228 protein-coding genes, 4 tRNA genes and 3 pseudogenes (2 of these 235 only partly in view) are annotated in these 226,160 nt (G+C 57.7%); 116 read left to right on the top strand and 119 right to left on the bottom strand.

Going from position 1 to position 226,160, the window contains the following annotated elements; all coding sequences use genetic code 11:
• The 8 genes from AB4O01_RS06075 to AB4O01_RS06110 all read right to left on the bottom strand — a co-directional run.
• Positions 1-1,151 carry the 5' portion of an HlyD family type I secretion periplasmic adaptor subunit gene (locus tag AB4O01_RS06075; RefSeq protein WP_034154169.1) on the bottom strand. The gene continues 199 nt to the left of window position 1, outside the view, so 1,151 of the gene's 1,350 nt are visible here — the first part of the coding sequence; the start codon lies at positions 1,149-1,151; its stop codon lies beyond the left edge, outside the window.
• The gene (locus AB4O01_RS06080) at positions 1,148-2,923 is read right to left on the bottom strand and encodes a type I secretion system permease/ATPase (protein ID WP_127927378.1); all 1,776 of its coding nucleotides are present in this window, start codon (positions 2,921-2,923) and stop codon (positions 1,148-1,150) included. Before AB4O01_RS06080 ends, AB4O01_RS06075 begins: the two co-directional genes overlap by 4 nt.
• A 209-nt stretch (positions 2,924-3,132) precedes the next feature.
• Complete coding sequence (locus tag AB4O01_RS06085) at positions 3,133-3,555, bottom strand: AprI/Inh family metalloprotease inhibitor (RefSeq protein ID WP_175559573.1); 423 nt, start codon at positions 3,553-3,555, stop codon at positions 3,133-3,135.
• 93 nt (positions 3,556-3,648) lie between these two features.
• Positions 3,649-5,094, bottom strand: a complete 1,446-nt coding sequence (locus tag AB4O01_RS06090; RefSeq protein ID WP_460090996.1) for a serralysin family metalloprotease — start codon at positions 5,092-5,094, stop codon at positions 3,649-3,651.
• Between the two features lie 494 nt (positions 5,095-5,588).
• Positions 5,589-6,674 (bottom strand): polyamine ABC transporter substrate-binding protein, encoded by a 1,086-nt coding sequence (locus AB4O01_RS06095; RefSeq protein ID WP_460090997.1) that lies wholly within the window; start codon positions 6,672-6,674, stop codon positions 5,589-5,591.
• Between the two features lie 58 nt (positions 6,675-6,732).
• Positions 6,733-7,077: a cupin domain-containing protein gene (locus AB4O01_RS06100; RefSeq protein ID WP_257355199.1), complete on the bottom strand. Its 345-nt coding sequence runs from the start codon at positions 7,075-7,077 to the stop codon at positions 6,733-6,735.
• A 42-nt stretch (positions 7,078-7,119) separates the two neighbouring features.
• Positions 7,120-8,526 (bottom strand): NAD(P)/FAD-dependent oxidoreductase, encoded by a 1,407-nt coding sequence (locus AB4O01_RS06105; protein WP_460090998.1) that lies wholly within the window; start codon positions 8,524-8,526, stop codon positions 7,120-7,122.
• A 52-nt stretch (positions 8,527-8,578) separates the two neighbouring features.
• Positions 8,579-9,394 (bottom strand): helix-turn-helix domain-containing protein, encoded by an 816-nt coding sequence (locus tag AB4O01_RS06110; protein WP_099759231.1) that lies wholly within the window; start codon positions 9,392-9,394, stop codon positions 8,579-8,581.
• 263 nt (positions 9,395-9,657) lie between these two features.
• On the opposite strand from AB4O01_RS06110, the gene AB4O01_RS06115 reads away from it, so the two are divergent.
• Positions 9,658-9,930, top strand: coding sequence for a DUF1652 domain-containing protein (locus tag AB4O01_RS06115; RefSeq protein WP_038367758.1), 273 nt, complete (start codon positions 9,658-9,660; stop codon positions 9,928-9,930).
• 49 nt (positions 9,931-9,979) lie between these two features.
• On the opposite strand, the gene AB4O01_RS06120 is transcribed toward AB4O01_RS06115, so the two are convergent.
• Positions 9,980-12,454: a UvrD-helicase domain-containing protein gene (locus tag AB4O01_RS06120; RefSeq protein ID WP_460091000.1), complete on the bottom strand. Its 2,475-nt coding sequence runs from the start codon at positions 12,452-12,454 to the stop codon at positions 9,980-9,982.
• Between the two features lie 277 nt (positions 12,455-12,731).
• On the opposite strand from AB4O01_RS06120, the gene AB4O01_RS06125 reads away from it, so the two are divergent.
• Positions 12,732-13,427, top strand: coding sequence for a pirin family protein (locus tag AB4O01_RS06125; protein ID WP_093431306.1), 696 nt, complete (start codon positions 12,732-12,734; stop codon positions 13,425-13,427).
• A gap of 72 nt (positions 13,428-13,499) precedes the next feature.
• Here the strand turns inward: AB4O01_RS06125 and pgm are convergent, their stop codons facing one another.
• From pgm to AB4O01_RS06145, 4 genes are all read right to left on the bottom strand, one after another.
• On the bottom strand, positions 13,500-15,143 hold the full coding sequence (pgm, locus tag AB4O01_RS06130; RefSeq protein WP_460091002.1) for a phosphoglucomutase (alpha-D-glucose-1,6-bisphosphate-dependent): 1,644 nt from the start codon (positions 15,141-15,143) through the stop codon (positions 13,500-13,502).
• Between the two features lie 105 nt (positions 15,144-15,248).
• A complete protein-coding gene (locus tag AB4O01_RS06135; RefSeq protein ID WP_460091003.1) occupies positions 15,249-16,649 on the bottom strand; it encodes an aminotransferase-like domain-containing protein in 1,401 nt (466 codons plus the stop codon).
• Between the two features lie 49 nt (positions 16,650-16,698).
• Positions 16,699-18,165, bottom strand: coding sequence for a hypothetical protein (locus AB4O01_RS06140; RefSeq protein WP_460091004.1), 1,467 nt, complete (start codon positions 18,163-18,165; stop codon positions 16,699-16,701).
• 547 nt (positions 18,166-18,712) lie between these two features.
• On the bottom strand, positions 18,713-19,735 hold the full coding sequence (locus tag AB4O01_RS06145; RefSeq protein ID WP_016983050.1) for a zinc-dependent alcohol dehydrogenase family protein: 1,023 nt from the start codon (positions 19,733-19,735) through the stop codon (positions 18,713-18,715).
• A gap of 270 nt (positions 19,736-20,005) precedes the next feature.
• Here AB4O01_RS06145 and AB4O01_RS06150 point away from each other — a divergent pair, with 270 nt between their 5' ends.
• Complete coding sequence (locus AB4O01_RS06150; protein WP_093431295.1) at positions 20,006-20,920, top strand: LysR family transcriptional regulator; 915 nt, start codon at positions 20,006-20,008, stop codon at positions 20,918-20,920.
• Between the two features lie 56 nt (positions 20,921-20,976).
• Here the strand turns inward: AB4O01_RS06150 and AB4O01_RS06155 are convergent, their stop codons facing one another.
• Entirely contained in the window at positions 20,977-22,215 is a 1,239-nt protein-coding gene (locus AB4O01_RS06155; protein ID WP_460091005.1) for an MFS transporter, read from the bottom strand.
• 102 nt (positions 22,216-22,317) lie between these two features.
• Here AB4O01_RS06155 and AB4O01_RS06160 point away from each other — a divergent pair, with 102 nt between their 5' ends.
• Positions 22,318-23,286, top strand: coding sequence for an AraC family transcriptional regulator (locus AB4O01_RS06160; protein ID WP_034154185.1), 969 nt, complete (start codon positions 22,318-22,320; stop codon positions 23,284-23,286).
• A gap of 21 nt (positions 23,287-23,307) precedes the next feature.
• On the opposite strand, the gene AB4O01_RS06165 is transcribed toward AB4O01_RS06160, so the two are convergent.
• The 3 genes from AB4O01_RS06165 to gcvA form a co-directional block, all read right to left on the bottom strand.
• Positions 23,308-24,069, bottom strand: coding sequence for an SDR family oxidoreductase (locus tag AB4O01_RS06165; RefSeq protein ID WP_034154186.1), 762 nt, complete (start codon positions 24,067-24,069; stop codon positions 23,308-23,310).
• A gap of 29 nt (positions 24,070-24,098) precedes the next feature.
• Entirely contained in the window at positions 24,099-24,926 is an 828-nt protein-coding gene (locus AB4O01_RS06170; protein WP_034154187.1) for a DMT family transporter, read from the bottom strand.
• Positions 24,927-25,000: 74 nt separating this feature from the next.
• Positions 25,001-25,906: a transcriptional regulator GcvA gene (gcvA, locus tag AB4O01_RS06175; protein ID WP_108224507.1), complete on the bottom strand. Its 906-nt coding sequence runs from the start codon at positions 25,904-25,906 to the stop codon at positions 25,001-25,003.
• Between the two features lie 203 nt (positions 25,907-26,109).
• Here gcvA and hxsD point away from each other — a divergent pair, with 203 nt between their 5' ends.
• The 5 genes from hxsD to AB4O01_RS06200 are packed head-to-tail and all read left to right on the top strand — an operon-like array spanning position 26,110 to position 30,455.
• On the top strand, positions 26,110-26,409 hold the full coding sequence (gene hxsD, locus AB4O01_RS06180) for a His-Xaa-Ser system protein HxsD (RefSeq protein ID WP_460091006.1): 300 nt from the start codon (positions 26,110-26,112) through the stop codon (positions 26,407-26,409).
• On the top strand, positions 26,406-27,893 hold the full coding sequence (gene hxsB / locus AB4O01_RS06185; RefSeq protein ID WP_460091007.1) for a His-Xaa-Ser system radical SAM maturase HxsB: 1,488 nt from the start codon (positions 26,406-26,408) through the stop codon (positions 27,891-27,893). Before hxsD ends, hxsB begins: the two co-directional genes overlap by 4 nt.
• Complete coding sequence (hxsC, locus tag AB4O01_RS06190; protein ID WP_460091009.1) at positions 27,893-29,128, top strand: His-Xaa-Ser system radical SAM maturase HxsC; 1,236 nt, start codon at positions 27,893-27,895, stop codon at positions 29,126-29,128. The genes hxsB and hxsC overlap by 1 nt, the downstream gene beginning before the upstream one ends.
• The gene (hxsA, locus tag AB4O01_RS06195) at positions 29,125-29,724 is read left to right on the top strand and encodes a His-Xaa-Ser repeat protein HxsA (protein ID WP_460091011.1); all 600 of its coding nucleotides are present in this window, start codon (positions 29,125-29,127) and stop codon (positions 29,722-29,724) included. The genes hxsC and hxsA overlap by 4 nt, the downstream gene beginning before the upstream one ends.
• Positions 29,725-29,777: 53 nt before the next feature.
• Positions 29,778-30,455: a DUF5710 domain-containing protein gene (locus AB4O01_RS06200; RefSeq protein WP_460091012.1), complete on the top strand. Its 678-nt coding sequence runs from the start codon at positions 29,778-29,780 to the stop codon at positions 30,453-30,455.
• Positions 30,456-30,609: 154 nt separating this feature from the next.
• Here AB4O01_RS06200 and AB4O01_RS06205 read toward each other — a convergent pair whose 3' ends face one another.
• Positions 30,610-31,404 carry a hypothetical protein gene (locus tag AB4O01_RS06205; RefSeq protein ID WP_460091013.1) on the bottom strand — a complete coding sequence of 265 codons (795 nt, stop codon included), beginning with the start codon at positions 31,402-31,404 and terminating at the stop codon, positions 30,610-30,612.
• A 245-nt stretch (positions 31,405-31,649) separates the two neighbouring features.
• On the opposite strand from AB4O01_RS06205, the gene AB4O01_RS06210 reads away from it, so the two are divergent.
• The gene (locus AB4O01_RS06210; protein WP_460091014.1) at positions 31,650-32,549 is read left to right on the top strand and encodes a hypothetical protein; all 900 of its coding nucleotides are present in this window, start codon (positions 31,650-31,652) and stop codon (positions 32,547-32,549) included.
• Positions 32,550-33,092: 543 nt separating this feature from the next.
• Positions 33,093-34,559 (top strand): DUF726 domain-containing protein, encoded by a 1,467-nt coding sequence (locus AB4O01_RS06215; protein ID WP_460091015.1) that lies wholly within the window; start codon positions 33,093-33,095, stop codon positions 34,557-34,559.
• A gap of 46 nt (positions 34,560-34,605) precedes the next feature.
• Here the strand turns inward: AB4O01_RS06215 and AB4O01_RS06220 are convergent, their stop codons facing one another.
• From AB4O01_RS06220 to AB4O01_RS06240, 5 genes are all read right to left on the bottom strand, one after another.
• Positions 34,606-36,351, bottom strand: coding sequence for a LeoA/HP0731 family dynamin-like GTPase (locus AB4O01_RS06220; protein WP_460091016.1), 1,746 nt, complete (start codon positions 36,349-36,351; stop codon positions 34,606-34,608).
• The gene (locus tag AB4O01_RS06225; RefSeq protein ID WP_460091017.1) at positions 36,338-37,969 is read right to left on the bottom strand and encodes a GTPase; all 1,632 of its coding nucleotides are present in this window, start codon (positions 37,967-37,969) and stop codon (positions 36,338-36,340) included. The genes AB4O01_RS06220 and AB4O01_RS06225 overlap by 14 nt, the downstream gene beginning before the upstream one ends.
• Before the next feature lie 56 nt (positions 37,970-38,025).
• Positions 38,026-38,901: a hypothetical protein gene (locus AB4O01_RS06230; protein ID WP_460091018.1), complete on the bottom strand. Its 876-nt coding sequence runs from the start codon at positions 38,899-38,901 to the stop codon at positions 38,026-38,028.
• A 110-nt stretch (positions 38,902-39,011) separates the two neighbouring features.
• A complete protein-coding gene (locus AB4O01_RS06235) occupies positions 39,012-40,301 on the bottom strand; it encodes an McrC family protein (RefSeq protein WP_460091019.1) in 1,290 nt (429 codons plus the stop codon).
• The gene (locus AB4O01_RS06240) at positions 40,298-42,370 is read right to left on the bottom strand and encodes an McrB family protein (RefSeq protein WP_460091020.1); all 2,073 of its coding nucleotides are present in this window, start codon (positions 42,368-42,370) and stop codon (positions 40,298-40,300) included. Before AB4O01_RS06240 ends, AB4O01_RS06235 begins: the two co-directional genes overlap by 4 nt.
• Positions 42,371-42,566: 196 nt before the next feature.
• Between AB4O01_RS06240 and AB4O01_RS06245 the strand changes: the two genes are divergently transcribed.
• From AB4O01_RS06245 to AB4O01_RS06260, 4 genes are all read left to right on the top strand, one after another.
• A complete protein-coding gene (locus tag AB4O01_RS06245; RefSeq protein ID WP_460091021.1) occupies positions 42,567-44,306 on the top strand; it encodes a dipeptidase in 1,740 nt (579 codons plus the stop codon).
• 272 nt (positions 44,307-44,578) lie between these two features.
• Positions 44,579-45,832, top strand: coding sequence for a multidrug efflux RND transporter periplasmic adaptor subunit MexE (gene mexE, locus AB4O01_RS06250; protein ID WP_460091022.1), 1,254 nt, complete (start codon positions 44,579-44,581; stop codon positions 45,830-45,832).
• Positions 45,833-45,847: 15 nt separating this feature from the next.
• Entirely contained in the window at positions 45,848-49,027 is a 3,180-nt protein-coding gene (locus AB4O01_RS06255; protein ID WP_099759239.1) for an efflux RND transporter permease subunit, read from the top strand.
• Positions 49,024-50,445: an efflux transporter outer membrane subunit gene (locus AB4O01_RS06260; RefSeq protein WP_460091023.1), complete on the top strand. Its 1,422-nt coding sequence runs from the start codon at positions 49,024-49,026 to the stop codon at positions 50,443-50,445. Before AB4O01_RS06255 ends, AB4O01_RS06260 begins: the two co-directional genes overlap by 4 nt.
• 195 nt (positions 50,446-50,640) lie before the next feature.
• Here AB4O01_RS06260 and AB4O01_RS06265 read toward each other — a convergent pair whose 3' ends face one another.
• From AB4O01_RS06265 to AB4O01_RS06275, 3 genes are read right to left on the bottom strand one after another with little or no spacing between them, the layout of a single operon-like run.
• Positions 50,641-51,606 (bottom strand): HlyD family efflux transporter periplasmic adaptor subunit, encoded by a 966-nt coding sequence (locus AB4O01_RS06265; protein ID WP_186621554.1) that lies wholly within the window; start codon positions 51,604-51,606, stop codon positions 50,641-50,643.
• Positions 51,607-51,610: 4 nt separating this feature from the next.
• Positions 51,611-51,811, bottom strand: a complete 201-nt coding sequence (locus tag AB4O01_RS06270) for a DUF1656 domain-containing protein (RefSeq protein ID WP_007914938.1) — start codon at positions 51,809-51,811, stop codon at positions 51,611-51,613.
• Positions 51,801-53,936, bottom strand: coding sequence for an FUSC family protein (locus AB4O01_RS06275; protein WP_460091024.1), 2,136 nt, complete (start codon positions 53,934-53,936; stop codon positions 51,801-51,803). The genes AB4O01_RS06270 and AB4O01_RS06275 overlap by 11 nt, the downstream gene beginning before the upstream one ends.
• A 170-nt stretch (positions 53,937-54,106) precedes the next feature.
• On the opposite strand from AB4O01_RS06275, the gene AB4O01_RS06280 reads away from it, so the two are divergent.
• From AB4O01_RS06280 to AB4O01_RS06290, 3 genes are all read left to right on the top strand, one after another.
• Positions 54,107-55,162 (top strand): tetratricopeptide repeat protein, encoded by a 1,056-nt coding sequence (locus tag AB4O01_RS06280; RefSeq protein ID WP_460091025.1) that lies wholly within the window; start codon positions 54,107-54,109, stop codon positions 55,160-55,162.
• A 131-nt stretch (positions 55,163-55,293) separates the two neighbouring features.
• Positions 55,294-56,796 carry an ATPase domain-containing protein gene (locus AB4O01_RS06285; protein ID WP_093431272.1) on the top strand — a complete coding sequence of 501 codons (1,503 nt, stop codon included), beginning with the start codon at positions 55,294-55,296 and terminating at the stop codon, positions 56,794-56,796.
• Positions 56,793-58,463 carry an ATP-binding protein gene (locus AB4O01_RS06290; RefSeq protein WP_460091026.1) on the top strand — a complete coding sequence of 557 codons (1,671 nt, stop codon included), beginning with the start codon at positions 56,793-56,795 and terminating at the stop codon, positions 58,461-58,463. Before AB4O01_RS06285 ends, AB4O01_RS06290 begins: the two co-directional genes overlap by 4 nt.
• A 115-nt stretch (positions 58,464-58,578) precedes the next feature.
• Here the strand turns inward: AB4O01_RS06290 and AB4O01_RS06295 are convergent, their stop codons facing one another.
• The 5 genes from AB4O01_RS06295 to AB4O01_RS06315 are packed head-to-tail and all read right to left on the bottom strand — an operon-like array spanning position 58,579 to position 65,123.
• The gene (locus AB4O01_RS06295) at positions 58,579-58,956 is read right to left on the bottom strand and encodes a response regulator (RefSeq protein ID WP_003225116.1); all 378 of its coding nucleotides are present in this window, start codon (positions 58,954-58,956) and stop codon (positions 58,579-58,581) included.
• A 44-nt stretch (positions 58,957-59,000) separates the two neighbouring features.
• Positions 59,001-60,215 (bottom strand): hybrid sensor histidine kinase/response regulator, encoded by a 1,215-nt coding sequence (locus tag AB4O01_RS06300; RefSeq protein WP_093431264.1) that lies wholly within the window; start codon positions 60,213-60,215, stop codon positions 59,001-59,003.
• Positions 60,209-60,802, bottom strand: a complete 594-nt coding sequence (locus AB4O01_RS06305) for a chemotaxis protein CheB (protein ID WP_099759244.1) — start codon at positions 60,800-60,802, stop codon at positions 60,209-60,211. Before AB4O01_RS06305 ends, AB4O01_RS06300 begins: the two co-directional genes overlap by 7 nt.
• The gene (locus AB4O01_RS06310; RefSeq protein ID WP_093431257.1) at positions 60,799-61,632 is read right to left on the bottom strand and encodes a CheR family methyltransferase; all 834 of its coding nucleotides are present in this window, start codon (positions 61,630-61,632) and stop codon (positions 60,799-60,801) included. Before AB4O01_RS06310 ends, AB4O01_RS06305 begins: the two co-directional genes overlap by 4 nt.
• Positions 61,632-65,123, bottom strand: a complete 3,492-nt coding sequence (locus AB4O01_RS06315; protein ID WP_093431254.1) for a response regulator — start codon at positions 65,121-65,123, stop codon at positions 61,632-61,634. Before AB4O01_RS06315 ends, AB4O01_RS06310 begins: the two co-directional genes overlap by 1 nt.
• A 263-nt stretch (positions 65,124-65,386) precedes the next feature.
• Here AB4O01_RS06315 and AB4O01_RS06320 point away from each other — a divergent pair, with 263 nt between their 5' ends.
• From AB4O01_RS06320 to AB4O01_RS06385, 14 genes are all read left to right on the top strand, one after another.
• Positions 65,387-65,746, top strand: a complete 360-nt coding sequence (locus AB4O01_RS06320; protein ID WP_460091027.1) for a response regulator — start codon at positions 65,387-65,389, stop codon at positions 65,744-65,746.
• 168 nt (positions 65,747-65,914) lie between these two features.
• On the top strand, positions 65,915-68,824 hold the full coding sequence (locus AB4O01_RS06325) for a hypothetical protein (protein WP_460091028.1): 2,910 nt from the start codon (positions 65,915-65,917) through the stop codon (positions 68,822-68,824).
• Between the two features lie 113 nt (positions 68,825-68,937).
• Complete coding sequence (locus AB4O01_RS06330) at positions 68,938-69,738, top strand: hypothetical protein (RefSeq protein WP_460091029.1); 801 nt, start codon at positions 68,938-68,940, stop codon at positions 69,736-69,738.
• Positions 69,739-69,866: 128 nt separating this feature from the next.
• On the top strand, positions 69,867-71,192 hold the full coding sequence (locus tag AB4O01_RS06335; protein WP_460092225.1) for a glycosyltransferase family 4 protein: 1,326 nt from the start codon (positions 69,867-69,869) through the stop codon (positions 71,190-71,192).
• Between the two features lie 101 nt (positions 71,193-71,293).
• A complete protein-coding gene (locus AB4O01_RS06340; RefSeq protein WP_093431242.1) occupies positions 71,294-72,178 on the top strand; it encodes a PI-PLC domain-containing protein in 885 nt (294 codons plus the stop codon).
• Between the two features lie 68 nt (positions 72,179-72,246).
• The gene (locus tag AB4O01_RS06345; RefSeq protein ID WP_095050859.1) at positions 72,247-73,152 is read left to right on the top strand and encodes an AraC family transcriptional regulator; all 906 of its coding nucleotides are present in this window, start codon (positions 72,247-72,249) and stop codon (positions 73,150-73,152) included.
• Between the two features lie 343 nt (positions 73,153-73,495).
• Positions 73,496-74,806, top strand: a complete 1,311-nt coding sequence (locus tag AB4O01_RS06350; RefSeq protein ID WP_093431239.1) for an ABC transporter substrate-binding protein — start codon at positions 73,496-73,498, stop codon at positions 74,804-74,806.
• A 155-nt stretch (positions 74,807-74,961) separates the two neighbouring features.
• Positions 74,962-75,888, top strand: a complete 927-nt coding sequence (locus tag AB4O01_RS06355; protein WP_460091031.1) for a carbohydrate ABC transporter permease — start codon at positions 74,962-74,964, stop codon at positions 75,886-75,888.
• An 8-nt stretch (positions 75,889-75,896) separates the two neighbouring features.
• Entirely contained in the window at positions 75,897-76,727 is an 831-nt protein-coding gene (locus AB4O01_RS06360; RefSeq protein WP_034154211.1) for a carbohydrate ABC transporter permease, read from the top strand.
• Between the two features lie 164 nt (positions 76,728-76,891).
• The gene (locus AB4O01_RS06365; RefSeq protein ID WP_460091033.1) at positions 76,892-77,995 is read left to right on the top strand and encodes an ABC transporter ATP-binding protein; all 1,104 of its coding nucleotides are present in this window, start codon (positions 76,892-76,894) and stop codon (positions 77,993-77,995) included.
• Positions 77,996-78,010: 15 nt separating this feature from the next.
• Entirely contained in the window at positions 78,011-79,483 is a 1,473-nt protein-coding gene (locus AB4O01_RS06370; RefSeq protein WP_186621515.1) for a mannitol dehydrogenase family protein, read from the top strand.
• 205 nt (positions 79,484-79,688) lie between these two features.
• Positions 79,689-81,185, top strand: a complete 1,497-nt coding sequence (xylB, locus tag AB4O01_RS06375; protein WP_460091034.1) for a xylulokinase — start codon at positions 79,689-79,691, stop codon at positions 81,183-81,185.
• Positions 81,186-81,198: 13 nt separating this feature from the next.
• On the top strand, positions 81,199-82,137 hold the full coding sequence (locus AB4O01_RS06380) for a carbohydrate kinase family protein (RefSeq protein WP_460091035.1): 939 nt from the start codon (positions 81,199-81,201) through the stop codon (positions 82,135-82,137).
• A 45-nt stretch (positions 82,138-82,182) separates the two neighbouring features.
• Complete coding sequence (locus tag AB4O01_RS06385) at positions 82,183-82,803, top strand: transglycosylase SLT domain-containing protein (RefSeq protein ID WP_095120893.1); 621 nt, start codon at positions 82,183-82,185, stop codon at positions 82,801-82,803.
• 143 nt (positions 82,804-82,946) lie between these two features.
• On the opposite strand, the gene AB4O01_RS06390 is transcribed toward AB4O01_RS06385, so the two are convergent.
• Complete coding sequence (locus tag AB4O01_RS06390) at positions 82,947-84,248, bottom strand: OprD family porin (RefSeq protein ID WP_460091036.1); 1,302 nt, start codon at positions 84,246-84,248, stop codon at positions 82,947-82,949.
• A gap of 374 nt (positions 84,249-84,622) precedes the next feature.
• Between AB4O01_RS06390 and AB4O01_RS06395 the strand changes: the two genes are divergently transcribed.
• From AB4O01_RS06395 to AB4O01_RS06425, 7 genes are read left to right on the top strand one after another with little or no spacing between them, the layout of a single operon-like run.
• Entirely contained in the window at positions 84,623-86,671 is a 2,049-nt protein-coding gene (locus tag AB4O01_RS06395) for a type VI secretion system Vgr family protein (protein WP_460091037.1), read from the top strand.
• The gene (locus AB4O01_RS06400; RefSeq protein WP_137217892.1) at positions 86,662-87,519 is read left to right on the top strand and encodes a DUF4123 domain-containing protein; all 858 of its coding nucleotides are present in this window, start codon (positions 86,662-86,664) and stop codon (positions 87,517-87,519) included. Before AB4O01_RS06395 ends, AB4O01_RS06400 begins: the two co-directional genes overlap by 10 nt.
• Before the next feature lie 28 nt (positions 87,520-87,547).
• A complete protein-coding gene (locus AB4O01_RS06405; protein ID WP_460091038.1) occupies positions 87,548-91,105 on the top strand; it encodes a LysM peptidoglycan-binding domain-containing protein in 3,558 nt (1,185 codons plus the stop codon).
• Between the two features lie 56 nt (positions 91,106-91,161).
• Complete coding sequence (locus tag AB4O01_RS06410) at positions 91,162-92,097, top strand: tetratricopeptide repeat protein (protein WP_460091040.1); 936 nt, start codon at positions 91,162-91,164, stop codon at positions 92,095-92,097.
• 32 nt (positions 92,098-92,129) lie between these two features.
• Positions 92,130-93,062 carry a tetratricopeptide repeat protein gene (locus AB4O01_RS06415; RefSeq protein ID WP_460091041.1) on the top strand — a complete coding sequence of 311 codons (933 nt, stop codon included), beginning with the start codon at positions 92,130-92,132 and terminating at the stop codon, positions 93,060-93,062.
• Positions 93,063-93,067: 5 nt separating this feature from the next.
• Positions 93,068-94,039: a tetratricopeptide repeat protein gene (locus AB4O01_RS06420; protein WP_110719219.1), complete on the top strand. Its 972-nt coding sequence runs from the start codon at positions 93,068-93,070 to the stop codon at positions 94,037-94,039.
• The gene (locus AB4O01_RS06425) at positions 93,985-95,013 is read left to right on the top strand and encodes a tetratricopeptide repeat protein (RefSeq protein ID WP_460091042.1); all 1,029 of its coding nucleotides are present in this window, start codon (positions 93,985-93,987) and stop codon (positions 95,011-95,013) included. The genes AB4O01_RS06420 and AB4O01_RS06425 overlap by 55 nt, the downstream gene beginning before the upstream one ends.
• A gap of 108 nt (positions 95,014-95,121) precedes the next feature.
• On the opposite strand, the gene AB4O01_RS06430 is transcribed toward AB4O01_RS06425, so the two are convergent.
• A complete protein-coding gene (locus tag AB4O01_RS06430; RefSeq protein ID WP_460091043.1) occupies positions 95,122-95,418 on the bottom strand; it encodes a hypothetical protein in 297 nt (98 codons plus the stop codon).
• Positions 95,419-95,914: 496 nt separating this feature from the next.
• Here AB4O01_RS06430 and AB4O01_RS06435 point away from each other — a divergent pair, with 496 nt between their 5' ends.
• Positions 95,915-96,184 (top strand): DUF2790 domain-containing protein, encoded by a 270-nt coding sequence (locus tag AB4O01_RS06435; RefSeq protein ID WP_427119641.1) that lies wholly within the window; start codon positions 95,915-95,917, stop codon positions 96,182-96,184.
• 89 nt (positions 96,185-96,273) lie between these two features.
• Positions 96,274-96,672: a hypothetical protein gene (locus AB4O01_RS06440; RefSeq protein ID WP_026000451.1), complete on the top strand. Its 399-nt coding sequence runs from the start codon at positions 96,274-96,276 to the stop codon at positions 96,670-96,672.
• On the opposite strand, the gene AB4O01_RS06445 is transcribed toward AB4O01_RS06440, so the two are convergent.
• Positions 96,669-96,938 (bottom strand): DUF1652 domain-containing protein, encoded by a 270-nt coding sequence (locus AB4O01_RS06445; protein ID WP_093431200.1) that lies wholly within the window; start codon positions 96,936-96,938, stop codon positions 96,669-96,671. The two genes, AB4O01_RS06440 and AB4O01_RS06445, sit on opposite strands and share 4 nt — an antisense overlap.
• A 368-nt stretch (positions 96,939-97,306) precedes the next feature.
• On the opposite strand from AB4O01_RS06445, the gene eco reads away from it, so the two are divergent.
• Both eco and AB4O01_RS06455 read left to right on the top strand, forming a co-directional pair.
• Positions 97,307-97,792 (top strand): serine protease inhibitor ecotin, encoded by a 486-nt coding sequence (eco, locus tag AB4O01_RS06450; RefSeq protein ID WP_414926077.1) that lies wholly within the window; start codon positions 97,307-97,309, stop codon positions 97,790-97,792.
• 21 nt (positions 97,793-97,813) lie between these two features.
• Complete coding sequence (locus AB4O01_RS06455; RefSeq protein ID WP_460092227.1) at positions 97,814-98,119, top strand: NIPSNAP family protein; 306 nt, start codon at positions 97,814-97,816, stop codon at positions 98,117-98,119.
• A gap of 24 nt (positions 98,120-98,143) precedes the next feature.
• Here the strand turns inward: AB4O01_RS06455 and ilvA are convergent.
• Positions 98,144-99,139 (bottom strand): annotated as a pseudogene (ilvA, locus tag AB4O01_RS06460) (threonine ammonia-lyase, biosynthetic); the annotation flags it as partial.
• A gap of 249 nt (positions 99,140-99,388) precedes the next feature.
• Here ilvA and AB4O01_RS06465 point away from each other — a divergent pair.
• Entirely contained in the window at positions 99,389-99,727 is a 339-nt protein-coding gene (locus tag AB4O01_RS06465; RefSeq protein WP_460091044.1) for a DUF2834 domain-containing protein, read from the top strand.
• 56 nt (positions 99,728-99,783) lie between these two features.
• On the opposite strand, the gene AB4O01_RS06470 is transcribed toward AB4O01_RS06465, so the two are convergent.
• Entirely contained in the window at positions 99,784-100,557 is a 774-nt protein-coding gene (locus tag AB4O01_RS06470; RefSeq protein ID WP_460091045.1) for a class I SAM-dependent methyltransferase, read from the bottom strand.
• Positions 100,558-100,716: 159 nt separating this feature from the next.
• Between AB4O01_RS06470 and AB4O01_RS06475 the strand changes: the two genes are divergently transcribed.
• The 4 genes from AB4O01_RS06475 to pncA all read left to right on the top strand — a co-directional run bounded on the left by AB4O01_RS06475 (position 100,717) and on the right by pncA (position 103,231).
• The gene (locus AB4O01_RS06475) at positions 100,717-101,250 is read left to right on the top strand and encodes a tetratricopeptide repeat protein (RefSeq protein WP_460091046.1); all 534 of its coding nucleotides are present in this window, start codon (positions 100,717-100,719) and stop codon (positions 101,248-101,250) included.
• Between the two features lie 90 nt (positions 101,251-101,340).
• Positions 101,341-101,799: a sigma-70 family RNA polymerase sigma factor gene (locus tag AB4O01_RS06480; protein ID WP_256573860.1), complete on the top strand. Its 459-nt coding sequence runs from the start codon at positions 101,341-101,343 to the stop codon at positions 101,797-101,799.
• Positions 101,796-102,557 carry an anti-sigma factor gene (locus AB4O01_RS06485; protein ID WP_099759265.1) on the top strand — a complete coding sequence of 254 codons (762 nt, stop codon included), beginning with the start codon at positions 101,796-101,798 and terminating at the stop codon, positions 102,555-102,557. Before AB4O01_RS06480 ends, AB4O01_RS06485 begins: the two co-directional genes overlap by 4 nt.
• Positions 102,558-102,604: 47 nt before the next feature.
• Positions 102,605-103,231: a bifunctional nicotinamidase/pyrazinamidase gene (gene pncA, locus AB4O01_RS06490; protein ID WP_460091047.1), complete on the top strand. Its 627-nt coding sequence runs from the start codon at positions 102,605-102,607 to the stop codon at positions 103,229-103,231.
• Between the two features lie 127 nt (positions 103,232-103,358).
• On the opposite strand, the gene AB4O01_RS06495 is transcribed toward pncA, so the two are convergent.
• Together AB4O01_RS06495 and AB4O01_RS06500 are read right to left on the bottom strand one after the other, a co-directional pair.
• Complete coding sequence (locus AB4O01_RS06495; RefSeq protein ID WP_093431171.1) at positions 103,359-104,660, bottom strand: ATP-binding protein; 1,302 nt, start codon at positions 104,658-104,660, stop codon at positions 103,359-103,361.
• A 4-nt stretch (positions 104,661-104,664) separates the two neighbouring features.
• A complete protein-coding gene (locus AB4O01_RS06500) occupies positions 104,665-105,366 on the bottom strand; it encodes a response regulator (RefSeq protein ID WP_007912171.1) in 702 nt (233 codons plus the stop codon).
• Positions 105,367-105,642: 276 nt separating this feature from the next.
• Here AB4O01_RS06500 and AB4O01_RS06505 point away from each other — a divergent pair, with 276 nt between their 5' ends.
• The 4 genes from AB4O01_RS06505 to AB4O01_RS06520 all read left to right on the top strand — a co-directional run bounded on the left by AB4O01_RS06505 (position 105,643) and on the right by AB4O01_RS06520 (position 111,491).
• Positions 105,643-106,800 carry an efflux RND transporter periplasmic adaptor subunit gene (locus AB4O01_RS06505; RefSeq protein WP_460091049.1) on the top strand — a complete coding sequence of 386 codons (1,158 nt, stop codon included), beginning with the start codon at positions 105,643-105,645 and terminating at the stop codon, positions 106,798-106,800.
• Between the two features lie 15 nt (positions 106,801-106,815).
• Positions 106,816-109,914 carry a multidrug efflux RND transporter permease subunit gene (locus tag AB4O01_RS06510; protein ID WP_460091050.1) on the top strand — a complete coding sequence of 1,033 codons (3,099 nt, stop codon included), beginning with the start codon at positions 106,816-106,818 and terminating at the stop codon, positions 109,912-109,914.
• Between the two features lie 182 nt (positions 109,915-110,096).
• Positions 110,097-110,738 carry a DUF1345 domain-containing protein gene (locus AB4O01_RS06515; protein ID WP_016984456.1) on the top strand — a complete coding sequence of 214 codons (642 nt, stop codon included), beginning with the start codon at positions 110,097-110,099 and terminating at the stop codon, positions 110,736-110,738.
• Between the two features lie 264 nt (positions 110,739-111,002).
• Positions 111,003-111,491: a hypothetical protein gene (locus AB4O01_RS06520; protein WP_460091051.1), complete on the top strand. Its 489-nt coding sequence runs from the start codon at positions 111,003-111,005 to the stop codon at positions 111,489-111,491.
• 57 nt (positions 111,492-111,548) lie between these two features.
• Here the strand turns inward: AB4O01_RS06520 and AB4O01_RS06525 are convergent, their stop codons facing one another.
• The 3 genes from AB4O01_RS06525 to AB4O01_RS06535 form a co-directional block, all read right to left on the bottom strand.
• Positions 111,549-113,798: an autotransporter outer membrane beta-barrel domain-containing protein gene (locus tag AB4O01_RS06525; protein ID WP_460091052.1), complete on the bottom strand. Its 2,250-nt coding sequence runs from the start codon at positions 113,796-113,798 to the stop codon at positions 111,549-111,551.
• A gap of 208 nt (positions 113,799-114,006) precedes the next feature.
• On the bottom strand, positions 114,007-116,058 hold the full coding sequence (locus tag AB4O01_RS06530; RefSeq protein WP_460091053.1) for a hypothetical protein: 2,052 nt from the start codon (positions 116,056-116,058) through the stop codon (positions 114,007-114,009).
• Between the two features lie 370 nt (positions 116,059-116,428).
• Positions 116,429-116,950 carry a hypothetical protein gene (locus AB4O01_RS06535; RefSeq protein WP_460091054.1) on the bottom strand — a complete coding sequence of 174 codons (522 nt, stop codon included), beginning with the start codon at positions 116,948-116,950 and terminating at the stop codon, positions 116,429-116,431.
• Between the two features lie 216 nt (positions 116,951-117,166).
• Between AB4O01_RS06535 and AB4O01_RS06540 the strand changes: the two genes are divergently transcribed.
• The 5 genes from AB4O01_RS06540 (at position 117,167) to AB4O01_RS06560 (ending at position 122,419) form a co-directional block, all read left to right on the top strand.
• A complete protein-coding gene (locus AB4O01_RS06540; protein WP_460091055.1) occupies positions 117,167-118,195 on the top strand; it encodes a LacI family DNA-binding transcriptional regulator in 1,029 nt (342 codons plus the stop codon).
• Positions 118,196-118,277: 82 nt separating this feature from the next.
• Positions 118,278-119,060, top strand: a complete 783-nt coding sequence (locus AB4O01_RS06545) for a sugar phosphate isomerase/epimerase family protein (protein WP_460091056.1) — start codon at positions 118,278-118,280, stop codon at positions 119,058-119,060.
• The gene (locus tag AB4O01_RS06550) at positions 119,053-120,081 is read left to right on the top strand and encodes a sugar kinase (RefSeq protein ID WP_460091057.1); all 1,029 of its coding nucleotides are present in this window, start codon (positions 119,053-119,055) and stop codon (positions 120,079-120,081) included. The genes AB4O01_RS06545 and AB4O01_RS06550 overlap by 8 nt, the downstream gene beginning before the upstream one ends.
• Before the next feature lie 48 nt (positions 120,082-120,129).
• On the top strand, positions 120,130-121,428 hold the full coding sequence (locus AB4O01_RS06555; RefSeq protein WP_257355258.1) for an MFS transporter: 1,299 nt from the start codon (positions 120,130-120,132) through the stop codon (positions 121,426-121,428).
• Between the two features lie 13 nt (positions 121,429-121,441).
• Positions 121,442-122,419 carry a 2-hydroxyacid dehydrogenase gene (locus AB4O01_RS06560; RefSeq protein WP_460091058.1) on the top strand — a complete coding sequence of 326 codons (978 nt, stop codon included), beginning with the start codon at positions 121,442-121,444 and terminating at the stop codon, positions 122,417-122,419.
• Between the two features lie 117 nt (positions 122,420-122,536).
• Here AB4O01_RS06560 and AB4O01_RS06565 read toward each other — a convergent pair whose 3' ends face one another.
• The 4 genes from AB4O01_RS06565 to AB4O01_RS06580 all read right to left on the bottom strand — a co-directional run bounded on the left by AB4O01_RS06565 (position 122,537) and on the right by AB4O01_RS06580 (position 128,091).
• Positions 122,537-123,724: a pyridoxal phosphate-dependent aminotransferase gene (locus tag AB4O01_RS06565; RefSeq protein ID WP_320336685.1), complete on the bottom strand. Its 1,188-nt coding sequence runs from the start codon at positions 123,722-123,724 to the stop codon at positions 122,537-122,539.
• A gap of 41 nt (positions 123,725-123,765) precedes the next feature.
• Positions 123,766-125,391, bottom strand: a complete 1,626-nt coding sequence (locus tag AB4O01_RS06570) for a methyl-accepting chemotaxis protein (RefSeq protein WP_414926089.1) — start codon at positions 125,389-125,391, stop codon at positions 123,766-123,768.
• Positions 125,392-125,614: 223 nt separating this feature from the next.
• A complete protein-coding gene (locus AB4O01_RS06575) occupies positions 125,615-126,754 on the bottom strand; it encodes a glycerate kinase (RefSeq protein WP_460091060.1) in 1,140 nt (379 codons plus the stop codon).
• A 218-nt stretch (positions 126,755-126,972) separates the two neighbouring features.
• Positions 126,973-128,091: a sugar diacid recognition domain-containing protein gene (locus AB4O01_RS06580; RefSeq protein WP_320336682.1), complete on the bottom strand. Its 1,119-nt coding sequence runs from the start codon at positions 128,089-128,091 to the stop codon at positions 126,973-126,975.
• A gap of 171 nt (positions 128,092-128,262) precedes the next feature.
• Between AB4O01_RS06580 and AB4O01_RS06585 the strand changes: the two genes are divergently transcribed.
• The 4 genes from AB4O01_RS06585 (at position 128,263) to rarD (ending at position 134,227) form a co-directional block, all read left to right on the top strand.
• Positions 128,263-129,573, top strand: coding sequence for an MFS transporter (locus AB4O01_RS06585; RefSeq protein ID WP_460091061.1), 1,311 nt, complete (start codon positions 128,263-128,265; stop codon positions 129,571-129,573).
• Between the two features lie 335 nt (positions 129,574-129,908).
• Positions 129,909-130,922 carry an aldo/keto reductase gene (locus AB4O01_RS06590; protein ID WP_099759281.1) on the top strand — a complete coding sequence of 338 codons (1,014 nt, stop codon included), beginning with the start codon at positions 129,909-129,911 and terminating at the stop codon, positions 130,920-130,922.
• Positions 130,923-131,034: 112 nt separating this feature from the next.
• Positions 131,035-133,143: an acyltransferase family protein gene (locus AB4O01_RS06595; RefSeq protein WP_460091062.1), complete on the top strand. Its 2,109-nt coding sequence runs from the start codon at positions 131,035-131,037 to the stop codon at positions 133,141-133,143.
• Positions 133,144-133,345: 202 nt separating this feature from the next.
• Positions 133,346-134,227, top strand: a complete 882-nt coding sequence (gene rarD / locus AB4O01_RS06600) for an EamA family transporter RarD (RefSeq protein WP_093431116.1) — start codon at positions 133,346-133,348, stop codon at positions 134,225-134,227.
• Between the two features lie 85 nt (positions 134,228-134,312).
• On the opposite strand, the gene hppD is transcribed toward rarD, so the two are convergent.
• On the bottom strand, positions 134,313-135,389 hold the full coding sequence (gene hppD, locus AB4O01_RS06605) for a 4-hydroxyphenylpyruvate dioxygenase (protein ID WP_007912211.1): 1,077 nt from the start codon (positions 135,387-135,389) through the stop codon (positions 134,313-134,315).
• Positions 135,390-135,634: 245 nt separating this feature from the next.
• On the bottom strand, positions 135,635-136,582 hold the full coding sequence (locus AB4O01_RS06610) for a DMT family transporter (protein WP_093431110.1): 948 nt from the start codon (positions 136,580-136,582) through the stop codon (positions 135,635-135,637).
• A gap of 78 nt (positions 136,583-136,660) precedes the next feature.
• On the opposite strand from AB4O01_RS06610, the gene AB4O01_RS06615 reads away from it, so the two are divergent.
• The 3 genes from AB4O01_RS06615 to AB4O01_RS06625 all read left to right on the top strand — a co-directional run bounded on the left by AB4O01_RS06615 (position 136,661) and on the right by AB4O01_RS06625 (position 139,784).
• On the top strand, positions 136,661-137,530 hold the full coding sequence (locus AB4O01_RS06615) for a LysR family transcriptional regulator (RefSeq protein WP_460091063.1): 870 nt from the start codon (positions 136,661-136,663) through the stop codon (positions 137,528-137,530).
• 117 nt (positions 137,531-137,647) lie between these two features.
• Positions 137,648-139,183 (top strand): EAL domain-containing protein, encoded by a 1,536-nt coding sequence (locus AB4O01_RS06620; protein ID WP_460091064.1) that lies wholly within the window; start codon positions 137,648-137,650, stop codon positions 139,181-139,183.
• 235 nt (positions 139,184-139,418) lie between these two features.
• Entirely contained in the window at positions 139,419-139,784 is a 366-nt protein-coding gene (locus tag AB4O01_RS06625) for a histone-like nucleoid-structuring protein, MvaT/MvaU family (RefSeq protein WP_093431101.1), read from the top strand.
• A 219-nt stretch (positions 139,785-140,003) separates the two neighbouring features.
• Here AB4O01_RS06625 and AB4O01_RS06630 read toward each other — a convergent pair whose 3' ends face one another.
• Positions 140,004-140,522 carry a DUF4946 domain-containing protein gene (locus AB4O01_RS06630; protein ID WP_093431098.1) on the bottom strand — a complete coding sequence of 173 codons (519 nt, stop codon included), beginning with the start codon at positions 140,520-140,522 and terminating at the stop codon, positions 140,004-140,006.
• A 139-nt stretch (positions 140,523-140,661) separates the two neighbouring features.
• Here AB4O01_RS06630 and gloA point away from each other — a divergent pair, with 139 nt between their 5' ends.
• Positions 140,662-141,183, top strand: a complete 522-nt coding sequence (gloA, locus tag AB4O01_RS06635) for a lactoylglutathione lyase (protein WP_460091065.1) — start codon at positions 140,662-140,664, stop codon at positions 141,181-141,183.
• 253 nt (positions 141,184-141,436) lie between these two features.
• Here gloA and ahpF read toward each other — a convergent pair whose 3' ends face one another.
• From ahpF to AB4O01_RS06650, 3 genes are all read right to left on the bottom strand, one after another.
• Positions 141,437-142,999 carry an alkyl hydroperoxide reductase subunit F gene (gene ahpF, locus AB4O01_RS06640; RefSeq protein WP_460091067.1) on the bottom strand — a complete coding sequence of 521 codons (1,563 nt, stop codon included), beginning with the start codon at positions 142,997-142,999 and terminating at the stop codon, positions 141,437-141,439.
• Positions 143,000-143,123: 124 nt separating this feature from the next.
• Positions 143,124-143,687: an alkyl hydroperoxide reductase subunit C gene (gene ahpC / locus AB4O01_RS06645; RefSeq protein ID WP_034154256.1), complete on the bottom strand. Its 564-nt coding sequence runs from the start codon at positions 143,685-143,687 to the stop codon at positions 143,124-143,126.
• A gap of 136 nt (positions 143,688-143,823) precedes the next feature.
• A complete protein-coding gene (locus AB4O01_RS06650; RefSeq protein ID WP_093431088.1) occupies positions 143,824-144,762 on the bottom strand; it encodes a site-specific integrase in 939 nt (312 codons plus the stop codon).
• Between the two features lie 177 nt (positions 144,763-144,939).
• On the opposite strand from AB4O01_RS06650, the gene AB4O01_RS06655 reads away from it, so the two are divergent.
• Positions 144,940-145,956: a DNA-binding protein gene (locus tag AB4O01_RS06655; RefSeq protein ID WP_460091068.1), complete on the top strand. Its 1,017-nt coding sequence runs from the start codon at positions 144,940-144,942 to the stop codon at positions 145,954-145,956.
• Here AB4O01_RS06655 and gorA read toward each other — a convergent pair.
• Positions 145,953-147,311 (bottom strand): glutathione-disulfide reductase, encoded by a 1,359-nt coding sequence (gene gorA / locus AB4O01_RS06660; RefSeq protein ID WP_460091069.1) that lies wholly within the window; start codon positions 147,309-147,311, stop codon positions 145,953-145,955. The genes AB4O01_RS06655 and gorA overlap by 4 nt on opposite strands.
• A gap of 128 nt (positions 147,312-147,439) precedes the next feature.
• Positions 147,440-148,279: a UTP--glucose-1-phosphate uridylyltransferase GalU gene (galU, locus tag AB4O01_RS06665; protein WP_093431079.1), complete on the bottom strand. Its 840-nt coding sequence runs from the start codon at positions 148,277-148,279 to the stop codon at positions 147,440-147,442.
• Between the two features lie 258 nt (positions 148,280-148,537).
• Between galU and AB4O01_RS06670 the strand changes: the two genes are divergently transcribed.
• A complete protein-coding gene (locus tag AB4O01_RS06670) occupies positions 148,538-148,723 on the top strand; it encodes a hypothetical protein (RefSeq protein ID WP_090283267.1) in 186 nt (61 codons plus the stop codon).
• A gap of 135 nt (positions 148,724-148,858) precedes the next feature.
• Entirely contained in the window at positions 148,859-149,146 is a 288-nt protein-coding gene (locus AB4O01_RS06675; RefSeq protein ID WP_093431076.1) for a hypothetical protein, read from the top strand.
• Between the two features lie 3 nt (positions 149,147-149,149).
• On the opposite strand, the gene AB4O01_RS06680 is transcribed toward AB4O01_RS06675, so the two are convergent.
• Both AB4O01_RS06680 and AB4O01_RS06685 read right to left on the bottom strand, forming a co-directional pair.
• Positions 149,150-149,380 carry a hypothetical protein gene (locus AB4O01_RS06680; RefSeq protein ID WP_008082673.1) on the bottom strand — a complete coding sequence of 77 codons (231 nt, stop codon included), beginning with the start codon at positions 149,378-149,380 and terminating at the stop codon, positions 149,150-149,152.
• A gap of 71 nt (positions 149,381-149,451) precedes the next feature.
• Positions 149,452-149,808 carry a hypothetical protein gene (locus AB4O01_RS06685; protein WP_093431070.1) on the bottom strand — a complete coding sequence of 119 codons (357 nt, stop codon included), beginning with the start codon at positions 149,806-149,808 and terminating at the stop codon, positions 149,452-149,454.
• A 210-nt stretch (positions 149,809-150,018) separates the two neighbouring features.
• On the opposite strand from AB4O01_RS06685, the gene AB4O01_RS06690 reads away from it, so the two are divergent.
• The 5 genes from AB4O01_RS06690 to ada all read left to right on the top strand — a co-directional run bounded on the left by AB4O01_RS06690 (position 150,019) and on the right by ada (position 153,153).
• Positions 150,019-150,321, top strand: coding sequence for a DUF1883 domain-containing protein (locus AB4O01_RS06690; RefSeq protein WP_007912251.1), 303 nt, complete (start codon positions 150,019-150,021; stop codon positions 150,319-150,321).
• Between the two features lie 34 nt (positions 150,322-150,355).
• Complete coding sequence (locus tag AB4O01_RS06695) at positions 150,356-150,523, top strand: hypothetical protein (RefSeq protein WP_177413103.1); 168 nt, start codon at positions 150,356-150,358, stop codon at positions 150,521-150,523.
• Positions 150,524-150,616: 93 nt separating this feature from the next.
• Entirely contained in the window at positions 150,617-151,327 is a 711-nt protein-coding gene (locus tag AB4O01_RS06700; RefSeq protein WP_460091070.1) for a 2OG-Fe(II) oxygenase, read from the top strand.
• 5 nt (positions 151,328-151,332) lie between these two features.
• Complete coding sequence (gene alkB / locus AB4O01_RS06705; protein WP_460091071.1) at positions 151,333-151,998, top strand: DNA oxidative demethylase AlkB; 666 nt, start codon at positions 151,333-151,335, stop codon at positions 151,996-151,998.
• An 87-nt stretch (positions 151,999-152,085) separates the two neighbouring features.
• Entirely contained in the window at positions 152,086-153,153 is a 1,068-nt protein-coding gene (ada, locus tag AB4O01_RS06710) for a bifunctional DNA-binding transcriptional regulator/O6-methylguanine-DNA methyltransferase Ada (RefSeq protein WP_460091072.1), read from the top strand.
• A gap of 34 nt (positions 153,154-153,187) precedes the next feature.
• On the opposite strand, the gene acuI is transcribed toward ada, so the two are convergent.
• Positions 153,188-154,171 carry an acrylyl-CoA reductase (NADPH) gene (acuI, locus tag AB4O01_RS06715; RefSeq protein WP_427119664.1) on the bottom strand — a complete coding sequence of 328 codons (984 nt, stop codon included), beginning with the start codon at positions 154,169-154,171 and terminating at the stop codon, positions 153,188-153,190.
• A 354-nt stretch (positions 154,172-154,525) separates the two neighbouring features.
• Here acuI and AB4O01_RS06720 point away from each other — a divergent pair, with 354 nt between their 5' ends.
• The 11 genes and pseudogenes from AB4O01_RS06720 to AB4O01_RS06770 all read left to right on the top strand — a co-directional run bounded on the left by AB4O01_RS06720 (position 154,526) and on the right by AB4O01_RS06770 (position 163,639).
• Positions 154,526-155,590 (top strand): NAD(P)H-dependent flavin oxidoreductase, encoded by a 1,065-nt coding sequence (locus tag AB4O01_RS06720; RefSeq protein WP_093431058.1) that lies wholly within the window; start codon positions 154,526-154,528, stop codon positions 155,588-155,590.
• Positions 155,591-155,759: 169 nt separating this feature from the next.
• A complete protein-coding gene (gene modA / locus AB4O01_RS06725; protein WP_460091073.1) occupies positions 155,760-156,527 on the top strand; it encodes a molybdate ABC transporter substrate-binding protein in 768 nt (255 codons plus the stop codon).
• A gap of 1 nt (position 156,528) precedes the next feature.
• A pseudogene (gene modB / locus AB4O01_RS06730) lies at positions 156,529-157,208 on the top strand (molybdate ABC transporter permease subunit).
• Between the two features lie 3 nt (positions 157,209-157,211).
• A complete protein-coding gene (gene modC, locus AB4O01_RS06735) occupies positions 157,212-158,291 on the top strand; it encodes a molybdenum ABC transporter ATP-binding protein (protein ID WP_460091074.1) in 1,080 nt (359 codons plus the stop codon).
• 72 nt (positions 158,292-158,363) lie between these two features.
• A complete protein-coding gene (locus tag AB4O01_RS06740) occupies positions 158,364-159,401 on the top strand; it encodes a DNA topoisomerase IB (RefSeq protein ID WP_093431046.1) in 1,038 nt (345 codons plus the stop codon).
• Positions 159,402-159,544: 143 nt separating this feature from the next.
• Positions 159,545-161,182, top strand: coding sequence for an ABC-F family ATP-binding cassette domain-containing protein (locus AB4O01_RS06745; RefSeq protein ID WP_460091076.1), 1,638 nt, complete (start codon positions 159,545-159,547; stop codon positions 161,180-161,182).
• 71 nt (positions 161,183-161,253) lie between these two features.
• The gene (locus AB4O01_RS06750; RefSeq protein ID WP_099759293.1) at positions 161,254-161,484 is read left to right on the top strand and encodes a hypothetical protein; all 231 of its coding nucleotides are present in this window, start codon (positions 161,254-161,256) and stop codon (positions 161,482-161,484) included.
• Between the two features lie 118 nt (positions 161,485-161,602).
• Entirely contained in the window at positions 161,603-161,833 is a 231-nt protein-coding gene (locus tag AB4O01_RS06755; protein ID WP_008082703.1) for a hypothetical protein, read from the top strand.
• Positions 161,834-162,091: 258 nt separating this feature from the next.
• Complete coding sequence (locus tag AB4O01_RS06760; RefSeq protein ID WP_093431037.1) at positions 162,092-162,376, top strand: hypothetical protein; 285 nt, start codon at positions 162,092-162,094, stop codon at positions 162,374-162,376.
• A 235-nt stretch (positions 162,377-162,611) separates the two neighbouring features.
• Complete coding sequence (locus AB4O01_RS06765) at positions 162,612-163,172, top strand: fasciclin domain-containing protein (protein ID WP_460091077.1); 561 nt, start codon at positions 162,612-162,614, stop codon at positions 163,170-163,172.
• A 305-nt stretch (positions 163,173-163,477) separates the two neighbouring features.
• Entirely contained in the window at positions 163,478-163,639 is a 162-nt protein-coding gene (locus AB4O01_RS06770) for a hypothetical protein (protein ID WP_177413104.1), read from the top strand.
• A gap of 423 nt (positions 163,640-164,062) precedes the next feature.
• On the opposite strand, the gene AB4O01_RS06775 is transcribed toward AB4O01_RS06770, so the two are convergent.
• Positions 164,063-164,140: transfer RNA gene (locus AB4O01_RS06775), tRNA-OTHER, on the bottom strand.
• A 253-nt stretch (positions 164,141-164,393) separates the two neighbouring features.
• On the opposite strand from AB4O01_RS06775, the gene AB4O01_RS06780 reads away from it, so the two are divergent.
• From AB4O01_RS06780 to AB4O01_RS06790, 3 genes are all read left to right on the top strand, one after another.
• Positions 164,394-164,603, top strand: coding sequence for a hypothetical protein (locus AB4O01_RS06780; protein WP_016774031.1), 210 nt, complete (start codon positions 164,394-164,396; stop codon positions 164,601-164,603).
• 83 nt (positions 164,604-164,686) lie between these two features.
• On the top strand, positions 164,687-165,412 hold the full coding sequence (locus AB4O01_RS06785) for a hypothetical protein (RefSeq protein ID WP_460091078.1): 726 nt from the start codon (positions 164,687-164,689) through the stop codon (positions 165,410-165,412).
• 22 nt (positions 165,413-165,434) lie between these two features.
• Positions 165,435-166,115 carry an SOS response-associated peptidase family protein gene (locus tag AB4O01_RS06790; protein ID WP_460091079.1) on the top strand — a complete coding sequence of 227 codons (681 nt, stop codon included), beginning with the start codon at positions 165,435-165,437 and terminating at the stop codon, positions 166,113-166,115.
• Here the strand turns inward: AB4O01_RS06790 and AB4O01_RS06795 are convergent, their stop codons facing one another.
• The 7 genes from AB4O01_RS06795 to AB4O01_RS06825 form a co-directional block, all read right to left on the bottom strand.
• On the bottom strand, positions 166,116-166,346 hold the full coding sequence (locus tag AB4O01_RS06795) for a hypothetical protein (protein WP_460092229.1): 231 nt from the start codon (positions 166,344-166,346) through the stop codon (positions 166,116-166,118).
• Positions 166,347-166,527: 181 nt separating this feature from the next.
• Positions 166,528-167,034, bottom strand: coding sequence for a lysis system i-spanin subunit Rz (locus AB4O01_RS06800; protein ID WP_460091080.1), 507 nt, complete (start codon positions 167,032-167,034; stop codon positions 166,528-166,530).
• Positions 167,034-167,456 carry a cell wall hydrolase gene (locus AB4O01_RS06805; RefSeq protein ID WP_460091082.1) on the bottom strand — a complete coding sequence of 141 codons (423 nt, stop codon included), beginning with the start codon at positions 167,454-167,456 and terminating at the stop codon, positions 167,034-167,036. Before AB4O01_RS06805 ends, AB4O01_RS06800 begins: the two co-directional genes overlap by 1 nt.
• Positions 167,457-167,528: 72 nt before the next feature.
• A complete protein-coding gene (locus AB4O01_RS06810) occupies positions 167,529-167,948 on the bottom strand; it encodes a tail fiber assembly protein (protein WP_460091083.1) in 420 nt (139 codons plus the stop codon).
• Entirely contained in the window at positions 167,948-169,144 is a 1,197-nt protein-coding gene (locus tag AB4O01_RS06815; RefSeq protein WP_460091084.1) for a phage tail protein, read from the bottom strand. Before AB4O01_RS06815 ends, AB4O01_RS06810 begins: the two co-directional genes overlap by 1 nt.
• A gap of 26 nt (positions 169,145-169,170) precedes the next feature.
• On the bottom strand, positions 169,171-169,833 hold the full coding sequence (locus tag AB4O01_RS06820; RefSeq protein ID WP_446927628.1) for a hypothetical protein: 663 nt from the start codon (positions 169,831-169,833) through the stop codon (positions 169,171-169,173).
• A 356-nt stretch (positions 169,834-170,189) separates the two neighbouring features.
• Entirely contained in the window at positions 170,190-173,753 is a 3,564-nt protein-coding gene (locus AB4O01_RS06825) for a TipJ family phage tail tip protein (RefSeq protein WP_460091086.1), read from the bottom strand.
• 97 nt (positions 173,754-173,850) lie between these two features.
• Between AB4O01_RS06825 and rhuM the strand changes: the two genes are divergently transcribed.
• Complete coding sequence (rhuM, locus tag AB4O01_RS06830; RefSeq protein ID WP_460091087.1) at positions 173,851-174,873, top strand: RhuM family protein; 1,023 nt, start codon at positions 173,851-173,853, stop codon at positions 174,871-174,873.
• A gap of 87 nt (positions 174,874-174,960) precedes the next feature.
• Here the strand turns inward: rhuM and AB4O01_RS06835 are convergent, their stop codons facing one another.
• The 43 genes and pseudogenes from AB4O01_RS06835 to AB4O01_RS07045 all read right to left on the bottom strand — a co-directional run bounded on the left by AB4O01_RS06835 (position 174,961) and on the right by AB4O01_RS07045 (position 202,302).
• Complete coding sequence (locus AB4O01_RS06835; protein ID WP_460091088.1) at positions 174,961-175,569, bottom strand: tail assembly protein; 609 nt, start codon at positions 175,567-175,569, stop codon at positions 174,961-174,963.
• 42 nt (positions 175,570-175,611) lie between these two features.
• Positions 175,612-176,034, bottom strand: a complete 423-nt coding sequence (locus AB4O01_RS06840) for a hypothetical protein (RefSeq protein WP_460091089.1) — start codon at positions 176,032-176,034, stop codon at positions 175,612-175,614.
• Positions 176,035-176,098: 64 nt separating this feature from the next.
• A complete protein-coding gene (locus tag AB4O01_RS06845; protein ID WP_460092230.1) occupies positions 176,099-176,443 on the bottom strand; it encodes a superinfection immunity protein in 345 nt (114 codons plus the stop codon).
• Between the two features lie 95 nt (positions 176,444-176,538).
• Positions 176,539-177,303 carry a C40 family peptidase gene (locus AB4O01_RS06850; protein ID WP_460091090.1) on the bottom strand — a complete coding sequence of 255 codons (765 nt, stop codon included), beginning with the start codon at positions 177,301-177,303 and terminating at the stop codon, positions 176,539-176,541.
• Positions 177,304-177,305: 2 nt separating this feature from the next.
• Positions 177,306-178,055, bottom strand: coding sequence for a phage minor tail protein L (locus AB4O01_RS06855; protein WP_460091091.1), 750 nt, complete (start codon positions 178,053-178,055; stop codon positions 177,306-177,308).
• Between the two features lie 9 nt (positions 178,056-178,064).
• Positions 178,065-178,403 (bottom strand): phage tail protein, encoded by a 339-nt coding sequence (locus AB4O01_RS06860; protein WP_460091092.1) that lies wholly within the window; start codon positions 178,401-178,403, stop codon positions 178,065-178,067.
• Positions 178,403-181,747 (bottom strand): phage tail tape measure protein, encoded by a 3,345-nt coding sequence (locus tag AB4O01_RS06865; RefSeq protein WP_460091093.1) that lies wholly within the window; start codon positions 181,745-181,747, stop codon positions 178,403-178,405. Before AB4O01_RS06865 ends, AB4O01_RS06860 begins: the two co-directional genes overlap by 1 nt.
• On the bottom strand, positions 181,744-182,013 hold the full coding sequence (locus AB4O01_RS06870; protein WP_460091094.1) for a DUF1799 domain-containing protein: 270 nt from the start codon (positions 182,011-182,013) through the stop codon (positions 181,744-181,746). The genes AB4O01_RS06865 and AB4O01_RS06870 overlap by 4 nt, the downstream gene beginning before the upstream one ends.
• Positions 182,014-182,060: 47 nt before the next feature.
• Complete coding sequence (locus tag AB4O01_RS06875; RefSeq protein ID WP_455806664.1) at positions 182,061-182,441, bottom strand: phage tail assembly chaperone; 381 nt, start codon at positions 182,439-182,441, stop codon at positions 182,061-182,063.
• Positions 182,442-182,444: 3 nt separating this feature from the next.
• Positions 182,445-183,101, bottom strand: a complete 657-nt coding sequence (locus AB4O01_RS06880) for a phage tail protein (protein ID WP_460091095.1) — start codon at positions 183,099-183,101, stop codon at positions 182,445-182,447.
• Positions 183,102-183,172: 71 nt separating this feature from the next.
• Positions 183,173-183,592: a phage tail terminator-like protein gene (locus AB4O01_RS06885; RefSeq protein WP_460091096.1), complete on the bottom strand. Its 420-nt coding sequence runs from the start codon at positions 183,590-183,592 to the stop codon at positions 183,173-183,175.
• Positions 183,589-184,245, bottom strand: a complete 657-nt coding sequence (locus AB4O01_RS06890; RefSeq protein WP_460091097.1) for a hypothetical protein — start codon at positions 184,243-184,245, stop codon at positions 183,589-183,591. The genes AB4O01_RS06885 and AB4O01_RS06890 overlap by 4 nt, the downstream gene beginning before the upstream one ends.
• A gap of 1 nt (position 184,246) precedes the next feature.
• The gene (locus tag AB4O01_RS06895) at positions 184,247-184,636 is read right to left on the bottom strand and encodes a hypothetical protein (RefSeq protein ID WP_460091099.1); all 390 of its coding nucleotides are present in this window, start codon (positions 184,634-184,636) and stop codon (positions 184,247-184,249) included.
• Between the two features lie 2 nt (positions 184,637-184,638).
• The gene (locus tag AB4O01_RS06900) at positions 184,639-185,016 is read right to left on the bottom strand and encodes a hypothetical protein (RefSeq protein WP_460091100.1); all 378 of its coding nucleotides are present in this window, start codon (positions 185,014-185,016) and stop codon (positions 184,639-184,641) included.
• Between the two features lie 10 nt (positions 185,017-185,026).
• Positions 185,027-185,332, bottom strand: coding sequence for a HeH/LEM domain-containing protein (locus tag AB4O01_RS06905; protein WP_122597466.1), 306 nt, complete (start codon positions 185,330-185,332; stop codon positions 185,027-185,029).
• Between the two features lie 55 nt (positions 185,333-185,387).
• Positions 185,388-186,365 carry a major capsid protein gene (locus AB4O01_RS06910; RefSeq protein ID WP_460091101.1) on the bottom strand — a complete coding sequence of 326 codons (978 nt, stop codon included), beginning with the start codon at positions 186,363-186,365 and terminating at the stop codon, positions 185,388-185,390.
• 3 nt (positions 186,366-186,368) lie between these two features.
• Complete coding sequence (locus tag AB4O01_RS06915) at positions 186,369-187,106, bottom strand: hypothetical protein (RefSeq protein WP_134326528.1); 738 nt, start codon at positions 187,104-187,106, stop codon at positions 186,369-186,371.
• Positions 187,107-187,195: 89 nt separating this feature from the next.
• Positions 187,196-187,792, bottom strand: coding sequence for a hypothetical protein (locus AB4O01_RS06920; protein ID WP_186565544.1), 597 nt, complete (start codon positions 187,790-187,792; stop codon positions 187,196-187,198).
• A gap of 3 nt (positions 187,793-187,795) precedes the next feature.
• Positions 187,796-188,287, bottom strand: coding sequence for a DnaT-like ssDNA-binding protein (locus AB4O01_RS06925; RefSeq protein WP_460091102.1), 492 nt, complete (start codon positions 188,285-188,287; stop codon positions 187,796-187,798).
• An 8-nt stretch (positions 188,288-188,295) separates the two neighbouring features.
• Complete coding sequence (locus tag AB4O01_RS06930; protein WP_460091103.1) at positions 188,296-189,408, bottom strand: minor capsid protein; 1,113 nt, start codon at positions 189,406-189,408, stop codon at positions 188,296-188,298.
• Positions 189,326-190,786, bottom strand: a complete 1,461-nt coding sequence (locus tag AB4O01_RS06935; protein WP_460091104.1) for a DUF4055 domain-containing protein — start codon at positions 190,784-190,786, stop codon at positions 189,326-189,328. Before AB4O01_RS06935 ends, AB4O01_RS06930 begins: the two co-directional genes overlap by 83 nt.
• Positions 190,786-192,276 (bottom strand): terminase, encoded by a 1,491-nt coding sequence (locus AB4O01_RS06940; protein WP_460091105.1) that lies wholly within the window; start codon positions 192,274-192,276, stop codon positions 190,786-190,788. The genes AB4O01_RS06935 and AB4O01_RS06940 overlap by 1 nt, the downstream gene beginning before the upstream one ends.
• A 1-nt stretch (position 192,277) precedes the next feature.
• On the bottom strand, positions 192,278-192,802 hold the full coding sequence (locus tag AB4O01_RS06945; protein WP_460091106.1) for a hypothetical protein: 525 nt from the start codon (positions 192,800-192,802) through the stop codon (positions 192,278-192,280).
• Positions 192,803-192,815: 13 nt separating this feature from the next.
• A complete protein-coding gene (locus AB4O01_RS06950) occupies positions 192,816-193,028 on the bottom strand; it encodes a DUF2158 domain-containing protein (RefSeq protein ID WP_460091107.1) in 213 nt (70 codons plus the stop codon).
• Positions 193,029-193,090: 62 nt separating this feature from the next.
• Positions 193,091-193,342 carry a hypothetical protein gene (locus AB4O01_RS06955; RefSeq protein ID WP_460091109.1) on the bottom strand — a complete coding sequence of 84 codons (252 nt, stop codon included), beginning with the start codon at positions 193,340-193,342 and terminating at the stop codon, positions 193,091-193,093.
• Complete coding sequence (locus tag AB4O01_RS06960) at positions 193,342-193,527, bottom strand: hypothetical protein (RefSeq protein WP_460091111.1); 186 nt, start codon at positions 193,525-193,527, stop codon at positions 193,342-193,344. The genes AB4O01_RS06955 and AB4O01_RS06960 overlap by 1 nt, the downstream gene beginning before the upstream one ends.
• 53 nt (positions 193,528-193,580) lie before the next feature.
• A complete protein-coding gene (locus AB4O01_RS06965) occupies positions 193,581-193,763 on the bottom strand; it encodes a hypothetical protein (protein WP_460091112.1) in 183 nt (60 codons plus the stop codon).
• Positions 193,723-194,109 carry a hypothetical protein gene (locus AB4O01_RS06970; RefSeq protein ID WP_460091113.1) on the bottom strand — a complete coding sequence of 129 codons (387 nt, stop codon included), beginning with the start codon at positions 194,107-194,109 and terminating at the stop codon, positions 193,723-193,725. The genes AB4O01_RS06965 and AB4O01_RS06970 overlap by 41 nt, the downstream gene beginning before the upstream one ends.
• Complete coding sequence (locus tag AB4O01_RS06975) at positions 194,106-194,420, bottom strand: phage holin, lambda family (RefSeq protein ID WP_178116912.1); 315 nt, start codon at positions 194,418-194,420, stop codon at positions 194,106-194,108. Before AB4O01_RS06975 ends, AB4O01_RS06970 begins: the two co-directional genes overlap by 4 nt.
• A gap of 165 nt (positions 194,421-194,585) precedes the next feature.
• A complete protein-coding gene (locus tag AB4O01_RS06980; protein WP_460091114.1) occupies positions 194,586-194,906 on the bottom strand; it encodes a hypothetical protein in 321 nt (106 codons plus the stop codon).
• A gap of 168 nt (positions 194,907-195,074) precedes the next feature.
• Complete coding sequence (locus tag AB4O01_RS06985) at positions 195,075-195,656, bottom strand: DUF642 domain-containing protein (protein ID WP_460091115.1); 582 nt, start codon at positions 195,654-195,656, stop codon at positions 195,075-195,077.
• 8 nt (positions 195,657-195,664) lie between these two features.
• A complete protein-coding gene (locus AB4O01_RS06990; protein ID WP_460091116.1) occupies positions 195,665-195,850 on the bottom strand; it encodes a Com family DNA-binding transcriptional regulator in 186 nt (61 codons plus the stop codon).
• A gap of 286 nt (positions 195,851-196,136) precedes the next feature.
• On the bottom strand, positions 196,137-196,718 hold the full coding sequence (locus tag AB4O01_RS06995; RefSeq protein ID WP_210701661.1) for a hypothetical protein: 582 nt from the start codon (positions 196,716-196,718) through the stop codon (positions 196,137-196,139).
• Positions 196,715-197,296, bottom strand: a complete 582-nt coding sequence (locus AB4O01_RS07000) for a recombination protein NinG (protein ID WP_460091117.1) — start codon at positions 197,294-197,296, stop codon at positions 196,715-196,717. Before AB4O01_RS07000 ends, AB4O01_RS06995 begins: the two co-directional genes overlap by 4 nt.
• Entirely contained in the window at positions 197,293-197,763 is a 471-nt protein-coding gene (locus tag AB4O01_RS07005; protein ID WP_460091118.1) for a hypothetical protein, read from the bottom strand. Before AB4O01_RS07005 ends, AB4O01_RS07000 begins: the two co-directional genes overlap by 4 nt.
• Positions 197,760-198,428, bottom strand: coding sequence for a hypothetical protein (locus AB4O01_RS07010; protein WP_460091120.1), 669 nt, complete (start codon positions 198,426-198,428; stop codon positions 197,760-197,762). Before AB4O01_RS07010 ends, AB4O01_RS07005 begins: the two co-directional genes overlap by 4 nt.
• Positions 198,425-199,222 (bottom strand): hypothetical protein, encoded by a 798-nt coding sequence (locus AB4O01_RS07015; protein WP_460091121.1) that lies wholly within the window; start codon positions 199,220-199,222, stop codon positions 198,425-198,427. Before AB4O01_RS07015 ends, AB4O01_RS07010 begins: the two co-directional genes overlap by 4 nt.
• On the bottom strand, positions 199,209-200,138 hold the full coding sequence (locus AB4O01_RS07020; RefSeq protein ID WP_460091123.1) for a helix-turn-helix domain-containing protein: 930 nt from the start codon (positions 200,136-200,138) through the stop codon (positions 199,209-199,211). Before AB4O01_RS07020 ends, AB4O01_RS07015 begins: the two co-directional genes overlap by 14 nt.
• The gene (locus tag AB4O01_RS07025; protein ID WP_460092232.1) at positions 200,135-200,422 is read right to left on the bottom strand and encodes an HNH endonuclease; all 288 of its coding nucleotides are present in this window, start codon (positions 200,420-200,422) and stop codon (positions 200,135-200,137) included. Before AB4O01_RS07025 ends, AB4O01_RS07020 begins: the two co-directional genes overlap by 4 nt.
• Before the next feature lie 2 nt (positions 200,423-200,424).
• Positions 200,425-200,722 (bottom strand): annotated as a pseudogene (locus AB4O01_RS07030) (phage replication protein); the annotation flags it as partial.
• Position 200,723: 1 nt separating this feature from the next.
• Positions 200,724-201,446 (bottom strand): Rha family transcriptional regulator, encoded by a 723-nt coding sequence (locus AB4O01_RS07035; RefSeq protein WP_460092234.1) that lies wholly within the window; start codon positions 201,444-201,446, stop codon positions 200,724-200,726.
• Between the two features lie 148 nt (positions 201,447-201,594).
• Positions 201,595-202,017 carry a phage regulatory CII family protein gene (locus AB4O01_RS07040; protein WP_460091124.1) on the bottom strand — a complete coding sequence of 141 codons (423 nt, stop codon included), beginning with the start codon at positions 202,015-202,017 and terminating at the stop codon, positions 201,595-201,597.
• 81 nt (positions 202,018-202,098) lie between these two features.
• Entirely contained in the window at positions 202,099-202,302 is a 204-nt protein-coding gene (locus tag AB4O01_RS07045) for a Cro/CI family transcriptional regulator (RefSeq protein ID WP_025110113.1), read from the bottom strand.
• Positions 202,303-202,418: 116 nt separating this feature from the next.
• Between AB4O01_RS07045 and AB4O01_RS07050 the strand changes: the two genes are divergently transcribed.
• Complete coding sequence (locus AB4O01_RS07050) at positions 202,419-203,207, top strand: LexA family transcriptional regulator (RefSeq protein ID WP_150648252.1); 789 nt, start codon at positions 202,419-202,421, stop codon at positions 203,205-203,207.
• Between the two features lie 298 nt (positions 203,208-203,505).
• Positions 203,506-203,982, top strand: a complete 477-nt coding sequence (locus tag AB4O01_RS07055; RefSeq protein WP_460091125.1) for a hemerythrin domain-containing protein — start codon at positions 203,506-203,508, stop codon at positions 203,980-203,982.
• A gap of 69 nt (positions 203,983-204,051) precedes the next feature.
• Here AB4O01_RS07055 and AB4O01_RS07060 read toward each other — a convergent pair whose 3' ends face one another.
• A complete protein-coding gene (locus AB4O01_RS07060) occupies positions 204,052-204,273 on the bottom strand; it encodes a hypothetical protein (RefSeq protein WP_460091126.1) in 222 nt (73 codons plus the stop codon).
• Positions 204,274-204,436: 163 nt separating this feature from the next.
• On the opposite strand from AB4O01_RS07060, the gene AB4O01_RS07065 reads away from it, so the two are divergent.
• The 15 genes from AB4O01_RS07065 (at position 204,437) to AB4O01_RS07135 (ending at position 212,340) form a co-directional block, all read left to right on the top strand.
• Positions 204,437-205,000 carry a superinfection immunity protein gene (locus AB4O01_RS07065; protein ID WP_460091128.1) on the top strand — a complete coding sequence of 188 codons (564 nt, stop codon included), beginning with the start codon at positions 204,437-204,439 and terminating at the stop codon, positions 204,998-205,000.
• Between the two features lie 426 nt (positions 205,001-205,426).
• Positions 205,427-205,681 (top strand): hypothetical protein, encoded by a 255-nt coding sequence (locus tag AB4O01_RS07070; protein ID WP_460091129.1) that lies wholly within the window; start codon positions 205,427-205,429, stop codon positions 205,679-205,681.
• A gap of 59 nt (positions 205,682-205,740) precedes the next feature.
• Positions 205,741-205,917, top strand: coding sequence for a hypothetical protein (locus tag AB4O01_RS07075; RefSeq protein ID WP_460091130.1), 177 nt, complete (start codon positions 205,741-205,743; stop codon positions 205,915-205,917).
• 357 nt (positions 205,918-206,274) lie between these two features.
• The gene (locus AB4O01_RS07080; RefSeq protein ID WP_460091131.1) at positions 206,275-206,703 is read left to right on the top strand and encodes a hypothetical protein; all 429 of its coding nucleotides are present in this window, start codon (positions 206,275-206,277) and stop codon (positions 206,701-206,703) included.
• A gap of 438 nt (positions 206,704-207,141) precedes the next feature.
• Positions 207,142-207,420, top strand: coding sequence for a hypothetical protein (locus tag AB4O01_RS07085; protein ID WP_460091133.1), 279 nt, complete (start codon positions 207,142-207,144; stop codon positions 207,418-207,420).
• Positions 207,417-207,641, top strand: coding sequence for a DUF551 domain-containing protein (locus AB4O01_RS07090; RefSeq protein ID WP_460091134.1), 225 nt, complete (start codon positions 207,417-207,419; stop codon positions 207,639-207,641). The genes AB4O01_RS07085 and AB4O01_RS07090 overlap by 4 nt, the downstream gene beginning before the upstream one ends.
• A gap of 19 nt (positions 207,642-207,660) precedes the next feature.
• The gene (locus AB4O01_RS07095) at positions 207,661-208,086 is read left to right on the top strand and encodes a hypothetical protein (protein ID WP_460091135.1); all 426 of its coding nucleotides are present in this window, start codon (positions 207,661-207,663) and stop codon (positions 208,084-208,086) included.
• Entirely contained in the window at positions 208,083-208,298 is a 216-nt protein-coding gene (locus AB4O01_RS07100; protein ID WP_077571971.1) for a hypothetical protein, read from the top strand. Before AB4O01_RS07095 ends, AB4O01_RS07100 begins: the two co-directional genes overlap by 4 nt.
• Positions 208,295-208,489 (top strand): hypothetical protein, encoded by a 195-nt coding sequence (locus AB4O01_RS07105; protein WP_460091136.1) that lies wholly within the window; start codon positions 208,295-208,297, stop codon positions 208,487-208,489. The genes AB4O01_RS07100 and AB4O01_RS07105 overlap by 4 nt, the downstream gene beginning before the upstream one ends.
• A complete protein-coding gene (locus AB4O01_RS07110) occupies positions 208,486-208,611 on the top strand; it encodes a hypothetical protein (protein WP_460091137.1) in 126 nt (41 codons plus the stop codon). The genes AB4O01_RS07105 and AB4O01_RS07110 overlap by 4 nt, the downstream gene beginning before the upstream one ends.
• A gap of 168 nt (positions 208,612-208,779) precedes the next feature.
• Positions 208,780-209,583 carry a phage recombination protein Bet gene (bet, locus tag AB4O01_RS07115; RefSeq protein WP_460092235.1) on the top strand — a complete coding sequence of 268 codons (804 nt, stop codon included), beginning with the start codon at positions 208,780-208,782 and terminating at the stop codon, positions 209,581-209,583.
• Positions 209,580-211,202, top strand: coding sequence for a YqaJ viral recombinase family protein (locus AB4O01_RS07120; protein WP_460091139.1), 1,623 nt, complete (start codon positions 209,580-209,582; stop codon positions 211,200-211,202). Before bet ends, AB4O01_RS07120 begins: the two co-directional genes overlap by 4 nt.
• Complete coding sequence (locus AB4O01_RS07125) at positions 211,199-211,441, top strand: hypothetical protein (protein ID WP_460091141.1); 243 nt, start codon at positions 211,199-211,201, stop codon at positions 211,439-211,441. Before AB4O01_RS07120 ends, AB4O01_RS07125 begins: the two co-directional genes overlap by 4 nt.
• Positions 211,438-211,902, top strand: coding sequence for a hypothetical protein (locus AB4O01_RS07130; protein ID WP_460091143.1), 465 nt, complete (start codon positions 211,438-211,440; stop codon positions 211,900-211,902). Before AB4O01_RS07125 ends, AB4O01_RS07130 begins: the two co-directional genes overlap by 4 nt.
• A gap of 75 nt (positions 211,903-211,977) precedes the next feature.
• Positions 211,978-212,340, top strand: coding sequence for a hypothetical protein (locus AB4O01_RS07135; RefSeq protein ID WP_460091144.1), 363 nt, complete (start codon positions 211,978-211,980; stop codon positions 212,338-212,340).
• Here the strand turns inward: AB4O01_RS07135 and AB4O01_RS07140 are convergent.
• Positions 212,337-212,585 (bottom strand): hypothetical protein, encoded by a 249-nt coding sequence (locus AB4O01_RS07140; protein WP_460091145.1) that lies wholly within the window; start codon positions 212,583-212,585, stop codon positions 212,337-212,339. The two genes, AB4O01_RS07135 and AB4O01_RS07140, sit on opposite strands and share 4 nt — an antisense overlap.
• Positions 212,586-212,667: 82 nt before the next feature.
• The gene (locus AB4O01_RS07145; protein ID WP_460091146.1) at positions 212,668-213,579 is read right to left on the bottom strand and encodes a hypothetical protein; all 912 of its coding nucleotides are present in this window, start codon (positions 213,577-213,579) and stop codon (positions 212,668-212,670) included.
• 57 nt (positions 213,580-213,636) lie between these two features.
• Between AB4O01_RS07145 and AB4O01_RS07150 the strand changes: the two genes are divergently transcribed.
• Genes AB4O01_RS07150 through AB4O01_RS07160 form a run of 3 tightly spaced genes read left to right on the top strand, consistent with a single transcriptional unit; the run spans position 213,637 to position 215,395 of the window.
• Entirely contained in the window at positions 213,637-213,915 is a 279-nt protein-coding gene (locus AB4O01_RS07150; protein ID WP_346628591.1) for a hypothetical protein, read from the top strand.
• On the top strand, positions 213,912-214,499 hold the full coding sequence (locus tag AB4O01_RS07155; RefSeq protein WP_460091147.1) for a hypothetical protein: 588 nt from the start codon (positions 213,912-213,914) through the stop codon (positions 214,497-214,499). Before AB4O01_RS07150 ends, AB4O01_RS07155 begins: the two co-directional genes overlap by 4 nt.
• A gap of 14 nt (positions 214,500-214,513) precedes the next feature.
• The gene (locus AB4O01_RS07160; protein ID WP_460091148.1) at positions 214,514-215,395 is read left to right on the top strand and encodes a hypothetical protein; all 882 of its coding nucleotides are present in this window, start codon (positions 214,514-214,516) and stop codon (positions 215,393-215,395) included.
• A gap of 25 nt (positions 215,396-215,420) precedes the next feature.
• Here AB4O01_RS07160 and AB4O01_RS07165 read toward each other — a convergent pair whose 3' ends face one another.
• Positions 215,421-215,717 (bottom strand): hypothetical protein, encoded by a 297-nt coding sequence (locus AB4O01_RS07165; RefSeq protein ID WP_083386928.1) that lies wholly within the window; start codon positions 215,715-215,717, stop codon positions 215,421-215,423.
• Positions 215,718-215,885: 168 nt separating this feature from the next.
• Between AB4O01_RS07165 and AB4O01_RS07170 the strand changes: the two genes are divergently transcribed.
• From AB4O01_RS07170 to AB4O01_RS07200, 7 genes are all read left to right on the top strand, one after another.
• A complete protein-coding gene (locus AB4O01_RS07170; protein WP_460091149.1) occupies positions 215,886-216,608 on the top strand; it encodes a hypothetical protein in 723 nt (240 codons plus the stop codon).
• A 73-nt stretch (positions 216,609-216,681) separates the two neighbouring features.
• A complete protein-coding gene (locus AB4O01_RS07175; protein ID WP_460091150.1) occupies positions 216,682-216,954 on the top strand; it encodes a hypothetical protein in 273 nt (90 codons plus the stop codon).
• A gap of 49 nt (positions 216,955-217,003) precedes the next feature.
• Positions 217,004-217,486 (top strand): class I SAM-dependent methyltransferase, encoded by a 483-nt coding sequence (locus AB4O01_RS07180; protein WP_252886532.1) that lies wholly within the window; start codon positions 217,004-217,006, stop codon positions 217,484-217,486.
• Complete coding sequence (locus AB4O01_RS07185; protein WP_460091151.1) at positions 217,483-217,800, top strand: hypothetical protein; 318 nt, start codon at positions 217,483-217,485, stop codon at positions 217,798-217,800. The genes AB4O01_RS07180 and AB4O01_RS07185 overlap by 4 nt, the downstream gene beginning before the upstream one ends.
• Positions 217,801-217,851: 51 nt before the next feature.
• On the top strand, positions 217,852-218,286 hold the full coding sequence (locus AB4O01_RS07190; RefSeq protein WP_460091152.1) for a hypothetical protein: 435 nt from the start codon (positions 217,852-217,854) through the stop codon (positions 218,284-218,286).
• Positions 218,287-218,335: 49 nt separating this feature from the next.
• Complete coding sequence (locus AB4O01_RS07195) at positions 218,336-218,542, top strand: DUF4224 domain-containing protein (protein ID WP_225931074.1); 207 nt, start codon at positions 218,336-218,338, stop codon at positions 218,540-218,542.
• A gap of 1 nt (position 218,543) precedes the next feature.
• Positions 218,544-219,575: a site-specific integrase gene (locus AB4O01_RS07200; protein ID WP_460091153.1), complete on the top strand. Its 1,032-nt coding sequence runs from the start codon at positions 218,544-218,546 to the stop codon at positions 219,573-219,575.
• Between the two features lie 82 nt (positions 219,576-219,657).
• Here the strand turns inward: AB4O01_RS07200 and AB4O01_RS07205 are convergent.
• The 7 genes from AB4O01_RS07205 to AB4O01_RS07235 all read right to left on the bottom strand — a co-directional run bounded on the left by AB4O01_RS07205 (position 219,658) and on the right by AB4O01_RS07235 (position 223,829).
• Positions 219,658-219,744: transfer RNA gene (locus AB4O01_RS07205), tRNA-Leu, on the bottom strand.
• Positions 219,745-219,940: 196 nt separating this feature from the next.
• Positions 219,941-220,014, bottom strand: a tRNA-Cys gene (locus AB4O01_RS07210).
• A gap of 47 nt (positions 220,015-220,061) precedes the next feature.
• Positions 220,062-220,137: transfer RNA gene (locus AB4O01_RS07215), tRNA-Gly, on the bottom strand.
• A 60-nt stretch (positions 220,138-220,197) separates the two neighbouring features.
• Entirely contained in the window at positions 220,198-220,758 is a 561-nt protein-coding gene (pgsA, locus tag AB4O01_RS07220) for a CDP-diacylglycerol--glycerol-3-phosphate 3-phosphatidyltransferase (RefSeq protein ID WP_007950102.1), read from the bottom strand.
• Positions 220,759-220,790: 32 nt separating this feature from the next.
• The gene (gene uvrC, locus AB4O01_RS07225) at positions 220,791-222,614 is read right to left on the bottom strand and encodes an excinuclease ABC subunit UvrC (RefSeq protein ID WP_093430986.1); all 1,824 of its coding nucleotides are present in this window, start codon (positions 222,612-222,614) and stop codon (positions 220,791-220,793) included.
• A gap of 2 nt (positions 222,615-222,616) precedes the next feature.
• Positions 222,617-223,258 carry a response regulator transcription factor GacA gene (gacA, locus tag AB4O01_RS07230; protein WP_016984198.1) on the bottom strand — a complete coding sequence of 214 codons (642 nt, stop codon included), beginning with the start codon at positions 223,256-223,258 and terminating at the stop codon, positions 222,617-222,619.
• A 127-nt stretch (positions 223,259-223,385) separates the two neighbouring features.
• Positions 223,386-223,829 (bottom strand): GNAT family N-acetyltransferase, encoded by a 444-nt coding sequence (locus AB4O01_RS07235; protein WP_093430983.1) that lies wholly within the window; start codon positions 223,827-223,829, stop codon positions 223,386-223,388.
• 733 nt (positions 223,830-224,562) lie between these two features.
• Between AB4O01_RS07235 and AB4O01_RS07240 the strand changes: the two genes are divergently transcribed.
• Complete coding sequence (locus tag AB4O01_RS07240; RefSeq protein ID WP_099756426.1) at positions 224,563-225,639, top strand: 3-deoxy-7-phosphoheptulonate synthase; 1,077 nt, start codon at positions 224,563-224,565, stop codon at positions 225,637-225,639.
• A gap of 54 nt (positions 225,640-225,693) precedes the next feature.
• Here the strand turns inward: AB4O01_RS07240 and AB4O01_RS07245 are convergent, their stop codons facing one another.
• Positions 225,694-226,160: the final stretch of a hypothetical protein gene (locus AB4O01_RS07245; RefSeq protein ID WP_460091154.1), read on the bottom strand. It continues 613 nt past the right edge of the window; 467 of the gene's 1,080 nt are visible here — the last part of the coding sequence; its start codon lies off the right edge, out of view; its stop codon occupies positions 225,694-225,696.

The raw sequence follows: 226,160 nt of genomic DNA on the forward strand, positions 1-226,160 counted from the left end.
ATCTGGTCGGCGGAAATCAGGCTGACTTCGCCCGGTACACGCGGGGTTTTGCTCTGGTTGAACGCGGTAAACAGGATGTCCACCGGCAAATGCGCGCCGACCTTGTCGATCAGGTTGATCGGCAAGTGCCCTTCCACTTCCAGCGTGGTGCCTTGCGGGACGATCTCCAGCAACGTTTCACCCTGACGCACCACCGCGCCTTCGGTGTGCACGCCGAGATTGACCGCCACGCCATCGGCAGTGGCGATGATTTCGCTGTGTTGCAGGTCGAAACCGGCGGAAGTCAGTTGCTCCGACAGAGTCACGCTTTTCAACTGCGCGTCGGCCAGTTGCGTGCGGACTTCCTTCTGGTATTCCTCGGCGTGCTGTTGCAGTTTCAGCCGCGACTCGAGGATGCCCTGCTCCACGCGACCGCTTTCACCGGTGTTTTCCGCCAGTTGCTGCTGCACTTGCGACAGTTGCCGCTGGTATTCCATCAAGCGGTTGCGCGGGATGTAGCCGTTGTCGGCGAGCGGCTGCAGATTGCTCAACTGTTGTTGCAGCGAGTCGGCCTGAGCATTGAGATCAGTGCGGGCGCGGCGCATGCCGGCCAGTTGCGCGGTGGCGCCTTCGATGCTTGCGCGCAGTCCGGCCTGCTCGCGGTAGTAGGCCTCGCGACGGCTGCTGAACAATTGCCGCTGACCTTCCAGTACCAGTGCCAGACGCGGGTCCGGATCATTGCTCAGCTCAGCCGGAAAGGTCACTTGCTTGAGGTTGTCACGCTCAGCCTGCCAGCGCGCGAGACTGGCCCAGGCCATGCGGTATTGCGCTTGCAGCGACTGCACGTCAGCGGCGACTTGCGTTTGATCGAGGCGGAACAGCGGCTGGCCCTGCTTCACGATTTCGCCTTCGCGCACCAGAATCCGGCTGACTACGCCGCTGCTCATCGACTGCACGGCTTTGCGCTTGCCCGAGACCACGACCGTGCCTTGCACCGGAATGCCTTGATCCAGCGGCGCCAGGGCCGCCCAGGTGAAGAAACTGCCGGCGCCAACGATCGCCAGAATCCAGCCCATACGTGCGAAGAACTTCGCATCGCGCTCCGGGCGTTCGGTGATGTAGGCGTGTTCCATGCTCGCTTCGTTTTCAGTGTTCATGCTTGCGCTGCTCATACACCCGAATTCCTTGTCGAGGGCTGATACTGTCGGCTCATGCTGAGCCCGCCCGGTGCCGGTGCAGCTTTTTCCCGTTGTTGTTCTTGCTGGCCGGAAAGTGCCTTGAGCACGTCCTGACTCGGGCCGAAGGCTTGCAGACGCCCGTCATTGAGCACCAGCAGCTTGTCGGCCTGGGCCAGCACCGAAGAGCGATGTGTGACCAGCACCACCGTGGTGCCTTGGGCTTTGAGCGCGGCGATGGCGCTGGCCAATGCCGCTTCACCGACGGTGTCGAGGTTGGAATTCGGCTCATCCAGCACCACTAGACTCGGCGTGCCGTACATCGAACGCGCCAGTGCCACACGCTGCTTCTGGCCGCCGGACAAACCACTGCCGTCCTCGCCCAGTTGCGTGTCGTAGCCTTGCGGCAGACGCAGGATCATTTCGTGCACGCCGGCCTGTTGCGCCGCCGCCACGACTTTCTGCGGATCGGCCTCGCTGAAACGGGCGATGTTCTCAGCGATGCTGCCACTGAACAGTTCGATGTCTTGCGGCAGGTAGCCGATGTACGGGCCAAGGTCATCGCGGTTCCAGCGATGAATGTCCGCGCCATCGAGGCGCACAGTGCCGCCGAGGGTCGGCCAGACACCGACCAGCACCCGAGCGAGGGTCGACTTGCCGGAACCGGAAGCCCCGAGCACGCCGAGCACTTCGCCGGCATTCAGATTGAAGTTGACCATCTGCAGGGTCGCCGCACGTTGCCCCGGTGGACCGGCGCTGACCTGTTCGAAAGTGATCTGGCCTTTCGGCGCCGGCAGCGCCATAGCGTCGTCACTCGGCGGGAACGCTTGCAGCAATGCGTCGAGACGGCGGTAAGCCAGCTTCGCCCCGCTCCACTGTTTCCACACCGCAATCAACTGGTCGATCGGACTGAGCACGCGGCCCATCAGGATCGAACCGGCGATCATCATCCCGGCGGTCATATCACCCTTGATCACCAGCAAAGCACCCAAGCCCAACACCAACGATTGCAGGCACAGGCGCAGGGTTTTGCTCAACGAGCTGATCACCGCACCGGTGTCACTGGCCTGGTTTTGCAGGCCGAGGAAACGCGAATGCACCTGGAACCAGCGCTTGCGCAGGGAACCGAGCATGCCCATCGCCTGAATGGTTTCGGCATTGTGCAAATGGCTGGTGGCCAACTGGCTGGACTTCTGCGAATAACCGGCCGCTTCGCCCAGCGGCTTTTTGGTCATGTATTCGTTGAGGCAGGCCAGGCCGATCAGCAGCAGTGCGCCTGCTGTGGCGAGCACACCGAGCCAGACGTTGAACAGGTAAATCACAAACAGGTAGACCGGGAACCATGGCGCATCGAAAAACGCGAACAGCGCCGGCCCGGTAACGAATTGACGAATGTGCGTCAGGTCGCCCAGTGATTGCCCGGCGTTGCCCTCGCCCTTGAACAGGTTGCGCTCGAACGCCGCCTGGTAGACGCGCAGGTTGAAGCGGCGCTCCAACTGGCTGCCGATGCGAATCACGATAAAGCTGCGCACCACTTCCAGCAGGCCTATAAAGGCGAAGAAACCGACCACCATCAGCGACAACATCGCCAGGGTCGTTTCGTTCTGCGACGACAGCACCCGGTCATAGACCTGGAGCATATAGATGGAGGGCACCAGCATCAGCACGTTAATCAGTGCGGTAAAACAGCCGACGCTGATCAGGATACTTTTGTAGTCACCCAATGCCTTGAATAAGGGAGCGGTGGCTGGGGCCTTCGCCATCTTCATCGATTTTTCCTGAAATGATTGGGCCCGCCACACTTGGGCGGGGCTTCAATTAATGTTCCGCTTACCTGCGAAAGATGACTTGCAAGTACCCGTTTACACTTTCATAACAACTTGCGCAAATAACAGCGGTGCAGTTGTCGTTCGGCGTTTCTTATAACCAGCTTGTGGCGCTTTATATTAAAACCTTGTCGAAAACTGGATCATCATTACTATTGCGCTGCGCGCTCAAGTGTAATCACCAGGCCCGACTTCAAAGTGGTCAGATAAAGCCCGTCACGTTGTCGGCTGAAGAACTGGATTCTTGAGCCTTCCTTGCCGGTGATGGACAGGCCGTCAGGGTCGGGAAACCAGCCGATCGATGTTTGCTCAAGCCATGCACCGAGGCAATCGGCGCCCTCTCCCAAGGTCTTGTTTACATTCAATACCAGGGCGCAGGTATTGGAAGGTTTGTCCTGCTGCTTTTGCGCTTGTGGGTCCTCACCTCGGGTGGACAACGTCGCTTGCCACTGCCCGGCAAATACTGAAGGTTCTTCAAGTCTGAGGCTGCTTGCCATGCTGGTTTCTCCTGAAATCATGATCAGCGCCGCCGAGAGCCACGCCATTGCCTTGTAGGTAAAAGCTTTACAGATCATAGGAATATTCGCTCCGGCGTGTAGCCTTGCTTACCGAGCAACACGATGCAAGTGGAGAAAGCGGCGTATCACACGCCGCTTTCCACTTCTACATCACGCCACGATGTCGCTGGTGACTGCCTGGCCAACGGTGCTGACCTGGAAGTCCGCCACGCCGTGCCCGGAGAAGTCCACCGACAGCAGGCTGTTGCCGCCCGACGAAGTCAGGATGGCGTCACCGGCAGAACCGGTGAAGCTACTGACGAAGTGCAGGCCGGCACCGTTGGTGATACCGGTCAGATCGATTTTGTCGAGACCGCTGACGAAATCGAGGATCTGATCGATTGCACCTGGCTTGGAGTCCGAGCTGGCCGCGAACACAAAGGTGTCGGAACCGGCGCCACCCCACAGTTTGTCGGCACCACCGCCACCCCAGAGGATGTCGTTGCCGGCACCGCCCTTGAGTTCGTTGGCCACACTGTTGCCGATCAGCAGATCGTTGCCGGAACCGCCGATAGCGTTCTCGATGATCGCGCCTTTGGCGATGGATACGTTGCCCACCATGCCGCCAACGTCGGAGAACGAGGCGTCATTGAGGTTGATCTTCTGGTTCTGGGTGAAGCCCGAGAAGTCCAGAGTATCCTTGCCGCCCGCGTCCCACACTGAGAACACCACTTTGTCACTCGACGACGAAGCGCTGAGGAAATCACGGCCAGTGTTGGAGTTGAAGCCGTAGGTGGTGTCACCGGTACGGGTGGTGGTGTTGGCACCGTAAAGCTTCTGGATAGCAGCGATATCGTCCATCAGCGGGCCGGACGAATACGCTTCGACACCGCCCTTGCTGAAGTTCTGATTGGTGTTGCTTTCGCTCCAGTAGCTCATGACGCTATAGCCGCGAGTGTCTTGGCCGTAGGACGCGTCGTTGTAGGTCGGATTGCCATTCCCGGCGTTGTAGTCACCAGGGTGAGCGAGGCCCAGGCTGTGGCCGATTTCGTGAGTCAGGGTCTGACGACCGTAGTTGTTCAGATCCGGATTCTTGTTCTGCGTGTAGCCACTGTTGATCAGGTACCACGAGGTGCCGTCATAACCGGCGCCGGTGCCTGGCAGATAGGCGAACGCTGCAGCGCCATCCTGACCACCGCTGTAGTTACCGAAGGTCATGTGGCCGTCACCGCCCGAGGCTTTCTCGGTGAAGGTCACGTTGGCCACGTCAGCCCAGGATTGCATGGCGAGCTTGGCCTGGGCCTGTTGTTGTGCACTGAACTGACTGAACCCAGTGATCCCGTGCTTGTTCATCGTGCTGGACGATGCCGAGGTCAGGAACGTATAGGTGAGTTCGATCTTGCCGCTGCCATCCTTGTCCTGGTAGGCAGCGCCGTCGCGCAGCAACTGGGTTGCGGCCTGGTCGACGGAAAAGGAGGGTTTGCCATTGACCGTGAGGTTGCCACCGCGGTCGTACTGATGGCTGAAGCTATTGATCTGGTTGTACGCCGAGCTGAAGGCTGACAGCTGGAAAGCCTGTTCGGCGGTATCAATAGCATTCGTTTTAACTTTCGACATAAACACACTTCCTTGTTTAGCAATGGAACAGTTTTTGTCCGATAGGACTCTCTCTGGCGAGATCGTCCTATCACTCGCCCAATGAAGGCGTAAGAAACCTGACACAATTTGAAATCTGCCGTAAAGGATTTTTTTGAGATCAAATCGAGCTGTTTCCGGAAACTGCCGTAAACAAAGCGTGCGAGGTCGAAAGAATGTTTTAGTTGCGGAGCTTTTGCCTAATTGTCTGACGATTTTCTATTTAAATATTAAATATGGGTAAGTTGTTTTTTGTTAGCCGCGTCTCACTTTGCTGCACTTTATTAGTGCAATGACATTGTATTGATATCAACCCTTTAAACGCTGAAAGACATTGTGGGAGCGAGCCTGTTCCGGGCGGCGTTCCGACGAAGGCGTCGAGTCAGACAACATTGATGTTGAATGACAGATCGCCTTCGTCGGAACGCCGCCCGGAGCAGGCTCGCTCCCACAGGGATTTATGTATGCCTGGGTGATTAGCTACCAGTCCGGATCTTGTTCCACACCCGCGTGCGGATCCGGTCAATGTTCAACGGCATCGCCTCCAGCGCAAACAGTTTGCCCATCATCTCCGGGCTCGGGTAAACCTTGGTGTCGTTCTTGATCGCCGGGTCGATCAGGCTGTCGGCCTGCTCGTTACCATTGGCGTAGTGCACGTAGTTGCTGATGCCGGCCATCACATCCGGGCGCAGCAGGTAGTTCATGAAGGCGTAACCGGCCTTCTCGTCCGGCGCATCGGCCGGCATGGCGACCATGTCGAACCAGATGGCTGCGCCTTCCTTGGGAATGTTGTAGCCGATGTCGACACCATTCTTGGCTTCCTTGGCGCGGTTCTCGGCCTGCAGGATGTCGCCAGAGAAACCGACCGCCACGCAGATATCGCCATTGGCCAGGTCGCTGGTGTATTTCGAGGAATGGAAGTAGCTGACGTACGGCCGCACTTTCATCAGCAGTGCTTCAGCTTTTTTATAGTCTTCGGGATTTTTGCTGTGGTGCGGCAGGCCCAGGTAGTTCAGCGCCGCCGGCAGTAATTCCGGGCCGTTGTCGAGGATCGCCACACCGCACTTCTGCAGTTTTTCCATGTACTCGGGCTTGAAGATCAGGTCCCAGGAATCCACGGGCGCATCGTCACCCAGCACGGCTTTGACCTTGGCGATGTTGTAGCCGATGCCGGTGCTGCCCCACAAATAGGGGAAGCCGTGTTCGTTGCCTGGGTCGTTGGTTTGTAGCGCTTTGAGCAGCACCGGATTGAGGTTCTTCCAGTTCGGCAGCTGACTCTTGTCGAGTTTCTTCAGCGCCCCGCCCTGAATCTGCCGGGCCATGAAGTGGTTGGACGGAAACACCACGTCGTAACCGGATTTGCCGGTCATCAACTTGCCGTCGAGGGTTTCGTTGCTGTCGTAGACGTCATAGGTGACCCCAACGCCCGTCTCTTTCTCGAAGTTCTTGGTGGTGTCCGGCGCGATGTAGTCGGACCAGTTGTAAACCTTGACCGTTTCCGCTGCCTGAGCAAGGGAAACGGCGAGCATCAGCGGTGCCAGAGCGAGGGTCTTGCGGATCATGGATCGATTCCTGTGTGGGTTTTCTTTTTTGTTGGCAGGCAATCAAAGGATCAAACAATCAGAAAATCAGCACGTAGCTCTTGCGCACGGTTTCCTGGATATCCCAGATCCCGAGCGTGTTGGCCGGCAACATCAGTGCGTCGCCACCTTGTATGTGCAGGGTTTCGCCGCCACCGTCGGGGGTGAACGTGCAGCGCCCGGAAATGAAATGGCAGAACTCCTGCGCGGTGATCTGCCGACGCCAGCGCCCGGGCGTGCATTCCCAGACGCCGGTTTCGACGTCGTCATCGCGCTCGACGCTGGTGGTCGAAGCAATCGCCACCGGTTCGCCGAGGGGCACGGCCACCGGATTGGACTCATCCAGTTGCAGGGTTGCGGTGTTTTTAAACTGGGTAATGCTCATGGTCTGACCTGTCTTTTGGGCTTTCTTGAAGTAAATCGACGTTCAATGCATGAAGCCTTCCATGAAACCCGCCACCTGGCTGGCGAGTTTGCGCCGCCATGGCGCGGTCGCCGGGTTGGCCAGGGTCTGGTCTTCGTGGACGAAACTTTTGATGATCGCGTTGTAGCCCAACCAGCGGCATGGCTCCGGCTCCCACGCGCGCAGCGCATGAATGCCGCCGTCCGGCAGCACCCACGGCTGGCGAACCAGTTCGGTGTCGCGCTCAAGAATCAAGTCCGCCAGGGTGCGGCCGCCGAGATTGCTCGCGCCGACGCCCTCCCCGCCATATCCGCCGGACAACGCGATGCCGTTGGCACGATCGCAAAGCATGTGCGGTTTGAAGTGCCGGGACATCCCGAGGTTGCCGCCCCAGGCGTGGGTGATCTGCACGTTTTTCAGCTGCGGGAACAGTTCGCCGAACAGATAACGGCGCAACTCGACTTCATCACGAGTCAGATCAAAGTTATGGCGCAGCTTGCCAGCGAACTGGTAACCGCCACGGGCGCCGAAGATCAGCCGATTGTCGGCACTGCGCTGGCCGTAAGTGACCTGACGACTGAATTCGCTGAACGCCTGACCACGGTTGAGGCCAATTTCGTCCCAAGTCGCGGCAGACAATGGCTCGGTGGCGACAATCAGGCTTTGCACCGGTAGCTGATAGCGGCCCAGCGGTGGCAAGGTCACTGAATACCCTTCGACGGCCGGCACGATCCAGCGGCTGCGCACACTGGCCTTGGCGGTGCGCAAGCTGCCAGACTGCCAGTGAGTGACCGGACTGTTTTCGTAGATCTTCACGCCCATGTTCTGCACGGTGCGCGCCAGGCCGCGCACCAGTTTCGCCGGGTGGATGGTCGCCACGTGCGGCGCGTAAATCCCGCCATAAGGCTTGGCGACGCGGATCTGCTGCGCCAGTTGCTCGGGGCTGAGCCAACGATAATCGTCATCGGTCAGGCCTTGAGCGTGCAGTTTGCCCAAGTACTCGCGCAGAGAGGCTTCTTGTTCCGGATAACGCGCGGCGCAGTACAGCACGCCGCCCTTGCGGTAATCGCAGTTGATACCTTCGCGCTCGAGGACGATCTCGACTTCATCGGGAATGCTGTGTAGGAGATCGAACGACGCGCGGCGCTGCTCTGGCGACAACCCGGCCAGCAGACGATCCTCGCCAAGCAGGTTGCCCATCAACCAGCCGCCATTGCGACCGGAAGCGCCGAAACCGGCGGTCTGTGCTTCGACAATCGCGATGTCGAGCCCCGGCGCAAGCTTCTTCAGGTAGTACGCGGTCCACAGCCCGGTGTAACCGGCGCCGATGATCGCCACGTCGACGTCCAGATCTCGCTCAAGCTCGGGCCGCGCGGTCAGCGGCTCATCGAGTTGGTCCATCCACAAACTGATAGTGCGCCACGCCGGCATGCAAGACTCCGCCACTGAAATTCTTCGATGGCGTCGATCCTAGTGGCTGTACTCAGTGGATGTCTTGCGCGCGTGCCCGCAAAGAAATTTGTTTCGCGTAAGCCTTCGGCGACTGGCCGGTGTGCTGACGGAAACAGCTGTAGAACGCCGATAACGAATTGAAACCCGCAGCGAAAGCCAGTTCATCGATGCGCACCGGCGGCGCGGCGCTATCGAGCGAGCGCAGCAGATGTTGCAGGCGCGCCTGATTGACGTAGCGATAGAAGCTTTGCCCAAGCACCTGGTTGAGCAGATAGGAAATCTGATTGCGGCTGTACCCGCACTCCTTCGCCACCCGCTGCAAATCGAGTTCGGGATCAAGATACGGCTGTTGCTTTTCGAAATACTGCTGCAGGTCTTCGGCCATAAAACTCAACTGACGCGGCGACAAGCCCAGGCGACTGACTGCCGGGCGCTGACTTGACGAGGCCTTGCCCGCCGTTTGCGTGCGCACCAGCGAAGCGTATTCGTTGACGCGCCAGATCAGCCCGTCTCTGACCGTGAGCGCCTCGCTGGAGCGAAACGACACCAGGCCGTCGCCGCCGCGCAAGGTCACTTCGTATTGAATGAAAGCGGTGTTGCCGTCGACGCGAATACGGTCGCAATGCTCAAGCAGTTCGTCGGATTCTCGCGGCATGCTGACGCGCACGTACTCGCGTAACTCGTTGAGGCCGAGCACGCGGTTCTGGAAGAAATCGTTGTACTGAATGTCCGGATGATACAGCGCCATGACGCTGTCGAGGTCGCGGTGTTTCCAGCTCAGGTGATAGCGCATGACCGTTGCAGCCGTGGCTTGGGTCTGTTCAGGGCCGTCGTCGTCGGCGTGCATAAAAGGCTCGGCGCAAAAAACCCGAGCTTGCCCAAGTTCGCCACAGGCTTCAATGACTAATCCGTAATGGCGTTTTGGCGATGATTGCGTCGGCCGTGACTTACATCAAAAAATGCGAAGCAATCGCAAAATGAACTGAAAAATCTCACAGGAATTTCACATGCGGATGCTACTTTTAATGTCAGTCACCGGTTGAGCCAATGAAGGCTCTTCCCACCTAACATGAGCAAACGGAAGCGCTCGATGAAGAAGGCGGGCAACATATGAATAAAGGGTCAAGCAAAGTCACGTTTCCCAACGCATGCCAGTTGATGCGCTGGCATTTCCATCCGATGGGTTTCGAGGCAACGATGGACGCACCGGGCAGTATGATCGCCCGACTGTTCGATCGTGCCAGCGGCGAAACCATGATCGCTATCGCCGGGATCCCGTGCGCGACGGTGATGAATGCAGCGGATGTCGAGCGAATCATCGAGGCTGTGGAGGACGAACTGGAAGCGTTCGTTCCTCCTGAGTCTCTCAGGAGTTACGCGTAAGCTTATGATTTAAAACGAAAAGCCCGCAGCGATGCGGGCTTTTTTGTGCTCACGCGGTTTGCTTCGCGGTGCGGTGATCAATGAAGAACGGCTTGCCCTTGGCCACCCGGTCGGACGCCCGGGGCATGTTCACCGCTTGCGCTTCCTGCGGTTCGACATACCAGTAGCAATGGCTGACCGCCCGCGTGATGCCGACATACGCCAGGCGCAGGATTTCGTCTTTTTGCGCCGTGTCGTAGGGCTCGCTGTCGCCCGACTTGCCCAGGCCCGCCATGCGATAGACCTGATTCTTGTAGGGCGAACTGGTCAGATGCTGGCAATCGCCGAGCAGAAACACCGCGTCAGCCTGCAAGCCTTTGGCGCTGTGGTAGGTCAGTTGCTTCAGGCGTCGCGCTTCGTACGGCAAGCTCGAATCAACATTAACTACAGACTGAATATGCTCTTCAATCAATAACTTATCGCTGCTTTTTCGATAAAGCATCAAGATCGAATGACCTTGACGATAATGTTCGGCAAGGCGCTGGCCCAAGGCCTGATCGTCGCGTTCCAGCACGTTGACCGGTTGCAACGGCTTGGGTGCGCCGCTGGCCTTGGCTTTTTTGCCCGGAATCGCCGGCGCCGCGCGAACGATATGTTCAGCGGCATCAATGATGTGCTGGTGACTGCGGTAGTTATCACTGAGCATTACCCGCGTAGTGCTCGGCGACGGGAACTCCTTGTCGAACGCCATGAAATAACTCGGCGAACTGCCGCGCCAACCGTAAATCGACTGCCAGTCATCACCGACGCACAGCAACGACGAACGCTGCGCGCCCCGCCCGACGTGCATGGCCGGGCCACGACTGCGGATTTCCGTCAGACTTGCGCGAATCCACGAGACGATCTGTGGCGAAACGTCCTGAAATTCGTCGATCATCAAGTGCGACAACGGCCTGAGTAACTCGTCGCTCAACAGCTTGAGGTTCTCCGGTGAGTGCTCGCTGAACAGCGCGAACATGCGGTTGTAGGTCATGATCGGCGGTTTCTGATCGAGCAAATGATCTTCAAAGGCGCGCCAGAACAGACTCAAGGCCTCAAAGAAGAAACGATCCGGGTCGTCCTTGGCAAAACTCATGCGACCGACGGCGTCAGGCACATCCAGGCCGAGGTTCTCGATGAAGCCTGCCGCCGCCACAAAACAGTCGAGCAATGGCGCGGAAGCCAGTTCACCTTTGACCTTGTAATCGAAGCCCGGCCCGGCACTGGCATCGCCTGCCAAAGTAGCCAGAACACGTTTTGATGACTCATAACTATCAAGCCAAATCAAAGGCTTACGACAGAAAGCTTGAAACAGGGTGCGCTTGACTGCCCACTCTGCGCGCACGCTGAGCTTGGCGTTTGGCCGACTGACCTGCGGGTTTTCCCGCGGATCGAAACCGAGCACCACCCACGCATCCAGGCTCGGAATATAACCATGACAATGAAATTTCGCGCCGTTGATATCGAAACTCTGCCGATTCGGCTCAATGCCCTTGATCGGCCAGGCACCCGCACGGAACCACAGATCTTCGATGGCGTCGCACAGCTCTTCGTCGCGCCGCGATGCCAGCTCCGTTACCGCGACGCGCTTCTGCACATCCGGGTGATCACGCTCCAGCTCCTTGAGCTGCAAACCGGCGCGGGACAGTGGCTGAATCAAATGTCGAAAACGCTCGTCCTCGTTGAACAAGCGGTGATAGCAGGCGTTGAGTTGCTGACGTTGCGCATCGTTGATGCGCAGGTCGAACGGATTACTGTCGACCTCCTCCTCAGCACCCTGAACTCGATGACTGAGGTTTTCAAAGGCCTGCAAGCGCTCGAAACCCGGCAAGCTGCGCACCATCGGCAGGATGCGCGAGTGGAAGGTGCGCACCAGTTCGCGTGCCTGGCGCAGGTTCAGCGCCTGCCCCCAGAGCGCGAACAGCTCGATCAGTTTGTTGATGAAATCCTTGCGCGACTCGCGGGTGAAGGTCACTACGGTCATCGAATCCAGCTCAAAACCCAGATAGTGGTTGAGCAACAGAATACGCAGAACCAGCGTGGTGGACTTACCCGCGCCCGCGCCGGCAACCACCGAGGTTGACGGGGTTTCGCTGAAAATCATCTTCCATTGTGCGGTACTTGGCTGAGCATGCTCAGGCAACAAACGGGCAACATCGGCCTTCATGCGTTTTTTCAACTCGGCCGTCAACGGCAGGCGCCAATCATCGAACAGATGATTGTCGACGCTGGGCGGGCGATGCTCGGTGTTGCGGCTGTCACGGATCAGCAGCACCTGCCGGCCCTCTTCCAGCCCCTCAAGCTTGCCTTGCTTAAAGCCATATTCGACGCCAGCGGTGTGGCCACTGCGGAAACCATCGGCCTGACCGTGCAACCACGACGCACGGTGCTGCGCGCGCAGTCGGGTCAAACCGTGGCCGAAGAAGCGTGCAGCCAGGCGTTTGAACCATGGCATCTCGGCCAAGGGGCGAAGTTCGGGAGGAAGATCGGGGGTGTGTTGCGCCACGCTGACGGGCTCCAGTGTGTGAGGCTGTTGCGGCTATGGTGTCTGTATTTGCCGCTCAGTTCTAGCGAAATGCTTTCAGGTCATTGGTTTAGGCGATGAACTGAAGGTTGGATGAGATGCTTCACAGCTAATTTCCTATCGAGTACTTCGATTATAACGCCGCACTTTTTACGCTTTTTATCGATTATTGACTGATAGATGATGGCCGTCATAAACCACCGGTCTCGCGTCGGGTGCGCCCTTCACACCTCGCGTCGAACCTTTTGAGGAGACGATCATGCTTGAACTCAGACCCTTCAGCTCGCTGGGCGGCGCCCATCACGGCTGGCTGGATGCCCATCACCACTTTTCGTTCGCCGAGTACTACGACCCGCAGCGCATGAGCTGGGGCAACCTGCGGGTGTGGAACGATGACGTGATCGCAGCCGGCACTGGCTTTCCCCAGCATCCGCATCGCGACATGGAAATCATCACGTATGTCCGTGAAGGTGCGATCACTCACCAGGACAACCTGGGCAACAAGGGCCGCACCGAAGCTGGCGACGTGCAGGTGATGAGCGCGGGTACCGGCATTGCTCACAGCGAATACAACCTGGAAGCCAAGGACACCAAGATCTTCCAGATCTGGATCCTGCCAACGGAAACCGGCGCACCGCCCTCCTGGGGGGCCAAACCGTTCCCGAAAGGCCAGCGCGAAGGTTTTGTCACCTTGGCCAGCGGCAAGGACGGCGACGACCAGAGCCTGCGGATTCGCGCTGATGCGCGATTGGTCGCAGCCAACCTCAAGGCGGGCGAAACTGCCGAATATCATCTGGATGAAGGCCGTCGCGCCTATCTGGTGCCGGCCACTGGCCTGATTGAAGTCAACGGCCTGCGCGCACAAGCTCGAGACGGCGTGGCGGTAGCGCAGGAGCGAGTGCTGAGCGTTACGGCCCTTGAGGACAGCGAAATCGTCTTGGTGGATCTGGCCTGATGGCTTGAATGGCAGACAAAAAAAGGGGCAACCATCACGGTTGCCCCTTTTTTCATGCGCTCGCCAACATCATCAGCAGGCGATTGCGCCATCCACCAGCGCCTGCGCTTCGACGACCAGTTGCTTGAGGTGGTCGTCACCGATGAAGCTTTCGGCGTAGATCTTGTAGATGTCTTCAGTGCCCGACGGACGCGCGGCGAACCAGCCGTTTTCCGTCATCACTTTCAGACCGCCAATCGCCTGATCGTTGCCCGGTGCATGGCTGAGAATGCTCTGGATCTTCTCGCCAGCCAGTTCGGTCGAAGTGACCTGTGCAGGCGACAACTTGCTCAGCAACGCTTTCTGCTCCGGATTGGCCTTGGCGTCGACACGTACCGAGAACGGCTCGCCCAGCTCATCGGTCAATGCCTTGTAGGCCTGGCTCGGATCGCGACCGGTGCGTGCGGTCATTTCAGCGGCGAGCAACGCAGGGATCAGACCGTCCTTGTCGGTGCTCCACACGCCACCGTCCTTGCGCAGGAACGATGCGCCCGCGCTCTCTTCGCCACCGAAGCCGAGTGAGCCATCGAACAGGCCGTCGGCGAACCATTTGAAACCGACCGGAACTTCGTACAGACGACGCCCCAAGCGCTTGGCCACGCGATCGATCAGACCGCTGCTGACCACGGTTTTACCCACGCCGGCATCCGCACGCCACTGCGGGCGGTTCTGGAACAGGTAATCGATCGAAACGGCCAGATAGTTGTTCGGCGCAAGCAGTCCACCGGACGGCGTGACGATACCGTGGCGGTCGTGATCCGGGTCGCAAGCGAAGGCCACGTCGAAACGTTCTTTGAGACCGATCAGGCCTTGCATCGCGTGGCTGGACGACGGGTCCATGCGAATCTGGCCATCCCAGTCGACGGTCATGAAACGGAACGTCGCGTCGACTTCCTTGTTCACCACTTGCAGATCGAGGCGGTAATGCTCGGCAATCGCCGACCAGTAGCGCACCCCTGCTCCACCCAGCGGATCAACGCCCAGACGCAGCTTGGCGTCACGGATGGCGTCGAAGTCGATCACGTTGATCAGGTCGGCGACGTAGGTGTTCACGTAGTCATGACGATGCGTGGTGCTGGCCTTGAGCGCCTGTTCGTAGCTGATGCGCTTCACACCGGCCAGCTTGTTGGCCAGCAACTCATTGGCTTTGGCTTCGATCCACTTGGTGATGTGGGTATCGGCCGGCCCGCCGTTGGTTGGGTTGTACTTGTACCCACCGCTTTGTGGCGGGTTGTGCGACGGCGTGATGACGATGCCGTCCGCCAGGCCCGAAGTACGGCCACGGTTGTAGCACAGAATGGCGTGGGAAATGGCGGGTGTCGGCGTGTACTCATCACCTTCGGCAATCATCACGGTCACACCGTTGGCGGCCAGGACTTCCAGCGCGCTGGCGCCGGCCGGAGTCGACAGTGCGTGGGTGTCGATGCCGACAAACAGCGGCCCGGTGATCCCTTGGGCTTCGCGGTACAGACAGATCGCCTGGCTGATGGCCAGAACGTGCCACTCGTTGAAACTCAAGTCGAACGAGCTGCCCCGGTGCCCGGACGTACCGAACGCCACACGCTGAGTGGAAATCGAGGCGTCGGGCTGTCCAGTGTAGTAAGCCGTCACCAGTCGCGGGATATCGACCAACAATTCTGCCGGTGCCGGTTTGCCCGCAAAAGGACTGAGTGTCATGCAAAACCTCTGAAATAGAGTGGTTCAGGAATAGAGCGCAGTTTACTGGCAGTTTGACCGCAGTGCGATGGGATCTATCCGGGACTCTCCCGATGTTTTTTAACGTTAGTCAGCAGGTGCAAGGCGCAAGGCGTCACCGATTAGCCCGACCACACTGGCCAGGTCATGCTCACCATGGCTCAGCGGGCTCAACCGCAGATGGTGCGCATGCAGGCTTTGCAGGCTGAATAGCTCACCAGGTGCAATAACGATCTGCTGTCTGAGCAATCGCTGGAAGACCTGCGCCATGTTCACTGGTCGCAGCGAATGTACCCACACGGTCGCGCCACCCTCGGGTTCGACAACCTGCATCGCATCGCCAAGACGTTCGCGCAACAATTCGATCAATTGCGTACGACGCTCCTTGAGCATTCGCCGCAGTACCAATAAATGCTGATCCAGTCGGCCTCCCCCCAACAACCTGGCAATGGCTTTCTGGCGAATCGGCGACAACCGAAACGCGCGCAACAGGAAATGCCGCTGCAACTCACTGCGCCAATGACGCGACAGCACATAACCGAAAGGCGCCTCGGCCCCGACGAACTTTTCGAACGTGGAAAACACCACTAAACGATCGGGGTCCAGCCAGTCGCGCATCCGTTGCGTGTCATTGCCTTCATGGAGTTCGCTGTAACAATCGTTTTCCAGCACCCAGGTACCATGAAGTCCAAGCAAATGCGCGACTGCCTGCTGGTTGCTCAGCGGTAGAAGACTGCCCCGGGGCATGCTCAACACTGACGACAAAAGCATCAAACGCACCGTCTCGCTCTTGAGCACCGACTCCAGCCGCTGAAGATCAATCATGCCACCGGGGAGCAACGGCAACTCGATGACCCGTACTTCGGCGGCCTCCAGCAGACGCAGGATCACCCAGTCACAGGGCGATTCGACGACCACGGTCGCCCGACGCAACTCAAGCACGGAAATCAGAATTTCCAATACACCGCGCAGGTCGGCGCCGATATAGACGTCATCCGCACGCCAGTAATTGGCCGTGGATGAGGTGTAGCGGGCGGCCAGCACCGTGCGCAACTCCAGCTCTCCACAAGGTTGCACCAACGCATGTGGCTGACGCGGGTACTGACGCAGCAATTCCCGCTCCAACATCAATAACGGGCTGTCCAGTGGCTGTAGCGAGGCTGGCTCATCGGCGCTCAGCACGCACATGCCCGGGCGCCTGGCATTGACGTAAACGGTTTCCAGCAAATCACTGCCGCTATCCGGCGAATCCATCATGTGCAGCGCTTGCGCGTAGTACCCGGACTTGGCAATTGAATAGACGCGGCCTTCCTTTTCCAGCAGCGAGTAGGCGTACTGGACGGTCGAGATCGACACATTGAGCCGGTCAGACAATTGCCGGAGTGAGGGCAGGCGCACCGCCCCACCGTTCCCCGCCTCATTTATCAGCAGCGTCAGGTATCGATAAACCGCCTGATAAACGAAGTCATTCTCCCTCGACCCCTTCACAACCCCGTATCCGTGGGCATGGGTTCATCTCCAGGCAAGCGGCTCACGATCAACCTTCCGCCGATCGATCAGCGGTCGGCTCGGCCGCCGCCTCAACCGCACCGACACTCTGCGCGGCCGATTCTCCCGGCGCAGACATACGAACCGGCCCCATTGCATACAAACGCACAATCAACCTGACCGGCAGCCCACTGACATCCGTCATCCATTTCATCACCTGTTCCGGCGCATGCAGGCCCTGCATCGCCCGGTGCAGATCCGGCAATGCCACCAACATGCCGGGGTGACAATTACGCAAGAATCGCTCAAGTCCGGCCCCCGCGTTAATGAACGGTGAAAACAACAGGCACGTCAGCTGGATTTCATTCAGTTCAAAACTGGCCAGCAGAGAGCTTTCCGCCTGGGCGCGCAGATTCCCGGGCTCCTGCAAATTGTCGAAGCTGGCCAGCAACTGTTCGCATACCGGTTCAGGGACCTGTTTTTGCCGCATCGTTATCAGGCTGCGTTTGAGGTAATCACCGACGCCGTCCTCATAGTTCCGCTCCTCGATGAGTTGCGCCTGCAAACCTCGTAAATGTGCAGCCACCTTAGGCTCTACGTGTTCGTCATCACCTTGATAAAGCGTCAGATCGTCAACCTGAAACCCCAGAAAATCACTCAACAAAGGCCAGCGTTCTTCGAGTTTGCCTACAATCATGTCGTTGATACTGATAAAGCTGGTACGCCGACAGGCCTCGAATTGACCCTCCGGACGCCACGCCACCCGCTCCTCTTCGGGATAAAACTCACGGTAATAATCACCGCCCAGCCCGTCGAGCAGCGTAAACAGCATTTCAAAACTGCAAGAACTCACCGGTGGCGCGGCAATCTCAGCCTTCTGCGCGGCACGCCCCAGCCCTTCGAGGAAGTGGCTCTGTCGACGCGGGGACTCACTGCCGACCATGGCATCGACGCCATTGTTCCAGCGGGCCACCTGACCATAGAACTCGGCAGTTGCCAGATAAGCGTCATCCCATAGCTCAAGCGGTTCGTTCCAGGTTCGACGATGCCCGATCAGCAGCAGGTTGATACGGTTGGCCTCGCGACCGGCTTCGCTTATGGGTAGCTGGTGATCAAACGGCAATACCTCGCGGTGGTCGACCATCACCAGCTCTACCCGGGGATCGTCATACAGGAACAGTGCGCTGTAGCTGCGATGCATGTTTTGCAGGGACACCTGGCTGCTGCCGTTCCAGCGCAGGTTGGCCACCCGCAACTGAAAGGTCGCGGGTGAACGGCCAGCGATGGTCAACTGCGCCGCCCGCAATAACGCCAGCGTGTAACAACTGTCGCGCGACCCTGACTGGTTCACCAGCACCTTGAAATGACCGATGTTCTCCATGCCGCCGGCGGCCACTGCCAGTCGCTGGATCAGCAGTTGCAGCGCCGTGCGCTCTGCACGCGAGAAGAAACTCAGCAAACGTTGCAATACTTGCTGGTAGACATAGTTCATTGCCTGATCATGGATCGTGCTCATCGGTATTTACCCGGTATAAAAAGTTTCATGCCGCGCAGACTGACACATCAGCCCAGCGACAATTGATCAATAAGTAATAGACGCTCAGATGCTAACACTTACAAGTTTGAAGTTATTTGAAACACTTGAACTGACAAAGCGCCTTCCGCCGCTCAAAAACGGTCTCAAACCTCTGTAATTACTGGGATATTTTTTTCGGAGCGCAGTCCTAGGAAATTTCCCACAGGGTCCCACGCCAAGTGAGTACAAGAAAAAGAGAAGCAGTTTCCGAATAGCCCTACAACAATTAAACAAAAGTTGCCGCGATCAACGGTTTTCGACGCGTTATATCGAACAGGGCAAATTGAATGCACAGACATGGCTCATTCCTTGAGATGAAAGTAATCATTCAATTATCAGGGCTTATATTGTGATTAGAAGATACAGATAGAGAGCAAAAACCAGTTCAGTTGCTGAACGGACCCGGGCATAGCGCCAGAGAGCTCGGTTTTCAGGGGAGGATAAACGCACAAGAGTCCGTGGGGCCACGGACTCTGATTAAAGGGGCTTACGCCGGTTCTACCTGCAGAGCGACCCGTTCGCGGCATGGGCATTCGTCCATGTAACGATGCGCTTCGACGAACTCGTTGAACGGAAATACACGCGTCTTGAGCGGCAGCAGCACGCGGTCAGCGGTCAACTGGTTGATGTCACGCAAGGCACGTTGCAAGGCGACGTGATCCTGAGTGATGCCCAATTCCGGCTTGCCGGTGAAGTTGCCGATGCAGTGCACAAAGAACTGGATGTTCTTCTGGAACGCTGCGCAGGCCGGGAACGGCGTCTGGTTGCCGCCTTGCAAACCGTACAACACCAGGCTGCCACGTGGCGCCAGCACATCGCCCAACAGCGACATCTGCGGGCCGCCGAGACCGTCGAACACCACGTCGACACCACGGTTGTCGGTGATCTTGTTGATTCGCATCAACAGATCTTCCTCTTCGGTGACGATGACCTTCTCAGCGCCCAGCGACAGCAAGTACTCGCGCTCCTCGGCTTCCTTGGTCGCGGCAATCACCCGTACGCCCATCGCCTTGCCCAACTGGACAAACGAAGGACCGGCGCAATGGCTGGCGTCAGTGACCAGCGCGAACTGCCCCGGCTTGACCCGCGCCAGATCGGCGTAGGCAAAGTAGGCGATCAGCAGCGGCGTGTAGTGCACGCTGGCCTCGATCGGGCTGAGTACATCCGGATAACGGGTCAGCGCAGTACGCGGCAGCACGATCGATTCGCCGTAGACCGGGTAGTCGTTCGCACTCTCAGCCGGAAAGCTGGCGACCTTGTCACCCACTGCCAGATCATCGACACCGTCGCCGACAGCGGTGATCACACCGGCCATCTCGTGACCAAGACCCGCAGGCAGTCGCGCCTGAGATGAGGCCAGATTCTGACGCCAAAGGGTGTCATACCAGCTGATGCCGATCGCCTCGACACGCACCTGCACTTCGCCAGGACCTGGCTGAGCGGCCGCATGCTCTTCGCATTTGAGCACCTCGGCCGGACCAAACTTGTGAAAACGGATCGTGCGGGACATCGCAAACCTCGTCAAAGTAACCTCTAATGCCCTGAACTCTATCTGGGCTTTTGACCCAAGACTATCAGTGGCTATTAATAGTCGACATGCCTGTCATTGATTCCGCACCAGGGGCGGCATTGGCAAAATCCATGAAAAAACTGCTGCCAACGTCTCACTCAAGCTGAATTTTCCGGTGCAGAGTACCAGCCTTTCCCCGTAAGATTCATGCCGGCCATTGTTCTCATATGGCCGCTCTCGTCAAGCTTGATGACTCTGCCAGGACTCCAGATGAATCGTAATGACCTGCGTCGTGTCGACCTGAACCTGTTGATCGTATTCGAAACATTGATGCACGAACGCAGTGTGACCCGGGCGGCAGAAAAGCTCTTTCTCGGTCAGCCAGCAATCAGTGCGGCCCTTTCGCGCCTGCGCAGCCTGTTCGATGACCCGCTATTTGTACGCACCGGGCGCAGCATGGAACCGTCCGCCCGCGCGGTGGAAATCTTCGCCCTGCTCTCGCCGGCCCTCGATTCGATTTCGACCGCCGTCAGCCGTGCGGCCGAATTCGACCCGGCGACCAGCACCTCGGTATTTCGCATTGGCCTGTCCGACGACGTCGAATTCGCCCTGCTGCCAATGCTGCTCAAACGCCTGCGCGCGGAAGCACCGGGAATCGTGCTGGTGATCCGTCGCGTCAATTACATATTGATGCCGGGCCTGTTGGCCTCCGGCGAGATATCCATTGGCGTCAGCTACACCACAGACCTGCCGGCCAACGCCAAGCGCAAGGTCCTGCGCCGCAGCGCGCCAAAATTGCTGCGCGCCGATACCGTGCCGGGGCCGTTGAGCCTGGACGACTATTGCGCGCGTCCGCATGCGCTGGTGTCGTTTGCTGGCGATCTCAGTGGCTTTATTGATGAAGAGCTGGAGAAACTGGGGCGCAAGCGGCATGTGGTGCTAGCGGTGCCGCAGTTCAATGGTTTGAGTACGTTGCTGGCGGGCACCGACATCGTGGCGACCGTACCGGATTACACGGCGGATGCGCTGACGGCGGCTGGTGGGGTTCGGGCGGAAGATCCGCCGTTGCCGACGCGCACGTTTGAACTGCATATGGCGTGGCGTGGATCGCAGGATAATGATCCGGGTGAGCGGTGGTTGCGGTCGCGGATTCAGATGTTTTTTGGAGATCCGGATAGTCTCTAGGGGGCGTCGGGCAGGTAGTTCATTTGATCCTTTTCGCCCCATGGAGCGCCATTCACTCAGTGGATTGCTCGAACACCATGAACAGAAGGGACGCGGACACGCAGCGCAATCAGCAACGCGGCCAGTAGCATCAGCACGGCTGCCGCTACGAATACGCCTGCGCTGCCACCGAGGCTGAACATTGCACCGCCAGCGGCGGCGCCAGTGGCGATGGCTGACTGCACAGAGGCCACTACCATGCCTCCGGCGCTTTCCGCCTGATCAGGTACCGCGCTGGCGACCCAGTTCGACCACGCCACCGGCACACCACCAAAGGCCATGCCCCAGACCGCCAGCAGTAGCGCCTGCCCCGGCACCGAGGCCGGCAACAGCACCAACGCCAGTGCTGCAACGCCGACCAGCGCGGGCATCAGTACCAGAGTGGCCAGCGGGTGACGTTCCAGCAGCCTGCCGGCCAACAGCGTGCCGACGAAGTTCGCCACGCCGAACCCCAGCAGCATCAGTGACAGCCCTTGCGCGCCGATGCCGGTAGTCCCTTCAAGGAATGGCCGAACATAGGTGAACATGGCGAAGTGGCCGCTGTGCACCAGCACACAACCGAACATCCCCATGGCGATGCCTGGGCGCTGCAACACCTCGATTACGGTGCGCAGACGTGCCGGCCGTCGCGGCGCAAGACGCGGCAGAGTGAACGACTGGAAAGCCAGGGTCACCATGCCTACCGCCGCCGCAGCAAAGAATGCGCTGCGCCAGCCATACAGCCCACCCAGATAGCTGCCCAGCGGCACTGCCACGACCGTGCCGATGGCGATGCCGCTGAAAATGATCGACAGCGCCCGGGGCAACAAAGCGCTCGGCACCAAACGCATCGCTACCGCCGCCGCCATGCTCCAGAACCCGCCAAGGGCAATGCCCAGCAAGATGCGCATCACTAACAGCACCGCGAAGCTGGAGGAAACGGCGACCAACAGATTGGAGGCGACCATCAACGTGGAAAAACCCAGCAACACCCAACGTCGGTCGATGCCGCGGGTCAGGCCTGGCACCAACAAGCCGGCGAACAGCGCCACCACGGCGGTTACCGTTACCGCCTGGCCAGCCAGCGCTTCGGACACTCCCAGGTCGGTAGACATCAGCGTCAATAAACTGGCCGGAAGGTACTCAGCGGTCAGTAATCCGAACACACCCATTGCCAAAGAAAATACTGCCATCCACGCGGGGGTTGCAGGTTCTACGTTCGCGCCGCCGCCGCCGCAATGGCGGTCGGATACGGTGTTACATACACAGTCAGTCATTGCACGGTTCTCTCAATCTTCATTAAGAGCCGAAGTCTAGGCGCCGAAACCCGGATGATCTATGATCCAAAGTCTCCACTTTTTGATCAAAACACCTGAACGATGCCTGTAGATCAGTTTGCTCTTTCCTCAGACCTCATCAACGAACTGTTGCGCGGCATGCGCCTGCGTGGTGTTGAATACCGGCGCATCCAGACGGGTCCAGCTTTCGGTTTGGGCTTTGCGGAAAAACCTGGGCACGCCTGGTTCCACTTCATGGCCGTCGGCAATGCGGTACTGCGGATGGAGGACGGCAGCACCTACGCGCTGTCTGCCGGCAACGCCGTGTTTATTTCCCATGGCGCGGCCCATCAACTGTTTTCCCATCAGGGCGCGCCTGTCCAGGACATCGATCGTCTAGACGGTGCGCCCTTGGGTGAAACCGTCAGCGCGGTGGATACCGGAACCGATGCCAGCGCCACTCCGAGCACTATTCTGTTCAGTGCTTGTATGGAGTTTGAACTGGGCAGTATCCATGGCCTTGGCCGGCTGATGCCGGGACTGATGCTGATTGATGCCGGCGGCCAGCGTTACCCCGGCCTGGTGCCGATCCTGACTACCATGGAACGTGAGGTCAGCGCCGCACGCGTCGGCTACGCCGGTATCCTCGCGCGTTTGGCCGACGTGGTGGCGGCCATGGTCGTTCGCGGCTGGGTCGAGTGCGCCTGCGGCAATGCCTCTGGCCTGGTCGCCGCCTTGCGCGACCCCCGCTTGGCCGGTGCACTGCTTGCGCTCCATCAACAACCGGGCCGCGACTGGACTGTTGCGCAGTTGGCAGAGCACTGCAACACCTCACGCTCGGTCTTCGCGGACCGTTTCCAGGCGACGATTGGCATGGCCCCGCTACGCTATGTCACCGAACTGCGGATGCGGCTTGCGAGCCAGTGGCTGACCCTCGAAAGGCTACCGATTGAAGAGGTAGCGCAACGTTTGGGCTATACCTCCCAGGCCGCTTTCAGTCGTGCATTCAAGCGCATTACGGGCAAGACACCTGGATTGAGTCGCAAGGTGAGGCAAGCCGAATGCAGCTAGTCGATGATCCCTGCCACCGACTCATTTACCTCCCGTTACATCGAGGAATGTACCGGTAACGAATGATGCCTCCGCGCTCGCCAACCATAGAATCGCGCGTGCCACTTCCTCAGGCTGTCCGCCCCGCCCCATCGGGATCGAGTCCTTGACACGATCGACCCGCCCCGGCTCACCGCCACTGGCATGCATTTCGGTATAGATATGTCCGGGGCGAATACAGTTAACGCGTATGCCTTCCCGTGCCACCTCCTTTGCAAAGCCAATGGTGAACGTCTCCAACGCGCCCTTTGATGCCGCATAGTCGACGTACTCATTGGGGCTGCCGAGGCGCGCCGAAGCCGAAGAGACATTGATCACCACACCGCCCGGGCCGTTGTGACGGTAAGACATACGCTTCACCGCCTGTTGGGCACAGAGTATTGGCCCAATGGCATTGACCGCAAAGATGCGCTGCATCCGCTCGAAGCCGAGGTCCTCGAGGCGAGACTGAGGCGCCAGCATCCCGGCGTTATTGACCAGTACGTCGATGCGTCCGAAGGTGCGGTCGATGGCCGCGAACAAATCGGCCACCTGTTGCGGATCCGCACTGTCGGCCCGCATCGTCAACGCCCGGCGCCCCAATGCTTCTACATCCGCAGCCACGGCCAGCGCTGCGGACTCGTTGGCAACGTAGCTGATAGCGACGTCATAACCTCTTTCGGCGGCCAGCCGCGCGGTGGCAGCCCCCACTCCACGACTTCCACCCGTGATTAGAATCAGCGGTGTCTGCGAGACGTTGACCATGAAATAAAGCTCCTGAGCCGCGGGCTGTATCAGCCGATGATGAGGGTGCCGCTGGCGATCACTACGCATGCCAGTATCCGGCGCGCGGTGAGCGTCTCGCCGAGAAACACATAGCCGATCAACGCCGCAAACAGCACGCTGGTTTCGCGCAATGCCGATACCGCGCCCAGCGGCGCTTCGTTCATGGCGTAGATGACCATTCCGTACGCGAGCAAAGAGACCAGCCCGCCGACCAACGCGGTCACTGTTCCGCGCCGGACGCAGAACAAGCTGCGGGCATCGCGTAGGCCGATGTAGACCACCGGCATCAGCACGCCCCACAGGGCGCACATCCAAACCGTGTAGGCAAGCGGCGCGCCGGAGAGTCTGGCGCCGATACCGTCGACCACGCTGTAGGCCGCGATAAAACCGCCCGTACCCAGCGCATAAGGCAGGCTGGGAACCGACAGACTGCGCCCTCTGAAAGCCAGCGACATAATCCCGCCTGACACCAGCGCAATACCGAGTAACACGTCAGGCGTGATGCTTTCTCCGGCAAACACGGCGGCCCCCAAAGTGATCAGCACCGGCGACGATCCACGAGAAATCGGATAGGTCTGCCCCAGGTCGCCGACCCGGTAACTGCGCACCAGAAACAGGTTGTAGCCGACATGCAGCAACCCCGACAGCACCGCGTAGCCCCAGCTCTCAATCGCGGGGGGCACCATGAACACTGCGGCGATAACACTGGTGATCGCGATGGCAATGCACATTACTGTCATCGACCACAGCCGATCGGCGCCGCTACGCAGCAGCGCATTCCAGCTGGCATGCAGGAGCGCGGCGAAAAGCACGAGGAAGATGATATGGATAGGCATGCGCCACTTTAGGCAATGCGGCGCCGGGATTAAAACGAAGTCTCCTCATCGCAGCATGAACGAATGCTCATGATTCACTCATCCAATCCTTGGACTTTCAGTGCCTCGCTGACCAACCATTGGCGAAAGCTGGCGATGTGCGGTTGTGATTCGATGCCCTTGGGGCAGACGAAGTAGTACGCCAGCGGTGATGGGAATGGCACATCAAACAGTCGCACCAAACGGCCATCGCTGATTTCGTTCTCGACATGCCCGCTGCGCACCAATGCAACGCCCTGGCCAAGCAAGGCTGCCTCGACCGTCATGTTGGTATCGCCAAATCTGACGCTCTCCTTGAGCGGCAAATAGGCCAGCCCGACGGCTTGAAACCATACCTCCCATTTTGGTACCAGTTCGGCACCATCGCGCGTGAGCAGCGGGAAATGCAACAGTTCTGCGGGGCTCTGCGGAGTCCCGACGCGTCGCAACAGTTCGGGGCTGGCCACAGGAAATACCTGCTCCCCAAACAGGAACTCAGAATGCAGACCGGGGTAGTCGCCCTTGCCAAGCCTGATGGCAACATCAGCCTGGCTGTGAGAGAAGTGGATTATTTTATCCGTAGTGTCCAGCGCGACCAGCAGCTCGGGGTGCTGACGAGCCAGACGCGGCAAGCGTGGCAGCAGCCATTTGAGCGCGAAGGAATAGGTGGTGCTGACGCTGAGTCGAACTCTGTCTTTTTGCTCGCGCAAATCGCCCAAAGTCGCCTCCAGGCTGATGAAAAATTCCCGCACGATGGGCGCCAGCGCAGCCCCCGCTGCCGTGAGGCGTAACGCCTTGCCACGTTCAAACAACTGCACTCCCCAAAGGGCCTCAAGATGCTTGAGCTGATGACTGACCGCGCTTTGAGTCACATGCAGCTCTTGTGCGGCCGAAGTAAAGGTCAAGTGCCGGGTGGCAGCTTCAAATGCGCGCAAGGTCGCGGTGGGTGGCAGGTCTCTCATAAGAGCAGTATCCAGCGAGTTATTAAAAAGGTGCATACATGAACGCTAGCTCATGATGCCGATAAACTCACTCGAAACATCACTTTGGGGGCCACACAACGGCGAAAGCCTAGAAGAAGAAAATGTAAAAAATGATGATGGCATAACGCCTCAGCAACCGGCAAAATCCCCACGCCCCCAAAGGATTTGAAGGACCGGTTCCGATGACATGGCCAGTCACGCTGAAACTCGACAGCACAGCCTACCCGCTCAACGTGGTGCAACGCGCTGCTTATTCCCTGGCCGACACTGTCGCGATCCAGGTCGCTATTGAAGCCAATAAGATAAACCTCACGGCCCACCCCGCTGAAGTAACGCTAACGCTTTCCCCCGAGCAGGCTCACTCGCTGATCCTCCAGCATCTGAACGACTTCGCGCTACGCGACCATATCAACCGCGAAACAGCTGGATTGCGCGAAATCCTGGCCCGTGCCGCGCTCGCTGGGTGTGGGATTTCGCAATGACACTGATTGCGACAGACGCCAGGCACTACCGCTTGCTGCCTTTTCGATTCATGCGCATGAACACGGGACATGACCGTGACATCCTGCTCACCTCCGATACCGGTGAGTACATGCACGTGAACGACGCGCAATTACGAGCCCTGAGTTACTTCGACGTTCAAGCAAGTACGCCTTTTTACAAGGACCTGCTGGCCCGCCACTTCATCTACGAACCAGGCCGCCATGACCCGCTCCCGGAAATGGCCGCGCAGTATCGCAGCCGCAAGGACTTCATCTTCCAGGGCCCCGCACTGCACTTGTTCGTGGTGACATTGCGTTGCAACCATACCTGCCAGTACTGCCAGGTGTCGCGGGCCCCGCTGGGAGGATCCGGCCACGACCTTTGCGAAGCGGATGCACTGGCTGCGGCCGATCGCCTGTTCGAATCGAACGCTCCTGCTCTGACTGTGGAGTTTCAGGGTGGCGAGCCGCTTCTGGCCTTCGAGCGCGTCCGTCAGATTGTCGAATGGATCGTTGAACGGAACGTGGTCGAACAACGGGATATCCAGTTCGTCATCACTACCACGCTGCACCACCTGACGGAGGAAATTCTCGACTTCGCAGAACAACATCGAGTCCAGTTTTCGACCTCACTCGATGGGCCAGCACCCTTGCATAATGCCAACCGCCCTACACCGTCACGAGACTCCTACGAACGCACTGTAAAAGGCATTCAGTGGGTCCGTGAACGCCTTGGCCATGATGCAGTTTCCGCGCTGACCACGCTGACTTCAAGAAGCCTCGAACAGCCTGAAGCGATCATCGATGAGTATGTAAGTCAGGGCTTCTCCAGCATCTCGCTTCGGCCTCTGAGCCCCTATGGATTTGCCACCAAGAGTGCTCATCGACTTGATTACCCTATTGAGCGATACCTAGCCTTCTACAAGAAGGCTCTGGCCTATTTACTGCAAATCAACCAACAGGGCGTCTACCTCTCAGAGAGTTATACGAGCTTGTTGCTGAAGAACATCCTGACACCCTTTTCCTCCGGCTATGTAGACCTGCGCTCCCCTGCTGGCGCTGGCACTGCGGCGCTGGTTTATAACTATGACGGTTATGTCTATCCCTCGGACGAAGCTCGAATGTTGCTGGAGATGGGTGAAGACGGCTTGAGACTCGGCACCGTGCAGCAACCCTTGTCTGAACTACTCACATCGCCCGTTATGAATGCGCTGCTCGCCAGTGGTGTAGCAGAGGCGCTGCCGGGTTGCTCCGACTGCGCACTTGTCCCGTACTGTGGTGCTGACCCCATCGAACACTATGCCCGCCAGGCTGACCCGATCGGACACCGAGTGTTCAGCAGCTTCTGCAAGAAGAACATGGGGCTACTGAAGCATCTCTTCGGCTTGCTCCGCGATGGCGACGACAACGTGCAGAGAGTGCTGCTGTCCTGGTTGAACAGGCGCTCTTACAACGATGTCCGATTTCCGGGTTACAGGGGTTGATGGCGATGCTGCGCAAAGACACCCACTTCGAAATCCATCACCTGAATGAGCCGAAACTGCTCAAGGTCATCACTCTGGAGGAGTTCATCGAACAAGGCCTGGCGGTTTGTGCCGGAAACGCTGAGTTCGCTGACCTGCTGCTTTGGCTGCCAAACGAAGAACGGCTACGAAGCCCGCATCTACTCTCATTACCAGTGGCTGGATTTCTGACACCGGAGCCTTTGATCGGAGACTTCGACAGCACGCGGCCACACCTGCACACCCCCAAAGACAATGATGTCGTGCAGCCCGGCGATGTCATTGCCGTCACACCAGGCAACGCGTTGGTGCGAGTGCTCTATCGACGAGGTTCAGACAGTAACCTGCTGTTCATGACCGATCGTTGCAACAGCCTCTGCCTGATGTGCTCGCAGCCGCCCAAAGATATCGATGACCGTTGGCACATCGAGGAGAACCTACGGCTGATCGACCTGATGGACCCGGGCGAAGAAAACCTGGGAATCAGTGGCGGAGAACCCACGCTTTATCGCGATGGCCTGCTCGAAATCCTGGCCAAGTGCAAAGCCGTTTTGCCACAAAAATCCATCCATGTACTCAGCAACGGGCGCCTGTTCCAAGACCCGAGCTGGATCGCAGCGCTCTCTACCATCGGCCACCCTCAGTTGAGCTGGGGTATCCCGCTGTATGCCGACAACGCCGAAGACCATGACCATGTGGTGCAAGCGCCAGGTGCTTTCAGCGAAACCCTGCGAGGTCTTTACAACCTGGCCCGCGCGAACCAGATCATCGAGATACGCGTAGTGCTCAATCGTCTGACCACGCCACGTTTGCCCGAGCTCGCCCATTACGTGTTCAGGAACCTGCCCTTCGTGCGACATGTTGCCCTGATGGGTATCGAAAGCACCGGCCTGGCCAGGAAGCATTACGAAGAACTGTGGATTGACCCGCTGGACTATCAGCAGTCGTTGAGCCAGACCGTGTACTTCCTGTTCAACCGCGGAGTGCCGGTTTCGATCTACAACTTGCCCCTGTGTCTGATCCCGGCCCACCTCTCGCGTTTCGCCCGCCAGAGCATCTCCGACTGGAAGAACCTTTTCATCGATACCTGCCAGCAATGCGCTGCCGTCAAACATTGCTCTGGCTTCTTCAAATCCCACACCGATCGCTGGCAAAGCCGCGGCGTACAACAACTATCGACCGAGGCCTTTAGCGCCTATGCAAGGAGTGCACAGTGAAATTGCTCGACCGCTGGAAAGTCATGATCGGGGGGATCAGTCTGCTGCCAATGGCAGGTAGTACCCTGGCGCAGGTGGGCCATCTGCCGCTCGCCGATGCGAACTGGCTAACCCACGACAAGCTACAGCCTCCGGTATTTGCCGATACGCTCAATGCGCCAGACACCGTCAACATTTATGCGGCACATCGCTCGCACAGTTCACACCGCTCCCACAGTTCGCACTACAGCGGTTCGGGTGGCTATAGCGCTCCTCGCTACTATAGCCCACCCGCTACCAGTACCCGGAGCTACAGCACGCCAAGTACTTCGAGCAGCACCTCAAACAGCAATAGCTTTTATCAGTCGTCCGGCACTACCAGCGGGACAAGCTCGAACACTTCAAAGAACCGCGCGACCAATGAGCAGAAAAGCAATCTGATCACCCGTGTGCAGACCGCACTGATGGTGCGCCAGTATTACCAAGGCACCATTGATGGAGTGATGGGCAAGGCGACACGTGGTGCGTTGATGGCATTTCAGATGGACAGTGGGCTGACCGTGAATGGCCGGATGGATACGCCATCGTTGAATGCTTTGGGTATCAAGATTCCATAGTCGCTTCAGGTTAAAGCTGCGCTTACTGATGAGCAATACGTACGGATAAAGAAATGGCAAGGATTGATCTGAAAGTCCCCTTCTCAGAAAAAGATGTAGCGAAATCACTCGGTGCCAGATGGGACCCAAGCCTGAAGACTTGGTACATTCCGGAAGGTGTCGACATCGCCCCCTTGGCTCAATGGCTGCCCGTAACAGCGCATGCAGACCTGGAGCACGGACCTGAATTTAGTGTAAGAGCACCGTACTACTACGTCATAGAGTCCGTGTCCGACTGCTGGGGCTGCTCTAATTTGACTCGCGTGTTCTCGTTCAAGCTGCCCGAGCAACACGAAGAGTTCGATTACTACGAGGATGAGGACGAAGATTTTGCGCTCACAAGCAACCTCGGCGAATGGAAGTGCCATGGGTATCGCGGAACGGTCTCCAACGTCGCCAGCCTCTCTCCCTTGGTCACGAAGCAGATCCATCACTTCACCAACGAGTTCAAGCAGGCCTACAGTAAAACGGTAGGCAGCCGTTACCTGATGAATCACTGCGAAAACTGCGGAGCCAAGCTCGGCGATTTTTTCATGCACAGCGAACCTGGTGGAGCGTTCTTCCCAACCTCACCACAAGAAGCTCAGCGGATGACTCTCATCAGAATCAACGAGCGGTTCGACGCCAACTGCAGCGTCGGCTTTGCATCCGAAGATTTTTTCGACTGGATGCTGGTTCGCGAACAACCCTAATTACCCTATCCAATCCCGGACTGCCCGAGGACCTCACGCGCCACAGGCCCCCACCTGTGGGGTATTGAGTAAAATCAGTAGAAGGCGCTGCATTACTGTAAGGGGGCCGGCGACCACACCCCTGCGAGTTCGGCAACGACTTCACGTCGCTGGATCACTGCCCCCCGAGCCCCTTTATCCACTTCCAGAAGCTGGAGAAGTTCACGAATGAGATCGCAAGTGGGCTGAGCACTATAAGCGCTGTGTACAGCGGGTGCTCTTTCATTGCCTCAAAAATTACAACCGGATGCACACCGTGCCGATCTCGCCAGGTCGACGCAGTTTTCAGCGATTTATCATGCGTTCGCTCAAAAAAATTCGCAAAGAGGTCCAGCTTCCTTAGGGTCGATTGGTGCATTTTGATGTATTCGGCATTGACGAACGCCTCTGCTTCTTCCGCTCCGGGGAGAGCGTCCTGGTCACTGGCGTCATTGAGTTCCGCCAGGGCCATTATGCGACCCTTTCGCCCCCTTGAATCGTTGTGCGGTGCATAATTCCTGCTGTACAGGGCAACGAGCTCACGCGCTAAATCTATTTTTTTGTCATCCTGCAACTCGAAAGGCTTGCCGCCGAGCACTCGAAATTTGTGCTCCAAAGCAAAAAAACCAAAATTCTCATCACGCATGTTCCAGTGAAGAAACCGGCAGTCTTTGTGCCGTTCAAGCCACTGAAAATACCCCTTGAGCATAGCCTTCTCGAACTTGTCCAGCTCGGCCTGCATGTTATTGAGCTGTTTCCCCAGCTCCGCCTCCTTGTGGATCGACCAAGATTTAGTTTGGCCTGACTTCAGATTCCGCGTAGCGATGGAGGTAACTCGCTTCGATTCACCGGTTGCGTTATCGTAAAAAGACTCACATGAGTAATGGATTACATATACCCGATTTGAGTCCTGGTAGAGGTTTTCAATCAACGCCCTACTCCTTCTCCGCTCCTTGACCCGATCCAGCTCCGCGCCCACGCTGCTCCCCTCTACCAACTATTTGTGATGGCAAAGTGTGCTCTTTATCCGGAGCGCTTGCTAGGTATCAGCTTTGGAACCGGTAGCACCTGGCCAAGCTGGTGCTTCGGCACCCTGGTGACTGATCAGTAACCCGCCGCTATGATTGCCGGCTATTTGCCACGAAAGTATCGCGGCGCCGATCAAGAGGGACAGTGATGGCGGGTCTGTGGAAACCAATGTCAGGGGCGTTTTGGAGCACACCACCTGCTGTGCCGAACGAGGGATGGCCGCTGTGGGTCGTCATTATCACCACGTTGGTAGTAACGTTTGCGGCTGTGGCAGTGTTGAAGTGCATCGCGCAGAGAATCAAGCCAAAGGGTTGGCATTTGCGCGAGCATCTCGGGCAAATAGGCGGTGCCCTGACGCTTACTTATCTAGTCATAGTGGGCGTTGTGATTTGGGGGCGCGTCGACACCCTGATGACCATGCCGTTGAATGAGGTGGGCGACTTCTTGGCCGGTGTGTTTGGGCCTGTTGCGTTCCTCTGGTTGGTGTTCGGCTTCATCCAACAGGGTGATGAACTAAGACAGGGTACCGAAGCGCTGAAGATGCAGAGCGTCGAGCTACAGCAAAGCACTCAGGCACTGAACATGCAGGCGGCCGAGCTCAAAAAGTCCGTCGAGCAGCAGTCAATAATGGCTGATGCGGCTTTGCAGCAAATCGAAGCGCAAAAGAGTGCACTGGAGCTCCAACAAAAGGAGAGGGAACGGACACTGATAGCAAACTTTTCCCTTACGACGACAGTCAGCGGCTCTGGTTCGCAGCCAGGGACCTCTATGAACAAGGTTCGCATGCGCAATGACGGTAACACCGCTTTCAATGTGACCCTCACTTTCAGTCCGCGTTTTTTGAATTTTGGAGAGGTAGCCATCGGCCAAATGAATCGCCAAGCTGATATAGAGTTTGAACTTACCAGAGGGGCGGCATTTAATCCGGAAGAGGGAACCGTGCAGTTAAGCTACGAAGATGTCGAAGGGGCAACTAGAAACGAAAGTTTCACTTATAGAGTTGTTAGTGGTCGTGCCCAGTTCAAAAAAATTCGCGCTAGACCGTGACAATATCGGGGGCTAAATCGCTCCCGCTCCCGTAATACCTCCAGTCATTTGCCACGCTTCCCGCCCTTGCCAGCCCCACCCTTCGGACGCTTGCCGGGGTTGGCCTGTCGGAACCATTCAACCGTCTTGACGAAGTTCACTGACCTAGTTGTGGTGCAGCATCTCCAGCGTTCTTGAGGAGCACTAGGCATTGGCCGGGTATGATGAGCTCCTAACCGCCACTCCCCTCCATAGTGGATGGACGCACACTGATAGCCAGCCAGTGCCATACTGGAAGCTTTGAGAAATCGCTCTTCGTATCGCTCCCGCACTAGATACGAGCGGGGGCAAAAGTGGGGGCATAGACGGAGTATATCGGCCTAGAAACACCGCCCTAGAGCCCAGTCAAAATGTTTTTTGGGGATCCGGATAGTCTTTGATCCCGACCGAGCCGGCTAAAGAATACGAATTCCCAGAGCGTAAGGTCATGCTTGCGCTTGATTTTACAAAAAACTAGCGAAATGCCATCATTCGCGCATCTATAGCCTCAGCCAAGGACGTTGCGTGAGCCACAAGTTCAAATTTCTGACCCTTCCTCACCGTTCCGGCGAGGTCGCGAACGTTTTCATTCACGGCTATTCGGCCGGCCACGATATGGAAGACCGATGCGCCCTACGCAAGCACATACCGTCCTCCCTGCACAATTGCATCAACATCTTCGCCTTTTGGCCGTCAGGTCATTGGGCCCAGTTCGATGATTTGTCGAGCAAAGGGATCCTTGCGGCAAGCCGTTTGAGTGTTCTGGCGGGCGCAGGGCTCGCAATGGCTGATCGTGCGCTCCACTTCAACAGCAGTCGCAACCGGGCCACCGCCATGGGCAAGACGCTGCTCTCGGAACTTGAAACCTATCTGCTGAAAAACCATCCCTACGTTTCGAAAGTCAATCTGGTCGGACATTCGCTCGGCGGACGTGTTGTCATCAGTGCCTTGCTCGATTTGCTGGACAAACCTGCCGATGACAATCTGGAAATAGGCGATGTTCTACTGATGGCTGCCGCGAGCAAGCTATCGGGGGACCAAGCGCAAGCCATTGGCAAACGTATCGAGGGCAAGCTCTACAATGCCCGCTCGAACGACGACAAAGTACTGTTGTTCAATCTCGGGGAAAGCAGTGCCGGTCGCCAGAAGATTGAAAACTGCAAAGATGTGCCAATGCACGGTTTCGGACACACCGACTATTGGCCGCGTCTGGAACAGGTGCTGCGGGCGTCGGGGTTTCATGGCTACAAAAGTGGCCTGCCTGCTGCAATGCAACCTGATGTGCTCATCAAGACTCCCGACCCGGTTGTGGCCGACCACTTCCTCTACGACTTGCTCGAACTGACCAGCGATCGAATCCGCAGCCAAGTCGCCAAGCACTTGCGTAGCAGCAGCTGGACAACGCTTGAAACGGAGCATTCACTCTATCTGCTGACCAAAGAGTTCCAGCTACTGGGCGGTCACTGCCTGGTCAATCTGGCACGGGGAAAAGGTCTCAAGTATGTGCAGATCCTGCTCATGCTGGCCGAACATTACGGGTTGGTAAACGAGTTGCATGAATGTGCACAAGTGATCGAAATGGAGGCAGTGTTGATCAGCAAGTGTTTCCATTCTTCGTTCGGCGAGGAGCACGTGCTCGCATCGAAGGAGGACATTACTCAGCAATTGCATGGCATGTCAGAGAAGAGTTATATCGAACAGGTCGATGCCTTGGCAGCGAGTCTGACCGTTACCTCGTACTTCTCGACAACTGAAGCGCCTGCGCCGGTGTATCGCAAGCCCAATTCTGCACTGGCAAGTGATAGCAAAGAGTTGGCACTCACCACTGGATCGCTCCTGCCATCGCTCAGCAGCCTGGTATCGACCGAGCGTATGAAGGTAGCGATGACCAATCTGAAAAGCGCGATCAAACCGGGCTACTCTGCACTGATTCCAGCTGTCGCCATTCTTTTCTACGCTCGCTTGCAGTTGAATAACGAAGGATTGCTCTGACGCGCCGAGAGAGCCTGGCCAACTGCTGCTGGCCAGGCTTACCGGATCAAACCACTCCGTACTCCCCCTCGATGACACTTTGCGAACCAAACGCCTGGCTCAAGTGCGTCTCAAGCTCTGCCAGTTGAGCCTGGCGGTTGCGCAGATTGTCGAGGCTGGCTTCCTGCTCGACCAGGATCTTCTCGAACGCCTTGATCTGCGGGGCGAAAATATCCATCACTTTTTCGTGATCCATGAGCAGCTTCATCGGCTCGGCGAAGTGGCTTTTGACCACTTCGGCCAGATCACCCTGAAGCTGTTTCAGCTCGGTTTCCGCACGCTGCTGCTGGGCCACACTGATGACGTCGGTCAACACCTGAATACCCGCACCCAGCGGCCCGGCCCAACGGCTGATATTGGCGGCCAGCTTGGTCGCTTCCCAAGGTTTGAATTTGTAGACGTAGCCGGTGAGGTTTTTCAGCGTCTCGCGGGCCAGGAACACGCCGTTCTTGATGCTTTCAACAGGAATTTTCGATACGGCCGTCAGCGCACGGCTCGATGCTGACAGAGCCGATGCGGTGATGCTGTCAGCGAAGTCTGAAGAGCTGTCGAGTTGATGCTCGATCTTGGCACTGATGCCGCTCATGATGCTTGAAGACTGGTTGAAAGCGGTGCTGAACAGGTGATCAATGCGAAAGCGCAGCTTTTCGCCGATATCATTGTTCGAGAAACCGATCTGCGATTCGAGGAAGGCGTGAACCTGGTCACGCGGCAAGGTGCGGATGCTGTTGAGCAAATCAGTCTCGAGGTTGTTCAGCTCCTCGTACAGGTTGCCGACAGTCGCGAGAATCTTACGCTTGCCCTCGGCAATATCCTCCTGGATGCGTGCCGAATCACGTCGCTGGTTATCCGCCAACAACTTGAACTTGATCAACTCGTCCTGAGCCAGGGCGATTTTTTTGCCCAGCACATCACGCACGACATCGATGCCGGTCTTCTTGATCAGGGTTTCACGACCGCTGCCGTCGAGTACCTGCTGGGTAACCTGTTTGAGCTCGCTGATCCGCGAACGCTGGTCATACAGGTCTTTTTGTTCCAGCCAGAATTCCAGCCCACGGCTATTGGGGTTGGAGGCTACACAAACCACGTTGACCGCTTCACGCTCGGCCGCAGAGAGGTCGACAAAACGCTGCAACTTATCCAGCAGGTTGTTCTTTTTGATTGTGCTTTGCTGCTCGAATTCTTCGGTATCGCGCAGATCGGCTACTTCATCCATTTTATTGATGACGAAGATGGTCGAGCTCAATTTGTTGAGATCGCGCAGAACCCAACGGACGATGTCCTGGTGGCTTTCCTTGAGCGGGTTGGTGGCATCGACCACGTAGAAGATCAGGTGCGCTTCGGAAATGTAGTTCTTGGTGATATCGCCGTATTGCACCAGAGCGCCATTTTCGGCTGCCTTTTCCTTGTCACCGAACAGGCCGGGGGTGTCGACAATCTCACAACGGTCCTGAAGGTTGTCAGGGCGATAGATCGCCAATGCGTCCGAGGACTCATTGGTGTCGATCTTCATGTCTTTCATGACCTGACCCAGCCAGCCGGCAACGACGCTGGTCTTGCCGTCGGAAAACGCGCCGAGCAAAGCAATACGCAAGGCATCGGACTGCACGTCGCCAATCGCCTTCTTGATTTTTTCGATGTCCTGAGAGACGTCCAGCCCAAGCGCTTCAAGCGCGCCCACCAGTTTCTGGAGGTTGTCGAGCGACTTGATCACCTCACTCTTGCTGGCGTTGAACTGTTTAAATTGTTCCATAGGGTCTATCTCCCACTTCGTCTTTCAGCGCTTGAATTGAAGCAATCTTTTCATCGAACAAACGGGTCACGTCGGCCATTTTGCGTCGTTCGTCCGTTAGTTGGCTCAATACCGAGCCTTCGATTTTGTCCTTGATCTTCGCCAGCATCTCTTCGGTATCACGCTTGAAGGTCTTCGTGACGTTCTCACGCTCGGCTTTGATAGCTTTGGCGACTTGCTCTTGCGCCTCGGCAATCTTTTTGCCGCGACCACCGAACAGGTAACTCAGCCCCGCAGCAAACAGACCGAAAAGGCCACCCACGATCGCGCCGACGATATTGCCTATCCCGGGAAACACCGTACCGATGCCAAATCCACTCAGGGCATAGCCGCCGACACTTAGCAGGAAGCTGCCCATGTCGGAGAAGTTGAAACTGATGGAGTCCATGGCGCTGGACAGTGAAATTGAACTGTTCGCCGCGTCGCTTAAACGCTGCTGAAAGCTCACCCGCTCAGCGTTTTCGTGCAGGCGTTTGACTGCTCGCTCAATAGTCTGAGACAGGTCTTCAAGCAACTGTTCCTGGATCTCCTCCAGCCTTTCGGACAGTTTCGCCTGTCCGTCACTGACGTGTCGCTGAATGACACGTTCGACATCGTCCTTGTCACTGAAGTGCACTTCGACAGCCTCGCGAGCCGCCGACGTCAGATCATTGAAAAAACGGTCCAATGCGCTGTTGCGCTTGGAGGTGAAACTGCTCGCCTGCTCCTGAAAGCTCTTGCGAATGACCTCCTGGCACTCCAGAACTTCCACGCCGATCCTGACGCAGACCGCCTGATGCTCGTCTCGTTGTCTTTGCAGATCCGCAATAGTGTCTTGCAGCAGGCGCAGTACTTTGCGCTTGTTGCTTTCGACGATGTCGACCTCAAAATTGGCGCAGCCATTGCCGATGACCTGGTGCAACTGATCCAACTGACTGAAGCTGCGCATCGCCTGTTGGCTAACGAAGTCTTGTTTGTAGGCACGCTGCGACTTGAGCAGGTCGGTGCGATCAGGATGAATACTGGTCAGGCCACGTTCGTCGAATGCAACCCCCGTAAAACCGAGGAGCCCTTGCAGGCTTTGGCAGCCGCTGACCAGCTCCGCACCCAATATGTCTTCCAGCACTTCACGGGTCTGTTCGCGGGTCGCGACGGCATCTTTATGCGTACGCTCAAGAGATTCGCGATCACTGTCGAACTCGTAGGAGTCCGCCTTGCCGCGCAGATTGCAAATGGCGTACACCTTGGCATCACGATTGAGGTAGTGCTTGATCTTCCGGGCGGTCTCGGCCTCTGGTTTCTTGTTGGTACCGTTTACGTAGAACACCAAGTGGGCTTTGGCGATGGCCGCCTGAACCATGGTTTCGTACTTCGACTCATTACCCTCGATACCAGGCACGTCGATGAGGTGAAAGTTCTTGCCTTGGTGGCTGAACTGGTAGATCACGTTGTCTTGGGTGAAGTCTGCCTGGCCGGTGCCGACGATCTCGCCGTCGACCTGGCCTGCGCAACGCTGCAGACGCTCGAGTTCTTTCTGCTGTTTGAGGAGGGTTGGCAGCCTGCCGCTCACCAGCTCGCTCAAGGAATGTTGTTCGTGCATGAGTAGGTCCGGATTCTACGAAGGGAAGGTAATTGCGTGGCCATCAATGCCAGGGCTCACAGCAACTGCGCATAACCCAAGGCACCTGCAATGACTCCCATCACAACCCCTCCCGCCAGTCCGACTACCAGCTTCATTTTTGCCCGCTGCTCCAGCGATAGGCGGGTTGCCTCACCCTGACGCTGGCACTCGCTCAGTTGCGCCTGAGTGGCCTGCAACTGCCCGCCCTTCTCCACCAGCTGTTGCTCAAGGCGCTGAAGATCGCTACGCACGCCCTGAAGATGCAAGGCTGTTTGCTGCAGTTCACCCTGAGCCTGAGCGTGGTTTTTCTGGCTTTCCGCCAAGCATGTTTCGGTACCCTGCAAGGCTTGGCGAGTGCTCTCGAGATCGCTAACGGCCAGGCTCAGCCGCTCTTTGCAGTAGGTGTAATCCTGCTGAGTGTGTTCGAGCTGCTGGCGGGTTGTCTGCAGATCACGCTGGGTCTGATTGACCAGAGCGCCGATGTCATCGCCCAGTGCAGCAATGTCTTCGCAGAAACTCACATACCGAGTACTGAGTTCCTCGATGAGCTCATCACTTTTGTGCGAGAACACCGCTTGAATATCAGCGGCGGTCGCCTGATTACGCTGGATCAGGGCCTGACGTTTCTTCTCCTCGAAGAGAATGCGCAAGCTCTCGATGATGGTGCTCTTGCCGGCGTTGGTTTCACCAAAGAAGGCAATGGTGAAGTTGTCCCACTCGGCGTGCTTTTCCAGATAGGAAATCTCGCCGTCAAAACGCGACTTCATTTCGCCGAGTTTTTCCTTGACGCTGGCAAGGTGAGCATTGCCCTTGTCATTACTCACATCCAGCCTGGAGACATCCTCCAGCGCGGTGGCAATGTCGCTGGCTACGCGAGCATAAAGCTTGGAAAAATCTTGAGCCTTACTCATATCGTTCCCTGTTGGTTTTCGGCTGGATCCAATTCAGCCCGACAAATTGCATTTTGCCATCACAACTGTCAAGTTCACCTGTGTCGCATAGACACCTTCAAATATTGCGTTCAGGAAGAGAGGAATTCATCAAGGGGAGACGTCTCCGGCAGCAACAACTTGCGGCTCTCGATACAAAACGGCAGAACCCAGAGCTTCAGGTCATCCGAGCTGCTGAAGTCGAATACCGGCAAAGGCGCAGTAAATGAATCTGTCCACGGGTACACCAACACTACATTCCCGGCGTCCTTGAGATAGACATGTGCATAGGCGTGCAACTGATAAAAATCGGTCTGGCTGAGCAGGTATTTGTCTCGACTGTTGCCTTTGACGCTGTCCAGAAGCTTCCATTTTGTATCGAGCACCATGAGCGTTTGTGCGCTCTGCTCGATCAGCAGATCTGGCTTTAGGCGAAACCAGCGTTGTTGTTGGTGGCTCACCAGATGCTGCTTGCTGGTCTGGGCGCGCAGATTGAAACCCTGCCGGACTTGAGCTCTCAGGTGCTTCGCCACATAGGCTTCGAACAGCGCCTCCATTGGAAACAGCAAGGATGGCGCGTCGTGCTTGCCTGCCCCTGTCACCGGACTGTCGCCTTGCAGGATCAACCGTGCCCAATCAAGCGCCGGCCCGTAATAGGCCATACCTCGATCAAGCCGGATACGCTTGAGGTCTTGGGCGATATCGCTACACAGCGGCACCTCGGCAAAAACAAAACACAACTCGCGCACCAATCGTTGATTGTCGGGCGCTTTGCACATCGACAGCGCTTTGCGCAGGGCGCTATGAATGAGCCTGTTTTCTGCGCGATCCTGGATGAATTCGTCGTATTCAGTGAAAAACCGGTCACGGCGCAGCAGATTCTGCGCCAGGTGAGGCGCCATTAATAGCTTGCCGCGCAGACTGGAAAGATTACCCTGACGAGCACTGTAGTCGCTGCGCACTCCCCTCTTTACGACCTGGCGTACAGCCTCAAGAAACTGTTGCAGGAACACCTCCAGCAGCGGCATGTGCTCCATTTGCAGATCAGCGTTCAGTGTCTTGATATGGCGAAACCCCCGCAGACACTTGAGCATATCGATCAGCTTTGCGCGTGACTTGGCCGCCGACATATTGCGACCGATCTTGGGCAGAATCTCTATTTGATAACCGCAGGGAGCCCGCAGCACACCCACGTAATTGCTGAACCGAATTGCGCGCCGGCCGTTGCGGCTGGTCAGTTTCAACCAGACCGGAGCGCTCTCGTCAGGCGTCAGGCATTGCTCTTCCAGCCAGCCGAATACTTTCGGGGGTACGCTTTTGCCAATGGCACCTTCATCCGACGCAACCAGCGTATCGAACTCGAAAATCTGTATCGCCGTCATTCAGTGAACGTCGCATAGACGCCGACGTAGGCTTGCGGGTTAGCAAGCGCCGCTTTATTCAAGCGGTACTGAGGGCGCAACGAGTACTCATCCAGATCGTGATTGGACCCGAACAGAGCCTTGGAACTCCTGTCGACTTTCAACTCGTGGACAAATTGAAGCCCGCCGTCAGCTTTCTGGTTATCACCCAGTACCAGACGGATTTTTTGCCAGTCCTCGAAAAAATACTCCTCCAGCAGCGGAATGATGCGCGTCCGAAAAATGGTGGCGAGCGCCTCGAAACGCGCCACAGCGGCAACATCTTTCAAGGACGTGAAATACGCGTGCCCGATGGTGTGTTCACGGTCATACAATGCCTCAATGCGTGCGTTAAGTGCCGTCAGCAAACGATCAAGATGGATTTCATGCTCCCCTCTGACAATCACGATTTCTTTCAATACACTCGGATCGGGCATCAGTTCGAAAAATTCAAAGCGGCGGCGTAATGCCGTATCAACCAACGCCAGCGAGCGATCGGCGGTGTTCATCGTGCCAATGACGTCAACATTCGAGGGCACGCTGAATGGGTGGTCTGAGTAGGGCAATGTCAGTGTCACCTCATATTCCCCACCCTTACGCTTGTCGACTTCGATCAGCGTGATCAATTCGCCGAAAATTTTGCTGATATTGCCGCGATTGATCTCATCAATCACCATTGCGTATTGCTGGTGCGGGTTAGCCTCAGCCTCTTCGCACAGTCGAAGAAAGGCACCCTTTTTGATCTCGTAGCGGACGTCCTTTGAAGCGACGGATTCGGCCCTTTCATCAACCGTCAGCCCCTCGGAATCGACAAGCACCGGACGTAGGCCTTCAACGAACTCTTCGTAGCCGTAGGACTGGTGGAAGGTGACAAACTCATAGCGCTTTATCCCTTCGGCGGACGTGTATTTCCCACTTAGCAACTTCTGCAATGTGCGGGTTTTGCCGGTGCCCGGAGGGCCAAAATAGATTTCGTTGCGCGGGGCGGTAGCCCCCACGAGCGCTACTGGGTTAATTGGCTGTGCACCTTCCTCTTCGTCGGCCTCTTCGTCGGCCTCTTCTTCGCTGCTGTAATCGTCAGGCCAGTAACCGGTTCGGATGGACTTTTGACCACGCTTGGGGCCGACTGCGCTTTTTTGGGAATTTGCCGCTTCGACTGACGCAACGAGCTCTTCACTCAGGTCCTGATATTGCGGTATCGGGTTCAAGCCAGCGAATGTCACCCATAGGACCTGCACACGGTCCTTTCGCAAAAACAACACCCCCGCCGATGAGCCTCTTTCCGCGTTTTTCTCCTTTCCGCCGAATACCAGTTGTGAATTCGTGGCCTTTGTAGACCACCAATCAAAGCCCAGTTCGTGAATCGCAATGGCTAATCGGGCGAATAAACTTGTATTGTCGCGACCCCAGTTCGGCTGCCGCTCTCTGAAATCCTTGCTTACCCGAAAATGCCTCAGTAGCGCCGCAACATCGGCGTCTGTGTTCAAGCCAAGCTCTTGAGCCATATCATCGTATCCAATTTCAAATTTTGTAATGGCATCGGCACTCCAGTCGACAATTCCCTGAAAGCCCCGCGCCAAGCCTTCTTCAGCCCGCAAGGTCGCAACAATAGGTGATAACTGATAAGGGCCGCGCAACTTTTCATAGCGCTCGCGCAACGTGGGATCTGTGATCTTTTTATCGACCAGATCAAGTTTGACGACAAAGCCCCAAGTGGCATCGATACCGACGGTATAAGCCAAGCCTTGAGGAGCGTCCGAACGAGGATAGATTCGTGCCCAGTTGTAGCCCAAAAACTTCTTGTGCCACTGACTTATGGGCCGGCGAAACACTTGCGGGTCAATGCTGTTCGGGAATACACGCCGTTGCAGTGCATACGCCCATTGCCTGGTAATTTCATAAGCCTCATACAATTGACGGTACGCTCGCTTATGTGAATCGTCGGCCTTGTCAAAGACCTTCTCGTGCCATGCACTCAAACAGTCGAATTGGTCGCGGGTAAAATAGTTAGACGCCACGTATTGCCATCCCATCCTTTGAGTTGATTGCATGTTGCCATCACTAGCACTGGCACGGATATATCTCCTCGAAATAGTTTTTCATTTGTGCGCCCCTTTTGCATTTTTGTGCGACACATCCCCTTTCAGGACTCCCGCAAGGCTCTGACACGGTGTTAGGTTGTAAGCGTATGTGTCTCAACCTTGAGACACGCCTAACTCACTGCCCTGCAAAGGAATGCCCTTCGTAATGAATGTCCCTTTCAAAAAACTGGCTGCCACCACGTTGATGCTGGCCGGTCTTGCCGTGTTCACGGCGCCCGCGCAAGCGAATATCACCCCGCAGCAGAGCGCTGAAATTCTCAAGACTTACAGTGCAGACAAAGCCACAGACTTCCGTCAGTTCCTCGGCAGCCTGAGCAAGAGCGATCTGGCGAAAACCGCAGACATTGGTCCGGCGATTGGTGCCTATCTCGATAACAAGACTTTAAACGCCGATCAGCAGAACGAAATCTATCGTCTGCTGGGTCTCTACACGCGAGCGAAATACAGCGCTGCCGCCACTGAAACCCTGCGCGAACTGGTGGAAATCCCGACCTTTCGCAAGGACGGCGTTGAGCAGCACGACAACCCGGAATTCATCAAGATCGCGGCGAAGATCAAAAGTCTCGCCGAGTCGTTCAATCTGAAATTCCGCAACATCGACAACCGCGTCTACGAGATCTCCCTCGACGGTAGCGGTGATGAAGTGGTTGGTATTCACGCGCATGCCGACGTAGTGCCGGTGACGCCGGAAAACTGGGTGCTCAAGGATGGCACCCGCCTCGACCCGTTCAAGATCACCCTGATTGGCGATCGCATGTACGGTCGCGGCACCGAGGATGACAAGAACGGCATCGTCGTCACGCTATATGCCATGAAAGTCATCAAGGAAGAAAAACTGCCGCTGGTGCGCAACTTCAAGTTGCTGGTCGACACCACCGAAGAAACCACGGGCGACGCGATCCCTTACTACTTCGAACGCAACCCGACGCCGAACTACAACCTGGCGCTGGACGGCGGCTACCCGGTGGTGATTGCCGAGAAAGGCTACGGCACCGTCATGGCTAACTTTGCCAAGCGCAAAGGTGAAGGCAAAGGCGCGGAAATCATCTCGATGACCGGTGGCCTGGCAACCAACCAGATTCCGTCGGCGTCGGTCGCCACCCTGGTAACCGACAAGCCTGCGGAACTGGCCGCCAGTCTGCAAAAGGCCGGTGACGAGTTTGCCAAGCGCAATGGCGGCGATTTCCAGGTGAGCGCCAAGGTCGACGGCAAAGACGTCAAACTCACCGTGACTGGCGTATCTGCGCACTCCTCCGAGCCCGAATCCGGGGTCAACCCGGTCGCGCGGATGCTGGTCTTTATCAATAGCCTTGATGGCAAAGTCGCGTTCAAGCACAACCACATCACCGATGCCGCACTTTACGCTGCCGACAATTGGGGTCTGGATTACCTGGGCAACAAGTTGAATGTCGGTTTCTCCGATGCCTTCATGGGGCCGCTGACGACCTCGCTGACCTACGTCGGCATGGACGAAAAAGCGTTCAAACTCGCGGTCAACCTGCGCGTTCCGAAAGGTAAGTCGCCGGAGAAGCTCAAAGCTGAAATCGCTGAGAAACTGGCGGCGTGGAGCAAGAAGAGCCATGTAGCCGTTGCCTTCGACTATTCGATCGCCGAGCCGATGTACCGCAACCCTGAAGGTGAATGGGTCAAGGCGCTGCTGGCGGTATCGACTGAAAACCTCGGCATGAAACACGAGTTCGGCACCTCCGCTGGCGCCACCTCGGTGCATGAATTGCCGAATGGCGTGCAATTCGGTCTGGCCATGCCGAACGTGAAATACACCGGTCACACCGATGGCGAGTTCAAGACTGTGGAGCAATTCCAGCTGGATCTGCAGATCGTGACGGAAATGATCGGACGCATCGGCCAGTTGCCGAAACTCTGACCGCATTGTCGAACCCGCCGCCGTGGCGGGTTCGGCATTTTTAATCCCCGCGTAATCCCCGCCGCGCAGCCTCGCTCCTGACTTTTGCAGGTCAGGCAACAGAGAATTGCCACCAAGTAGATTGATAGCCACCTAACGAAAGGTGCATGCTAGAGGGCTCGTTCGGGTCTTATATCATTCCGAATGATAGTTACCTTTGCTTCATTCGATTCGTGCCATCACACCCCGCCGAGCATCATCCGCCCATCTTCAATACATTGGCGGATGCATCCATGGAACAGTCACTCAAACATTTGCGCTTCCCGTTGGCCATGTTGGCCGTACTGGTGATGAGCGCCTGCGGCAAGACTCCGGAGACTGCCGCCACTATGCCCGCTGCGAAAGTCAGCGTGGCCAAGGTGCTCGAGCAACCGGTCAACGAGTGGGACGAATTCACCGGGCGCCTCGAAGCGCCGGAAACCGTTGAAATCCGTCCACGGGTCTCCGGCCAGATTGATGACGTCGCTTTCACTGAAGGCGCACTGGTCAAGAAAGGCGACCTGCTGTTCCAGATCGATCCGCGTCCATTCCAGGCTGAGGTACGCCGCCTCGAAGCCCTGGTCGCTCAATCCCGCGCCAACGCCACCCGCAGTGAAAACGAAGCCGGTCGTGGTGAACGCCTGCGTGCCAGCAACGCCATTTCCGCCGAATTGGCTGACTCGCGCACCAGCGCCGCTCAAGAAGCCCGCGCCGCCGTCGGTGCCCTGCAAGCGCAACTGGATCTGGCCAAACTGAACCTCAGCTTCACCCGCGTCACCGCGCCGATCAGTGGCCGCGTCAGCCGTGCCGAGATCACCGCCGGTAACCTGGTGACCGCCGACACCACGCCGCTGACCAGTGTGGTTTCCACCGACCGTGTTTATGCCTACTTCGACGCCGACGAGCGTGTGTTCCTCAAATACACCCAACTCGCCCGTAACGGTCAGCGCGGCGCGACCACCCCGGTGTACATGGGCCTGTCCAACGAAGACGGCAACCCGCACCTCGGTCAGATGAACTTCGTCGATAACCAGGTCAACCCGAAAACCGGCACCATCCGTGGTCGCGCGGTGTTCGACAACAGCGATGGCACCTACACCCCGGGCCTGTACGCACGCCTGAAACTGGTCGGCAGCGGCACCTACAACGCCATGCTGATCAACGATGAAGCGGTCGGCACTGACCTGGGCAAGAAGTTCGTACTGGTGATGGATGCGGACAACAAAACCGCGTACCGCGCCGTTGAACTGGGTCCGAAGATCGAAGGCCTGCGCATCGTCCGTACCGGCCTGAAAAAGGACGACACGATCATCGTCAAGGGTCTGCAACGGGTTCGTCCTGGCTCCCCGGTTACCCCTGAAGTGGTGCCGATGGCCAGCGAACAGACCATCGCGGCACTCGCTCAACAACGTCAAGCGCTGGAAGCCAGCAACCTGCCCAAAGTCGCTCCTGCCAAAGGCGCGTCCGGTTCGGTTGTGAAGCTGGCCGCTACGACCCCACGCGGTTAAGGGACGACAACTCCGATGAATTTTTCCCAATTCTTCATTTCACGGCCGATCTTCGCAGCGGTGCTGTCGCTGTTGATCCTGATCGCCGGTGCAATCTCGCTGTTCCAGCTACCGATCAGCGAATACCCGGAAGTCGTGCCGCCAACCGTGGTGGTACGTGCCAACTTCCCGGGCGCCAACCCTAAAGTCATCGGTGAAACCGTGGCCGCTCCGCTGGAGCAGGCCATCACCGGCGTCGAAAACATGCTGTACATGTCCTCGCAGTCGACCGCCGACGGCAAGATCACCCTGACCATCACCTTCGCCCTGGGCACTGACCTGGACAATGCGCAGGTGCAGGTGCAAAACCGGGTGACCCGCACCGAGCCGAAGCTTCCCGAGGAAGTGACGCGCATCGGTATCACCGTCGACAAAGCGTCGCCCGACCTGACCATGGTTGTGCACTTGACCTCCCCGGACAAGCGCTACGACATGCTCTACCTGTCCAACTACGCAATCCTCAACATCAAGGATGAGCTGGCTCGTCTGAACGGTGTCGGTGACGTGCAGCTGTTCGGTATGGGCGACTACTCGCTGCGTGTCTGGCTTGACCCGAACAAGACCGCTTCGCGCAATCTGACGGCGACTGATGTGGTCACCGCAATTCGTGAACAGAACCGTCAAGTCGCGGCCGGTCAACTCGGTGCACCCCCTGCCCCGAATGCTCAGAGCTTCCAGCTGTCGGTCAACACTCAGGGCCGACTGGTCAGCGAGGAAGAGTTCGAGAACATCATTATTCGCGCAGGCGACAACGGTGAAATCACTCGACTCAAAGACATCGCTCGCGTCGAGCTGGGCTCCAGCCAATACGCGCTGCGTTCGTTGCTGGACAACCAGCCGGCAGTGGCCATTCCGATCTTCCAGCGCCCAGGCTCCAATGCCATCGACATCTCGAACGAAGTTCGCGGCAAGATGGACGAGCTGAAGAAAAACTTCCCGCAAGGCATGGATTACAGCATCGTCTATGACCCGACGATCTTCGTGCGAGGCTCGATCGAGGCGGTGGTTCACACCCTCTTCGAAGCACTGATTCTCGTGGTGCTGGTGGTGATCCTGTTCCTGCAAACCTGGCGTGCCTCGATCATTCCGTTGGTTGCAGTGCCGGTGTCGTTGATCGGTACGTTTGCGGTGATGCACCTGTTCGGCTTCTCGCTCAACGCTTTGTCGCTGTTCGGTCTGGTACTGGCGATCGGTATCGTGGTGGACGACGCCATCGTGGTGGTGGAGAACGTCGAGCGCAATATCGAGCTCGGATTGAATCCGGTCGAAGCCACCAAGCGCGCCATGCGTGAAGTGACCGGCCCGATCGTTGCCACGGCTCTGGTGCTGTGTGCGGTGTTCATTCCGGCGGCGTTTATCTCCGGCCTCACCGGGCAGTTCTACAAGCAGTTCGCACTGACCATTGCAATCTCGACCGTGATCTCGGCGTTCAACTCGCTGACCCTGTCGCCAGCACTGGCCGCTGTGTTGCTGAAAAGCCATGACGCACCGAAAGACCGCTTCTCCAAAGTGCTCGACAAGATCTTCGGTGGCTGGTTGTTCCGTCCGTTCAACCGTTTCTTCGACCGTGCCAGCCATGGTTATGTCGGCACCGTGCGCCGGGTTATCCGTGGCAGCGGCATCGCCCTGCTGCTGTACGCAGGCTTGATGGTGCTGACCTTCTTCGGTTTCTCCAGCACCCCGACCGGTTTCGTACCCGGCCAGGACAAGCAATACCTGGTGGCTTTCGCGCAGTTGCCGGACGCTTCTAGCCTGGATCGCACCGAAGACGTGATCAAGCGCATGTCCGACCTGGCGCTGAAACAGCCAGGCGTGGAAAGCGCCGTAGCGTTCCCGGGCCTGTCGATCAACGGTTTCACCAACAGCCCGAACGCCGGCATCGTCTTCGTGACCCTGAAACCGTTCGACGAACGTAAAGATCCGAGCATGTCCGCCGGTGCAATTGCCGGAGCCTTGAACGGCCAGTACGCGAACATTCAAGAGGCGTACATGGCGATCTTCCCGCCACCGCCGGTACAAGGTCTGGGCACCATTGGTGGTTTCCGCCTGCAAATCGAAGACCGGGGCAACCTGGGCTACGACGAGCTGTACAAAGAGACCATGAACATCATCAACAAAAGCCACAGCGTGCCGGAACTGGCCGGGCTGTTCACCAGCTACACCGTGAACGTGCCTCAGGTCGATGCCGCCATCGACCGTGAAAAAGCCAAGACTCACGGCGTGGCCGTCAGCGACATCTTCGACACCCTGCAGATCTATCTGGGTTCGCTGTATGCCAACGACTTCAACCGCTTCGGGCGCACCTATCAGGTCAACGTTCAGGCCGAACAACAGTTCCGCCTCGAATCCGATCAGATCGGTCAGCTGAAAGTACGCAACAACAAAGGCGAAATGATCCCGCTGGCGACCTTCATCAAGGTCAGCGACACCTCGGGTCCGGATCGCGTGATGCACTACAACGGCTTCATCACTGCAGAAATCAACGGCGCGGCTGCCCCGGGCTACAGCTCCGGCCAGGCCGAGAAAGCCATCGAGAAACTGCTGAAGGATGAACTGCCAAACGGCATGACCTACGAGTGGACCGACCTGACTTACCAGCAGATCCTGTCCGGCAACACCGCGCTGTTCGTGTTCCCGCTCTGCGTACTGCTGGCGTTCCTGGTGCTCGCCGCTCAATACGAAAGCTGGAGCCTGCCACTGGCGGTGATCCTGATCGTACCGATGACCCTGCTGTCGGCCATCACCGGCGTGATCATCTCGGGCGGTGACAACAACATCTTCACCCAGATCGGCTTGATCGTACTGGTGGGACTTGCCTGTAAGAACGCGATTCTGATCGTCGAGTTCGCCAAGGACAAACAGGAAGAAGGCCTCGATCCGCTCGCGGCGGTACTCGAAGCCTGCCGTCTGCGTCTGCGGCCGATCCTGATGACCTCCTTCGCGTTCATCATGGGTGTGGTGCCACTGGTGTTCTCCAGCGGTGCAGGTGCCGAGATGCGTCACGCCATGGGTGTGGCGGTGTTCTCCGGCATGCTCGGGGTGACCTTCTTCGGTCTGTTGCTGACACCAGTGTTTTACGTACTGATCCGTAACTTTGTCGAACGCGGCGAAGCCCGCAAAGCGGCCAAAGCTCTGAAACTGGAGGCGCAACAATGAGTCTGAAAGTCTTCCTGCCGAGTCTGCTGGTGCTGGCCCTCAGTGCCTGCGCCGTCGGCCCCGACTACAAGACCCCAGCCACGGAGGCAGCCAATATCACGGCCGCCACCGACGGCGCCGCCGGGCAAAAGAACTTCGACCGTTCTAAATTCGAAGGCATCTGGTGGCAGCAATTCGACGATCCGACCCTCAACCAGTTGGTGACCCAATCACTGCAAGGCAACCGTGAACTGCGCGTGGCGTTCGCCCGCTGGAAAGCCGCCCGGGCGATCCGCGACGACGCCAGCAACGATGCGATGCCGACCATCACCAGCCGCGCCAGCAGTGATCTGGCCAAGGGGCAAATCCCTGGCCAGACCACCGACCGGGTCAATAGCGAACGCTATGACCTCGGTCTGGACATGGCCTGGGAGCTGGACCTGTTTGGCCGCATTCAGCGCAATCTGGAAGCCAGCGACGCCGACCAGCAAGCCGCCGAAGCCGATCTGTACCAACTGCAAGTCACCATGATTGCCGAACTGGTGGACGCTTATGGTCAACTGCGTGGTGCGCAACTGCGCGAAAAGATCGCCGTGGCCAACCTGAAAAACCAAGAAGAGTCGCGCAAGATCACCATCAGCCTGAGAGACGCCGGTGTCGGTGATCAGCTCGATGTCGAGCGCGCGGATGCGCGTCTGGCCAACGTTGAAGCCACCGTGCCGCAGTTGCAGGCGGAACAGGTTCGGCAGAAAAACCGAATCGCCACCCTGCTCGGTGAGCGTCCGGACAAGCTGACTGTCGACCTGAGTCCAAAACACTTGCCAGCGATTGCCAAGGCCTTGCCGATTGGTGATCCGGGCGAACTGCTGCAGCGTCGTCCGGACATTCTCAGCGCCGAACGCAAACTGGCTTCGGCCACGGCGCGTATCGGCGTGGCGAAAGCCGATCTGTTCCCACGGGTCAGCCTCAGCGGCTTCCTCGGCTGGACGGCCGGGCGTGGTTCGCAGATCGGTTCCTCGGCGGCCAACGCCTGGGCACTCGGCCCGAGCATTACGTGGGCAGCGTTCGACCTTGGCAGCGTGCGCGCCCGTTTGCGTGGCGCCGATGCTGATGCCGAAGGCGCATTGGCGACTTACGAGCAACAAGTGCTGCTGGCACTGGAAGAATCGGAAAACGCCTTCAGCGACTACGGCAAGCGTCAGCAACGCCTGATCTCGTTGATCCGTCAGAGTGAATCAAGCCGCAAGGCTGCTGACCTGGCTGAAATCCGCTATCGCGAAGGCACCACGGACTTCCTCGTACTGCTCGACGCTCAGCGTGAACGTCTGAACGCCGAAGACAGTCAGGCCCAGGCCGAAGTCGACCTGTATCGCGGCATCGTCGCGATCTACAAGGCCCTTGGCGGCGGCTGGCAACCGGAGACTGTCGCCAGCAAGTAATCGATTGTTAAAGAGCTCCTTTGGTTGGCCGCAACCAACCAATTTTTTTGCCCCGCGTATCATTCGGTCGCGGGGCTTTTTTTATTTTTGATCAATGAAATCTTGTGGCAGCGAGCCTGCTCGCGAATGCGGTGTGTCAGGCGACACCATCGGGGCTGATCCATTGCTTTCGCGAGCAGGCTCGCTCCCACAGGGTTAACGGTGTTCCTCAGATTGGGTGTTTTCCAGCACGGTGACGGTCGCTGTGGTGCCCGCACGCAGGCGATTTTTGCCGGCGTAGTCGCCATCGATTTCGATCCGTACGGGCACCCGTTGCGCCAGCTTCACCCAGGTGTAACTCGGGTTGATGTTGGCCAGCAGCCGACTGCCCGGTGCGTTTTCGCGGTCGGCAATGGCGAAGGCAATGCTTTGCACCGTGCCGCCGAACGTCTCCCCGCTCATCAATTGCACGCGTACCCGATCGCCCTCGCCGATTCGTGGCAGTTTGGTTTCTTCGAAATAACCACTGATGTAGAACGAGTCACTGTCGACCAGCGCCAACAAAGCACCGCCGCTCACCGCATAGTCACCCTCACGGGTCAGGAGGTTGGTCACGTAACCGCTGACTGGGGACTCGACGCGGGTGCGCTGCAGATCCAGTTCGGCCTGGGTCATTGCGGCAATCGCCAACTGCACGTTCGCCTCTGCGAGGCCGAGATTGGCTTGATTGCGCAGCAGATCCGCCTGGGCCACCGCCACATCGGTACTGGACTTCTCCCACTCCTCCCCGGAAATCGCAAAACCCTGCTTGAGCGTACGCCGCCGACGCTCTTCGCTTTGCCGCTGCTTGAGCAAGGCTTCACTGGCAACAATGGCCGCTTGCGACTGCCCCAGCGTTGCCTTCGCCACTTCCACCGAACGCCGCGAGTGCTCTACCGCCAGGCGGTAGCGCGCCGGGTCGATCTCCATCAACAGTTGCCCCTTCTGCACATGCTGGTTGTCCTGCACCGCCAGACTGACAATACGCCCCGACACATCCGCCGACAGCGTCACCACGTCTGCCCTGACCCGGGCATCGCGAGTCCATGGCGCGCGCGTGTAATGTTCCCAGGCAAACCAGCCGAGTACGATCGCCAGCAACACCACTGCCAATGTAATCAATCGCGTGAATAGCACTTTCAAGGCATCAGGCTCCCATCAGCAAAATCAGCGTGGCACACACACAGGCATACAAGGCGCCCTCGAACAGCGCCTCATGCCAGACCAGACGCAACACGCCCAGACGCCGCAATCCCCAGTCCAGCAGCATGAATATCGGGATGGCCAACAATAGCGCCTGAGCAATCGGTGGCAGATAGACACCGCCTATCTCGAAATCAATGGGCAAGGGCTGCTTCTCCTTCCGGAACAGAATGCTGGATAGCGTCACCGTGGCGCTGCAGGAATGACACCACGATCAGCAGGGCCACGCGCATACGAAACAGCGACCACACATGTTCATGGCTGGCGACGTGCAATTCATCCAGCTCGTCGCCCAATGTGTGTAGCGTGGCCAACAATGGCGCCAGTTGAACGTCCTGCCGCCCGGCGACAAAGCGCCCGGTCTTGCGCACGGCCGAAGCCAGACGCTGATTGAAAGCGTCCGTCAGCAATGCATTGTTGTGTGCCTGCTGCCTCAATTGATGCATCGCTACACCCAGAGCTACGCAAGCCAGGCTGATTTCATACAATTGCTGCGTGGGCCGGCTGTTCACCGCCGGCAGCAGGCCGAGCATGCTGGTCAGGCGATCGACCATGCGACTTTCAAAGGCAAACTGTTGCTCATCGGTCGCGGGCGTTTTGGTCAGCGCATACACCTGCTCGCGCGCTTCGTTATACAAACGGCGAAGGCGCCACGCCGGGCGAAACGGGAAAATCCACGCGTAAACGATCAGGGCAAGCATGGCCGCACTGACGTAGGCGCCGGCAAATTCGAACCATTGAATCGCGGTGTTCTGCCCGGTACCGACATTCTGCGGGCCAAGCATCAGGAAACTCGACAACCCCAGCCCCATGCCGATGCCTGCCGTCGCCGGGCTGGCCAGACCGATCGCGATCACATACAGCAGCGGCGCCAGCAACATTGCCAACAGCTCGAAATCACTGATCGCCGGCACCAGCATGAATTGGTAGAACGCCGAGACCACCAGCGCCAGCCCCAGGCCACGGGCGTAACTCTGCGCGGCCATCAGCGGACGCGGGAACGTCGCCATCAGCGAGCAGAGGATTCCGACCAGAATCATCCCGCCCCGCGCGCCGTCCCACGCGGTTTCGATCCAGATCAATCCGGCGACCAGCAGCGCGGTGAACGCACGGATCGCATTCATCGACGCCAGGGTGAAATCCAGATGCAGAGGGCTGACCTGACCGCGATAAAGACAACTGGCCTCGCGCCCTTCCTGAATCGCATCGCTCAGTTCAAGGATTTGCTCCAGTTGCTGCAATAGCCGCGCTTGTTCCCAGCGCAGCGCCCAGGCCAGCGAGCGCAAGGTGGCGCTCATGTCTTCAGTCAACTGCTCGGCCTGATACGCCAACGCCTCGAACTGTTGTTGCAGCTTGACGAAGTGCTGGCGTGCGGGTTCGGGCAGCGCTCGCCCCTGCTCCGCCAACTGATCGAGCAGCGCCAGCTCTTCGGCGCGCAAGCGCTGGATGTCCAGCGGCAGATCGCCTTCCCAGCGTTCGGTAAGCAGTTCGCGCTGATGACGTAATGCGGTCAACCGAGAGGTCAGCAGCATCAGTTGGTTGCCCAACAGCAGCACCAGATGGCTGGCGCTGCGCAAGCGCGGCGCATCGAAATACAAGTGCCGCCGCAGGCCTTCAAGGGCGCTGATCTCGCCGAGCAGTTGCATTTGCCGGCGCTGGAACTCCACTTCGCTTTCTTCCGTACGAAGCACGGCGGCGGCATGGCTGGCGGCCAGTTTGATCACCTGATCGACTTTGGCGAAATACCCCTTGGCCACCGCTTGCGGCCGCGCCGTCAGCAGACTGACCACACATACACACGCCACGGCCAGCAAGGTTTCCGTGACGCGGGTTACCGCCAACAGAAACGTGCCGTCCTGGTCGGGAATTGCCAATAGCGCCACGACCACAGCGGTGTAACCACTGAGCACAAACGCTTGCGAGCTGGTGTAGCGCAGCAACGTGCCGCCGGCCGTGCACAGCGCCAGCCACAGGGCCAGGGTGGTAATGAATGGCAGCGGGGCCTGGGGAAAGATCGCCATGATCACTACTGCCACCGCTGCCCCAAGCGTCGTGCCGATCACCTGGCCGAAACTGCGTGCCAGCGCCATCCCGGCCAACGGCTGGCTGACAATGACCACCGCCATGATCGACCACTTGGGCTGATCGAGATCGAACAGAAACGCCAGATACAGCGTCAGCAACCCCGCCGCAATGGTCCGCAGGGCAAACAGCAGGACGGCCTGACCAGGGTGAATCACGGCCTTGAAGTAATTGAACAGGGCTTGCATGGGCACACTCATCGAAGCGACTTCTGCAAGCGTAGACACTGCAACGAAAGACTGACGGGTAACTGAGTCGACGCAGTTTGTAGGGCGATTCGCATGCAAGAGTTTGACTCATGGCCGAAGCTGACCGAAGCTTGCCGCTCTGCTCAAGAACGCCTGTTTCGGAAACCTGCATGCCTCAGTCTCGCCGCTACTTGCTTATCAGCCTGGGCCCTGTGCTTGTCGTCATTGTCGCGTGGTTGTCCGTGCGCAGCACCGTGCCGGTCATACCCGATGCGATCAAACACGGCTATAGCGAGGCGTTGGATGCCGCGCGCAAGGGTCAACCGGGCGCGGCGCGTCAGTTGTATCAGCAACTGGGCCGTCCGGACATTTCGGTCAAGCGCCGCGTGTGGCTGCATGGCGAGCTGCCTAACTACCCGAGTCCACAGGCGTTGAAGCTGGCCGACACAGACCTGCAAAACGAATCCCCCGCCGTGCGGCTGGCGGCGATCAAAAGCGTGGTCGGACTGGTGCCGGGCGGGCAACGGAGCCTGTTGCTCGGGCCAATGCTCGAGGATGAGGATCAAACTGTTCGCTTCGCCGCGATCAACGCCCTGCTCGGCTTGACCCCGGATGAGCTGGGGCTGTATTTCGCGCCGCTGCAACAAGCGATCGACGGTTGGGAGCAAACGCTCAAGGCATTGCCGGAAAGCGCTGGCAACTACGCGCAACTGGCCCGACTGCATCTACACAACGCCGAACTCAAGGAGGCACAGGTCGCGCTTGAGAATACCCTGCGCTTGGATCCCGGCAATCTGCAGGCGCTGGTGATGCAGATCGATGTCCTCGATCGCCAGGGCCAAACCGATGCCGCCCGCCAATTGCTGGGCCAGCAACTCAAGGCACAACCTGACTCGGCTTATCTGCAACATGCCTTGGGCCTTTGGCTGTTGCACCACGATCAGCGCGAATACGCCCTGCTCGGTTTGTCCAAAGCCGTGGAGCTTGAGCCGGACAACAAGGATTATCGCTACGACCTCGCCACCACCCTGCACAGCGCCGAAGAACTGGAAGCGGCGCAGAAGCAGTTGCAGGAAATCGTCCAGCGCCACCCCGCCGACCGCAAGGCGCGGGTCTTGCTGATCAATTACTGGAAGGAAAGCGGACAACTGCAGAATGTGCAGATCCTGCTGGCGCAACTGGAGCAACTGAACCCGGATGATCCTGAGTTACAGCAAGGCCTCTGAAGTACTTTTGACCGCTCGTTGGACACATCCGGCAAGGAATTTCGGAACTGCCATCACGCCATAGGGTCAAGTTAATCAGGCCGCTCAATTAGTTGGCGGCCTCGCTTCCCTTAGTCATGAGAGGGCATTTTTTGTCTACTTCTAACGAGTTGATCAGTGCGAAAGCCGCTACCGGCATTGTGGGTCTGGATGACATCCTGGCCGGTGGTTTGTCTCGCGGTCATGTTTTTTTGCTGGAGGGTGAGCCCGGAACCGGCAAAACCACGGTCGCGTTGCATTTCCTCTTGGCCGGCGCGAAAGCCGGCGAACGCTCGTTGTACATCACGCTCTCGGAAACCGAGCGCGAACTGAGGCAAGGGGCGTCGTCGCACGGCTGGACGCTGGATGACAACATCAAGATCTTCGAGCTGACGCCCCCGGAAAGCCTGCTCAATGCTGAACACCAACAGAGCCTGCTGTATTCCTCCGACCTGGAACTGGGCGAAGCCACCAAGCAGATTTTCGAAGCGGTCGAACGCTTCAAGCCCACGCGTGTGGTGCTCGACAGCCTGTCGGAGATCCGCTTGCTGGCGCAGAGTTCGTTGCGTTATCGCCGCCAGATTCTGGCCATCAAGCATTACTTTGTGCGCTACAACGCCACGGTTCTGCTGCTTGACGACCTGACCACCGAATCCCTCGACAAAACCGTGCACAGCGTGGCCCACGGGGTGATTCGCCTCGAAGAGCTGACGCCTAACTACGGCGCCGAACGGCGACGCGTGCGAGTGGTCAAGTACCGAGGCCAGAAATATCGCGGCGGTTTCCACGACTTCACCATCATGGGCGACGGCGTGCACGTGTTCCCGCGTCTGGTGGCGGCTGAACACCGTGGCGACTATGCGCGCTTGCAACTGTCCAGTGGCATCCCGGAAATGGACGCCCTGCTCGGCGGCGGCATCGAGACCGGCTCCAGCACGCTGATTCTCGGCCCTGCCGGTACCGGTAAATCGCTGATCTCGATGATCTTCGCCGCCGCTGCCGTGCTCCGTGGCGAGAAAGCCGCACTGTTTATCTTCGATGAAGAACTGGGCCTGCTGTTCGAGCGCATGAAAAACATCGGCATCGACCTCAAGGCCTTGCAGGCGACCGGCAATCTGTTGATCGAACAGGTCGACGCCGCCGAACTGTCACCGGGCGAGTTTTCCCACCGCGTGCGGCGCTGCGTCGATGAAGGTCAAATCAAAACCGTGGTTATCGACAGCATCAACGGCTATCAGGCAGCAATGCCGGAAGAAAACGCGCTGGTGCTGCACATGCACGAACTGTTGCTGTACCTGAACCGCAAAGGCGCGGCGACGTTCATGACGGTTGCCCAGCATGGTCTGGTCGGCGACATGCAAGCGCCCGTCGACATTACTTATCTGGCTGACACGGTGATTCTGTTGCGCTACTTCGAAGCACTGGGCAAAGTCCGCCGCGCGATCTCGATCATCAAGAAACGCACCGGCAGCCACGAATCGACCATTCGTGAATACCGCATTTCCACGCAAGGCATGACCATCGGCGAACCGCTGGAAGCCTTTCAGGGTGTACTGCGCGGCGTCCCCACCTACCTCGGCGCGAGTAATCCGTTGTTGCAGGAAGAGCGCTTGTGACGGTCGAGGTTCCGCTGGCCGAACGGGCGCTGATTCTCGCGCCCGTGGGTCGCGACAGCCAGATTGCGCAGATGATCCTCAACGAGGCGGGTTACGGTGGAGTCGTCACTCCGAGTCTGAGTTCGTTGTGTACGGAACTGGAAATCGGTGCCGGTCTGTTGCTGGTCGCCGCTGAAGCGTTGCGCGGGCCGGAACAGGAAGCGCTGTTCCTTTATCTGCAAGAGCAACCTGCCTGGTCGGATCTGCCGATTGTGCTGTTGACCCATCACGGCGGTCAGGAACAAGGCCCCTCCTCACGCCTCAGCGATCTGCTGGGCAACGTGACGTTCCTTGAGCGACCGTTTCATCCGGCGACGCTGGTCAGTATGGTTTCCGCCGCATTGCGCGGCCGTCGACGACAATACGAAGCCCGCGACCGGCTGATCGATCTGAGTGAAAGCGAACGGCGCCTGCAATCGACCCTGGAAACCCTTGAGCAACAGGTCGAAGAGCGCACCGCGCAACTGCGCCACAACGAAGAAGCGCTGCGCCAATCGCAGAAAATGGAAGCGGTCGGCCAACTCACCGGTGGTATCGCCCACGACTTCAACAACATGCTCACTGGCATCATCGGCAGTCTTGAGTTGTTGCGTCGACGTCTGGCCCGTGGTCGCACCGATGACCTCGACAGCCTGATCGATCTGGGCGTGACTTCGGCCAACCGTGCCGCCGGTCTGACCCATCGCCTGTTGGCGTTTTCCCGTCGGCAGTCGCTCGATTCAAAAGCCGTGCAGATGAACACCCTGGTGCAGTCCATGGGCGAACTGCTGCAACGCAGCCTCAACGAAAGCATTCAACTGGACATGCGCCTCAACGACAATCTGTGGGTTGCGGAGGCGGACCCCAATCAACTGGAAAGCGCCCTGCTCAATCTGGTGATCAATGCCCGCGACGCTATGCCCGACGGCGGCAAACTGGTGGTCGAGACCAGCAACCAGGTGCTCAAGCGCGAATTCACCGAGGCCTACAACAACCTCGAACCCGGTGATTACGTGATGCTCAGCGTCACCGACAACGGCAGTGGCATGCCACAAAGTGTCATCAACCGTGCGTTCGACCCTTTTTTCACCACCAAACCGATCGGCCAGGGCACGGGACTGGGCCTGTCGATGATCTACGGTTTCAGCAAGCAGTCACGCGGCCATGTCTCGATCGACAGCGAGATCGATGAAGGCACCACGGTCAGGCTGTACTTGCCGCGCTTTCGCGGCGAAGAACTGGCCAGCCCCGTCGCCGATATTCCGCAATTGCCGGATGCGCTTGACGGCGAAACCGTGCTGATCGTCGAAGACGACCCGGCCGTGCGCGTGCTGGTTTGCGCAGTGCTCGGTGAATTGGGTTATGCCTTCGTCGAGGCCTGGGATGCTGACAGCGCGGTGCCGATTCTGAATTCGACGCAGCGCATCGATCTGCTGATCAGTGATGTCGGCCTGCCGGGCATGAACGGTCGGCAACTGGCGGAGGTTGGTCGACAATATCGGCCAGGTCTGAAGGTCCTGTTCATCACCGGATACGCCGAGCACGCGGCGGTGCGTGGCGGGTTCCTCGATTCGGGGATGCAGATGATCACCAAACCGTTCACTTTCGACCTGTTGACCGCCAAAGTGCGGGAGATGATCAAAAGCTGATAATACTGAAACTGCAGGAGCTGCCGCAGGCTGCGATCTTTTGATGTTGATCGTTAAAAAAGATCAAAAGATCGTCCGATCGCGGCCCGAGCCTGCGGCAGCTCCTACACAGATATCAGGCGAGCAATTCCTGAATCTTTTCCTGCAACACATCCAGGTCGAACGGCTTTTCCAGGATCGGCGCCTTGCGCGTGATCGGGCTGCCGGTTTCGCGGATTTCCTGCGGATAACCGCTGATGAAAATCACTTTAAGGTCCGGGCGCAGCTTGACGGCCGGCTCGGCGATCTGCACACCGGAGATCCCGCCGGGCAAGCGGAAATCGGTGATCAACATGTCCAGATGTGGCTTGCTCGCAAGAATTTCGAACGCCTGCTCGCCGTTTTCGGCCTGCAACACGCGATACCCCTGCCCTGACAGGTAATCCGTCAGGACCATCAAGATAACCGGTTCGTCCTCGACGACGAGTACTACATCTTGTGCATCTACGCTCATGGGAAGCCTTTGTTCGGTCAATAGCTGCTGATACGACCGTGTGGTCACTCAGAGGTTGCGTCGGATTTGCCGTTTTCCTGGATTGGCAGACAAACGCGAAACAGGGCGCCTTCGTTGATTTCACTCTCGACGACGATGGAGCCGCCATGGGCGGCGACGATCTGCTCGGAAATGAACAGACCCAGCCCGAGCCCGGCCACTACCGTCTTGGCGGAAACCCGTTCGAACTGTTGAAAAATACGCTTCTGGTTGTCCTGGCTGATGCCGATGCCACGGTCCTGCACCTCGATCCGCGCTTCATCACCTTCACAGTAAACCCGCACCTGGATCGGGCTGCGACCGCCGTAACGCAGAGCGTTAGTCAGTAGATTGGTGACTACCTGCTCGATGCGGAACTCGTCCCAATGACCTTCCACCGGTACTGGCGCGGTAAACGACACTTCGGTTTCAGCGGCTTCGATCTGTTGCGCAAAGTTTTGCAGCAGGTTGCTGACCAGTTGCACCAGATCGAAACGACTCGGTCGGATCGACAATTTGCCGGTGCGAATGCGCGACACGTCGAGCATGTCTTCGATCAGGCGGATCAGGCTTTTGATCTGCCGTTCATCGCGGTCGACCATGGCGTGCATCTTGTCGAGGGTGAACGCCGCAGCGTTGTCCCGAGCCAAGTGCATCTTGCGCAACTGGGTTTCGAGGATCAGGCCGTTGAGCGGCGTCCGCACTTCGTGGGCAACGATCGACATGAAGTCATCACGCATGCGCACGGCCTGCTCCAGCTCCAGCTGGGTGTTCTGCAGTTTTTGCAGCAGCGCTTCCTGCTCGCGACGGGCCTGCTCCAGGGCTTCAAGCTGTTGCTTGAGCGCTTTGCTCTGGCGGTACAGATCGACGAAGACATTGACCTTGCTTTTGACCGCATGGATATCCAGCGGTTTGTGCAGAAAGTCCACCGCCCCGCTCTCGTAACCCTTGAACGCATAATTCAGTTCACGGCCGGCGGCGCTGACGAAAATGATCGGGATATTCTTGGTTTTCTCGGTACCACGCATCAACTCGGCGAGTTCGAAGCCATTCATGCCCGGCATCTGCACGTCGAGGATGGCCATGGCGAACTCATGTTGCAGCAACAACGACAGCGCTTCATCCGCCGATAGCGCTTTATAGACGGTACGGTCTTCGCGCTTGATCAGCGCTTCGAGCGCCAGCAGGTTCTCCGGCAGATCGTCGACGATCAGCAGTTTGGCTTGGATATTACTCAGCATGCGATTCGTTCCAGCTCGACAAGCAGACGGCCGATGCCGTGAATGGGTAGGACATGATCCGGCTGCTGAATCTTCAGTGCAGCCAAGGGCATGGTGGCGACTTGCGCGTCTTCGGGGTCCTGGACGATGGTCAAACCGCCGCAACGCTTGACCTCGGCCAACCCGCGCGCGCCATCGTGATTGGCGCCGGTCAGCAGTACAGCGGCCAGGGAGGAACCGTAGGCGTCGGCGGCCGACTCAAACAGATAGTCGATCGATGGCCGTGAATAATGCACGCGCTCTTCCAGGCTCAACGAGAGGCTGCGATCCTGCTCCACCGACAGGTGATAACCCGGCGTGGCGAAATACACGTTGCCGGCAACGATGTCCTGTTTGTCGGCAGCCTCGTGCACTGGCATCTCCACACGCCGGGAGAAGACCTCGGCCAATTGGCTGCGGCGCTCTTCGGGCAGGTGCAGGACCACAATGATCGGCAACCTGTAGCCTCGGCGCAGCGGTCCGAGCAGGCTCAGCAGCGCCTCGACGCCACCGGCGGAAGCTCCGACCACTATTGCCTCGACGCGAGGTAAATCCACAGCCTCGTTCATGTTTTACGGTAGATCCGTTCTTGTTTGACCAGCGCTTCGAACTGATTCGCGTAACCGGAGAAATCCAGCGTTTCCTTGCTGCCCAGCACCAGAAATCCGCGGTGGCACAGCGATTCATGAAACAGACCAAAGGCGCGGTCCTGAAGTTTCTTGTTGAAGTAAATCAGTACGTTGCGACAGGAAATCAATTGAGTTTCTGAAAACACGCTGTCCGTCGCCAGACTGTGGTCGGCGAAGGTCACGTTCTCACACAGGCTCTTGTCGAAAATCGCGTAACCGTACGCTGCAGTGTAGTAGTCGGCAAACGAGCGCTGGCCACCGGCCTGCTGATAGTTGGCCGTGTACGCACGAACATTCTCCATCGAGAAAATCCCCTGCTTGGCCTTGTCCAGCGAGCGCGGGTTGATATCGGTGGCATAGATGATCGTGCGATCGAGCAGGCCTTCTTCGCGCAACAGAATCGCCATCGAATAGACCTCCTCGCCGGTGCTGCACCCGGCGATCCAGATCTTGATCGACGGATAAGTGCGCAACAGCGGCACCACTTCCCGCCGAATCGCGAGGAAGTGCGAAGGGTCACGAAACATCTCGCTGACCGGAATCGTCAGCAATTGCAGCAACTGCATGAACGCTGTCGGGTCATGCAGAACCTTTTCCTGCAATGCCGAAATGGTCGCGCACTCGAACTGGCTCAGCGCGTGCTGCACCCGGCGCTTGATCGAAGCGCCGGAGTAATCGCGAAAATCGTAGCTGTACTTGAGGTAGATCGCCTCAATCAACAAGCGCAGTTCGATTTCACTGTTTCGTTCGGCTGGCGTACTGCGTTCCACTAAATGCGTTCCATTTTTGGTAACCACACGCGAATCAGCGAGAACAGGCGATCCAGGTCGATAGGCTTGGCCAGGTAATCATTGGCGCCCGCCTGCAGGCAGCGCTCCTGATCGTCTTTCATGGCCTTGGCCGTCACCGCGATGATCGGCAGTTTGCGCCAGCGCGGATCCTTGCGGATTTCAATGGTGGCTTCAAAACCATCCATTTCCGGCATCATCACGTCCATCAACACCAAATCGATGTCCTCGACTTCATTGAGTCTTTCAATCGCTTCCCGGCCGTTACGGCCGATGACCACGACTGCGCCTTTGGTCTCCAGAGCGCTGGTGAGGGCGAAAATGTTGCGCACATCGTCGTCCACCAACAGCACTTTGCGACCCTCGAAGACCTTGTCGCGGCTGCGCGCGGTCTTGAGCATCTTCTGCCGTTCATGGGACAACTGCGATTCGACTTTGTGCAGAAAGAGTGTGACCTCGTCCAGCAAGCGCTCTGGCGAACGTGCGCCCTTGATGATGATCGAGCGCGAGTACTTGCGCAGTTCGGCCTCTTCATCGCGAGTCAGGTTGCGCCCTGTGTAGACGATAACCGGCGGGAACGAGCAGATGTCCTCGGTGGACATGCGCTTGAGCAGATCATTGCCGAGCATGTCCGGTAACTTCAGGTCGATGACCATGCAGTCGTAGATCGTGGTGCGCAGCAGCTCCAGCGCGTCCTGCGCGAGGCCGACGGCGGTGATTTCGATGTCTTCGTCGCCGATCAGACGGGCAATGCTTTCGCGCTGCAAATCGTCGTCCTCGACCAACAGCACGCGTTTGACCTTTTGGGTCAGCTTGGCTTCGAGACGGGCGAACACGTCCTTGAGCTCTTCGCGGGTGGTCGGTTTGACCGCATAGCCGATCGCGCCCATGTGCATTGCCGCTTCGACACGGTCCTCGACGGAAATCACATGCACCGGGATGTGCCGGGTTCCAGCGTGTTCCTTCAGGCGTTGCAGCACGGTGAGGCCGGAGTGATCCGGCAGGCGCATGTCGAGCAGGATCGCGTCCGGCACGAACTCTTTGGCGAGGTCGTAACCTTCGTCCGCGCCATGGGCCACTAGGCACTGATAGCCCAGTTCATGCGCCAGATCGTAGAGGATGTGCGCAAAGTTCGGCTCGTCTTCCACTACCAGAATGCAGCGCGTGGCGAATGGCGCCTTGTTGCGGTCATCGGCGAAGCGCGGAATATGCACCGGCGCCAACGGCGAAACAACCGGCGCCAGTGGCGCGCTGGCCACCGCCGCTGGCGGGGTAAAGGTCAACGGTGCGAACGCAACTTCATTGGCCTCGTTGAACTGCTGCGGCAGCAGCAACGTGAACACACTGCCCTGCCCCGGTGTGCTGCTGACGCTGATCGAACCGCCAAGCAAGGTCGCCAGATCCCGCGAAATCGACAGGCCCAGACCGGTGCCGCCGTACTTGCGGTTGGTGGTGCCGTCGGCCTGGCGGAAGGCTTCGAAAATGCTCTCCTGCTGGTCGGCAGCGATGCCGATACCCGAATCGCGCACGATGAACGCGACCCGATCATCCGGCTGGCCGGCGATGGTCAGGCTGACCGCGCCCTTCTCGGTGAACTTCACGGCGTTGGACAGCAGGTTCTTGATCACCTGCTCCAGCCGCTGACGGTCGGTGTAGAGCATGCCCGGTGCGCCAGGTTGCACATCGACGCTGAAGGTCAGCTGTTTGTCCGCCGCCAAAGGTTCGAACACGCTGCGCAGGCCATCGGCCAGACGCGCCACGCTGGTGTTCTCCGGAATCACTTCGAGCTTGCCCGCCTCGACCTTGGAGATGTCCAGAATGTCGTTGATCAGGTTGAGCAGATCGTTGCCGGCGGAGTAGATCGACTCGGCAAACTTGACCTGTTCGGCGCTGAGGTTGTCCTGTGGGTTCTCCGCGAGCAACTTGGCCAGAATCAACGAACTGTTCAGCGGCGTGCGCAGTTCGTGGGACATGTTGGCAAGGAATTCGGACTTGTACTTGCTCGAGCGTTGAAGCTCTTCGGCGCGCTCTTCGAGTTGTACCTGAGCCTGATTGAGTTCGGTGTTTTTCAGATCCATGGCGTCGCGTTGCTCGGCCAGCGTCTGCGCCTGTTCGGCAAGTTGCTCGTTGGTCTGTTCCAGTTCGACTTGCTGGGTTTCCAGATGCGCCTGGGATTCCTTGAGAATCCGCGACTGCTCTTCCAGTTCTTCGTTGGCGGTTTTCAACTCTTCCTGCTGCACCTGCAACTCTTCGTTGAGTTGCTGGGTTTCCGCCAGCACTTCCTGCAAACGCTGACGGTAGCGCGCGGCTTCGATGGAGGTGCCGATATTGCCGGCAATCAGTTCCAGCAGTTCGATATCGCGATCCGAGAGCGGACGCAGGAAACCCAGTTCGATCACGCCATTGACGCGGTCGTCATCGCTGGTCGGCACCACCAGCACACTGTGCGGCAAGCCCTCGCCCAGCCCGGAGCTGACTTTGAAGTAGTCCGACGGTACCGAATCCAGACGGATCAACCGCGCCTGCTGCGCCACTTGGCCAACAATGCCTTCGCCGCTGTAGATCGATTGGTCTTGCTCTTCCTGCTCGCGGGAGAAACCGTAAGTGGCCACACGCTTGAGGCCGCCGTGTTCTTCACGCACATACAGTGCGGCCACGGCGGTGCCCAGATATTGCGCGCAGAATTGCAGAATATTGCGCCCCAGCAAATTCAGCGTCAGTTGCCCCAGCACCTGCTCGGCCAGTTCGGTCTGACCATTGCGCAACCACGCCTGCTGCTCCAGACGTTCGGCACTGGCTTGTTGAGCGGCAAGGTTGGCGCTGTAGTTGGTCGACAGATTGACCAGATCACGCCGGCCGATATAGGCCAGCAAGCCACTGATACCGGCAATGAACACCAGATAGAGGCTGATGCTCCAGATCGTGGTGCGGCGCACGTCTTCGTTACGCGTGGTGCGCAGGACCTGTTCGGTCTCGATGACGTCTTCGAATTGCTTGCGGATCTCGTCCGTCAGGCGTTTGCCGCGGCCGGCCTTGACCGCGCCCCGGTAATCGCCGCTGGAGCGCTGCAGATCGATCATCGACTGGGCGTAATTGGACCACTCAACCTGCAAAGCTTGCAGACGGCGCAGACGATCGGTTTGCACCGGGTTGTCGGCAGTCAATTCGAGCAAGGTATTGAGCGCCACCGCGATGCGCGGCTTGGCCGTTTCGTACGGATCGAGGAAATGCTCGTCGCCGCTGAGCAGGAAACCACGCATGCCGGTTTCAAGGTCCACGGTCAGCTTCACCGCTTCGTTGGCGTTATTGATCACCCGGTCGGTGTGCTCCACCCACTGGATTACCGACAGCAGATAAGTGATCAGCGACACGAAGAACACGGCACTGAGCACACCGACGCCCAAAGGCAGACTGATGTTGCGACTCAGGAGTTTGCGAAACCGTTGCTCATCAACCGTAGACGGAGAGGACATGGGGCAGCCTTGTCGAACTGTTGAAAAACCGGCAGTTTGCCCCAAAACGACGGCGTGGATCCATTTTTCTCACACGTTTCGCCGCAAATTCCTACATGCACCAGCACCTTTACAGCCTTGAACAGTTATCCTTGCGGCCCCGTCTGCGGCTATGCTTTTTTTGTCTCGGGCAGGGAACTTGTGGCACTGCGCCACTTACTGATGAAAGAGCCCGGCACTTTTGATCGACCGGCGACCCTGAACTGACTTTCGAGAGCCTTAATATGTCTAACCCCGCCCCCACCATCCTTGTCGTAGAAGACGACAACATCGTGCGCATGCTGATCGTCGATGTGCTGGAGGAGTTGGAGTACAAGGTGCTCGAAGCAGATGGGAGCGAACAGGCTCTGGAGGTTCTCCAGGACGCCACCAAACACATTGACCTGATGATGACCGATGTCGGCTTGCCTGGCATGGATGGCCGCGAACTGGCAGACGAAGCACGAAAGCTGCGCCCCGCCCTGCCGATTCTGTTTGCCAGTGGTTATGCCGAAAACATCGTCGTACCAGACGACATGCACGTAATCGGCAAACCATTTTCGATTGATCAGTTACGTGACAAAGTAAAAAAAATTATTCAGTAACACAACTTTTGCATTACGCCCCTTCAGACAATGACGAAGGGGCAGCACTACACGCCCCACAAAAAACCCAACTTAATTAAACACTGAATAACGCACTTACACAGCAGCGCTTGATGGGCAACAAATAACAAATGAGGATGTCCAGCACACTAGACAAATGGATGCCTCATGAACATTACAAATATAAACTGGACAACTCACAACGGCTTGTCGAATCCAGTCCGCCCTACACAACTTGATCATGCCGAACGCCTGGAAGTTATATACAAATTACAACAGCGCGAAAAATCAACCAGCCCTTCACAAGCCATCTCTCTGGCTGGCGCAACCATCACACTGGAGTCCGGCTCAACGCTTGATAGTGCTTTGCAACCTGGCAGAAAAATGTTGCAGAACCTGTGCGAGCAAGAGGCCTTCAAAAAACTCACCAGCACTTTGAGATTTCCTGATCACTCTCAGTTTACAGTGACCGGCAACGGTGAAATATTCGCACAATACTCGGGCAATACACTGGAATTTGCCGGCGCATTCAAACTTGCCCCCAACCTCAAAGATGATCTTCTAACGCTTGTTGAAATGGCCAGGTTGACGGGTGGAAGCATTTCCCTGGCGGAACAAATCGAACTGGAAGGCTGGCTCAGATTTCATGACTTTCTGATTCCCCGGACCGCCGCCGAATGTTCCAGGCTGACAACATTCTTGACGCAGCCGCCTGCAGTGACAGCGTTGTTCGGTAACTATTGGGAAATGATCAAGTCTGGAGCCGACAATTCGGTAACTCTTTCTGCAGATCAACGTAACCAGTTCCGAGGACTCATTAGCAGTTACTTAAAGGGTCAGTCGCTACTGGAGAATCTTTCGCACAGCATCTTTGGCGGGCAAACGACATCTTTCAAGCGCTCGGAAGCCGAAGCTATTCTTCAGCGACTCGTTTCCAGTCCCATTGCGCTGCGATGGGCCAGCGCCTATATCCGGGATCTGGGCTGGTATGGCGCACAAGAAAATCAGCCGCAATCAGATGAATCACTCAAGCAGCTAATGCTGACTTCCCTGCTGCTCGACCTTCATCCCCGGGTCGGTGAGCCAGAGCCACGTAATCATGTCGCGGGTTTCGATTTATACGCCGTCGAGCATATCGAGAAGTCATTCGCCGATGTTCAGACGGCATTCGAAAAACACCTCACCCAGCATCACCGAATCAGCGAAAAAAATGCAGCGTTGGCCGCTCACTTGTTGCTCGCTGAGGCGGCGCCTGAATTTCTGGTGAAAGATTTGCCGGCGACCCTGGCGCTGGGGACCCCGCAATGGGTCGAATTTTGCCGAATCGTGGCAGTGCAGGAAACCATCGCGCCCGGATCGACGCGCTCGATGACCTATACCCGGTTGCTCGAACTGTCGAGGCTGGGTGAGGTTTCCGGATTCCGCAAGACGCTCGACGCACTCGCTGCAGGAGATGCGGTGATTGATTGGGGGTTACTCAACAACATCATCACCCCGGAGGACGTAGCGAAATCGATCCCCGGCGCCCTGGCAAAAGCGTCCGCTGCTTACGCCCGGTTTGCCGACACACTTGCCGAGACGGCCGACACACTGGTCCGCCCTTTGCCTACCCGCAGAAGTGTTTCACTGGACATCCTCAAGCAGGTCGCCAAAGGCTGCAGCTATCTGGAACATGACGTCATGTTTCAGAAGAAAAACCACGTGCTGGAAGACGCCTATGGCGACCGGCTTTCGATATCGCCTGTGGAATTGCACATGTCCAATGACCTGGCGAGCGGGGACTGGGACCTGAAGAAAGGTGAAAGCATTTACACCGCGTTTCCTCGCATGCTGCCCAATCTGATTGCGCCTGACGGCGAGTTTCACCGGCAGTTCAATCGCGATTACCTCAAGCATATGCAGGCAATGGGCACGCACTTGAAGCAAGCGTTTTGCATAATGCCCATTGCGCACAGAACGCGCTTGCTGAAAGGCAAGGTGACGGTTTTCAGTCTCAGGCCCTCCGTCGCGAAACTCCAGACGCTCAACAATCTGCCAACCAATCCCCTGTCGTCGACCCTTTACACAATCCTGGGTACCACCTCAGGCAAACCGACGGAAAGCCATAAAGAAATAGAAGCGGCAAAGGGACGTTATGGTGTAGTCCTCTGTTCCGAGTTCGAGGGCCGGATGACGTGTTACGAACTGTTCACGCTGCACGGAACCTGTCGCGAAAATCCACGGCTGGCCGCGCTGATTGAAAAAGAACACCTGCTGACTACCAGCGTGCGCAGCGACGAGAAAGGCTACTCGCTTCCTGCGGCAGTGCATTCATTGCCGACGAATATCGAGTGTTATACCCATGGCGTACCGCCCGGCCTCATTGAAGTCAGTTCGGGCGTGATCGATAAGATCGGTGAGTTGCCGGCGTCTGCGTCCGCCGAAGAAATCAAAGGTTATTACCAGAGTTTCTACTCAAGCGAATTTGACCCGCTGACGAATTTCGTACTCAAGCACCGACCGATCGCGACCTTTGATGAGTTGGTCAGAGAATGTTGGGGGCAGACTCGCCTGGAGGCTTTGCGCGCAAAACGGGAAGCGGATCTTGATACCTTTCTTAATTTCGTGGTGCCCTTCAAATCCTGTATCGAAGACTTGAACTCGGACGACGTGGAGCGACAAGTGCAAGGGGCCGGGGCATGTGCGCTGGAAGCGGCGATGACGATTTTGCTGGTCGTCGGTGCTGTTGCTCAGGTTGTCAGCCTCGTTGCCAAAACCATGACCGTTGCCACCAAAGCCAGTGCACTGGCCAAAGTGGGCCTGGGATTGGTCAATAATGTGTTCAACCCGCTGGACGGCGTGCCAGATCTGCTGTTCAAGGGCGGAAAACTGTTGCGCAAGGGGCTCAACAGCGGTTTCGCTCAACTGGAAAATGTGCTTTCCGATGCGCGCAAATGGTCGGGCGCCCCCCCCAACTGCACCTGGCCGCGACGATTGATCCAGACATTATCCGCCTCGCCGAGTGGCGGCCTGTACAAGCATCTCAGGACATCTTTCAGGTCTGGGCGACACGCCACAATGATGAATGGTTCGCACTGAACTTACGTGGCCACGCTTGGGGCCCGGCCCTGAAAAACATCAGGCCGCGAGAAAAATTTTCATTCCTCAGATTATTCAAACGAGCAACGCCCTGGAGTTACACAAAGGCCTACTTGAAAAAAGCCACGCCGCTTGCCCAGAGCAAACTGGACAACACACTCCAGCTACTGTCGGAGATCGAAAATGACGACGTTCGCTCCATTGTCAAATACGTTTTCGGCACGGATTCGGACGAAGCCATCAACTACGTGAGCAAGAATCTGCGGGCCATGCGCAAGGATCTCGGAGCGCTGGGGCAGCACCATATGTCTTTCCGCCAACGTGGCACCGATACACTCGCCGCGTTAAAAACCACAACCTATAAACACTGGCAAGCAAGTATTGAAGCGGGTACACAGCTGGATGACAGCGCGACGAAATTCCTTGCGATCTATCCTGACAACCTGGATGAGTGGTACCAAGTGGCCAGGTACGACGATGCCCGGATTGGTGATGTTCTGGTCCACGAAATGTCGCATGGCGCGCCAGGCACCCTTGATTTCTACTACGGAGAAGTCCTGGCCGGTATTACCCCGGCAGAATACGATGCGGCAGGCTTGATGGAGTTCGCTCGAAATGCTCGCAAGGCGCATCCGAAGAATCTGGCCAACCCTCACCACGCTTTTGCGAACCTTAAAGACTTCGAAGAGTTTGAGGCGACACTCGACAACTGGCCGAAACTCGTGCAAGACCACCCGGCATTGATCAATGCCGAATCCTACTCAGTGGCGGTCTCGCTGATCGACCAGTACCGGACGCATCCGGACACCTTTGTGTCTAACCTTGCCACCCTCCGGCATGCCATAGACGGTGCCGACGCGGGGAAATTCCTGAAGGGGCCACTCCTGCTGAATCTGGTACACCCGCCTCTCTGAAGTCGATTTACGCAGGATGCCCGGCGGCGGTATTGAGGGATATTTTTGACAATCGGGCGCATACCCTACCCCTGTGGTTTAATTGCGCCCGTTTTTTACCCCTCGTTCGCCGTGAAGGAATGTTGTCCATGATTCAACCCGCCGCCACCAAAGTCCTGGTCATCGGATACGTCTGGCCAGAACCGCGCTCTTCAGCGGCGAGCGGGCACGTCATGCAGATCCTCGAAACCTTCCTGCAACAAGGCTGGGACATTACCTTCAGCAGCCCGGCCGGCCCCGGTGAGCACAAAGCAGATCTTGCTGCACTCGGCATCCGCGAAGTGGCCATCGAACTCAACAACAGCAGCTTTGACCACTTCATCAGTGAACTGGCGCCGGACATTGTGTTGTTTGACCAGTTCATGATGGAAGAACAGTTCGGCTGGCGGGTTGAAAAACAATGCCCTCAGGCACTGCGCGTGCTGGAAACTTCCGATCTGCAAAGTCTGCGGCATGCGCGCCACCAACGGCTCAAGACTCGCCTCAAGGTCAATCCGGACCAGAATGATTTCAGTGATGTATTTGCCCCGGCCCTGCGCGACGAGTTCGAGCTGATGGCCGAGACCGATCTGGCCAGACGCGAAATTGCCGCGTTGTATCGTTGCGATCTGAACCTGATGATCTCCGAAGTGGAAATCGAACTGCTGATCGAGCAGTTCGGCTTGCCTCGGCAATTGCTGCACTGGTGCCCGCTGATGATCGACCCGCCGACAGTCGAGCCGGCAGCATTTGCAGATCGGGCGAACTTCTTGAGCATCGGCAACTTCCGCCATGCGCCCAACTGGGATGCTGTGCTGTGGATGAAGAGCACCATCTGGCCGCTGATTCGCCAACAGTTGCCCCAGGCCCAATTGCACATCTACGGCGCCTACACGCCGCCCAAAGCCACGGCGCTGCATAACGCCAATGAAGGCTTCCACATCATGAACTGGGCCGAAGATGCGTTGCAGGTGATGTCTGCTGCGCGGGTGTGCCTGGCGCCTTTACGCTTTGGTGCCGGGATCAAGGGCAAACTGGTCGACGCCATGCTGTGCGGTACACCCAGCGTCACGACGCCGGTTGGTGCTGAGGCAATGCAGGGTGGTCACACTTGGCCCGGTTCCATTTCAAACAGCGCAATCGAGCTCGCCAACACTGCCGTGGCGCTTTACAAGGACGAGGCGCGTTGGCAAGAAGCTTGTCTGGCGGGAACCCAGCTACTCACCGAGCGCTACCAACAAGCAATACACGGACCGGCACTTATTGAGAAACTTCGTCACTGCCAACAGCACTTGCAAACACTCAGAAACAACAACTTCACCGGCAGCATGCTGCGCCATCACGCGCACAAAAGCACTCAATATATGGCGCAATGGATTGAAGCAAAAAACCGCAACACCACAGCAAACCAAGATCAATCCGGAACTTCTACATAACTTGCATTCAAACAGCGATTGGCCAAATACAAACTTGGCTCTATAACGATCCTGCGCGCACTCATATAACTTTAAATCACTATCCACGCAGGATATACACCATGAACTTTCATGATTTCCAACCCCATCAATGGATGGTCAACACACCACAGATTGATAACTTGTCTCTCAATGAGTTGACGTTGCCAGGTACACACAATGCAGGCTGCGACCTGGAAGCCTCCTACGCTCTGCTCCCCGGGAGCCTCTGGCTGGCATGCCAGGACATCCCCTTTTATGCGCAACTCAATCGCGGCTCCCGGGCACTTGATGTGCGCCTGCTGTACGACGCTCAGGCACAGGGGCTTGAGAGATTTCGCTTCCAGCACAACGGCTTTACATCTTCGCGCCATCTCGGCGATCTGATCCGCGACGTCAAGGCATTTCTTGAGCGCAGCTTCGATGAGTTCATCATTCTTGACTTCCACGAATTGGCTAATGGCAACGCGCAATTCAACCACGCTGAATTCAAACAGTTGATGCTCGAGCATTTTGGCCAGCACATGATTCCTGCCGAAAACCGCCACCTGACACTAGGCCAACTTAAACAAGTCAGCCGACTACAGCGAGTCCTGGTTGCCGCGCCGATGACATGGGAAACCCGAGACAGCCGGTTCCAGGCACAAATCAATCATAAATGGATCAACCAGACCCTGGTGACCACCCACCAGTTGCACGGCTATATAAAAGAAGTCATGGGCACTTCCATCAGCCACTTGCGTCCTTGGTCTCTGAGCGCAACTTGTTATATCGCCAGCGGCCCTTTGCGCATTCTCAATAATCTGGACAACTGGTTTGATCCCGCAAAGTCAGACTGGGCAAAAAAGTGCAATATCATTAACTTCGACTTCATTAAAAACTCGAAAGTGGTGTTTTTTTGCCAACAGGCCAATGTGGAGAAAGCCATCGAGAAGTCCAGAATGCCCCTCCACCAACAGCCGGCTTGAACGAGGCTGGCGCACCACACGGCAAACGAGGCATGATCACCTGGCGATCATGAAAAAGTACTCAGGCCATGACCCGAACCGCCCGCGTGACCGACCCCTCGTACGAGTTGATGGATGACCATAACGGGTTGTCCATCATCTACCGCCAGCACGGTTTTCCGTGCCCACTGGTGCGCTGGCATTTCCACAAGGAATACGAACTGCACTTGATCGTGGCCAGCTCAGGCAAGGTGTTCATCGGCGACTACATCGGCAACTTTTACCCCGAAACCCTGTTTCTCACCGGCCCCAACCTGCCGCATAACTGGATCAGTCAGGTGGCCGAAGACGAGGTCGTGGAGAAGCGTGACATGCTGGTGAACTTCACCGACGAGTTATTCGAGAGTGGCCACCAGGTGTTTGCCGAACTGAAAACCCTGGCGCCCCTGCTGGAGCGCGCGCAGTACGGCATCGAATTTCGCTGCAAGCGCACGATCCGCCAGGCCATGACGCTGATGCAGCGCATTGCCGACAGTAAGGGCATCACCCGCCTCGGGCACTTTTTCATCCTGATGGAGCTGCTCGCGGCGAGCGATGATTTCCAATTGCTGTCCGGTGCGACCACGCCGCAACTGGCCGACGAACACAATATCGATCGCACCAACCGGGCCGTCGATTACATCTTCAGCCACTACGCCCGCGACATCTCGCTGGAAGAAGTCGCCGAGCATCTGGGCATGACGCCGACCTATTTCAGTCGCGTATTCAAACAGGCCACCGGGCGCAATTTCATCGAGTTCGTCAATCGGCTGCGTATCAGCAAGTCTTGCGAATTGCTGGCTGATGGCGACAAACCGGTGACCGACGTGTGTTTCGAGTCCGGATTCAACAACATTTCCAATTTCAATCGGCGCTTTCAGCAGCTCAAGGGCATGACGCCCTCGCACTACCGGCGACTCGCGGTGCAGCGCCTGACTGAACAAAACCATCACTGACAATGCAGTTCCCCTGTGGGAGCGAGCTTGCTCGCGAAAGCGGCGTGTCAGGCAACAAATTTGCAAACTGATACAACGCATTCGCGAGCAAGCTCGCTCCCACACTGGACCTCGCAATGCTCTGAAACCTGTACGTATTCATTAACTGCTCCCCGCTGTAACCCCCTTCCCTGCGTTCACCCGGCCAACGCCCAGTGCAAAAAAGTATCGATAAAAGTGCTAGGGATGATTTGTCAGTCCTGCGATTGAAGGCTGTAATCAGCGCACATTCTTCCTGCACAGGAAGACACAAAAACAATAACTGTCCTTCTGTAACCCTCCGGGTGCAGAAAAGGAGTGCACGATGCAACCGACTGCAAAAGCTCTGCTTGCCCTCACCTGCATGACCCTCAGCAGCGTCAGCCTTGGCGCCCAGACCCTGACCATCGCCACCGTCAACAACAGCGACATGATCCGCATGCAAAAGCTCTCGAAAACCTTCGAGACCGAGCATCCGGACATCAAGCTCAACTGGGTGGTGCTCGAAGAAAACGTCCTGCGTCAACGCCTGACCACCGACATCGCCACCCAGGGTGGCCAGTTCGACGTGTTGACCATTGGCATGTACGAAGCGGCACTGTGGGGCGCCAAAGGCTGGCTCGAGCCGATGAAGGATCTGCCGGCCAGTTACGCCCTCGACGATGTGTTCCCGTCGGTGCGTGAAGGCCTGTCGGTCAAGGGTTCGCTGTACGCCCTGCCGTTCTACGCGGAAAGCTCGATCACCTATTACCGCACCGACCTGTTCAAGGATGCCGGCCTGACCATGCCCGAGCGTCCGACCTGGGAAGAGATTGCCGGTTTCGCCGAAAAGCTCACGAAAAAGGACAAGGAACAGTACGGCATCTGCCTGCGCGGCAAGGCCGGCTGGGGCGAGAACATGGCGCTGATCACCACCGTCGCCAACGCCTATGGCGCGCGCTGGTTCGATGAGAAATGGCAGCCTGAATTTACCGGGCCGGAATGGAAAAACGCGCTGAATTTCTACGTCGACACCATGAAGAAATCCGGCCCGCCGGGCGCTTCCAGCAACGGTTTCAACGAAAACCTCGCACTGTTCAACAGCGGCAAATGCGCGATCTGGGTCGATGCCAGCGTCGCCGGCTCGTTCGTCACCGACAAGACCCAGAGCAAGGTTGCCGATCATGTCGGCTTCACCTTCGCCCCGCATCAAGTGACTGACAAAGGCTCGGCCTGGCTGTACTCGTGGGCGCTGGCGATTCCGACCAGTTCCAAAGCCAAAGACGCCGCGAAAGAGTTCAGCGCCTGGGCGACCTCCAAAGAGTACGGCGAGCTGGTGGCCAAAACTGACGGCATCGCCAACGTACCGCCAGGCACCCGCGCCTCGACCTACAGCGATGCCTACATGAGCGCCGCGCCGTTTGCCAAGGTCACCCTGGAATCGCTGAAAGCGGCTGATCCGAGCAAGCCAACGCTGAAACCGGTGCCGTACATCGGCATTCAACTGGTGACCATTCCAGAGTTCCAGGCGGTGGGCACCCAGGTCGGCAAGCTGTTCTCGGCGGCGCTGATCGGCCAGACCACGGTGGATCAAGCCTTGGCGGCTGCGCAGCAAACCACTGAACGCGAGATGAAGCGCGCCGGTTATCCCAAGTAACCGCTGAACGACTTGCTCCTGCCTCCTGTGGGAGCGAGCCTGCTCGCGAAGGCGTCGTGCCAGCCAAAACACATGGCACTGATCCAGCGCTTTCGCGAGCAGGCTCGCTCCCACATGGGATCTCCATAGGTCTGTATGACTCGGTTGTGATCACCATGAATACTTCAACTGCCAAAGCCCACATCGACCTGTCGCAACCCGCGCGCAAAATCCGCGTGCGCAATCCCGGCTGGTTCCTGGTCAGCCCTTCGGTGGCCCTGTTGCTGCTGTGGATGATCGTGCCGCTGGGCATGACCATTTACTTCTCGATGATCCGCTACAACCTGCTCTACCCCGGTGAAAACCAGTTCGTCGGGCTGGAGAATTTCAGCCACTTTCTGACCGACTCGGGCTTCATGCCCGGCGCTACCAACACGCTGTTGCTGGTCGGTAGCGTGTTGCTGATCAGCGTGGTCTTCGGCGTGCTGATCAGTGCATTGCTGGAAGCCAGTGAATTTCTCGGGCGCGGCATCGTCCGGGTCATGCTGATTTCGCCGTTCTTCATCATGCCCACGGTTGGGGCGCTGATCTGGAAGAACCTGATTTTCCATCCAGTCTCGGGGATCCTCGCCTACATCTGGAAGCTGTTCGGCGCGCAACCGGTGGACTGGCTCGCGCACTACCCGCTGCTGTCGATCATCATCATTGTTTCGTGGCAATGGCTGCCGTTCGCGGTCCTGATTCTGATGACGGCCATGCAGTCCCTCGACCAGGAACAGAAAGAAGCCGCGCGCCTCGACGGTGCGGGCCCGATCGCAATCTTCTGGCACCTGACCCTGCCGCATCTGGCGCGGCCGATTGCCGTGGTGGTGATGATCGAAACGATCTTCCTGCTGTCGGTGTTCGCCGAGATTTTCACCACCACCAACGGCGGCCCCGGCTACGCCTCGACCAACCTCGCCTACCTGATCTACAACCAGGCGCTGGTGCAGTTCGACGTCGGCATGGCCTCGGCGGGCGGCTTGATTGCCGTGGTCATCGCCAACATCGCCGCGATCATTCTGGTGCGGATGATCGGCAAAAACCTGACTGACAAAGCCTGAGGCCTGCCATGACTCTTCAACAATCCCGCCGGCTGCAAAGCCTGCTGCTCGGCACCCTGGCCTGGGCCATCGCGATCGTGATTTTCTTCCCGATCTTCTGGATGGTGATGACCAGTTTCAAAACCGAAATCGACGCCTTCGCCACGCCGCCGCAGTTCATCTTCACGCCGACGCTGGAGAACTACCTGCACATCAATGAGCGCAGCGATTACTTCAGTTTCGCCTGGAATTCAGTGGTGATTTCCTTCAGTGCCACGGCCCTTTGTCTGCTGATCGCGGTGCCGGCAGCGTACTCGATGGCGTTCTACGAAACCCAGCGCACCAAAGGCACGCTGCTGTGGATGCTCTCGACCAAGATGCTGCCGCCGGTGGGCGTGCTCATGCCGATCTACCTGCTGGCGAAGAGTTTCGGCCTGCTCGACACGCGCATCGCGCTGATCGTGATCTACACGCTGATCAACCTGCCGATTGTGGTCTGGATGGTTTACACCTACTTCAAGGACATCCCCAAAGACATCCTCGAAGCCGCCCGCCTCGACGGCGCCACGCTGTGGCAGGAAATGGTTCGCGTGCTGCTGCCGATCGCCAAGGGTGGCCTCGCTTCGACCGTGCTGCTGTCGCTGATTCTGTGCTGGAACGAGGCGTTCTGGTCGCTGAACCTGACCTCGTCGAAAGCCGCGCCGTTGACTGCTTTGATCGCCTCGTATTCGAGTCCGGAAGGTCTGTTCTGGGCCAAGTTGTCGGCGGTGTCGACCCTGGCCTGTGCGCCGATTCTGATCTTCGGCTGGATCAGCCAGAAACAACTGGTACGCGGCCTCTCGTTCGGCGCCGTGAAATGAACATCCCGAACCCAACCCTATCCCCTGTGGGAGCGAGCTTGCTGCGAAAGCGGAGTGTCATCAAACACTGATGGTGACTGACACGCCCCCTTCGCGAGCAAGCTCGCTCCCACAGAAAAGCCGATCCGGTTCATCTGAATAATAAATTGCGGAGGCCCATCATCATGGCCAACCTGAAAATCAAGAATCTGCAAAAAGGCTTCGAAGGTTTCTCCATCATCAAAGGCATCGACCTTGAAGTGAACGACAAGGAATTCGTGGTCTTCGTCGGCCCGTCGGGCTGCGGCAAATCCACCTTGCTGCGGCTGATCGCCGGCCTCGAAGAAGTCAGCGACGGCACCATCGAACTCGATGGCCGCGACATCACCGAAGTCAGCCCGGCCAAGCGCGATCTGGCGATGGTGTTCCAGACCTACGCGCTGTACCCGCACATGACCGTGAAAAAGAACATGTCGTTCGCCCTCGATCTGGCCGGCGTGCCGAAAGCCGAAGTCGAGAAGAAAGTCGGCGAAGCGGCGCGGATTCTCGAACTCGGGCCGATGCTTGAACGCAAGCCGAAGCAGCTCTCCGGTGGCCAGCGTCAACGCGTTGCGATCGGTCGCGCCATCGTGCGTAATCCGAAAATCTTCCTCTTTGACGAACCGCTGTCCAACCTCGACGCCGCGCTACGTGTGCAGATGCGTCTGGAACTGCTGCGCCTGCACAAAGACCTGCAAGCGACGATGATCTACGTGACCCACGATCAGGTCGAAGCGATGACCATGGCCGACAAGGTTGTGGTACTCAATGGCGGCAAGATCGAACAGGTCGGCTCGCCACTGGACCTGTATCACAACCCCGCGAACCTGTTCGTCGCAGGGTTCCTCGGCACGCCGAAAATGGGTTTCCTCAAAGGTAAAATCGCCCGCGTCGATGGCCAGAGCTGCGAAGTCTCGCTGGACGCCGGTACGCGCATCACCCTGCCGTTCAATGCCGCCAACCTCAGTGTCGGCAGCGCGGTGACGTTGGGCATTCGCCCGGAACATCTGGAACTGGCGCAATCGGGCGACTGCTCGCTGCAAGTCACCGCCGACGTCAGCGAACGCCTGGGCAGCGACACTTTCTGCCACGTCACCACCAACGCCGGCGAAGCCCTGACCATGCGCGTGCGCGGGGATCTGGCCAGCCGTTACGGCGAACAACTGAGCCTGCACCTAGATGCTGCGCACTGCCATTTATTCGATGCCCAAGGTGTCGCGTTGACCCGTCCGCTGCGCGCTGCGGCCTGATTTCGAGAACTCCCGATGAAACTCAACCAACAGAATCTCCATCGCCTGGCCAGCGAAGTGCAACTGCCGGCCTATAGCCTCAGCGACACGCGCCAGGGCATCGCTCACATTGGCGTCGGCGGCTTCCACCGCGCGCATCAGGCGTATTACACCGATGCCTTGATGAACACCGGCGAAGCCCTCGACTGGGCGATCTGTGGCGTCGGCCTGCGCGCCGAAGATCGCCGCGCCCGCGACGATCTCAAGGAGCAGGATTACCTCTTCACCCTGTTCGAACTCGGCGACAGCGACGACACCGAAGTCCGCGTGATCGGCGCGATTCGCGACATGCTGCTGGCCGAGGACGGCGCTCAGGCGTTGATCGACAAACTCGCCGATCCGCAAATCCGCATCGTCTCGCTGACCATCACCGAGGGCGGTTATTGCATCGATGACAGCAACGGCGAATTCATGGCGCACTTGCCGCAGATTCAGCACGATCTGGCCCACCCGGAAAACCCGAAAACCGTGTTCGGTTTCTTGTGTGCAGCCCTGGAAAAACGCCGTGCGGCAGGCATCCCGGCATTTACCGTGATGTCCTGCGATAACCTGCCGCACAACGGCGCCGTGACGCGCAAGGCGCTGCTGGCGTTTGCCACGCTGCGCAACAGCAATCTGTGCAGCTGGATCGACGCCAACGTCAGTTTCCCCAACGCCATGGTCGACCGCATCACGCCAATGACCAGCACCGCGCATCGCCTGCAACTGGCCGACAAACACGGCGTCGATGATGCCTGGCCGGTGGTCTGCGAGCCGTTTGTGCAATGGGTGCTGGAGGATAAATTCGTCAATGGCCGCCCGGCGTGGGAAAAGGTCGGTGTGCAGTTCACCGACGATGTTTCGCCGTATGAAGAGATGAAAATCAAACTGCTCAATGGCAGCCACCTGGCGCTGACCTATCTGGGCTTTTTGAAGGGTTACCGGTTTGTTCACGAGACCATGAACGATCCGCTGTTCGTGCGCTATATGCGTGCTTATATGGACCTGGACGTGACCCCGCAACTGGCGCCGGTGCCGGGCATTGATCTGACGGATTACAAAAACACGCTGGTGGCGCGGTTTTCCAATCAGGCGATTGCCGATCAGTTGGAGCGGGTGTGTTCGGACGGCTCGTCGAAGTTTCCCAAGTTCACCATTCCGACGATCAACCGCTTGATTGCCGATGGGCAGGAAACCAAGCGAGCGGCGTTGGTGGTGGCGGCCTGGGCGTTGTATTTGAAGGGGGTGGATGAGAATGGCGATAGCTATTCGATTCCTGATCCGCGCGCGGCGTTTTGTCAGGCGTTGGTGGCGGACGATGCTTTAATCACTCAGCGGTTGTTGGCGGTTGAGGAGATTTTTGGCACGGTGATTCCGCGTTCGGCGGAGTTTGTCGCGGCGTTTGAGTGGTGCTGTAACAGCTTGCGCGAGGATGGTGTGACGCGGACTCTCCAGCGGATTCTGGATTGAAAAGCCCCTCACCCTAGCCCTCTCCCGGAGGGAGAGGGAACTGACCGAGTGGTTTGTGCAAGTTACATCGACCTGAACGTCCGGAGTCGAACTCAGGATTTGAACAGCCCCCCAATCGGCTCCCTTCCCCCCTCGCCCCCTTGGGGGAGAGGGTTGGGGTGAGGGGGTAAGCTCTTGATCTTCACCACACCCGAGTGGTTCACACATGACAACACAACAACTGTTCCTAGGCATCGACTGCGGCACCCAAGGCACCAAAGCCATCATCCTCGACGCCGCCACCGGCCAGGTCCTCGGCCAAGGCGCCGCCGCGCACACAATGATCAGCGCCGCCAACGGTCGTCGCGAACAAGACACCCAGCAATGGCTGGACGCCTTCGCCATCGCTACCCGCCAGGCATTACTGGCGGCAAATGTCGATGGCCAGTCGATCCTCGGCATCGGCGTCTCCGGTCAGCAACACGGCCTGGTCCTGCTCGATGATCAAGGTGAAGTGCTGCGCCCGGCCAAGCTCTGGTGCGACACCGAAACCAGCGCCGAAAACGACCGTCTGCTCACTCATCTGGGCGGTGAAAAAGGCTCGCTGGAACGCCTCGGCGTGGTCATCGCGCCGGGCTACACGGTGTCGAAACTGCTCTGGACCAAAGAACAACACCCCGTGGTGTTCGCGCGCATCGCACGCATCCTACTGCCCCACGACTACCTGAACTTCTGGCTCACCGGTCGCGCCTGCAGCGAATACGGCGACGCCTCGGGCACCGGCTATTTCAACGTGCGCACCCGCCAATGGGACTTGCAACTGCTGCGCGACATCGACGCCAGCGGACGCCTGCAAGCGGCGCTACCAGAGCTGATCGATGCGCACCAAAGCGTCGGCACCCTCCTCCCGGCCATCGCCGAACACCTCGGCATCAACCCCGACGCGCTGGTATCGAGCGGCGGCGGCGACAACATGATGGGCGCCATCGGCACCGGCAATATTCAGCCCGGCGCGATCACCATGAGCCTTGGTTCTTCCGGCACGGTGTACGCCTATTCCGAAGTGCCGAAAGTCAGCCCGGACGCCTCGGTCGCGACGTTCTGCTCGTCCAGCGGCGGATGGTTGCCGCTGATCTGCACCATGAACCTGACCAACGCCACCGGCGCGATCCGCGAGCTGTTCGACCTCGATCTGCAGCAGTTCAACGACCTCGTCGCTCAAGCCCCCATCGGCGCTGACGGCGTGAGCATGCTGCCGTTCCTCAACGGCGAACGCGTCCCCGCCCTGCCCCATGCCACCGGCAGCCTGCACGGCTTGACGCTGGATAACCTGACGCAGGCCAATCTGTGCCGCGCCGCCGTCGAAGGCACCACCTTCGGTTTGCGCTACGGGCTGGATTTGCTCCGCCAGAATGGTTTACAAAGCCGCAGCATTTGCCTGATCGGCGGCGGCTCGAAAAGCGCGGTGTGGCGGCAGATCGTCGCCGACATCATGAACACCCCGGTGATCTGTACCGAACAAAGTGAAGCCGCAGCCTTGGGCGCAGCGATTCAAGCGGCGTGGTGCAAATCCTTGTCGAACGGCCACGAAGACACCCTCGCCGATCTGTGCCAGCGCTGCGTGAAACTCGACTCAAGCAGTGAAACCCTGCCGATTGCCGCCAACGTCGCGGCGTTCCAGCAGGCCTATGAACGCTATCAACAGCATGTCGCAACCCTATAAAGAGCAAACAATTATGTATTTGGTGTGTGGCGAAGCCCTGTTTGATTTTTTCAGTGAAGACGACGCCAGCGGACTGGCCTCGAAAGTGAATTTCAAGGCGATTGCTGGCGGCTCGCCGTTCAACGTCGCCGTCGGTTTGCGCCGCTTGGGCGTGGACTCGGCCTTATTTGGCGGGCTGTCCACCGACTACCTCGGCCGTCGTTTGCAGCGAGTGCTGCAGGACGAAGGTGTGTGCGCGGACTATCTGGTGGACTTCGCCGCACCGACCACGCTGGCCATGGTCGCCGTCGGTGCCAATGGCTCGCCGCACTACAGCTTTCGCGGTGAAGGCTGCGCGGACCGGCAGTTGAGTCTGGCGCATCTGCCAGAGCTGGGCGCTGAGGTGCGCGGCTTGCACATTGGCTCGTTCTCGCTAGTGGTGCAGCCGATTGGCGATACCTTGCTGGCACTGGTACAGCGTGAAAGCGGCAAACGCCTGATCACCCTCGACCCGAACGTACGCCTCAATCCCCAGCCGAATATCGACCTGTGGCGCGAGCGCATCGCGACGCTGGTGCCACTGGCCGATCTGATCAAGGTCAGCGACGAAGACCTGAGCCTGCTCTACCCCGAACAGGACCCACAACGGGTGATCGAAGGCTGGCTCGAACATCGCTGCCAGATCGTTTTCCTGACCCGGGGTGGCGACGGCGCCAGTGTGTTCAGCCGCCGCCATGGCAACTGGTCGGTGCCGGCGGCCTCGGTGCAGATCGCCGACACCGTTGGCGCGGGCGATACCTTCCAGGCCGCGTTGATCACCTGGCTGACCGAGCACGGTCTGGATTCGGTCGAAGGCGTGCAGCAACTCGCTCGCGAACAGATCGACGCCATGCTCAGGTTCGCTGTGCAAGCCGCCGCGCTGACTTGCAGCAAGACCGGTCCGGATTTGCCCTATCGTCACCAATTGAGCTGAGCGCGTAGACTGTCGGCCTTTTTGCGCACGACGGGATAACGGCTTTTGAATTACAGGCAGACGCTTGGACTACTGACACTGGCAACGCTACTGAGCGGGTGCGGCACCTCGCCGCCCCGCTCGCCGGAAGACATCTGCGAAATCTTCCGCGAGAAAAGCGACTGGTACGACGCTGCGCAAGTCACGCAAAAACGCTGGGGCGTACCGATTCAGGTGCCCTTCGCGATCATGTATCAGGAATCCGGCTACCGCTACGACGCCAAGACTCCGCGCAAATACCTGCTGTGGGTGATCCCGTGGGGCCGCGTCTCGACCGCCTCGGGTTATGCGCAAGCCAAGGATGAAGTCTGGGCCGATTACCAGAAAAGCACCGGCCGCAACTGGGCCGATCGCGAAGACTTCGACGACGCCATCGACTTTGTCGGCTGGTACATGGACAAGACCTATTCGATCAACGGCGTGTACAAGTACGACGCCTACAACCAATACCTCAACTACCACGAAGGCTGGGGCGGCTTCCGCAACAAGACTTACGCGAGCAAAGCCTGGCTGATGCCAACGGCGCGCAAAGTGCAGAATCGTTCGGATGTATATGCGCGGCAATATGCCGGCTGCAAAGAGGATTTGAATCGGGGGTTCTGGAGCCGGTTCTGGCATTGGTTGTAGCAGCAATTTCAAGGGCCTCATCGCGAGCAGGCTCACTCCTACAGGGGATCTTCAGCGGACGCGGATATTGCGATCAACATTAATCCATTGTAGGAGTGAGCCTGCTCGCGATAGCGCCCGATCAAGCACTACACATCCAAGACCTACAACACCGAAAAGCTGTAACTCACAATCAACCGGGTCTCATCCACATCCCGGGCAAACTTTTCATAGTTGGTGCGGTAAGTCGCATTCCTCAAACGCAGACTCACATCCTTGAACGTGCCCGTCTGAATCACATACTTCAACTCGCTGTCGCGCTCCCACTCCTTGCCTTCCTGATCACTGCCCAACACCTTGATGTGATCACCGTTCACATAGCGCGTCAGGAAGCTCAAACCATTAATGCCAATGGCCTTGAAGTCATAGTCATAACGCAACTGCCACGAGCGTTCCTGCGCAGCGGCGAAATCGTTGACCTGCACGTAGTTGACCAGATACGGGTTGCTGCCATCGAGGTACGGCATCGAGTTGTCGCCGTTCATGCGCTGCCAACCGGCGCTGAACGTATGACCGCTATGCGCATACGACAGCATGCCGCTCAACGCGCGGTTATCGATTGAACCGGCCTTGGCATCACCGCTGTCGGCACTTTTCAGCACACGCAGATCTGCTTTAAGTACACCGCCAGCTAACGGTTGATTACCCAACAGCCCGACAAAGTGCTGACGATAGATGTCTTCCAGTTCGGCGTAGTGATACTGCGCAGTCAGGCGATCGTTGATCTTGTAGTCGAAGCCGTACATGTCGAAATGATCGGCAGTGGTGTTGCAGGCGTAGCGCTTGTTCTTGCAGTGCACGCGGATGTCTTGCGAATCGGTGGAATCACGCGCGGTGTACTTGTCCAGGCGCGCGGCCATGAAGGTCAGGTCTTTCACCTCTTTAGAAGTCAGCATGGCGCCGTTGAACATGGTCGGCAGCAAACGACCGTCGTTGTATTTCAGCAACGGCAGATCCGGCAGCAGCGCGCCGTACTTCAGCACCGTGTCCGAAACCTTGACCTTGGCGGTCAGGCCCATTTTCGCGTACTGGCCCTTCGAGCCGCGCGGGTCGTTGCCGCTGGAGGGCAGCAAGCCGCTGTTGCTGCGGTCCGGGCTGGAATCGAGTTGAAAGCCGAGCATGCCCAGCGCATCGATACCAAAACCCACCGTGCCTTCGGTGTAGCCCGATTGCAGGTTGAGAATAAAGCCCTGTGCCGACTCTTCACGCTTGGACGCGCCCTGATCGTTCGTGGTGTGCCCATCACGGAAATCGCGGTTGAAGTACACCGTGCGCGATTCGATCTTCGCCGTGGTGTCTTCAAAAAATCCGCTGGCCTGAACCTGTGCGGTAAAACCTGCGCACAGCACAAAGGCTCCGAAGCCAAACGACTGGCGCGGGGTGATGAGGGGAAATGGGGGACGCATGAAAAACTCCAACAATGCAGCGTTTGCGCAAGCGCGCAACAAGCCAGAAAAATAGCTCCCGTCCCGGGTCAGATTGAACCAGGAGAAAGTGAACACGCAGGGGTGAACGGCAATGATGGCAGATGGCTTTGACGTGCTACAGGCGACTTTAGTCTGAATCTGACTGAGGATTCTTCAACGCAGGGTCGTGGGAAAAGTTGCCGGCGATCAACACCAATTCGCACTAAACACCCGGTTTCATTGGGCCAAACACCTCATCTAAGGGTTTTCCCTATACCGCAAACCTGCCAGACCTACGGCTTTTGTGCCTTGAACGAGGCGGCTGAATCCTCCATCATCCGTCACCTGCTTATTCAACGGACGGAATTCAAGGCATGCTGGACGCCAACGCAACCCACATTACCCTCACGCTTGAAGGCGCCAACGCCGACCTGCAAGTCCTCAGCTTCACCGGTCGCGAAGCCCTCAACGAACCGTTCCGTTTCGACCTCGAACTCGTCAGCGCCCGCCCCGACCTCAAACTCGAAGAGCTGCTGCACAAGCCCGGCGTCCTGACCTTCGGCCCGACCGGCGAAGGCAAGATCCACGGTCTGGTCTATCGCATCGAGCAAGGCGACTCAGGCAAGACCCTGACCCGTTACAGCCTCAGCCTGGTGCCGCAACTGGCCTACCTGCGGCACAACCACGATCAGCAGATTTTCCAGCAACTGACCGTGCCGAAGATCATCGCTCAGGTCCTGGAAGATCGCGGCATTCTCGCCGACGCCTACAGCTTCCAGCTCGGCGCCGAGTACCCGGAACGCGACTACTGCGTGCAGTACGACGAATCCGACCTGCATTTCATCCAGCGCCTGTGCGAAGAAGAAGGCATTCACTTCCACTTCCAGCACAGCAGCAGCGGCCACAAACTGGTGTTCGGCGACGACCAGACCGTGTTCCGCAAACTCAAAGCCGTGAGCTACCAGCAAGACTCCGGCATGGCCGCCGACAAACCGGTGATCAAACGCTTCAACCTGCGCCTGGAAACCCGCACCACCCGCGTCAGCCGCCGCGATTACGACTTTGAGAAACCGAAGATCCTCCCCGAAGGCGCGGTGAAAACCGAGTTCGCCCCGGACCTCGAGGACTACGACTACCCCGGCCGCTTCACCACCCGCGAACGCGGCAAGTTCCTCTCCACCCGCGCCCTCGAACGCCATCGCAGCGACTACAAACTCGCCGAAGGCAAAGGTGACGAACCGACCCTCACCAGCGGCCATTTCCTCACCCTCGCCGAACACCCGCGCGCCGAATGGAATGACCTGTGGCTGCTGCTGGAAGTCTTCCACGAAGGCAAACAACCGCAAGTGCTCGGCGAAAACGTCACCAGCGACGTCACCGACCACAAAAGCGATTTCCACCAGGGCTACCGCAACAGCTTCCTCGCCACCCCGTGGGACGCGCACTACCGCCCTGCCCTCGAACACCCGAAACCAAAAGTCCTCGGCAGCCAGACCGCCGTCGTCACCGGCCCCGCAGGCGAAGAAATCCACTGCGACCAGTACGGCCGGATCAAAGTGCAATTCCACTGGGACCGCGACGGTCAGTCCAACGACAAAACCACCTGCTGGATGCGCGTCGCCAGCGGCTGGGCCGGCGCCGCGTACGGCGGCATCGCCATCCCGCGCATTGGCATGGAAGTCCTCGTCACCTTCCTCGAAGGCGATCCCGACCAGCCATTGGTCACCGGTTGCCTGTACCACAAGGAAAACGTCGTCCCCTACGACCTGCCGGCCAACAAGACCCGCAGCACCTTCAAGACCCTGAGTTCACCGGGCGGCAAGGGCTACAACGAATTCCGCATCGAAGACAAGAAAGGCGTCGAGCAGATCTACATCCACGCCCAGCGCGACTGGGACGAAAACATCGAGCACGACCAGAAGATTCGCGTCGGTAACGAACGGCACGACACGGTTGAAGCCAATACGCTGAGTGAGTTCAAGGTTGAAGAGCACCGGATTACCCATCTGGATCGGATTAGCGAGATGCGTGCGGATGATCACCTGACGGTTGGCGTGACGCAGAACGTGAAAGTCGGCACGGCGCAATTTGTCGAGGCTGGGACAGAGATTCATTACTACGCAGGCAACAAGGTTGTGGTTGAGGGTGGCATGGAGCTGACCGCCAAGGCTGGCGGGAGTTTTGTGAAGGTTGATGCGGGTGGTGTGACGATTAGTGGCGCTGAGGTGAAGGTTAATACCGGGGGTGCGCCTGGGGTGGGGACGCCTGCGGCACCATTGCTGCCGGGACCGATGAAGGTAGCGGATGCGGATAAGGCTGGTAAAGCACCACTCCCCGCTCGCCTGAATGAATCAGGCATCACACCGTTGTGCGGAAAACAGAGTAACGGCGCTTGCAGCCGTAAGGATTGCACATGCATGTAAAAGCGCTGAGCGCTCTGCTGGCAGAGCCTCGCTACAATTTCTCGGACCTGCCGGCCGCGAGCGAGTCGCTCTGTTTCATCATCGACCAGGGACTCCAGCCAGAGGCATTGAGTCAACTCTACCGAGTAGGCGAACCGGTGGTTTCCCAAGGGCTGTTTTTCGGCACTGACTTCGCAGAGATTCCTGATGGCCCGTTGTGGCTGGTGGCTCCTCGGGGCAGCAAAGTGGCAAACGTAGCGGCAAAACTTTGTGAGGAACGCTTTTCGGGAATTGCAATCTCAACACCTGATCCTGAACAAGCATTGGCTCATGCGCGCTGGTTGCTCCGAGCCAATGACGGTTCAGGTGGGCAGAGCTTGTTGAGCTTTCACAAACCGAGTCTGTGGGCAGCGCTGACTTATACAGCTGGGAAAACCTTCGACCAGTTGCTGGGTTGCTGGAGCGCTGTCTACTGCCCTGCGCCGATACATTTCGGTCAGCAGCGCGGTCCATGGTTGGCCTGGAAAGCCAACGAGGAATCGACGTGGCTTGGTGACAAAGCGGCGTTCAACCTTCCCGAGGCAGCCGCGCAAGTTCAAGCGCGCCTGGGATGGGTTTATTGGATTGATGAGGAATACGCAGCGTTTGAAGAACCAGACGATGAGCGCCTGAACGATATCGCTGACAACCTCGACCTGCTGCTCAAAAGCAATATTTATGACGGTGATCACCTGCTCAAGCTTGGCCACGCCGTGAACGGCCCGCTATTCGAAACACAGCCTGAGATCATGGCGATCCTGCAATCTAAGGACGAGTCGTTTATCAAAGTAGATCGGCTCCTGGAATCAGCCGCCGTCGCCCAACGTTAGGGCGACGCGACAACAGAACGGAATCACCATGGAAATCACGAATCACGCCGTCATGCCCGGCGAAACCTTGGGCCAGATCGCTTCGCGCTACAACAGCACCGTGGCGCAACTTCGCCAGCTCAACCCCTTCATCACCAATCCGGACAACGTCAAAGTCGGATGGAACCTCAGCGTACCAAAAAGTGCTCAAGCGACCGCTGCGCCTGCCGCTCAGCCGCCCGCCGCGCCTCAAGCGCCTGCGCAGGCAACCCCGGAAGCCGCCACTCAGTGTTCCGCTGAGGATCTGGTTGAACTGGATCCGGTCAAGGACGCTCCTGATCAGAGTTCAAAGACCTTCAAACCCCACGCACCTCCGTGTTCTAAAAAGTTTGCCAGCGCGATTTATGCCACTGAGGAGCAAGAGTTCTGGCTGCTCCCTGAGCGGGCAAAGTCTGCCATCAAAGAGTCGATGTTCGCGCTGGATAAAATGATTGCCCCCAGCAAACCACGTGATGCACGCCTGAACGGGCTGCAGGAATCGGGTCTGCTGGAATACTTCCTTGAGCCCAAGTTGAGCAACTTCCTCACGGGCGCGAAGCGCACGCGTATGGAAGAATTTGAAGCGATGGGCGATGAGATCGAAATCGATCCCGCCACCGCCAAAAAGAGGCAAAACGAAGCTAACGGAAACAAACCGGCAGCGGCTCCAGCACAGTCTCCACAAGAGGACACCGCGCAATCGCGCATGGACCGTCTAACGGCAGACCTCGCTACTGACCAGGACGTCCACAAAGCCTATGCCGATTTTTACAAGCGGAGGGCTGAGTGGCATGCGCTGAAAAAAGAAGCGGTAGCGGCCGCGAAGCTGGAAGGCTACACCTACGAAAGTGGCTCGCTCTATTCCAAAGAGGCGATTGAGGCGCGCGCACGGGTGCAAGCCTATCTGGAAGCCCGCAAGAAACTCCTCGGCAACAAAGACTTCAAGCAGGTCCCGCTGGAAGACGTTGCGAAAGCCCTGGCGGAAAAGAAAAAAAGCTACGAAAACATCTGCAGCGGCATGAATGACTGCACCGCCGATCTGGTCGGGTATGTCTTGACGCTCTACAAAAACGCCGATGCGCTTGATTACCATGCTTACACTGAATCCATTATCAAAGCGTCTGAATACGGCATTGCACTTCCAGAATTCGCGCTGATCAGTGACGGCCTTCCTTCCGGTATCGAGCAGTTCAAACTGTATCTGGATACCGAGAAAGAGCAGGCGGAAGTCACAGCGCAGCTTCAGGAAAAATACAAACGCTGGATCGAGGCAACAGGCCAGAATGCGCAAGCACCAGCGGGCCTGGTTGATGTGGAACGGACCAAATGGGATAGCCTGCAAAAGACCAAAGACGACCTTCAAGCAAAAGCCCAAAGCAATGTCAGCAACAGCAAGCCTGCGCGTTATCTGATTTGGGACCCGGAAGAGTTCCAGCCAAAACCGGTCGACCGCATGGTGAAACCGGGTTTTCCGCTGCGTGAAGTCAGTCTTTCAGATGCCAAGGGTACGCCCCTGGGCTGGTTCAGCATGGCGAACCTGAAAGACGCAAAAAAGATCCTGAAAGAGGATTCAAAAAAAGCAGTCGGTTCAATAAAAAAGGTAACTGAAAGTTTGCCCGCGGACGCTACCGAAGGCTCCGATAAAAACAGCGAAATCAACTCGTTCCGCCAATGGCTTCTAGATCAGGGCGCTATAAAATTCAGCGATCAGGTCGGCGACTGTTTCGATGGAAAAGGCTGGTTCAAAGCCAAAGACTTTTATGCTTACTTGAAAAAGCAAGGCTATGAGGTCACAGAACTGGAAGACGACGCGACCCTGACCAACTGGGGCGAACACCTTCAGCAACTGGTGTTCAAGAAAAGTGTGCGCGGCAAAGTAAGACTTTTTGATGCCAGCCCTCAGGCGCAATTGGTCCGTTGCCTGACACCTCCACAGCCAAACATTCACGGTGAAGTAAAGCTCGAAGGCCCGAAAATGTCCGCCGCCGAGGGTTTCCAGATATCTGGCGAGATGGGCTTAAGCCTGGACCTGGCCCGTGGCGAAGTTCAGTTGATGAAAGTCGACATGCCTGCCAAAGCCAGCGCTCAAGAAATTACGCTTGATTACTTCCTGGACGGCAGCCCGCAAAAAATGAATTTCGGCCGCTTCTCCTTCCACTTTGGTGTGAAGGCATGGGGCTACGCCGGCGCATCGCTGCTGTTATCCGGCAGCGTCGAGTTGAGCCCGATCTTCGGCAACGTCAAGTACGGGGCTTCACTCAGCCCGGTAAAACGCGCACAGCGTGAAGATGCCTCCGCAAAAGAAGAACGTGCCGATCACGCTGCTGCCAAACAAGCCAAGGCCGACAGCGGCGACAACAGCCCTACTCCCGATCTTGAACACAAGTCGAAATCCGGCACCTACGCCGATTCCAAGAGCACAGATCAACTGCGAGGCGGACGCTTCGCCAAAGTGCAAGTCGAAAACGGCGCAAAAGCCAGTTTCAACGTGTTTGGAGGCTTGCAAGCCGCCATCGAACTCACTGGAGTACTGAACTGGGCACCGCCAAAAGAACGCGTCGCCCTGCGCACCGCGCCAACGATGGGCATTGGCAGCGCTAAAGACGCGAAAAGCGCGAATCCATGGCTGACGCTGGCCAAGCTGAGCGGCTCCGTTGGGGTGGCGTTAGGTGCGGGCTTTCAGGGAACGGCGCAGGTGTCTCTGGATAAGGGGCGGTTTATTTTGAACTTGAAAGCGGCGGTAGTGCTGGGTCCTGGTGCTAACGGTAGCTTTAAGTTTGAAGTTGGCTATGAGGCAGTAGTTGACCTCATCAACTTGTACCGCAAGGAACTGCACAAAGCGAAAGGCAGAAAGGTAGAGTGGATGGAACCTGAAGCAGGTAAGTTCGCATCCGCGCTGAACGCATTAGGAGCAGCGGGGCTTAGTGTGGAAATGTCTTATCTTATGGGTTGGAGTTTAGTCATGGACTTATATGACGCAATGACCAGCGGAGGAAAAGGCGGCCCAATCGCTCATGCTATTGTTGAGTACCAGAACCCAGATGAACTAAAAACATGGGTTGTGGAAGCCACTCCGGCAGCACTCGGCCCCATTTTAATGACTCTTACCTCCACCCCCGAAGAGTTCTCAATTGCCGCCAACACAAAAGAAAGCGACACGTCGCCAACTTTTAGCAAACAAACCTATCCAAAAGAAAAAGCACATCTAACTCAGCAGATAGCAATTGGGATAATTATCGACCACATAGTCACCAATGCAAAAGAAAAGGACAAATTGGAAGAGGCTCAGAAACAATTCGAACTAGCTTGCGCAAGCATGAATAAGTTTGGCACTGAACCAGTTGATATCGGTCAAAAATATTGTGAAAACCGTCATTTACTCGATACTTTCATGGGTGATCCGGTCCTCAGCTTTACCGACCCAAGGGGAAATAAAGCAAGAGCACGATACAAGGAAAACTCAAAAATATTAGGCCAGCGCATTGATGGAACTTGTAAAATTGTAATGGGCGAAAACAGTTATATACCGAGAACATCCGTAAAATACTTGCCCCCTGCGAGCGCATAAAATTGAAAATAAAGTCAAGCTTAATCCGGATACCTTTTTTTGCGGCTTTTCTTTTAATGAGTGTAAGCGCGCATGCGGAGCTTACCTCACAACAACTTGAGGCAAAGAAAAAAGGTATAGAGCTTTACAATCAATACAAAGCTATTTCTGCAATCGAACCACTAAAAATAGCAGCCGAAGGCGGTGATGACGAAGCACTTTATTATCTGGGTGAAGCATTAAGAAAAAATAACCGCTTCATGACTCCGGAAGCTAAAAAAGCATACGAAAGCTCCGCAAAAAAGGGGAACATCTACTCTATGATTCGCCTTGGGAGAATTGAAGACGACTTGTGTTCAACCATGAAAAACTGTCCACCAGGTGAAGACTCTCCTAGCAGCTGGGTAATTAAAGCTAAAAGCCTTGCAATTCAACGCGCAACGCAGGGAGATAGCGAATCAATGTACCTGTTATATGAAATGACAGGCAACGATGACTGGTTAGAGAAGTCAGCAGAGAACGGATTCGCATTAGCGCAGTTCCGTCTGGCGACGAAGTACCAAGAAGGGAGTGGTTCATTTTTACTACCCTCGAGACGCAACCAAGCTATCGAACGATGGATGAAGGCGTCCGCTGAAAATGGTTATCCACTTGCAATGATGGGATTAGCCGCAATCATGATCGAAAAAAATGATTTAGCCTCGTTCAGAAACTGGAACGAAAAAGCAGCTGACTCGAGCTACGTAGAAGGTGTATTTGGATATGCATCCTACATAGGCGAAGAAAACTCAAAGTACGGTTTCGCATTCGACCCAATAAAATCATATGCTTTACTTTCAAACCTACTGGAACTTAATGGTGGAGGCAATGTAATACGAGACGTCAATGACACATTACCTGACATAGAAAAAAACATGTCAAAAGAGCAAATTGAAAAAGCAAAAGAGCTCGCAAAAACGTGGAAGGCCAACCACCCGCCTCTCTCGTTTTACCCTGACAAGCTAGGTTATTAATAGCAGTGCGAGCATTTAGAATTATTTTAGTAATGCTGATCGCCGCTCTTTCTGCAAACAGCTCAGCAGATTCGCAAACAAATGAATCAACCCTGGGAGTGGTGTTATACAACCAGCTAAAACTAGACTTGGCGATTCGCGAACTAAAAAAAGAGGCCGACTCGGGAAATGTGAATTCACAGTATTACTTTGCCGAGGCACTTCGAAAGCGAAGCCGGTACATGACTGCTGAATCGCAGCAATGGTACGAAACCGCTGCGGATAATGGATCTATATTTGCCATGATTCAGCTAGGCCGCCAAAACGATGACCTCTGCAGAAAAATGACCAATTGTCCCGCGAGTAAAAAATCAAGCGCCGATTGGTTGATTCAGGCTAAAAAAATGGCATCAAGCACAGACACCCCTGAGTCTTCGTATTTAATGTATGAAATAACTTTCGATCGTACTTGGTTGGAAAAATCTGCAAACGCAGGTTATGCGCTCGCCCAATATTGGATGGCCGTCGGTGATCGACAAGGTGAGGGATTTTTTCTTATACCTGGAAAACGTGATGAGGCCATCAGCAAATGGCTGAAAGCTTCCTCTGAAGGCGGCAACCCAAAAGCAATGATGGAATACATTGAGATCCTGTATAAGAAAGGCGATCTTGAAGGGGTGCGCCATTGGCTTCAAACAGCAGCTGAAACGGGTGATCAAAAAGCAATTAGCAGTTATGGCTCTTACATTGCCCATGCACCCGACCAAGTTGGTTATCCCCTCGATCTTGTTAAAGGTTATGCACTGATTAGCCTTCTGAAAGAGCTGGATGGTGGAGGCGCGATTCAAGATTTCGTTCAAGATACTCTCGAAGAAATTGGGAGCAAAATGACGCCTGAACAGCTAGAGAACTCAAAAGCTGTCGCTGAGGAATGGAAAACCACTCACCCACCGCTCTCCTTCTTCCCCGAAAAGCTAGGCAGATAACTAGAATGACAAGATTTTTGTCTTGGCCTTTATTAATTGCTCTTTTTTCTTGGGCAGAACCAAGCCTGGCGGCAGACAGCGCCCCTGAAAAAATTTCAGGATTAGTTCTATACAACCAACTCAAAATTAACGCAGCGACTCAACAACTCCAAATTGAAAGCAACGACGGAAACTCGGACTCTCAATACTATTTGGCGGAAATCATTCGTAAAAAAAGCCGTTACATGGCCCCCGAAGCGCAACATTGGTATGAAAAGGCAGCAGAAAAAGACAATATCTATGCAATGATTCAACTGGGCCGACACAAAAATGACTTTTGTCAGAAGATTGGCAACTGCCCTCCATTCAAGAAAACCCAAGCGGAATGGTTTGCACGAGCTAAAGGATTAGTTCTACCAAAGGCGCAGGAAGGCGATCCCGAATCCTTGTATCTAATGTATGAAATCACTCTTAATCGTGAGTGGTTAGAGAAATCCGCAAACGCAGGATACTCGCTCGCGCAGTACTGGATGGCGGTCAGCGAACGTCAGGGCGAAGGTTTCTTCTTGATTCCTGGAAAACGTGATGCATCTGTAAAAAAATGGCTTTTGCTTTCGTCGGAAGGCGGATATCCAAAAGCAATGATGGATTACCTGGAAATTTTACATAGAGAAGGCGACACAGCAAGTATTCGCCAGTGGCTTGAGTTAGCAGCCCGCAGTGGTTACCAAGTGGCAGTAAGCAGCTATGGTGCCTATATTTCCCACACTCCAGACAAACTGGACTACCCCCTAGATCTAGTTAAAGGTTATGCGCTTTTTACATTGCTTAAAGATCTAGGTGATGCTGGCGGAATCGGAAGATATGTTGAGCGAAAAGGTGAAGAAATTCGCGAGAAAATGACACCAGCACAGATTGAAGATTCAGAAAGAATAGCTAAAGAGTGGAAAACCACTCACCCGCCACTCTCATTTTTTCCGGACAAGCTAGGATATTAACGCCAGTGAGGCCATTTAGATATTTTATTATCGCGACATTTTTAACAAGTGCCACACTTACTTTTGCGTCGCAGCCAGCGCACGAAGTATCTGCAGGCATTATTTTATATAATCAGCTAAAGCTTGATGCAGCCTTTCCTGTATTAGAAAAAGAAGCGCAAGCTGGAAACGTGGAATCGCAATACTACCTAGGCGAAGCGCTAAGAAAGCGAAACCGATACATGACGCCCGAAGCACAGCACTGGTATGAAACGGCTGCGATGAATGGTTCCATATACGCGATGATTCAGCTAGGCCGTAAAAATTCGGATTTGTGCAAGATAATGGATAACTGCCCTGCCAGTTCCAAAAGTCCTGCTCAGTGGTTTACGTATGCTAAAGAACTAGCGTTGGCAAAAGCGAACAGCGGTGACGCTGAGTCTCTATTCTTGATGTATGAAATAACTTTGAATGACGAATGGCTTGAAAAGTCAGCAAACGCTGGTTACCCACTTGCGCAGTATTGGATGGCGGTGAGTGAGCGGCAGGGGAAGGGATTCTTTTTTATCCCTGGGAAACGCGACGAATCGGTCCGAAATTGGTTAAGGCTTTCGTCAGAGGGTGGATACCCTAAAGCGATGAATAACTATCTGGAAATTCTTTACAGGGACGGCGACATGCAGGCTGTCCATCATTGGCTAAAAATTGCAGCTGAAACTGGCGAGCAAGATGCTATGAGCAACTATGGTGCTTACATTTCGCATACGCCAGATAAAATTGGCTACCCATTGAATCTAGTCGAAGGCTATGCGATGTTCTATCTAATGAAAGACTTGAATGATGCCGGAGGCATTCAAGATTATGTTGATCGGAAGATAGAAAAAATCGCTGAGAAGATGACACCCGAGCAAATCGAGCAATCAAAAATTTTCGCAAAACAGTGGAAAGACACTCACCCACCCGTCTCATTTTTCCCTGACAAACTAGGAGATTGACCGCAGCCCCAGCGGTTAGTCGCACAACACCCCGCTTGCATTAACCGGCAGCAAGTGAATCAGCCCGCGTAAATTCAGCTGTTCACCCCTGCCGTTTTCACTAGCCCATCAAACCGGCGCCTTCCAACTCAACATCTGCTGCTGCGCGACCTGCAGCAAATCATTGCCATCCTGCGTCAGCAGGTAAAGCGCATGGGTGATGTGTGGAATGTCTTGCACGTCGGCGTGCTTGAAGCACAGGCAATGCAGGGTTTCGAGCAGGTCGGCGGCGGCGCGGATGCGCTGGACGGCGGCTTCGAGGATGTCTTTCGGGTTGGCTTGGGTGTCGATGAGCAGGGTCGGGGATTCGGTGACGTTGCTTGTGAGGGGGAGGTAGCGGTTTTGTAGCAGTTTGATTATCGGCATAGGTGATTACTCAATTGGGTCGAAAGTAACCGCCAGCACTGTGACCAAACAGTGGGAGGCGGACTGTGTGCAGGCTTGGTCAACCGAGAACAACCCCAACTCAGCTCGCCCGAAGGCGTCCTGCACACAGCCGCCACAGCTATGCACCGCACGGACACAGATGTCCGCAGCGCAAATGATGGCACATCTGCAATAAGGGAAGTTATCAGGTGACCAAACCCGAACCACTGATTTTGCAGCGGCAACCGACAATAACCGCCCCGCTCCAGCCGCCGAAAGCAGACAAGGCACCAGCCTTTGTAGGAATTCGCCAAACCTTCCAAAGAAAACCGCCGCACTCCCTGACAGCCGGCGTTCAGCTCGGTTAACCATCCCTTAACGCCGTGGTCAAAAACTCTACTGAACCGCACGCCCTCAGCCATTCTGGCTGTTGCCCAGTGCGGCAGGTTCGGGTGAATCACGCCGAACTCTAGAACCGCCACTCGGGAGTCCTTTCATGAACATTCGTCCTTTATTGCTCACCGCCGCCCTCGCCTGCACCGCGTTTGCCGGGCTGGCACAGGCCAATGACACTTCGGCCACGTCCAAAGCCGTGCCGTATCAGTACGGCATGCCGCTGCAGGTGGCCAAAGTGGTGTCGTTGACCGAGCCGCCAACGCAACTGTGCAAAGTGGTTACGGCCGATATGAAGTACATCGACAACGCCGGTAAGCCCGAGGAGATCAGCTACCGGAAATTGTCTGACGCGTGCAACTTCCAGAACTGACAGAAACGTCTGATTTGCGGGTTTGCGGTAGGCGTGGGGAGTTTCGGCGGTTATGCTCGGAGCCCTCCTCACTGCCGCAAGGATTCGCCATGCAGTTGTCGTTTCGCACGTTGTCGGGCTTCACGTGTTCGTTGTGTTTTTTGCTGGCGCTGGCTTGGGGCGTTTTCCCGGAGAGGCTGCTGGCGATCTGGAGCATCGAGTATTCCGACGCGGCAGGATTTGTCGCGCGGCGCAGTGCGGTGCTTTTTGCGGCGTTGGGGGTGATGTTTTATCTGGTGCGCAACGCGCCGCCGTCGCTGGGGCGCAATGCGCTGAGCAACGGGTTTATCGTCGGTTGTTTTGGTTTGGCGGTGCTGGGTTTCGCGGAATGGTTGAACGGCCATGCCGGCCCCGGGATTTTGCTCGCGGTGCTGGTCGAGTTCGCGCTGGGCCTTGGTTTTGTGCAGGCCCGGCGCGTGACGGTCGAACTGGGTGAAACGGTGCGTTAGACGGCTCTGGAGCGTGGGCTGTAGTGATGTGGCGTAGTTTGTTCTTTCAAGTCCGAGCGCAGCCCTGCGATCAGTTCGTTGATTTCACGACAGCCATTGAGGTGGCTGGCGTCGATGCCGCTGACCAGCAGATCGACCTGATCGGTCTGGTGATCGCCGAAAACCTTGACGGTCATCGACAAGTCCGGCGACAGCGTGCACTGGCAGCGTTTCGGCAGAAAACTGCTTTCAATGATATTGCGTAGTTCCAAGGCAGACAGAAACATGGCGAAACCCTCTCCTTACTGTGAGATGCCAATCAAGTATTCACGCTGACCGTTGCGGCCCCTGCACGGGTGTGTCCCCGCTGTTTCCCTGGGTGCGACAAGCGGTGGTACTGCGAAATGCCCATTGGAGTGTAGGCGCCCAAGGCCGGTGCGCCGCACTGAAAAGACGCATAAAGCGTGCCTTTCATCGGTTCATTTTCACCCTCATGAAATCAAGCACTTGGCGGCGGTGCCAGTATTTGGCTACTTGCAAACTGCAAGAATGGCCCCTGCCGGCACTGCAATTTGCAACTCGACGCTGGTTTGCAATCACGGCCCATGACGGTAAGAATGCCCGCTATCCACCCTACACCCGCACGGAGGCTTCCATGGGTTCTTTCCGCGTCTACGCGACCACCGGGCTGATCATCGCCAGCCTGTCCACCCTCGCCCACGCCGCCAAGCTTGAAGACGTCGCGCCGTTCCCGAAGGCTGAAGCCGGGTTCACCCGCCAGGTTATTCACTTGCCCAAGCAAGAGCAGGAAGAGAACTTCCAGGTGGAAATCCTCGCTGGCAAAACCCTTGAAGTGGACTGCAATCGTCAGCGTTTGGGCGGTGTTCTCGATGAGAAGAATCTTGAAGGCTGGGGTTATCCGTTCTATCGACTGGAAAAAGTCATCGGGCCGATGAGCACGATGATGGCCTGCCCGCCCGGCAGCCAGAAGAAGCGCGCTTTCGTGCCGGTCGTTGGTGACGGTTTCATGCTGCGTTACAACAGCAAGTTGCCGGTCGTGGTGTATGCGCCCTCGGACGTCGAAGTGCGTTATCGCATCTGGTCGGCGTCGGACAAAGTCGGTACAGCCCTGCAGGAATAACCCGAACAAGGAGTGCGTCGTTTGATTACCTGCCACGTCCGATATGTCATTGATCCGTACCAATTGCCTGAGTTCGAGGCCTACGCCAAGGCCTGGCTCGGCATCGTCGAGCGCTTGGGCGGTACCCATCACGGCTACTTTTTGCCGTCCGAAGGCGCGAGCAACATCGCTTATTGCCTGTTCAGTTTTCCGTCGCTGGCGGATTACGAAAGCTATCGGCAAATCGCGATGACCGATCCGGAAAGCACCGCTCTGGTTGCCAGCCTGGTCGAGAAGAAGTTTATCGTCAGCTACGAGCGCAGCTTCCTGCGCCCCTTGCTGCCGTAAGCCTCATCATGCCGAGACGCCGCACATCGCGGCGCGCTCGGCAACGTGGCGCAGGCTGTCGAAGTTGATATTGGCGCCCGAGTCGATCGCCACGAATGTCTGCTCTTTCACCCCGGTTTGCGCTACGTATTGCTTGATGCCTGCAACGGCCAGGGCGCCGGAAGGTTCGGTGATCGAACGGGTATCGTCGTAGATATTCTTGATCGCCGCGCAGAGGTCGTCGTTGCTGACGGTGATCACTTCGTCGACGCAAAAGCGGCAGACCTCAAATCCGAACGCGCCAATCTGCGCTACCGCCACGCCATCGGCGAAGGTGCCAACATTCGGCAGCACGACGCGCTGATCGGCTTCGAGCGCGGCCTTCAGGCACGCTGAGTGTTCGGATTCGACGCCGATGATCCGCACTTCCGGGCGCAGGTATTTGACGTAGGCCGCGATGCCGGCGATCAGACCGCCACCACCTACCGGGATAAAAATCGCATCCAGCGAACCTTGATGCTGACGAAGAATTTCCATCGCCACGGTGCCCTGCCCGGCGATCACCTCCGGGTCATCGAACGGCGACACGAAGGTGCGTCCGCTCTGTTCTGCCAGTTGCAGCGCGTGGGCCAGGGCGAACGGGAAACTCTCGCCGTGCAGCAACGCTTCAGCACCACGACTGCGCACACCCAGCACTTTCAGTTCCGGCGTTGTTGCCGGCATGACGATGGTTGCTACGATGCCCAGCTCGCGCGCTGCCAACGCCACGCCTTGCGCGTGATTGCCGGCCGATGCGGTGATCACTCCGCGCGCCTTTTGCTCGTCACTGAGTTGCACCAGTTTGTTGTAGGCGCCACGGATCTTGAAGGAGAACGTCGGTTGCAGGTCTTCACGCTTGAGCAGAATCCGGTTGCCCAGCGCCTCAGACAACGCCGGCGCCGCTTGCAAAGGCGTGCGCACCGCGAGGTCGTACACCGGCGCGGCGAGGATCTTTTTCACGTAGTGCTCAAGCAGGGTTTGCTGATCGGGGCTGTGCGGCATGGTCGTCTCCTGACATTTTTCAAAACCCCGGAGACAGAAAGTAAAAACCCGCCTCTAGGGCGGGTTGGGTGCTGCAGTCGTGAGCTAGCCCGCCAAATGAGGAATGGCGGTAATAATCATTGGCTGGCAACGCGATACAGTCGAAGTCATGGGCTGGAAATTAGCCTGTGCGCTATTGGCGAGTCAATGGCCAATTTTGCGCGGCGGCGTTAGTCTGGCGACTCTCTCATCACACCACGGAAGGAATGCATGATGTCGATCGCCCTGCCCCTCACGGCTTTGCTCGCGTTTAGCGGTTACACCGTTTCGGTGATGCTCCAGGCTGAACAGTCGTTGATCGACTTCGGCATCAGCCTGATGTCGCGGCCCGACACCGCGCAGGTGGTGATTGATCTGTATCTGCTGGCCGCACTGGCGGGTATCTGGATGGTTAAGGATGCGCGGTCGCGTGGGCAGTCGCTCTGGTCGGTGGTGCCATATTTGTTGTTGACGGCGGTTTTTGTCTCGGTTGGGCCGTTGTTGTATCTGGTGGTGCGTGGGGTTCGCGAGCGCAACAGGAAGGCGGTGGATCTGGCTCGGGTGGGTTGATCCGGGTTATCGGATGCCGGGTAGATTGCCTTCGCGAGCAGGCTCGCTCCCACATGTCAGGTTTTTTTCACGGCGACGAACGCCGCGGTTTCGTAAGGCACTGTCACCACATCCCTGCCACGCAGTTCCGGCTCTGTGGCGATTAACGCACGAATCTGTTCATCGATTTTCGCCCGTTGCGCCTCCGGCAGCGCGGCGATGAAACTGGTGGAGCGCACCCGATTGAGAATCACGTCTTCTGGCGAGCCGGTATGGCCATGGTGGAACCGCTCGACCTGCAAAGGCGCGAATGCCGGGTGCGGAAACGCTTTGCGCCAGGCGCCGGTGTAATAGCGTGGCGTGTCACCCTCCAGCGCATTGACGATGGAGTCCAGTTTCGGCACCCAACTGACGTCGGTGTCACGCAGGTTCCAGATCAGCCCCAACTTGCCTCCGGGCTTGAGTACTCGAGCGATTTCGGTCAGCGCCTCGGCACTGGCGAACCAGTGAAACGCTTGCGCGCAAATCACCGCATCGACTGAAGCGTCCGGCAACGGCAGATCGGTCGCCGTGCCGCTCACGGCCAGCACATCAGGCCAGGCGTCAGACAGCTTTTCGAGCATCTGCGGCACCGGTTCAACCGCGATCACTTGCGCGCCCGTCGCCACCAAGCGTCCGGTGAACTTGCCGGTGCCGGCCCCCAGATCAATCACCGTTTTATGCCCATCCAGGCCCAGCGTCGCGGCCAACCACTCACTGACCTGCGGCGGATAGTCCGGCCGACCTTTCACATAGGTGTCGGCAGCGCTTTTGTAGCCGGCAGCGGCTGAATGATGGACGTGATCGGTCATGGCAACTCTCCTTACGGCAAAACATCGGATCGACGGCAGACGCTCCCGAGCATAGCGCTTGAATTTACGCTTACCTTGAACAGTCACTGATAAAGCAATGAATAAAAATTCACCCTGTGGTGTTCAAAGTGAACCATAACTTTCTGTGGAGCCTTGCCCATGACTATCCGTTCCGTTATGTTCGCCGCCCCGTTGTTACTGGTCGCGGCGATGTCCAGCCAATTGGCCCTGGCCAATGGCGATGAAGACGCGCCGGTGCAGAAACCGGAATGCCCGAAAGGCCAGGTCTGGGACAGCAAAACCCAGAAGTGTGTGATGCAAGTCAGCAAAGCACTTTCGGATGCCGACCGTACTGATTACGCCTATCGCCTTGCCAAGGCCGGTCGCTACGATGAAGCCCTGGCACTGCTCGATACGCTCAAGCAACCGCACACCGCCAAGGCCCTCAACTATCGCGGCTACGCCACGCGCAAGCTGGGGCGCACTGACGAGGGCATCGGTTATTACCTGCAATCGGTAAAACTCGACCCGCAGTACGCGCAAGTGCGCGAATACCTCGGCGAGGCCTATGTGATCAAAGGCCGCGTCGACCTGGCGCAAGAGCAGTTGCAGCAGATCCAATCGATTTGCGGCACGTCGTGCGAGGAATACCGGGACCTGGCCGAAGCCATCAACGACTCATCGAAAACCTGAGCACTTATAAGGGCCGCCATCATCTTCAACGATCAGGCATTCAGAGCAGAACTCGGGCAGCACCTGGCGCGACTGTGGCGCTACGGTCTACTGCTGTCGCGCAATCGGCATGTGGCCGAGGATCTGGTGCAAGCCACCTGCGTGCGAGCGCTGGAGCGCGCCAATCAGTACATCGCCGGTACGCGCATGGATCGCTGGTTGCTGAGCATTCTGCATTCGATCTGGCTCAATGAAGTGCGCGCTCGGCGCGTGCGTCAGGGTGCGGGCCAGGTCGATGCCGATGGCCAACTGGCGTTTGATGGTGAGTACGCCGCGCAGACGCATGTGATGGCCGCGCAAGTGATCCGCCGCGTCGATGCGCTGCCCGAGACCCAGCGCGAAACGGTCTACCTCGCCTATGTCGAAGGCTTGTCCTACCGCGAAGTCGCTGAAATCCTGCAAGTGCCGATCGGCACGGTCATGAGCCGTCTGGCCACCGCCCGCCTCAAACTCGCCGAATACCCACCGCTGCAGACCGTGCCGAAATCCACCGAAGGAGACCGATCATGAACCCACCTTCGGATGAGCAACTGGTCGCCTACCTCGACGGCGAACTCGACGGCGACTATCGCCATCAACTCGACAACGCCATTGCCGAAGACTCACTGCTGAGTCTGCGCGTGCAATGGCTCAGCCGCAGCAACCTGCCGTACAAGAACGCCTATGACGAGCTGGCGCAACAGGCCCCGCTGGAGCGTCTGCAAGCGCGGCTGGACGCCATTCCAGCGCCGCAGCCTCCGGGCTTCAATCGCCGCTGGTTTATCGGTGGCGCCGCCGCTGCGCTGTTGGCCGGTGGCGTATTGGCCGACCGGTTATTCCTCGGCTGGCACGCCGCGCAATCGAACAACTGGCGGGCATTGGTGGGCGATTACATGGCGCTGTATGTGCCGCAAACGCTCGATCACCTGCCCACCGACGAAGCCTCCCAACGCGCGCAACTGCGCACCGTCGATGCGCGCCTGGGCCTGAACCTTGCGCCAGCCACTTTGAAGCTGCCTGATGCCGAATTCAAACGGGCGCAGATGCTGGAGTATGACGGCGTACCGATTGCGCAGATCGTTTATCTGGATGCGAAACATGGACCATTGGCGCTGTGTGTGACCCGCTCGAACAGCGGCAGTCAGCCGTTGGCCCATGAGCGTCGGCGTGAGATGAACGTAGTGTATTGGACTGAACGTGAACACGCCTGGATGCTGATCGGACACGACGCCCCGATGGCGCTGGAAGACAAGGCAAAACTGTTAAAAAGCCGCTTAATCACTAGCTAGTTCCTGCACTATGCTCAGCGCGTATTTTTTCCGAGGATGCCTCCACGATGCCAGATTCATCCCGCTCTGCCTTACTGGTGATCGACGTTCAAAACGACTTCACCCCCGGCGGTCAATTAGCGGTCCCCGAAGGAGACCTGATTGTGCCGCTGATCAACCGGCTCGCCCGCCAGTTCACCCAGGTTGTCGTCGCACAGGACTGGCATCCGACCGGTCACGCCTCATTCGCGTCCAGTCATCCCGGGCACCAGCCCTACGATGTCATCCAATTGCCTTATGGCGAGCAGACGCTCTGGCCCGACCATTGTGTGCAATCGACACCGGGGGCCGAGTTTCACCGGGAACTTGACCTGCCTCACGCCCAACTGATCATTCGCAAGGGCTGCAATCCGGATATCGACAGCTATTCAGCCTTTCTGGAAGCCGATCGCCGCACCACCACGGGGCTGTCCGGTTACCTGAAAGAGCGCGGGATCGATACGGTCTACATGGTGGGGCTGGCACTGGATTTCTGCGTGATGTTTTCGGCGCTGGATGCACGGGCGGCGGGGTTCAATACTTATGTGGTGCTGGATGCGTGCCGGGCGATCGATCTGAATGGATCACTGGCGGCAGCGGTTGAGCGGATGCAAAGTGCCGGGGTCGGGTTGATTCAATCCACAGAGCTGGTCTGAACAACACAACCCCCTGTAGGAGCGAGCCTGCTCGCGAAGGCGGTATGTCAGCCAAGTATGCGTTGACTGACCCGACGCCTTCGCGAGCAGGCTCGCTCCCACAGGTAGATTTTCAGCGTCACGCAGCTCAGGCGTTATTGGGCAACCACAGCCGGAAACGTGCCCCGCCCAACGGTGAAGACTCAACGGTCAACGTGCCGCCCTGTGCCTCCAGCGCGCGACGGCTGATCGCCAGACCAAGACCAAACCCACCCGTAGCCCGATCCCGACTGCGATCAAGTCGATAGAACGGCTCGAAAATCCGCTCTCGCTCATCATCGGGAATACCGATGCCGTCATCATCGACCCAGATCTCACAGCCCTCGGCATTGACCTGCACGCCAATCTGAATGCGTTTCTCGCAATAGCGCATGGCGTTGCGCAGCAGGTTCTGGATCGCCCGCGCGGTCAGGCGTGGATCGAGCGAGAAGCGTTCGAGCTGACCGTGCAGCAACACATCGATGACGATCTCCGGCGACTCCAGCTCTTCATCGACACTGCCCAGAATGCTGTCGATGAACTCATCCAGCGACACCTCGACCTGCTCCGGCAGTTGCGCCGGGTTCTGCAAACGGCTGTAAGAAAGCAACTCCAGCACCAACTCATCCAGCTCGCGAATGTGCGCGACCAGTCCCAGCAAGCGCTCGCGGCTGGCGCTCGGCAAGTCATCGGACAGGGCTAAAGCCAGGCCGAAATCCAGGCGCGTCAGTGGCGTACGCAGTTCATGGGACACGGCGTTGAGCAGGTCACGCTGCTGATTGAGCAGGTTTTCGATATCGCCCGCCATGGTGTCGAAAACATTGGCGAGGCTGCCGATGTTGGAGCTCGGGGCGATTTTTGTGCGCTCGCTCAAGTGACCTTTACCGAAGCGTTCGGCAGTGCCTTTGAGCCGTTCCAGATCACGCCAGTGCGGGCGCAGCCACATCAACAGGCAGGCGAGCAGACTCGCGCCGATCAGCACGTTGATGCTCCAGTACAACAGATTGACGTCCAGCGGATCCGGCGGCACGACCATTTGCACGGCGGTGGTGTCGTCCAGCGGCGTCACCGCCAGCGTGCGCCAGCCCCAGTCGCCAATGCGAACGACGTTTTCACCACGGCGCAGGCGTTGCTGCTCGATAGCGGTGAACCCGGCATCGTCGATCCGCGCGAGGACGATGTGCAGCGGCTGAAAATCCTTGTCCATCGACGCCGCCAGCGCCGGCCACTGCTCCTGCGGCACGGCGTGAAACTGACGGGTAATCAGCGATTGCAGACCGCGCGAATAATCGAGGTTGTAAGTGACGAAGCGATCCCGGAACGCCATGACCACCAGATCCGGCACCAGATAGATCGCCGCGCTGTAGGAGACGATCGTCACCAGATACAGACGAAACAGGATGCGAAACATCAGCTCAGCATTCCCACTCTGAGCGGCTGAACAGATAGCCCTTGCCCCACACGGTCTTGATCTTGCGCGCCTCGCCGGCGTGGTCGTCGAATTTGCGGCGCAGCTTGGAAATCGCCACGTCCACCGAGCGATCGGTGCCGTTGAATTCGATCCCGCGCAGACGCTGCAGGATCTGGTCGCGGCTCAACACTTCGCCGGCATGTCGGGCCAGCACCACGAGCAAGTTGTATTCGCCGCTGGACAGCTCGACCGGCTGATCGCGCCACGTCACGGTGCGCTCGGACAGGTCGATGCACAGATTGCCCATGAGAATGCGGTCATTGGCGGTCAGCGGTTCGCCGAGGCTGCTGCGGCGCAACAAGGTGCGCACCCGTGCCAGCAACACGCGCGGCTCGCACGGTTTGGTGACGTAATCGTCGGCGCCCATTTCCAGGCCCAGCACTTGATCGTGACTGTCGTCGCGAGCCGTCAGCATCAGGATCGGCAGCGTCGCCGAATCGGCGCGTAATAAACGGCAGACTTGCAGTCCATCAAGGCCGGGCAGCATCAGGTCGAGGATCACCAGATCCGGCGGATTGACCCGCGCCCGCTCGCGCACATGGTCGCCACGGCCGATCACGCTGACGGAATAACCGTTGCGCTCCAGGTAGCTGGAAATCAGTTCGGCGAGGGCGGTGTCGTCTTCGACCAGGAGGATGTTGGGCATGGGGTGATCCAGATATTGCTGTGGTGGATGTCAGACCGCTTTCGCGAGCAAGCTCGCTCCCACAGTGGTTTTGCACTGTTCACAAAACCCATGTGGGAGCGAGCTTGCTCGCGAAAGCGGTTTAACCGTCACAAAAGAATTCAAGACCTGAAGGATATACGCCCTCGCCCATCCCTGAGCAAAACCCTTACACAATTTCACACAGCGCCTACAAAGCTTCACCGCTAATCTCGGCGTCTGCCCGTAGGATGCGGACATCAATATTGGGGGTTGTACATGTCGAAGAAACTGCTGGCCGGACTCGGCCTGATCGCGATGGCGCTGACACTGAGCGCCTGTGATTCATCCTCGAAAGCCGAGGATCAGGCATCACCGGCCACGGTGCGCATCGAGACGCTCGAAGCGCATCCCCTGACAATCAGCAGCGAACTCAGCGGCCGCATCGCCGCACCACGGATTGCCGAAGTACGGGCACGGGTGGCCGGTGTGGTGTTGCAACGCACCTTCCGCGAAGGCAGCGACGTGAAAAAGGGCGACGTGCTGTTTCGCATCGACCCGGCGCCGTTCAAGGCTGATCTCGACAGCGCTGAAGCAGCGTTGCGCAAGGCAGAAGCCAATGCCTTTCAAGCGAAACTGCAAGAGCAACGCTACGCCCAGTTGATCGATGACAAAGCCATCAGCGCTCAGGACTACGACAACGCCCGCGCCAATGCCCGGCAAACCGCCGCTGACGTTGCGGCCAACAAGGCTGCCGTCGAGCGGGCGAAACTGAATCTGGGTTATGCCACCGTCACCGCGCCGATTTCCGGTCGCGTCGGCCGTGCGCTGGTCACCGAAGGCGCACTGGTCGGGCAGAACGAAACCACACCGTTGGCACTGATTCAGCAGCTCAACCCGATTCACGCCGACCTCACCCAGTCGACCCGTGAACTCAACGAGTTGCGCCGCGCGTTCCGTTCCGGGCAACTGCAGGAAGTCGGCCAGGATCAGGTCAAAGCTACGCTGATTCAGGATGACGGCAGCCTGTATCCGCTGCCAGGCAAATTGCTCTTCAGCGACATCACCGTCGACCCGGGCACTGGCCAGATCATTCTGCGCAGCGAATTCCCCAACCCGGATCTCGACTTGCTGCCGGGCAGCTTCATTCGCGTGCGCCTGGAGCAGGCAACCATTCAGAACGGTATCACCGTGCCGCAACGCGCCGTGCAGCGTGACAGCGCCGGCATTGCCCAGGTGCTGACCGTCGACGAGCAAATGCGCGTCGCCGAGCAACCGGTGCAACTGGGCGCGGTGCAGAACAATCGCTGGATCGTCACCGGCGGCCTCAAGCCAGGCGACCGCATCGTCATCGAAGGACTGCAACACGCCCGTGCCGGCGAAACCGTGCAGATCGACGACACCCCTCTTCCACTTGCCCAGACCTCTGGTCAGTAAGCAGGACGCTTTTCTATGCCGCAGTTCTTTATCGACCGCCCGGTGTTTGCCTGGGTCGTCGCGTTGTTCATCCTGTTGGCCGGTGCGCTGGCCATCCCGCAGTTGCCGGTGGCGCAATACCCCGATGTCGCCCCGCCGCAGATCGAAATCTACGCCGTGTATCCCGGCGCCTCGGCGCAGACCGTCGATGAAAGCGTGGTCAGCCTGATCGAGGAAGAGCTCAACGGCGCCGATCACTTGCTGTACTTCGAATCGCAAAGCAGCCTCGGCAGTGCGACGATCAAAGCCACGTTCCAGCCGGGCACCAACCCGGAGCTGGCGCAAGTCGACGTGCAAAACCGCCTCAAGGTGGTCGAGTCGCGCCTGCCGCAAGCGGTGACTCAGCAGGGTTTGCAGGTTGAAAAAGTCTCGTCCGGTTTTCTCTTGCTGATCACCCTGACCTCCAGCGATGGCAAGCTCGATGACGTGGCGCTCAGCGATTATCTGGCGCGTAACGTGCTGAACGAGATCAAGCGTCTGGACGGTGTCGGCAAGGCGCAGTTGTACGGCGCCGAACGGGCCATGCGCATCTGGATCGATCCGCAGAAGCTGATCGCGTTCAACCTGACGCCGGCCGATGTCAACGCCGCCATCGTCGCGCAGAACGCTCAGGTGTCTGCTGGCAGCATCGGTGATCTGCCCAATCCGTCCAGCCAGGAAATCACTGCGACGATTCTGGTGAAAGGTCAGTTGTCGACACCGCAAGAGTTCGCCGACATTGTGCTCAAGGCCAATCGCGACGGCTCCACCGTGCGCATCGGTGACGTCGCGCGGGTCGAGATCGGCAGTCAGGAATACCAGTTCGGTACGCGTCTCAACGGCAAACCGTCGACCGCTGTCGGCGTGCAACTGTCGCCGGGCGCCAACGCGCTGAACACCGCGACCCTGGTGCGGGCGAAGATGGATGAGCTGTCGCGCTACTTCCCGGCGGGCGTGGAATACAAGATTCCGTACGACACTTCGCCGTTCGTCAAAGTCTCGATCACCAAAGTGATTTACACCTTGGGCGAAGCGATGCTGCTGGTGTTTGCGGTGATGTTCCTGTTCCTGCAGAACGTGCGCTACACGTTGGTCCCGACGCTGGTGGTGCCGGTGGCACTGATGGGCACGTTCGCGACCATGCTCGCGCTGGGCTTCTCGATCAACGTCCTGACCATGTTCGGCATGGTCCTGGCCATCGGTATTCTGGTGGACGACGCCATCGTCGTGGTGGAGAACGTCGAGCGGATCATGGCCACCGAAGGCCTGTCGCCCAAGGAAGCCACACGCAAAGCCATGACGCAGATTACCGGCGCGATCATCGGCATCACGCTGGTGCTGGTCGCGGTGTTTATTCCAATGGCGTTCATGCAAGGCTCGGTCGGGGTGATTTACCAGCAGTTCTCGCTGTCGATGGCGACGTCAATTCTGTTCTCGGCGTTCCTCGCCCTGACCCTGACGCCGGCATTGTGCGCGACGCTGCTCAAGCCGATTGCCAAGGGCGAACACCACGAAAAATCCGGGTTCTTCGGCTGGTTCAACCGCCGCTTCGAGCGCCTGACTGATCGCTATCAGGGCTGGGTCGGCTATGCGTTGAAACGCAGCGGCCGTTACCTGCTGATTTACGCTGTGCTGCTGGTTGGACTGGGCCTGTGCTTTGCGCGTCTGCCCTCCTCGTTCCTGCCGGTGGAAGATCAGGGCTACACCATCACGGATATTCAACTGCCGCCCGGTGCGACCAAGAATCGTACGGTGGCCGTGGCTGAACAGCTTGAGGCACATAACTCCAGCGAGCCGGGGATCAGTGACACGGTGGTGATTCTCGGTTTCAGCTTCTCCGGTAGCGGCCAGAACGCAGCGTTGGCGTTCTCGACGCTGAAGGACTGGTCGCAGCGCGGCAGTGATGATGCCGCCAGCTCGATTGCCGATCGCGCCAATATCGCACTGACTGAAATCAAAGACGCCATGGCGTTCTCGGTGCTGCCACCGCCCGTGGATGGCCTCGGCACATCGAGCGGCTTCGAGTTCCGTTTGCAGGATCGCGGCGGCCTCGGCCATGCGACCTTGATGCAAGCGCGCACCGAACTGCTCGCAGCCGCCGAGAAAAGCCCGGTACTGATGAATGTGCGTGAAAGCGCGCTGGCCGAAGCGCCGCAAGTGCAATTGGTGGTCGACCGCAAGCAGGCCAATGCCCTTGGCGTCTCGTTCGCCGATATCGGCAATGTGCTGTCGACTGCCGTCGGCTCCAGCTACATCAACGATTTCCCCAATCAGGGGCGCATGCAGCGTGTTGTCGTGCAAGCCGAAGGCGATCAACGCAGCCAGGTGGCCGATCTGCTGAAAATGCACGTACGCAACAACACCGGGCACATGGTGCCGCTGTCCGCGTTCGTGCAGGCCAACTGGATTCAAGGCCCGGCGCAGTTGACCCGTTACAACGGCTATCCGGCGATCGCGATTTCCGGCGAACCGTCGCCGGGGCACAGCACCGGTGAGGCCATGGCGGAGATTGAACGCCTGGTGGCGCAGGGGCCGAAAGGACTGGGCCAGGAATGGACCGGGTTGTCGTTGCAGGAACGCTTGTCCGGCAATCAGGCGCCGATTCTGCTTGGGCTGTCGTTGCTGGTGGTGTTCCTGTGTCTGGCGGCGCTGTACGAGAGCTGGTCGATTCCGACCTCGGTGTTGCTGGTAGTGCCGCTGGGCGTGCTCGGCGCGGTGCTGGCGGTGACATTGCGCGGCATGCCCAACGATGTGTTCTTCAAGGTTGGTCTGATCACCATCATCGGTCTGTCGGCGAAGAACGCGATCCTGATCATCGAGTTTGCCAAGAGCTTGTACGACGAAGGTCACGATCTGATTGATGCGACGTTGCAGGCTGCTCGCTTGCGCTTGCGGCCGATCGTGATGACGTCGCTCGCGTTCATTCTCGGCGTGGTGCCATTGGCCATTGCCACGGGTGCCAGTTCGGCGAGTCAGCAAGCGATCGGTACAGGAGTGATCGGCGGGATGATTACCGCGACGCTGGCGGTGATCTTCGTGCCGGTCTTCTTCGTCGTCGTCATGAAGCTCGTACAACGCTTCACCAAACCCCACTGATACCAATTGTGGGAGCGAGCTTGCTCGCGAAAGCGTCGGTACATTCAACGTCGATGTTGACTGACCGGACGCCTTCGCGAGCAGGCTCGCTCCCACAGAGATTCTGCAAACATCCAGCACTGTGGTCACACCGGCCATCGCTGGGCTAAGGTGTCTGAACCACCCTGGCCCATCGAGTCCCCATGCGCTTCCTCGCCCGCACCCACCCTCGCCTGTCCGCCGCCGCCCTCTTCGGCCTCGCCACTGGTCTGTTGGCCCCCGCCGATTCCATCGTCAGCAAAATCCTCATCGGCTGGAACGCCGGTGTCTGGACTTACCTGATCCTGATGTTCTGGCTGACCGTGCGCGCCAAGGCGCCGGACGTCAAACGTATCGCTGAGGTCGAAGACGAAAACGCCGGGCTGGTGCTGTTCGTGGTGTGCATCGCCGCTTTGGCTAGCCTGGCGACCATTACCTTCGAACTGGCAGGCAGCAAAGATCTGGAAACCACGCGCAAGCTCATGCACTACGGTTTTACCGCGCTGACGGTAATCGGTTCGTGGCTGCTGATCGGGGTGATTTTCTGCGTGCACTACGCGAGGTTGTATTACACCTGGGATGGCAAGGAGCCGGCGTTGCGTTTTGCTGAAGGGCTTACCACGCCCAACTATTGGGACTTCTTGTACTTCTCGTTCACCATCGGCGTGGCGGTGCAGACGGCGGATGTAGGTGTTGCAACGCGGGATATTCGCAAAATCGTTTTGGCGCAATCACTGATCGGGTTTGTGTTCAACACGGCTATTTTGGGATTTTCAATCAATATTGCGGCGGGACTGTTTGGCTGATTATTTTATTGTCCACAGAGACCGTCCTTCCAAGCGGGCGGCGCAGATCCGCTAACCTGATGATCGGGAGCCTGACCCGTTTAAATCACGTTCCCCATCAAAACTAACCTTCGCCAATAACCAAATTTCGGAAACCACACTTCTGGCCAACTGTAAACTGTCAAGTCTGACAGTTTACAGTTGGCCTCATTAGCGCTCTGATAGCTCATCCCGAAAGTTTCCTTTAATCACGGGATATCTCGTCATGACATGGAGACCGCAAAAATGATCAATAAAATTCTCAAACGTAGAAATGCAATCGGCACAGGTGAGTGTGTAGGGACAATCAACGCCGTAGAACAGTTTGAAGCAAGCCTGGTTGAACTCTCCGAGCAAACCTTCCCGCTGCCGCATGGTGAGGCCTACGTAATGTTTGCTCGTCAGCGTAAAATGGACTTTACGACCAAAGAAATCACCCTGTCCTTCTCCAAAAACCTGCCGAATGACAGCTACGAACTGACACCAACATCCCATGAGGTTCGCCTGACATTTGTCGACAACAGCGATCCAGCCAAGCCTGTAACTTATACTCAGCGTTCGGGGACAACCATCATCGCTTATGATCCTGATTCCGCTACTCTTTCCGGGAACTTGAACAACGTCGTGGTGGAGAATCGAGACGACGATGTGGAGAAAGAACTAACCTTGGAGGTTAGATTCGCAGCAAAGGGAGACATCATGAAATTGCGTGGATATCGGTTGATCGCCGCATAACCATAATACCGGCAAACAAAAAAAAGGAAGCTTTTGCTTCCTTTTTTATTGCCTCGTTCACCAGATATAGCGAATTCCGATGTTGGCACCCAAGGGCTGCTCAAAGTACCGGCCGTTGCTGTACTCGAAATCGGCATGCACGCTGAAACTCCTGGCTATCGCTACAGCGACGCCAGCACCCAGTTCCCCACGAGAGCCGGACAGGTCATTGTTGAACACATTGTTATTCACCTGGACTTCATTGTTCTTTGCAAACTCATGTGCCCAGGCAAGTCGAATATAAGGTTGTAAAATCCGCCCCTGATCCAGTTCGATATTTCGACCGGCAGTAACACCCACTTTACCGATGAATGAACGAGTTCGATCACCTTCTGCCTGCAGGTCATTACTCAAGGAATAGTCCTTGCCCTCAATGACCACTGCAGACCATTGCGTGTAGGGTTCCAGGAAGTTTCCGTCAGCAAGACTGATGTGTTTACCGATTTCCACCGAACCACCGACCCCGGAATTGTCGTAGTCACCCTTGGCCCGCGTTCCATCACTCAGCCCTACCTTGGCATCATTGTTGAAGCGGTTGGCCTTCAATACTCCATCAAAGTAATAACCGGTTTGCGCATCCAGCCAGGTCACATAACCACCCACATAGTAGCTGTCCACGCTCCCGGAGGTGCCTGCGTCAAGATCGAGGTCGGATTGACTCTGACCTGCCATCACCCCGACCAGCCACTGCCCGTCACCCACCGGCAGCGGCGCATCCGCCCCTAAAGTAAACCCGCTCTGACGTTGCTGATAGCCGACACCCGAGCCATCGGCGATGTTGTACTTGTTGGTGTAAGTACGCCCCCACGCGCCGGATTGACCACCGTTGAAGCGCAATTCGCCCATACGCGTGCGCAATGAAGTCAATTCGCCCAGCCATACCGTTGAGGCCGTGTTGAACAGGGCGAGTACGGAGCGAGCCCCAGGACTGATGGTCCGCGTAGTGGGATCGAGTATCCAGTCGTTGCCACTTTTCGCCAGACCATAGGAATACGTCCCCAGATCGACATCACGGCTCATGAAAAACCGAGCGTCGCCGCCTGCGGTTTGCACCACGCGGACAGGTTGTCCGCTAGCAGGGTCAAGCCCACTGCTGGCGATCAGCAGTTCATGTGTCCCTTGGGCGGTGCCCGTGACATTCAACACATCCGTTTCACCCGTGGTGAAATTGGTGCCCATCACAAAACGGCCATTGCCAGACAAGGACGTTACGTTGAGTTGATAAAAGGCGTCGGTAGCCCCGAAGACCACCGAGCCACCGTTGTTCAGGCTCAACTGGTCGATACTGCTATTACCCGTCAGTACCCACTGGGAACTGTCATTGATCGTGGCACTGGCCACATTTTGCAATTGGCCTGTCAGCTTCGAGTTGTTTTGCAGAGTCAACTTTGTGGTGCTGCCCTGCTCCGTGACGATGTCACCATTGAGCGTACTGTCGTTGACCACCAGCGAGGCATCCGCCCCGCCTCGGACATCCAGTAAGGTGCCGTTGCCAGCGAGCAAGCGCGAGTTGGTCAACGTAATGGCCGCCGTGGAATCCGTGGTGTTAGCCAAGTCGACCAGAATGGCAGCGCCGGTTTTGCCTTGCACTGTAGTGTTCTCAAGATTCAACGTCGCCGGTTGAACCTGATTGAGATCGGCATCGATGACGACGCCTTCTCGACCACCAATGATAGAGCTGTTTCGGGCCGTGGCTTGACCGCTATTCAGCCGAAGTCCGTAGCTGCTGGCTCCGGTGCCGAGAAGGTCGGAATCGCTGAGGTTCAGGACGCTGAAGGCACTGACCAACGCTCCCCCGGTCACACCAGTGATCTTCGTGCCATTGGTAACAGAAACATTGGAGCCGTCCTGTGTATTGGCATCGCGAACCACTTGGAGTCCAACGCGATTTCCGGTAATCGAACTGCTGTCGATCGTCGCTTGAGAGCTACTTAAAAAGACCGCCGCCAAGCCCCCGGTAGCCGAAACGGTCGCATTGCTCAGATTGACCGTTGACCCTTCGCGAGCCGAGATCTGCTGCGTTGTGCTACCAGGATTCACGATCAATGTGGAATTTTCAGAGTTGATGGCCAGCGTTTGCGCACCGTTGACTGTCAGCGTGGCGTTCTGGGAAAGGTCCCAGCGTTCCGGCGTGCCGCCGTTTACCGTTTCCTCGCGGCCCACCACCGGAGCCGCGCTGGCGCAGGCACTCAAAATTGCCAACAACGATGGGCTCAAAACTATGTAACGCCGCGAACGGCCTGGACCCGACAATGACTTACCCCGCATAGTGAATACCTGCTGTCTGACTGGTGAAATGGCAGTCGTAGCCATTCCTGGAGGGGCGCAAGGCTATAGAGAAGACTCATAAATTTATGTAGGAGTTATCCTCAATTAGTTGGCGAAAATTCTTTCGGGCTAAAAGTTTTAATATCAGATGTAAGTAATCGGAGGAGGCGGTCACAAACTTTGCGATCGCCCCCCCAAAAATCATCCATCATGGATTTGGCACGGGAATAAATTCCTCACAAAAACGACCTTGACTGTCATCCAGATCCAGCGTGCTCTCAGCAGGCAGCGAGTCTGGTGTCGGATTATTACCAGCTCCCCCGCGGGAAATGGAATAAGTCAACCTGCCAAGCTGCATATGAGCCGGTTTGAAATCTTCCTCGTAATCACCAATATTGATTAGCGCACCATCGGTAGGAAATGTCCCCGAGATTGGGTAAGTCGCCGTTGCATCTGTATTGGGAATAGGTTTCGTCGGCTCCGCCCGCTCAAATGCCTGATACTTCAAAGTAATGGTTTCACCATCGACCGTATACGTATTGGGCAATACACGAACGAGCAAATTTCGTCTCGCGGTACCATCATTTGGGACAGTCTCCGTAGGGAAGTTCAAGGTGGAGCATCCAATCCTTCTTACCGACCCCGCCAGACCCAATATTACCGGCGCAGCCATTTCAATCGGGAATGGGTCGACCGGGATATCCCTCGGTCTCGACGGAGTGGGGTTGTTCGAGCCCGGAGTGTAGAGGGTATACCGTAGAACCTTGGGCCCACTTTCCTGCTGTTGAATAACAGACCAAGGAATGACATGAGTTATTTCCTTGCCCTCTTGACCTGTTGTTAACGGGATGGGGTCGCCAATCTGGATGTCGTCATAAAACAGATCGATCAGCCAACCTTCCTCTGTCGGGGGGGCAGCAAAAAGTTTGATAGTCGCAGTAATGGCGTTATCTCCGTAATCACCCTCCTCGATTGCGTTGTCAGTGCCCGCAGTTGTCTTCAGCGTTGGCGCCTCCAGACCAATGGTTATTGGATCCGGACCGATATATGAAATATCAACATCGATTTCAACGTTTGAGTCAGCCAACGGACGGATACCACGAAACATATTGAAACTGACATTGGTTTTAACGATGCCATCGGTATCGCCGTATACCTGCTTGACCAGATCATAGGGGGCGTAAAACGTCAGTTCGGTATTGGCACCCACGCGCTGCTCGGTGCCTACCTGTTGCCCCCCCCAGTAGCCGGCAATCGTATCCGCTGGAGCATTGGGAGTAGGCACTTTGACCTTGAACTCCACACCTTGAGAATCAAACTGAGTGTCTGCAAGATCGATCAAGTTGTCGCCATCGGTACCATTTGCCAGCGTGACAATCGGTGGTACCACCGTATCGGGATCGGGATCCTTGGCATGTTGAACGGTACGCTGACTGAAGTTTGATCGGCGCCCTTCATTTCCTGGCAGATCTTTGGACACATAAATAAGCTGATGAGGACCATCAGCGGCATCGACAAACACTTTGACTTCAATTGCAGCTTCCCGAGCCGCCGACAGTACAGCATTAAATACGGGAGTATCGCGGCCGGGATCCGGCGCAGGCCCGAAGAAAAATCTGTAAACGTCAGTTGCCTCGTAGTTTGCGGGAATCGCGGGCTTGACGATGATATGGGTTTTGCCTTCGAGGTAGGCTTCATCAATGGGAACAGTCGGCCCTAAATCGGCAGGCCATGTAGGCGCTCCGGGGTTTCGGTCGGAGCCGGGCGGGGTTTTTACTCTGTAGGGCGGTGTAAGATCGATGGCGAAGGTAGCGGTACTGGATGCGACATCATTAATACCGCCAGCAAAGAAAATATATCGGAACTCCCATTGGGTAGGCGCTTCGGGCGTAAGCTCCTCTCTAAACAAGCTGCGTCGAATCTTGTAGGGCACCGTCCAGTCTCGACCAGTGACCGCACCGGGAATGATATACGGAGAGTCTGGATCAGCTGAATCAACAACGTCCAGCCACGTCGTCGTACCTGCTATTCGAATCTGTGGTTGAAATGAATCATCGTCGTCCTCAATTACCGGCTTTGGCACCACATATTCCAAATCACCGTTAAGAGAAGCAATCGGGATGCGCAAATCAGGAAGTAGTGTTTGCGCAGGGAATGTAACAGCCAATGGCGGATCCGCATCCACAGCGTTATGCACGGTGGACCTTGCTTTCAGCGCCGCCAGCCTGGACAGGTGTGCCTTTTTAACTATAGCGTTCATGGTTCTCTCCATACGTCTGCATATCAGGAAATCTTTCTAGTCTCTTGGTTATCCCACACTTATTACTTACCACTTTCGCTCCATACTTTACGGCCCGCATGGAAATTCCTCGCCAACAACTATTCGATCAATTTTAACCACTCTGACTTTGGAGACTCCAATGAGTCTCCGGCCGCGAAAAACCCGATACTGAACGAGCGCTGAAGAGTTCTTCACCATGGGTTTTATATGAACATCGTAAGGCTCGATCACCAGCGAGTACCCGTCTTTTATATCATTCTCGCTCAGTGGAAAACGGATACTTTTCTTGCGAGCCCTAACGTACTCCACATTACTTCCGTTTAAACTTGGATAACCTCTCCAAAGCAACTCAACTCGATCTCCAACTTTGAATCCCGACAAGGGGGGGAACAGATACTTTAACGCCCTCCCATAAAGGCGGAGATGTGTCGCAGTTCAGATATCCATGGTCATCTTTATCCGGGCAATCCGGCTTCTCGAGATCTCGTGGAATGGGGGTGTGATCAATTGTTAGATTGCGAGGATCTGACTTTGAGAGTTGATCCGCAGTATCCAAAACCTCGTAGCGCAACTGACCAACGCCGTTAACCTGCAGAAAGCTCGCATCGATACGAATAATAAATTCTGGCTGGATGTCCGCTGCTGTGTAGATATTTTCGATCTTGAACAGCGGCTGCCCTGGCTGATCAAAGTAAACCGTTAAAATGTCCCTATCATCAGGCAGCGTTGCGTAACTGGGCCACAGGGGAATGACCACGTCGATTCCTGCCAGTAACAAATCCAGCGGGATATATCCGTCCGGGTCAATATCGGCATCTTCTACACCGATGACTCTCGGTGGATTAAAGTTTAGCGGCCCTCGATTAGACATACGTCAAAGCCCCTTAATACCTATTGGAATTGATGAAAAGCCTCGGTCCGATTAGACGTCGTGTCAGACTTCTTGCCTACTGTCATATCTGACAGGTATTTCGACCGCCTGTCGGAATATCGCCCTGTCAGCAGATAAAATCGCTTGACGACTTTCCTGCAAATCGGATCTCCTGAAACCGGTTTCAGCGCATTCCTATAACAACAAGGTTCATTAATGAACGACTTCTCAACCGCCCAGCGCAGCCGCGTGACCATGCTCGACGTCGCCGAACGCGCCGGGGTGTCCAAGGCCAGCGTCTCGCGCTTCATCGGCGATGATCGCGCCCTGCTCTCCGATGCCATTGCCCTGCGCATCGAGCAAGCCATTGCCGAACTCGGCTATCGCCCTAACCAAATGGCCCGTGGTCTGAAACGCGGACGTACGCGCCTGATCGGCATGTTGGTGGCCGATATTCGTAACCCTTATTCGATTGCCGTGATGCACGGGGTGGAAACCGCCTGCCGAGCGCACGGCTACAGCCTGGTGGTGTGCAACACCGACCGCGATGACGAGCAGGAACGCCAGCACCTGGCCCTGTTGCGCTCGTACAACATCGAAGGGTTGATCGTGAACACCCTTGGCCATCACCGTGACGAACTGCACGAGCTGCGCCGGGAGATGCCGCTGGTGCTGGTGGATCGCAAGGTCGACGGACTGGACAGCGACATGGTTGGGTTGAACAACCCGCAGGCTGTCGGCATGGCGCTTACGCATCTGCAGCAACGTGGCTATCGGGATCTGGTGCTGGTGACTGAACCGTATGACGGCACCAGCTCGCGGATCGAGCGGGTCAGCAGTTTTCAGGCGCAGATCGCGCTGCATTCGAACCTGGCCGGGGCGGTGCTGGAAACCGGCGATGACCTGAACACGCAACTTCAAACCTTTTTAAACACTCCCGGCGACGGCCCGAAAGCATTGTTTTGCGCCAATGGTGTGGCGGCGCTTACTGCCACAACGGCATTGCGGGAGATGGGTGTGCGGTTGTTTGAGGATGTCGGGCTGATTGCCCTGGATGATCTGGATTGGTATCCGTTGGTGGGCAGCGGGATTACCGCGCTGGCTCAGCCGACGCAGGAGATCGGCGCGCGGGCGTTTGAGTGTTTGCTCAAGCGGTTGCGTGGGGATGATGAGGTGGCGCGGGTGGTGGATTTTGCGCCGGTGCTGGTTGAGCGTGGGTCAACCCGTGAGGTTGGTAGTGCTTGATCTGACGCCTTCGCGAGCACAACACAGAAACACGTGATATTTTTTTGAACAAAAATGAAACCGGTTTCAGAGGTCAATAACAATGAATAAACCCGACGTTTCCATCAGCCTGTCCAGCTACGGCGCCGAGCTTGTGCGTCAGCGCGGGCAGGATGCTTTCATTGATGTTCTGGCTGCCGCCGGGGCCAATCGCATCGAATGGCGCGAAGAGCTGCTGACGCGCGAAGACCCGGCGCAACTGGCGCAGGCCACGCAGGCGCAGGGCTTGCTAAGCATCTATTCCTCGCCGACCGAACTGTGGCTGGCCGGGCAGGCGCAGCCCAATCCCGAGTTGATCACCGCACTGCAACAAGCCGAAGCGTTCGACTCGAAATGGCTGAAAGTCTCCCTCGGCTACTTCACCGACACCAACGATCTGCAAGCCCTGGCCGAACGCTTGAAGCTCAGCCCGGTGCAGTTGCTGGTGGAAAACGACCAGACCCTGCACGGCGGTCGGATCGAGCCATTTCAGCGCTTCTTCGCCGCCGTCGAGCAGCACAACGTGCCAATCAAGATGACCTTCGACATCGGCAACTGGCAGTGGCAGGACCAGTCCGCTGCCAGCGCCGCCCGCCTGCTCGGCCGGCATGTCGGTTATGTGCACTGCAAAGCCGTGGCCCGTCGCGCCGACGGCAAACTGGTGGCGGTGCCGCCGGCCGTCAGTGACCTGCATCTATGGGAACAACTGTTGCGGCACATGGCCCAAGGCGTTATGCGCGCCGCCGAATATCCGTTGCAGGGCGATGATCTGGTGCAACTGACCACCGAGCACGTCGCCGCCCTCGCCCGCCTCGGCCAATCGCGTCTGGAGTCTGCTCATGTCTGAGATCGATATTCTTTCGTTCGGCGAAACCATGGCGATGCTGGTCGCCGAGCAGACCGGTGATCTGGCGGCGGTCGAGCACTTTCACAAGCGTATCGCCGGGGCCGACAGCAATGTCGCGATCGGGCTGTCGCGCCTGGGTTTCAAGGTCGCGTGGCTGAGCCGGGTCGGCAATGATTCGCTCGGGCGTTTTGTGGTCGAGACCTTGATCAAGGAGGGTCTGGACTGCAGTCACGTCGACGTCGACAAACAGCACCCGACCGGGTTCCAGTTCAAATCGCGCAATGATGATGGCAGCGATCCGCAGGTCGAGTATTTCCGGCGCGGTTCGGCGGCCAGTCATTTGTCGCCACAGTCGATCACGGCCAACCTGTTGAGCGCCCGCCATCTGCATGCCACCGGCATTCCTCCAGCGCTCTCGGCCTCGACGCGAGAGATGTCCTTTGAATTGATGACACGCATGCGCAACGCCGGACGCAGCGTGTCGTTCGATCCCAATCTGCGCCCGAGCCTGTGGGCCAGCGAGGGCGAAATGATCGGCGAGATCAACCGCCTCGCCGCCCTCGCCCATTGGGTGCTGCCGGGGTTGAGCGAAGGTCGTTTGCTCACCGGTTTCGAAGACCCTGCGGACATTGCTGCGTTTTATCTTGATCAAGGTGCCGAAGCGGTGGCGATCAAGCTTGGCCCGCAAGGCGCTTATTACCGAACGCATCTGGCATCGGGGTTTGTCGCCGGTGTGCCGGTGGCGCATGTCGTCGACACTGTCGGTGCCGGTGATGGTTTTGCGGTGGGGATGATCAGTGCCCTGCTTGAGCACCAGAGTTTTGCCGAGGCGGTGCAGCGTGCGAACTGGATTGGCAGTCGGGCGGTGCAGAGTCGCGGGGATATGGAGGGCCTTCCAACCCGGGCTGAACTCCTCACTGAATTCGAAGGCGCCGATCGCGAGCAGGCTCACTCCTACAAGGGAACGCATTTCAAATGTAGGAGTGAGCCTGCTCGCGATGGGGCCGTCACAGACAACTGATCAATTGAACCTGCTGCGACAAAAACAACAAGCTCAGGAGCAAGACCCATGAAAACCGCAACCCTCGCCACCCGCCGCTGGTGGTACATCATGCCTATCGTGTTCATCACCTACAGCCTGGCGTATCTGGATCGCGCCAACTACGGCTTCGCCGCCGCATCGGGCATGGCCGAAGACCTGATGATCACCCCTGGCCTGTCATCGCTGCTCGGTGCGCTGTTCTTCCTCGGTTATTTTTTCTTCCAGGTGCCCGGTGCGATCTACGCGCAAAAACACAGCGTGAAGAAGCTGATTTTCGTCAGCCTGATTCTCTGGGGTGCTCTCGCCACGTTGACCGGCGTGGTCTCCAACGCCTATTGGCTGATCGTCATCCGCTTCATGCTCGGCGTGGTTGAAGCGGCGGTGATGCCGGCGATGCTGGTGTATCTGTGCCATTGGTTCACCCGTGCCGAACGCTCACGGGCCAATACCTTTCTGATCCTTGGCAACCCGGTGACGATGCTGTGGATGTCGGTGGTTTCGGGGTATCTGGTGCAACATTTCAGCTGGCGCTGGATGTTCATCATCGAGGGCCTGCCGGCGGTGCTGTGGGCGTTTATCTGGTGGCGTCTGGCCGATGATCGTCCAGCGCAGGCCAAGTGGCTCAACGAGCAGGAAAAGCAGGATCTGGAAAGCGCACTGGCAGCCGAACAGGTCGGGATCAAAGCGGTGAAAAACTATGCCGAGGCATTCCGTTCGCCGAAGGTGATCATTCTCGCGCTGCAGTTTTTCTGCTGGAGCATCGGCGTTTACGGCTTTGTACTGTGGCTGCCATCGATTCTTAAGGCTGGCGCGCAAATGGACATGATCGAGGCCGGCTGGCTGTCGGCGCTGCCGTATCTGGCGGCGGTGATTGGCATGCTCGTGGTGTCGTGGGGTTCGGACAAGTTGCAGAAGCGCAAACGCTTTGTCTGGCCACCGCTGCTGATCGCCTCCATCGCGTTTTACGGCTCCTACGCGCTGGGCGCAGAACACTTCTGGTGGTCGTACACGCTGCTGGTGATTGCCGGCGCCTGCATGTACGCACCTTACGGGCCGTTCTTTGCCATCGTCCCGGAGATTCTTCCGGCCAACGTCGCCGGTGGCGCCATGGCGCTGATCAATAGCATGGGTGCGCTCGGCTCGTTCGGCGGCTCGTACCTGGTCGGTTACCTGAACAGCTCCACCGGCTCGCCCGGCGCTTCGTATCTGTTGATGAGCGGCGCGTTGCTGCTGTCGGTGGTCCTGACGATTTTTCTCAAGCCCGGCGCCAGTGATCGCGTCGTCGCCAAAGCCGTCGCCACGCGTGCCGTGCCGGCGCATTCCTGAAGAGACTTTTGCCATGAAAAAACAGGTCGTGTTGTACAAGAAACTTTCGCCCGTGCTGATGGCGCGTTTGCAGGAACAGTGCGAAGTCACGCTGATCGAAAGCCTCGATGCCGACGGTCTGATGCAACTGCGCGACGCCCTGCCCCGCGCCCACGGTTTGCTCGGCGCCAGCCTGAAGCTCGATGCCGCGTTGCTTGATCTGGCGCCGCAACTCGAAGCTATCGCTAGCGTCTCAGTCGGCGTCGATAACTACGACATCGATTACCTGAGTCAGCGCAAGATCTTGCTGAGCAACACCCCGGACGTGCTCACCGAAACCACCGCAGACACCGGTTTCGCCCTGATCCTCGCCGCCGCGCGGCGTGTGGTGGAACTGGCGAACATGGTGCGCAGCGGCCAATGGAGCCGCAATATCGGCCCGGCGCATTTCGGCACCGATGTGCATGGCAAGACGTTGGGGATTATCGGCATGGGCCGCATCGGCGAAGCGCTGGCGCAGCGTGGGCATTTCGGGTTCGGCATGCCGGTGATCTATCACAGCCAGTCGCGCAAACCGGCGGTCGAAGCGCGATTCGATGCGCACTATCGCAGCCTGGAAGATCTGCTCAAGCAGGCCGATTTCATTTGCCTGACGTTGCCGCTGACGGCGCAGACCGAAGGTTTGATCGGCACCGAGCAGTTTGCACTGATGCGCCCGGAAAGCATCTTCATCAATATCTCGCGGGGCAAGGTGGTCGATGAGGCGGCGATGATCGATGCGCTGCGTCATCAACGGATTCGAGCGGCGGGGCTGGATGTGTTTGAGCGTGAGCCGTTGCAGCATGACTCGCCGCTGTTGCAGCTCAATAATGTGGTGGCGACACCGCACATGGGTTCGGCGACGCATGAGACGCGCGAGGCGATGGCGCGGTGTGCGGTGGAGAATCTGTTGGCTGCGTTGAGTGGGGAGAAGCCGGCGAATCTGGTGAATCCATTGGCATGGCAGGGCTGAACTCTAGGGTGGCAGTCATGCCGCCTTCGCGAGCAAGCTCGCTCCCACAGGGGAATGCATATCCAATGTGGGAGCGAGCTTGCTCGCGAAGAGGCCGGGACAGGTAACCCAAAACCATCAGGCACTACGCGCCTGTAACAGCTGCGCCGCACACAAGGCAATCCGCGCACAGGCATCCGCGAGTTTCACCCGATCGACCACCAAACCAATGCGGATATGCCCCGCCGCGCTCGGCCCGAACGCTTCACCGGCGAGGACCGAAACCCCATAGCCCTCCAGTAACCGTTCGGCAAACGCCTGTGCGCCGAGACCGGTCTGGCGCACATCGACCATCACGAACATGCCACCATCCGGACGGATCGGATACAGCCCCGGGCAACCGCTCAAACGTTCGCACACCAGGTCCCGGCGCAGGCGATATTCCTCGCGCATCTGCGTCACTTCCGGCAGGTCTGACTGCAACGCAATCTCTGCGGCTTTCTGCACAAAATCCGGCAGGCCAAACAACATGCTCAGCGACAAATTGACCAAATGCTCGGCCAACGACTTCGGCCCGATCATCCAGCCGATGCGCCAGCCGGTCATGGCGTGGGATTTCGACAGGCTGTTGATTGTTGCCGTGCGTTCGGCCATGCCCGGCAGACTCGCCGGGCTGACGTGCTGACCTTCGTAAAGCAAATCGCTGTAGACCTCGTCGCTGATCAGCCACAAGTCATGGCGGATGCACAGCGCCGCCAGTTCTTGCCAGATCAGCAGTGACAGGCTCGCGCCGCTGGGGTTGTTCGGACTGTTCAACAGCATCGCGCGGGTTTTCGGCGTAATGCGCGCAGCGACATCGACCGGGTCGACGCGAAAGCCGTTTTCCGGACGCACCGGCACCGGCACCACCGTTGCGCCACACGCGCCAAACACGCCTTCGTAGGTGACATACATCGGTTCGGCGACGATCACTTCATCGCCGGGATCAAGCAGACATTGCGCCACCGAATACACCGCGCATTGCGCGCCGGGCATGACGATTACGTGGTCGGCATCCACCGCTTGACCGCTGCGCCGACGATGGCGGTCGGCAATCAGCTTGCGCAGCGCCAAACGGCCACGCACTTCGGAATAATGGGTATCGCCCGCCAGCAAACTGTCGATCGCGCCGTGGACAATCGGCAGCGGTGTATCGAAATCCGGGTCGCCCACGCTCAGCAGCAGGATATCGACACCCTCGGCGCGCAGCTCCAGCGCTCGGTCGTGAATCTGCCAGGCAGCGGCTCCCTCCCCGGCGATTCGTTGGGTCAAGGCTGAATAGCGCATGTACGTCTCCTGATTGCGCGGTCTCCAGCCTTCACCGTATCTCAAATCACGAAACGCGCCACCATGGCGTTCAAATCCACCGCCAGACGCGACAGTTCGTGGGTCGCGGCGCTGGTCTGGTTGGCCCCGGCGGCCGATTGCGTGGCCAGATCGCGGATGTTGACCAGGTTGCGGTCGACTTCGCGCGAGACTTGCGCCTGCTCTTCCGAGGCGCTGGCGATCACCAGATTGCGTTCGTTGATCTGATGGATCGACTGGGTGATCTGCTCCAGCGCCACCCCAGCGGCGCGGGCCATTTCCAGGGTGGTCTGGGTGCGCTGGTTGCTTTGCTGCATCGACGACACCGCTTCGCCGGTGCCGTTCTGGATGCCGGCGACCATTTTTTCAATTTCCTGGGTCGACTGCGCGGTGCGATGAGCCAATGCCCGAACCTCGTCCGCGACCACGGCAAAACCGCGCCCGGCCTCACCGGCGCGGGCGGCTTCGATCGCTGCATTGAGGGCCAGCAGGTTGGTCTGTTCGGCGATGGCGCGGATCACATCGAGCACTTTGCCGATATCACGGCCCTGCGCGGCCAAGCCTTCGATCATCTGCGCGGTGTTCTGCACGTCGTGGGTCATGGTCTGGATCGCGTCGACGGTTTTCACCACTTGATCGCGACCTTCGCGGGCGGCGTGGGTCGACTGGTTCGAGGCTTCGGAGGTCGACACGGCGTTGCGCGCCACTTCTTCGACAGCGGCGGTCATCTCGTTGACGGCGGTGGCGGCTTGTTCGATTTCGTTGTTCTGCTGCTGCAGGCCACGGGAGGCTTCTTCGGTCACCGCGCTGAGCTCTTCGGCAGCGGCGCCCAGTTGTGTGGCGGAACCGGCGATCTGTTCGATGGTTTTGCGCAAGTTGCTCTGCATGGTGGCGAGCGCCTGCAGCAACTGCGTCGCTTCGTCCTTGCCGTCGACTTCGATGGTTTTGCTCAGGTTACCGTCGGCGATGGTTTGCGCGGCCAGTACGGCGCGGTTCAGCGGGGTGACGATGCTGCGGGTCAGCAGCAGTGCCAACAACACCGTCGCCAACGCTGCAATCACGGCAACAATGACGATGCCGGTAATGGCGCTGTCGTAATGCTCACCGGCCTGAGTCGAGGCGACTTTCGCACCTGCGGCGTTGATTGCGATCAGCTTGTTGAGCTGTTCGCCCATCTGGTCGGTGCCGTCCTTGATCCGCGTGTTGATGAGCGTGCGCATCTCATCGATCTTGTCCTGACGCGATAGCTCCATCATCTGGTTTTGCGCTTGCAGGTAGTTGTCGAGCGTCGTCGCGAAAGCCTGATACAAGGCACGTTCATCGGCCTCGGCAGGTAGCGCAGCGTAACTCGCCTGAGCACTGCGTACCTTGTCTACCAGCACGCCAATGCGTGTTTGCGCCTCTTGCAGACCGGCAGGGTCACGGTTGACCAGAATCCGGAACGACAGAATCCGCAGACGCAGAACGTTTTCCGTCACCACGCCAAGGTTCGTCACGCTGGGCAGTTGGTTGGTCTCCATGTCGATCGAGGCTTGACGGATAGTGCTCATGCGATTGACGGCGAACACGCCGAGCACGATCACCAACAAGGCGATAAAGGCAAAACCGAGGAAGGCACGGGGCGCGATATTCAGGTTACGCAGGGACATAGTTGAGCTCTCGAAAGATAGAAACTACGAGCGTCCATGCGTCGTCACTGGCCCTAGGGGGACGGGCTCAGTCTGGCGTCGCTGTTTTCAGGAAGTTGGGTGCGCGCCTGTTATCTGTATCGGCCAGGCTTTAGGAAGATTGCGGGTCAAGAGAAATTATTTTTCAGGGTGTTACAACAATGAAACACAGTTGGTCGCTTGGTGTAGGAGCTGCCGATCTGGCTCAGCGTTTGGCGGCCATTTGCCAGACGCGGGCGATGTCCGTCGCCCGTTCACGCAACAGGCGCGGAGCTTCGGCGCAGGCCTGCTCCAGCGTCATTGGGCCGCTGGTCACGGCGAATGCCGCATCGATACCGTGATCGTAGAGGTCTTGATAACCCTCGCCCAATGTCCCGGCGATGACAATCACCGGCACGTTGTGTTGCTTGGCAATCCGTGCGACGCCGAACGGGGTCTTGCCGCGCAACGTCTGCGCATCGAATCGCCCCTCTCCGGTGATTACCAGATCAGCGTCTTTGACCGCTTCGGCGAGGCCGACCAGTTCGGCAACCACTTCAACCCCGGCTTGAAACTGCGCGCCGAGAAAAGCCTTGGCCGCAAAGCCCAAACCTCCCGCCGCTCCGCTGCCCGGTTCGTCGCGGACATCTTTGCCCAACGCCTGCGCACACAGTTCGGCGAAGTGCCCCAACGCCTGATCGAGTTGCTGCACTTGCGCCGACGATGCACCTTTCTGCGGGCCGAAAATCGCCGAGGCACCGTGTGGGCCACACAGCGGATTGTTCACATCAGCGGCGATATCGAAACGCACCTGCGCCAGTCGCGGGTCGAGTTCGCTCAGGTCCAGTTGCGCCAGTTGCGCCAGTGCCAAGCCGCCGGGCACCAGCGACTGATGTTGCGCATCGAGCAATTTCACACCCAACGCCTGCATCGCCCCGGCACCACCATCGTTGGTGGCACTGCCGCCAATCGCCAGAATCACCCGGTGCGCGCCGGCATCCAGCGCTGCGCGAATCAGTTCGCCGGTACCGAAAGTGCTGCTGATGCAGGCATCGCGTTGCCCCGGCGGCACCAATTGCAAGCCGCTGGCTTCAGCCATTTCGATGATTGCGGTGTGGTTATGCGGCAACCAGCCCCACGCAGCGTCGACGGGAGTGCCCAAAGGGCCACGCACGCGGGTGCGGCGCAGTTCGCCTTCGCAGGCAGCCAGAATCGATTCGACCGTGCCTTCGCCGCCATCAGCCATCGGGCATTTGATCATCGTTGCCTGCGGCCAGACCTGGGCCAGGCCGAGGGCAATGGCTTCGGCGACGCCTTGGGCACTGAGGCTGTCCTTGAACGAGTCGGGGGCGATGACGATCTTCATGGGAATTCTCCGTTTGCAATGCCCCTCATGCTGCCAGTCGGCATGCGCCTTGACGCCTGTCCGCTGCACAAGTGGCGGGGGCGTTTATTGTTCATTTTCACAAAAAGATCTGATGTTGAATGTTCCGGCCCCTTCGCGAGCAAGCTCGCTCCCACATTTGAAATGCATTCCCCTGTGGGAGCGAGCTTGCTCGCGAAGGCTTCCTTAAAGGCGCCCAATCAGTTCGGATCAGTCTGGGGAAGAAGTTGCACCCCGAGATACAGCGCCAGCATCCCATCGAGCCGCAGCGGATCAACCCCGCTCAGTTCAGCAATCCGCTCCATCCGATAACGCAAACTGTTGCGATGAATGCCCAAGGCATCGGCACAGGCCTGACTCTGGCCATCGTGCTCGCACCAACTGCGCAACGTCGCCAGCAACTGGCCGTTGCCGTCCTTGGCAATCACCTTGCGCAGCGGCTTAAGCAATTCGTCCAGTGCATCATCGTTACGATGCCGCCACAACATCACTGGCAATCGATAACGGTTCAGCGTCAGCAATCGCGAATGCGGCAACACTTCGCGACCATAGGCGAGCAAGTCGCCCACGCGGCGATAACAACGGCGCAGCCCGGCGAGTCCATCGGCCTGCCCGCCCACGGCAATGCGCAGAATCTTCCAGCCGAGGCTGTCGAGTTTTTCCAGCAAGCGATCATGCTCGACGTTTTGACTTGCCGGGCGGCACCACAACAGCGATGACTTCGCCGAACTCACGCACCAGCTATCGGGATAACGCGACGTCAGCCAGGCACTCAACGCCTCGACGGTTTGCCCAGGTCCATGTTCAAGGCCCAGCTCGAACAGATACGGCACTCGCGTCAATTGCGGCTTGAGCCCCAGTTGCTGCGCCTCATCGACCAGACGCGGCGAGTCCCCCGCCTCGCTCAACAGCAGCGCCAGCAAATCATCACAACGCTGGCGCCGCCATTGCTGCTCGGCCTGCTGATTGCGCTGGCCAACGAGCATTTCGGCGGTCATGCGCACCAGTTCGGCATAAGTGCGCAACTGCTCCGGTTCGCCGGTGATGCCGAGTACACCGATCAAGCGCTGATCGAGCAACAGCGGCAGGTTGATCCCCGGTTGCACGCCTTTCAAATGCACAGCGGTCTGCGCGTCGATCTCCACCACGCGCCCATTAGCCAACACCAGTTGCGCACCTTCGTGACGGGTATTGATACGCTCCGGTTCGCCACTGCCGAGGATCAACCCCTGGCTGTCCATGACGTTGACGTTGTAGGGCAAAATGGCCATGGCCCGGTCGACGATATCCTGGGCGAGGTCGTGATCGAGTTCAAACATAGCGGCGGCAATCCTTGATTTATGGCACTGGCGGTTGTTCACCCGCACAGGGTCTGACGGCAAACCCTGTGCGCAGGCACAAAGACAATCCAGCCAAAGGTGGCCGAGACTCTCGGGGCGATCAACGTTACCCTTTGCATCGCAAAAAATCATAATAAAGAGAGAGCCGCTATGTCGCAGAGCGCCGCAGCTACCCAGACCATCGATGACGGTAAAAACGCCGTTTATAAACGCATCACCCTGCGTTTGATTCCCTTCATTTTCATCTGCTACTTGTTCAACTACCTCGACCGGGTCAACGTTGGATTTGCCAAATTGCAGATGCTTGATGCCCTGAAATTCAGCGAAACCGTGTACGGCCTCGGTGCCGGTATCTTCTTCATCGGCTACGTGCTGTGCGGCGTGCCGAGCAATCTGGCGTTGACCAGATTCGGCCCACGGCGCTGGATCGCGCTGATGATGATCACCTGGGGCACGCTGTCGACCTGCCTGTTGTTCGTCACCACCCCGACCGAGTTCTACACCCTGCGCCTGTTCACCGGTGCAGCTGAAGCCGGGTTCTTCCCGGGCGTCGTGCTGTACCTCTCGCAGTGGTTTCCGACCTTCCGCCGTGGCCGGATCATGGCGCTGTTCATGTCGGCGATCCCGGTGTCCGGTTTGCTCGGTAGCCCTTTCTCGGGCTGGATCCTCAATCACTTTGCTGCAGGCCAGGGCGGTCTGGCCGGTTGGCAGTGGATGTTCCTGCTGCAAGGCATTCCAACGGTAATCCTCGGCGCCCTCGCCTGGTTCCTGCTGAGCGACAGCTTCGCCAACGCCAAGTGGCTGAGCCCGCATGAGCGTGCAGTGCTGGAAGCGGATCAGGCCGAAGATTTGGCGAACAAACCGAAAACCACCTCCGACTCGCTGCTGGCGGTGTTCAAGAAGCCGGCGATCTGGGCATTTGGCCTGATCTACTTCTGCATCCAGAGCGGCGTGTACGCGATCAACTTCTGGTTGCCGTCGATTATCAAGAACCTTGGCTTCAGCGATAACCTGGTGATTGGCTGGCTGAGTGCGATTCCTTATCTGCTGGCGGCGGTGTTCATGCTGGTGGTCGGGCGCTCGGCGGACCTTCGTAAAGAACGTCGCTGGCATTTGGTGGTGCCGATGCTGATGGGCGCGATCGGTCTGGTGATCGCGGTGAATTTCGCGGCGAATCCGGCGATTGCGATCCTCGGCCTGACCATTGCCACCATGGGCGCGTTGACGGGTCTGCCGATGTTCTGGCCGGTGCCGACGGCGATGTTGAGCGCGGGCGCTGCGGCTGGTGGTCTGGCGTTGATCAACTCGATGGGGCAGATGGCCGGGTTTCTCAGTCCGTATCTGGTGGGTTGGGTCAAGGACAGCACGGGTTCGACGGATGCGGCGTTGTATTTGCTGGCGGGTGTGATTGTGGGCGGGAGTCTACTGGCGTTGCGCATGACGCGGACGTTGCGGGCTTGAGTTTTTGATGCACGGAAGAACGGCCCTTTTCAGGGTCGTTTTTTATTGGGGGTTCGGCTTGGAGTTTGTGGTGTTCTGTAGATCCTTTTCCCCCTCACCCCAGCCCTCTCCCCCAGGGGGGCGAGGGGGAAAGGGAGCCGATTGCCGGGCTATTCAGGATCTGAATTCGACTCGGTATTGCACGTCGGCGTACCTCTTTGAAACACCTCGGTCGGTCCCCTCTCCCTCTGGGAGAGGGTTAGGGTAAGGGCTGTGTTTAGCCAATAATTCACTTTGCCGCATTGCACGCTTCTGGTATTTGATTAACCCTTTCCCACCGACAAAAGGATTTCGGCATGAGCTTTCGCACTCTCGGGCACTCAGGGTTACAGGTGTCCACCCTCACCCTCGGCACGATGATGTTTGGCGAGCAGACCAGCGCAGAGGATTCGCTGCGCATCATCGACAAAGCCTGGGATCAGGGGATCAATTTCATCGACACCGCCGATGTCTACACCAACGGCCGCTCCGAAGAGATCGTCGGTGAAGCAATTGCCCGGCATCGGCATGAGTGGGTGCTGGCGACCAAGGTCGGTTTCGGCCCGGTGGACGGCGTGCCAAACCGCAGCGGCTTGAGCCGCAAACATATCTTCAATGGCATCGATGCCAGCCTGACCCGGCTCGGCACCGACTATCTCGACATTTATTACCTGCACCGTGAAGACCACAACACACCGCTTGAAGTCAGCGTGTCGGCGATTGGCGATCTGATCCGTCAGGGCAAGATTCGCTACTGGGGGTTGTCCAACTATCGCGGCTGGCGGATCGCCGAGGTGATTCGTATCGCCGATAAACTCGGTGTTGACCGCCCGGTGATCAGCCAGCCGTTGTACAACATCGTCAACCGTCAGGCCGAGACCGAGCAGATCACAGCAGCGCAAAGCTATGGCCTTGGCGTGGTGCCTTACAGCCCGCTGGCCCGGGGCGTGCTGAGCGGCAAATACGCACCGGACGCCAAACCGGACGCCAACAGCCGCGCCGGACGTCAGGACAAGCGCATTCTGGAAACCGAATGGCGCGTCGAGTCGCTGCGTATTGCCCAACAGATTCAGCAGTACACCGAGCAGCGCGGCGTCGGAACTGTGGAGTTTGCGATCGCTTGGGTGTTGAACAACAGTGCCGTGACGTCGGCGATCGTCGGCCCACGGACGGAGCAGCAATGGGATGCGTACACCAAGGCGCAGGCCGTGAAGATCAGCGCTGAAGATGAGGCATTTATCGATTCGCTGGTCACGCCAGGGCACTCATCGACACCTGGATTCAACGATGTGAGTCATTTTGTGTCGGGGCGTAAACCGCACCAGGCTTGAGTTTGCCCGCCTCCCTTCGACAGCCGACACCCTCGGCTGTTTTTTCAGCGGTCAAAGCGCGATCAAACGGAATGAGTTGATTGATCGTTCAGAAATAACCAAGGACTGATAAATGGCCAATCGCCCTGTTGCGGTTTCCAGCAAGCTTTTGCGCAGTCTGCTGTTCAAACTGCCAGGCGATAAGCTGCGCTCTTCGTCGCAAGCGAATGCGGCTACCGGTAAACGCAAACCGTCGATTGAATACCGTGCGGATATTGACGGACTGCGCGCAATCGCGGTGTTGTTGGTATTGATTTTTCACGGTGGTCTGACGTTTTTTCCGTCCGGTTTTATTGGCGTCGATATCTTCTTCGTGATCTCGGGTTATCTGACGACCGCGATCATCATGAAATCGCTGAACAACGGCACGTTCACTTTCTCGGGGTTCTACACGCGTAGAATCTGGCGCTTGCAACCGGCCGTGATTGCGTTGCTGGTCGTAACGCTGATAGTCAGCACGCTGCTGTATTTGCCCGATGACTATGTCGATTTTCTCAAAAGCGAAAAGTACACGTCGTTAATCATCTCCAACCAATACTTTTCCAAAGTGACAACGGGTTACGCCACGCCGGATACGGCGAGCCTGCCACTGCTGCACACCTGGTCACTGGCCATCGAATGGCAGTGGTATCTGGCCCTGCCGCTGGGCCTCTGGTTGCTTAACCGCTATCTGGCAAAAAGCGTTTTCAAAGCGGCGGTGCTCGGTTTGACCCTGGCGGCAATGGCGCTCGCGCTGTACCTGTCTTACGCCAATCCAGAAAAAAATTACTACTTCTTCACCGCGCGAATTTTCGAATTGATGATTGGCTCCTGCGCAGTCATCTTCGGCACAGGCAAGTTCAGGCTCAATCGCCTGAGCGCCTCTCTGGCCTGTGCACTTGCGCTTGTCACCATTATCTATTGCGCCACCCTCGACGATATCCTGCCGGGCTTCCCGCAGTACCACGCCATTGCCGTGTGCCTGGCCACTGCAGCGTTGTTGTTTCAGGGTATTGGTGATGCGAGCATCACCTCGAAACTGCTGGCCTTCAAACCGCTGGTGTTTATCGGCACGCTCTCGTACTCCTTGTATTTGTGGCACTGGCCGATACTGGCGGTGATGAGTTACATGGGCATCGCCCTCACCCTGCCGATGACCATCTTTTACTTTGTTTCGACGTTCGTTATGGCCTGGCTCTGCTATGTGCTGGTCGAAAACCGGTTTCGAAAGGCCAGGCTCGGCTTTGCCAAAACGCTGGTCGTGCTGATGATCGTACCGGCTATCGGTCTGTCGCTGCTCCACGCTGCCAGTGTCAGGCATGAAGGCTGGCCCGACCGTTTCAACCAAGGCTATAACGAGGTGCTCAATGGCTTGAAAGCCTCTGTTCCAGCCAATCGGGAAGGATGCCTGGGCGTCAGCGATGGCGCCGATCCTGGCTGCATATCAGGCGCCGTGCAGGCCGCGCCGCAAATATTGCTGATGGGCGATTCGTTTTCGAATCATTACTGGGGTTTCGTTGAAACACTGGCCAGGGATGCCAACCTTGCCGTCCTCACACAGGGCTACCCGGCGTGCCTGGCCTTGCCCGGGATCTACCTCTATGACGAGAGTAAATACACGAACGGGCTGTATCAAAAATGCCATAACGCCACTCAACGCTATTACGAGATGATTGCGAAGCAGCATTTCAAGTATGTGATCGTGGGTCAGTTCTGGGAGGCCTATCTCGACGACGACATCGTCACCAGCCGGGACGACCCGCGCAGCCCGGAACTGTCGCAACAACGCCTCGGCACCGCGATCCGCAAGGCGCTGGACAAGATTGTCGAGTCAGGCGCTACGCCGGTCCTTCTGGAAAACACGCTGCCCATGCCTGCCGGGATCAACACCTGCCTGCTGCAACAGGTCAAGTTGCGCGGCTTGATGGGCAGTGCCGAGCAAAGCAGTCTCTGCGCCACAGCGCCATGGTCAGGTGCCAAAGAGCCGGTGCTGGAAAAACTCTTCAATGACCTGAAGGCTGAATATCCCGGCTTGATCGTCATTGACCCGAAAATCGTGCAATGCAAAGACGACGCGTGTATGACCACCGTCGATGGCTTGCCGGTCTATCGTGATATTGGTCACGTCACCGATTACGCCTCTTACAAGTTCGGCGAGATGTACCTCAAGCGCTTCGGTAATCCGTTGAAGGTTGCTCAGTGATGTTTTCCTGGCACTGACTACGCTTGTGGAGGAATGGCCGCAGGCTGCGATCTTCGACTTTTAAAGGCAAGACCAAAAGATCGCAGTGGGCGGCAACGCCTAGACGGTATAGGTGTGAAGAATATTGAGCATCTGCCCAATATTCAGCACAAAAACCACGTATCCTTCGCGCCCCGTTTGACCATCAACCCGCGAGGACAGTTTGTCTAAAGGTATCGCTCTATCGGTTTCGGCCTCGGTGCTGTTTGCCGTCATGTATTACTACACCTCGTTGCTCACACCGTTGAGCGGCGTGGAGATCTTTGGCTGGCGGATGCTCCTGACGGTACCGTGCATGACCGTGTTCATGCTGGTGTCCGGAGAATGGCGGCGGGTGCTGGAGCTGGTGCGGTTGATGGCGGCAAAACCGAAATTGATCGCCGGCCTGCTCGTCTCCTCTGCCCTGCTCGGCGTGCAACTGTGGCTGTTCATGTGGGCGCCGCTCAATGGCTACAGCCTCGACGTGTCGCTGGGCTACTTTCTGTTGCCACTGGCGATGGTGCTGACCGGACGGATTGCCTACGGCGAGAGCCTGTCTTATTTGCAGAAAATTGCAGTGTTCTTCGCCAGTTTGGGCGTGCTCAATGAGCTGTATCAGGTCGGTGGGTTTTCCTGGGCGACGCTGGTGGTGGTGGTCGGCTATCCGCTGTACTTCGTGCTGCGCAAATACCTCAAGACTGACAACCTGGGTGGCTTGTGGGTCGATATGACCTTGATGCTGCCGGTGGCGTACTGGTTTGTGCAGGGTGGCGAGCAAGGCTTCGGCGTGTTCGATCAGTACCCGGGGCTGATGTGGCTGATTCCGTTGCTGGGTTTGATCAGTGCGTCGGCACTGGTGGTGTACATCATTGCCAGCCGTTTGCTGCCGTTCAGTCTGTTTGGCTTGTTGAGTTATGTTGAGCCGGTGCTGTTGCTCGGTGTGGCGTTGTTGCTCGGTGAGAGCATCAAGTCCGGGGAGTGGCTGACGTACATTCCGATCTGGCTGGCCGTTGTGGTGCTGGTCTTCGAAGGCTTCAAACACCTGATGCGCCAACGCCGTCCTTAAAAGCGAAGGCTACGATCTTTTGATCTACAAAAAAATCCCGGCTCTGCATTTCAGCAGGCCGGGATTTTTTCATTTCAGTGGCCGATTACTCGGTAGCAAGCACACCACGACGCACCTGATCGCGCTCGATCGACTCGAACAGGGCCTTGAAGTTGCCTTCGCCGAAACCATCATCGCCTTTGCGCTGGATGAATTCGAAGAACACCGGGCCCATCAGGGTTTCCGAGAAGATCTGCAGGAGCAGGCGCTTGTCGCCCTGCTCCGAGGCGCCGTCGAGCAGGATGCCGCGCGATTGCAGCTGATCAACCGGCTCGCCGTGGTTCGGCAGGCGACCTTCGAGCATTTCGTAGTAAGTATCTGGCGGCGCGGTCATGAAGCGCATGCCGATCTTCTTTAACTGATCCCAGGTCTTGATCAGGTCATCGGTGAGGAACGCAACGTGCTGGATGCCCTCACCGTTGAACTGCATCAGGAACTCTTCGATCTGGCCAGCGCCCTTGGACGACTCTTCGTTCAACGGGATGCGGATCATGCCGTCCGGTGCGGTCATCGCTTTCGAGGTCAGGCCGGTGTACTCGCCCTTGATATCGAAGTAACGGATCTCGCGGAAGTTGAACAGCTTCTCGTAGAAGTTCGCCCAGTAGGCCATGCGACCGCGATACACGTTGTGGGTCAGGTGGTCGATGATCTTCAGGCCGGCACCGACCGGATTGCGATCAACGCCTTCGATAAACACGAAGTCGATGTCATAGATCGAACTGCCTTCGCCGAAACGGTCGATCAGGTACAGCGGCGCACCGCCAATGCCTTTGATCGCCGGCAGGTTCAGCTCCATCGGACCGGTTTCGATATGGATCGGCTGAGCGCCGAGTTCCAGTGCGCGGTTGTAGGCTTTTTGCGAATCCTTGACGCGGAACGCCATGCCGCACACGGATGGGCCGTGTTCGGCGGCGAAGTACGACGCCACGCTGTTCGGTTCGTTGTTGAGGATCAGGTTGATCGCGCCCTGACGGTACAGGTGCACGTTCTTGGAGCGGTGGGTCGCGACTTTGGTGAAGCCCATGATCTCGAAGATCGGCTCCAGGGTGCCCGGCACCGGCGATGCGAGCTCAATGAATTCAAAGCCCATCAGGCCCATTGGGTTTTCGTATAAATCTGCCATGGTGGCGCCTCATCATTTCTTATCAATTAACCAGGGTTATTTGTCAGTCATGCGAGGTCGGTGGGTGGCGCGCAGGAGATGCCACGCACACTGCGGGCGAGGAAGTCACCGTAGATCAGTTGAAACCCGAATATCTTCATTGTCGACCCAAGGCTCTTGCGGGCGAGGCTTCTGCTGCCAGAAGACGATTATTATTGTATGCGTAACCCGATTCTACACAGCGTAAATAGGCTTGTCTGCCCTCCCTATAAAATCCGCTTTTTCGCGCCCGGTGCAAGGGGTTTGTTGCACAGGTAGATGCCACTCAGGATCAGCGCGCCACCGAGGTACATGGCCGGTGTCAACTGTTCGCCCAGCAGCAGCGCGCCAAGGATGACCGCCGTCAAAGGATTAAGCGCGATAAACACCCCGCTGCGCGTCGCGCCGATTTTACGGATGCCATCGTAATAGCCGATGTAGGCCAGCGCCGAGCCCAGGACACCGAGGTACAGCAGGCTCAGCCATTGCGCCACGCCCAGATTATTCAGCGCCTGCCAGCTCAGCTCGCCGCGTACCGCCGCCAGAGCCCACAACATGAGTGTGCCGATCAGGATCGAGTACGTCACGGTCTGCACCGGCCCTAACGTCCGATTCAGATCACGGGAAAACAACGAATAAACGCCCCACCCCAGCACACAGCCGAGAATCAACAGATCGCCGATCCATGCCTGCGGCGTTGCGGCCAGCCATTGCGGATTGCGGCTGACGATCACCAGGCCAGCACCGCCAATACAGATCGCGATACCAGCAGTTTCAAGTCTTCCCAGACGCTCTTTAAACAACCACCACGAGGCGAGACCGATTACCGCCGGGTTCAACGCCACAATCAACGAAGCGCGCGACGCGTTGATGTATTGCAGGCCGTAAAAAAAGCACAGGTTATAGAAGAAGATCCCGAAGAACCCCAGCAACGCCAGGTGCAGCCATTGTCGTGGAGTCGGCCGTGCCAAAGGGATCCGCGCCAGCCACAGAAAGCCGAGCAGCACCGCACTGGCGAGCAGGAAACGCAGGCTGGCGGCGAACACCGGACTCAGGCTGCCGGCGAGAAAACGTCCAGCGACAAAGGTGCCCCCCCAAACCATAGTCACCATCGCGAGTGTCAGATAAACCGGGATGTCGGATGATGTTGTGTGCAGTTGCTCGACGTTGCGCATGAGGCTCCAGACCAAAGCTTTTGAGGAATGCCGTATCATTCACCTCATTTCACATCATCGTAAAATGAGTAAAAACTCATGACCCTCACACAACTGGAAATCTTCTCGCTGGTCGCCGAACTGCGCGGTTTCACCCTCGCGGCCCATCGCCTGGGGATTTCGCAGTCGGCGGTGTCCCACGCAATGAAGTCGCTGGAGCAGGAACTGGGTGTCGAACTGCTGCGCCGGCATCAGTCGTCCGTGGAGCTCAGTGACATCGGTGAGCAATTGCTGCTGCGCGCCCGCGCCATGCTCGGGCTGGCCAACACCTTGCGCCAGGAAGCCGCCGATGCGCGCGGCATGAAAAGCGGCACCTTGCGCATCGGCTCGTTCGGCCCGACTTCGTCGATCAAGTTGCTACCCAACATTCTGCGGCAATATCGCGAGGCGCATCCGGGCATCGAAGTGCACATCGATGAAGGGCCGGATCGACAAGTGACGCAATGGCTGGAGGAGCGGCGGATCGACATCGGCTTCGTGGTGCTGCCAGAGGAGCGCTTCGACACCTTCACCTTGATCGAAGACCAGATGGTTGCGCTTCTCCCGGTGGGCCATGTGCTGGCAGCCCGAACCGCGTTGAGCCTCAAGGATTTGTGCGATGCACCGTTTGTCCTGACCGAAGCGGGTTCTGCGGAGCTGGTGTCGCGACTGTTCATGGCCGCGCGTTTGCAACCGAACATTCGCTATCGCTGCTCGCAGTTGCTCAGCACACTCGATACGGTTGGCCGTGGCGACGCCATCACGATTGTCGCCGAAGGTTCTTTGCCGCAAGAGGCAGCGCCTCGCTACGTAAAGAGGCCATTGCTGCCCGCCGTACAACGTCAGGTCGGACTCGCCGTGCTTGATCGGCGCCAGGCATCTCCCGCCGCTCTGGCCTTTATCGCGCTGGCGAAGCGAATGAAGCACTGATGAGCGGCGCAAGCGCCTTCTGCCATCTATCCTCCCCTCTGGCTGAAGTTATTTCAGCGGCGCGCCGTTATCCGGCCTGAATTCAATAGTTCCATTCCACCGCGACAGGATGCGCCCATGCCGTTGACCGTCAGACTCCGCCGCAAACGCAGCACACGCATTCTCGTCACACTACTCAGCGGTTTGCTTCCGGTGCTGCTGGGCAGCGCCATTCTTTACATGCAGGCCGGACGCACGCTGGAGCAAGGTTCACAACAGACCGCCGAAGAGGCACTGCAGCAGTTCGAGTTGATGCTCGACAACACCGCGCAAGCGGCGCGCGAATTGCTGCCATTGGCCGGTCAGAATTGCGAAAACGTCAAACTCGCCTTGCGCGAGCAAGTAACCCGCCGCCCGTTCGTGCGCTCGACCAATCTGGTGTGGGACGACAACCTTTATTGCAGCTCTTTGTTTGGCGACTTCAAGGAAGCCGTCAACGCGGGCGACTACAACCAGGGCAAGTTGTGGCTGATGAACGGCAATCCGGTCACCCCCAACACCGCGCTGCTGGTTTATCGGCTCAGCGAAGGTCGCGGCGGCGCATTGACGACACTGGACGGTTACCATCTAAGCAATATGTTGCGTTTGATCGGCCGGCACATGTTGCTGTTGCTGCAAGTGGGCGATAACTGGCTGTCGGCCGACGGCAAAGTCCACACCGGTACCCTCCCCACGCTGCCGATAGCGCAAAACACCCTGGCCTCCTCCCGTTATGCGTTCAGTGTTTCTGCCGGGTTTCCCGAGGGCGAAACCTGGCGCTACATGGTCGATGAATATCCGCCGCTGTTCAGTCTGCTGATTTTTTTTGGCGTGGTGTCGGGGGCCATCGGCCATGTCCTGCAGAAGCGCTCCACTTCACCGAGCCACGAAATGCTCCGCGCGCTCGAGGCTGGCGAGTTCATTCCCTACTTCCAGCCCGTGGTGCATGGCGACAGCAAGGCATGGTCGGGAGCTGAAGTGTTGATGCGCTGGACTCACCCGAAAGAAGGCCTGGTACGTCCGGATCTGTTTATTCCATTCGCCGAGCATTCGGGGTTGATCGTGCCGATGACCCGCGCCCTGATGCAACAAACTGCCGCGCTGCTGGGGCCGCTATCAGCAACGTTCACCGCGCCATTTCATATCGGCATCAATATCACTGCGAGCCATTGCAAAGACCTGGAACTGGTGGAGGATTGTCGAACGTTTCTCGCCGCGTTCGCCGCCGACAGCATCAACCTGGTGCTGGAGTTGACCGAGCGCGAATTGATCGAGCCGACCGACATCACTCGCCAGCTGTTCGAGCAACTGCATGCGCTGGGTGTGAAGATCGCGATTGACGACTTCGGCACCGGCCACTCAAGCCTGGGCTACTTGCGCAAATTCAATGTGGATTTCCTCAAGATCGATCAGAGTTTCGTTGCCATGATCGGTGTCGATGCGTTGTCCCGACACATTCTCGATACCATTATCGACCTGTCGGCCAAGCTTGATCTGGGTATTGTTGCCGAAGGTGTCGAAACTCAGGCGCAAGCCGATTATCTGACCGCACATCACGTCAACTTTCTGCAAGGGTATCTGTTCGGCAAACCGATGCCGGCTGCGGAATTCATCAGCGCGTTAACTCACCATTAACTAAGCCAGATTAAGACGAGCGTACCGGCCAGGCGCACCAAATTGATACAAAAGACCGCTGTTGTTACATGAGGACAACATCAGGATTTACTCTTGGCGCATTAACTACTACAATTTTTTCAACCTGAGCAAGATTGGCAGGTGAGCCATTTATCACCGAGTCGCTTCAAGGCTCTTGGCTTATTAGCTTTGTTTGCGGTTGGTATCAGCCAAACACACTATTGGAGTAAAGATATTGTCCAGACTCGCTGAATTTCGTGCAGCTGAAAAGGCCCTTCAGGAACAGCTCAAACAGCTGGAATCGCTGAAGAACGATGCCGGGCTCAAGAAAGAAATCGAATTCGAAGAAAAGCTCCAGGGGCTGATGAAAACCTACGGCAAAGGCCTGAAGGACATCGTCGCCATCCTCGATCCGAACCCGGCAAAATCCGCCTTGCAGACTTCTGCAGCCCCTAAAACCCGCCGCGCTCGCGTGGTCAAGGTTTATCAGAATCCGCATACCGGTGAACTGATCGAAACCAAGGGCGGCAATCACCGTGGCCTGAAAGCCTGGAAGGAACAATACGGTGCAGCCACCGTTGATTCCTGGTTGCGCGGTTAATCCAACGCCAATAAAAAAGCCCTGCATGACGCAGGGCTTTTTTGTTGACAATATCTAACAAATGAAATGAATTTCATCGAACAAGTTGCGGGTTTTCTGTAACGTTGCTGAGTCAGAAAGCTAAACATTTTGCGGCGCGATGTTGCGATCAAGGCCGCCATTAAACTTTGTGCTTAATCCGTTCGGGTATCTAACCTCCTCCGTGAAGAGTACAGCGCCTTAAAGTTTCAAGCTGTTTCTCAGCGCCACTATCTCGTCTGCGCTGGCCTTATAAATCTCAGCTTGCCCGGCGTAGGAAAGAACATAAGCCTTGTCCGCCTCGACTGCCGCCACGAGGGTTTGCGACAACACATGCCGACCGTTTTCGGTGATGGTGCAAGTGGTTTCCAGCGCCGACAAAGTACCCAGCGTCGCCGGATGCACTTTGTTGCAGACACTTTGGTAACCGCCCTGGAAGAAGTCCTTCTGTATCGACTTGCGCATCTCCAGCAGCACGCCCTGCAAATTGACCTGATGCCCTGCTTCGACATGAGTCATGGTCAATTCCATAACCATCACCTGATTGCCATCGGCGTCATTCTTGACCGCGCGCTGACGGGAAACCTGTGCAGCCGCCTCGGGCAGCGCCTCGACTTGCCAACCGGCTGGCCAGGTAATGCTTGGTTCGTCCGCTGACGCGCAGACCGCCACAAGCGACAACACAAAAAAAACAAACACGGATTTAAACAGTCGGATCATTGCCGGACGCACTCGCAGATTGAACCGTAAAGTCTGAGGCTCGCCCGCACGCAGGGCAAGCCTGCCCTTTCATTTGGCGATGCCGACAGGCATGCGTATCATTGCGTCCATTCACTCGCCCATAGTTATTGGAGGGCTCATGAGCCTGCACGAACTCAATACGTTCCCCGGCGTCACCGCCACCCCAGACAGCGCAACCCGCAACTTCGTTTTCAACCACACCATGTTGCGCGTCAAAGACATCACTAAATCCCTGGACTTCTACACCCGCGTCCTGGGCTTCTCGCTGGTGGAGAAACGCGATTTCCCGGAAGCCGAGTTCAGCCTGTACTTCCTCGCACTGGTCGACAAAGCGCAGATCCCGGCCGACGCGGCTGCCCGCACTGAGTGGATGAAGTCGATCCCGGGCATTCTCGAACTGACCCATAACCACGGCACCGAAAACGATGCGGATTTTGCCTATCACAACGGCAATACCGACCCGCGTGGTTTTGGTCATATCTGCATTTCGGTGCCGGATATCGTCTCGGCCTGTGCGCGCTTTGAAGAGTTGGGCTGTGACTTCCAGAAGCGCCTGACCGATGGCCGCATGAAGAGCCTGGCTTTCATCAAGGATCCGGATGGTTACTGGGTCGAGATCATTCAGCCTGCGCCGCTGTAAAAGCTGAAAAGCCCCTCACCCTAACCCTCTCCCATAGGGAGAGGGAACTGATTGGGGGATATGCAAGAATTCCGCCGACGTGAAAGATCTTTACCGAATCCATAATCGACTCGGTCATTCAGGTCGATGGAAAACGCCAGACACCTCGGTCGGCTCCCTCTCCCTCGGGAGAGGGCTGGGGTGAGGGGCAGCTTTTCACGCGCAATAAAAAACCCGTGATCGCTCACGGGTTTTTTCATTTCTGGCTGGACGCTTACGCCGGAGCCGAAGTGCGGATCAGGTGATCGAAAGCACTCAGCGAAGCCTTGGCGCCCTCGCCCACCGCGATCACGATCTGCTTGTACGGCACGGTGGTCACGTCGCCGGCAGCGAAGATGCCCGGGATCGATGTCTCGCCGCGGTTATCGACAATAATCTCGCCCCGTGGCGACAGCTCGATAGTGCCCTTGAGCCAGTCAGTATTCGGCAGCAAACCGATCTGCACGAAGATCCCTTCCAGCTCGACGGTACGCAACTCATCGGTGTTGCGATCCTTGTAGCGCAGGCCGTTGACCTTCTCGCCATTGCCGGTGACTTCAGTGGTTTGCGCACTGGTGATCACCGTGACGTTCGGCAGGCTGTGCAGTTTGCGCTGCAATACCGCGTCGGCACGCAGTTGTACGTCGAACTCCAGCAGCGTCACGTGCGAGACAATGCCGGCCAGGTCGATGGCCGCTTCAACGCCGGAGTTACCGCCGCCGATCACTGCCACGCGCTTGCCTTTGAACAGCGGACCGTCACAGTGCGGGCAGTACGCCACGCCTTTGTTGCGGTATTCCTGCTCGCCCGGCACGTTCATTTCACGCCAGCGCGCACCGGTCGCGAGAATCACGCTCTTGGCTTTGAGGGTTGCGCCGCTGGCGAAGCGGACTTCATGCTGCTCGCCGTTCTTGCCTGGGATCAGCTTGTCGGCGCGTTGCAGGTTCATGATGTCGACGTCGTATTGCTTGACGTGTTCTTCCAGCGCCGTGGCCAGTTTCGGTCCTTCGGTTTCCTGTACGGAAATGAAGTTCTCGATGGCCATGGTGTCGAGCACCTGGCCGCCGAAACGCTCAGCGGCGACGCCAGTGCGGATACCTTTACGTGCAGCGTAAATCGCTGCCGACGCACCGGCCGGGCCACCACCGACGACCAACACATCAAAGGCCTCTTTGGCGCTGATTTTCTCAGCCTGACGCTCGATGGCACCGGTGTCGAGTTTGGCCAGAATCTCTTCCAGGCCCATGCGGCCTTGACCGAAGTTCTCACCGTTGAGGTAGATGCTCGGCACGGCCATGATCTTGCGATCGTTGACTTCGTCCTGGAACAACGCACCGTCGATGGCGACGTGGCGGATGTTCGGGTTGAGCACAGCCATCAGGTTCAGCGCCTGGACCACGTCCGGGCAGTTCTGGCAGGACAGCGAGAAGTAGGTCTCGAAGCTGAACTGGCCTTTGAGCGAGCGGATCTGCTCGATCACTTCAACACTGGCTTTCGATGGGTGGCCGCCGACTTGCAGCAGGGCCAGCACCAGCGAGGTGAACTCGTGGCCCATCGGGATACCGGCGAAACGCAGACTGATGTCGGCGCCCGGGCGGTTGATCGAGAACGATGGCTTGCGTGCATCGTCACCGCTGTCGATCAGGGTAATTTGGCTAGAAAGACTGGCAACGTCTTTCAGCAGTTCCAGCATTTCACGGGATTTCGCACCGTCGTCGAGGGAGGCAACGATCTCGATCGGCTGGGTGACCCGTTCCAGGTACGATTTCAACTGGGCTTTAAGATTGGCGTCCAACATACGGGCGATTTCCTTTATTTGAGGCGAAAAAAAGCCCGAGCGAAACTCGCCCGGGCATTTTTATTGGGCGGTGCAGCGTACTTAAGAAGGTGCGGCGTACCGCCCTGCATTGCGTGTCACAGACTTAGATCTTGCCGACCAGGTCCAGGGACGGTGCCAGAGTGGCCTCGCCTTCTTTCCACTTGGCTGGGCAAACTTCACCTGGGTGAGCAGCAACGTACTGAGCAGCCTTGATCTTGCGCAGCAGCTCGGAAGCGTCACGGCCAACGCCGCCATCGTTCAGTTCAACGATTTTGATCTGGCCTTCTGGGTTGATCACGAAGGTGCCACGGTCAGCCAGACCAGCTTCTTCGATCAGCACGTCGAAGTTGCGGGAGATGGCGTGGGTCGGGTCGCCGATCATGGTGTATTCGATTTTGCCAATGGCTGGCGAAGTGTTGTGCCAGGCAGCGTGGGCAAAGTGGGTGTCGGTGGAAACGCTGTAGATCTCTACGCCCAGTTTCTGGAAGGCAGCGTAGTTGTCAGCCAGGTCTTCCAGCTCGGTTGGGCAAACGAAGGTGAAGTCGGCTGGGTAGAAGAATACAACCGACCACTTGCCTTTCAGGTCAGCGTCCGAGACTTGAACGAAGTCGCCGTTTTTGAACGCGGTAGCTTTGAACGGTTTAACTTGGCTGTTGATGATAGGCATTGATGACTCTCCGTCAGGGTTGTGAATTCGATGGGTGAATCCTACCCACTCACTCGACGGATGGCTCATTGGCAAACCTGATGCTGCTGATTTGTTTTCGCTATTAGCCGACTGTATTAATAGAAGAAAACGATATCTACGACGAAGCCGGGTTATCCGTAATCCGAGCCATCCCTTGGAATGGGCTGACTTCAACATAGCGCATCGCCGACTTCATATCCTTCCAGCCGACGTAACTCATCAACGATTTCAGATCCCAGCCACTTTGGTGTGCCCAAGTGGCAAAGCCGCGACGCAGGGAATGGCTGGTGTAGTTTTCGGCGGCAATCCCGGCACGCTGCAACGCCTGGCGCAGCAAAGGAATGATGCTGTTGGCGTGCAGGCCCTCCTCGTTCAGATTGCCCCAGCGGTCGATGCTGCGGAAAACCGGGCCGCGTACCAGCGCCGCTTCGGTGATCCAGTCGATGTAGGCCTGCACCGGGCACAGCTTGAGCAGCGCCGGCGCTTGATAGGTCTGCCCGAGGTTTTCCCGATCGCCTTTGCTGCGCGGCAAATACAAGGTGATGCCTTTGCCGGCATGCGCTTGCACATGTTCGATTTGCAGGCGGCACAGCTCATCGCTGCGGAAGCCGCGCCAGAAACCCAGCAGAATCAAGGCGCGATCACGATAAGCCTTGAGCAGTAGCGGACGATCCTGCTGCTCTTTTGCGGTTTGCGCCTCATGCTCCAGCCAGTCGATGACGCGCTGCAAATCCTGCAACTGCAACGGCTCAGCCTGTTTCTCCTGCGCTGGATGCAAAGCCCGAATCCCTTTGAATACCTTGCGCACCACCGGCGCCTTGGTCGGATCGGCAAACCCTTGGCTGTTGTGCCACTGCGCCAGCGCCGACAGACGCAGCTTCAGCGTGTTTATCGACAACTCTTCGGCGTGCGCTACCAGATACCGCGCGACGCTGTCGGCCGTCGCCGGCAAGAACCCGCCCCACTTAACTTCGAAATGCTCGATGGCCGCACGATAGCTACGGCGCGTGTTGTCACGGGTGGCGGCTTGCAGATAGCGATCCAGATCGCTCATGGGCTGTTTTCTCGCTGGCGTACTGATGCAGGAATGCAAAGGCGCATTTTGCCGCCTGACACTGGGTAATACCAGTATATCCCGCGTCTTCAATATCAAAGGTTTATCTTTATTTTTGAGATGGTACACTGCGTACTTTAGTGGCATGTACCACAGTACGTAAACGTAGGAGTTCACATGGCCCGTGGCGGCATAACCAAAGCACTGGTGCAGATCGCGCGCACAGCGATCCTCGCCCGTGGCGAACACCCGAGCATCGATGCAGTACGCATTGAAATGGGCAACACCGGCTCGAAAACCACGATCCATCGCTATTTGAAAGAACTGGATGACGGCGCCCAGCCCGTTGAAGCCTCGGCTGAGCCTATCGATGACGAGTTGACCGCCCTCGTCTCGAGGCTCGCCCAACGCCTCAAAGAACAAGCGCAAGAGCCCATCGAGCAAGCCCGCGAGCAGTTCGAGGAGCAGCGCGAAGCACTGGAGTCGGAGCTGCAACAGACGCGTCAGGCACTGGAAAAGCTCGAACACGAGCACGACATTCAAGGCGCTGCACTGGCGCGTGAATCCGAAGCGTTGAACAACACACGCTCGATGCTGCAGACCGAGCAGACCCGCAATGCCGGGCTGAATCAGGCATTGGCCGACTTTGAGTTGCGCTTGCAGGACAAGGACGAGCAGATCCGCTCACTGGAAGAAAAACACCTGCATGCCCGTGACGCGCTGGAGCACTACCGCAACGCCAGCAAAGAGCAGCGCGAGCAGGAACAGAGCCGCCACGAAGCGCAGGTGCAGCAGATTCAGGCCGAATTGCGTCAGGCGCAGCAAAGTGCATTGGTCCGCCAGGACGAGATCACGCAACTGCACCGCGACAACGAACGCCTGCTCACGGAAAACCGTGGCACGCAGCGCGAACTGAGTCTGCTGCAGGATCAGCTCAAGCAGAGCAATCAGCGTCAGGATCAACTGCTCGAGCAAGCGACCCGCGTCGACAGCGAACGCACCCTTCTCCAGGAACGCCTGCGCGTGGCCACCCTGGAAAGCCAGACACTCAAGCAGAGCGTCGAGGAGCAGACGCTGCTCAACCAGTCACTGAAAAAGGAATTGAACAAGGCTCAGGCAAGCCTGGAAGAAAGCCAGCGTCTGGCGGCTACCGTTGCGGCAGCGCCAGACTCAGCCAAGCCGAAAGACGCTTAAGCGCCGACCGGCGTACGCATGGTGACGAATTCTTCGGCGGCCGTCGGGTGTACCCCGATCGTGTCGTCGAAGTCGCGCTTGGTTGCGCCAGCTTTCAACGCAATCGCCAGGCCCTGGACGATCTCACCAGCGTCAGGGCCGACCATGTGGCAGCCGAGGACTTTGTCGGTCTTGCCGTCGACTACCAGCTTCATCAGCGTCTTTTCCTGACACTCGGTCAAGGTCAGCTTCATCGGGCGGAAGCGGCTCTCGAAAATCACCACGTCGTGGCCAGCCTCGCGTGCATCTTCTTCGGTCAAACCAACTGTACCGATGTTCGGCAGGCTGAACACTGCAGTCGGGATCATCTTGTAATCCACTGGGCGGTATTGCTCAGGCTTGAACAGACGCCGCGCTACGGCCATGCCTTCTGCCAGAGCCACAGGCGTCAGCTGCACGCGACCGATGACATCACCCAGGGCGAGAATGGACGGCTCGCTGGTCTGATATTGCTCGTCAACCTTGATGAAGCCTTTGTCGGTGAGCTGCACATCGGTGTTTTCCAGCCCCAGATTGTCGAGCATCGGACGCCGGCCGGTTGCATAGAAAATGCAATCCGCTTCCAGCTCACGACCGTCCTTGAGGGTGGCTTTCAGGCTGCCGTCAGCCTGCTTGTCGATGCGCGCGATATCGGCGTTGAATTGCAGATCCAATCCACGCTTGGTCAGCTCTTCCTGCAAATGCTTGCGCACCGAACCATCGAAGCCGCGCAGGAACAGATCGCCGCGATACAGCAGCGTGGTGTTCGCGCCAAGGCCGTGGAAGATCCCGGCAAATTCGACCGCGATGTAACCGCCGCCAACCACCAGCACACGCTTTGGCAGCTCCTTGAGGAAGAACGCCTCATTGGAACCGATCGCGTGCTCGCGCCCCGGAATCTCCGGAATCTGCGGCCAGCCGCCGGTGGCGATGAGAATGTTCTTCGCGGTGTAACGCTCACCATTCACTTCAACCTCATGCGGGCCAACGATCTTCGCGTGCGCTTCATGCAAGGTCACGCCGCTGTTGACCAGCAGATTGCGGTAAATGCCGTTGAGGCGATTGATCTCGCGATCCTTGTTGGCGATCAGCGTCGCCCAATCAAAATTCGCTTCGCCCAGGCTCCAGCCAAAACCGGACGCCTGCTCAAAGTCTTCGGCGAAATGCGCGCCGTACACCAGCAACTTTTTCGGCACACAGCCGACGTTAACGCAGGTCCCGCCCAGATAACGGCTCTCCGCCACCGCCACTTTCGCACCGAAACCGGCCGCAAAACGCGCAGCACGCACACCGCCGGAACCGGCACCAATCACATAAAGGTCAAAATCGTAGGCCATTTCTATCTCCTCGGCAGGGGATCAGCATACCTGCAGCCACCCATTGGGCAAGCGCTGCCAATCATATGGGGGCGCAAAATAAAAAAACCCGCCGAAGCGGGTTTTTCTTACAGACAATTCAAGCGCTCTTAATAAGCCTTGCCAGTCTTGTAGAAGTTCTCGAAGCAGAAGTTGGTTGCTTCGATGTAGCCTTCAGCACCACCGCAGTCGAAACGCTTGCCTTTGAACTTGTAAGCCATGACGCAGCCGTTCTGGGCTTGTTTCATCAGGGCGTCGGTGATCTGGATTTCGCCGCCCTTGCCTGGCTCGGTTTGTTCGATCAGGTCGAAGATGTCCGGAGTCAGGATGTAACGACCGATGATTGCCAGATTCGACGGCGCATCTTCCGGCTTTGGCTTCTCGACCATGCTGTGAACGCGGTAGATGTCGTCGCGGATCATCTCGCCGGCGATAACGCCGTACTTGCTGGTTTCCTGCGGATCGACTTCCTGGATGGCGATGATCGAGCAACGGAACTGCTTGTACAGCTTGACCATCTGGGTCAGTACGCCGTCGCCTTCGAGGTTGACGCACAGGTCGTCCGCCAGCACCACGGCGAACGGTTCGTCACCGATCAGCGGGCGACCGGTGAGGATCGCGTGGCCCAGACCTTTCATTTCGGTTTGACGGGTGTAGGAGAACGAGCACGAGTCGAGCAGTTTGCGGATACCTACCAGGTATTTCTCTTTGTCGGTGCCTTTGATCTGGTTTTCCAGCTCGTAGCTGATGTCGAAGTGGTCTTCCAGAGCACGCTTGCCACGACCGGTCACGATGGAAATTTCCGTCAGGCCAGCGTCCAGAGCTTCTTCAACGCCGTACTGGATCAGTGGCTTGTTTACCACCGGCAGCATTTCTTTAGGCATGGCTTTAGTCGCTGGCAGGAAGCGAGTACCGTAACCGGCTGCTGGGAACAAGCATTTCTTGATCATATAAGTCCTTGAAAGGGCTGTGTGTACGAGTTTCGGCGCAGTCTAATCAGGCGGCGTGCACCTTACAATGCCCCGCACTGGCTAACCGATGCCAACATAGAGAAATATTCTCGCCGATAGTTCCATCGACATCCTGGCGCAGCCAGATCAGCGTAGCTCAAAGCAGCCGAGAAACTGAATCACCATACGCTCATCGCCCCCCAATGCGAGCATTTGCCGGTATCATGGCGCCTTTGAACCAGCGAACGAGACAGATAGATGGCTGCGGTAAAAATCGTCAACGGGTATGTGATCGACAAGAAAGACGGCAAGTGGACGCTGACCACGACCAATGGCGAACACATCGCCGGGCCTTTCGACAGCGAACAAATGGCGACCGATGTAGCGGCAGTGTTCACCGACACTCCGGCATCGGCCAAGCGCCGCGGCAAAGATCAGGACTGATCGACTGCGACGCCCCAAGCCCTGCCCTTGAGCAGGGCTTTTTTGTGCCCACTTACAAACAAGTGGCCAAACGCTATAACCTTTTCACACCGGCGCTGTCAGAGCGTCTAGTCCCCCTCGCTGAAGACCACAAACATGAATCTGAAAAAATGGCTGCCCCTGATCGCGGTATTGGCACTGGCCGGTTGCGCCACCTCCCAACCCACATACCTGAACAATGGTGAACAGGGGCTGTCGATCGATTGTTCCGGCGAAGCGAATTCCTGGGCGACCTGCTATGAAAAAGCCGATGCCTCCTGCGCGGGCACTGGCTACCGAATCGTTGGCACCGACGGCACACCCCAGCCCAAGGAAAGCGACAAAACCCTGGGCGTTGATGTCGGCAACTACAAGAACCGCAGCGTTGTCGTGGTCTGCAAATAGACCTTACATATGAATTTCGGCGAACTTGATCCCGAGTCCACGAACGACTTCGATCAGATCGTCGAGACGGTTGAAGGATTCGACTTCGTCGTTATCGTCGACCAGAAAGTAGCTGCGCCCGGCGCTCTTCTTGAAAAACACGATCCACTCACCCGGATTCGCCGGGTTCTGGATAACATGGGTGGCAGAGATCAGGCCCTCTACGTGGCGCTCCCGTACTTGCTCTCGCTTCATCGCGACTCCAGAAATGAAAATGCCGTCACAGCATGACTGCGACGGCATCGGTGCTGATGACTGTCAGTCTATCAGCCGGAAATACACGCATTGGCGGCCTTTTGCACGTCACGCGGGCGAACCGGCACATTCGACATGCGCTCATGCAACTTGATGCTGCTGCCACCGGAGCGATCTTCGATATCAAACACCGCGGCTGCACCCGTAGAAAGTTTCCCCGGCACGATGACCCGAACCCCGTCCTTGTGCGGCTGCACTTGCAGCGCGCCGCGGCTGTCTGCCAGTTTATCGGCCAGACACTGGGCATATTCATGGGGTTTCTTGCCGGAGATCACGCTCATGGTCGGCAGCGTTTCATTGATTTCGGAAACACTCGCACAACCACCCACAGCCAGAATCAACGGCAGACACACCACACCCCACTTCATACAAAACCTCCGTTAAAGACCGTCCGACAGCACAAATGCCGTTTTTCTCCGGGGCCTTCTGCATTTAACCCGCATCCGATTGCGAATATCTGTTCAAAATTGTCAAACCAACGCCCGACGGCCAGATAATAACCCGTGCGGGCTGATAAACTGCGCGCAATTACAAGCTATCGTTTTGATTTTGTAGAAAAAGCCCTTCTGGAGGCGCCCATGAAATTCATTCACCAGCGCGAACACCTCAACGAAGACGACATCGTCGTCATCCAATGCTCGCAAATGTGCAACATCCGTCTGATGAACGACGCCAATTTCCGCAGCTTCAAGAACGGCGGCCGTCACACCTATCACGGCGGCGCCTTCGACACCTTCCCGGCCCGTATCACCGCGCCGAGCACCGGTTTCTGGAACATCACCATAGACACGGTCAACCGCCGTGCGATCAGCGTAACCCGCAAGCCGACGCTGACCCACTCGATCAAGATCATCCGTCGCTCCAGCACCAAACTCAGCTGAGACACACCGCTCAACCAGAAAGGAAAGCATGACCGTGGCCCAAACAACCAAATACGTCATCAAGTACAAACTCAACGGTGAACGCCGCTTCGAGTTCGCGCAGCTGGAAAACGGCACTGCCGAAGAAGCCAAGGCTGCGCTTGACGCGATCCACGGCAAAGATGATGTGATCAGCGAGATCGCCGTCAGCAAAGCGCTGTAAGCATCGACAGGAATTTGACCGCAAGCGGCGGAGTGTTCTGCCGCCAGGTCTTGCCTAGACTGACTTTCTTCGACCAAGCGTCAAGGAGTCAGCATGTCGATGTCACCCTCGCGTCTGGATTCGCTCGACTGGGCAAGCCTTGCGCAACAACTGGATCAGGACGGCTACGCGATCATCCGTTCGCTGCTGCTGACCAACACCTGCGATCACCTGAGTGCGCTGTACCCACAGACCGAACCGTTTCGATCGCAGGTCATCATGGTCCGCCACGGTTTCGGTCGCGGCGAGTACAAATACTTTCGATATCCCCTGCCGACACCGGTAGAACGCCTTCGCTGCGCGTTGTATCCGCGCTTGGTCCCCTTGGCCAATCGCTGGTACGAACGCATGCACCTGCCCGAACGTTTCCCTCCGAACCACGCCGAGTTTCTTCAGCGTTGCCATGCCGCCGGTCAACGACGCCCTACCCCTCTTCTGTTGCAGTACGGCCCGCAGGACTACAACTGCCTGCATCAGGACCTGTACGGCGAATCGGTTTTTCCGCTGCAAGTGGCGATTCTTCTGTCAGAACCCGGGCAAGATTTCAGCGGCGGAGAGTTCGTTCTCACCGAGCAGCGCCCGCGCATGCAATCTCGCCCGCACGTACTCGATCTGACGAAAGGTGATGCGCTGATCTTTGCCGTGAATCAGCGCCCCGTCAAAGGCGTGCGCGGCGACTACCGGGTGACCATGCGCCACGGCGTCAGTCGCCTGCACAGTGGAAAAAGGCATACCCTAGGCATCATCTTTCACGACGCAACCTGATGGCCATGTCCTCAACAACTCTCGACCTGTTCGCTGACCACGAACCCGAACAACAAGCCCGAGCCGAACAGGTTGGCGAGCAATCCTGGCTATTGCGCGGCTTCGCCCTGCCGATTGTCGATCAATTGCTGCCGGCACTGGACGCCGTTCTCGCAGCGGCCCCCTTGCGCCACATGGTTACACCGGGCGGTTTCAGCATGTCGGTCGGCACCAGCAGTTGCGGTGAGTGGGGCTGGATCACTGATCGCAGCGGCTATCGTTATTCGAGTGTCGACCCGCTCAACGGGCTGCCTTGGCCGCAGATGCCGAAATCCTTCGCTGCTCTGGCGCATTCGGCAGCCGAGCGAGCTGGTTTCTCTGGCTTCAATGCAGATTCCTGCCTGATCAATCGCTATGTCCCCGGCGCAAAAATGTCATTGCATCAGGATAAAGATGAAAAGGACTACGCCGCGCCGATCGTTTCCCTGTCACTCGGATTGCCTGCCATATTTCTGTTCGGCGGTTTTGCGCGCAGCGACAAGACCCGGCGAATTCCGCTGCTGCACGGTGACATGGTGGTCTGGGGCGGCGTCGACCGATTGCGCTACCACGGCGTGTTGCCAATCAAGCACGGTCAGCATCCGCGCTTGGGTCAACAGCGGATCAATCTGACGTTTCGGCTGGCTCGCTAAACCCGAAAAATTTGACCGCAAGGCCCGGAGTGTTGTGCCTGGCGAGGCAGGTTAACCTGAATCAAACAGGTCAACGGATTACTCATCATGAAAACGCTTTCGACCCCGCTTGATACCGAACATGATCCACGCTGGGCCGCCGTGCTTGCACGGGATCCGCAGGCGGACGGGCAGTTTGTCTATGCGGTAAAAACCACGGGCATCTACTGCCGCCCGAGCAGCCTGGCACGCTTGCCGAAACCGCAGAATGTCGAGTTTTTCGACACCGCCCAACAGGCCGAAGCCGCGGGTTATCGGCCGAGCAAACGTGCGAGCAAGGATCAAAGTGATGTCGCCGCGCAGCATGCCGCGACCGTCGCCACGGCATGCCGACAAATCGAGATAGCCGAAAATCCGCCCGCCCTGAACGAGCTCGCAGAGACGGCCGGTTTGAGCCCGTTTCACTTTCATCGAGTGTTCAAAGCCGCCACTGGCCTGACGCCAAGAGCCTACGCCGCCGCCCATCGTTCGCGCAGAGTGCGTGAATGTCTCGCGGACGGCAATTCGGTGACGGATGCTCTATATGACGCAGGCTTCAACTCCAACAGCCGTTTCTACGAATCGGCCAATCAACTGTTGGGTATGAAACCTGGCGACTACCGCGCTGCCGGTCAAAACAACGACATCCATTTTGCCGTAGGCCAATGCTCGCTGGGCGCGATTCTGGTGGCGCAAAGCGAGCGTGGGGTGTGCGCGATTTTGCTGGGTGACGACCCGCATCAACTGGTGTGCGACCTGCAGGATCAGTTTCGCAAAGCCAACCTGATTGGCGCAGACAGCGGGTTTGAACAGTTGATTGCCAAAGTCGTGGGTTTTATCGAAGCGCCGGCCATTGGCCTGGATCTGCCACTGGACGTACGGGGGACGGCGTTTCAAGAACGTGTCTGGCAAGCGTTGCGGGAGATTCCGCTCGGCAGCACCGCCAGCTATGCCGAGATTGCCCAGCGCATCGGCGCGCCGACGTCCATGCGCGCAGTGGCTCAGGCGTGCGGGGCCAACCGCCTGGCGGTGGCAATCCCTTGCCACCGCGTGGTGCGCAGCGATGGCAACCTTTCCGGTTATCGTTGGGGGGTCGAGCGCAAGCGTCAGTTGCTTGAGCGCGAGACGCCGGCGTGAACGGTCAATGGATGCTACGCAGCCTGAAAACCTGTCAGCGATTGACGTCCACCACAACCCGTCCGCGAAGTTGCCCGGCGAGCAGTTTTGGCGCCGCCTCGATGGCTTCACTCAGGCCGATTTCGTGGCTGATCAATGCCAGCAGCGAGAAATCCAGATCCTTGGCCAGACGCTCCCACGCTTGCAGCCGGCGGGCCTTGGGCTGGGTCACGCTGTTGATGCCGGCGAGGGTCACACCGCGCAAAATAAACGGCGCCACTGACGCCGGGAAGTCCATGCCTTGGGCCAGACCACAGGCGGCGACGGTGCCTTCGGAGCGGGTGCTCGCGCAGGCATTGGCCAGGGTGTGACTGCCAACCGAATCGATCACCGCCGCCCAACGCTCTTTGGCCAGTGGCTTGCCGGGCGCTGACAACATCGCACGGTCAATGATTTCGCCGGCGCCCAACTGCTGCAGATATTCATGCTCGGAGACCCGTCCGGTGGACGCGACGACGCGGTAGCCGAGTTTGCTCAGCAGGGCGATGGCAAAACTGCCGACACCGCCGTTGGCCCCCGTGACCAGCACCTCACCCTGCTCTGGCGTCACGCCATTACGCTCGAGCGCCAGAATGCACAGCATCGCCGTATAACCGGCCGTACCGACAGCCATCGCTTGCGCCGCCGTAAAGGCCTTGGGCAATGGAATCAGCCAATCGCCATTGAGTCGCGCCTTCTGCGCCAGACCGCCCCAGTGATTCTCGCCAACACCCCAGCCATTGAGCAGCACCTGATCACCCACCTTATAGTCGGGGTGTGAACTGGCTTCCACGGTGCCCGCAAGATCGATCCCCGGCACCATCGGAAACTTGCGCACCACCGGACTGCTGCCGGTAATCGCCAAGCCATCCTTGAAGTTCAGCGTGCTGTACGCAACAGCCACGGTGACATCGCCTTCAGGCAATTGCTCCTCGTTGACCTGTTGCAGGTTGGCGCGATAACCGCTGTCGTCTTTGTCGATCACAATGGCGTTAAACATGACTGCCTCGCTGGACTGTTTTCAGAATGTCGTGCCTTGAAATAGCACATCGCAACACCTTGCCACATTCGACTTTGCGCCAATCGGCGAATTCGCCGGGCATTTCCATGGCCCGCATCTATGCTTTTTCTACGGTCGTGGTTTCGCCGAAATTCTTAAAGAGTTCGCCATTGCCGCGACCACCGGCGTACCAGCAATTTTCATCACGCTTCTGGAGGCCAAAGAACGGCGGATGTCATCGACGCTGAAAAACTGCACGGGTTGTTCTGAATTTCCAACTGGCCCCGAATCCGGTTTTGCTGCTAAAAACCGGTTTTGCCCCCTGCCCGCTACACCGTTTGGAGAACCGCCCTCATGAGCCAATGGCCAGACACCCGTCTTCTTGATCTGCTCGGCATTGAATTGCCGATCATCCAGGGCCCGATGGCCGGTGCGACGAATTCGTCCATGGTCATCGCCGTGTGCAACGCCGGTGGCCTGGGTTCGATGCCGGCGGCGATGCTGAGCATCGAGCAATTGCGCGAAGAGCTGAAAACCATCCGCCAGCACACCGACAAGCCCTTCAACGTGAACTTCTTCTGCCATCAGCCACCGGCAGCCGATGAGCAACGTGCACGTGACTGGAAGCATTTGCTGGAACCGTATTACCGTGAACTGGGCGCCGATTTCGCTGCACCGACGCCGGTGTCCAACCGCGCGCCGTTCGATGCCGCAGCCTGTGAAGTGCTGGAAGAGTTTCGACCTGAAGCGGTGAGCTTCCATTTCGGTCTGCCAGAGAAATCCTTGCTCGAGCGGGTCAAGGCAACCGGGGCGAAAATTCTCTCTTCGGCCACGACGGTCGATGAAGCGATCTGGCTGGAACAGAACGGCTGCGACGCGATTATCGCGATGGGCTACGAGGCCGGCGGCCATCGCGGCATGTTTCTCAGTGATGATCTGAGCAGTCAGGTCGGCACGTTTGCCCTGGTGCCTCAGGTGGTCGATGCGGTGAGCGTACCGGTGATTGCCGCCGGGGCAATTGCTGATGCGCGCGGCATGGCGGCGGCATTTATGTTGGGGGCCTCAGCAGTACAGGTCGGCACCGCCTATCTGTTCACGCCGGAAGCAAAAGTCAGCGCCGCTCACCACAAGGCGCTGCGCACCGCCAAGGAAAGCGAAACGGCAATCACCAATATTTTTACCGGGCGGCCGGCACGGGGCATTCTCAATCGTATCATGCGTGAACTGGGCCCGATTTCGCCCCAGGCACCTGCATTTCCCTTGGCCGGGGGTGCGCTGATGCCGCTGCGAGCGATCAACGAAGCAGAGTTTGCCAACCTCTGGGCCGGTCAGGCATTCACCTTGGGCAAAGACCTCGGTAGCGCTGAACTGACTCGACAATTGGCCGAAGGCGCACTGGCAAAACTCGCTCGCCGCTGAAGCTGCACAGCGTGAAGATTCAAACATCCTCACGCTGGTTTTAACCAACACTTCCTGTTTGGCGGCATTTCGCTATATATTTCGCTATATAGCGAATTCACCCTCGCATCGGCGCAGCCCACTTCAAACAATAGCTGCCCGCTGCACTCGTCAATAACGGAGCTGTTACATGACCATTCGTGCCTCACGTCTTGCCCCTGGTTGCCTGGCCTCTTTGCTCGCCGTCTTCGCCGTCGGCACAGTTCAGGCTGATGAAGTGCAGGTGGCCGTGGCAGCCAACTTCACCGCGCCGATCCAGGCCATCGCCGCCGATTTCGAAAAAGACACCGGGCACAAACTGGTCGCAGCTTATGGCGCCACTGGCCAGTTCTACACTCAGATCAAGAACGGCGCGCCGTTCGAAGTGTTCCTCTCCGCTGACGACACCAACCCGGAAAAACTCGAAAAAGAAGGCGAGACCGTCAAAGGTTCGCGTTTCACCTACGCGATCGGCACGCTGGCGTTGTGGTCGGCGAAAGAAGGTTATGTCGATGCGAAAGGCGAAGTGCTGAAAAAGAACGAATACCAGCACCTGTCCATCGCCAATCCGAAAGCTGCGCCATACGGCCTGGCCGCCACGCAAGTGCTGGAAAAACTGAAATTGACCGACGCCACCAAAGCCAAGATCGTTGAAGGCCAGAACATCACTCAGGCTTATCAGTTTGTCTCGACCGGCAACGCTGAGTTGGGCTTTGTCGCCCTGTCGCAGATCTACAAGGACGGCAAAGTCAGCAGCGGTTCGGCATGGATCGTCCCTGCGAGCATGCACGACCCGATCAAACAGGATGCGGTCATTCTGAACAAAGGCAAAGACAATGCCGCCGCCAAAGCCTTGGTTGAATACCTCAAAGGCCCGAAAGCCGCTGCGGTGATCAAGTCCTACGGTTACCAGCTCTAAAATGTCACTGACGAGCGCCGATTTCGCGGCGATCTGGCTGACCCTGAAACTGGCGTCCCTGACCACCGCGATCCTGCTGGTGGTCGGCACGCCGATCGCCCTGTGGCTGTCGCGCACCGATTCATGGCTACGCGGCCCGATCGGAGCGATCGTCGCCCTGCCCCTCGTACTGCCTCCGACCGTAATCGGTTTCTATCTGTTGCTGATGATGGGTCCGCACGGCTTTCTCGGCCAATTCACCCAATGGCTGGGCCTGGGCACTTTGACGTTCAGCTTCACCGGGCTGGTGATCGGTTCGGTGATCTATTCCATGCCGTTCGTGGTGCAACCGTTGCAGAACGCGTTCTCAGCGATCGGCACCCGCCCCTGGAAGTGGCCGCGACCTTGCGCGCCAATCCGTGGGACACGTTTTTCAGCGTGATTGTGCCGTTGGCGCGCCCCGGTTTTATCACCGCAGCGATACTCGGTTTCGCGCATACCGTCGGTGAGTTCGGCGTGGTGCTGATGATCGGCGGCAACATTCCCGACAAGACCCGCGTGGTTTCCGTACAAATTTATGATCACGTCGAAGCGATGGAATACGCGCAGGCTCACTGGCTGGCCGGGGCGATGCTGGTGTTTTCGTTTCTGGTGTTGCTGGCGCTGTATTCCAGCCGCAAGCCCCGTGCAGGCTGGAGCTGATCGATGATCGATGTGCGTTTGAAACGGGTCTATACGGACTTCAGCCTCGATGTCGACCTGCACTTGCCGGGCCGTGGCGTGACTGCGCTTTATGGGCATTCCGGCTCGGGTAAAACCACCTGTCTGCGTTGCATTGCCGGGCTTGAGCGCGCTGAACATGGCTTCATCCAGATCAACGATGAAGTCTGGCAGGACAGCGATAACGGCATTTTCGTCCCGCCACACAAACGCGCGCTCGGCTATGTATTTCAGGAAGCCAGCCTGTTTCCGCATCTGTCGGTGCTGGCCAATTTGCAGTTCGGCCTCAAGCGCATCGCCAAGTCCCAGCGTCGGGTCGACATGGCGCAGGCCACCGAACTCTTGGGCATCGAGCATTTGCTCGAGCGTCATCCGCAGCATTTGTCGGGAGGCGAACGCCAGCGTGTCGGCATCGCCCGCGCCCTGCTGACCAGCCCGAAACTGCTGCTGATGGACGAGCCGCTGGCCGCTCTCGATAGCCAGCGCAAAAGTGAAATCCTGCCGTACCTGCAACGTCTGCACGACGAACTGGACGTTGCGCTGTTGTACGTCAGTCATGCCCAGGATGAAGTGGCGCGACTGGCCGATCATCTGGTCTTGCTCAGCGAAGGCAAAGCGCTGGCCAGCGGCCCGATTGGCGAAACCCTCGCACGTCTTGACCTGCCGATGGCGATGGGCGATGACGCCGGGGTGATCATTGAAGGGCAGGTCAGCGCCTACGATGCGCAATATCAACTGCTGAGCCTGCAATTGCCGGCCACCGAGATGAGCATCCGTGTGACGCACGCGCCGATGGAACCGGGTCAGGCCCTGCGCTGCAAAGTACACGCGCGGGATATCAGCCTGAGCCTGCAGAACAGCGAATTCAGCAGCATCCTCAATCGACTGCCGGTGACGGTGGTCAGCGAACAATCGGCGGACAACGCCGCCCACGTGTTGATTCGCCTTGATGCTGGCGGCACTCCGCTGCTCGCGCGTATTACACGTTATTCCCGGGACCAGTTGGGCGTGCATCCGGGCCAGCATTTATGGGCGCAGATCAAAGCGGTCGCAGTCCTCGCTTAAATCATTCGGCACCACGGCAACGGCGTGCGGTCAATCGTTTTACAGACCGCCGCGCCATCAAAGGAAACTGCCATGCCCGACACCGTGCTGACTGCCGACCTGCCATCCGACCTGCATTACGTCGACGACACCCAGCCCGGTATCACCCGCAAAAAGCTGCGTGGCAAGTTCAGCTATTTCGAGCCGTCCGGCCAGCGCATCAGTGATCCGGATGAAATCAAACGCATCAATGCCCTTGCCGTACCACCCGCCTATACCGATGTGTGGATCTGTCCGGATCCGCGCGGTCATCTGCAAGCCACCGGCCGTGATGCCCGTGGCCGCAAGCAATATCGCTATCACGCGCGCTGGCGCGAAGTGCGCGATGCCGACAAGTATTCGCGCCTGCGTGAGTTCGGTCTCGCGTTGCCGAAACTGCGCAAGCAACTGGAGGCGCTATTGGCCGCGCCCGGCTTCAGTCGTGACAAGGTCATGGCGACGGTGATCACCCTGCTCGACGCCACATTGATCCGGGTCGGCAATACGCAATACGCCCGCGACAACCGTTCCTACGGCCTGACCACCCTGCGCAGCCGACATGTCGAAGTCAACGGCAGCGCGATCCTGTTCCAGTTTCGCGGCAAAAGCGGCATCGAACACCAGATCACCGTCAAGGATCGGCGTCTGGCGCGCATCATCAAGCGTTGCCTGGAGATTCCCGGCCAGAACCTGTTTCAGTATCTGGATGAAAACGGTGAGCGACACACCGTCAGTTCTTCCGACGTCAACGCCTACCTGCAAACCCTGACCGGCGCCGATTTCACCGCCAAGGATTACCGCACCTGGGCCGGCAGTGCCTTGGCGCTGGCGGTGTTGCGCGAGTTGCAATGGGAGTCCGAGACCGAGGCCAAGCGGCATGTGGTGGAGATGGTCAAAGGCGTCGCCAAGCAGTTGGGCAACACCCCGGCGGTGTGCCGAAAATGCTACATTCACCCCGCCGTGGTGGAGAAATTCATGCTCGGCGCCCTCGCTGAACTGCCTCGCCCGCGCGTGCGCAAAGGCCTGCGTGCGGAGGAAGTGGCACTGGCGATGTTTCTCGAGCGAATGAGCGAGATGACCGATGCATCTTGATCCGCAAGGGAGCGTCATCTAGGCTAGCGACCTCTCCTCCTTCGGACGACCGCAGCAGTGAACAATCCAGCCTTCTAAAAATGTAATCGCGACACGCCGTTCTCGGCGCTTGTCAGTTTTCACGACATTTTTTGGAGGTGCCGATGACTCACGTCTCGCGTACACCCGCACTCGTTTCCCTGAATCAACTGGGCTTTCAGTTCGCCAATGGCGCAACACTGTTCGAAGACCTGAACCTGACTTTCGATCATCAACCGACTGCGATCGTCGGGCGCAATGGTGTTGGCAAAAGCGTGCTTGCACGTTTGATTGCCGGGCAGTTACAACCCGGCACCGGCAGCGTGGCACGCTCGGTTTGCGTGCATTACGTCGCACAAACGTTCATCGCCACACCCGGGCAAACCGTCGCCGATGTAACGGGGACGGCCCCGGCGCTCAGCGCACTGGAGCGACTAAGATGCGGTGCTGCCACTGCGCACGACTTCGACCTCATCGATGAACGCTGGGATCTGGCCGAGCGCTTGCGCCAGATGCTTGATGGGGCCGGGCTGACCGACCTCACCGGGTCGGATCTGACCGAGCACCTCAGCGGTGGCCAGCAAGCCAGAATCGCTTTGATCGGCGCACTGCTGAGTCAGGCGCCATTGCTGGTGCTCGACGAGCCCACCAATCACCTCGACAGCGCCGGTCGGCAATGGCTGATGAGCCTGCTTGAGCGCTGGCGTGGTGGCCTGATTCTCGTCAGTCACGACCGCCAGCTTCTGGAGCAGATGCAGCGAATTGTCGAACTCACGGCGTTGGGAGTAACAGTTTTCAGCGGAAGGTTTTCGGATTTCACCGAGCAACGCAGGATCCATCAACAGGCGGCGCAGGCACAGCTCGATCAGGCCCGTATCGAACGTCAGCACGAACGTACGCGGCTGCAACGCGAGCACGACACGATCCAGCGCCACGCGGCCGGCAGCCGTCGCCACGCACAAAGTGCCAACGTTTCGGGCTTCGAGCGGGCAGCGTTGGAAGCCGCTGCGCGGGACATCATGGGGCAGGTAAAAGTCGGCCACCAGGCACGCAAGGCCGATCTGGATCAGCGTGTTCGCGAGGCGTACGAAAACGTCCTGCCCGCCGACGGCGTGCTGATCAATCTGCCGGGCAGCGTGGTGCCGAGCAATCGGCGGGTGTGCACGCTGATCGACGCGTGCTTGCCATGGTTACCGGCAGATGCGCCCACCACCCGCCTTGACCTCGCCATTCAAGGGCCGATGCGCATCGCTGTCAGCGGTCACAACGGTTGTGGCAAATCGACGCTGTTGAAATTGCTGGCAGGTGAATGGGCGCCGGTAAGTGGCGAGTGCATCACGCACGTACCTTTTGCCTTTCTCGACCAACAACTGAAGCTGCTGGATGAGCACACATCGATTGTCGATCAGTTGCAGGCACAGCAAACACTTTTGAGCGAAGGTGAGTTGCGCAGCTTTCTCGCTCATCTGCAACTCGACGCACAACGCGTTAACCGCCCGTGCGCCTCACTCAGTGGCGGCGAACGCTTGAAAGCAGCCCTTGCGCTGGCGTTGTGGCGCCAGACCCCCGCACAATTACTGCTGCTGGATGAGCCGACCAATCATCTCGACCTGGCGTCGGTGCACGCTTTCGAACACGCCTTGCAGGCATTTCCCGGAGCGATTGTCGCGGTTTCCCACGATCAAGCGTTTTTACAGGCGTTAAACCCAAGCCATTGTTTGACCTGGCACCCCGAAGGCTGGCGCTGGCAACCGACGAGCTGACCTGCCTATTTTTTGCACGATTGCCGAGGGCTTCTATAGTTGATCTGACACGAATCAGCTGCGGTGACGCCATGGAAGACATTTTCGTCGTGAAGCGTTGCAACAAGATCATTATTTACGGCCGACGTGCCGAAGACAGCCAGCATGATCCTGCGAAAGCCACTAGCTGGTTTCGCATCTGCGACACACGTACTGGCGGTTTCATCGGCGATGGCTACGACACGGAGGGTGAAGCAGGACGTGAATGCAGACGCCTCAACGCAGCGAGTTCCCCATCAGCGGCCCGCCAGTCTTCAGGCTGATGCCGATCAGAAGCGGGTCTATACTGAAACCAGCTGAAGGAGCAGCGCCCCACGGCAGAAGGCTCGCAACACGCGGGCTTTTTGCTGCAGCTCAGGTTTCATAGAACGGAGGTGTTCCATGTCCGAAAAAGAGTCCATCACCACCCTCCTCACCCTGCTCGACGCTCGACAAGCGCGCCTCGCCGCCGCTTGCAAAGAGATCGCCGACTGGGTCGATCACCAAGGTGGACACCCCACCGCCCTGCGCATCCGAGACCGGCTGAACGACATCGAGAAGGATGCTCCGCTGATTCGCAACACGCTGTCGGCGCTAAAGCCTGTTGATCGGCCACTGCCTCGGTTCAGATGACATCGACCCGGCCAGGGTGTCAGGAATTTGCTCATTAGCGGTGACACAGGAGTCACCGCGCTTGTGTCTGCCCGTAATGTCTATTTTTCCAGTTTTTCACGTGACGACTGCATCTGCGCGACGACAGTGAAATCACTCCTTTGCAAAGTAACGCCCTCTCCCGCCCGCATGTGGGTGTTTTTTTGGCCAGCGCCCAAATGGCGAACGGTTGCCGTGCGTGAGTTGTCATAACTTATACATGTCGCAAAGGAGACAGTTATGGTTATCCATTTCAACGTCGACGGGCATCTGGCCTGCGGCCATAAAGGCAAACAACTGTCGGCAAGCCGCGAACTCAATCGCGTGAAGTGCCGCAGTTGCCGCAATACCGATGCCTACAAACAGGCGCGAAAGGATCAGCGCAACGCCACCCGCCGCATGGCCCGTCAGGCCAAAACCTCCCACGGTGCAACCAACTGGCGCGCAGAGTGGATCGAGCGCCTGACTGCAATGGCCGGTCTTCAGCGCTTGCCTCGCGGCTTTAGCGGGCAAGCATTCGTCTAGCAGTGCGTGTAAGCAAGGCACAAAAAAGGCCTGCATGAGGAAACTCATGCAGGCCTTTGCTATTCAGGGTGGCCGAACCGGTACGCCTTTATGAGCAGCCACTAGCACTAGTGGCAAAAGCCTGACACGGGCAGCACTCACAAAATCATTTCAACAACCGATGCATCCATTTTGATCGCTGGCTCGTAGATCCAATACCCTCACTCGGAGGGCACAAGAGCCAAGGAGATACATCATGCATGCCTTTTACAAAAAAATTGCTGCAGCAGCCTGCTTCGCCATTCTCTGTGTAACTGCAACGCTCAGCTTTGCCGCCGACTCGGTGATGGTCGGAGGCGCAGCGATGTACCCCACTAAAACCATCGTTGAGAACGCAGTCAACTCGAAGGATCACACGACACTTGTAGCGGCGGTCAAGGCTGCCGGGCTGGTTGATACGCTCAACAGCAAAGGTCCATTCACCGTCTTCGCTCCGACAAACGAAGCGTTTGCGAAGCTTCCGGCAGGCACCGTCGACACGCTGGTAAAGCCTGAACACAAAGCCGATCTGACCAAAATCCTGACCTACCATGTTGTGCCCGGCACTCACACATCCACACAAATAATGGCCGAGGCCAAAAAGAACGGCGGCACCGTTATGCTGAAAACCGTTCAAGGTGAGTCGCTGAGTATCAAGCTGTACGAAGGCAAGCTATGGGTGGTGGACGCCAAAGGCGGTAAGGTAAGTATCAGCATCGCAGACGTGATGCAGTCAAACGGCGTGATCCACGTTGTCGACTCTGTCTTGATGCCTTAAACGCGCCGGGTTCCCAGGGGCTAATACCCGAACAGGCACTTCACAAGCGGGTTCAGCATTGAGCAAATGGTTTTGTCTGGCGGTTGCTCGGCGATACAGCGAATGTTTTACGAACCAAATTTCAAATAACCCAGCCAACTCGGGAGGGTCTTTTGGTTGCTCGCTGATCTCCAGATACCGCCTGACTGGTGAGCCTGGCTGTAGCACAACCGAGGCGCTGAAGGATGAATATACGTTCATCGATAACATGGTTCGATGCGTCTAGGCTGCGGGTTCCGACATAGTAACTACAGGAGTAACCCACCATGTTCTCGCACGAAAGCATCCCGCTTGTGTCCATCTTCATCATCATGCTCATCGGCGTGCTTGTGGCCTTCCTGCATCCGGTACACGCGTTCTTTAGCTGGCTTCGGAGACGAAGTGAAAAAACTTCGTCTCGTTCTCCGAAAGAAGCGGATTCGCGCTGAACTCTTCCCTAAAAGCCCGACTACGTCCGGGCATCTTTTCGTAACGCCATGCAGCTTGCAGATATTAGCCGCTGGGCAATCGAGAGATTGGGATGAAACTGCGAGCTATGACAACCGCCTCGTATCAAACCGCTGGCACACCACCTGAATGCACTCCCCTCCGCGCCCAACGGCAACCAGCGGAACGGATGGCTTAAGGCTGAGTTTCAGAGGCAAGATTTGCGCGCCTAGGCAGGTACAGACAAGGCAGAGTCAAGCGTGAGATTTTGCAGGCGGGGAATCAACTTGAATGTACGACCGTGATAATGACCGAGCCATACATCAGGGATTGCAAGGGCAAACAGCAATGCCAACCAAATGATTGTGGACCAGAAACAAACAAGGGCTTGCATCAGCTTTCGCCCGCAAACCCTTGATTTAAGATGGTGCCCGAAGCCGGAATCGAACCGGCACGCCCTTACGAGCGGGGGATTTTAAGTCCCGAGTGGAAATCAATCAGGCCGCGCCTTGCGATAGGTTTTCCGGTCCGCAATCAAGCTCGAAAGCCTGTCATGCAGCCCAATGTTTCCGCATACCTTGAAATGATTGCGGACCGGAAAAAGGCTCTGAAATCCGTTTAAAGTCTCTCGTTTTATCGGCTACTGCAGGCTCGCGGTATGCCGATTCTGCATGATCCAGCTGTCTGCCCTCCTCCGGCGTCCTGCCGACAATGAGTCCCCCTGCTACTCTGGTTTCGTCCAAGGAGGAAACCAAAATGCCAAACTCAGACCTACTGCCTTCCCTGCTTTTCAAGATCAACGAAAACCAACTCGCCCTCGAGGCGGCCATCATGGAGCTGTCGAATTGGGTCGAGCAGCGCGGATCGGCCGACGTCGCCGAGAACGTCCGCGGCGCCCTCTGGGCAATCGACAAAAATGAAGAGTTCATCAAGATGACCTTGGCAGTTTTAATGACGCCCGACTGACAGCTCGTCGCCTCCCCCTCGCCCACCTGCCTCGACTCGATTACTGTACATGCATACAGCATTTGTACAGCGAATCCCGCAGCATGAATTTCGACCAGGCCAAAACCCTACGGCTCCAGCGATGGCGCGCGACTCTCGACGATCAGGACTTCCGTATGCAAAACCCAGAGGGGCATCGGGAAACCCTTCACGAGATGGCAGCTACGCTCCGCGATGAGGGGCTGATCGACCAGCTTGAACGGTTCGACATGAACGAAATGGCAGACGCAGCGTACTGGCATGCCGTCGAGGAGCTGCAGAACTCGTCCGGGCACTACCGCGGCGCCTCGACCTATGACGTAGTTCAGATCGAAAACGGGAGTCTGCTGGGCACTATCAGCCGGTCAATCTTCAACTTCGAAAGTGATGAACCACGCGGCGCTTCCTTCGCTTATGACGGCAAGGTCTACTCTGGCGCGGACGGTGTGCGGCTGACCTTGGGTCTTTCTCCGAAGATTGGACGGATTTCAGGCCTTGTGTTGGAAATGAATGGGTGCCGATATCAATTGGTAGAGACCGAACGAATGATCGCTGGCGTAACGCACCGACCAATTTCCGATGCTGATGCTTACCGGGCGCTTATAGATGCAGCGCAAGTCGCGCATGAAGAACGAGATCTGCGCACCTTTGAAAAGGTGCGGCCTCACATTGAGTCGGCGGTCTTCTGCATGTGCCCCGCCTGCCTCGATCGCTTTGATGCCCGGGAGGACTGTCCGAACTGCGCCGGAAAAGGTTTTGTAACGAAGCCCGCGCCGTCGGGTCTACGCTGATAGATCATGCGAGGGCTTGGCAATGTGCGGACGACTTTCCCAATACAGCGGCATTCACGACTTCGTGGAGGCGCTCAGCATGCCGAACGCCCTGATCAATTCGACCGGGGAACAGCCCTTCGAACGGTACAACGCCGCGCCGACTGCGCAGCTCGCTCTCTTTCACCAGGAAGGCCAGTTCCTGCATGCCGATATGGTCCGTTGGGGATGGCGCCCGCACTGGGCCAAGGATCGCGCGGCGCCGATCAATGCACGAGTTGAGAAAGTCGCCCACGGCCCGTTCTTTCGCGCAATCTGGCCACATCGCGCAATCATCGCGATCAACAACTGGTTCGAGTGGGTCGACGAAGGTGGGCCAAAGAAGCAGCCCTACCTGATCAGACATCGGGATCAGTCGCCGATACTGTGCGCCGCCATCGGCCAATACCCGAATGAAGAACATGACCCCGGTGAGCACGACGGCTTCGTGATTATCACTGCCGACAGTGCCGGTGGGATGGTCGACATCCATGACCGTCGGCCGGTGGTACTTTCTCCGGAGCTTGCACGGGAATGGCTGGACCCGGCTACACCGAAAGAGCGCGCCGAACAGTTGGTGCTGCACCAGGGCGAGCCGACAGAGGTTTTCGAGTGGTTCAAGGTCGACCGAGCGGTCGGGAATGTCCGCAACCAGGGCCCGGAGCTGATCAAACCGGTCGGATGATCAGCTCCGGGCCAAAGTCTTCAGGCGCTCCACCAGCGCTGCTTCAAAAGTGATGTACAGCCGTTCAGCATCACCGGTGCGCAAAGCGCCGCCGGTTTCCAGTCCAAGCACGAAGCCATCGGCCCGCGCTCCCGCCTTCACAGCGATAATCATCGAATCTGCCCGGACAATCTGAGCCAGCAGCCGATCCGCTTCTCTCTGCATCTTCTCGCTCAGCACCACGCCTTCCAATTCAACCACCCATTACCTTCACTACGACATCCAATACATGATGGAAAGAACGACTGAAACCCAAATAATCGTCATCAGAATTGAGTAGCCCGCCAGTTGCTTGTCCATGTTCACCATTCATCCCGTCCGAGTCTAAATGATGGTTCACGGCTTGCGACCTCGCAAGAATGGCGCGGCGCCATCACTGCCGCAGATTATTCACGTATGCCTGGCATGCCTGAAGCGCAATCAATCCCCGGTCGCCCTCGTCGGTGATGGCGATAATTCGTTGAGCATGCGCCGGGTCAAGTCGGGCGCGTACGGCTGCATGATCCACGCCGCCGGCGCCGGAGGTGGCTGGCACGTCGCAGCCTTTGGCAGCGTCGGCTGCGTCGACGAGGACTGACAGCCGCACATCAGCAGTGGCAAGGCGATCGCGCAGGCGATCCTGGTCACGTTGGGCATCGCTCAATTTCCTGTAATGGGTTTGCTCACTGGTCGCCAGCCGCTGTTCGAGGGCCATGCGCTTGTCCTGCTCAGCCTGCTGCGCGGTGGCCGCTGCCTGGGTCAGTTGATTGAGGGTTTCGGCGTGCAGTCGCGCCTGTTCGGCCAACTGCTTTCCGTAGCGCCAGTCCTGAAACTGCCACGCGCCGGCGCCGCCGATCAGCACCAGGGCCATCGCGCCAACCGCTTTCCACGGAACGACCATCACGGGACATCCTTGAAGAAGACGTGCCCGCCCAACTTGAGCGTCTGCTTTGCCTTCGCCGCCCAGGCCGGGGCCTTGATGCTGGTGGCGTAATAGTGCGTGGCGCCGCCGGTGGGATCCGGGACCTTGCCATCGGTCACCTGGTCAGCAGCGATCCGACATTGCGCCAGCTCGCGGAACGGTATCTGCTTCACGCCGATCAGGAACTGATAGTTTGGGTCGGTCTTGTTCCAGCAGCTGAACTGGTATGGCTTCTGGCACACACCGGCGTAGCCCTCGCCCCACCACGAATTGGTCTTGCCATCGAACACACGGTTGCGGATAGTCCAAGCCACGGCGATCTGGCCGGCCGTACCTTCGCCGCGAGCTTCACCCCACAGGGTGCGGGCAAGGATGTCGCGTTCTTTCTCGGTTACAGGCATAACTTTTCTCCAGGCAAAAAAATACCCGCCTGTTGGCGGGATCTTCGGGGTAACTACCTAAAACAGCTTGATCTAAGCGCGGGCGACCGTTGTCTCATCGTTATAGAGCGCCGGCTGTTCTGGCCAAGTCGGCGCCGTCGGCCAGATCGGCTGGCCGGTCACGCGGCCGAGAAACACTCGGTACTTTTTCCACTCGGCCAGCATTGCCACTCGGTGCGGTTTTTCTTCAACCTCCTCCGGCAAAGCGTAATCGCCGTCGATGGCATCGTTGATCGCATCGACTCGACCCTGCAGGGCAGTGACCTGGGCAGTCGCAAGGCGGGTCCGCGCATTGAGATCGGCCGTCGTTTCTCGCAATAAATCCTGGGCGGCGATCGCATCAATCAACGATTGCGGAATCTCCTGAACAAGGCTTTCACCTTCTGCCAGATCTGCATCGGTGAAGTCGTCGCCAACCGCGCGCCAGCCGTAGCTTGTGATTGCGTAAGGCATCATCTATCCATCCCGTAACCGGAAATATCAATTGAAAGCGAACCGCCTGATCCAGAATTGAAGTACCAAAGGTTTCCTGACTCATCCAGCGTCGTGTCACATGACACCTTTCCACCTGGCTCTACCCCGATCATGGTTACGTTGAAGTTGCCGGGAGCAAGGTTGGCTACAGGGGTGCCGTTGTTATTGAGGTTAAGCCGAACAGTCTTTGTCACGTTGATTGGCACAATTGCCGAGGTAACAACAATGGTCTGAGCGGTTGCCGCTCCGTTTGAAAGAACACGGTACGGTGCCGCGATAAGGTTGTCCCGACAATTTAGTATCCCATCACTGCCCATCGCAAAGCCGAGGACGCCGCCATTGGTGTTTGAGCGGAATACACCAATGAATCGCCGTGAGGTATCGCCGGATTTCGTCCGAGCGGTGCCCGTGTATGGGGCTGCTGGAGCGGTCGTGACCAATTCAATCGCTGCTGCTCCAGCGTTTTCGTACAGATAGGCGTAATGCCAAACTGATGAAGGCAGCGCCAACGAGCTCAGAGTGATTTCCGTAGAGACCGTCACTCTCCGGCCAAGACCGGGGATGTATGCCGTACCTGTGGAGAATGTAAGCGACGTTGGCGATGGTCGAGACGGGACCAAGCCAGAAATCAGCGCGGTATCGATCACCGTGTTCAGGCTTGAGGTATCAGCCTTGGCAGCCTGCAACTTGCCGAGAGCTGCCAACACGGTATCGGTCGCGACAACCGGCGTCTTCACCGTCAAATCAAGGCCGGTGAGCGTTGTACTGCGAACACCCGACGCAGTCATGTACTTGTTGGTTGCCCCCTCCGGGAGGCCATCTGTGTTCGTCAAGTTGAGAGACGCGCGCACCCCCTCCTGAGTTGCGGTCTCGCCCAAAACCGCCAAGACGCCACCGAACTGATTGACCAGCGCACGCAAAGCATCAGCTGAGTCTTTGACGTAGCCCTGCATCGGCGCCAGCGCATAGGCCCCGGACGCGGCGGTGACGCCTTGATAGTTTGGGGAGATCGACAGCGCGGTATCGCTGGCGATGTTGGTCACCTCGTACCAACCACCATCAGGGCCACGAAAGGCATCGCCGACCCGGCTATTGGCAATGAATGCAGTGCCGGTACCGATTACTGCGTTGGAATTTTGGACGACAGAAACCGTCCCGGACTTGTACCAGGGCATCGAGTATCTCCAAATAAGTAAGAGGATCAGGCCAGCAATTTGGCGCAGAGAAACGGGCGGTGGCCCTGATTGGTCCATGCAGTGAAAGCGAGGCTGTACATCATGATTCGGCCGTTGGCGTAATCGACGCCGATCGCGCAACTACCGCCGGTACCATCGTTATGACAGGCCATGGTGAAAGGGTTTATAGATACGTACTCCCCTGCTCCAAGCGCTTTGTTGATGCCCCAGATATATCGGCGACCAACGCTCAGTTGCTCCGTACCTATATACGTCCAGTCTCCCGCCGCGAATGTCACGATGACCGCCGGCGCACCGCTGTCATAGCAAAGCGAACCGTTTTGATCCCATAAGCGAAGACCGTACGAGGCGGTGCCCATCGACGCCCATGCCGCAACGAAATACTGACCGCTCAACGACTCATTGACCTTTGAGGCGTTCATCGAAAACCCCGTCCAGTTGCCAGGCCCTCCGGTGAACCAGACCGAATACGGAACCTGAATTACTCCCGTTTGATCAGGTCGAATGAAAACAAGCGGCGGATCTTGGCTCATTACTGCGCGAGAAAATGTTGCCGTGGCATTGGCCGTCCCTGAGTACGATCCCCGCGTCAGCATACAAAGCCGTGGAGCCTCCGAGTCGATTTGCACGAAGGCGTTGTCATTTATGCTCTGAAAACCGTAACTCATGTTGCGTACCTGATTGCGTAACCCTTCGCGACAACCCTTGTTCCGATCGTCGAACCTGTAGCCGATGGATTTCTGAACCTAACGACAACCTGCCCCACTGATACCGTCACGTACGGATAAGATTTGCTGTTCCCTGATCCGTCGGTTTCTGACGGTTGAACGTCCTGCGCCCTCGTCGGGATGATCATGAACACGCAGTTGGCCGGGTTGAAACCCGGAATGTTCAGCGTGTAGCTAGGAACGGACCCACTGAAATCGATGACACCCTGCCAGATCACTTGATAGGTGAAGCTGTTGGTGTCCATAGCGAGCTGACCGCTCTCGTTAAAGACACGCAGTCCAAATAGCGCCATTGATTACCCCAGATAGCCGAGACGAACGCGCAACACATTGTTGGCGTCGTAGACCGAGACGTTCAGTGAGTTGATCACCAGACGCCCCTGTCCTGGAACGATGCCGTTGATTTCGAGCGTGCCGTCTTTGTTCAGGATCCAGCCTTGCTGGCCGGCGATGTAGTTGGTGGAGCTGATGTAGCTACCGATTTTTGCGTTGGTGATCGTCCCGTCTTGGATAAACGCCGAGTTCATGAACACCTGCCCGCCTTGCACGGCAAACGGAACCGAGATGGCCCCGCCGGCGATGGTGTTAACGATGGCGAACCGGTCGGCACTGACCAGGAACTGGCCCTGCAGCCCGGCCCCGGTGTTCTCGATGCCCAGACCAATGCCTGCCGCAACGTACTGCCCATTCGCTGTGACTTGCATCTTCACCGACCACATCGTCGAGAGCTTTCCGCTGGTATCTGCGTACGCCGTTGAGGTTTCCTGAATGGCAGCAGTATTCTCGCCGACCTTGACGTTTACCTGGGTGATCGCCTGTGCTGTGGCTTCCTTATCGGTTGCAACCGTCTGGCGAAGCTCTGTCACATTTGCTTCGTTCTCGTCGACCTTGGAATCAAGGGTAGTGAGCTTTTGTGCGCTGGCCAGGTTCTCCGATGCCCTCACCCGTTCTTCGGTTGCAATGGATGCAGTACTGCTCCACCCCTTCAACGCATCCGCCAGCTCACCCTCGCCATCATCATCACGGAAAGACGCCCGCAACGCCTGAAATGCCGTTGCTTGCGCGGTGACCACACCGTCGAGTTCGGTAATCTCGGCAGTGTTGGTAGCCACCTGCTGGGCAAGTCCGTTCGCAGTCTCAACGGTCTGCCCAACGTCGAGCCAGTAGAGCGAGTTCGGCGGCGGAGTTTCTACTGGTACCGGGCCAGTAGCCTGATAGATCCGCTTGCCTTGCACCACCAGGTCGTACTCTTCGTAGGTGGCTTCCGGGTCGTAGCCTTTCAGGCCGTCAAGTGCATCGATCTGCGCCTGCAAGCCTGGGATCTTCTCGATTTCTGCCAGTAGATCCTCGCCGAGTTCCGTCTCGGTGATTTGTCCGGCGATCATTTCCAGAATGGCAGCGGCGTCAGAACTCGATTGCCCCTGTACGCCAAGGCCGATCGGATACCAAGGCCCGATGTTGCCGATCTTGTCGACGATGCGCCCCCAGAAATAGAAGGTCACACCGGCGCGCAGGCCGAGCATGGAGAAATCACTCTGCGGATAGGCCAGGTCTGTCAGCTTGGTCGCGGCATCCAGTTCGGTAGTAGGCCCGTACCAGATCTCCGTGCGCTGGCTGTCCTCTGCGCCAGCAGGGAAGCCCCACTTGAGATAGATGCCGAACAACAGCGGCGTAGCAGTCAGGAACGCCAGAGCCGGCGGCAAGCCCTGCTTCCCGCTGAGGTTGGTCAGTATCGAGTTGCGCCACGGCGACGTGATGTCGAAGGCGCTCACCGCGCGAACCCGGGCAACGTAGGCACCGGCATAGATGCCGACCACGTCCACGTTGGTCATACCGGTGCGCTGCAGCTTGATCCAGTTGCCGCTGTCTTTGCGCCATTCCACGTCATAGCCGACCGCGCCATCCACGGCGGGCCAGCTGATCGTCATGGTGGCCACGGCCAATCCCTGCACGACCGATGAAGTCGACGACAGCGAAACGCTCGCCGGCGCCGGGACGACGGTGATCGGGATCACGCTGATCGGACGTTCTTCTAGGCGTGCGCCGGTGTCGATGAAGGCGAACTTGCTCGGCTCGAACTGCAGCGCGCTGATTTCGTAGTCACCTTCGGTGGTGCGTTTGGTGCGCAGGACGCGGTACAGCGGAATAGCCAGATCATCGGCATCGAGTGCCCACTGCAACTGCACCACTGGTGGCTCGCTGTAGGCAACCGTGACGGTCACGGCGCGGCCGTTGACGCTTTGCACGGTGCGACCTTCGGCACGGCCACCCGGCAGGTTGATGATCAACCGATCACCGGCCTTGGCCTGGGTATCGCGATCGAGCGTGACCACCCGCCCCGCCACCGCCGAGATCCGGCCGCCGACTTCGCGGCCCGCCAGCAAAGAGTCCGCCACCGGGATGATGTGACCCGGCAGCGGAATCACACCTTCCATGCCGGTCTTGAACGACACGGTGCGGTCTTGGTTGTTGCTGAGGATCGCCCACTTGCCACGGCGCTGGGCCTCGGATGCTCGGGTGCAGCCAATCGCGCTCAGTTCGGTCGGCCGGTCGCCATAGCGGCGCTGGAGATCCAGGTCAGCGAACGGAATGACGTCGGTATCGTAGTTGTTCGCCGGGTTGTCGTAGCTCACCAGTGCCCGGGTGTAACGGGTCTTCGCCGAGGCGCTGCCATAGGAGAACTTGCCGTCGATCACGTTGGCCCGGGTGAAGACGTAGTCGAAGTCCTGCGCGCGCGGCATGTCCGCCTGCATCACAAGCTGACCTTGCGCCCAGTACGTCATGCCCCGATAGATCGCCGAGATATCGCGCAGTAGCGACCAGGCGTCGGCTTTGCCCTGCAGGTTCATGTCGCATAGAAACCGTGGCTCCTGTCCGCCGAGGCCGTTCGGCACCAGCTGATCGCAATATTGGGCGATGCGGTACAGCTCCCACTTGTCGACCATGAACGGCTTGATGCGCTTGCCCAAGCCGAAGCGGTCTTCAGTGCAGATGCCGTAGGTGATCCACGCCGGGTTATTGGTCCAGGCCGACTTCATCGAACCGTCCCACGTCCCGGTGTAGGTGCGCAGAATCGGGTCGTAGTTGCTCGGCACCATCCAGCGCCGCGCCTTGCACTTCACGGTCACCGCCGGGATGTTGGTGAACTGCTCGGCGTCGAACTCGATGTAAAGCAGCGCGGTGTTCGGATAGCGCAGCTTGGCGTCAATCACTTCGGTGTAACCGGCCACCAGCATGGTGTCGGCGATCTTGTTGGTGTTCTGGTTCGGCGTCAGGCGGCGCACGCGGATCTGCCAGCCGGTGGTGGCGTCCGGTAGATCGATGCGACGCGAGCGCTCGTAGCGCGTGGTGGTTTTGCCGTCGACCGCATCCACCAGCACCTGCTGATAGGCGCCGCCATCGGTGGCCACGTCGATTGCGTATTCGATGCGGTAGCCGCCGACGTTGCCTTGGTCATCGGACCGTTGCAGCGCTGGCCAAGCCAAACGCATGCGCACGGCTGAAAGCTGGGTGTTGGTGATCGAGCGCACCCATGGCGAATCGCTGCGCAACTCGATGTTCAGTGACGTCTCGTTCTCGACGGATGGAATGCCCGGGATGTAAGTCTGATCCACCGGGCCCGGGCGCCAGTCCCACTTCACGTTCGGGAAGTTGTAGTTGCCGCTGGCATCGCGAATCGGCGTGTTGTCCAGGTAGATGTCGTAATCGGTCGGGACGCTATCGAACTCCCCCTCGCCCACGGCGATCAGCAGCTTGGCTAAGTTGGTCGAGCGCAGGCTGTCGCTGGCTTCGGTCGGCGACTTGGGCTTGCTGCTGCCGCCCTTCTCGCCACTGATATCGATCTGTGCTGCTGCGCCCATGCGTTCCTCCAGGCATAAAAAAGCCCGCACTGAGCGGGCAAGAGGTAATAGTTTGCTGGCACACTGGCAGGTAATCCCATCAATTCAGGAGCACACGATGTCAAGAGAAGTTGACGCAAGCGAGCCAGGTAACTCGGTAATGTTTACTGACGATGCGCTTCACGTGGCGCTCAGGTTTGCTCAGGATGATCAGTCGATTTGGGCGACCGCCCAGAACGTTGCGGATCTATTTGGCACTACCGCTGACAACGTCGGGATACACGCCAAAAATATTTTTTCTGATGGCGAACTTGTCGAATCGGCAACTACCGAGGATTTCTCGGTAGTTCGATTGGAAGGCGCACGGCACGTACAGAGGACAATAAAGCACTACAACCTTGATGCGATCATCTCCATTGGATATCGCGTCAACGCCAAACAAGCAGTGAAATTTCGCCAATGGGCAACCCAAACGCTTAGAACCTATATCGAGCAAGGCTACGTAATCAACGAGAAGGCTCTGCGTGAGTCTCCCGAAAAGCTAAACAAGTTAGCGGCCGCCGTCCGCGCTCTTCGGAACGAGGAGAAGCAGATCTATGCCAAGGTTCGTGAGTGCTTCAAAATATGCTCATCCGACTACGACGCAAACTCAAAGCAAGTCAGAAATTTTTACGCATTACTGCAAGATAAGTTTCACCACGCCATCACTGGAATGACCAGCTCCAAATTGATACTGGACCGAGCCAGCCATATAGCCGACAACATGGGCATGCAATCAGTCAGGGGCGACGTTCCAACTTTGGAAGAGGCAAAGACAGGGAAAAATTATCTGAGCAATGAAGAGCTGTACCGCCTTCATTTGTTATCTGAACAATTTATGCTCTTCGCTGAGAGTTCAGCTCTAGCCAAAAAAGAAATGACGATGGAATCCCTGCACAAAAAACTGGATGCCCTGTTGGTTTTTAACGAGTATCCAGTTTTCAGTGGATGGGAGGACTTTATAAAGGAGCAAGCCGTGAGCCATGCTCGTCAGGAGCTAGGCCTGTACAAAAAGCGCAAGAAAATAGAAGCACTCGGCTACGAGTACGATGAAGACGCCCTCGCAGCAGGCGAATATGACGAGTTCCTGATCGAGGATTGATTTTTTGGCTAGGCAGCAGAAGCTTGTGCGGTGTCGCGCTTAGGCTTTAAAAAGAGACTTATGGGTAATTGCTCTGCTGCTGTCTGCTTACGCCTTATCTTCAGCCAGGATCGAGGCCGAGATGATCATCCCACCCCACCGGCGCTCTCCGATGCAGATCGGTACCGGGTTGCCGCTGGCCGTGGTGTTCTTGGCGCTGCCGAAGGCATAGGACGGGGAGTTTTCGGGCGAGGCACTTTGCTTCAAGCCCGAGGCCTGCGGACTGAGCATTTGGATGACACCTCCGATGGCCATCGACGCGCCGGCCGCATACAAAAACGGCGATGCGGCTGCAAACGGAGTGAATGACAGTACGTAGGCTGCGGCAATCATCACCGTGCCGATGATGGTCTGCAGTCCACCGGCGCGCTTGCTCCCGGCAATCACCGGAACGATGCGAATTTCGCGCGTACCGCCGAGATCGAATCCATCCATCCCAATGTTTGCGCGATTCCTGAAGATCGCAAACTTCAGTCCAAGGCGTTCCAGTCGTTTAATTTCCTCAGCGAAACCGTCGATGGTCGCATTGAGCGCACGGAACACCTCCACGGCCGATCCGCCGTCGAGCAGGAATTGCTTGCTTCGAAAAAACTTCTTCGCAAGCGAGCCGGACAGCATGACTTTCGTCATTGGCGTGTAGGTAATTGCTGAGCACATGCCATTCTCCAGGCAATAAAAAACCGCCCGCAGGCGGTCTGATCAGAGGGTCGTGGGCAATATGTCGATCTGCCCGTCGCCCCCAGTAAAAACTCGGTATTTCTTCACTGCGCCGTCTTTGACGATCGCTTCCCGCTCCACTCGGGCTGCACCCATGGAGCAGATGCCAGAGCCGGTGTAAGCGGCGCCAATTGAAACCGAATCAGGCGGCAGATAGAAAGATGCCTTCTGACCCGGGTCGAGCTTGGCAGCTTGTTTGCCATCGATAAAAACGGCCATTGAACAAAGGCTTCCGGTCTGCCCAGAGTCGCGGATCACTTGCAGTGTCCCATATGCCCCTGATGGCTTGGCCTGGTAGGCCGACAGCTGGCTGGCCGGAGCCTGCTTGGCTTCATTGGAAGGCGTCGGCGACGTCGCACACCCCGCCAACAGCGATACCGCCAGCGCCCCTATTAAAACTCGCATGTTTTTTTCCTTGTGTCTTGCTCGCTAAAAGCAAAGAAATAGAACGAGATCTATTCGCTCTATTTTAGCTTTGCAGGAGTTTGGCCTTTTCAGCCTCAAATTCACTCTCAGTGAGCAGGCCCTTCTCCTTCAGGCTACCGATTCTTTCGAGCTTCTGATACTTGTCTTCTTCAGACTGAGGCTGAGGCTGAGGCTGAGGCTGAGCGCGTGTCGTGTCTGCAGATGGTATTGGGGAGACGGACCAAACGAGCGAAACAACCCAGCCAATGATGGTCCAGCCGAGAAAAAGATCCAGCATAAAAATAGGCCATCTATCCGGGTGCTTTCGACTGAAAGCATTGAATGAAGGCAAAAAATATGTGGCGATCGTCAAGAAGATGAAAACTATCGCCATTCCAATGTCCAACATTTCCAATACTCACCTCTCTAAATTGATCGCAGCAATCTATCACTATCCAAAGGCAGCGTTATAGCTAGTTGTAACCCCACCGATGAAGCTTCGCATCATGTGTTTGGTCGCGCGTTTTTGTGCCTGAGAATCAGGCGTGTGCGATCGAGCCATGGACCACCCCAAATGATGATTTCGCTGGGCCTGCCGTACAGGTGGTGCAGCAGGAACGGCCCGGGGCCGAAGGTCGCAGCATCCTCACCCGGTAGCACCGGATCAGAGCCGAGGAATATCCCGGCGTGGTTCGGGTAAACCGTGCGGCCTACTTCCATAACGATCATGTCGCCGCGCTGCGGCTGGTCGACCCGGTAGAAGCCGGCAGCCTCATAGTTCGCCTCGTACATACTGGTGTTGTCCTTGCTCTCCCACCAGCCATCGGCGCGCTTGAAGGCTTCGAACTCCAGGCCCCATTCGCGCTTGTACCAATCGGCGCACACCTGCCAACAATCCCAGGCGCCGTGCACGAAAGGCCGCTTCAGCAAAGCCACCTCGCCGGATGGCATGACGGTACGCAAATCGCCCTCTGGCCAGCTCAGGATGTGCCACGGCATCGCCGTCGCTTCGCACATGGCGAGGTCACGCGGTGACGGCCTGCTGGTGGCATCCGGATGCGAGTGCACCACACCGATCACCTCCCCGACGTCCTCGGCCGCTGCGTATTGCTCGGGGTCGATTCGAAACTCTTCGTTCGGCTCCGTCGAGACATTAATGCAGGGGAAGTACTGCTGCTTGCGACCGATCGCAAGCAGGAGCCCGCAGCACTCTTTCGGGTACTCGGCCGCCGCGTGTTCCTGGATCGCATTCAAGATGTGCTTACGCATGGTCAGCTCCGCGCAATCAAGGAAACGGCGGGGAAGCCACCGAACGGCAGCGGGTTGCCTTCGCCGAAGCGCGGTATGCAGCCCTTGCCGAGCGTGGCATCGCACTCGTCCAATTCCGGGTTATCGGTGACGATGCCGTCCTTGGTCACATATGGTCCGGTGTAGCCGCAGCTCGGCCCACGGTAACCACCAGTGAGGCACCAGTGGCACAGCGTCGTGGCCTGCCGGCCGATCGATTCGTTACCTACGTCGCCCGGGCTGGCCAATTCCCAACTGACATTCTCCCCGTCCTCGTTCGTTTTCTGGTCGATGTACCAGACTTCAATCGTCTCTTGGGTTGGATCTGCCGTCGGATTGCCGGCTGGGAAGTTGGCAGCATCAAGGTAGCTGCCGAGCGTGTGGCGCATCGTCAGCTTGAACTCGAGCAGATCTTCGAAAGCCAGGCAGAGCGCGGTGATGCGCCCGTTGACATTACCCACTGACAGAGTGGGCCGAACCGCAGTGCCGTCGCCGTTCGCCTCAATGCCGTCGATCTGCATTGGCCAGGCGCTGTACTCGTTGCCCTGCCAGTAGATAGCCTTCGCCGGCAGTTGGTCGGCATTGTCGCCGGCAGCAATCAGCTCGGCCGCCGAGTGCGGAATCGCGTGCCCGTGGAAGCGCAGCACGTCCGCGCCGTAGTCCGTGCCGTCCAATTCAAAGAGCAGCACTTCGCTGCCAGGCTCAAGTATCTGGATGTCACTGATCAGCGGCATGGTTGCCCCTTATGGTTTGAATGCCCGCTCGAACGTGGCGGTGAGTTTGAAGACCCCACCGCCCATTGGTGTGGGAGCGGGATTTTTGCAGGTGAACAGGCCGAGTTCGCCGAGCGGCGTGGTCCAGAGAAAAGCCTTTGCCCCGGCGTGCCGGTCGAGGAACGCCATGATCTGCTGCACCTTGGCCTTCTGGCCGGTGCAAGTAATCGGATAGGAGTCCTCTTTGTTGTTCGGGCCGTCGCCGACGTTCTGCGCGTAGCCGTTGCCGAATTTCGAGGTGCGCACCCGATAATTGATATCGGGTGTTTCCCCACGCTCGGTTGGCCAGGTGAATTTCTCGATGGCCATTAGGCCCTCCCATTTGCGCGTCTGAAGCTGGCACCACCCGGCTGCCAAGAATCGGCCACGGCTCTTTCCGCCACGGCGCGCATTTGTGTTTGGAGATTTTTCGACAGGGCCTGCTGGTCAATCTGCATGCCTTCGGAGCCTCGATCCTGGGTCACCACCGTGACCGGAGCGCTGATGCTGATTGCAGTCCCGGAGCCACCGCCGGCGGCGAGAACACCCAGCTTGCCGCTGGAAGTCCGGGTCAACGGCATGATCGCCTCCGGCCCCGCCTCCCCCATGACTCCCGCCCGCCCACCGGCCATGCCGAACGCGGTCGGCGCGCTGACGATGCTGTTGGTGAAGGCACCGCCGTTGGCGAACATCTGCACGCCCGACGACCAGGCACCGCCGAGCGCCTGCGGGAAGTACGTGCTGGAGTAACCTGCCGAGGACGCGCCGAGATTCGAAGACGTTGCACCGGCAGATCCAGCCGCGAGCCCGTTACCGCCGCCTCCGCCAGTGAAGTAACTGGTGGCAGCACCGACGAGGCTGCTCAGCAACGCAGAACTGGCCTGCCGAGTCGCGATCCGCGCCATGTCCGCCAAAATCGATTTGGTGAAGTCAGCAAACGACAGCTTCCCTGTCATGGCGAAGTTGACGACCGCGTCTTCCATCGAACTGAAGGCATTGCCGAACAGGGTCTTTGTCTGTCCGGCAATGTTGCTCGCCGAATCCAAGTAGTTGGCCCAGGCCGACGTTGCGCCCTTGGTCCAGTCCCCTTGAGCTTTCTCGACATCGGCGTAGTTCTGCCGGATCTGATCGGTTGCGGCCTTGTTCGCATCGGCGAGAGCCTGCGATTTTCGGGCGAACTCCTCCTCCGACATATTCCGCGACGGGTCGGACTTCTGATTTGCCAGTTCCAGCGACTGCTGTGCGAACCGATCCTGCTGGCTGTTCAACTCACTGTTGAGCGCGTTCTGGCGATCGCCCTGACCGACGCCGAGAACGGCGCGCTGCCCTGCCAGTTCCAGCGCTCGCTGTTGCTGAGCTAAGGCCTGAACGTAGGCGGTGATTGAACGCTCTTGTCGGGCGAGACGGCCAGTCTCATTTGTGGCCAAGACATCGAGTTGGCTTTCCGCGTCCTTCTGCGCTTTGACCATTCCCGCGCGCGCGTCGGCAATCTTCTGATCGAGCTGGATGCTTTGCGCGGCAGAAGTGGTCTTCTTCGCCTTCGCGGCTTCCAGCGCGGAGATCTCCGCCTCGTAGGCTGCGGTCACCTCGTCGCGCTCGTTGCCGATCTGCGCTTCGCGTTTCAGGGCATAGTCGGCTTGAGAAACGAGTCCAGCCTTCTGCGCTGCGTCCAGTTCCTTTTGGGCGTTTTTGTACTCTTCGCTGATGGCCGCCAGGTTGTTCTTGGCATTGTTGAAGCCGGTCAGGTCGACCTGCGAACCTGCCGTTTTCGAATCTTTGTTTTTATCTTCAAGCCCTTTCTTCAGCGTGTCATAGGCGCCGCCAGAAAACTTGCTGCCGTCGTAAAATACGCCATCAAGCAGGGGCGACTTCTGTCCTGTTTTCTCCGCATTCTCGTACAGGGTTTTGAACTGCTGGTTGAGCTTATCCAGCGCGGCCTTGCGCTTATTTAGCGGATTAACGTCATCAAGCTGCGCATCGAGCGCTTTCTGAACTTCGATAGCCTTCTGATTGGCATCTGTGTTCTCACCGGTGGCGATTGCCAAATCGGTGCTTGCCGACATTCTGGCTTTGAGGCCGGCGAGCTTTTTCTCCAAAGCTTCGGTTGAGTCGTCATGCACGCCAGTGCCCAGGCCCAGTGCCGTGTTCAGAGAGCTGAGACCGTTGGAGATTGCGCCCGCTACTCCGCCACCCTTGCGGGTATCCAGAATGCGCTGAGTGATCTCGATCTGCTTGGCCAAGTCCGGGAATATTTCAGAACGGACCTCGGCGTACGCGCCTTTGATGGCTGATTTGATTTTGTCCCAGTCGCGTTCAACATCTGATAGGGACGCGCGATAGGCTTCCAATCGCTTAAGCGCGGCCTGATTTACATCTTCGCTGAGAACATCAAGCGCACGCTGGCTCTCGCCCTGATCATCAAGTGCTTTGATAACCTGGTACTGCTCAAGAGTCAGCAACCCATACTGACTGCTGATCTTGCCTGCGGCTTCTGTTGCCGTGTCGCCAGCGGTGGCGAAAGACTTTGCGAGTTCGGCGGCGCCCTGGCCGGTTACTTCACTCACGGCCGCTGCGGCTTCAGCCAGATTTCGCATCTGCGTGCCGCTGGTAGCTGCCCCGGATGCAAGCGAAACGACCGCCTCACGCGCGCCGGACAGGTTTCCCGTGACGCGCCCAGCGCCGTCGGCCATGTCCTTCAGACTGGAGATGGTCTGCCCCGCACCATTCGTACCGCCATTGATAGCGGCATTAAACTCGCGCGCCTGCTTCATTGCATCGAAGTAGGCGTACCCCAGACTTCCCACGACGGCGACCAAAAGGCCAGCCGGGATCAGCATCCCTGCGAGGCTTTTCGCGGATTCACCGGCGCCAGCGCCCAGCTGAGCGATCGCGCGCGCGCCGCTTCCCAAATCACCAGCCTGAATGGCGTTGGCGAGTTGCATGACGTTTTCTTGTGCTTGCCGGGTGCCAAGCTTCAGCTTGTCGAACGCGCCAGCGGCTTCAGTCAAACCAGCCCGGTCTTTCCCGATCTTGGCCAAGGCTTCGTTGTAACGCTCAGCATCGATTTGGCCAGCTTTATGTAGATCGTTGAGCGCCTTTTCTTGAGCCTCTAGCTTGGCCAGCTTGGCAGTCACCGGGTCAATCCCGTTAACTGCGCGCTTCAGTGCATCAATTTGGCGATTCTCAGCCTCAATCAGCTTTTGCTTCTGGGCCAGCTCTTTGGCTTCCGCCTTTTCAATCTTGTCGTAGGCCTTCCCCAGTTGATCCTGGTACTTCGCCTGCTCCTCGATGGTGACCAAGCCGCCCTTGCGGGCGCGCTCAAGCAATCCCTCAGCCAGAACCAGCGACTCCATGCTCGAGATATTGCCCGTCATCGCCTTGTCGAGCTGACTGATGACGGAGATTTCCGCTACTGCGCTGTCAGTTGCTTTGCGACTTGCCCCGGCTTGACGATCCCTTGCCGCCGTAGATTTGTCGATGCCTTGCGCAATGTCCGCTTCTGCCTGGGAAACCCTCTTACCGGTGTTGGCCAGGCCTTCGCCTGTTTTGCCTAGGTCATCAATGGCCTTCTGGGCGCCTTCAGCAGAATCGACCAGCTTATCCAGATCATCAGCAGCCTTTGCGGCCTGCGACGACTCGACCGCAATACCCAGGGAAGCGAAATTGGTGCTCATTTGTTTTCTCTCTGTTCCGCCATCACCTGCAGGGCTTCAGCCTCCATTCGCCGGAAGTCGCTGAAAATGGTTTGTCGCTGGCTAATCGGTACGCCACACATCCGAATCACACCGGAGAGAACGCTGTAGTCCATGCCTGTTGCGCCGCACGCGCCTGTGCGCCACTGGGTGCTCATAGCCTCGAAGACCTTGAAGGCGTTCCAGTTGTCAGGCCAGATACCGACTTCCTTGTCGGGGATGTCCTGACGCGACAAACCGAAAGCCATCAGGTCCGCATCCGATGGCCCCGGCTCGTACAAGGCGCGGGAGGCGCTTAGGAGTTTCCCAGGCGAGCCTCACTGAAAGCTTCCGCGTAAGCGTTCAGCACAGCTTTGGGGGCCGAGTTGATCGAGTTAACGAGGATGCGCACGTTTTCAGGTGTGAACTTCTCTTCGATATCCCAGCCGACTACCACCGCCAGGAGCTGCTCAACCTGCAGATCGATTTGAGCAGCCGTGAACGCCTTGAGGTCCATGTCGCCGACCTGCTTGCTCAATTCATCGTGTCGCTCATTCCAGGCGGTATATAGGTCCGCAAGCGCTGTGCGGTCCAGGTACTTGAACTCGAACTCCACCTTTTCGGCGCTATAGCCGGCGCGCTGGATCATCACCGACGCTTTGAAGGTCGGCTTCTGGATCAACTTGAATTTGGCCATGGGTTACACCGTGGCCGCATAGCGAGTTGGGCGACCGGTCAACGCGATGCTGATGACACGGGTCATCAGATTGTTGCGGGACATGGTTGGAGTCGAAGTGATCGACACGTAGCCGTTGTAGATGATGCTGCTGCCGCCAGGAAGGTTGAGTCGGAGCAAGCGCGCCTGCTTGTCGTCGTCTGCAGCTTCGCAGACTTCCACGTAGGGCTTGGAAGGATCATCGGCAACGGTGATGGTCAGCGTGATCGGATTTTTGGTGGTTGGCATCTGGCGATCATCATCGTCGGCCAGGAAGCCAAAGGTCAGAAACTGCTGATCGCCACCGCTGGAGTTCAGCTCGGTGATCTGCGAGATCTCAGTGAAACCAGTCACCTCTCGTACCGAGCCAATGCCCGATCCGGCCGGATACTGCTGGACGTTGGCGGTATTTACGCTTTCCAGCGCGAAGGTCCCGCTCTCGATCTCGCCGACTCGTACGCCCCGCCCTTCGAGACGGGTCCAGCCAGAGCTGACCGCAATAACGTCGCCTTCGGCCAAACCATGCGCTGCTGCGGTGGCGACGGCTGGGTTGGCGTTGGTCAAGGCAGTAAATGGGATCGCCGGGCCGTAAGTGGCAGCAATCTCGAAGGTGGCGCCGTTGGGCATTTGGATGCCGGCCATGGGTGTTTCCTCTTTCAGAAATGACAAAACCCGCACAGAGGCGGGTTTCGGGGTTTGCCCAACGGGCGTATTTAGGTGGCGATGTCAGCTTGATACTCGAACGACACCGGCACGGTATATGTGGGTGGATCAGGAATGCCCGGTCCAGGATCGACTGGCGACATCGTAACTACGGTGAGGCCTGCCTTTGTATCTCGCGCATAAAGCGGGAATAACACGGTCAGCTCCGCCACAAGCGGGTTGGTCTTCGCCTTGCCGGTGCCGGCCGGCGCCACAATGCTGACCTGGTAGACGCCGATGAACGCGCGGTGGTCGCCGGCGAGCGTGCTGCTCGCGGTATCACCCGGCAGCAAGAACGCCCGCAGATAGGTTTCGCCGTCGGCCGGGTCGTATTGGATGTTTTCGAACACAACCTTGATCGGCTCCGACCGGGCCTTGCTCCATGCAATGAGCTTGGCCTCGTAGATCGAGGCAATAATGGCGTGGCTCATACCCGGTTGTTCCTTGTGGCTTCGTCGACGATCTGCTGAAAACGGGCCAGGGTGACGCGCACCATGCCGCCCGGTGCCTGCTTGGAGTGGCCGTACTCTAGAGGCACCGCATATGGCAGGTTATTCACGATGTAGGCCGTCTCGCCCGCGGTGAGCGCCTGGACCTGCAGGCGCAATTTGGCCAAGGTCACGCTGCCTGCGGGATCCACTCGATCAAGCGTGCCCTCGGCCGGCGCGCCAATGGAGAGCTGCCAGTTCCCGCGAAACCGCCCGCCGACGTAATCCTTGCCTGCCACCAGGCCATTCACATTGAAATTCTGGTCGCGCTCGCTCTTCGTCAGAGGCTTGGCATACTTAACGCCCCGCCGGAGCTTGCCGGCCTTCGTGAAGTTCGATTCGTCGAGGTTGATGATCGTGTTGCGCACTGCGACCTTGAAGTCGTAGTCGTCGGCTGCGCGGGTGTTGGTCTGGCGGTGAGCAACGTTCGCGGCCCAGATTTCAGGATTTCCCACCGGCGACATGCGGATAACGCTGCTGCCGATTTCGATCACGATCTCGCGGATGGTTGCGTCGATTCCGGCTTGAGCGCGCTCGGCGAAATCGCGGATATTCTCGGCGAAGCTGCCGTTCATACTCGCGTATTTATTCGCCATGTCATTTCCTCAGTTGCGCCGTCCACGTTGCATCAGCAGGGTCCGCAGACACGTTAATCACCCGCAGTCCGTTGACGATATCGCCAATGGCCGGCGCAGCCGGTACCGCCGTGGACACGCCCGCCTCCGAAACGAATAGTTCGTTTTGCAGCACCAGCAATTTCTTGTCGGTCGTCTGGATCAAGGAGCCGTCGATTTCTTTGACAAGGTAGGCGCCAAATACCCCACGACCGCCGTAGGTGGTGGTGACTTCGGGCGCACCGCCCAGGTCAGGGTCATAATCGCCCACAACCTTGCGCACACCTGTCACTGGCTTCACCGCGTCGGCAAGGCCATCAGGATCATCGAACGCCTCAGCCATTTCAGTCTGGATCTCTTCGCGCATGCCCATGATCAGGTCCTCTTGAGCATCATTACGCCGGAGCGCTTGATCCACGGACCGAGCAGCGCCAGAGCGAAATTCACGCCCGCCGACTGATCAGTAGAGCCCGCCACGTAGGTCTTGCTTACAGACGTTCCGGACTGCGCCGATACCGTCTTGCTCTGCACTTCCTTCTGCGTGGACGTGTACAGCTTGCCCGCCGCCGCATCTTTGGCGACCTGAGCGCCGGCTGTTTTGATCTCGGCTGGAACCGGATATGGAACAGCCCGCTTAATCTTGGTCGTGAGCCAGGCATTGGCCATGGTCACGGCAAGGACCGGATCACCAGTGCCGGCCCAGCCAGGACCGAGCTGGGCGTCAACATCGGCGACGGTGATGAAGTCAGTCATGTGCTTGTCCTTATTCCGCCGGCACCAAGGCCTGCAGGTCTTCTTTCTTGGCGGTCGGATCGAAGGCGATGCCCTTCTCGGTCAGCCATTCTTTCAGTTGGGGAACCTTCATTTTCAGAGGGTCGGTTTCCGGAGCTTCCTGCTCATTGCCGTCGGATACCTTGATACCAGCCGCTTGGTAGGCATCGACGATATCCGGGGCATCGCCATCAACGACCACCTCGGTAGCGGAGCCGATGACACCGAAGAACTCGCTCAGCAGGCGATAGCACACGCCGCGCTCTTTGCCCGGCTTATCCGTGTAGATCACTTTCATAAGTCACCTCAAAAGCATCCCGGCGCCATACGGGCGCCAGGTTGTGTGGGCCGAGTTACGGCGTGGTGGTACCGCTGATCACGGCGGCAAATGGGACCTGCTTGCGGCTGAACACGCGCTGCCAGTTGGCTGCGGCGGCGTATTGGGTCGCGGTCGGACTGGCGTTCTGGGCTTCAGAACCCTTCCAACTGAAACCAGCAGGCTGGAGGATGTAGGTCTTCCGCTCCCACAGTACTTCCGCACCGCCGCCGTTGCCGCCGCCCGGCTTACGCTCCAGCTCGACCGGCACCTTCGGAGCACCTTCGCCGTAGCCGAAAGCACCCTGGCCGAAGAACACGGACAGGTATTTGCCAGCGCCATAGACCAGACCGTCATCCATGAAGACCGGTTTACCCAGATAGGTGGCCAGGATGATCTTGCCGTCGGAGTCACGCAGGTACTCGATCAGGTCTTGCTTGACCATCTGATTCATCACGACCGAGTGCACGCCGATCGCGCCGAACTGATCAGCAGCATCACCGGCGGTAAACGCGGCATCCTGAAAGGCATTGGCGTTGATGGTCGCGCCCGCGTCGATAACCATGTCACCGCCGTTATTGGCGATGTTCGAGGCGATGATGCCGCGAGCGGCGCCCAGGGTGTAGCGCTGCCATTGGCGAGTCCAGTAGGTGCCGAAGCGGTTGCGGATCTGCTGCTGAGGCTCGGTATTGGCCAGTTCAGCAGTCAGATCGGTTACGCCGTAGCCTTTGTTGAGGTACAGGACGCGGGCTCGCATGCTGTCCTGCTCGACCTTGCCGACTTCGCCTTGGTCGTTCGGGTCATCGTTGCTGATGTTCGGGGCTTCATCAGCGTTGAGATCCTGCCAGTAGCTGATCTCGGCGGTGCCTTGGCTGCCGGAAGCGATGGCGTCCAGAACGGGCGAACGAGTTACGATGCCCGACTCGTAGACAGCGGTTTTTTCCGGGCTATTTACCGGCTCCAGCGAGGCATAGTAGTCACCGACGAAAATGTCGGTCAGTTGGGTAGTTGCCATGAATTAGGTTCCTTTGGTGGCCTGGATTTTCTTGAACAGCTCGGGGTTGTCACGGGCGATCGCAGCGCGCTCGGTTTCCGTGTACTCGCCCCATTTTTTCGTGGCCTTGCCACCTTGATCGCCGGTCGGACCGGCACCCTGAGCCCTTGGCCACAGGTGTGTTGCTGTTTCACGCAGCGACTCCGCCCATTCGAGCGGCGACAGCGGGGTTTTCCCGTCCTTCCCGTAAACGACCTCGCCGTCACGGTCGGTGGCAATCGCCTCGCCGTCTTCACTGAGTTTGAAGGTGCCCCTGGCGCGCAGGATGATGTCCTCGGCAGCCTCAGGGAGCGCGCCGGCCTTGATGGCAGCAGCGCGGATGGAATCGGCTAGCACCTTGTCGCTGTACTTGGCAGCGAATTGCTCAGCCTTGTCCGCTCGAGCCTTCTCGGCTGCCAGCTTGGTGTCGTAGTCGGTGCGCAGACGCTCGGTGCGGCGGGTAATGACCTCGTCCAGCTTGCCTTCGGCAATCAGCTTGGTTTCTTCGTCCTGGCCGACTTTGGTCAGCAGCCCTTTCACGGCGGCGATGTCCAAACCTTCGAACTGCGACTTAAAGCCGTCCAGTTCGGTTTTGGTAGTCCGGAGCGAGCCAAGCAGCTCGGTGTTTTTGTTCTTGAGGCCCAAGGTCGCAGCCTCAACCGCTGCGGCAATGGCGGTCTGAACTGCCGGGTCTTCAAGATCAATCTGGTTTTCGTCTGCCACTTGGTGCACCCCTTGGGTTTGGTCGGCCCGCTTTGCAGGCATAAAAAAACCCCGGCATGGCCGAGGTTTGTGTGAATCTGAGACTTTATTCAGTCGCTCAACGTGAGCAGGTTTCGGTGTATCGATCCTGGGAAATCGTGGAGAGTGGTGCTGACAACAAATTTCAAGCCAGCCGTATTACCCCGGCAATGCCTACTGACGTACTCATTTATCTGTCGATCAAAGCCGGGCGGGAGGTGTAGGGAAATACTGTCACCGTAAGTCATCGGGGCCGGCAGAGAATCACTGCCCCACCAAAATTGACTTACATGAAGATAGCTTTTCGCGTGCGGCGACTGCACGGACAGACTTGTGACCCTCACCGGGCGCTTGCCATCCGACGTAATACCAATCGCGATAAACCACCCACCTTCTCCCGTGTCTGCTATGGCCGAACGAACAGATATTCGGAGGCTTTCAACATCTTCCCTACGCTGCTTGTCTGCCAACCACAATGTTGTGAAGACCGCCGCTAGAGCTCCAAGTCCGGATACCCATCCGCCAAGCATGGAGAGGACTGGAACGGTCTCGGCAATGAACTCGTGGTGATTATTTCCCAGGCCAAATGAGAGTCCCAGCAAAAAGGCCAAACCAATTACGGCCGATAAAGCCACGAACCAAAACGTCCAACGTAGCAATTTGAACATCAGCTATTCCTTAGCCACCAAGTGCAAGCCGCGCATTTTAAGGTAATCAGCGAGCTGCGTCCTGCTTGGAGCATATGGCGGCGGTCGCATGCGAATACCCGGTGTATCGCGATTGAGCCGAGTTCGTCGCCCGTTTGGCTCTGTGCAATGCGTCGGCTCTTCGATCCGGAAGCCCTGCTCGTCGGCATACAACTCAACAGCCACCCGTACTTGACCCCATTCAATTTCAAAGGGCACGAAAGTCTCGGACAGCGTCTGGTACTCGATCTTGCAGTCACGCCGAGGCCAAGCCATTGCCTGTTCAGGCTTGGCCTTGTGCCCTTTCCACTGACGACCATTGATGTCGGCCGCAGCGCGCAGCAGCAGTTCGACCTGCTCAGCCTCTGCTTCAGGTATCCGGAACCCGTAGTAGTCTCGGTAAAAGGTCAGCTTCTCCAGCGGCACGAAGCTATTGGCGTCCGGCCTGCCTTTTCCGTCTTCAACGATGATCTGCATCGGCTTTCTCAACCCGGTGGAGCGCCGAGTGTAACGCCTGCTCGGGTGAACATGTCGGGCTCTGCATCCTTCAGTTGTGCAAGCGTCAGCGGCTTAAACGATTTGTCGAGCTGCAGCTTGGCGAACTTCTCCGGCGTCAGCCCTCCATCGCGGAACAACTTGGCCCGCACCGGCCCGAGGGCATGATCCTGGAAGCTCGCCGGCTGAGTTGCCAGCCACTCGTAATAATTCAGGCCGGCGTCGACCTGGGCCCCGCCGTTATCGCCCACCGAAGCGCGCGTGGCGTCCTTGGCGAACATCTCCGAAAGCCTGGTGATCGGAACCGTGGTTGACCGGCAGTTGATGTGCGCCGGCGGCAGCGGACCTTTGCCCAAATCGAAGCGCATGCCATCCAACCCCTTGCACTGCTGTGAGGTCTTGCGATCGAGTGTCGACACCCAGCGGTAGCCCAGCACCACGTCACTATTGGCCTTCAGCGTTTCCATCCGGGCCGTGGTGGCCACATGCTGGATTGCAGTCTGCACCACAGAGGCGGCGTTGCGATTGCTCACCGCCAGAATGCCGTCCGTGAAGTTCTGCGCCGCGGTGCCGCGAATCGCTTGGATGATCTGGGCATTGGACTGGCCTTGGCCGAAGCCGAGCCTGATGGTGTTCGTCACGCGCATCGTCTCCGTGCGCGTCCAGCCGCTGACGAAGCTCTTCAGCAGCTTTCCGCCGTCGATGCCCTTCACCTGCAGCGGATAGGAGAACACCGCCGCTCGGATCACCGTGTTGGTCGGCACAACTGCGTCAATTGAGAGCGCATTGCTCAGGCTTTTGGCCTCAAAGCTCGACTCATACAGCGCGATGTCGACCAGATCGGCCTGCACCAGGTCGCCGTAGGCCTTGTATATCTCCAGCAGCTTGCCGTCCACTCGGGCCAGGAACTGCTCAAGGCGGTCCCGACTGTAGGTGGTCAGCTCCTTGCGGGTCAATTGCTCGCGCACCAGCTTGTCGATCTGGCGCAGGTACCTCTCGAACTTTTTGACCTCGCCAGCCTTAAGCCGCTCCAGCATTACCGAGTGACGGGTCGCCTGCTCCAGCAGTTGGCTGTCCGCCTGCGCCAGGTTTGTCGATGGCATCGTCTTTGTCCAGGTTGATGCCGGCCGACTCGCGCTCATCGCTGATCAGGTCGGCTTCATCTTCATATGGGCGGTCCGGCAACTTGCCGGTGGTGAGGTACTGCCAGTAGGTGTCGGCGCTTATAGTGCCAGCCATCACACCTTTCAGCAGCTCGGCGAGCACTTGGGCGTCGACCACCGGGGTCACGAACTCAGGACTTACCTTGAACTTCACCTGCTTGGGGTCGTAGCCCTTCCACTCAGCTGCGTACCGCAGCCCCTGCTCCACCGCTTCTGCCACCGTGACGACAATGCTGTGTAGCGTGGCATGCTGATCGTTTTGGCGGGTCTTGCGGGCCTCGCCCGACTCCGTGCCGCCCACGTCCATGACCTTGGCGCCGGCTTCAAGCGCGGCGTTTTTCTGGTCATCCATGGCCTTGCGGACTGCTTCAATACCGGCGCCCTGGAACTCCAGGTAACCGCATTCGCCATTCGGGCCAAGATCCCATGCAGCGGATGGCCCGGTAACGCTGAGCTCTACAGAGTCATCGAGGCCGGACACCCAAGGCTGCGGATGGCTGGTTTGGTGCAGTGCAGTGAAGTAGTCAGCGCTCAGCTGGTACGACTTCAAAGCGGCCCGTGCCATGGTCAACAGTGGCACCTCGTCGACGTCTGGCGAGTTGTCGGTAGAGCCGCAATAGATCACCGGCAGGTACGCTAGACCTTTCACCAAGCGGTTGTCAGTGCCGGTGGTGCCCAGCGGCTTCTCATCCTCTACCAACTCGCCACCTTCATTCCGTACGGACGTATAGCAGACACGGTCATTCATAAAGAACTCACGGAAAACCGTGTCGCAGTCGTGGCTGTAGCGATCGCCGCCCTTCTTACGAAACTCGCGGAACACCGAAAGGACTAGATCCTGCCGGCCGCCCTGATCAGCGGTGTCCCAGTTGATCGCGTTACGCGTGGCATAGGTCGAAAAATACGGCTCGCCGCGATCATCGATGTTCACCACCAGTGGCACCCGACCGTGCGAGATAGCTTGGCGCACCATTCGGAAGAACAGCTGCTTCAGACCGAAGCCGTCCGCTGTGGCGTTGTCCTCCAGCCCCTTCAGGCCGGCGGGCAGTTCGATCTCCGGAATCAGTCGCGAGACTAGGCCCATCATCGAACGCAGCGAGTCACGCACCCAGTGTTCGTACTGAGCCCGGTTCGTGTAGTTCTCGTAGAGATATTTGTTGCCGGTACCGTCGAGCTTCTCAGCTTCAACCATGCCGCTAGGCTTGGGCAGGTTGCGCTCGTTGCGCTTCACTGCACACTCACCCTCGAGCGCGTCATCCATCATCTCCCACTCGGCGATGTGCGCGTCGTAGTCGGGGTTTGTCGATTGCACTGGCATCAGGCCAAGCCTCCAATTCGGCGTGTTCCGCCTGTGCGTTTGCGTCGGCCCATCGAGACAGCGAAGTAGCGGAAGGCGTCCGCGCCGTGCGATGACCAGTCGTGAAGTGGTTTGTCTTTCCAGCAGCCCCGCTTGTCGTCCCACTCCTTTCGGTAGTTCTCCAGGCAGGAAATACCCAGTTCGCATCTGGACTCATCGAAGGCACAGGCCGAAAGTATCTCCCGAACCTGTTCAATGCCTTCGTCGATACCGAGCTTCGGAACAACGCTGAACTTGAGGCTGTATTTTTGCCCGTCGATCTCGTAACCCTCACGGGCCAGTTCGCGGCGGGTCTTGCCGTCGCTGCCGAATTCGCGGTTATCGATGTCGTGGGGGCCCCAATGATCGCCGTACGTGTATTTGCGATCCTTGAGCACCTTCATGTAATGCCGAAGGCCTTCGCCGCTGTTCTCGTAAAAGTCGATGACGTGATATTCCTCGCCGACGATCCGAACGAACCAGATGGCCGTGGAGTCGCCGACGCCGATATCCCAAATCGTGTGGACCGGCAGATGACTGTTGTCTGGCAGCGTGCCGATCCGTTGAGCGGCATACAGCTTGGTGAACTGCTTGGCGTAGTAAGCGCCCTCGATCGACTGCTGGAAGGCTTCGGCAGGGATCGACGGGTATTCCCGCTTCATGTCGTCGCCGAGGGTCTTCTCCTTGGCGGCGTACCAGGCGCGCTGGCCCGGGTTGGTGTCGACACCGTGCTTGGCAAACAACTCGTTGAAGTAGTCGGTCAGGCGCTGCGGGATGATCGCTTCGGCTGGGTCGAGCCAGTAGGCCTTGTTCTTCCACCAGCTAAAGAAGAAGAACTTCCAGTCCAGCTTGCCCAAGGGCGTGCCGGACAGCAGCTGCTTCTCGGCACTCTGTGAGTAGTCGAAGAAGTAGCCCGCCCGGCCCTCTGCCGTCGATTCAATCGTGACGAAGCAATCGGTGGCGACGGCCTCGAAGGCGCCGGTGACGATCTCTCTGGCCTTGTGGGGAAACTTGGCGCAGATCTTCCCGAACTCGGATACGTGCAGATACCGTAGAGTCCCGCCCCGGAAGGACGTGGACACGTAGAGCGATCCGCCTTTACTGAACACAAGCTCACCAGCAGCATCGTTAGAAGCAGGATTGGCGGCGCGTATCTCTTTAGGCAGGTTGTCGTAGGCATATTTGACCTTCTCCCGGAACAGGCGCTTGGCGTCGTTCAGGGTGTGGGCGATCAGTGCGCACTTGGCCGACTCAAACAGCGCCGCGTCCAGCTGGATGATGCAGCACTCAGTGGTGAAGCCGAGCTGCCGAGCCTTCAGGATGATGTTACGGGTATGCATCCCATCGAAGTATTCAATCTGCTCGTCCGTCATCCGGAAGCGGACTTTCTTGCCCTGCTTATCAGTGATGAAGTAGAGATTGTTCAACCGCCAACGCTTATCCCGGAGCAGCTTCATGTGCTCGGGCTTCATGTCAGGCGTCCTTCGATAGTTCGTCCATCATCGCGGCCAGGGTGTCGACTGTCTTGTCGCCCTCTTCCGTGTCGAGGTTGTAGGCTTGGCGCTCGCCCTTGATCACTTTCAGCTGAGCGTCGACACCTGCGTTGAGTGAGCGGGAGAAGTCGCCGATGTTGTCTTCGGTCACTTCAATGTCTTGCAGCGCATCACGCAGCTTGTTCGAGATGGAGCGCCACTGCGCAAGATCCACGCGGTGGGCCAGCACAACGGACGCCGCCTCTGTAGCGGCCTCCTCAACGATTTGCGCATCTTCACGCACATCACGCTGCGTGACGTCACTGCGTGAAACTTCGCGTGAAAGCTTTCCTTTCGTTGCTGTGCGCACCTGCTCAGTGAGGTCACGCAACCAGCCATGTTTCTTTGCTCTGCTGCGTATCGTGCCTTCGTTGGTGTCGTACTTATCAGCGATGGCACGCAGGGAAAGCAACCCGGCCCGGTAGGCTCGTTCGATTGCCTCCCAGTCGGGTTGCTTGATTGTCATTTACATACATCCGTCAGCCAGCGAAAAATCCTCCAACCGAACCATCATCCAATTCAATTTGCTCTTGGCGATAGATAACCGATTGGGGCTTATCAGTTTTATCAGTCCAGTCACATTTGACTAAAACTCCATCCTCATCCCCAGCTGATCCGGTAACAGCGCCGACACTCATCAGAGGGCCGCCGCATTTCAACCGAACTGTATTGCCCACTGCAAAATCACTCATTGCCTTGCTCCTTGATTGTTGAGAGCTAATCATGGGGGCAGTCTGCGCAAATACAATGACGGTCAGCTCTCCTGATTAAGCAGCACATCAATCAGCTTCTGCTCACCCAGGCGCATGGCACCCAGGCATTGCAGGTCGTCGCACTTAGGGCCGAGCCCGAACACAGTCACCTGCCCTTTCGGGCCGATCAGGGTCAAGGCGCCTACAGTGCATTCCGGATGGACACCAGCATCGAGGTCATCTGCGATCTTGCGCAGGGTTTTCGCGGCGTCGCGCCAACCCTCACGCTTGAACTCAACGAGCTTTGCAGTCATTACGCGATCCTCTGAAACCACTCCTCAATGATCCGGCGCAGAACAGGCTCGGTCAGGATGGCCGATGGCTCTTCAGCGGCGATCACTGAGCGCACCAGGTCACAGGGCAGTACATGCACACCGTCTTCAGCCGTTACCGTCAGGTGTGGTCGCTGGTCAGCGATGTCATGGATGTCTGCGGTCATGGCTTTCTCCAGTGTCGCGACACAATTTGCTCTATCGCGAAACGTGTCACGACCTACTTGCTCTGACTGCGCTTGATCTGCGCGTCAACCTGATCTGCACAGGTGTCGAGCAGGTTGATGGCTTGGTTCTTCAATTCCCACAGTTGGCCGTTGTCGGCGAGGTCTTCATCAGCTACTCGCTCACAAGGCACCAGCTCAGGGGGCTCGACTCTTACTGCCGCCGTCCTTGTTACCACTGCCGGCTTTACCGCGCAGGCCGTCAGGCAGAGGCTGAGCAGCCCAATCACGAACAGGCTTGCTGTTGCGCTTGAGTTCTTCAAAGTTCTTCTCCGCCCTTCTGGCTTTGGCTTGGCTGGCCTGTAACCGCTTGTTCAGGTCTTTCTGGTAGTCGGCGTTGCGCTGGGCTTCGGCGCGCAGCGTGGTGATCGTGGCTTGGCTTTCGAGGTTGGCGTCAACCGCCTTCTTCTTCTCGCTGGCCTCGAATGCCACCTCCCCGCGTAGAGCGACGACGCGCGACTGCTGAATCCCGATGAGGAGAAGGCCGACCAGGGCGATGATGATTGCAGCAGCGAAAGCCTTCATGCGGCATCCGCCTTGCGGCCGAGGAAGCGGGTCACCAGCTCTCGAATGGCTGTCACGCCGAGGAATCCGATCGTGCCACCGGCAGCGACGGACAAACTGGAAGGCCAGGCCATCCACTCAATAAGGCTCGACGCGACCAAGCTCAGCGATCCACAGATCAGCGCCTCGAACACAATCCTGCGCTTACTGGTTTCCTTCGCGTCGTACATGACTCGAAGCAACGATACGGTGATGGACATGATCACGCCCTGCCAGAGCGGATTGCTCAACGCCAGCCAGATCTTGGCCCATGTGTCTGGCTTGTCAGGCATGTTTGGCATCCGGGTTGCCTCCCCCTTGGGGAGATTGATAAATCCGGCGTCCGCTGCACTCCCAGCTCGGGGCAATGGGTGTGGGGAGCCGAAAACGAAAAAGCCCCAGCGAGTGCTGAGGCTTGAAATTTGGTTAGGAAAGGGCCGCGTTAGCGGCCCATCCTTTTAAGACAACAGGTCGTAGGTCAAGCTCACACGGATGTTGCCGTTCATCGACGTACACCACAACCCAAAGCCGGCCGGAAGAAGAACCGGATAAGGAAGTTGAATGGTGTTACCGCCCAGAGTAAGCAACGCAGGCTTTGTGCGATAGTCACTTGCATCCTTAGGCTTCGTAGTGCCGGTGATGAGCGCGGCATTGAACGAACCCGTCGCCGTGCACGTGCGGATTACGACACCTGCAACGTTATCTTCAGGCTTAATGAGCTCGGTTACTCCAATTGCGTCACTGTTGAAGAACTTTGCACCTAGAGTTACTGGTTCCATTTTTTATACCTTTTGAGTCGAATGATTGTTCGCGGAAAATTCCGCTTTCATGTCGCTCAAAGGCGATAGGTTTGAAGCTCGAGGCTTTCTTCCAAGGCGAAAGGCAGACTGGGTCTTTCGACCAGCCAAACCCGTTTAACAAAACGTCCTTACTGAGTCGGCTAGCCCTTAGAGCGGAGCGACACTGACCTTGTCGATAAAGGCAAAGTGAGCATTTGGATTTTGATCGTTCCAAAAGCTCAGAGTGGTTTGAGGCGTGGTTGCAGTGAAGTCGTAGGTCTTGGTTTCCCAGACAGTTGCATTACTGGTTGCGACAGGGGTGTCGAAGCTGGTCGTTTGCCCGGCAACCTTGACGTTGATGATGCCATTGCCACTGCGATTCACATACGTGGAGTTACCGGCGCTGAAGGTCAAACGGTAACGGGCGCCAACAACAGTGTTGATGTTCTGTTGAATGCCGCCGCCATTCAGATAGGTGTAGTTGGCGAGGTCAACGCTCATCGAACCATCAGCGGCCGCGGAGTTACCGATCGCAGCACCGACGTTAATGTATTCAACGCCAGACAGAAAGGTCGTCCAGCCAGTGATGAAGTCGGCCTGGGCAGGAGTATTGAGGATGCAGTCGTTGCTGCAGCCAGGGGATTCAAAGCTGCCGTTTACTACCAGCTCTGCGCCGTAGGCGGCGCCACCCGATGCGAGCAAAGCAGCAGCCAATGCGACCGGAGCAAAACCGTTTTTGATTGATTTCATTTTTGTACCTATAGAGTCGAATGATTTGTCGCGGAGGATTCCGCTTTCATGTCGCTCAAAGGCGATCGCTCGAGGCTCGCGGCCTTCTCATGATTCAACGTCCCGCATCGGGAACATTTGATCTGGAGCTCGGTAAACTCACCCACGCGGGCGAGAAGTCTGTTGCATTTTCCACATCTGCATTCTTTCAACATCTGCAAGTCCGTTTGATTTTCTGCTAGGCTCCGTCCCGCTCGCGCGAGCAGTGGGGGCCTTGGCTGGCTTGCAGGCTCTATCTGCGATCTGGCGTCTCTTTTGGGTGTTAGCGCACCCTCTGGAGTCGCCCTCTCTTTTTTCCGCGCATAAAAAAGCCCCGAAGATGTCGGGGCTTTTTGCTTTCTGGCGGACATAAAAAAACCGGCTCGCCGGCCGGTTTTTAAGTAACTTGCCGTAGGCAAAATACTAACTATGGGGAAATCATGCCCTCAGCCGTGCGGGAAGTCAAGCGGCCTCTTTCATCTTGTAAATCACTCCGCCGATTGGACTCAATGCCCGAGCGTCGATGTCGTAACAGGCATCGAAGCAAAGCTGCACGAATGGCTCCCAATCACGGCCCCAGGCTGCGGACGGCAGCTCGACTTCGTACTCCCCCTTCATCCAGGCTCGGAACAACTCCGGCTTTATCAGCGGATCTGCGTTGGCCGATTGTCCGCCTTGGTGCATGTAGCGGTAACGACGAAACACGCCCTTGGCAACGTACTCGGCCCGCTCCCGCTTGCTGGCGGTCATGCGCGCTGCTCGCGAACATGCAAGATTGAAAACCGCAGCTTCGGCCTCCTCCCGATCATCATCTGTCGGCTGAGCCGCATACATGGCATTGCCGAAAGCCCGGAGTTGAAAGTGAAGCCGTGCGATAGCCGACTGAATATGACCGGCTAGCGTTGCGTGCATCGCGGGATTCGCTGTCGGGCCTCGCTCAGTGCTCTGCACCACCACACCCAATTCAGCAGCATCAGAAGTTTGGCCCGGGGCCGGGTTGTAGTTGCAGTCGTGCCAAGCTTGGCGCGCGGAATGGATTTTCATGCTGCCGTCCTCTTCAGTTCCCTTGTTTTCGCCCTATATTCGGCCTTGATATTTTTGATTTCTTCGACGGTGTGCTTGCAGGGTTCATGAGGCCCTTCAAGCCACTCGACTTGTTCCGCCCCTATCAACTGCAGGAGCGAAATCCGGTAATTCACCAGGTTGCCGGACAGATGCGTGTTGCACGGCGCGCACTGCTTCCAGACATTGAGCGGCTCGAATCGCAACTCAGGGTTCGCTCCTACGGATCGGTAGTGCCCTGCGTGGTATTGGCCTTCGTGGTGCCGACCGCAACTGATACAAGGGCGATCGGCGTCACGCAGGCGAACCCACTCGTTGAATGTCGCCTGGGCTTCGCGCAGGTGATCCGCCCTGCTCTTCAGCTTCTCCTTGCGTACCTTGATCTCTCGGCGCTCGATGCTCGCCAGCGACTTGCGCTTCTTCTCCCGCTTGTCCCGCGCGATGACAACGGCGCAGTCCGGCGAGCACCAAGACTGAAAGCTCACCTTCGGGACGAATGAGGCCCTGCAGGTTTTGACTGAGCACTTTTTCGGGCGCGGCTGCTTCCTTTCAATCGTCATGCAGCCTCCTGGCTCAGCAGATCATCGAAGTACACGCCCTGCTGTGCGAACCGCGCGACGATGCGGTCGGTGTACGCCACGCCCTGAGCGCGATTGAACAGGCTGGTCACCGGGAACCCGTCCGGGCCGAAGAGTTTGCAGCCGCCCATCATGGCCAGCTTCGTCTCGTACGGGAGGTGGCGCATGACGCGGTACCACTCAGCCTGAAAACCGGCGTCCTCGTTCAGCAGGATCTGCACGCCGACGTGCAACTTGCAGTACCGGCGAGCGTCGGCCTCGTCGCCGATCTGGGTCATCTCTGCGATGCGCTTGTACATCGCGAACCACAGCCGGTTTTGGTCGAGCGTGCGGTCCTTTCCCGGGCGTAGCGATACGACGACGAACTTCTTGTCGCGGTACATGGCGCTAAGCTTCGTGATGGTCTCGGAGAGCTTGGCCTGACAGTTGACGCTGATTTTGTCGGTCATAGCTGCGCAACCTCCGCCAAAACCGATTCAACAGTCGCGATCTCGAACCACTTGGTCCAGAACACGTCCTGCCGCTCACCAGATTCGTAAGCGATGAAGGCCGTGTGCCCTTCCTCGGGTAATTTCAGTTCGCCGATGACCTCGGCAACGGCCTCCTCGATGAGGCTGAAATCATCGTCGCCCATCCAATTGCCCAGCAGATGAGTAACCCGAACGGTGTATTCACCTTCTGTGATGTCACAACCGCACTCGGTTTCGATGGTGATTTCGAAGACCTTCTCCGCTCCGGCGCGCCCTTTGATTCGGGTGAGGTCGTATTCCTCAAAGCTGGAAACCCGGCTGCGCTCAAGATCGTCGATAGCGGAGTTCAGTGCCTCGTTCTCGGCCTTGAGTTGGTCAACCAGGCTGAAGTCGGGCTTCTCGCCAAGCGGCGGCTTCCAGAGCTCTGCGCCGTTGTCCGTGTAGCGGAGGTTGCCCAGCGTCCTGGCAGCAGACTGCAAGCGTTCGTTCTCGGCCAGCAGCTCCAGCGCCACCTCCTCCACGGTCTTCTCCCCGAGGAATTCCTGCAGCGCCTCGGTGTTGCGCTTCCAGTCTGCGCAGTCGGCACGGTAGGACGCGGCTTCGGCCCACAGCAGCTTCTGGAGTTTTTGTTTGTCGATGGTCATTGAGCCGCACTCCTTGCTTCTAATTGTTCGGCCTGCTGAATCAGCAGCGCCCGGCGATCCGCCAGCTCATTGGCTGCCAGAATTCGCAGTTCTGTTTTTTCCTCGGCCGATGCTTGGCGCATGGCGAGCATCGAATCCTTTACCGCGGCGAGCTTCTCGCGCAGTTTTGGCGAAGGCCGCGCAACCTCACCGGTGAGCAGCGCAACGACGGCACGACCGTCTTCAGTGACCGGCGCGACACTCAAGTCAGCCAAGTACAACTGCCCGCGCTCATGTGGGATCCGTTGCATCTGCACAGCCTTGGTGATCGCCTGGGTGCGGCGGTTGGCATCGAATCCGACTGAAACGTGCCAATTGACGTTTTTGTTGTCCTCCCGAGCCTGTCCCACCAAGCGCTCATAAGCGCTGTTGAACGCCATGCGCGCACCGACCTTGTCCCCGGCGTCGAGGACAGGTTTCGCGGCAGCCAGCGCGAGCTGGATTTCATCGGTCAGCACCACGGTTTCGAACTCGTCGTTCGTAGTCATGGCGATTGCCCAAGCTTCGTCCTTACCCGGGCGACCATCTGCAACCTGAACTCGCTGGAGGATGTCAGCCATGGCCAATTTGCCTTTCACTTCGAAGCGGCAAGCCTTCAGCGCGGCCTTCACCACCTGCACCGGGTAAGCACAGAGATCTTCGGCCATGATCGCCGCGGTACCTGGGTTCATTTCCTGACCCATGGCCTCGGCGGTGGCGCAGATCGCTGCAGCAAGCCCGGCAACCTGCTGATCGTTCATTTCAAAGGTACTCATTGCGCTCTCCCGCTTGGCGCTTGGCCAAGACCATTTGCGCGGCCTGTTCGGCGGCGGATACGTTCGCCTCGGTGCGTTCCATCTGGCGTGCGGTTGTCCCGTTGATGCGCTGACCTGTCACCCACTGGGTGTGGTAGCTCTCGGCGTTGGCCAGCAGCTCGTTGAGGCTGTGGCACTTGCGCAGGACGGCGGCATCGCTGGTTTTCAGAAAGTGGGCAGCGACGTGGTGAGCAACATCGGCGCCGAGGCGATCGACCAGTTGGCCGAGTTGGCCCCCGACCTTGGCGTTCCAAACCGGCCAAGTGCTGTAGCGCTTGCGGTAGGCCATGGCGTAATTCGCCCAGACCTTGAAAGTTTTGCAGGACTGGTCTTTCGGGCCCGGCATGTCAGCGGGAATCTCAACCCGTGGCGTATCGGTGCGATCAACCACCAGCACCAAGCCGCGGGACAGAGCCGGCACAACCTCGGCGTGAGCCGGGGGTGCAATTGGTTCAATGACCGGTTCCATGACTGATTCAAGAGAGTTACTGATTCTGGGTGCAGCTCCTGCACTACCCCCTGGTGCAGGAGATTCACTAGGGGGTGAACCTGCTGCACTACCCGGGTGAATCTTCTGCACCACCCCTGGTGCAGGAGGTGCACCACCACCGTCGAGGGTGAGGAAGTAAACGTTCGACGAATTCCCCTTTGGCCCACCCTTCCGAATCTCCTTGCGCAACAGTCCCGCCTCACACAGAGCGGTGATGTGGTTCATGACAGAACGCTTGCTGATCTCGCACTGGTCGGCAATGTGCTGATAGGAGGGCCAGCACTCGCCTACGTCGCTGGCGTTGTCGGCCAACTTGATCAGCACCAGCTTGCGCAGCGGATTACCAACGCGAATCTTCATTGCGGCAACCATAAGGCCCATGCTCATGCTGCACCTCCGGCGAACGCGCGGAAATCAATCGTCCGCACGCCCTTCCAGCTATTGCAGGACATGCAAAGGGTCTGGAGGTTGCCCAAAGAAGCCTCTCCACCTTGGCTTTCAGGTACGACGTGATCGGCCCTCAAGCGCATCAGCACCGAGCAGCCGCAGCGCAAGCACGCGTGACCGTCGCGGGCGAAAACCTGTGCACGCAAGCCAGAAGGGATTGGTTTCTTTTTCGTCCTACGCCGAGACGGGAGGACTGGCGGTTGGTAGGCGGTGATGTGACCCATACGGTTCGGGTTCCACTCACAGCCTTTTTCGGTGAGTCGGAATGCTTCAGGGCGAAGCTCAATCAAACCCGCCTCTTCCAGGGCCTTCAGCATGCGGTAGGCAGTGTCTGGCTTGTCAGTGAGCAGCGGCAGCTCCTCGATGATCTTGGCCTTGCTCAGCGCGAAGAAGATCCCGTCGTCAGTCTTGATTGGCTTGGTCCAGCTCGGGCAGCCGTAGACGAAGGCAAACAGCAGGGCCTGCTGAGAATTCAGCCCCCACTCCAACGCCTTCACCTGATTGATCGTGACGGTGAATTGCATATCAGGCCTTCCCGACCAGTTTGGCCAGTTCAAGGAAGCGATCCACGTACCAGTGAGGCTGTGTCTCGCGCGGGCATTGAGGGCTGGTGAGGTTCTTGCCGTACTTGAGGCCCTTTTCAGTGACGGACCAGAAGTCGACTGTTTCGCCTTTGGAGTTACGTCGCTGCAGAGTCTTGAGGTAGCCATGGGCAGCAAGGGCGCGGTTGAAGGCTGGCGCTGTGCTGCTAATGGCGTGTTTTTTGATCAGGGCGGTAACGGCCTTGGTTGGCATCGAAGATCCGCCAGTGGTGTCAGGCGCCGCATCGATCGCGTAGCCGGGAAGGAAGCTCGACTCCAAGCCATTGTTCTTCGCGATCTGCGCGAGCATCAGCACCTGACTGGACGGTGCAGGCTTAAGCAGCCGCGTGAAGCACTCAAGGATCGCCAGTTCGCCGACTACCTTCGTTCCATTGGCGATCACGGCCAGACGCGCGCCTTCTTGTTGCTCCAGCTCTCGCCAACGGCGGATTACTTTCATCCGCATCGGCGCGCTGTAGCCAGTCAGCAAGCAATCGGTGTGCTCGCGGTCAAGTAGGTACTGGACCTGCTTTCGGTTGCGGCCGTCCAGATAGATATCCTCAAACTTGAGGGCATCGATTTTCAGCTCTTTCAGCATGGCGAGGATGTCGCGCTTTACATTGTCGTGGCGCTTGCCGGTGACATTTGCGATCTCGCGAGAGGACATAGTGGTACGCGACACGTTTTCAGAATTCGAAAAACGTGTCGCGACACTTTGGGGGGTATTGCTTGAATTGGATTGGCTCTGCATAATCGGGCCCCTCTAGTTTTGCGAATCAGCCGACCTTCTACGTCGGCTTTTTTGTGCCCGGAATTCAGGCGGCCTTCACCGAGGCATCCATCACGTCTAGGCTCTGCCGAACGTGGTTGATCTCCTGGCGGATCAAGTTTTTCTCGAAAGAACTGACGTGGTTGTCGTCCAGCGCCTGGTGCACCGCGATGGTCAGATCGGCGACCTCTTTGCCGACGTTGATCAGTGATTTGGTCAATGCTTGCGGCTCCGGCGCAGCTTTCGCAACGATGTCGAAACCAAATTCACTCGCCAGTGCAGCCAGAGGGCGCATGTCGCCGGTGTGCAACAGAATCCCGAACAAATGCTCCACGGTCAGGTGGTGTGCGTCGTTGTCCGGATTGGCGCGCTGAAGCAGGCCAACGTGAGGAACGCCCATCTTTGCAGCAAGGGTCTTGGCTTCGTTGTCGAGGACAGCGCTCTGGCAGGCCCGCAGAAAATCTTCCATTCGTAAAACCTCAAATTTGTTTCCGTGGCGCCCTGCCAGTGCGTGGGCGATCATTTGTTCACGCAGTAAGCAATGACTGCCTTAGGCTGCTGTGCGCTTGGGGCGCGCCGGGATCGGACGAATCTCATTCGCCTCAATACGGCCGTCGTCATAAAGGGTGATTTCGATGCTTCTGCCGGCTCGAACCATTTGCGAGATCGCGCTCTGGTTCACGCCAAGAGCAGCAGCAAGCGCGGCTTGAGTGCCGTGCTCTTCTAGGTATTTGCTCAAAGGGATCTTTTTCATGGAATTTCCACGGCTTGATATCTGCCATGGATAGTAGCAGCGCTGCTTTTTATCAGCAACAAAATACTAGCAGCGCTGTTTGCTTGGATATCAGCTCTGCTAATACTCTTATTCGTATGAAAATACGTCGCCCCCTCACCCCCGAAGAAGTCGCCGAGAGCGCCAGGCTCAAAGCTATCTATGAACAGCGGAAATCAGCTGCTAAAGCGGCCGGGCGCAGCCTGACGCAGGCGGACGTTGCCGAAGCATGCGGATGGTCCGGGCAAAGCGCATTCAGCCAATACGCCACCGGGAAGGTGCCACTCAATGTTGAAGCGCTGCTGAAGCTCGCAAAGGCGCTCAACTTCGATGCAAGCGAAGTCAGCTCTCGACTGTTATCCACTGTTGCCAGCGTGCAGCAGGACCGCATACAGCCAAGCGTAAAATTAGGAAGCATCGAGACTTGGGACGACGAAACCCCGCTCGATGACGATGAGGTCTACGTCCCCTTCCTTCATGAAGTCGAACTGGCGGCCGGATCTGGCAGGTTTGCGATTGAGGAAAGCGCTAACTCACGCCTCCGCTTCAACAAGAAGGATCTACGCCACAACGGCGTTCAGTTCAGCAACGCGAAGTGCGTGAAGGTTGGCGGGAACAGCATGATGCCCGTGCTGCGCGACGGCGCCACAGTTGGCGTAAACGTGGGAAAAAACTCACTGAGCGATATCGTCGACGGCGAGATGTACGCCATCAACCACAACGGCCAACTGCGCGTGAAGCAGGTCTACCGGATCCCGATCGGAATCCGCCTGCGTAGCTTCAACCGTGACGAGCACCCGGACGAGGACTACACGTTCCAGCAGATCCAAGAGCAGCAGATCTCGATACTTGGGCATGTATTCTGGTGGGCTATGTACTCTCGCTGATGGACCGGGAAAAAAACCTAGCACCGACTATGCTCAATATTCCTCATGAACTTCATAGCCCGCCTCCCCCTTGGCGGGCTTTTTTTCGACTGTGATTAACCGTCTTCTGCAAGGTAGCTATCCAGGCGTCCGTGCAGAGTGCACGCCCTCACCTCGCCATCAGCTCTTCGAAATGCTTGAAATCGTTGAGTCTTTTACTTTCGGGCAGTTGGCACAGAAGATGCCCTTACTACTGGGAGAGCGTGAACCGCAGCCGGAGAGCTGCTGACGCTAACCTGTGATAGATGAGGCATAAAAAATGAACGCAATTGACCTTCTCAAAGCCGACCACGAAAAAGTTAAAGGCATCCTGAATCAGCTGAGCGAATCCACAGATCGGGCGCTGAAAAAGCGCGTCGACCTGCTCGATAAGCTGGAGATGGAGATCACCATTCACACACAGCTGGAAGAGCAAATCCTCTACCCCGCTTTCAAAGAGGCGGGCGGTAAAGAGCAGGACGAGATGTACTACGAGGCGAAGGAAGAACACCGCACAGTGGACTCCCTGGTGCTCCCAGATTTGAAAGGCACTGACCCGTCAACACCCGAGTTCGCCGGCCGGGTAAAGGTGGTGAAGGAGCTGCTTGAGCATCACATCGAGGAGGAGGAAACCGAAATGTTTCCTCAAGCCAAAAAGCTTTTGGGTAAAGCGAAGCTCGATGAACTGGGAGAGCAGATGGAAGTGATGAAGGCTTCACTGAAGAAAAGCTTGAGCAAAGGAGACTTGGCGGCTTGAAGATGTCACTGGCTCTATTTGCCAAAGCAGCCCGGCCCCGCGCCGGGCTTTTTATTCAACCCTTCCCTCCTACGTACCGCCCTCAAGCCCCTCTACCGAGTGCGCATAGAAGGCTGTCGCCTCTTCTACCAGCTCCCTCCAGTCATCGCCATCGATAATGCCGGCGCGCTTATATTCGTCCGCAAGCTTCAGCAGTTCGTCGTATTGCTCCTCGGCGTCCATCCGGATTTCTGGCTCTTCGAGTATTTTTCGCCAGGCTGACAGGGCCTGTGCTTTCCGGTCGTCGTTCATGGTGAGTACCTAGTGGGTGGGTGCACCGGTAGATATCTCCCACAGCGCTGCCGTTCAGTGAAGGTGACTGACGGCGCGGTAGATGGTGGCGTAGGGCCACGAATGGTAAAATACGAGTCTCACTCAATGGATCAGGTTCTACGATATGGATAGTGGAAGTCCTATGGCTGGCTTTCTTTTTCTGGTGGTTGGCTTCGTCATCTACTTCCTGCCCACATTTGTCGCCTCCAGTCGGAAGCACCTCAACGGAACATCGATTTTCCTAGTAAATCTTTTTCTTGGATGGACGTTTCTCGGATGGGTCGTTGCATTGGTCTGGGCTTCATCCGCGAATACAGAAGTACCGGCAAGGAATTTGGCGTCAGGAGTGGGCGCGTCCGCCGAACGGACCTGCCCTTTCTGCGCTGAAACGATCAAAAGCGCAGCTATCAAGTGCAAGCACTGCGGCGCTGATGTTGAAGCCATTCAAGCGCCGCGACTCAAGAATGGGTGGGTCGCATCTGTTCCGTGCAAGGCAGGAGCAGAACAGGTGAACACCATCGAGGCGATAAAAGCGCTAGGACTACCAGTTGTTCCAATGATTGGTGCAGCAGTCGGCGCCGGCCCTTTTGAAACGAAAGATGAAGCCAAGCAAGCCTCTGCGCTCCTACGGAATGAGCCAAGACTCTTCAGCGAAATCATGTACAGGGATTCCGTAAGCGGGAAATATCCACCGATTCTCGACTGACCTCCATTTTTCACGAAGCCCGCCAAGCGCGGGCTTTTTTGTGCCCGCAGAAATTATTATTAGCAGCGCTATTTACTTTAAATAGCAGCGCTGCTACTTTTATTCGCAAGCCAGACAACACTGGGCCAGCAGCGAAAGCCGCGCCGCTCTTTAGCGATACCGCTTCACCTTGCCGGATCACCACCGGCCCAGATTCAAAGGCAGCGATGAACCGGCCTCAACGGTTCAGAGGGTTGGCAACTGACCCGGGCGTGCAGCGTAAAGCGCCAAGAACAGTTATCCAGCGGGAGAACAAGCCGAAAGGCCCGCGGCTGGAGGAACAATTTGAATCGATCTGTACCGCGCCAGTAGCGCCGAAGGATCAGCGGAATTTTTCACTGATGCACCTGGTGACGGGTGCATTGGGAAAACAACCGGAGAAGCAACGTGCCGAAATTCATCCTCGACTACATCCGGCTTTGCCGGGAATGCAGCCTTGATCGCCGCACCGTCGGCAACATGCACTCCATCGTGATTCCTGCGCTGCAGAGTCGCGCCGCCGAGCTTCGCTGTGCGGTCGGCCTTGTTCCAGAGGGTTGCGTAGAGCTGGAGCATGACGCCGAACTGCTGGAGTCGGCGATCCGTGCAGGCCTTCAGCGCTGCGCACCACAACCAGCACAGCAAGAACTTTTCGCCGCATGACGATTTCACTGGCTGGCCTTGGCGACAGGGCCAGACGGGAAATCAACCGGAGAACCACGATGACTCGCAATGAACATGAAGAAGTCGAAAGCTATGCACTTGCAGTAATGATCGGCCTTCTCTCGGCCGGCGCCGTGCCGCCAGATCTCATCCCATGCAAAGCCTTCGACATCGCCGAGGCATTCCAGCAAGAAAAGCTGAAGCGCATTGGCGAAAAACCTCCATACGACTGCTGATCAACCAGCGCCACGACAGCCTGTCGTTAACTGCCCGATCCTCTCTATGAGAGCGCATCGGGGTGTGATCTGAGGCTAAGTCTCGGGCAGTGGATGTGCCAACCGGTCGCCTACAGGGCTACCCTTTCCGCCAAACGCCGGTTGAGCCCCGGCCAGATCACACCCCGATGCGGACGAAACTGCGGCCTATAACCGCCCACCTGCATCAAATCCCAGAATCGGTTGTTATCGAGCGCTGGCGAACTGAACACGGCCGTGGAACTCGGCGCCGGAGACGTAACCGGCAGCTCGGGTAACTTGAGATGGTCCCGCAGGCATGGTCAAATGAGTAATGGCCTTTTGCTACGGTAATCTCAGTTGAAACAGAATCGCGGAATAATCATATTTTTCTCGGCAATGACTTTGCTCTTTATCTTGGTACAGGTATGGCACGCGAAGACTGCTCCGGAAGAGAAAGTGCAGGAGCGTGAACGCCAGCTCAAAGGTCTCGCGCTAATCATGAGTGTTCAGTCCGGAAAAGCATCTGATGACTCAACTCGCATCGACTCGGTGACCTACAGCGATGAGGTCATGCGTATCTCTTACACACTCACAAAAGTAGCGAAGAACGAAATCGATACCGATGAGTTCACCAAGGACGCTAAAGCGCTTGCAGTTTCTGCATTCTGCAATGAAAAAGGTTTAGGACAGTTCGTAAAAACGGGTCTTTCCATTAACCTTCTGTACAAGGATCCAACCAGCTCACCGATAGTTGAGTTTCAGATAGGCAAGTCCGACTGCCTCTGAAGCCTGCCCCCTGAAGCCCGCCTCTCACGCGGGCTTTTTTCTGCGCGTCGCACCGCAATGAGCCCGCGCAGCTAGTCATCAAAATCCCGACCAATCCCGAATGCACTCACCTCCGCGCCCAACGGCAACCAGCGGAGCGGATGAGTGCATTGCGAGTTTTGTTGGATCAATCAGATGGAGAGAGTCATGAGTGACCAAGCGATTGAAGGCTTGTCGCGGGTGCTGCTGGAGCGGATCTGCTCTCACAGGCATACAACTGCGGAGTGGATGGACTCGGAAGACGCTATCCGCGAGCTGCGCGCCCTCCTTGTTGCTAGTCCTGGCGAAAACGCGCCATGCCCAACGTGCGGTGGAAGCCTACGCACTTGGGGCTGCACCTGCACTCCACGCTGGCCGATGCACAAGCCATCCGCCTAACCCCAAACACTGGAGGTCGCCATGCACAACTGCACCGACACACAAGCAGTTTGCCGAGGTTGCGGGCTGAAGCTGCGCGGCTCGCCATCGTGGAAAGGCGGCCTCGCCTATCACCCCGAGCCGAAAGGTGAAGTTCACCGCTGCCATTACGGCGGCTGGGTCTGCTCGCGCCGCTGCGATATCCGCGCCTGCGTCGAGCTTGAAGGAACCATGCCGGGGTGCGGATCGGTAAACGGCTACGCGCGCCTCTCGCTGTACGCCAAAGAGAGCATTGAGCGCCACTGGCCGGAGGCAGCATGAGCGGCTGGATTGATTGCAATGAGCAAATGCCAATGCCGGATCAGCTTGTCGCAGTCTGGCGCAACTGGGGCGAAGGCTTCGGCTATTACCTCGACTCGATCTACGAAGGCTGCTGGTACGACGTCGAGGAGTGGTGTCAGCACGCTGATTGTGTCGGCCATCCGGTACGACCGCCAGTGACAACTCACTGGGCCCCTCTTCCCGCTCCGCCAAACGAATAACGCCGCTCTGGAGGCAACCATGAACTCAGCACTGAAGATTTGTCAGGTCATGCACGACGCGCAGTTGCCTCCGATGGTGAGCGAGAGCGCGCAGGAAGTTGCTCGGGCTGAGTGGCTGTACGAAGCCACCGAGCAACTGGTCCGGTTCCGAACAGATGTGAAGTTCCAGCGCCGGCTGCGACCAGCACAGGGCGTCACCGTGGCCCAGTTCGCCCTCGCGGTCGACGAGCATGTGAATGGTCGACTGGAGGGCTGCGAGGTCAACACCCCTGCGCTGGGTTGGCTGCTGGTCACGACTGATGACAAGCCAGACAAGACAGCTGTAGCCGAACTTCTGGGGCGAAGCGATCACCCACTGGGCAAGCTCGGCGAAATCGCGGAGGGCCTACTTCGACCCCTTGTCGATGATGCGCTGATCGCCCAGGCCGAGGACAACGAGCTATGAGCAATCAGGTAGCACTGGCCCGGCTGGGCCTTGAGATCGCGAAGATGCGCAAGTCCTGCACACCGGTACCGGATCGCACCTTCGTCATGGGCATGATCGAAATGGCTGAGTTCGCCGAGATCATCGACACCCGCACTGCCAATCGTTATCGGGATGCGCTGGACGCCAAGTTCGTCGAGCGCAACGGTTACCTGAAAGGAGTTTCGGCATGACAACCCCTCTCGTGAAAACGCTGGTCGATGAGCGGCTCGACGATATCGAGCGCCGCATCGCGATACTCGGCTTCGGCCTGCCCTTCAACGAAGTCATCGGCCGCAAACGCGAGGATCTGGTCGACAGCCTCCCTCAGCGCCTGTCGGTGACCATGAAAGGCGGACGCATCGCGGTGAGGGCTCGGCCATGAAGATCATGTTCTGGTGTCTTGCCGCCGGCCTGCTTGTGGTTTTGGCTTCCTACAGCGCGGCTCGCGATTCGTCCGGTGTCTGCCAGGTGCCGCGCTCCACCACCTACAACGTGTTCCGATGACCAGCCGGCAGATGGCCCGCCGGATTCTCATCTGGCGCGGCTCGTTCCCTGTCCTCGCGATCTACACCTTCCTGATGCTGCTCAGCGCACTCGCCGATCGCATCACTCAATAAACCAAGCATTCAATCGCTGCGCTGGGCGCGGCAAGGATTCCCCATGTCCGCAGTAATGAAACAGGCTGACCATCTGCCAGCCATCTCCGAGGACGCGCTCGTCGAAGTGCTGAGCGGAAGCCTGTATCCAGGCGCGGCGCACAACTCTGTAGTGATGGTGCTGGCCTACTGCAAGGCGGCCCAGCTTGACCCGATGCTCAAGCCGGTGCACATCGTTCCCATCTACCAAAAAGGCCGCGGGATGGTCGACACGGTCATGCCCGGTATCGGCCTTTACCGCATCCAGGCTGCGCGCACCGGGCAATACGCCGGAATCAGCGATCCGGAGTACGGGCCACCGATCACCGCCAAGCTGGGCGGCGTCGATGTCACCTATCCGGAGTGGTGCCGGGTGACTGTAAAGCGCCAGATGTCGAACGGCCTTGTCGCCGAGTTCACCGCCAATGAGCGGTGGCTTGAGAACTACGCCACAGCCAGCAAGGACACTGCGGCCCCGAACTCGATGTGGAAGCGTCGAGCGTTTGCACAGCTCGCCAAGTGCGCTGAGGCCCAGGCGTTGCGCAAGGCCTTCCCCGAGGTTGGATCGGTGCCAACCGCTGACGAGATGGAAGGAAAAACCTTCGATGACGCGCCGCGTGATGTGAGCCCGCAACGGCAGCAAGAGCCGGAGCCGGAAGCCCTTCCGCCCTACCCCGATGATCTTCTTATGGAAAACATCGAAAAGTGGCGGCCGCTAATCGACGCAGGCAGAACTAATCCGGAACACATCATCCTCAACGTCAGCAGCAAATATTCACTGCGCGACGACCAGATCGAAACCATCCATAACCTCAAAGCCATCGACGGAGACACAGCATGAAAATTCACAACGTTGCTCAAGGCTCCGCCGAGTGGCACGCACTCCGCGCCCAGCACTTCACCGCCTCCGAGGCCCCAGCAATGATGGGCGCCTCGAAGTACCAAACCCGTTCCGAGCTGCTGACACTGAAGAAAACCGGCATTGCGCCGGAGGTCACCCAGGCTCAGCAGTACATCTTCGACAAAGGCCACGCCACTGAAGCGCTGGCCCGGCCACTGGTTGAAGTGATGATCGGCGAAGAGCTGTACCCGGTCGTAGGTACCGACGGTAACCTGCTGGCCTCCATGGACGGCGCGACGATGCTTGGCGAGACCTTGTTCGAGCATAAGCTGTGGAACGAGTCGCTTGTGGCCCAGGTGAAGGCAGGCGAACTGGAGCCGCACTACTACTGGCAGCTTGAGCAGCAACTGCTGGTGGGCAGCGCCGAGCGCGTGATTTTCGTTTGCTCCGACGGCACTGCCGAAAACTTCGTGCACATGGAATACCGACCTATCGCCGGCCGCGCAGCGCAGCTGGTCGAGGGCTGGAAACAGTTCGAAGCCGACCTGGCCAACTTTGAAATGGCCGAGGCGCCATCGATTGTCGTCGGCAAGGCCCCGGACGAGCTGCCAGCGCTACGAATCGAACTGACCGGTATGGTTACCGCGAGCAACCTCAAGGTGTTCGAGGATTCGGCTCTCGCTGTCATCGACTCTGTTAAAACCACGCTGCAGACCGACCAAGACTTTGCCGACGCTAAAAAGGCGGTCAAGTGGTGCGGCGATGTCGAAGAAGCGGTTTCAGTAGCGAAGAAACAAGCGCTCTCCCAAACCCAAAGCATTGACGAGCTTTTCTCATCTCTGGATCGAATCAGCGCACATGCTCGCGAGACGCGCTTGAAGGTCGACAAGCTTGTGAAGGCTCAAGAGCTGCTGGTGAAGACCAACATCAAGCAGAAGGCGGAGCAGTCGCTGGCGGATCACGTCGCAGCGATCAACAAGACGTTGGGCCGGGTGATGCTGCCAGCGGTTGCTTCAGACTTCGCCGGCGCGATGAAGAACAAACGCACCATTGCCAGCCTGCAGGACGCTGTCGATACCGAGTTGGCTCGAGCAAAAATCGCTGCGAGCCAGTCAGCAGATGCCATTCGCTTGAATTTGACCAGCTTAGCCGAGCTCGCGCCCGACCATGCCTTCTTATTCAACGACATCCAACAGCTCGTTCTGAAGGCCAACGATGACCTGGTCGCGCTGATCAAGGTGCGAATCTCTGAGCACCAGAAGGCTGAGGAGCAAAAAGCCGAGGCGCAGCGCGAGCAGATCCGCCTACAGGAGCTGAAGCGAATCGATGACGAGGCGAAAGCCAAGGCGCCGATCGAACCTGCACCAGTCACCAGCCCGGCACCGGTGAAAGCCGCCGCCCCGGTTCAGACCGCCTCGAAGCCAGCGACCGCAACTGCGGCGCCAGCGAACCTGCAGGCCGAAGTGTTCGATCTGGAAGAGCTGATCAAAGCAGTTGCCTACGGCCAAGCGCCTATCTCGGTGCTGACCGTGAGCTGGGAAAACCTCGACGCACTTGTCGCCGATCAGGGCAGCAAATTCAGCATGGCCGGCGTGAGGCTGGTAAGGGTGGCAGCATGATCAGCAACCACCTTAACCTCGTCGAGCAGCACCGACCGGATGCCGAGTCGATCTCTGAACGAATCGCGCAGTACCTGGCCGCCGGCGGGCAAGTTGTTCAACTGAAAAGCCCGCCACGCAATCCGCTGCAACCGCCACGCTCGAAGAAGATAGACCCTGAAACGGTCCTCAAGCGGCGGCCGAAGCCGATATCGGCATCCGACCGCAAGGCTCTGCGCAAAATGGCGGACTCGCTATGAAGTCGAAACGCAAACCCAACAACGGGTTCGCCCGGGCTGAACGCAGTTGCCGGGCGCTGCTGCGCACCAACCGCGTCGCGGTGGTGAACATCGACCCTAGCGGCAGCCAGATCATGGCGAACTGGAAGAGCTGCAAGCAGATCCGCAGTCTGGCGATCGCCAACGCGATATTCGATTTCTCCTACCGCTGGACGATCTACATCGCCGCCATGTGTCGAGACGAGCGCGGCGCCGAGTACATCAAGTCGGTGGAGATCTCGCCCGAGGGTATCTACAAGGTCGAGCGCATGACCGATGCGATCGAGCATTACTACCTGGAGCTGCGCAACAGCGCGAACCCAGCCCATCTTGTGGCGTCAGGATGGATCGCCATTCCGGACGAGGTTTCGATGGATGAAGCCGAAGCCGCGAAGCTGTTCTACGCCGCCGGCGCCTGGCATCAGGTGAAGGTAGCTGCGTGAGACGTTCCAGACCCCAACAACGCAAACGACAGACCTGGCTGGACTTGCCGGCCAGCGGAATTGAAGAGGTAGGCCATGGCCGAAGTACAGGAGCTGACGAAGGAAGCCATCAAGCAGAAGAAAAAGCGCGAGAAGGCGGCGGCAAAGGACGCTGCTTTGGGCGTCGAGAAGTTTACGGTTGAGGTCGCCGGCGTGTTCAAGCCAGACCTAAAGCGGGTCATGGCCGCCCACGGCATCAACAACCAGCAGGAAGTTTACCAACTGCTGCTGATGAATCTGATCGCCGCTGACTTCGAAACACAAGCCAAAATGCTCAAGTGTGTCACGACACCTTTTGTTGTTACTGAAAAGGTGTCGCGCATCATTCAGGCCGCCGGCATGAAGTCGCTCGCCGACGATCCGCCAGATCCTGATGACGAAATCTTCGAGCCAGATTAACCAGTTCTGCTGGCCCGAACGAACGCATTCAACCACAAAAGAACGACGCCAACCCCGAGTGGCCACCAAACAATCCAGACGGCCTTCAGGCTGAAAAGATCCCTGATGAAAGCGGAAAGCGTGTACTCAGGCTGAGTGAAAACGAAGGATCCGGCGTAAATCAGTATTCCGGCGGTGATCAAGATACCGGCCCATCCAAGCACCCTGAGTGTCTTTTCGATCAGCACCTTCTGAGCGTTATTCATGAGCGTCCTGCTGTCGGAATCGAGACAAACACAAATACCCCACTAATACGAATCACGCCAACCGGCGCTCTGTTGGCATGGATTAAGTGAAGATTACTTCAGTATGAAAACGCCCCTTGTTAATCGGGTCTGGAAGATAAATTTCGGAAAGATCAAAAACAGGCCCCTCAACAACTTCAAATATTGAGAAACGATTACCATGCAGTATATCAAATACGCCTATTCCGAACTGTGCCACCTGCATGACGTGAAGCGCCGCAGCAGCCTGTAAAACATTCTCCAATGTACCGCGAGAAAAATACACCTCACGATCATGTTTCACTTTATTATAAGACTCATACCAAGGAAGTGAAAAAGTTGGTAGAAGCAGATTCCAGTAGCGAAAAGGTTGAAAGTCGATGAGGCGGTAATCTTTGAGTCTTACTTTCCATTCTGTAAGCCTTAGAGGATCGCACACATGGATGTAATTTTTTGTTGTGAAGCGACCTCCTGCCTTAGTCTCCATACCATTCGCTTTGAGAACACCTGCCCAGCAGGCTTCTATTTCTGTGCACAGAAGTATTAGAAGCTCGCGAATTTTGTGCCCGTATGAGCTGAAATTTTCAATCTCAGGTTCGACAACCCTGAACAACTCTTTTACTTCGGAAAAAAGACTTTCTGCGGCGACAATAGAACGCGTATATGTTTGAGCGTAAACACCAAGAGGGTTCAACCTGTCACAACCGTTAAACCCGCGCCGATAAGCACCGCGCCATATCCTCGGATGGTACTGGCCGGGCTGGAGACGCATTCTCGCTCCCTCCCCTATAACTTGAACTAGGTTTTTTGCAAGACAGCTCCGAACCGAAGTAAGTTCGTCTACTTCCTCTTCAACAGGATACTTAGTTTCGTACCAACTGCCGTACTGAGGAATGAAACATATTACTTCGTTGCCGTTATGTATGGCCCATGCAAATTCCCCGTTCACCGTATTGAACCCGAAAGTCTGAGTCATCCGATTTCTCAACCCATTTATGAAATACCACCTGGATCATAGCGCCGGAGAACAATCATGCCCACAGAAAACAAACCGGCCGAGCCGTTCGGCCCCAGCGGTCGCACCTTCCACATTCACTTGAGCGTGCGCGGCGCGCTGCGGGACTTCAGCAAGCGCCAACTTCGCGGAATGTTTCACCACGCCGACGGCACCAAGTGCACCGCCGACGAGGCGAAGGATCATCTGCTCGAGGCTCTGGCCCAAGGCAAAGAAGTGCTGCCGTTCGGACCGCCTTGCGAAGGTTTCGATTTCGCCGGCAACGGCTGCCCAGGCCACGACACGGAGGCAAAATGATCAATCTCTTCTGGCGACTGCTCGCCAAGCTCCTGGCCCGCCCAGCCATCGCCGACTGGCTAATCGCCCGCGCCAAGATCACCCCGTACCAGCACATCATGTCCGCCGACGGCACCGAGATGTACATGGGCCGCTGGTGGCTGTTCAACCCGTACAGCCGGGAGACGCACAAGGCGGCACTGTGGTGGTGCCCGTGGTCGTTCCGCATTCACCACATCATGCGGCCGGATGAAGACCGGGATCTGCACGACCACCCATGGAACGCCCGGACGATCATCCTGCGCGGCTGGTACACCGAGCAACGGCCCGCCGGCGCCGAGTGGAAGAAAGCCGTAATGGCCGGGATGGTTTCGAACCCTGAGCAGAAATGGGTTGATTGGGTAATGAAGGACGCCTGCGAGTGGATCAAGCGCGACCAGGGCGACACCGCCAGCCTCAACCACGGCGAATACCACCGCATCGACCAGGTATCCCCCGGCGGCGTCATCACCCTCTTCATCACCAGCAAGTGGCGCGGTGACTGGGGATTCCTCGTAAACGGCGTGAAGGTGCCTTGGCGCACATACACCGGTACTGACAACTGATTGGAGATTGCAGCATGAGTGGTCAATGGAAACTGGTGCCAGTCGAGCCGACCGAAACCATGGTTATCAACGGTTTCGAGTCGGTGCCGGACGAGTGCTTCACCGATGAGGAAGTCTGGGAGCAATACCAGGGGATGAGCGGCTGCCAGCAAGCGGCATTCCGCGCGAAGCTCTGCTGGGCGGCAATGATCAGCTCTTCTCCAACCTCGCCAGAAGAAGATGCCCAGCCAGTTATGAAGCTCGAAGCCGAGCGATTGTGGGGCGGCGCCGGTGAATATGTCGTCAGTTTCGTGAAGCCCGGCTGGCTCGATGAATGCCGAAAGACTGGCGGGGAATTCTTGCTCTACACCCATCCTGATGCGAGCAAGGTTGCGAGACTCACCGCCGAGCGTGACGCCCTGCAGCAGCTCCTGAATGCAGCGGATCAGCTGATCTCGGAACAAAGAGTCGCGCTGACGCGAATTCACGACCGTGCCCACGCCTTCGCCGAAGATGAATGCATTATGCGGGTGGCCTCTGTGGAGGTGATCAGGGATATCGCGGCCCGAGCACTGGGCATGGATGGCAAGCCTGCAACCTATAAGCCAGGCCTCTACGCCGTGCGCCACATCGACAACTGGGATGGCGAGCGCGATGTCGCACTGACTTTCGCCATGTTGGACGCTGATGGTAAATGGACTGAAAAAGAAACCGGTGAACCCCTGCTGACGTACAAAGGGGACAAGGTTCTCACGGCGTGGCCGCTGGACTGCCCTGACGCGCCTGACACCCAGATTATCGGCGTGCCGCGCAACTGGCTGGAAGACTGGGCGCTCGAACTTGTCGAAGCCGCGCAAGACGGCGGCCAGATGTCGAACCAAGTCGAACACCTCCTCGAAATTCACGCCAAGCCTTAACTCCCTCCCCCTTCAAAGTCAGCCGCTATTTCGAGGACGCTGACTTAGGACTCGCACTTCCAGCAGCAGCCAACTGACGAGCTCGGCTTACGCCCCAAGCCATAGCTCTGGTCATTGATTCACCCGGACTTGGGTTAACGGTTTCTTCATGCAACGCCATGCCACCGGAAGCATAAACACCGATGAACATTTGAGTTTCGCCGGTACGAGATAGCCTGACCTGCACGTCGATGTGAGTTCCATTACTGAGAGTTTCATCATGTGTTCGGTTGTGGATCTCGGGATCTGCCCAAGCCCAGAAAATGTCGCCGCGAAGCCTCATACCGCCCTCCTGCCTGTTCCTTGATAGGGGCTTAAAACTCCTCCAAAGATAGACCTGATCGAACGAAGCGCAACGGCGCCGAAGCGGTTACGGACGGCTGGTTTCAATACCTCTACAGCTCCAATTCCCTTGTACATATTTTAGCCGCTATAGCGGCAAGGACGACCCATGAGTCAAATAAAGGAACGGCCGATCCTGTTCTCGGCGCCGATGGTGCGCGCCATTCTGGATGGCCGGAAGACGGTCACGCGGCGATTGTGCAAGCCACAGCCCAGCGCCAACGCTCATACCACATCGGCCGATGGAAACCCTTTGGGCGCGTGGTGGGAAACCGGAAAAGACATAAACCGCTGTCCGTACGGGCAGCCAGGCGATCGGCTGTGGGTGCGCGAGACGTTCATCGATCTGCGCGGCACTGGTGTCGAGCATAGACCAGACCCGGACGGACCACTCCAGCGATACGCCTACGCTGCCGACTGCCGCCCTGGCTCACACAGCGACGAGGCAAGGAAAGACTTCGGCCTGAAGTACAAACCCAGCATTCACATGCCGCGCGCCGCGTGCCGCATCCTGCTGGAGATCACCGACGTCCGCGTCGAGCGGTTGCAGGATATCAGCGACGATCAGGCGAAAGCTGAAGGCTGTTTCTTCACCGATTACGGTCGCAAGTGTGGCCACGGTGGCAATGGATGGAGTGAGGTCGGCGACTGCCCAGCACCTACAGAACATCACCCGCAGCGCGAAGGCTGGATGTGGGACAAGACAACCAGTCATGAACAATGCCTGGGCGCGCCACGCTGGGCTTTCGTCAACCTCTGGAACTCCACCGGCGGCGACTGGGACGCCAATCCTTGGGTCTGGGTCGTCGAGTTCAAACGGGTGCAGCCATGATCACCAAGTGCTTACTCGGCTGCACCCTCTTCTTCTGGCTTCCATTGGTACTGACCATAAAGGCGGTGATCGGATGAGCAATAAAATGCGCGATGAGTTTGAGGAGTGGGCCGCCGAAGAGGCCGAGGTGCGCGGAGTCGGCACGCTTCTCGGGCTTATGAAAGACGAGCACCACGACCGATATTCAATGATTTGGACACAGACCGCATGGGTGGCTTGGCAGGCTTCTCGCGCTGCGCTGGTGGTTGAGCTGCCTAAGCCATGGCAAACCAATGTAGGCGCAATGCTGACGCCTAACGGCGTTCGATTCGCCATCGAATCCGCCGGCCTGAAGGTTACGCCATGATCGCCCTCGCCTGGTTCGCCTACGTGTACTGCTACAAGGGGCCGCGGTGATGAGTGCAGCAGCGAAGGTCCTCGACCCGTGCAGCGCCAGCCGAATGATGTGGTTCGACAAGCAGGACCAGCGCGCGCTTTTCGGCGACATCCGTGACGAGCAGCACCTGCTTTGCGATGGTCGGGTGTTGAAAGTTGAGCCGGATGTGCTGATGGATTTCCGGAAATTGCCCTTCGAGGCCTCAACCTTCCGCCTGGTGGTATTCGACCCGCCGCACCTGACCCGCGCCGGAGTCGACAGCTGGATGCGGGCCAAGTACGGCATGCTGACCGCCGACTGGCGCGAGGACATTCGACAGGGTTTCGCCGAGTGTTTCCGGGTGCTGGAACCCGAAGGCGTTCTGATATTCAAGTGGAACGAGACCCAGGTGACGGTCAGCGAGCTGCTTGCGCTTACCGATGAAAAGCCGCTGTTTGGCCACAAGTCAGGCAAGCGCGAAAAAACGCACTGGATCACGTTCATGAAGCGGCCGGCACCATGAACCGCATGGTCAGCGTCCGCACCGAGGAACTGACCGGCCCGGCGCTGGACTGGGCAATCAACGCGATCGAGGGTGATCAGCAGCCGGGGACCGGCCAGCTGCAACTCTTCGCCCTGCCCGACGCCGAGCAACTGATCACGAAGTACGGCGTCTGGGTCGATGTTGGCCACCGGCACCCTTGGCTGGCCGACATGACGAACGACCCGTTCAACCGCCAACCCGGCGAAACCCGAACCATCGCAGTGTTCCGCGCCGTGGTCTTCGCTAAGCGCGGTGCCACGGTGAAGGTCCCTGCCGAACTGATCCAGCAGTAACCCCTCCCCCTACTCAACAGCCTGCCGGTGTACGGCGGGCGAGGAACTCGTATGTCTGAGAAAAATATCAAAGCCATCATGGACCAAGCGCTAGTGTTCGCCAGCAGTTGGTCGATGGTCGGCGGGCCGTTCGCGGCCGACGATCAGCTCGAGCGCGCAGAAGAAGAAAAGGTGGAACTGAAGAAGCTGGTCACCGGCGCGCTGGAGGGATCGGTGAACGCCCCGCAGGACGTCGGCGAAATGATCGAGTCGTTACTGGCTTGGCACAAGCGACAGGTCGTACAGCTGGAGGTCATCAGCGACAACGCAAGGGAAGGCGTGACGCTTCAGCTCGGCATTGACGACCCTGTCGAGATCGCTCTGACAAAAGACATGGCCAAGGGATTGCGGATCGGTCTCGTGCTCGCCCTTGAGCGCCTCGGGAAACTGCCGATCAGCGTCAGCCATGACGGCGAAGACGACTTCGATCCTGACGAAGACGAATAACGCCACCCCACCACCACCTTCTGCCGCCACGCGCGGCATGGAGCATCACATGACCATCCAGTTTTTATCTCACGAGGAGGTTTGCGAGCTCACCGGCGCGCGGACCAAGGCAGGTCAGATCCTCAACCTGAAAAAGAATGGCGTTCGCCATACGATTAAAATGAACGGCTGGCCAAGTGTCACCGCGATGGCCGTCACCGCCGTCGGCACGTTTGAATCTGAAAAGCCCGTATGGAAATCACGTAAGGCTAGCTGACATGGGAAGACGACCAAGCAAACCAGGCTCAATAGCCAGGCTGCGGGAGCGCAAGAAAGCCAGCGGCCGGGTGTTCTATTACTACGACACCGGCGGCAAGGACCGCAAAGAAATTCCGCTGGGCAGCGACTACGGCTTGGCGATCATGGAGTACGCGAAGCTTGAGCGTGACCGCACCGCAACTGACCTGGTCGCCAAGGTCATCACGTTCCGTTACGTCGCCGAAAAATACATGGTCGACATCGTCCCAACCAAAGGAACAGCTACCCAGGCTGACAACAAGCGCGAGCTGAAAAACCTGATCGCTTTCTTTGACGATCCACCGGCACCGCTGGAAACGATCGAGCCATTGCACGTGCGCCAGTACCTCACTTGGCGCAAGTCTGCGCCGGTGAGGGCAAATCGCGAGAAGGCGCTGCTCAGCGCAATATGGAATTACGCCCGGGATAAAGGCTACACATCGCTGGCCAACCCTTGCGCGGGCATCAAGGGCAACAAAGAAACTGGCCGGGACACCTATGTCGAAGATGCGCTGTTCAAGCGCGTGCACGACAAGGCGGACGCGGGCCTGCAAGACGCAATGGACCTCGCCTATCTGACCGGTCAACGGGTGACAGACACCCGGCTGATGGACGAGCGCGACGTGCGCGACGGGCAAATATGGGTGCTGCAAGGCAAGACGAAGGCGAAGCGTCGGATCGAGATAACGGGGGAGCTGAAGGTTTTGATTGATCGAATTATGTCCCGGAAATCAGAACACAAGGTCCGCTCGACGCGGCTGATCGTTACAGAGGACGGCACACCGATGACGGTGGCGATGTTGCGCAGGAGGTTTGACTTGGCCAGGGAGGCGGCCGGCGTGCAGAAAGCTGAGTTCCAGATGCGTGACTTGCGCGCCAAGGCGGGCACCGACAAGGCAGAATCCAGCGGTGACATTCTGCAAGCCAGGGATCAACTTGGGCATACGACGGTGGTTATGACCGAGCAGTACATCCGCAATCGAAAAGGCAAAAAGGTCATGCCTACCAAGTGAATTGCGGACCAACTCCAAAATAGCGGACCAGAAACAAACAAGGGCTTGCATCAGCTTTCGCCCGCAAACCCTTGATTTAAGATGGTGCCCGAAGCCGGAATCGAACCGGCACGCCCTTACGAGCGGGGGATTTTAAGTCCCATGCGTCTACCAGTTTCGCCATTCGGGCGGTAGCGCGGTGCTGCTGTCTTCTGCTGCCCAGTCGCGATCCTGACAGGATCCAGCCTTGAACAACAGTGCGGGAAATATATACATCACTTCCCGGTGAAGCAAGTTTGCAATGACCGTTTTTCAAGACTAAATCTTGCGGTACTTTGCAAATAAAAAAGCTCCGTAAATCATGGATCTACGGAGCTTATTTATAGTGGAGGCCGAGGTCGGAATCGAACCGGCGTAGGTGGATTTGCAATCCACTGCATAACCATTTTGCTACTCGGCCTCAAAGTATCTGCTGTCAGTAGCACAACAACAAACACTGTACAAACTTGGAGCGGGAAACGAGACTCGAACTCGCGACCCCGACCTTGGCAAGGTCGTGCTCTACCAACTGAGCTATTCCCGCTTGGTGATGCGCATTCTATAGAATTAAGAAGCTCCGTCAACCCCTTGATTCAAAAAAGTTTTATTTCTTTTCAACATCAGTCTTCAGGTGCGGCCAGGCGGCGCGCAGGTACTGCACCATCGACCACAAGGTCAGGCCGGCAGAGACCATCAGCAAGGCATAACCCAAGATAACCCAGAAACTGAAGTCCTTCGGGTTGGCCAACAGAATGACCAGCGCAAGCATCTGCGCCGCGGTTTTCCACTTGCCCAGATTTGAAACGGCTACGTGGGCACGAGCACCAAGCTCGGCCATCCACTCACGCAATGCCGACACCACAATCTCGCGACCGATGATGACAGCAGCCGGCAGAGTGAGCCAGAGATTGCCGTGTTCTTGAACGAGCAGCACCAGTGCCACCGCAACCATGAGCTTGTCGGCTACCGGATCGAGAAACGCCCCGAACGGAGTGCTTTGCTCCAGACGGCGAGCCAGATAACCGTCCAGCCAATCCGTCGCTGCCGCAAAGGCAAACACCGAGGCGGAGGCCATGTAACTCCACTGATAAGGCAGATAGAACAGCAAAATGAAGATCGGAATGAGCAGGACGCGTAGAACGGTAATCAGATTAGGGATATTCATCGGCACAACTGGCTACGAGGTGAAGGGGCATTCTACTCGCTATGCAGGTTCGCATAAATCGACTCTGCGAGCTTTTTACTGATCCCCGGGGCTTTGGCGATCTCTTCGATGCTTGCACGAGTCAGCTCCTGCAATCCACCAAAATGTTTCAACAAGTCGCGACGTCGGGTCGGCCCAACGCCGGCAACGCCTTCCAGCGTTGACGTACGGCGGGTTTTGCCTCGGCGTGCGCGGTGTCCGGTAATCGCGAAGCGGTGCGCCTCATCGCGAATCTGTTGAATCAAGTGCAGCGCCGGCGAGTCGCCACGCAAGGTGAACTCATGCGCCGCATCATTCAGATACAACGTTTCGAAGCCCGCCTTGCGAGTAGCGCCTTTGGCAACACCGAGCAGAATCAGATCTGGTACGGCCAACTCGTTGAGAACATCGCGAGCCATCGACAGCTGGCCCTTGCCACCGTCCACCAGCAAGATGTCTGGCAACTTGCCCTCGCCTTCCTTGAGTTTGCTGAAGCGTCGCGTCAAGGCCTGATGCATGGCGGCATAGTCGTCACCCGCCGTGACCCCTTCGATGTTATAGCGCCGGTAGTCCGACTTGATCGCGCCTTCCGGGCCAAAGACCACACAGGAAGCAACCGTCGCCTCACCGCTGGAATGGCTGATGTCGTAGCATTCCAGGCGCTGCGGCGGTTCATCGAGATTCAACACTTCGGCCAAGGCTTCAAAGCGCGCGGCGGTGTGTTGGCGGTTGGCCAGGCGTGCGCCCAACGCCTGCTCGGCGTTGGTGACGGCCAGTTGCTGCCAGCGTGCCCGCGTACCGCGCACCCGGTGACTGATGGCAAGCTCGCGACCACGCAACTCATGGATCGCTTCGATCAACGTTGGAAAATCTTCATGCACCACGTTGACGATCAGTTCGCTCGGCAAATCGCGCTCAGGGCTGCTGATGAAATACTGGCCAAGAAACGCGGCCATGACTTCCGACACGTCCTCCTCGATGCCGACTTGCGGAAAGAAATTCTTGCTCCCCAACACGCGCCCGCCACGCACACTGATCAGGTGCACGCAGGCGCCACCCGGGTTGACGAATGCCGCGATGACATCGATGTCCCCTGTGCCGCCTTCCATGCTTTGTTGATCCTGAACCCTGCGCAGCAGCGCGATCTGGTCACGCAACTCGGCGGCTCGTTCGAACTCCAGGTTGATCGCCGCCTCCTCCATCGCCGTGGACAGCTCGTTGGTCAGCGCGTGACTGCGCCCCTCAAGAAACATGACCGAGTGGCGCACGTCTTCGGCATACACGTCAGGCTCGACCAGCCCCACGCAAGGCGCCTTGCAGCGCTTGATCTGATACTGCAGACATGGACGGGTACGGTTCTTGTAGTAGCTGTCTTCACACTGCCGAACGAAGAAGGTCTTTTGCAGCAGACTCAGGCTTTCACGTATGGCGCCGGCACTCGGATAGGGACCGAAGTACTTGCCCTTGGCCTTTTTGGCCCCGCGATGAATGCTCAGGCGCGGAAACTGGCCGTCGGACAGAAACACATAGGGATAGGATTTGTCGTCGCGCAGCAGGATATTGTACGGCGGTCGCCACTCCTTGATCAGCGTCTGCTCAAGCAGCAGCGCTTCGGTTTCGTTGGCGGTGATGGTCGTTTCGACCTGCGCAATGCGCCCCACCAACGCGGCAGTCTTCGGCGCCAGGCCGGTTTTGCGAAAGTAGCTGGCCAGGCGTTTTTTCAGGTTCTTGGCCTTGCCCACGTACAACAGGCGTGCATCGCTGTCGAACATGCGATAGACGCCTGGGCGCCCGCTGACTGTCGACAGAAACGCGCCGGAATCGAATGTTTCAGTCATGGTCAGAGGCTGGCATCAACCATGCCGTGACGAACCGCCAACAGGGTCAACTCGACATCGCTGCTGATCGAAAGCTTCTCGAAAATACGATAGCGGTAGGTGTTCACGGTTTTCGGCGACAGGCACAATTTGTCGGAAATGATCTGAACCTTCTGACAGCCGACAATCATCAAGGCGATCTGAATTTCGCGCTCGGACAAGGCATCGAAGGGAGAGTCGTTGGAGGGCTGGAAGGATTTGATCGCCAATTGCTGGGCAATCTGCGGACTGATATAGCGTTGGCCGGCAAATACCAGGCGAATCGCCTGGACCATTTCCGGCAAACCCGCGCCCTTGGTCAGATAACCCGCAGCACCGGCCTGCAACAAGCGTGTCGGGAAAGGATCCTCCTCACACACCGTGACCGCGACCACCTTGATATCCGGATGACTGCGCAACAGTTTGCGCGTGGCTTCCAGGCCGCCGATGCCAGGCATCTTGACGTCCATCAGCACCACATCGGGCTTCAACTCTCGGGCCTTGATCAGGGACTCTTCCCCGGATTCGGCCTGGCCAACCACCTGCAAGCCATCGATATCGGCCAGCATACGTGTAATGCCTGTACGAACGAGATCATGGTCATCGACCACTAGCACCCTAATCAAGCAGACACCTCGCGATATGGTCATATTGGGATGCCGGACACCTTAGCAAAAAGTGCCACGCAGACCTAGCGGAAAGCGTCATTTAAAAAGTTTCAATTCATCATTGAAGGCTTGCCGGCCGTGGGTTTCAGAGCACATGTGTACTGATATCAAGCTGCATTCGCAGAAAACACTCGTCCGCGCCCTGAACCTGTAGTCCTTTTCTCTCATACAAGTTTCTCGCCGGATTATTTTCAAATACGGTCAGGCGTAGAGCCGGGCGTCTTTCTTTGCGGACCATGTCGATAACCTGATCGATCGCCCAAGAACCAGCACCCTGCCCCTGATACGTTTCAGCAATTTGCAGTTCACGAATGTACAGCGCGCGCATATCCCGACTGAGACTGAGAAAGCCCACTGGCACATCACCCTTCACTATCAGCCAGTTTTGCCGCCCCAACCATGCCACGTCGAACGCTTCGTCCTGCCATAGCAGGTCATGGCGAATGTAGTAGCGCAGCATGTTCTGACAGGTAAGATCACGGGCAAACGCCAGATCTTCTGGAACCGCCAATCGTAAGTGGAATGTCATCAGGCTTGCACAGCAGGAACAATTCGCCCCAGCCATGCACCCACGACGCGCTCGGCCATGACCAACAGATCACCGGCAATGAGCAGAGACTGGGCAGCAGCAGTGTTTTGTGTCGTCACGGTTCATCCTTGGTCATCAAGCGAAGTGCAGAATGTCACAACTCCAGCGCGACGCTAGCAATAGATGTTCTGTTGATTACGCGATAGCAATTTCTGATTGCTGAGGCGTATCGGCCTCTAGTAAGCTCGGCCCATTCATTGGAGACAGACCATGTTCAACGCCCTCTCACAGCTTCGTACCGCCAGCGCCTTGCGCTCGGTTGCGGCTGCCCGGGTGAATGACGTTTGCGCTCCGGTCAGCTTTTATTTTGGGTATTGGTTTAGCCACTGGCGCGCCTGATACCCAAACGGCGCCCATAACAACGGGTCGCCTACCAGAGAATTCTCAACCCCCGGTCGGCCTCCCGACCGGGGGTTTTGTTTTTTCAGCCCCAAACTTTTCAGCAACACACCAGACACTTTGAGGATTCACGAAATGAACTACGCCACTTATTACCGTTACGACAGCTTTAACGCCTGGCGATTTACCAGCTTCCGCTCGGGACAGCCTGCCGCCTCCGATCGGTCACCTACAGGTGGCAAGCACACACACGTAGCCAATACGGCCAATTGTCGAACACCCCAGTAGGGCCGAGCGAGCGGGAGAACCCGCCGCCAGCCCAGGAAGACCGAATATGAACTCGTCCGTTTCTGCTCTGCCGCTGTCCACTCTGAATCCTGCCAACGAAGCATTGACTCTGCGTCTGCCCAGCTCGTTGCAACTCAAACAGCAATTGCCCCTGAGCAATGCCTTGAGTCAGCAAGTCACCGCCCACCGTCAGGCGGTTCGCGCCATTCTCAACGGTCAGGATCAGCGCCTGCTGGTCATCGTCGGGCCCTGCTCTATCCATGATCCGCAATCCGCACTCGAATACGCTGGCAAGCTCGCTCGACTGGCTGAGGAAGTCAGCGGCGAAATGCTGTTGGTGATGCGAGCCTATGTCGAAAAACCGCGCACCACGGTCGGCTGGAAAGGTCTGGCCTACGACCCGCATCTGGATGGCAGTGATGACATGGCTGGCGGCCTTACGCTTTCGCGTGAGCTGATGCTGGAAATGATCCGCCTCGGCCTGCCGGTGGCCACCGAGCTGCTGCAACCCATGGCTGCCGGTTACTTCGATGATCTGTTGAGCTGGGTGGCCATTGGCGCGCGTACCACTGAATCGCAGATCCATCGGGAGATGGCCAGCGGATTGGGCATGCCCGTCGGCTTCAAGAACGGCACCGACGGCGGTGCCGCCATTGCAGTTGACGCCATGCGTTCGGCAGCCCATCCGCACCGGCATTTCGGCGTCGATAGTCAGGGCCATCCAGCCATCATTCAAACGCCAGGCAACCCCGACACCCACCTGGTTCTGCGCGGCGGCCATAAAGGGCCGAACCATGATCGCGAGAGTGTGGCCAAAATCCATGCCGACCTGGATCGCCTGAAGATTCCGAGCCGGATCATGGTCGATTGCAGCCACGCCAACAGTGGCAAGGACCCGCTACGCCAGCCTGGCGTCTTCAACGAAGTGCTTGAGCAACGCCTGCAAGGTGACCGTTCTCTGATCGGCATGATGATCGAGTCTCACCTGTTCGAGGGCTGCCAGCCGCTGAGCGAATCCCTGCGTTACGGGGTTTCGATTACCGATGGCTGCCTCGGTTTCAGCGCAACGGAGCGTTTGCTGCTGGACGCATCTCAACGCCTCAGTACACAGACAAAAGGCTGATTATCCGGCCAGCCCCGCGGATTTATTGCAAACCGCAGGGCTGGTCACGCCGCGTTACCCCTCCACTCGCACCTGTGTGGCCGCAGACGTCTGACTGACATCGTCCAGACGTTCAACCGTGTAGGCCACCCGCACGGTCGTGCCATGGTGCTCACGCCAGAATCGGTGCGGCACAATGAAGATCAGCGGCTTCCCCGCCGTCTCCCGAGTGATTTCACGGTCATCCCGATGATTGAACAGTTCCCCGTCGCACTTGAGATAGACCAACTCGCCTTCCTGCGTCCGGGCATTACCGATCACGATGGTGACGCCATCGACGGAGTCCTCTTTCAACAGCACGCCGTCTTCAGCTTCAAGTACATCGGGAGCCTCAAGCTCTCCCCGCAGGAACGGGGTAACGAGAATTCTTGCCGCCTCGGACTCGCGAATGACTCCGCCCGCCTGCTCGACCTGATAGCGCACCACCACCTCGCCGCCGAGATGAGCAGCGATGTGCGCCCCTTCAACCCAGAATGACAGTA

This window comes from Pseudomonas sp. S2_E02 (genome assembly GCF_054668355.1).

Excerpts from the sequence above, each read along its gene's own strand:
- AB4O01_RS06080 (WP_127927378.1), bottom strand. The coding sequence starts at position 2,923 with ATGAAGATGGCGAAGGCCCCAGCCACCGCTCCCTTATTCAAGGCATTG.
- AB4O01_RS06085 (WP_175559573.1), bottom strand. The coding sequence starts at position 3,555 with ATGATCTGTAAAGCTTTTACCTACAAGGCAATGGCGTGGCTCTCGGCG.
- AB4O01_RS06090 (WP_460090996.1), bottom strand. The coding sequence starts at position 5,094 with ATGTCGAAAGTTAAAACGAATGCTATTGATACCGCCGAACAGGCTTTC.
- AB4O01_RS06095 (WP_460090997.1), bottom strand. The coding sequence starts at position 6,674 with ATGATCCGCAAGACCCTCGCTCTGGCACCGCTGATGCTCGCCGTTTCC.
- AB4O01_RS06100 (WP_257355199.1), bottom strand. The coding sequence starts at position 7,077 with ATGAGCATTACCCAGTTTAAAAACACCGCAACCCTGCAACTGGATGAG.
- AB4O01_RS06105 (WP_460090998.1), bottom strand. The coding sequence starts at position 8,526 with ATGCCGGCGTGGCGCACTATCAGTTTGTGGATGGACCAACTCGATGAG.
- AB4O01_RS06110 (WP_099759231.1), bottom strand. The coding sequence starts at position 9,394 with ATGCACGCCGACGACGACGGCCCTGAACAGACCCAAGCCACGGCTGCA.
- AB4O01_RS06115 (WP_038367758.1), top strand. The coding sequence starts at position 9,658 with ATGAATAAAGGGTCAAGCAAAGTCACGTTTCCCAACGCATGCCAGTTG.
- AB4O01_RS06125 (WP_093431306.1), top strand. The coding sequence starts at position 12,732 with ATGCTTGAACTCAGACCCTTCAGCTCGCTGGGCGGCGCCCATCACGGC.
- pgm (WP_460091002.1), bottom strand. The coding sequence starts at position 15,143 with ATGACACTCAGTCCTTTTGCGGGCAAACCGGCACCGGCAGAATTGTTG.
- AB4O01_RS06140 (WP_460091004.1), bottom strand. The coding sequence starts at position 18,165 with ATGAGCACGATCCATGATCAGGCAATGAACTATGTCTACCAGCAAGTA.
- AB4O01_RS06145 (WP_016983050.1), bottom strand. The coding sequence starts at position 19,735 with ATGTCCCGCACGATCCGTTTTCACAAGTTTGGTCCGGCCGAGGTGCTC.
- AB4O01_RS06150 (WP_093431295.1), top strand. The coding sequence starts at position 20,006 with ATGAATCGTAATGACCTGCGTCGTGTCGACCTGAACCTGTTGATCGTA.
- AB4O01_RS06155 (WP_460091005.1), bottom strand. The coding sequence starts at position 22,215 with ATGACTGACTGTGTATGTAACACCGTATCCGACCGCCATTGCGGCGGC.
- AB4O01_RS06160 (WP_034154185.1), top strand. The coding sequence starts at position 22,318 with ATGCCTGTAGATCAGTTTGCTCTTTCCTCAGACCTCATCAACGAACTG.
- AB4O01_RS06165 (WP_034154186.1), bottom strand. The coding sequence starts at position 24,069 with ATGGTCAACGTCTCGCAGACACCGCTGATTCTAATCACGGGTGGAAGT.
- AB4O01_RS06170 (WP_034154187.1), bottom strand. The coding sequence starts at position 24,926 with ATGCCTATCCATATCATCTTCCTCGTGCTTTTCGCCGCGCTCCTGCAT.
- gcvA (WP_108224507.1), bottom strand. The coding sequence starts at position 25,906 with ATGAGAGACCTGCCACCCACCGCGACCTTGCGCGCATTTGAAGCTGCC.
- hxsD (WP_460091006.1), top strand. The coding sequence starts at position 26,110 with ATGACATGGCCAGTCACGCTGAAACTCGACAGCACAGCCTACCCGCTC.
- hxsB (WP_460091007.1), top strand. The coding sequence starts at position 26,406 with ATGACACTGATTGCGACAGACGCCAGGCACTACCGCTTGCTGCCTTTT.
- hxsC (WP_460091009.1), top strand. The coding sequence starts at position 27,893 with ATGGCGATGCTGCGCAAAGACACCCACTTCGAAATCCATCACCTGAAT.
- AB4O01_RS06200 (WP_460091012.1), top strand. The coding sequence starts at position 29,778 with ATGGCAAGGATTGATCTGAAAGTCCCCTTCTCAGAAAAAGATGTAGCG.
- AB4O01_RS06210 (WP_460091014.1), top strand. The coding sequence starts at position 31,650 with ATGGCGGGTCTGTGGAAACCAATGTCAGGGGCGTTTTGGAGCACACCA.
- AB4O01_RS06220 (WP_460091016.1), bottom strand. The coding sequence starts at position 36,351 with ATGGAACAATTTAAACAGTTCAACGCCAGCAAGAGTGAGGTGATCAAG.
- AB4O01_RS06225 (WP_460091017.1), bottom strand. The coding sequence starts at position 37,969 with ATGCACGAACAACATTCCTTGAGCGAGCTGGTGAGCGGCAGGCTGCCA.
- AB4O01_RS06230 (WP_460091018.1), bottom strand. The coding sequence starts at position 38,901 with ATGAGTAAGGCTCAAGATTTTTCCAAGCTTTATGCTCGCGTAGCCAGC.
- AB4O01_RS06235 (WP_460091019.1), bottom strand. The coding sequence starts at position 40,301 with ATGACGGCGATACAGATTTTCGAGTTCGATACGCTGGTTGCGTCGGAT.
- AB4O01_RS06240 (WP_460091020.1), bottom strand. The coding sequence starts at position 42,370 with ATGCAATCAACTCAAAGGATGGGATGGCAATACGTGGCGTCTAACTAT.
- AB4O01_RS06245 (WP_460091021.1), top strand. The coding sequence starts at position 42,567 with ATGAATGTCCCTTTCAAAAAACTGGCTGCCACCACGTTGATGCTGGCC.
- mexE (WP_460091022.1), top strand. The coding sequence starts at position 44,579 with ATGGAACAGTCACTCAAACATTTGCGCTTCCCGTTGGCCATGTTGGCC.
- AB4O01_RS06255 (WP_099759239.1), top strand. The coding sequence starts at position 45,848 with ATGAATTTTTCCCAATTCTTCATTTCACGGCCGATCTTCGCAGCGGTG.
- AB4O01_RS06260 (WP_460091023.1), top strand. The coding sequence starts at position 49,024 with ATGAGTCTGAAAGTCTTCCTGCCGAGTCTGCTGGTGCTGGCCCTCAGT.
- AB4O01_RS06275 (WP_460091024.1), bottom strand. The coding sequence starts at position 53,936 with ATGCAAGCCCTGTTCAATTACTTCAAGGCCGTGATTCACCCTGGTCAG.
- AB4O01_RS06280 (WP_460091025.1), top strand. The coding sequence starts at position 54,107 with ATGCCTCAGTCTCGCCGCTACTTGCTTATCAGCCTGGGCCCTGTGCTT.
- AB4O01_RS06295 (WP_003225116.1), bottom strand. The coding sequence starts at position 58,956 with ATGAGCGTAGATGCACAAGATGTAGTACTCGTCGTCGAGGACGAACCG.
- AB4O01_RS06300 (WP_093431264.1), bottom strand. The coding sequence starts at position 60,215 with ATGCTGAGTAATATCCAAGCCAAACTGCTGATCGTCGACGATCTGCCG.
- AB4O01_RS06305 (WP_099759244.1), bottom strand. The coding sequence starts at position 60,802 with ATGAACGAGGCTGTGGATTTACCTCGCGTCGAGGCAATAGTGGTCGGA.
- AB4O01_RS06315 (WP_093431254.1), bottom strand. The coding sequence starts at position 65,123 with ATGTCCTCTCCGTCTACGGTTGATGAGCAACGGTTTCGCAAACTCCTG.
- AB4O01_RS06320 (WP_460091027.1), top strand. The coding sequence starts at position 65,387 with ATGTCTAACCCCGCCCCCACCATCCTTGTCGTAGAAGACGACAACATC.
- AB4O01_RS06325 (WP_460091028.1), top strand. The coding sequence starts at position 65,915 with ATGAACATTACAAATATAAACTGGACAACTCACAACGGCTTGTCGAAT.
- AB4O01_RS06335 (WP_460092225.1), top strand. The coding sequence starts at position 69,867 with ATGATTCAACCCGCCGCCACCAAAGTCCTGGTCATCGGATACGTCTGG.
- AB4O01_RS06340 (WP_093431242.1), top strand. The coding sequence starts at position 71,294 with ATGAACTTTCATGATTTCCAACCCCATCAATGGATGGTCAACACACCA.
- AB4O01_RS06345 (WP_095050859.1), top strand. The coding sequence starts at position 72,247 with ATGACCCGAACCGCCCGCGTGACCGACCCCTCGTACGAGTTGATGGAT.
- AB4O01_RS06350 (WP_093431239.1), top strand. The coding sequence starts at position 73,496 with ATGCAACCGACTGCAAAAGCTCTGCTTGCCCTCACCTGCATGACCCTC.
- AB4O01_RS06355 (WP_460091031.1), top strand. The coding sequence starts at position 74,962 with ATGAATACTTCAACTGCCAAAGCCCACATCGACCTGTCGCAACCCGCG.
- AB4O01_RS06360 (WP_034154211.1), top strand. The coding sequence starts at position 75,897 with ATGACTCTTCAACAATCCCGCCGGCTGCAAAGCCTGCTGCTCGGCACC.
- AB4O01_RS06365 (WP_460091033.1), top strand. The coding sequence starts at position 76,892 with ATGGCCAACCTGAAAATCAAGAATCTGCAAAAAGGCTTCGAAGGTTTC.
- AB4O01_RS06370 (WP_186621515.1), top strand. The coding sequence starts at position 78,011 with ATGAAACTCAACCAACAGAATCTCCATCGCCTGGCCAGCGAAGTGCAA.
- xylB (WP_460091034.1), top strand. The coding sequence starts at position 79,689 with ATGACAACACAACAACTGTTCCTAGGCATCGACTGCGGCACCCAAGGC.
- AB4O01_RS06380 (WP_460091035.1), top strand. The coding sequence starts at position 81,199 with ATGTATTTGGTGTGTGGCGAAGCCCTGTTTGATTTTTTCAGTGAAGAC.
- AB4O01_RS06390 (WP_460091036.1), bottom strand. The coding sequence starts at position 84,248 with ATGCGTCCCCCATTTCCCCTCATCACCCCGCGCCAGTCGTTTGGCTTC.
- AB4O01_RS06395 (WP_460091037.1), top strand. The coding sequence starts at position 84,623 with ATGCTGGACGCCAACGCAACCCACATTACCCTCACGCTTGAAGGCGCC.
- AB4O01_RS06400 (WP_137217892.1), top strand. The coding sequence starts at position 86,662 with ATGCATGTAAAAGCGCTGAGCGCTCTGCTGGCAGAGCCTCGCTACAAT.
- AB4O01_RS06405 (WP_460091038.1), top strand. The coding sequence starts at position 87,548 with ATGGAAATCACGAATCACGCCGTCATGCCCGGCGAAACCTTGGGCCAG.
- AB4O01_RS06410 (WP_460091040.1), top strand. The coding sequence starts at position 91,162 with ATGAGTGTAAGCGCGCATGCGGAGCTTACCTCACAACAACTTGAGGCA.
- AB4O01_RS06415 (WP_460091041.1), top strand. The coding sequence starts at position 92,130 with ATGCTGATCGCCGCTCTTTCTGCAAACAGCTCAGCAGATTCGCAAACA.
- AB4O01_RS06420 (WP_110719219.1), top strand. The coding sequence starts at position 93,068 with ATGACAAGATTTTTGTCTTGGCCTTTATTAATTGCTCTTTTTTCTTGG.
- AB4O01_RS06430 (WP_460091043.1), bottom strand. The coding sequence starts at position 95,418 with ATGCCGATAATCAAACTGCTACAAAACCGCTACCTCCCCCTCACAAGC.
- AB4O01_RS06435 (WP_427119641.1), top strand. The coding sequence starts at position 95,915 with ATGAACATTCGTCCTTTATTGCTCACCGCCGCCCTCGCCTGCACCGCG.
- AB4O01_RS06440 (WP_026000451.1), top strand. The coding sequence starts at position 96,274 with ATGCAGTTGTCGTTTCGCACGTTGTCGGGCTTCACGTGTTCGTTGTGT.
- AB4O01_RS06445 (WP_093431200.1), bottom strand. The coding sequence starts at position 96,938 with ATGTTTCTGTCTGCCTTGGAACTACGCAATATCATTGAAAGCAGTTTT.
- eco (WP_414926077.1), top strand. The coding sequence starts at position 97,307 with ATGGGTTCTTTCCGCGTCTACGCGACCACCGGGCTGATCATCGCCAGC.
- AB4O01_RS06465 (WP_460091044.1), top strand. The coding sequence starts at position 99,389 with ATGATGTCGATCGCCCTGCCCCTCACGGCTTTGCTCGCGTTTAGCGGT.
- AB4O01_RS06470 (WP_460091045.1), bottom strand. The coding sequence starts at position 100,557 with ATGACCGATCACGTCCATCATTCAGCCGCTGCCGGCTACAAAAGCGCT.
- AB4O01_RS06475 (WP_460091046.1), top strand. The coding sequence starts at position 100,717 with ATGACTATCCGTTCCGTTATGTTCGCCGCCCCGTTGTTACTGGTCGCG.
- AB4O01_RS06485 (WP_099759265.1), top strand. The coding sequence starts at position 101,796 with ATGAACCCACCTTCGGATGAGCAACTGGTCGCCTACCTCGACGGCGAA.
- pncA (WP_460091047.1), top strand. The coding sequence starts at position 102,605 with ATGCCAGATTCATCCCGCTCTGCCTTACTGGTGATCGACGTTCAAAAC.
- AB4O01_RS06495 (WP_093431171.1), bottom strand. The coding sequence starts at position 104,660 with ATGTTTCGCATCCTGTTTCGTCTGTATCTGGTGACGATCGTCTCCTAC.
- AB4O01_RS06500 (WP_007912171.1), bottom strand. The coding sequence starts at position 105,366 with ATGCCCAACATCCTCCTGGTCGAAGACGACACCGCCCTCGCCGAACTG.
- AB4O01_RS06505 (WP_460091049.1), top strand. The coding sequence starts at position 105,643 with ATGTCGAAGAAACTGCTGGCCGGACTCGGCCTGATCGCGATGGCGCTG.
- AB4O01_RS06510 (WP_460091050.1), top strand. The coding sequence starts at position 106,816 with ATGCCGCAGTTCTTTATCGACCGCCCGGTGTTTGCCTGGGTCGTCGCG.
- AB4O01_RS06515 (WP_016984456.1), top strand. The coding sequence starts at position 110,097 with ATGCGCTTCCTCGCCCGCACCCACCCTCGCCTGTCCGCCGCCGCCCTC.
- AB4O01_RS06520 (WP_460091051.1), top strand. The coding sequence starts at position 111,003 with ATGATCAATAAAATTCTCAAACGTAGAAATGCAATCGGCACAGGTGAG.
- AB4O01_RS06525 (WP_460091052.1), bottom strand. The coding sequence starts at position 113,798 with ATGCGGGGTAAGTCATTGTCGGGTCCAGGCCGTTCGCGGCGTTACATA.
- AB4O01_RS06530 (WP_460091053.1), bottom strand. The coding sequence starts at position 116,058 with ATGAACGCTATAGTTAAAAAGGCACACCTGTCCAGGCTGGCGGCGCTG.
- AB4O01_RS06535 (WP_460091054.1), bottom strand. The coding sequence starts at position 116,950 with ATGTCTAATCGAGGGCCGCTAAACTTTAATCCACCGAGAGTCATCGGT.
- AB4O01_RS06540 (WP_460091055.1), top strand. The coding sequence starts at position 117,167 with ATGAACGACTTCTCAACCGCCCAGCGCAGCCGCGTGACCATGCTCGAC.
- AB4O01_RS06545 (WP_460091056.1), top strand. The coding sequence starts at position 118,278 with ATGAATAAACCCGACGTTTCCATCAGCCTGTCCAGCTACGGCGCCGAG.
- AB4O01_RS06550 (WP_460091057.1), top strand. The coding sequence starts at position 119,053 with ATGTCTGAGATCGATATTCTTTCGTTCGGCGAAACCATGGCGATGCTG.
- AB4O01_RS06555 (WP_257355258.1), top strand. The coding sequence starts at position 120,130 with ATGAAAACCGCAACCCTCGCCACCCGCCGCTGGTGGTACATCATGCCT.
- AB4O01_RS06560 (WP_460091058.1), top strand. The coding sequence starts at position 121,442 with ATGAAAAAACAGGTCGTGTTGTACAAGAAACTTTCGCCCGTGCTGATG.
- AB4O01_RS06565 (WP_320336685.1), bottom strand. The coding sequence starts at position 123,724 with ATGCGCTATTCAGCCTTGACCCAACGAATCGCCGGGGAGGGAGCCGCT.
- AB4O01_RS06570 (WP_414926089.1), bottom strand. The coding sequence starts at position 125,391 with ATGTCCCTGCGTAACCTGAATATCGCGCCCCGTGCCTTCCTCGGTTTT.
- AB4O01_RS06575 (WP_460091060.1), bottom strand. The coding sequence starts at position 126,754 with ATGAAGATCGTCATCGCCCCCGACTCGTTCAAGGACAGCCTCAGTGCC.
- AB4O01_RS06580 (WP_320336682.1), bottom strand. The coding sequence starts at position 128,091 with ATGTTTGAACTCGATCACGACCTCGCCCAGGATATCGTCGACCGGGCC.
- AB4O01_RS06585 (WP_460091061.1), top strand. The coding sequence starts at position 128,263 with ATGTCGCAGAGCGCCGCAGCTACCCAGACCATCGATGACGGTAAAAAC.
- AB4O01_RS06590 (WP_099759281.1), top strand. The coding sequence starts at position 129,909 with ATGAGCTTTCGCACTCTCGGGCACTCAGGGTTACAGGTGTCCACCCTC.
- AB4O01_RS06595 (WP_460091062.1), top strand. The coding sequence starts at position 131,035 with ATGGCCAATCGCCCTGTTGCGGTTTCCAGCAAGCTTTTGCGCAGTCTG.
- hppD (WP_007912211.1), bottom strand. The coding sequence starts at position 135,389 with ATGGCAGATTTATACGAAAACCCAATGGGCCTGATGGGCTTTGAATTC.
- AB4O01_RS06610 (WP_093431110.1), bottom strand. The coding sequence starts at position 136,582 with ATGCGCAACGTCGAGCAACTGCACACAACATCATCCGACATCCCGGTT.
- AB4O01_RS06615 (WP_460091063.1), top strand. The coding sequence starts at position 136,661 with ATGACCCTCACACAACTGGAAATCTTCTCGCTGGTCGCCGAACTGCGC.
- AB4O01_RS06620 (WP_460091064.1), top strand. The coding sequence starts at position 137,648 with ATGCCGTTGACCGTCAGACTCCGCCGCAAACGCAGCACACGCATTCTC.
- AB4O01_RS06630 (WP_093431098.1), bottom strand. The coding sequence starts at position 140,522 with ATGATCCGACTGTTTAAATCCGTGTTTGTTTTTTTTGTGTTGTCGCTT.
- gloA (WP_460091065.1), top strand. The coding sequence starts at position 140,662 with ATGAGCCTGCACGAACTCAATACGTTCCCCGGCGTCACCGCCACCCCA.
- ahpF (WP_460091067.1), bottom strand. The coding sequence starts at position 142,999 with ATGTTGGACGCCAATCTTAAAGCCCAGTTGAAATCGTACCTGGAACGG.
- ahpC (WP_034154256.1), bottom strand. The coding sequence starts at position 143,687 with ATGCCTATCATCAACAGCCAAGTTAAACCGTTCAAAGCTACCGCGTTC.
- AB4O01_RS06650 (WP_093431088.1), bottom strand. The coding sequence starts at position 144,762 with ATGAGCGATCTGGATCGCTATCTGCAAGCCGCCACCCGTGACAACACG.
- AB4O01_RS06655 (WP_460091068.1), top strand. The coding sequence starts at position 144,940 with ATGGCCCGTGGCGGCATAACCAAAGCACTGGTGCAGATCGCGCGCACA.
- gorA (WP_460091069.1), bottom strand. The coding sequence starts at position 147,311 with ATGGCCTACGATTTTGACCTTTATGTGATTGGTGCCGGTTCCGGCGGT.
- galU (WP_093431079.1), bottom strand. The coding sequence starts at position 148,279 with ATGATCAAGAAATGCTTGTTCCCAGCAGCCGGTTACGGTACTCGCTTC.
- AB4O01_RS06670 (WP_090283267.1), top strand. The coding sequence starts at position 148,538 with ATGGCTGCGGTAAAAATCGTCAACGGGTATGTGATCGACAAGAAAGAC.
- AB4O01_RS06675 (WP_093431076.1), top strand. The coding sequence starts at position 148,859 with ATGAATCTGAAAAAATGGCTGCCCCTGATCGCGGTATTGGCACTGGCC.
- AB4O01_RS06680 (WP_008082673.1), bottom strand. The coding sequence starts at position 149,380 with ATGAAGCGAGAGCAAGTACGGGAGCGCCACGTAGAGGGCCTGATCTCT.
- AB4O01_RS06685 (WP_093431070.1), bottom strand. The coding sequence starts at position 149,808 with ATGAAGTGGGGTGTGGTGTGTCTGCCGTTGATTCTGGCTGTGGGTGGT.
- AB4O01_RS06690 (WP_007912251.1), top strand. The coding sequence starts at position 150,019 with ATGAAATTCATTCACCAGCGCGAACACCTCAACGAAGACGACATCGTC.
- AB4O01_RS06700 (WP_460091070.1), top strand. The coding sequence starts at position 150,617 with ATGTCGATGTCACCCTCGCGTCTGGATTCGCTCGACTGGGCAAGCCTT.
- alkB (WP_460091071.1), top strand. The coding sequence starts at position 151,333 with ATGTCCTCAACAACTCTCGACCTGTTCGCTGACCACGAACCCGAACAA.
- ada (WP_460091072.1), top strand. The coding sequence starts at position 152,086 with ATGAAAACGCTTTCGACCCCGCTTGATACCGAACATGATCCACGCTGG.
- acuI (WP_427119664.1), bottom strand. The coding sequence starts at position 154,171 with ATGTTTAACGCCATTGTGATCGACAAAGACGACAGCGGTTATCGCGCC.
- AB4O01_RS06720 (WP_093431058.1), top strand. The coding sequence starts at position 154,526 with ATGAGCCAATGGCCAGACACCCGTCTTCTTGATCTGCTCGGCATTGAA.
- modA (WP_460091073.1), top strand. The coding sequence starts at position 155,760 with ATGACCATTCGTGCCTCACGTCTTGCCCCTGGTTGCCTGGCCTCTTTG.
- modC (WP_460091074.1), top strand. The coding sequence starts at position 157,212 with ATGATCGATGTGCGTTTGAAACGGGTCTATACGGACTTCAGCCTCGAT.
- AB4O01_RS06740 (WP_093431046.1), top strand. The coding sequence starts at position 158,364 with ATGCCCGACACCGTGCTGACTGCCGACCTGCCATCCGACCTGCATTAC.
- AB4O01_RS06745 (WP_460091076.1), top strand. The coding sequence starts at position 159,545 with ATGACTCACGTCTCGCGTACACCCGCACTCGTTTCCCTGAATCAACTG.
- AB4O01_RS06750 (WP_099759293.1), top strand. The coding sequence starts at position 161,254 with ATGGAAGACATTTTCGTCGTGAAGCGTTGCAACAAGATCATTATTTAC.
- AB4O01_RS06755 (WP_008082703.1), top strand. The coding sequence starts at position 161,603 with ATGTCCGAAAAAGAGTCCATCACCACCCTCCTCACCCTGCTCGACGCT.
- AB4O01_RS06760 (WP_093431037.1), top strand. The coding sequence starts at position 162,092 with ATGGTTATCCATTTCAACGTCGACGGGCATCTGGCCTGCGGCCATAAA.
- AB4O01_RS06765 (WP_460091077.1), top strand. The coding sequence starts at position 162,612 with ATGCATGCCTTTTACAAAAAAATTGCTGCAGCAGCCTGCTTCGCCATT.
- AB4O01_RS06770 (WP_177413104.1), top strand. The coding sequence starts at position 163,478 with ATGTTCTCGCACGAAAGCATCCCGCTTGTGTCCATCTTCATCATCATG.
- AB4O01_RS06780 (WP_016774031.1), top strand. The coding sequence starts at position 164,394 with ATGCCAAACTCAGACCTACTGCCTTCCCTGCTTTTCAAGATCAACGAA.
- AB4O01_RS06785 (WP_460091078.1), top strand. The coding sequence starts at position 164,687 with ATGAATTTCGACCAGGCCAAAACCCTACGGCTCCAGCGATGGCGCGCG.
- AB4O01_RS06790 (WP_460091079.1), top strand. The coding sequence starts at position 165,435 with ATGTGCGGACGACTTTCCCAATACAGCGGCATTCACGACTTCGTGGAG.
- AB4O01_RS06800 (WP_460091080.1), bottom strand. The coding sequence starts at position 167,034 with ATGGTCGTTCCGTGGAAAGCGGTTGGCGCGATGGCCCTGGTGCTGATC.
- AB4O01_RS06805 (WP_460091082.1), bottom strand. The coding sequence starts at position 167,456 with ATGCCTGTAACCGAGAAAGAACGCGACATCCTTGCCCGCACCCTGTGG.
- AB4O01_RS06810 (WP_460091083.1), bottom strand. The coding sequence starts at position 167,948 with ATGCCTTACGCAATCACAAGCTACGGCTGGCGCGCGGTTGGCGACGAC.
- AB4O01_RS06815 (WP_460091084.1), bottom strand. The coding sequence starts at position 169,144 with ATGCCCTGGTACAAGTCCGGGACGGTTTCTGTCGTCCAAAATTCCAAC.
- AB4O01_RS06820 (WP_446927628.1), bottom strand. The coding sequence starts at position 169,833 with ATGAGTTACGGTTTTCAGAGCATAAATGACAACGCCTTCGTGCAAATC.
- AB4O01_RS06825 (WP_460091086.1), bottom strand. The coding sequence starts at position 173,753 with ATGGGCGCAGCAGCACAGATCGATATCAGTGGCGAGAAGGGCGGCAGC.
- rhuM (WP_460091087.1), top strand. The coding sequence starts at position 173,851 with ATGTCAAGAGAAGTTGACGCAAGCGAGCCAGGTAACTCGGTAATGTTT.
- AB4O01_RS06835 (WP_460091088.1), bottom strand. The coding sequence starts at position 175,569 with ATGTGCTCAGCAATTACCTACACGCCAATGACGAAAGTCATGCTGTCC.
- AB4O01_RS06840 (WP_460091089.1), bottom strand. The coding sequence starts at position 176,034 with ATGCGAGTTTTAATAGGGGCGCTGGCGGTATCGCTGTTGGCGGGGTGT.
- AB4O01_RS06845 (WP_460092230.1), bottom strand. The coding sequence starts at position 176,443 with ATGTTGGACATTGGAATGGCGATAGTTTTCATCTTCTTGACGATCGCC.
- AB4O01_RS06850 (WP_460091090.1), bottom strand. The coding sequence starts at position 177,303 with ATGCGTAAGCACATCTTGAATGCGATCCAGGAACACGCGGCGGCCGAG.
- AB4O01_RS06855 (WP_460091091.1), bottom strand. The coding sequence starts at position 178,055 with ATGCCGCTGATCAGTGACATCCAGATACTTGAGCCTGGCAGCGAAGTG.
- AB4O01_RS06860 (WP_460091092.1), bottom strand. The coding sequence starts at position 178,403 with ATGGCCATCGAGAAATTCACCTGGCCAACCGAGCGTGGGGAAACACCC.
- AB4O01_RS06865 (WP_460091093.1), bottom strand. The coding sequence starts at position 181,747 with ATGAGCACCAATTTCGCTTCCCTGGGTATTGCGGTCGAGTCGTCGCAG.
- AB4O01_RS06870 (WP_460091094.1), bottom strand. The coding sequence starts at position 182,013 with ATGGCTTTCGGTTTGTCGCGTCAGGACATCCCCGACAAGGAAGTCGGT.
- AB4O01_RS06875 (WP_455806664.1), bottom strand. The coding sequence starts at position 182,441 with ATGGCCAAATTCAAGTTGATCCAGAAGCCGACCTTCAAAGCGTCGGTG.
- AB4O01_RS06880 (WP_460091095.1), bottom strand. The coding sequence starts at position 183,101 with ATGGCCGGCATCCAAATGCCCAACGGCGCCACCTTCGAGATTGCTGCC.
- AB4O01_RS06885 (WP_460091096.1), bottom strand. The coding sequence starts at position 183,592 with ATGAGCCACGCCATTATTGCCTCGATCTACGAGGCCAAGCTCATTGCA.
- AB4O01_RS06890 (WP_460091097.1), bottom strand. The coding sequence starts at position 184,245 with ATGGCGAATAAATACGCGAGTATGAACGGCAGCTTCGCCGAGAATATC.
- AB4O01_RS06895 (WP_460091099.1), bottom strand. The coding sequence starts at position 184,636 with ATGGGCATGCGCGAAGAGATCCAGACTGAAATGGCTGAGGCGTTCGAT.
- AB4O01_RS06900 (WP_460091100.1), bottom strand. The coding sequence starts at position 185,016 with ATGACTGACTTCATCACCGTCGCCGATGTTGACGCCCAGCTCGGTCCT.
- AB4O01_RS06905 (WP_122597466.1), bottom strand. The coding sequence starts at position 185,332 with ATGAAAGTGATCTACACGGATAAGCCGGGCAAAGAGCGCGGCGTGTGC.
- AB4O01_RS06910 (WP_460091101.1), bottom strand. The coding sequence starts at position 186,365 with ATGGCAACTACCCAACTGACCGACATTTTCGTCGGTGACTACTATGCC.
- AB4O01_RS06920 (WP_186565544.1), bottom strand. The coding sequence starts at position 187,792 with ATGTTCAAATTGCTACGTTGGACGTTTTGGTTCGTGGCTTTATCGGCC.
- AB4O01_RS06925 (WP_460091102.1), bottom strand. The coding sequence starts at position 188,287 with ATGCAGATCATCGTTGAAGACGGAAAAGGCAGGCCGGACGCCAATAGC.
- AB4O01_RS06930 (WP_460091103.1), bottom strand. The coding sequence starts at position 189,408 with ATGCCATCGACAAACCTGGCGCAGGCGGACAGCCAACTGCTGGAGCAG.
- AB4O01_RS06935 (WP_460091104.1), bottom strand. The coding sequence starts at position 190,786 with ATGCCAGTGCAATCGACAAACCCCGACTACGACGCGCACATCGCCGAG.
- AB4O01_RS06940 (WP_460091105.1), bottom strand. The coding sequence starts at position 192,276 with ATGAAGCCCGAGCACATGAAGCTGCTCCGGGATAAGCGTTGGCGGTTG.
- AB4O01_RS06945 (WP_460091106.1), bottom strand. The coding sequence starts at position 192,802 with ATGACAATCAAGCAACCCGACTGGGAGGCAATCGAACGAGCCTACCGG.
- AB4O01_RS06950 (WP_460091107.1), bottom strand. The coding sequence starts at position 193,028 with ATGAGTGATTTTGCAGTGGGCAATACAGTTCGGTTGAAATGCGGCGGC.
- AB4O01_RS06955 (WP_460091109.1), bottom strand. The coding sequence starts at position 193,342 with ATGACTGCAAAGCTCGTTGAGTTCAAGCGTGAGGGTTGGCGCGACGCC.
- AB4O01_RS06960 (WP_460091111.1), bottom strand. The coding sequence starts at position 193,527 with ATGACCGCAGACATCCATGACATCGCTGACCAGCGACCACACCTGACG.
- AB4O01_RS06970 (WP_460091113.1), bottom strand. The coding sequence starts at position 194,109 with ATGAAGGCTTTCGCTGCTGCAATCATCATCGCCCTGGTCGGCCTTCTC.
- AB4O01_RS06975 (WP_178116912.1), bottom strand. The coding sequence starts at position 194,420 with ATGCCTGACAAGCCAGACACATGGGCCAAGATCTGGCTGGCGTTGAGC.
- AB4O01_RS06980 (WP_460091114.1), bottom strand. The coding sequence starts at position 194,906 with ATGGAACCAGTAACTCTAGGTGCAAAGTTCTTCAACAGTGACGCAATT.
- AB4O01_RS06985 (WP_460091115.1), bottom strand. The coding sequence starts at position 195,656 with ATGAAATCAATCAAAAACGGTTTTGCTCCGGTCGCATTGGCTGCTGCT.
- AB4O01_RS06990 (WP_460091116.1), bottom strand. The coding sequence starts at position 195,850 with ATGTTGAAAGAATGCAGATGTGGAAAATGCAACAGACTTCTCGCCCGC.
- AB4O01_RS06995 (WP_210701661.1), bottom strand. The coding sequence starts at position 196,718 with ATGAAAATCCATTCCGCGCGCCAAGCTTGGCACGACTGCAACTACAAC.
- AB4O01_RS07000 (WP_460091117.1), bottom strand. The coding sequence starts at position 197,296 with ATGACGATTGAAAGGAAGCAGCCGCGCCCGAAAAAGTGCTCAGTCAAA.
- AB4O01_RS07005 (WP_460091118.1), bottom strand. The coding sequence starts at position 197,763 with ATGACCGACAAAATCAGCGTCAACTGTCAGGCCAAGCTCTCCGAGACC.
- AB4O01_RS07010 (WP_460091120.1), bottom strand. The coding sequence starts at position 198,428 with ATGACCATCGACAAACAAAAACTCCAGAAGCTGCTGTGGGCCGAAGCC.
- AB4O01_RS07015 (WP_460091121.1), bottom strand. The coding sequence starts at position 199,222 with ATGAGTACCTTTGAAATGAACGATCAGCAGGTTGCCGGGCTTGCTGCA.
- AB4O01_RS07020 (WP_460091123.1), bottom strand. The coding sequence starts at position 200,138 with ATGAGCATGGGCCTTATGGTTGCCGCAATGAAGATTCGCGTTGGTAAT.
- AB4O01_RS07025 (WP_460092232.1), bottom strand. The coding sequence starts at position 200,422 with ATGGGTCACATCACCGCCTACCAACCGCCAGTCCTCCCGTCTCGGCGT.
- AB4O01_RS07035 (WP_460092234.1), bottom strand. The coding sequence starts at position 201,446 with ATGTCCTCTCGCGAGATCGCAAATGTCACCGGCAAGCGCCACGACAAT.
- AB4O01_RS07040 (WP_460091124.1), bottom strand. The coding sequence starts at position 202,017 with ATGGAAGATTTTCTGCGGGCCTGCCAGAGCGCTGTCCTCGACAACGAA.
- AB4O01_RS07045 (WP_025110113.1), bottom strand. The coding sequence starts at position 202,302 with ATGAAAAAGATCCCTTTGAGCAAATACCTAGAAGAGCACGGCACTCAA.
- AB4O01_RS07050 (WP_150648252.1), top strand. The coding sequence starts at position 202,419 with ATGAAAATACGTCGCCCCCTCACCCCCGAAGAAGTCGCCGAGAGCGCC.
- AB4O01_RS07055 (WP_460091125.1), top strand. The coding sequence starts at position 203,506 with ATGAACGCAATTGACCTTCTCAAAGCCGACCACGAAAAAGTTAAAGGC.
- AB4O01_RS07060 (WP_460091126.1), bottom strand. The coding sequence starts at position 204,273 with ATGAACGACGACCGGAAAGCACAGGCCCTGTCAGCCTGGCGAAAAATA.
- AB4O01_RS07065 (WP_460091128.1), top strand. The coding sequence starts at position 204,437 with ATGGCTGGCTTTCTTTTTCTGGTGGTTGGCTTCGTCATCTACTTCCTG.
- AB4O01_RS07075 (WP_460091130.1), top strand. The coding sequence starts at position 205,741 with ATGACTCGCAATGAACATGAAGAAGTCGAAAGCTATGCACTTGCAGTA.
- AB4O01_RS07085 (WP_460091133.1), top strand. The coding sequence starts at position 207,142 with ATGCACAACTGCACCGACACACAAGCAGTTTGCCGAGGTTGCGGGCTG.
- AB4O01_RS07090 (WP_460091134.1), top strand. The coding sequence starts at position 207,417 with ATGAGCGGCTGGATTGATTGCAATGAGCAAATGCCAATGCCGGATCAG.
- AB4O01_RS07095 (WP_460091135.1), top strand. The coding sequence starts at position 207,661 with ATGAACTCAGCACTGAAGATTTGTCAGGTCATGCACGACGCGCAGTTG.
- AB4O01_RS07100 (WP_077571971.1), top strand. The coding sequence starts at position 208,083 with ATGAGCAATCAGGTAGCACTGGCCCGGCTGGGCCTTGAGATCGCGAAG.
- AB4O01_RS07105 (WP_460091136.1), top strand. The coding sequence starts at position 208,295 with ATGACAACCCCTCTCGTGAAAACGCTGGTCGATGAGCGGCTCGACGAT.
- AB4O01_RS07110 (WP_460091137.1), top strand. The coding sequence starts at position 208,486 with ATGAAGATCATGTTCTGGTGTCTTGCCGCCGGCCTGCTTGTGGTTTTG.
- bet (WP_460092235.1), top strand. The coding sequence starts at position 208,780 with ATGAAACAGGCTGACCATCTGCCAGCCATCTCCGAGGACGCGCTCGTC.
- AB4O01_RS07120 (WP_460091139.1), top strand. The coding sequence starts at position 209,580 with ATGAAAATTCACAACGTTGCTCAAGGCTCCGCCGAGTGGCACGCACTC.
- AB4O01_RS07125 (WP_460091141.1), top strand. The coding sequence starts at position 211,199 with ATGATCAGCAACCACCTTAACCTCGTCGAGCAGCACCGACCGGATGCC.
- AB4O01_RS07130 (WP_460091143.1), top strand. The coding sequence starts at position 211,438 with ATGAAGTCGAAACGCAAACCCAACAACGGGTTCGCCCGGGCTGAACGC.
- AB4O01_RS07135 (WP_460091144.1), top strand. The coding sequence starts at position 211,978 with ATGGCCGAAGTACAGGAGCTGACGAAGGAAGCCATCAAGCAGAAGAAA.
- AB4O01_RS07140 (WP_460091145.1), bottom strand. The coding sequence starts at position 212,585 with ATGAATAACGCTCAGAAGGTGCTGATCGAAAAGACACTCAGGGTGCTT.
- AB4O01_RS07145 (WP_460091146.1), bottom strand. The coding sequence starts at position 213,579 with ATGACTCAGACTTTCGGGTTCAATACGGTGAACGGGGAATTTGCATGG.
- AB4O01_RS07150 (WP_346628591.1), top strand. The coding sequence starts at position 213,637 with ATGCCCACAGAAAACAAACCGGCCGAGCCGTTCGGCCCCAGCGGTCGC.
- AB4O01_RS07155 (WP_460091147.1), top strand. The coding sequence starts at position 213,912 with ATGATCAATCTCTTCTGGCGACTGCTCGCCAAGCTCCTGGCCCGCCCA.
- AB4O01_RS07160 (WP_460091148.1), top strand. The coding sequence starts at position 214,514 with ATGAGTGGTCAATGGAAACTGGTGCCAGTCGAGCCGACCGAAACCATG.
- AB4O01_RS07165 (WP_083386928.1), bottom strand. The coding sequence starts at position 215,717 with ATGAGGCTTCGCGGCGACATTTTCTGGGCTTGGGCAGATCCCGAGATC.
- AB4O01_RS07170 (WP_460091149.1), top strand. The coding sequence starts at position 215,886 with ATGAGTCAAATAAAGGAACGGCCGATCCTGTTCTCGGCGCCGATGGTG.
- AB4O01_RS07175 (WP_460091150.1), top strand. The coding sequence starts at position 216,682 with ATGAGCAATAAAATGCGCGATGAGTTTGAGGAGTGGGCCGCCGAAGAG.
- AB4O01_RS07180 (WP_252886532.1), top strand. The coding sequence starts at position 217,004 with ATGAGTGCAGCAGCGAAGGTCCTCGACCCGTGCAGCGCCAGCCGAATG.
- AB4O01_RS07185 (WP_460091151.1), top strand. The coding sequence starts at position 217,483 with ATGAACCGCATGGTCAGCGTCCGCACCGAGGAACTGACCGGCCCGGCG.
- AB4O01_RS07190 (WP_460091152.1), top strand. The coding sequence starts at position 217,852 with ATGTCTGAGAAAAATATCAAAGCCATCATGGACCAAGCGCTAGTGTTC.
- AB4O01_RS07195 (WP_225931074.1), top strand. The coding sequence starts at position 218,336 with ATGACCATCCAGTTTTTATCTCACGAGGAGGTTTGCGAGCTCACCGGC.
- AB4O01_RS07200 (WP_460091153.1), top strand. The coding sequence starts at position 218,544 with ATGGGAAGACGACCAAGCAAACCAGGCTCAATAGCCAGGCTGCGGGAG.
- pgsA (WP_007950102.1), bottom strand. The coding sequence starts at position 220,758 with ATGAATATCCCTAATCTGATTACCGTTCTACGCGTCCTGCTCATTCCG.
- uvrC (WP_093430986.1), bottom strand. The coding sequence starts at position 222,614 with ATGACTGAAACATTCGATTCCGGCGCGTTTCTGTCGACAGTCAGCGGG.
- AB4O01_RS07235 (WP_093430983.1), bottom strand. The coding sequence starts at position 223,829 with ATGACATTCCACTTACGATTGGCGGTTCCAGAAGATCTGGCGTTTGCC.
- AB4O01_RS07240 (WP_099756426.1), top strand. The coding sequence starts at position 224,563 with ATGAACTCGTCCGTTTCTGCTCTGCCGCTGTCCACTCTGAATCCTGCC.